General features: G+C 37.1%; 198 protein-coding genes, 7 tRNA genes and 9 rRNA genes (2 of these 214 only partly in view). 113 read left to right on the forward strand and 101 right to left on the reverse strand.

The genetic code is table 11. The annotated features are described in order from the left end of the window. From cysS to DYR29_RS18080, 16 genes are all read left to right on the forward strand, one after another. On the forward strand, positions 1-1,328 hold the 3' portion of the coding sequence (gene cysS / locus DYR29_RS18005; RefSeq protein WP_213277941.1) for a cysteine--tRNA ligase. It extends 139 nt beyond the left edge of the window; the window shows 1,328 of its 1,467 coding nt (coding positions 140-1,467); its start codon lies beyond the left edge, outside the window; it ends in the stop codon at positions 1,326-1,328. Between the two features lie 1,311 nt (positions 1,329-2,639). After that, positions 2,640-4,156 (forward strand): 16S ribosomal RNA (locus tag DYR29_RS18010). 214 nt (positions 4,157-4,370) lie between these two features. Then, positions 4,371-4,444 (forward strand) — tRNA-Ile (locus DYR29_RS18015). Positions 4,445-4,527: 83 nt separating this feature from the next. After that, positions 4,528-4,601, forward strand: a tRNA-Ala gene (locus tag DYR29_RS18020). A gap of 153 nt (positions 4,602-4,754) precedes the next feature. Further along, positions 4,755-7,512, forward strand: a 23S ribosomal RNA gene (locus DYR29_RS18025). A 175-nt stretch (positions 7,513-7,687) separates the two neighbouring features. Further along, positions 7,688-7,795 (forward strand): 5S ribosomal RNA (rrf, locus tag DYR29_RS18030). Positions 7,796-9,064: 1,269 nt separating this feature from the next. Beyond that, positions 9,065-10,581 (forward strand): 16S ribosomal RNA (locus tag DYR29_RS18035). A 214-nt stretch (positions 10,582-10,795) separates the two neighbouring features. After that, positions 10,796-10,869: transfer RNA gene (locus DYR29_RS18040), tRNA-Ile, on the forward strand. A gap of 83 nt (positions 10,870-10,952) precedes the next feature. Then, a tRNA-Ala gene (locus tag DYR29_RS18045) sits at positions 10,953-11,026 on the forward strand. A gap of 153 nt (positions 11,027-11,179) precedes the next feature. Further along, positions 11,180-13,937: ribosomal RNA gene (locus DYR29_RS18050) — 23S ribosomal RNA — on the forward strand. A 175-nt stretch (positions 13,938-14,112) separates the two neighbouring features. Further along, positions 14,113-14,220: ribosomal RNA gene (gene rrf, locus DYR29_RS18055) — 5S ribosomal RNA — on the forward strand. Together the 16S, 23S and 5S rRNA genes with 4 tRNA genes alongside form the textbook arrangement of a ribosomal RNA operon. A gap of 877 nt (positions 14,221-15,097) precedes the next feature. Then, the gene (locus DYR29_RS18060; RefSeq protein WP_213277942.1) at positions 15,098-16,264 is read left to right on the forward strand and encodes a T9SS type A sorting domain-containing protein; all 1,167 of its coding nucleotides are present in this window, start codon (positions 15,098-15,100) and stop codon (positions 16,262-16,264) included. 126 nt (positions 16,265-16,390) lie between these two features. Beyond that, complete coding sequence (locus DYR29_RS18065) at positions 16,391-19,042, forward strand: 4-alpha-glucanotransferase (protein ID WP_213277943.1); 2,652 nt, start codon at positions 16,391-16,393, stop codon at positions 19,040-19,042. Positions 19,043-19,181: 139 nt separating this feature from the next. Continuing rightward, positions 19,182-20,183, forward strand: coding sequence for a hypothetical protein (locus tag DYR29_RS18070; protein ID WP_213277944.1), 1,002 nt, complete (start codon positions 19,182-19,184; stop codon positions 20,181-20,183). Positions 20,184-20,369: 186 nt separating this feature from the next. Next, positions 20,370-20,819 (forward strand): hypothetical protein, encoded by a 450-nt coding sequence (locus tag DYR29_RS18075; protein WP_213277945.1) that lies wholly within the window; start codon positions 20,370-20,372, stop codon positions 20,817-20,819. Positions 20,820-20,946: 127 nt separating this feature from the next. Further along, a complete protein-coding gene (locus DYR29_RS18080; protein WP_047374012.1) occupies positions 20,947-21,456 on the forward strand; it encodes a ferritin in 510 nt (169 codons plus the stop codon). A 109-nt stretch (positions 21,457-21,565) separates the two neighbouring features. Here the strand turns inward: DYR29_RS18080 and DYR29_RS18085 are convergent, their stop codons facing one another. Beyond that, positions 21,566-24,706: a UvrD-helicase domain-containing protein gene (locus DYR29_RS18085; protein WP_213277946.1), complete on the reverse strand. Its 3,141-nt coding sequence runs from the start codon at positions 24,704-24,706 to the stop codon at positions 21,566-21,568. Positions 24,707-24,888: 182 nt separating this feature from the next. Here DYR29_RS18085 and DYR29_RS18090 point away from each other — a divergent pair, with 182 nt between their 5' ends. The 4 genes from DYR29_RS18090 to DYR29_RS18105 all read left to right on the forward strand — a co-directional run bounded on the left by DYR29_RS18090 (position 24,889) and on the right by DYR29_RS18105 (position 28,092). Next, a complete protein-coding gene (locus DYR29_RS18090; protein WP_213277947.1) occupies positions 24,889-25,635 on the forward strand; it encodes a hypothetical protein in 747 nt (248 codons plus the stop codon). Further along, a complete protein-coding gene (locus tag DYR29_RS18095) occupies positions 25,636-26,454 on the forward strand; it encodes a hypothetical protein (RefSeq protein ID WP_213277948.1) in 819 nt (272 codons plus the stop codon). Between the two features lie 15 nt (positions 26,455-26,469). After that, entirely contained in the window at positions 26,470-27,273 is an 804-nt protein-coding gene (locus DYR29_RS18100) for a carboxypeptidase regulatory-like domain-containing protein (RefSeq protein ID WP_249413533.1), read from the forward strand. Between the two features lie 84 nt (positions 27,274-27,357). Beyond that, positions 27,358-28,092 (forward strand): SIMPL domain-containing protein, encoded by a 735-nt coding sequence (locus DYR29_RS18105; protein ID WP_213277949.1) that lies wholly within the window; start codon positions 27,358-27,360, stop codon positions 28,090-28,092. A gap of 97 nt (positions 28,093-28,189) precedes the next feature. On the opposite strand, the gene DYR29_RS18110 is transcribed toward DYR29_RS18105, so the two are convergent. From DYR29_RS18110 to DYR29_RS18130, 5 genes are all read right to left on the reverse strand, one after another. Further along, the gene (locus DYR29_RS18110; protein ID WP_213277950.1) at positions 28,190-28,702 is read right to left on the reverse strand and encodes a GNAT family N-acetyltransferase; all 513 of its coding nucleotides are present in this window, start codon (positions 28,700-28,702) and stop codon (positions 28,190-28,192) included. Between the two features lie 3 nt (positions 28,703-28,705). Further along, positions 28,706-28,927: a PspC family transcriptional regulator gene (locus DYR29_RS18115; RefSeq protein WP_034695702.1), complete on the reverse strand. Its 222-nt coding sequence runs from the start codon at positions 28,925-28,927 to the stop codon at positions 28,706-28,708. Between the two features lie 92 nt (positions 28,928-29,019). Beyond that, the gene (locus tag DYR29_RS18120; protein ID WP_213277951.1) at positions 29,020-30,276 is read right to left on the reverse strand and encodes a DUF2851 family protein; all 1,257 of its coding nucleotides are present in this window, start codon (positions 30,274-30,276) and stop codon (positions 29,020-29,022) included. Between the two features lie 28 nt (positions 30,277-30,304). Further along, on the reverse strand, positions 30,305-31,453 hold the full coding sequence (bshA, locus tag DYR29_RS18125; RefSeq protein WP_213277952.1) for an N-acetyl-alpha-D-glucosaminyl L-malate synthase BshA: 1,149 nt from the start codon (positions 31,451-31,453) through the stop codon (positions 30,305-30,307). Positions 31,454-31,479: 26 nt separating this feature from the next. After that, a complete protein-coding gene (locus DYR29_RS18130; protein ID WP_213277953.1) occupies positions 31,480-33,183 on the reverse strand; it encodes a glycoside hydrolase family 3 protein in 1,704 nt (567 codons plus the stop codon). A 116-nt stretch (positions 33,184-33,299) separates the two neighbouring features. On the opposite strand from DYR29_RS18130, the gene DYR29_RS18135 reads away from it, so the two are divergent. Continuing rightward, the gene (locus DYR29_RS18135) at positions 33,300-33,848 is read left to right on the forward strand and encodes a hypothetical protein (protein WP_213277954.1); all 549 of its coding nucleotides are present in this window, start codon (positions 33,300-33,302) and stop codon (positions 33,846-33,848) included. Between the two features lie 273 nt (positions 33,849-34,121). Here the strand turns inward: DYR29_RS18135 and ribA are convergent, their stop codons facing one another. The 8 genes from ribA to DYR29_RS18175 form a co-directional block, all read right to left on the reverse strand. Then, complete coding sequence (gene ribA / locus DYR29_RS18140) at positions 34,122-34,718, reverse strand: GTP cyclohydrolase II (protein ID WP_034695719.1); 597 nt, start codon at positions 34,716-34,718, stop codon at positions 34,122-34,124. A gap of 18 nt (positions 34,719-34,736) precedes the next feature. Then, positions 34,737-35,195 carry a hypothetical protein gene (locus DYR29_RS18145; RefSeq protein ID WP_142719677.1) on the reverse strand — a complete coding sequence of 153 codons (459 nt, stop codon included), beginning with the start codon at positions 35,193-35,195 and terminating at the stop codon, positions 34,737-34,739. Next, positions 35,192-35,806: a DUF4254 domain-containing protein gene (locus DYR29_RS18150; protein ID WP_047420296.1), complete on the reverse strand. Its 615-nt coding sequence runs from the start codon at positions 35,804-35,806 to the stop codon at positions 35,192-35,194. Before DYR29_RS18150 ends, DYR29_RS18145 begins: the two co-directional genes overlap by 4 nt. 10 nt (positions 35,807-35,816) lie before the next feature. Beyond that, positions 35,817-36,029, reverse strand: a complete 213-nt coding sequence (locus tag DYR29_RS18155; protein WP_047420295.1) for a twin-arginine translocase TatA/TatE family subunit — start codon at positions 36,027-36,029, stop codon at positions 35,817-35,819. 31 nt (positions 36,030-36,060) lie between these two features. Next, positions 36,061-37,623 (reverse strand): peptidoglycan DD-metalloendopeptidase family protein, encoded by a 1,563-nt coding sequence (locus tag DYR29_RS18160; RefSeq protein ID WP_213277955.1) that lies wholly within the window; start codon positions 37,621-37,623, stop codon positions 36,061-36,063. Next, the gene (locus DYR29_RS18165) at positions 37,620-38,471 is read right to left on the reverse strand and encodes a DUF4292 domain-containing protein (protein WP_213277956.1); all 852 of its coding nucleotides are present in this window, start codon (positions 38,469-38,471) and stop codon (positions 37,620-37,622) included. Before DYR29_RS18165 ends, DYR29_RS18160 begins: the two co-directional genes overlap by 4 nt. A gap of 108 nt (positions 38,472-38,579) precedes the next feature. After that, positions 38,580-39,596 (reverse strand): sugar phosphate nucleotidyltransferase, encoded by a 1,017-nt coding sequence (locus DYR29_RS18170; protein WP_213277957.1) that lies wholly within the window; start codon positions 39,594-39,596, stop codon positions 38,580-38,582. A gap of 153 nt (positions 39,597-39,749) precedes the next feature. Then, complete coding sequence (locus DYR29_RS18175; protein WP_213277958.1) at positions 39,750-41,177, reverse strand: oligosaccharide flippase family protein; 1,428 nt, start codon at positions 41,175-41,177, stop codon at positions 39,750-39,752. A 100-nt stretch (positions 41,178-41,277) separates the two neighbouring features. Here DYR29_RS18175 and DYR29_RS18180 point away from each other — a divergent pair, with 100 nt between their 5' ends. Beyond that, positions 41,278-42,615, forward strand: a complete 1,338-nt coding sequence (locus DYR29_RS18180; protein WP_213277959.1) for a dihydroorotase — start codon at positions 41,278-41,280, stop codon at positions 42,613-42,615. A gap of 240 nt (positions 42,616-42,855) precedes the next feature. Next, positions 42,856-43,911 carry a tetratricopeptide repeat protein gene (locus DYR29_RS18185; protein WP_213277960.1) on the forward strand — a complete coding sequence of 352 codons (1,056 nt, stop codon included), beginning with the start codon at positions 42,856-42,858 and terminating at the stop codon, positions 43,909-43,911. 149 nt (positions 43,912-44,060) lie between these two features. Here DYR29_RS18185 and DYR29_RS18190 read toward each other — a convergent pair whose 3' ends face one another. From DYR29_RS18190 to DYR29_RS18200, 3 genes are all read right to left on the reverse strand, one after another. Next, positions 44,061-46,358 (reverse strand): GH92 family glycosyl hydrolase, encoded by a 2,298-nt coding sequence (locus DYR29_RS18190; RefSeq protein WP_213277961.1) that lies wholly within the window; start codon positions 46,356-46,358, stop codon positions 44,061-44,063. A gap of 77 nt (positions 46,359-46,435) precedes the next feature. Continuing rightward, complete coding sequence (locus DYR29_RS18195; protein ID WP_213277962.1) at positions 46,436-47,119, reverse strand: response regulator transcription factor; 684 nt, start codon at positions 47,117-47,119, stop codon at positions 46,436-46,438. A 2-nt stretch (positions 47,120-47,121) separates the two neighbouring features. Further along, the gene (locus DYR29_RS18200; RefSeq protein WP_213277963.1) at positions 47,122-48,384 is read right to left on the reverse strand and encodes a sensor histidine kinase; all 1,263 of its coding nucleotides are present in this window, start codon (positions 48,382-48,384) and stop codon (positions 47,122-47,124) included. Between the two features lie 160 nt (positions 48,385-48,544). On the opposite strand from DYR29_RS18200, the gene DYR29_RS18205 reads away from it, so the two are divergent. The 9 genes from DYR29_RS18205 to DYR29_RS18245 all read left to right on the forward strand — a co-directional run bounded on the left by DYR29_RS18205 (position 48,545) and on the right by DYR29_RS18245 (position 56,760). Beyond that, the gene (locus DYR29_RS18205; protein WP_213277964.1) at positions 48,545-48,955 is read left to right on the forward strand and encodes a DUF1573 domain-containing protein; all 411 of its coding nucleotides are present in this window, start codon (positions 48,545-48,547) and stop codon (positions 48,953-48,955) included. Between the two features lie 173 nt (positions 48,956-49,128). Beyond that, positions 49,129-50,010, forward strand: coding sequence for an SDR family oxidoreductase (locus DYR29_RS18210; RefSeq protein ID WP_142018957.1), 882 nt, complete (start codon positions 49,129-49,131; stop codon positions 50,008-50,010). Positions 50,011-50,092: 82 nt separating this feature from the next. Continuing rightward, positions 50,093-52,033, forward strand: a complete 1,941-nt coding sequence (locus DYR29_RS18215; protein ID WP_213277965.1) for a M1 family metallopeptidase — start codon at positions 50,093-50,095, stop codon at positions 52,031-52,033. A 178-nt stretch (positions 52,034-52,211) separates the two neighbouring features. Further along, positions 52,212-53,099: a DUF2589 domain-containing protein gene (locus DYR29_RS18220; RefSeq protein ID WP_213277966.1), complete on the forward strand. Its 888-nt coding sequence runs from the start codon at positions 52,212-52,214 to the stop codon at positions 53,097-53,099. Positions 53,100-53,114: 15 nt separating this feature from the next. Further along, the gene (locus tag DYR29_RS18225) at positions 53,115-53,813 is read left to right on the forward strand and encodes a hypothetical protein (protein ID WP_213277967.1); all 699 of its coding nucleotides are present in this window, start codon (positions 53,115-53,117) and stop codon (positions 53,811-53,813) included. Then, positions 53,813-54,391: a hypothetical protein gene (locus tag DYR29_RS18230; protein ID WP_142719688.1), complete on the forward strand. Its 579-nt coding sequence runs from the start codon at positions 53,813-53,815 to the stop codon at positions 54,389-54,391. Before DYR29_RS18225 ends, DYR29_RS18230 begins: the two co-directional genes overlap by 1 nt. A 12-nt stretch (positions 54,392-54,403) precedes the next feature. Next, the gene (locus tag DYR29_RS18235) at positions 54,404-55,666 is read left to right on the forward strand and encodes a S8 family peptidase (RefSeq protein WP_213277968.1); all 1,263 of its coding nucleotides are present in this window, start codon (positions 54,404-54,406) and stop codon (positions 55,664-55,666) included. Then, positions 55,663-55,866 (forward strand): hypothetical protein, encoded by a 204-nt coding sequence (locus tag DYR29_RS18240; protein WP_213277969.1) that lies wholly within the window; start codon positions 55,663-55,665, stop codon positions 55,864-55,866. Before DYR29_RS18235 ends, DYR29_RS18240 begins: the two co-directional genes overlap by 4 nt. 66 nt (positions 55,867-55,932) lie before the next feature. Continuing rightward, positions 55,933-56,760: an endonuclease/exonuclease/phosphatase family protein gene (locus DYR29_RS18245; protein WP_213277970.1), complete on the forward strand. Its 828-nt coding sequence runs from the start codon at positions 55,933-55,935 to the stop codon at positions 56,758-56,760. Positions 56,761-56,763: 3 nt separating this feature from the next. Here the strand turns inward: DYR29_RS18245 and DYR29_RS18250 are convergent, their stop codons facing one another. After that, positions 56,764-57,450 carry a response regulator transcription factor gene (locus DYR29_RS18250; RefSeq protein WP_213277971.1) on the reverse strand — a complete coding sequence of 229 codons (687 nt, stop codon included), beginning with the start codon at positions 57,448-57,450 and terminating at the stop codon, positions 56,764-56,766. Beyond that, on the reverse strand, positions 57,440-58,762 hold the full coding sequence (locus DYR29_RS18255; protein ID WP_213277972.1) for a sensor histidine kinase: 1,323 nt from the start codon (positions 58,760-58,762) through the stop codon (positions 57,440-57,442). The genes DYR29_RS18250 and DYR29_RS18255 overlap by 11 nt, the downstream gene beginning before the upstream one ends. 114 nt (positions 58,763-58,876) lie before the next feature. Here DYR29_RS18255 and DYR29_RS18260 point away from each other — a divergent pair, with 114 nt between their 5' ends. The 3 genes from DYR29_RS18260 (at position 58,877) to DYR29_RS18270 (ending at position 64,225) form a co-directional block, all read left to right on the forward strand. Then, the gene (locus DYR29_RS18260; protein WP_213277973.1) at positions 58,877-59,710 is read left to right on the forward strand and encodes a GLPGLI family protein; all 834 of its coding nucleotides are present in this window, start codon (positions 58,877-58,879) and stop codon (positions 59,708-59,710) included. A 173-nt stretch (positions 59,711-59,883) separates the two neighbouring features. Then, a complete protein-coding gene (locus DYR29_RS18265; RefSeq protein ID WP_213277974.1) occupies positions 59,884-62,253 on the forward strand; it encodes an outer membrane beta-barrel family protein in 2,370 nt (789 codons plus the stop codon). A gap of 106 nt (positions 62,254-62,359) precedes the next feature. Continuing rightward, a complete protein-coding gene (locus DYR29_RS18270; RefSeq protein ID WP_213277975.1) occupies positions 62,360-64,225 on the forward strand; it encodes a M1 family metallopeptidase in 1,866 nt (621 codons plus the stop codon). A 36-nt stretch (positions 64,226-64,261) separates the two neighbouring features. Here DYR29_RS18270 and DYR29_RS18275 read toward each other — a convergent pair whose 3' ends face one another. The 9 genes from DYR29_RS18275 to clpB all read right to left on the reverse strand — a co-directional run bounded on the left by DYR29_RS18275 (position 64,262) and on the right by clpB (position 75,198). Beyond that, on the reverse strand, positions 64,262-65,671 hold the full coding sequence (locus tag DYR29_RS18275) for a phosphatase PAP2 family protein (RefSeq protein ID WP_213277976.1): 1,410 nt from the start codon (positions 65,669-65,671) through the stop codon (positions 64,262-64,264). Between the two features lie 105 nt (positions 65,672-65,776). Continuing rightward, a complete protein-coding gene (locus DYR29_RS18280; RefSeq protein ID WP_213277977.1) occupies positions 65,777-66,790 on the reverse strand; it encodes a zinc metalloprotease in 1,014 nt (337 codons plus the stop codon). 357 nt (positions 66,791-67,147) lie between these two features. After that, entirely contained in the window at positions 67,148-68,152 is a 1,005-nt protein-coding gene (locus DYR29_RS18285) for a zinc metalloprotease (RefSeq protein WP_213277978.1), read from the reverse strand. A gap of 248 nt (positions 68,153-68,400) precedes the next feature. Next, positions 68,401-69,042 carry a response regulator transcription factor gene (locus DYR29_RS18290; protein WP_213277979.1) on the reverse strand — a complete coding sequence of 214 codons (642 nt, stop codon included), beginning with the start codon at positions 69,040-69,042 and terminating at the stop codon, positions 68,401-68,403. Beyond that, entirely contained in the window at positions 69,039-69,695 is a 657-nt protein-coding gene (locus DYR29_RS18295) for a sensor histidine kinase (protein WP_249413534.1), read from the reverse strand. Before DYR29_RS18295 ends, DYR29_RS18290 begins: the two co-directional genes overlap by 4 nt. A 107-nt stretch (positions 69,696-69,802) precedes the next feature. Beyond that, positions 69,803-70,447, reverse strand: coding sequence for a hypothetical protein (locus tag DYR29_RS18300; protein WP_213277981.1), 645 nt, complete (start codon positions 70,445-70,447; stop codon positions 69,803-69,805). Positions 70,448-70,474: 27 nt separating this feature from the next. Continuing rightward, entirely contained in the window at positions 70,475-71,038 is a 564-nt protein-coding gene (locus tag DYR29_RS18305) for a hypothetical protein (RefSeq protein WP_213277982.1), read from the reverse strand. A gap of 243 nt (positions 71,039-71,281) precedes the next feature. After that, positions 71,282-72,286: a zinc metalloprotease gene (locus DYR29_RS18310; RefSeq protein WP_213277983.1), complete on the reverse strand. Its 1,005-nt coding sequence runs from the start codon at positions 72,284-72,286 to the stop codon at positions 71,282-71,284. A gap of 317 nt (positions 72,287-72,603) precedes the next feature. Further along, a complete protein-coding gene (clpB, locus tag DYR29_RS18315; RefSeq protein ID WP_213277984.1) occupies positions 72,604-75,198 on the reverse strand; it encodes an ATP-dependent chaperone ClpB in 2,595 nt (864 codons plus the stop codon). 367 nt (positions 75,199-75,565) lie between these two features. On the opposite strand from clpB, the gene DYR29_RS18320 reads away from it, so the two are divergent. The 18 genes from DYR29_RS18320 (at position 75,566) to DYR29_RS18405 (ending at position 91,729) form a co-directional block, all read left to right on the forward strand. Further along, positions 75,566-76,144: a TetR/AcrR family transcriptional regulator gene (locus DYR29_RS18320; protein WP_213277985.1), complete on the forward strand. Its 579-nt coding sequence runs from the start codon at positions 75,566-75,568 to the stop codon at positions 76,142-76,144. Between the two features lie 208 nt (positions 76,145-76,352). Beyond that, positions 76,353-77,669, forward strand: a complete 1,317-nt coding sequence (locus DYR29_RS18325) for a phenylacetate--CoA ligase family protein (protein WP_213277986.1) — start codon at positions 76,353-76,355, stop codon at positions 77,667-77,669. Continuing rightward, positions 77,669-78,754: a 2Fe-2S iron-sulfur cluster-binding protein gene (locus tag DYR29_RS18330; protein WP_213277987.1), complete on the forward strand. Its 1,086-nt coding sequence runs from the start codon at positions 77,669-77,671 to the stop codon at positions 78,752-78,754. Before DYR29_RS18325 ends, DYR29_RS18330 begins: the two co-directional genes overlap by 1 nt. A gap of 76 nt (positions 78,755-78,830) precedes the next feature. Continuing rightward, positions 78,831-79,769 carry a 1,2-phenylacetyl-CoA epoxidase subunit PaaA gene (gene paaA, locus DYR29_RS18335; protein ID WP_109714328.1) on the forward strand — a complete coding sequence of 313 codons (939 nt, stop codon included), beginning with the start codon at positions 78,831-78,833 and terminating at the stop codon, positions 79,767-79,769. 111 nt (positions 79,770-79,880) lie between these two features. Continuing rightward, on the forward strand, positions 79,881-80,162 hold the full coding sequence (gene paaB, locus DYR29_RS18340; RefSeq protein WP_039364405.1) for a 1,2-phenylacetyl-CoA epoxidase subunit PaaB: 282 nt from the start codon (positions 79,881-79,883) through the stop codon (positions 80,160-80,162). Between the two features lie 101 nt (positions 80,163-80,263). Next, on the forward strand, positions 80,264-81,013 hold the full coding sequence (paaC, locus tag DYR29_RS18345) for a 1,2-phenylacetyl-CoA epoxidase subunit PaaC (protein ID WP_213277988.1): 750 nt from the start codon (positions 80,264-80,266) through the stop codon (positions 81,011-81,013). Positions 81,014-81,018: 5 nt separating this feature from the next. Further along, positions 81,019-81,828: an alpha/beta hydrolase gene (locus DYR29_RS18350; RefSeq protein ID WP_213277989.1), complete on the forward strand. Its 810-nt coding sequence runs from the start codon at positions 81,019-81,021 to the stop codon at positions 81,826-81,828. Positions 81,829-81,831: 3 nt separating this feature from the next. Next, a complete protein-coding gene (gene paaD / locus DYR29_RS18355) occupies positions 81,832-82,296 on the forward strand; it encodes a 1,2-phenylacetyl-CoA epoxidase subunit PaaD (RefSeq protein ID WP_047429163.1) in 465 nt (154 codons plus the stop codon). Between the two features lie 152 nt (positions 82,297-82,448). Continuing rightward, positions 82,449-83,249 carry an enoyl-CoA hydratase-related protein gene (locus DYR29_RS18360; protein WP_213277990.1) on the forward strand — a complete coding sequence of 267 codons (801 nt, stop codon included), beginning with the start codon at positions 82,449-82,451 and terminating at the stop codon, positions 83,247-83,249. Positions 83,250-83,340: 91 nt separating this feature from the next. After that, the gene (locus tag DYR29_RS18365; RefSeq protein ID WP_213277991.1) at positions 83,341-84,471 is read left to right on the forward strand and encodes a 3-hydroxyacyl-CoA dehydrogenase NAD-binding domain-containing protein; all 1,131 of its coding nucleotides are present in this window, start codon (positions 83,341-83,343) and stop codon (positions 84,469-84,471) included. Between the two features lie 83 nt (positions 84,472-84,554). After that, positions 84,555-84,863, forward strand: coding sequence for a hypothetical protein (locus DYR29_RS18370; protein WP_213277992.1), 309 nt, complete (start codon positions 84,555-84,557; stop codon positions 84,861-84,863). A gap of 9 nt (positions 84,864-84,872) precedes the next feature. Continuing rightward, entirely contained in the window at positions 84,873-85,286 is a 414-nt protein-coding gene (locus DYR29_RS18375) for a PaaI family thioesterase (protein WP_213277993.1), read from the forward strand. Between the two features lie 31 nt (positions 85,287-85,317). Beyond that, positions 85,318-86,013 (forward strand): DUF6624 domain-containing protein, encoded by a 696-nt coding sequence (locus tag DYR29_RS18380; protein WP_213277994.1) that lies wholly within the window; start codon positions 85,318-85,320, stop codon positions 86,011-86,013. Positions 86,014-86,073: 60 nt separating this feature from the next. Continuing rightward, on the forward strand, positions 86,074-87,279 hold the full coding sequence (gene pcaF, locus DYR29_RS18385) for a 3-oxoadipyl-CoA thiolase (RefSeq protein ID WP_213277995.1): 1,206 nt from the start codon (positions 86,074-86,076) through the stop codon (positions 87,277-87,279). A gap of 96 nt (positions 87,280-87,375) precedes the next feature. Next, complete coding sequence (locus DYR29_RS18390; RefSeq protein WP_047429267.1) at positions 87,376-87,969, forward strand: transferase hexapeptide repeat family protein; 594 nt, start codon at positions 87,376-87,378, stop codon at positions 87,967-87,969. 19 nt (positions 87,970-87,988) lie between these two features. Further along, entirely contained in the window at positions 87,989-88,816 is an 828-nt protein-coding gene (locus DYR29_RS18395) for an alpha/beta hydrolase (RefSeq protein ID WP_213277996.1), read from the forward strand. A gap of 120 nt (positions 88,817-88,936) precedes the next feature. Then, positions 88,937-91,432, forward strand: coding sequence for a phenylacetic acid degradation bifunctional protein PaaZ (paaZ, locus tag DYR29_RS18400; RefSeq protein ID WP_213277997.1), 2,496 nt, complete (start codon positions 88,937-88,939; stop codon positions 91,430-91,432). 135 nt (positions 91,433-91,567) lie between these two features. Next, positions 91,568-91,729 carry a bacteriocin-like protein gene (locus DYR29_RS18405; protein ID WP_167497914.1) on the forward strand — a complete coding sequence of 54 codons (162 nt, stop codon included), beginning with the start codon at positions 91,568-91,570 and terminating at the stop codon, positions 91,727-91,729. 59 nt (positions 91,730-91,788) lie between these two features. On the opposite strand, the gene DYR29_RS18410 is transcribed toward DYR29_RS18405, so the two are convergent. Beyond that, positions 91,789-92,466 carry a CPBP family intramembrane glutamic endopeptidase gene (locus DYR29_RS18410; protein ID WP_213277998.1) on the reverse strand — a complete coding sequence of 226 codons (678 nt, stop codon included), beginning with the start codon at positions 92,464-92,466 and terminating at the stop codon, positions 91,789-91,791. Between the two features lie 233 nt (positions 92,467-92,699). Here DYR29_RS18410 and DYR29_RS18415 point away from each other — a divergent pair, with 233 nt between their 5' ends. Both DYR29_RS18415 and DYR29_RS18420 read left to right on the forward strand, forming a co-directional pair. Then, the gene (locus DYR29_RS18415) at positions 92,700-93,476 is read left to right on the forward strand and encodes a DUF4241 domain-containing protein (RefSeq protein WP_213277999.1); all 777 of its coding nucleotides are present in this window, start codon (positions 92,700-92,702) and stop codon (positions 93,474-93,476) included. A 2-nt stretch (positions 93,477-93,478) separates the two neighbouring features. Next, positions 93,479-94,174, forward strand: a complete 696-nt coding sequence (locus DYR29_RS18420) for an SMUG2 DNA glycosylase family protein (protein WP_213278000.1) — start codon at positions 93,479-93,481, stop codon at positions 94,172-94,174. Between the two features lie 72 nt (positions 94,175-94,246). Here the strand turns inward: DYR29_RS18420 and DYR29_RS18425 are convergent, their stop codons facing one another. Together DYR29_RS18425 and DYR29_RS18430 are read right to left on the reverse strand one after the other, a co-directional pair. After that, the gene (locus DYR29_RS18425; RefSeq protein WP_213278001.1) at positions 94,247-95,068 is read right to left on the reverse strand and encodes a T9SS type A sorting domain-containing protein; all 822 of its coding nucleotides are present in this window, start codon (positions 95,066-95,068) and stop codon (positions 94,247-94,249) included. Between the two features lie 37 nt (positions 95,069-95,105). Continuing rightward, positions 95,106-95,657 carry a phage tail protein gene (locus DYR29_RS18430; protein WP_213278002.1) on the reverse strand — a complete coding sequence of 184 codons (552 nt, stop codon included), beginning with the start codon at positions 95,655-95,657 and terminating at the stop codon, positions 95,106-95,108. A gap of 255 nt (positions 95,658-95,912) precedes the next feature. Between DYR29_RS18430 and DYR29_RS18435 the strand changes: the two genes are divergently transcribed. Further along, a complete protein-coding gene (locus DYR29_RS18435) occupies positions 95,913-96,677 on the forward strand; it encodes an enoyl-CoA hydratase/isomerase family protein (protein WP_213278003.1) in 765 nt (254 codons plus the stop codon). Positions 96,678-96,928: 251 nt separating this feature from the next. On the opposite strand, the gene DYR29_RS18440 is transcribed toward DYR29_RS18435, so the two are convergent. After that, positions 96,929-97,444 (reverse strand): hypothetical protein, encoded by a 516-nt coding sequence (locus tag DYR29_RS18440; protein WP_213278004.1) that lies wholly within the window; start codon positions 97,442-97,444, stop codon positions 96,929-96,931. A gap of 133 nt (positions 97,445-97,577) precedes the next feature. Here DYR29_RS18440 and DYR29_RS18445 point away from each other — a divergent pair, with 133 nt between their 5' ends. The 9 genes from DYR29_RS18445 (at position 97,578) to DYR29_RS18485 (ending at position 103,145) form a co-directional block, all read left to right on the forward strand. Further along, positions 97,578-98,195: a hypothetical protein gene (locus tag DYR29_RS18445; protein WP_213278005.1), complete on the forward strand. Its 618-nt coding sequence runs from the start codon at positions 97,578-97,580 to the stop codon at positions 98,193-98,195. Positions 98,196-98,288: 93 nt separating this feature from the next. Beyond that, positions 98,289-98,579, forward strand: a complete 291-nt coding sequence (locus tag DYR29_RS18450; RefSeq protein WP_047420173.1) for a winged helix-turn-helix domain-containing protein — start codon at positions 98,289-98,291, stop codon at positions 98,577-98,579. A gap of 65 nt (positions 98,580-98,644) precedes the next feature. Next, positions 98,645-98,935, forward strand: a complete 291-nt coding sequence (locus DYR29_RS18455; RefSeq protein ID WP_213278006.1) for a hypothetical protein — start codon at positions 98,645-98,647, stop codon at positions 98,933-98,935. A 61-nt stretch (positions 98,936-98,996) separates the two neighbouring features. Continuing rightward, on the forward strand, positions 98,997-99,296 hold the full coding sequence (locus DYR29_RS18460; protein WP_213278007.1) for a hypothetical protein: 300 nt from the start codon (positions 98,997-98,999) through the stop codon (positions 99,294-99,296). A 12-nt stretch (positions 99,297-99,308) separates the two neighbouring features. Next, positions 99,309-99,794, forward strand: coding sequence for a Coq4 family protein (locus tag DYR29_RS18465; RefSeq protein WP_213278008.1), 486 nt, complete (start codon positions 99,309-99,311; stop codon positions 99,792-99,794). Between the two features lie 98 nt (positions 99,795-99,892). Next, positions 99,893-101,263: a DUF4173 domain-containing protein gene (locus DYR29_RS18470; protein ID WP_213278009.1), complete on the forward strand. Its 1,371-nt coding sequence runs from the start codon at positions 99,893-99,895 to the stop codon at positions 101,261-101,263. Between the two features lie 8 nt (positions 101,264-101,271). Continuing rightward, positions 101,272-101,949 carry a DUF1361 domain-containing protein gene (locus tag DYR29_RS18475; protein ID WP_213278010.1) on the forward strand — a complete coding sequence of 226 codons (678 nt, stop codon included), beginning with the start codon at positions 101,272-101,274 and terminating at the stop codon, positions 101,947-101,949. 83 nt (positions 101,950-102,032) lie between these two features. Continuing rightward, on the forward strand, positions 102,033-102,572 hold the full coding sequence (locus DYR29_RS18480) for a hypothetical protein (RefSeq protein WP_213278011.1): 540 nt from the start codon (positions 102,033-102,035) through the stop codon (positions 102,570-102,572). Positions 102,573-102,632: 60 nt separating this feature from the next. Beyond that, positions 102,633-103,145 (forward strand): hypothetical protein, encoded by a 513-nt coding sequence (locus DYR29_RS18485; RefSeq protein ID WP_047383035.1) that lies wholly within the window; start codon positions 102,633-102,635, stop codon positions 103,143-103,145. An 82-nt stretch (positions 103,146-103,227) separates the two neighbouring features. Here the strand turns inward: DYR29_RS18485 and DYR29_RS18490 are convergent, their stop codons facing one another. From DYR29_RS18490 to DYR29_RS18505, 4 genes are all read right to left on the reverse strand, one after another. After that, positions 103,228-104,886, reverse strand: a complete 1,659-nt coding sequence (locus DYR29_RS18490) for a S8 family peptidase (protein WP_213278012.1) — start codon at positions 104,884-104,886, stop codon at positions 103,228-103,230. A 598-nt stretch (positions 104,887-105,484) separates the two neighbouring features. After that, entirely contained in the window at positions 105,485-105,736 is a 252-nt protein-coding gene (locus tag DYR29_RS18495; protein WP_213278013.1) for a hypothetical protein, read from the reverse strand. A 9-nt stretch (positions 105,737-105,745) separates the two neighbouring features. Further along, positions 105,746-106,195, reverse strand: a complete 450-nt coding sequence (gene dtd / locus DYR29_RS18500; protein WP_213278014.1) for a D-aminoacyl-tRNA deacylase — start codon at positions 106,193-106,195, stop codon at positions 105,746-105,748. Between the two features lie 8 nt (positions 106,196-106,203). Beyond that, positions 106,204-106,659: a hypothetical protein gene (locus DYR29_RS18505; protein WP_047420152.1), complete on the reverse strand. Its 456-nt coding sequence runs from the start codon at positions 106,657-106,659 to the stop codon at positions 106,204-106,206. A 109-nt stretch (positions 106,660-106,768) separates the two neighbouring features. Between DYR29_RS18505 and greA the strand changes: the two genes are divergently transcribed. The 7 genes from greA to DYR29_RS18540 all read left to right on the forward strand — a co-directional run bounded on the left by greA (position 106,769) and on the right by DYR29_RS18540 (position 112,698). Beyond that, positions 106,769-107,239 carry a transcription elongation factor GreA gene (gene greA / locus DYR29_RS18510; RefSeq protein ID WP_047420150.1) on the forward strand — a complete coding sequence of 157 codons (471 nt, stop codon included), beginning with the start codon at positions 106,769-106,771 and terminating at the stop codon, positions 107,237-107,239. A 56-nt stretch (positions 107,240-107,295) separates the two neighbouring features. Beyond that, positions 107,296-107,685 (forward strand): HIT family protein, encoded by a 390-nt coding sequence (locus DYR29_RS18515; protein ID WP_213278015.1) that lies wholly within the window; start codon positions 107,296-107,298, stop codon positions 107,683-107,685. Between the two features lie 68 nt (positions 107,686-107,753). Beyond that, the gene (clpX, locus tag DYR29_RS18520; protein ID WP_047420145.1) at positions 107,754-108,941 is read left to right on the forward strand and encodes an ATP-dependent Clp protease ATP-binding subunit ClpX; all 1,188 of its coding nucleotides are present in this window, start codon (positions 107,754-107,756) and stop codon (positions 108,939-108,941) included. A gap of 74 nt (positions 108,942-109,015) precedes the next feature. Beyond that, entirely contained in the window at positions 109,016-110,995 is a 1,980-nt protein-coding gene (locus DYR29_RS18525; protein WP_213278016.1) for a T9SS type A sorting domain-containing protein, read from the forward strand. A gap of 6 nt (positions 110,996-111,001) precedes the next feature. Beyond that, positions 111,002-111,226, forward strand: a complete 225-nt coding sequence (locus DYR29_RS18530) for a signal peptidase (protein WP_213278017.1) — start codon at positions 111,002-111,004, stop codon at positions 111,224-111,226. Between the two features lie 61 nt (positions 111,227-111,287). Beyond that, positions 111,288-112,580: a TlpA family protein disulfide reductase gene (locus tag DYR29_RS18535; RefSeq protein ID WP_213278018.1), complete on the forward strand. Its 1,293-nt coding sequence runs from the start codon at positions 111,288-111,290 to the stop codon at positions 112,578-112,580. Positions 112,581-112,624: 44 nt separating this feature from the next. After that, a tRNA-Met gene (locus DYR29_RS18540) sits at positions 112,625-112,698 on the forward strand. A 97-nt stretch (positions 112,699-112,795) separates the two neighbouring features. Here DYR29_RS18540 and DYR29_RS18545 read toward each other — a convergent pair. The 10 genes from DYR29_RS18545 to DYR29_RS18590 all read right to left on the reverse strand — a co-directional run bounded on the left by DYR29_RS18545 (position 112,796) and on the right by DYR29_RS18590 (position 124,663). Next, the gene (locus tag DYR29_RS18545) at positions 112,796-113,635 is read right to left on the reverse strand and encodes a GLPGLI family protein (RefSeq protein WP_213278019.1); all 840 of its coding nucleotides are present in this window, start codon (positions 113,633-113,635) and stop codon (positions 112,796-112,798) included. Positions 113,636-113,688: 53 nt separating this feature from the next. Then, positions 113,689-113,889, reverse strand: coding sequence for a bacteriocin-like protein (locus tag DYR29_RS18550; protein WP_213278020.1), 201 nt, complete (start codon positions 113,887-113,889; stop codon positions 113,689-113,691). Positions 113,890-114,316: 427 nt separating this feature from the next. After that, entirely contained in the window at positions 114,317-115,615 is a 1,299-nt protein-coding gene (locus DYR29_RS18555) for an HlyD family secretion protein (RefSeq protein WP_213278021.1), read from the reverse strand. Between the two features lie 45 nt (positions 115,616-115,660). Then, entirely contained in the window at positions 115,661-115,855 is a 195-nt protein-coding gene (locus DYR29_RS18560; RefSeq protein ID WP_142719740.1) for a hypothetical protein, read from the reverse strand. 60 nt (positions 115,856-115,915) lie between these two features. Further along, entirely contained in the window at positions 115,916-118,111 is a 2,196-nt protein-coding gene (locus DYR29_RS18565) for a peptidase domain-containing ABC transporter (protein ID WP_184560407.1), read from the reverse strand. 187 nt (positions 118,112-118,298) lie between these two features. Continuing rightward, positions 118,299-119,810, reverse strand: a complete 1,512-nt coding sequence (locus DYR29_RS18570; protein ID WP_213278022.1) for a thioredoxin domain-containing protein — start codon at positions 119,808-119,810, stop codon at positions 118,299-118,301. Positions 119,811-120,936: 1,126 nt separating this feature from the next. Next, positions 120,937-121,998 (reverse strand): DUF3810 domain-containing protein, encoded by a 1,062-nt coding sequence (locus DYR29_RS18575; RefSeq protein ID WP_213278023.1) that lies wholly within the window; start codon positions 121,996-121,998, stop codon positions 120,937-120,939. After that, positions 121,988-123,433, reverse strand: a complete 1,446-nt coding sequence (locus tag DYR29_RS18580) for an MFS transporter (protein ID WP_047420122.1) — start codon at positions 123,431-123,433, stop codon at positions 121,988-121,990. Before DYR29_RS18580 ends, DYR29_RS18575 begins: the two co-directional genes overlap by 11 nt. Before the next feature lie 30 nt (positions 123,434-123,463). Further along, positions 123,464-124,201: a lysophospholipid acyltransferase family protein gene (locus tag DYR29_RS18585; RefSeq protein WP_213278024.1), complete on the reverse strand. Its 738-nt coding sequence runs from the start codon at positions 124,199-124,201 to the stop codon at positions 123,464-123,466. Positions 124,202-124,204: 3 nt separating this feature from the next. Next, positions 124,205-124,663 (reverse strand): GtrA family protein, encoded by a 459-nt coding sequence (locus DYR29_RS18590; protein WP_213278025.1) that lies wholly within the window; start codon positions 124,661-124,663, stop codon positions 124,205-124,207. A 365-nt stretch (positions 124,664-125,028) separates the two neighbouring features. Between DYR29_RS18590 and DYR29_RS18595 the strand changes: the two genes are divergently transcribed. The 13 genes from DYR29_RS18595 (at position 125,029) to rrf (DYR29_RS18655) (ending at position 144,932) form a co-directional block, all read left to right on the forward strand. Then, entirely contained in the window at positions 125,029-125,292 is a 264-nt protein-coding gene (locus DYR29_RS18595; RefSeq protein WP_047373857.1) for a hypothetical protein, read from the forward strand. 85 nt (positions 125,293-125,377) lie between these two features. Then, entirely contained in the window at positions 125,378-126,229 is an 852-nt protein-coding gene (locus DYR29_RS18600) for a BadF/BadG/BcrA/BcrD ATPase family protein (RefSeq protein ID WP_213278026.1), read from the forward strand. Between the two features lie 16 nt (positions 126,230-126,245). Then, entirely contained in the window at positions 126,246-128,534 is a 2,289-nt protein-coding gene (locus DYR29_RS18605; protein WP_213278027.1) for an NADP-dependent malic enzyme, read from the forward strand. A gap of 510 nt (positions 128,535-129,044) precedes the next feature. Beyond that, positions 129,045-130,340 carry a carbohydrate porin gene (locus tag DYR29_RS18610; protein ID WP_213278028.1) on the forward strand — a complete coding sequence of 432 codons (1,296 nt, stop codon included), beginning with the start codon at positions 129,045-129,047 and terminating at the stop codon, positions 130,338-130,340. A 195-nt stretch (positions 130,341-130,535) separates the two neighbouring features. Then, a complete protein-coding gene (ruvA, locus tag DYR29_RS18615) occupies positions 130,536-131,120 on the forward strand; it encodes a Holliday junction branch migration protein RuvA (protein ID WP_213278029.1) in 585 nt (194 codons plus the stop codon). A 57-nt stretch (positions 131,121-131,177) separates the two neighbouring features. Next, entirely contained in the window at positions 131,178-138,212 is a 7,035-nt protein-coding gene (sprA, locus tag DYR29_RS18620) for a cell surface protein SprA (protein WP_213280653.1), read from the forward strand. Positions 138,213-138,319: 107 nt separating this feature from the next. After that, on the forward strand, positions 138,320-138,697 hold the full coding sequence (gene gcvH, locus DYR29_RS18625; RefSeq protein WP_213278030.1) for a glycine cleavage system protein GcvH: 378 nt from the start codon (positions 138,320-138,322) through the stop codon (positions 138,695-138,697). 55 nt (positions 138,698-138,752) lie between these two features. After that, positions 138,753-139,049 (forward strand): VanZ family protein, encoded by a 297-nt coding sequence (locus tag DYR29_RS18630; protein WP_342213441.1) that lies wholly within the window; start codon positions 138,753-138,755, stop codon positions 139,047-139,049. Between the two features lie 727 nt (positions 139,050-139,776). Continuing rightward, positions 139,777-141,293 (forward strand): 16S ribosomal RNA (locus tag DYR29_RS18635). Between the two features lie 214 nt (positions 141,294-141,507). Next, positions 141,508-141,581 (forward strand) — tRNA-Ile (locus DYR29_RS18640). Between the two features lie 83 nt (positions 141,582-141,664). Beyond that, positions 141,665-141,738: transfer RNA gene (locus tag DYR29_RS18645), tRNA-Ala, on the forward strand. 153 nt (positions 141,739-141,891) lie between these two features. Beyond that, positions 141,892-144,649 (forward strand): 23S ribosomal RNA (locus DYR29_RS18650). 175 nt (positions 144,650-144,824) lie between these two features. Continuing rightward, positions 144,825-144,932 (forward strand): 5S ribosomal RNA (rrf, locus tag DYR29_RS18655). A gap of 722 nt (positions 144,933-145,654) precedes the next feature. Here rrf (DYR29_RS18655) and DYR29_RS18660 read toward each other — a convergent pair. Then, positions 145,655-147,283 (reverse strand): acyl-CoA carboxylase subunit beta, encoded by a 1,629-nt coding sequence (locus DYR29_RS18660; RefSeq protein ID WP_213278032.1) that lies wholly within the window; start codon positions 147,281-147,283, stop codon positions 145,655-145,657. A 384-nt stretch (positions 147,284-147,667) separates the two neighbouring features. Between DYR29_RS18660 and DYR29_RS18665 the strand changes: the two genes are divergently transcribed. Genes DYR29_RS18665 through DYR29_RS18675 form a run of 3 tightly spaced genes read left to right on the forward strand, consistent with a single transcriptional unit; the run spans position 147,668 to position 150,403 of the window. Then, positions 147,668-148,546 (forward strand): DMT family transporter, encoded by an 879-nt coding sequence (locus DYR29_RS18665; RefSeq protein WP_213278033.1) that lies wholly within the window; start codon positions 147,668-147,670, stop codon positions 148,544-148,546. A 13-nt stretch (positions 148,547-148,559) separates the two neighbouring features. Continuing rightward, on the forward strand, positions 148,560-149,642 hold the full coding sequence (locus DYR29_RS18670) for a PorV/PorQ family protein (RefSeq protein ID WP_213278034.1): 1,083 nt from the start codon (positions 148,560-148,562) through the stop codon (positions 149,640-149,642). A gap of 11 nt (positions 149,643-149,653) precedes the next feature. Beyond that, complete coding sequence (locus DYR29_RS18675) at positions 149,654-150,403, forward strand: hypothetical protein (protein WP_213278035.1); 750 nt, start codon at positions 149,654-149,656, stop codon at positions 150,401-150,403. A 443-nt stretch (positions 150,404-150,846) separates the two neighbouring features. Here the strand turns inward: DYR29_RS18675 and uvrC are convergent, their stop codons facing one another. Both uvrC and DYR29_RS18685 read right to left on the reverse strand, forming a co-directional pair. Continuing rightward, entirely contained in the window at positions 150,847-152,640 is a 1,794-nt protein-coding gene (gene uvrC, locus DYR29_RS18680; RefSeq protein ID WP_213278036.1) for an excinuclease ABC subunit UvrC, read from the reverse strand. 85 nt (positions 152,641-152,725) lie between these two features. Beyond that, a complete protein-coding gene (locus tag DYR29_RS18685; RefSeq protein ID WP_213278037.1) occupies positions 152,726-153,487 on the reverse strand; it encodes a hypothetical protein in 762 nt (253 codons plus the stop codon). Positions 153,488-153,617: 130 nt separating this feature from the next. On the opposite strand from DYR29_RS18685, the gene hutH reads away from it, so the two are divergent. The 3 genes from hutH to DYR29_RS18700 all read left to right on the forward strand — a co-directional run bounded on the left by hutH (position 153,618) and on the right by DYR29_RS18700 (position 157,205). Continuing rightward, positions 153,618-155,105 carry a histidine ammonia-lyase gene (hutH, locus tag DYR29_RS18690; protein WP_213278038.1) on the forward strand — a complete coding sequence of 496 codons (1,488 nt, stop codon included), beginning with the start codon at positions 153,618-153,620 and terminating at the stop codon, positions 155,103-155,105. 80 nt (positions 155,106-155,185) lie between these two features. Next, positions 155,186-155,632 (forward strand): GNAT family N-acetyltransferase, encoded by a 447-nt coding sequence (locus DYR29_RS18695; protein ID WP_213278039.1) that lies wholly within the window; start codon positions 155,186-155,188, stop codon positions 155,630-155,632. Positions 155,633-155,723: 91 nt separating this feature from the next. Beyond that, the gene (locus DYR29_RS18700) at positions 155,724-157,205 is read left to right on the forward strand and encodes a S8 family peptidase (RefSeq protein WP_213278040.1); all 1,482 of its coding nucleotides are present in this window, start codon (positions 155,724-155,726) and stop codon (positions 157,203-157,205) included. A 72-nt stretch (positions 157,206-157,277) separates the two neighbouring features. Here DYR29_RS18700 and ygiD read toward each other — a convergent pair whose 3' ends face one another. Both ygiD and DYR29_RS18710 read right to left on the reverse strand, forming a co-directional pair. Continuing rightward, a complete protein-coding gene (gene ygiD / locus DYR29_RS18705; RefSeq protein WP_213278041.1) occupies positions 157,278-158,105 on the reverse strand; it encodes a 4,5-DOPA dioxygenase extradiol in 828 nt (275 codons plus the stop codon). A gap of 87 nt (positions 158,106-158,192) precedes the next feature. Further along, positions 158,193-158,705, reverse strand: coding sequence for a YceI family protein (locus DYR29_RS18710; protein ID WP_213278042.1), 513 nt, complete (start codon positions 158,703-158,705; stop codon positions 158,193-158,195). A gap of 332 nt (positions 158,706-159,037) precedes the next feature. Here DYR29_RS18710 and DYR29_RS18715 point away from each other — a divergent pair, with 332 nt between their 5' ends. Together DYR29_RS18715 and DYR29_RS18720 are read left to right on the forward strand one after the other, a co-directional pair. Then, on the forward strand, positions 159,038-161,176 hold the full coding sequence (locus DYR29_RS18715; RefSeq protein WP_213278043.1) for a S9 family peptidase: 2,139 nt from the start codon (positions 159,038-159,040) through the stop codon (positions 161,174-161,176). Positions 161,177-161,399: 223 nt separating this feature from the next. Beyond that, entirely contained in the window at positions 161,400-162,425 is a 1,026-nt protein-coding gene (locus DYR29_RS18720; RefSeq protein ID WP_213278044.1) for an Atu2307/SP_0267 family LLM class monooxygenase, read from the forward strand. Positions 162,426-162,499: 74 nt separating this feature from the next. Here DYR29_RS18720 and DYR29_RS18725 read toward each other — a convergent pair whose 3' ends face one another. The 3 genes from DYR29_RS18725 to DYR29_RS18735 are packed head-to-tail and all read right to left on the reverse strand — an operon-like array spanning position 162,500 to position 166,947. Continuing rightward, positions 162,500-165,535 (reverse strand): SbcC/MukB-like Walker B domain-containing protein, encoded by a 3,036-nt coding sequence (locus DYR29_RS18725; RefSeq protein WP_213278045.1) that lies wholly within the window; start codon positions 165,533-165,535, stop codon positions 162,500-162,502. 3 nt (positions 165,536-165,538) lie between these two features. Further along, complete coding sequence (locus DYR29_RS18730; RefSeq protein WP_213278046.1) at positions 165,539-166,744, reverse strand: metallophosphoesterase family protein; 1,206 nt, start codon at positions 166,742-166,744, stop codon at positions 165,539-165,541. A gap of 47 nt (positions 166,745-166,791) precedes the next feature. After that, a complete protein-coding gene (locus DYR29_RS18735; RefSeq protein ID WP_213278047.1) occupies positions 166,792-166,947 on the reverse strand; it encodes a hypothetical protein in 156 nt (51 codons plus the stop codon). 120 nt (positions 166,948-167,067) lie between these two features. On the opposite strand from DYR29_RS18735, the gene DYR29_RS18740 reads away from it, so the two are divergent. Beyond that, on the forward strand, positions 167,068-167,316 hold the full coding sequence (locus DYR29_RS18740) for a VF530 family DNA-binding protein (protein WP_213278048.1): 249 nt from the start codon (positions 167,068-167,070) through the stop codon (positions 167,314-167,316). Positions 167,317-167,483: 167 nt separating this feature from the next. Further along, positions 167,484-167,984, forward strand: a complete 501-nt coding sequence (locus DYR29_RS18745) for an FKBP-type peptidyl-prolyl cis-trans isomerase (RefSeq protein WP_213278049.1) — start codon at positions 167,484-167,486, stop codon at positions 167,982-167,984. Positions 167,985-168,170: 186 nt separating this feature from the next. Here DYR29_RS18745 and DYR29_RS18750 read toward each other — a convergent pair whose 3' ends face one another. Next, on the reverse strand, positions 168,171-168,548 hold the full coding sequence (locus tag DYR29_RS18750; RefSeq protein ID WP_213278050.1) for a YchJ family protein: 378 nt from the start codon (positions 168,546-168,548) through the stop codon (positions 168,171-168,173). A gap of 226 nt (positions 168,549-168,774) precedes the next feature. Continuing rightward, positions 168,775-170,916, reverse strand: a complete 2,142-nt coding sequence (locus DYR29_RS18755; RefSeq protein ID WP_213278051.1) for a M3 family metallopeptidase — start codon at positions 170,914-170,916, stop codon at positions 168,775-168,777. Between the two features lie 259 nt (positions 170,917-171,175). Between DYR29_RS18755 and DYR29_RS18760 the strand changes: the two genes are divergently transcribed. Beyond that, positions 171,176-172,003: a GIN domain-containing protein gene (locus tag DYR29_RS18760; protein ID WP_213278052.1), complete on the forward strand. Its 828-nt coding sequence runs from the start codon at positions 171,176-171,178 to the stop codon at positions 172,001-172,003. A 1-nt stretch (position 172,004) separates the two neighbouring features. Here the strand turns inward: DYR29_RS18760 and DYR29_RS18765 are convergent, their stop codons facing one another. The 5 genes from DYR29_RS18765 to DYR29_RS18785 all read right to left on the reverse strand — a co-directional run bounded on the left by DYR29_RS18765 (position 172,005) and on the right by DYR29_RS18785 (position 176,446). Next, positions 172,005-173,894 (reverse strand): monovalent cation:proton antiporter-2 (CPA2) family protein, encoded by a 1,890-nt coding sequence (locus DYR29_RS18765; protein ID WP_213278053.1) that lies wholly within the window; start codon positions 173,892-173,894, stop codon positions 172,005-172,007. Positions 173,895-173,897: 3 nt separating this feature from the next. Further along, positions 173,898-174,419, reverse strand: coding sequence for an NAD(P)H-dependent oxidoreductase (locus tag DYR29_RS18770; RefSeq protein WP_213278054.1), 522 nt, complete (start codon positions 174,417-174,419; stop codon positions 173,898-173,900). A gap of 197 nt (positions 174,420-174,616) precedes the next feature. Further along, positions 174,617-175,429, reverse strand: a complete 813-nt coding sequence (locus DYR29_RS18775) for a TPM domain-containing protein (protein ID WP_047423921.1) — start codon at positions 175,427-175,429, stop codon at positions 174,617-174,619. After that, positions 175,410-175,838, reverse strand: coding sequence for a TPM domain-containing protein (locus DYR29_RS18780; protein ID WP_249413535.1), 429 nt, complete (start codon positions 175,836-175,838; stop codon positions 175,410-175,412). The genes DYR29_RS18775 and DYR29_RS18780 overlap by 20 nt, the downstream gene beginning before the upstream one ends. Before the next feature lie 2 nt (positions 175,839-175,840). Next, positions 175,841-176,446 carry a LemA family protein gene (locus DYR29_RS18785; protein WP_047423924.1) on the reverse strand — a complete coding sequence of 202 codons (606 nt, stop codon included), beginning with the start codon at positions 176,444-176,446 and terminating at the stop codon, positions 175,841-175,843. 73 nt (positions 176,447-176,519) lie between these two features. Here DYR29_RS18785 and DYR29_RS18790 point away from each other — a divergent pair, with 73 nt between their 5' ends. Both DYR29_RS18790 and DYR29_RS18795 read left to right on the forward strand, forming a co-directional pair. Further along, entirely contained in the window at positions 176,520-177,017 is a 498-nt protein-coding gene (locus DYR29_RS18790; protein WP_213278055.1) for a dihydrofolate reductase, read from the forward strand. 144 nt (positions 177,018-177,161) lie between these two features. Further along, on the forward strand, positions 177,162-177,731 hold the full coding sequence (locus tag DYR29_RS18795) for a DUF2892 domain-containing protein (protein ID WP_142719874.1): 570 nt from the start codon (positions 177,162-177,164) through the stop codon (positions 177,729-177,731). A gap of 101 nt (positions 177,732-177,832) precedes the next feature. Here the strand turns inward: DYR29_RS18795 and DYR29_RS18800 are convergent, their stop codons facing one another. The 4 genes from DYR29_RS18800 to DYR29_RS18815 all read right to left on the reverse strand — a co-directional run bounded on the left by DYR29_RS18800 (position 177,833) and on the right by DYR29_RS18815 (position 180,457). Then, positions 177,833-178,468, reverse strand: a complete 636-nt coding sequence (locus tag DYR29_RS18800; protein WP_213278056.1) for a trimeric intracellular cation channel family protein — start codon at positions 178,466-178,468, stop codon at positions 177,833-177,835. 49 nt (positions 178,469-178,517) lie between these two features. Next, positions 178,518-178,892, reverse strand: coding sequence for a four helix bundle protein (locus DYR29_RS18805; RefSeq protein ID WP_249413536.1), 375 nt, complete (start codon positions 178,890-178,892; stop codon positions 178,518-178,520). Between the two features lie 22 nt (positions 178,893-178,914). After that, complete coding sequence (gene coaD, locus DYR29_RS18810) at positions 178,915-179,379, reverse strand: pantetheine-phosphate adenylyltransferase (RefSeq protein WP_047423933.1); 465 nt, start codon at positions 179,377-179,379, stop codon at positions 178,915-178,917. A gap of 94 nt (positions 179,380-179,473) precedes the next feature. Further along, on the reverse strand, positions 179,474-180,457 hold the full coding sequence (locus tag DYR29_RS18815) for a D-alanine--D-alanine ligase (protein ID WP_213278057.1): 984 nt from the start codon (positions 180,455-180,457) through the stop codon (positions 179,474-179,476). A gap of 156 nt (positions 180,458-180,613) precedes the next feature. Here DYR29_RS18815 and DYR29_RS18820 point away from each other — a divergent pair, with 156 nt between their 5' ends. The 5 genes from DYR29_RS18820 to murI all read left to right on the forward strand — a co-directional run bounded on the left by DYR29_RS18820 (position 180,614) and on the right by murI (position 185,982). Next, complete coding sequence (locus tag DYR29_RS18820) at positions 180,614-181,699, forward strand: PASTA domain-containing protein (RefSeq protein WP_213278058.1); 1,086 nt, start codon at positions 180,614-180,616, stop codon at positions 181,697-181,699. A 73-nt stretch (positions 181,700-181,772) separates the two neighbouring features. Continuing rightward, a complete protein-coding gene (locus tag DYR29_RS18825; RefSeq protein WP_213278059.1) occupies positions 181,773-182,846 on the forward strand; it encodes an RluA family pseudouridine synthase in 1,074 nt (357 codons plus the stop codon). A gap of 51 nt (positions 182,847-182,897) precedes the next feature. Beyond that, positions 182,898-183,848, forward strand: coding sequence for a PorP/SprF family type IX secretion system membrane protein (locus tag DYR29_RS18830; RefSeq protein WP_047377725.1), 951 nt, complete (start codon positions 182,898-182,900; stop codon positions 183,846-183,848). Between the two features lie 51 nt (positions 183,849-183,899). Then, positions 183,900-185,024, forward strand: a complete 1,125-nt coding sequence (gene hemW / locus DYR29_RS18835) for a radical SAM family heme chaperone HemW (protein ID WP_213278060.1) — start codon at positions 183,900-183,902, stop codon at positions 185,022-185,024. A 127-nt stretch (positions 185,025-185,151) separates the two neighbouring features. Beyond that, positions 185,152-185,982 (forward strand): glutamate racemase, encoded by an 831-nt coding sequence (gene murI / locus DYR29_RS18840; protein WP_213278061.1) that lies wholly within the window; start codon positions 185,152-185,154, stop codon positions 185,980-185,982. Positions 185,983-186,058: 76 nt separating this feature from the next. On the opposite strand, the gene DYR29_RS18845 is transcribed toward murI, so the two are convergent. Beyond that, positions 186,059-186,658, reverse strand: coding sequence for a nitroreductase family protein (locus tag DYR29_RS18845; protein WP_213278062.1), 600 nt, complete (start codon positions 186,656-186,658; stop codon positions 186,059-186,061). Positions 186,659-186,742: 84 nt separating this feature from the next. On the opposite strand from DYR29_RS18845, the gene DYR29_RS18850 reads away from it, so the two are divergent. Continuing rightward, a complete protein-coding gene (locus DYR29_RS18850; RefSeq protein ID WP_213278063.1) occupies positions 186,743-187,090 on the forward strand; it encodes a winged helix-turn-helix transcriptional regulator in 348 nt (115 codons plus the stop codon). Here the strand turns inward: DYR29_RS18850 and DYR29_RS18855 are convergent. The 6 genes from DYR29_RS18855 to DYR29_RS18880 all read right to left on the reverse strand — a co-directional run bounded on the left by DYR29_RS18855 (position 187,087) and on the right by DYR29_RS18880 (position 190,588). Further along, on the reverse strand, positions 187,087-187,659 hold the full coding sequence (locus DYR29_RS18855) for an RsmD family RNA methyltransferase (RefSeq protein ID WP_213278064.1): 573 nt from the start codon (positions 187,657-187,659) through the stop codon (positions 187,087-187,089). The genes DYR29_RS18850 and DYR29_RS18855 overlap by 4 nt on opposite strands. 83 nt (positions 187,660-187,742) lie before the next feature. Further along, complete coding sequence (locus DYR29_RS18860) at positions 187,743-188,459, reverse strand: DUF3822 family protein (RefSeq protein WP_213278065.1); 717 nt, start codon at positions 188,457-188,459, stop codon at positions 187,743-187,745. Between the two features lie 18 nt (positions 188,460-188,477). Then, the gene (locus DYR29_RS18865; protein ID WP_213278066.1) at positions 188,478-188,972 is read right to left on the reverse strand and encodes a Smr/MutS family protein; all 495 of its coding nucleotides are present in this window, start codon (positions 188,970-188,972) and stop codon (positions 188,478-188,480) included. 120 nt (positions 188,973-189,092) lie between these two features. Further along, positions 189,093-189,590, reverse strand: a complete 498-nt coding sequence (locus DYR29_RS18870; RefSeq protein WP_213278067.1) for a metallophosphoesterase family protein — start codon at positions 189,588-189,590, stop codon at positions 189,093-189,095. Then, entirely contained in the window at positions 189,590-190,039 is a 450-nt protein-coding gene (locus DYR29_RS18875) for a hypothetical protein (RefSeq protein WP_213278068.1), read from the reverse strand. The genes DYR29_RS18870 and DYR29_RS18875 overlap by 1 nt, the downstream gene beginning before the upstream one ends. 84 nt (positions 190,040-190,123) lie before the next feature. Then, positions 190,124-190,588: a hypothetical protein gene (locus DYR29_RS18880; protein ID WP_213278069.1), complete on the reverse strand. Its 465-nt coding sequence runs from the start codon at positions 190,586-190,588 to the stop codon at positions 190,124-190,126. A gap of 98 nt (positions 190,589-190,686) precedes the next feature. Here DYR29_RS18880 and DYR29_RS18885 point away from each other — a divergent pair, with 98 nt between their 5' ends. Beyond that, positions 190,687-192,231 (forward strand): serine hydrolase, encoded by a 1,545-nt coding sequence (locus DYR29_RS18885; RefSeq protein WP_213278070.1) that lies wholly within the window; start codon positions 190,687-190,689, stop codon positions 192,229-192,231. A 249-nt stretch (positions 192,232-192,480) separates the two neighbouring features. Here DYR29_RS18885 and DYR29_RS18890 read toward each other — a convergent pair whose 3' ends face one another. After that, positions 192,481-193,371, reverse strand: coding sequence for an archaemetzincin (locus DYR29_RS18890; protein ID WP_213278071.1), 891 nt, complete (start codon positions 193,369-193,371; stop codon positions 192,481-192,483). After that, positions 193,352-193,828: a SixA phosphatase family protein gene (locus tag DYR29_RS18895; protein WP_213278072.1), complete on the reverse strand. Its 477-nt coding sequence runs from the start codon at positions 193,826-193,828 to the stop codon at positions 193,352-193,354. The genes DYR29_RS18890 and DYR29_RS18895 overlap by 20 nt, the downstream gene beginning before the upstream one ends. Positions 193,829-193,943: 115 nt before the next feature. Here DYR29_RS18895 and ruvX point away from each other — a divergent pair, with 115 nt between their 5' ends. The 6 genes from ruvX to DYR29_RS18925 all read left to right on the forward strand — a co-directional run bounded on the left by ruvX (position 193,944) and on the right by DYR29_RS18925 (position 198,362). Then, positions 193,944-194,360 carry a Holliday junction resolvase RuvX gene (gene ruvX / locus DYR29_RS18900; RefSeq protein WP_047423964.1) on the forward strand — a complete coding sequence of 139 codons (417 nt, stop codon included), beginning with the start codon at positions 193,944-193,946 and terminating at the stop codon, positions 194,358-194,360. Beyond that, positions 194,357-194,929, forward strand: coding sequence for a peptide deformylase (gene def / locus DYR29_RS18905; RefSeq protein ID WP_213278073.1), 573 nt, complete (start codon positions 194,357-194,359; stop codon positions 194,927-194,929). Before ruvX ends, def begins: the two co-directional genes overlap by 4 nt. A 75-nt stretch (positions 194,930-195,004) precedes the next feature. Beyond that, positions 195,005-195,559 (forward strand): DUF5606 domain-containing protein, encoded by a 555-nt coding sequence (locus tag DYR29_RS18910; RefSeq protein ID WP_047377741.1) that lies wholly within the window; start codon positions 195,005-195,007, stop codon positions 195,557-195,559. Positions 195,560-195,826: 267 nt separating this feature from the next. Beyond that, positions 195,827-196,594: a nucleoside triphosphate pyrophosphohydrolase gene (mazG, locus tag DYR29_RS18915; protein ID WP_213278074.1), complete on the forward strand. Its 768-nt coding sequence runs from the start codon at positions 195,827-195,829 to the stop codon at positions 196,592-196,594. A 57-nt stretch (positions 196,595-196,651) separates the two neighbouring features. Next, positions 196,652-197,524, forward strand: coding sequence for a hypothetical protein (locus DYR29_RS18920; protein ID WP_213278075.1), 873 nt, complete (start codon positions 196,652-196,654; stop codon positions 197,522-197,524). Positions 197,525-197,561: 37 nt separating this feature from the next. Then, positions 197,562-198,362: a hypothetical protein gene (locus tag DYR29_RS18925; RefSeq protein WP_213278076.1), complete on the forward strand. Its 801-nt coding sequence runs from the start codon at positions 197,562-197,564 to the stop codon at positions 198,360-198,362. An 84-nt stretch (positions 198,363-198,446) separates the two neighbouring features. On the opposite strand, the gene DYR29_RS18930 is transcribed toward DYR29_RS18925, so the two are convergent. Together DYR29_RS18930 and DYR29_RS18935 are read right to left on the reverse strand one after the other, a co-directional pair. Then, entirely contained in the window at positions 198,447-199,166 is a 720-nt protein-coding gene (locus DYR29_RS18930) for a hypothetical protein (protein ID WP_213278077.1), read from the reverse strand. Positions 199,167-199,465: 299 nt separating this feature from the next. Next, positions 199,466-203,182 carry a metallophosphoesterase gene (locus DYR29_RS18935; protein WP_213278078.1) on the reverse strand — a complete coding sequence of 1,239 codons (3,717 nt, stop codon included), beginning with the start codon at positions 203,180-203,182 and terminating at the stop codon, positions 199,466-199,468. A 26-nt stretch (positions 203,183-203,208) separates the two neighbouring features. On the opposite strand from DYR29_RS18935, the gene DYR29_RS18940 reads away from it, so the two are divergent. Next, positions 203,209-204,393: a Pycsar system effector family protein gene (locus DYR29_RS18940; RefSeq protein WP_213278079.1), complete on the forward strand. Its 1,185-nt coding sequence runs from the start codon at positions 203,209-203,211 to the stop codon at positions 204,391-204,393. A gap of 177 nt (positions 204,394-204,570) precedes the next feature. On the opposite strand, the gene DYR29_RS18945 is transcribed toward DYR29_RS18940, so the two are convergent. The 18 genes from DYR29_RS18945 to DYR29_RS19030 form a co-directional block, all read right to left on the reverse strand. Then, positions 204,571-206,883, reverse strand: coding sequence for a GAF domain-containing protein (locus tag DYR29_RS18945; RefSeq protein ID WP_213278080.1), 2,313 nt, complete (start codon positions 206,881-206,883; stop codon positions 204,571-204,573). Between the two features lie 290 nt (positions 206,884-207,173). Then, positions 207,174-208,553: an NADH-quinone oxidoreductase subunit N gene (locus tag DYR29_RS18950; protein ID WP_213278081.1), complete on the reverse strand. Its 1,380-nt coding sequence runs from the start codon at positions 208,551-208,553 to the stop codon at positions 207,174-207,176. A gap of 151 nt (positions 208,554-208,704) precedes the next feature. After that, complete coding sequence (locus DYR29_RS18955) at positions 208,705-210,198, reverse strand: complex I subunit 4 family protein (RefSeq protein ID WP_047423980.1); 1,494 nt, start codon at positions 210,196-210,198, stop codon at positions 208,705-208,707. 2 nt (positions 210,199-210,200) lie between these two features. Further along, positions 210,201-212,114 carry an NADH-quinone oxidoreductase subunit L gene (nuoL, locus tag DYR29_RS18960; RefSeq protein WP_047423981.1) on the reverse strand — a complete coding sequence of 638 codons (1,914 nt, stop codon included), beginning with the start codon at positions 212,112-212,114 and terminating at the stop codon, positions 210,201-210,203. Between the two features lie 2 nt (positions 212,115-212,116). Next, positions 212,117-212,446, reverse strand: coding sequence for an NADH-quinone oxidoreductase subunit NuoK (gene nuoK / locus DYR29_RS18965; RefSeq protein WP_002983557.1), 330 nt, complete (start codon positions 212,444-212,446; stop codon positions 212,117-212,119). Positions 212,447-212,450: 4 nt separating this feature from the next. After that, positions 212,451-212,948, reverse strand: a complete 498-nt coding sequence (locus DYR29_RS18970) for an NADH-quinone oxidoreductase subunit J family protein (RefSeq protein WP_047423983.1) — start codon at positions 212,946-212,948, stop codon at positions 212,451-212,453. Beyond that, positions 212,948-213,505, reverse strand: coding sequence for a NuoI/complex I 23 kDa subunit family protein (locus DYR29_RS18975; RefSeq protein ID WP_040996950.1), 558 nt, complete (start codon positions 213,503-213,505; stop codon positions 212,948-212,950). Before DYR29_RS18975 ends, DYR29_RS18970 begins: the two co-directional genes overlap by 1 nt. 57 nt (positions 213,506-213,562) lie before the next feature. Next, positions 213,563-214,627 carry an NADH-quinone oxidoreductase subunit NuoH gene (gene nuoH / locus DYR29_RS18980; protein WP_213278082.1) on the reverse strand — a complete coding sequence of 355 codons (1,065 nt, stop codon included), beginning with the start codon at positions 214,625-214,627 and terminating at the stop codon, positions 213,563-213,565. Between the two features lie 74 nt (positions 214,628-214,701). Further along, the gene (locus DYR29_RS18985) at positions 214,702-215,706 is read right to left on the reverse strand and encodes a 2Fe-2S iron-sulfur cluster-binding protein (protein WP_213278083.1); all 1,005 of its coding nucleotides are present in this window, start codon (positions 215,704-215,706) and stop codon (positions 214,702-214,704) included. 41 nt (positions 215,707-215,747) lie between these two features. Beyond that, entirely contained in the window at positions 215,748-216,659 is a 912-nt protein-coding gene (locus DYR29_RS18990; RefSeq protein WP_213278084.1) for a hypothetical protein, read from the reverse strand. Positions 216,660-216,664: 5 nt separating this feature from the next. Further along, positions 216,665-218,023, reverse strand: coding sequence for an NADH-quinone oxidoreductase subunit NuoF (gene nuoF, locus DYR29_RS18995; RefSeq protein ID WP_213278085.1), 1,359 nt, complete (start codon positions 218,021-218,023; stop codon positions 216,665-216,667). A 102-nt stretch (positions 218,024-218,125) separates the two neighbouring features. After that, positions 218,126-218,635, reverse strand: coding sequence for a complex I 24 kDa subunit family protein (nuoE, locus tag DYR29_RS19000; protein ID WP_047423997.1), 510 nt, complete (start codon positions 218,633-218,635; stop codon positions 218,126-218,128). Between the two features lie 121 nt (positions 218,636-218,756). Beyond that, positions 218,757-219,980 carry an NADH dehydrogenase (quinone) subunit D gene (nuoD, locus tag DYR29_RS19005; RefSeq protein ID WP_047423999.1) on the reverse strand — a complete coding sequence of 408 codons (1,224 nt, stop codon included), beginning with the start codon at positions 219,978-219,980 and terminating at the stop codon, positions 218,757-218,759. A gap of 68 nt (positions 219,981-220,048) precedes the next feature. Next, entirely contained in the window at positions 220,049-220,543 is a 495-nt protein-coding gene (locus DYR29_RS19010; RefSeq protein ID WP_123908951.1) for an NADH-quinone oxidoreductase subunit C, read from the reverse strand. 6 nt (positions 220,544-220,549) lie between these two features. After that, positions 220,550-221,110, reverse strand: a complete 561-nt coding sequence (locus tag DYR29_RS19015; protein WP_002983540.1) for an NADH-quinone oxidoreductase subunit B — start codon at positions 221,108-221,110, stop codon at positions 220,550-220,552. 70 nt (positions 221,111-221,180) lie between these two features. Beyond that, the gene (locus DYR29_RS19020) at positions 221,181-221,552 is read right to left on the reverse strand and encodes an NADH-quinone oxidoreductase subunit A (protein WP_047377762.1); all 372 of its coding nucleotides are present in this window, start codon (positions 221,550-221,552) and stop codon (positions 221,181-221,183) included. Between the two features lie 273 nt (positions 221,553-221,825). Beyond that, positions 221,826-222,002, reverse strand: coding sequence for a hypothetical protein (locus DYR29_RS19025; RefSeq protein ID WP_213278086.1), 177 nt, complete (start codon positions 222,000-222,002; stop codon positions 221,826-221,828). A 105-nt stretch (positions 222,003-222,107) separates the two neighbouring features. Continuing rightward, positions 222,108-223,238 (reverse strand): GTP cyclohydrolase, encoded by a 1,131-nt coding sequence (locus DYR29_RS19030; RefSeq protein WP_213278087.1) that lies wholly within the window; start codon positions 223,236-223,238, stop codon positions 222,108-222,110. Positions 223,239-223,343: 105 nt separating this feature from the next. Here DYR29_RS19030 and DYR29_RS19035 point away from each other — a divergent pair, with 105 nt between their 5' ends. Then, the gene (locus DYR29_RS19035; protein ID WP_213278088.1) at positions 223,344-224,054 is read left to right on the forward strand and encodes a zinc metallopeptidase; all 711 of its coding nucleotides are present in this window, start codon (positions 223,344-223,346) and stop codon (positions 224,052-224,054) included. Here the strand turns inward: DYR29_RS19035 and DYR29_RS19040 are convergent. The 7 genes from DYR29_RS19040 to DYR29_RS19070 form a co-directional block, all read right to left on the reverse strand. After that, positions 224,051-224,656, reverse strand: coding sequence for an IMPACT family protein (locus DYR29_RS19040; RefSeq protein WP_213278089.1), 606 nt, complete (start codon positions 224,654-224,656; stop codon positions 224,051-224,053). The genes DYR29_RS19035 and DYR29_RS19040 overlap by 4 nt on opposite strands. A gap of 118 nt (positions 224,657-224,774) precedes the next feature. After that, positions 224,775-224,957, reverse strand: coding sequence for a hypothetical protein (locus tag DYR29_RS19045; RefSeq protein ID WP_213278090.1), 183 nt, complete (start codon positions 224,955-224,957; stop codon positions 224,775-224,777). Positions 224,958-224,988: 31 nt separating this feature from the next. Next, complete coding sequence (locus tag DYR29_RS19050) at positions 224,989-225,153, reverse strand: bacteriocin-like protein (RefSeq protein ID WP_167498923.1); 165 nt, start codon at positions 225,151-225,153, stop codon at positions 224,989-224,991. Positions 225,154-225,216: 63 nt separating this feature from the next. Further along, positions 225,217-226,242 (reverse strand): bifunctional diaminohydroxyphosphoribosylaminopyrimidine deaminase/5-amino-6-(5-phosphoribosylamino)uracil reductase RibD, encoded by a 1,026-nt coding sequence (gene ribD / locus DYR29_RS19055; RefSeq protein ID WP_213278091.1) that lies wholly within the window; start codon positions 226,240-226,242, stop codon positions 225,217-225,219. A gap of 63 nt (positions 226,243-226,305) precedes the next feature. Continuing rightward, the gene (locus DYR29_RS19060; RefSeq protein WP_213278092.1) at positions 226,306-228,108 is read right to left on the reverse strand and encodes a DUF349 domain-containing protein; all 1,803 of its coding nucleotides are present in this window, start codon (positions 228,106-228,108) and stop codon (positions 226,306-226,308) included. A gap of 75 nt (positions 228,109-228,183) precedes the next feature. Further along, positions 228,184-228,921 (reverse strand): shikimate dehydrogenase family protein, encoded by a 738-nt coding sequence (locus DYR29_RS19065; RefSeq protein ID WP_213278093.1) that lies wholly within the window; start codon positions 228,919-228,921, stop codon positions 228,184-228,186. A 61-nt stretch (positions 228,922-228,982) separates the two neighbouring features. Continuing rightward, positions 228,983-230,686: the 3' portion of an endonuclease gene (locus tag DYR29_RS19070; RefSeq protein ID WP_213278094.1), read on the reverse strand. The gene runs 87 nt beyond the window's last position; 1,704 of the gene's 1,791 nt are visible here — the last part of the coding sequence; the start codon falls outside the window, past its right edge; the stop codon is at positions 228,983-228,985.

Here is a 230,686-nt window from a genome sequence, read left to right on the forward strand (position 1 = left end):
CCTTCGATTTTATCTACCGTACCCTGACACATTTGGGGTATAAAGTAAGATATGTAAGAAATATTACCGATGCAGGCCACCTTACCGATGATGGGAATGTTGATAACGATAGATTCGTAAAACAAACCAGACTTGAAAAACTGGAGCCTATGGAAATTGTACAGAAATATACAGTAGATTTCCATAAAGTATTGGATATGTTCAATCTTTTGCCACCCAATATCGAACCTACAGCTACAGGACATATCGTAGAGCAGATTGAACTGACTCAAAAACTGATTGAAAGAGGCTTTGCTTATGAAAGCAACGGTTCAGTTTACTTTGATGTATTAGAATACAACAAAAGAGGATTGAACTATGGCGAACTTTCAAAACGTAACATAGAAGAACTTTTCGCCAATACAAGAGACCTCGACGGACAGGGAGAAAAGAAAAATCCACAGGATTTTGCATTGTGGAAAAAAGCATCACCTGCTCACATCATGAGATGGAATTCCCCTTGGGGAGAAGGATTCCCGGGATGGCACCTTGAATGTACTGCAATGAGTACAAAATATTTAGGGGAAACTTTCGATATCCACGGAGGAGGAATGGACCTTAAGTTCCCTCACCACGAATGTGAAATTGCACAAGGGAAAGCTTGCAATGATGCTGCACCCGTAAATTACTGGATGCATGCCAATATGTTGACGATGAATTCTCAGCGTATGAGCAAATCTACAGGGAACTATATCCTTCCGATGCAGCTGGTTACTGGTGATAATGACTTCTTTGAAAAGCCTTTCCATCCTTCAATTGTACGTTTCTGCTTCCTGCAGGCACATTACAGAAGCGTTCTGGATATTTCAAACGATGCAATGATAGCCAGTGAAAAAGGATTCATCAGATTGATGGAAGCTGTAAAAGTATTGAACTCAATCACACCTGATGATACCAAACAATCCGGTTTCAGCCTGAAAGAATGGAAAGATAAAGCATATGAAGCTTTAACTGACGATTTCAATTCACCAATCCTCATTGCTCACCTGTTTGAAGCGGTGAAATACATTTTTGCTCTGAACGATGGTAAAGAAACGATCTCAACAGCAGATCTTGAAGATTTAAAGTCAACTTTGAATGCTTTTATCTTCGATGTTCTGGGATTACAGACTGTAGAGGAAAATAATAATGAAAAACTTGATCAAACTCTAAAAGTATTGATTGAATTGAGAAATCAGGCAAGAAAATCTAAGAATTTCGACCTTTCAGATCAGATCAGAGACAAACTGCTTGCTGAAGGAATCGAATTAAAAGACGGAAGAGACGGAACATCATACGTTCTGAACTAAAAATATAACTTCGTTTTATACCCATTCCGTAGGAGTCCCACACTTAGGATTCTTACGGAATGTTTTTTGGGGGGGACCATCTGAGAAATACACTTTGCATTATTATATATAGTACGATTTTTTCAGGAGCTTCATCCTGCTATCCATTCATACTCCTCGCGCCGATGCTTTCCCACACTCAAACCCACTTACTCTCCAACCCAAGCTGCGGGGTAACCATTTCTATCAGGGCTAGGGAGACGAATGATGAATTATAAATTATGAATGATGAATGATGAGTTTCGGGTTAGGAGGGTACAGTTGTTCGGGGTATTGGTTTTGAATTTTCATATTCCTGATTTCTATGGAAGACGGTTATTGAGTATAAATCTCTATTCCCATTGTGTCATTCCGCAGGAATCCAACTTCTTTACGAGAACCCTTAAAGGAAGTAAGTTGACAGTATAAATATTTAAGATTTTTTTTAGCAGTTAGTATTAGCAGTGTCATGCTGAGCTGAGTCGAAGCATTTTAATTAAGCTGAATTATATTTCAGCTATTTTAATTTTACGGAAGAGTTTTATCCAGACTCCTACGAGTGACAACAACAATAATGATTATAAAGACAATACCGCAGCCAAAACTTTTAAAAAGCTATTCTATATAATTATATATACCTTACTTTGATCATTCCGCACCAACCCCCGCACCCCGCACCTCGTATCCCGAATCCCTTTCCCAACCCAAACCCTCTCCAACGCTCAAACTCTACCACTCCCTAACTTTCCCTTCCTTCTTCCAAACAAATGTTTAAAATTTTTCATCCTGCCTTCCAGTGGATTAGGGTTAAATATTACGGAAAGGTAAAATTTAAGTTAAATAAAGTTGTTTTGCTTGGTAATAAGTTGTTATCTTTGCCCCACTGAAAACGAGAGTACATCAGTAGCGCAGAAGAGCTTTTAGATAAGCTAAAAACATTAAGATACTTCAAAAAGAGACGGATGAAAAAACTTTAAAACTTTTATTAAAAAAAGTTGTGAGTTAAAAAAGAGTTTGTATCTTTGCAGTCCCAAATAAAGGGAGCGCAGGAGTAGGGTGATTAAGGTTAAGAAAGGAATTAAGGTTACTTAAAAAACTTTAAAATTTTCTTTCAAAACATTTGGTCATTAAGAAATAAAGTTTTACTTTTGCACTCGCAAATACGGAGTGACACTGACAGAGAAGATTGCTACGTTAAAAAGCGAAAGATATAAAGATCATTGACATACAATATAACAACCAAGTAAGGAAAAACTAAAGCGTTAAAAAACTTTGAGTGAGTCAGACAAACATACAATGGAGAGTTTGATCCTGGCTCAGGATGAACGCTAGCGGGAGGCCTAACACATGCAAGCCGAGCGGTAGAGATCTTTCGGGATCTTGAGAGCGGCGTACGGGTGCGGAACACGTGTGCAACCTGCCTTTATCTGGGGGATAGCCTTTCGAAAGGAAGATTAATACCCCATAATATTTTTGATGGCATCATTAGAAATTGAAAACTCCGGTGGATAGAGATGGGCACGCGCAAGATTAGATAGTTGGTGAGGTAACGGCTCACCAAGTCTACGATCTTTAGGGGGCCTGAGAGGGTGATCCCCCACACTGGTACTGAGACACGGACCAGACTCCTACGGGAGGCAGCAGTGAGGAATATTGGACAATGGGTGAGAGCCTGATCCAGCCATCCCGCGTGAAGGACGACGGCCCTATGGGTTGTAAACTTCTTTTGTATAGGGATAAACCTACTCTCGTGAGAGTAGCTGAAGGTACTATACGAATAAGCACCGGCTAACTCCGTGCCAGCAGCCGCGGTAATACGGAGGGTGCAAGCGTTATCCGGATTTATTGGGTTTAAAGGGTCCGTAGGCGGATCTGTAAGTCAGTGGTGAAATCTCACAGCTTAACTGTGAAACTGCCATTGATACTGCAGGTCTTGAGTGTTATTGAAGTAGCTGGAATAAGTAGTGTAGCGGTGAAATGCATAGATATTACTTAGAACACCAATTGCGAAGGCAGGTTACTAAGCAACAACTGACGCTGATGGACGAAAGCGTGGGGAGCGAACAGGATTAGATACCCTGGTAGTCCACGCCGTAAACGATGCTAACTCGTTTTTGGTTTTTCGGAATCAGAGACTAAGCGAAAGTGATAAGTTAGCCACCTGGGGAGTACGTTCGCAAGAATGAAACTCAAAGGAATTGACGGGGGCCCGCACAAGCGGTGGATTATGTGGTTTAATTCGATGATACGCGAGGAACCTTACCAAGGCTTAAATGGGAAATGACAGGTTTAGAAATAGACTTTTCTTCGGACATTTTTCAAGGTGCTGCATGGTTGTCGTCAGCTCGTGCCGTGAGGTGTTAGGTTAAGTCCTGCAACGAGCGCAACCCCTGTCACTAGTTGCCATCATTAAGTTGGGGACTCTAGTGAGACTGCCTACGCAAGTAGAGAGGAAGGTGGGGATGACGTCAAATCATCACGGCCCTTACGCCTTGGGCCACACACGTAATACAATGGCCGGTACAGAGGGCAGCTACACAGCGATGTGATGCAAATCTCGAAAGCCGGTCTCAGTTCGGATTGGAGTCTGCAACTCGACTCTATGAAGCTGGAATCGCTAGTAATCGCGCATCAGCCATGGCGCGGTGAATACGTTCCCGGGCCTTGTACACACCGCCCGTCAAGCCATGGAAGTCTGGGGTACCTGAAGTCGGTGACCGTAACAGGAGCTGCCTAGGGTAAAACAGGTAACTAGGGCTAAGTCGTAACAAGGTAGCCGTACCGGAAGGTGCGGCTGGAACATCTCATTTTAGAGCGTCTTATGACGATAAACAAAATTAGTATCGTAAGATACAAAGTACTTACTTCAAAGTAAAGCTTTAGTTTTTTGTTTGGTTGGTTATATTAAAAATACAAAACCCACTAGAAATTAGTAAAGGGATTGAGAGAGACAAAGAAGAGAGAGTTTAGAGAAGAGACGCGGGTCAATTATCTATCAGTCTATCCTCTTTACGTCTAAGAGACAGTCTCGTAGCTCAGCTGGTTAGAGCGCTACACTGATAATGTAGAGGTCGGCAGTTCGAGCCTGCCCGAGACTACTAATTAATGCGGCTGGCAAATAGCTTATAGCTGATGGCAATAGAGCCAATAGCGAGAAGCAAGAAGCCAACAGCAACTAGAGGGGGAATTAGCTCAGCTGGCTAGAGCGCCTGCCTTGCACGCAGGAGGTCAAGGGTTCGACTCCCTTATTCTCCACAGTTTTGGAAGATTGATTTAAAAGTTACGGATGGAGCCAAAAACAACATCTGTTCATCAATTGGACAAGAAGACATTAAGATCATTGACATTAACGGTAAAGACATCACAAAGAGAAAACCGAGCGCATAAAGCGCTTGAGTAACCAATAGGAAAGAAATCGTTAAGGGCGTATGGCGGATGCCTAGGCTTTCAGAGGCGAAGAAGGACGTGGTAAGCTGCGAAAAGCTGCGGGGATTGGCACACACGAATTGATCCGCAGATGTCCGAATGGGGCAACCCAATACATTGAAGATGTATTACCTCGTAAGAGGAGCAAACCCGGAGAACTGAAACATCTAAGTACCCGGAGGAAAAGAAATCGAAGAGATTCCGTAAGTAGTGGCGAGCGAAAGCGGATTAGCCCAAAAGCTGATATATGTTTAATAGAATGTTCTGGAAAGAACGGCCATAGAGGGTGATAGCCCCGTATATGAAAGGCATATTTGAGTGATAAATGAGTAGGGCGGGACACGTGAAATCCTGTCTGAATATGGGGGGACCATCCTCCAAGGCTAAATACTCCTGAAAGACCGATAGTGAACAAGTACTGTGAAGGAAAGGTGAAAAGCACTTCGAATAGAAGGGTGAAATAGAACCTGAAACCGTACGCCTACAAGCGGTCGGAGCAGCGTAATGCTGTGACGGCGTGCCTTTTGCATAATGAGCCTACGAGTTAATTTTACTAGCGAGGTTAAGGTATTAAGTACCGGAGCCGGAGCGAAAGCGAGTCTGAATAGGGCGCATAGTTAGTAGGATTAGACGCGAAACCTTGTGATCTACCCATGGGCAGGTTGAAGCTCTGGTAACACAGAGTGGAGGACCGAACCGGTTGACGTTGAAAAGTCTTCGGATGACCTGTGGGTAGGGGTGAAAGGCCAATCAAACTGGGAGATAGCTCGTACTCTCCGAAATGCATTTAGGTGCAGCGTCGTATATAAGTTTATTAGAGGTAGAGCTACTGATTGGATGCGGGGGTTTCATCGCCTACCAATTCCTGACAAACTCCGAATGCTAATAAATGTTCTACGGCAGTGAGGGCATGGGTGCTAAGGTCCATGTCCGAGAGGGAAAGAACCCAGACCAACAGCTAAGGTCCCAAAATATATGTTAAGTTGAAGCAACGCGGTTGGACTGCATTGACAGCTAGGATGTTGGCTTGGAAGCAGCCATTCATTTAAAGAGTGCGTAACAGCTCACTAGTCGAGCGGTCCGGCATGGATAATAATCGGGCATAAACATATTACCGAAGCTATGGATTTATATTTTAGATATATCTGGTAGGAGAGCATTCTATTTGCGCCGAAGCAGTATCGTGAGGTATTGTGGAGCGGATAGAAAAGAAAATGTAGGCATAAGTAACGATAAAGCAGGCGAGAAACCTGCTCACCGAAAGACCAAGGCTTCCTCAGCCATGCTAATCAGCTGAGGGTTAGTCGGGACCTAACGCGAACCCGAAAGGGGTAGTGGATGGACAATGGGTTAATATTCCCATACTTGCTCACACTAAAAAGGGGACGGTTGGATGTAGCTGCTAAAGACTGACGGAATAGTCAAGGCCTAGCCTTCGGGCGAAGCTGCTGTAGTGTAATCTGATCCAAGAAAAGCCGAAGTGAAGCAACCCGTACCAAAACCGACACAGGTGGTCGAGGAGAGAATCCTAAGGTGCTCGAGTGAGTCGTGGCTAAGGAACTAGGCAAAATAGTCTCGTAACTTCGGAAGAAGAGACGCCATCAGCAATGGTGGCCGCAGTGAAGAGGCCCAGGCGACTGTTTATCAAAAACACAGGACTCTGCTAAATCGAAAGATGCTGTATAGGGTCTGACACCTGCCCGGTGCTGGAAGGTTAAGGAAGGTGCTTAGGGTTAAACCGAAGGCATTAACTGAAGCCCCAGTAAACGGCGGCCGTAACTATAACGGTCCTAAGGTAGCGAAATTCCTTGTCGGGTAAGTTCCGACCTGCACGAATGGTGTAACGATCTGGGCACTGTCTCAGCCACGAGCTCGGTGAAATTGTAGTATCGGTGAAGATGCCGATTACCCGCAATGGGACGAAAAGACCCTGTGAACCTTTACTATAACTTCGTATTGACTTTGAGTAAGTAATGTGTAGGATAGGTGGGAGGCTTTGAAGCTTGCACGCTAGTGTAGGTGGAGCCAACGTTGAAATACCACCCTTTACTTACTTGGAGCCTAACTTCTTTTAGAAGGACATTGCGTGGTGGGTAGTTTGACTGGGGTGGTCGCCTCCAAAAGAGTAACGGAGGCTTTCAAAGGTACCCTCAGCACGCTTGGTAACCGTGCGTAGAGTGTAATGGCATAAGGGTGCTTGACTGTGAGACCTACAAGTCGATCAGGTGCGAAAGCAGGACATAGTGATCCGGTGGTTCCGTATGGAAGGGCCATCGCTCATAGGATAAAAGGTACTCCGGGGATAACAGGCTAGTCTCCCCCAAGAGCTCACATCGACGGGGAGGTTCGGCACCTCGATGTCGGCTCGTCACATCCTGGGGCTGGAGAAGGTCCCAAGGGTTGGGCTGTTCGCCCATTAAAGTGGCACGCGAGCTGGGTTCAGAACGTCGTGAGACAGTTCGGTCTCTATCTATTGCGGGCGTTAGATGTTTGAGAGGGCTTGATTCTAGTACGAGAGGACCGAATTGAACAAACCTCTGGTGTATCAGTTGTACCGCCAGGTGCACCGCTGAGTAGCTACGTTTGGAAGAGATAAGCACTGAAAGCATATAAGTGCGAAACTCGCCTCAAGATGAGACATCTTTTAAGGGTCGTTGTAGATGACGACGTTGATAGGCTACAGGTGTAAAGACAGTAATGTCATAGCCGAGTAGTACTAATTACCCGTAGATTTATAGCCTTTGGTTGCTATATCAAATTATTAAATAATAAATACGACAAGTACTTTATGCGCAGTGAAGGTTTTGTCTTTGTGAAAGTTTTTATCGCTTAAAAATGCAATTGGCGACTAGCGGTTAGCGAATGGCAAATAGCCAAGAGCCAGCAGCAAATAGCCAGATGCTATATACCTTCTTTAGGGTGGTTTTAGCGGTGGGGCTCACCTGTTCCCATTCCGAACACAGAAGTTAAGCCCACCAGCGCCGATGGTACTGCGAAAGCGGGAGAGTAGGCCGCCGCCAGTTTTTATTTTATTTTTAAAAATCCTTTATCATAAGATAAAGGATTTTTTTTGCTTTGTACACAACTCAAACCAAATTACCCGTCAAATAAGTACAAATCTCAACACAAACATAAGCAATGAGTAATCGCTAATGAGCAATGAGTAATGATTGATTGTTTGCTGTTGCCATTCAATCCAAATCATACATTACATTGATCACTTATTACTTATCATTCAGAGCACATACTATCTTGTCACTCCGCAGGAGTCCGAATAATCCATTTTAAATTCTATCATCAAACATAGCTGAGATTATTAAATCACTTAGTATTAAAAGTGCCTATTAGTATTCCTTTGAAACCTTCACGTTAATAAATGTGGCTGGATTCCTACGGAATGACATGATTGGGCATATTAGATCTTAGAATGTAAATATTTGATAACTCCTAATCCACAGCTCGGATCAAACCCCAAACGATTTATAATACATTCAAATGCTTTACCGTTGTAATCCTAATTCAGGAGGTGATGATATTGTTCCTTACTATTCTATATTCGTCAATTTTACGTTCAAATCTTAGCACCAAGTTAAATTTTACTTTAAATATATTCTAATGTATTATAATTATACTGTCCGTTTTGAATTGTGGGATTAAATGAGTTGCTATGATTTCAATTCCTCATTTCTGGAAACACGTATAAGGTGTGATCTTGTATACTTATTTTAATGATGGAACATTTATAAATACTCATTGTGGATAAGTATAAATTAGATTTAATTATCTGATTAATAGTATAGTATATAAATAGTTATCCACTTTGTAAATTTTCATGTTAAATAAAGTTGTTTTGCTTGGTAATAAGTTGTTATCTTTGCCCCACTGAAAACGAGAGTACATCAGTAGCGCAGAAGAGCTTTTAGATAAGCTAAGACATTAAGATACTTCAAAAAGAGACGGACGAAAAAACTTCAAAACTTTTATTAAAAAAAGTTGCGGGTTAAAAAAGAGTTTGTATCTTTGCAGTCCCAAATAAAGGGAGCGCAGGAGTAGGGTGATTAAGGTTAAGAAAGGAATTAAGGTTACTTAAAAAAACTTTAAAATTTTCTTTCAAAACATTTGGTCATTAAGAAATAAAGTTTTACTTTTGCACTCGCAAATACGGAGTGACACTGACAGAGAAGATTGCTACGTTAAAAAGCGAAAGATATAAAGATCATTGACATACAATATAACAACCAAGTAAAGAAAAACTAAAGCGTTAAAAAACTTTGAGTGAGTCAGACAAACATACAATGGAGAGTTTGATCCTGGCTCAGGATGAACGCTAGCGGGAGGCCTAACACATGCAAGCCGAGCGGTAGAGATCTTTCGGGATCTTGAGAGCGGCGTACGGGTGCGGAACACGTGTGCAACCTGCCTTTATCTGGGGGATAGCCTTTCGAAAGGAAGATTAATACCCCATAATATTTTTGATGGCATCATTAGAAATTGAAAACTCCGGTGGATAGAGATGGGCACGCGCAAGATTAGATAGTTGGTGAGGTAACGGCTCACCAAGTCTACGATCTTTAGGGGGCCTGAGAGGGTGATCCCCCACACTGGTACTGAGACACGGACCAGACTCCTACGGGAGGCAGCAGTGAGGAATATTGGACAATGGGTGAGAGCCTGATCCAGCCATCCCGCGTGAAGGACGACGGCCCTATGGGTTGTAAACTTCTTTTGTATAGGGATAAACCTACTCTCGTGAGAGTAGCTGAAGGTACTATACGAATAAGCACCGGCTAACTCCGTGCCAGCAGCCGCGGTAATACGGAGGGTGCAAGCGTTATCCGGATTTATTGGGTTTAAAGGGTCCGTAGGCGGATCTGTAAGTCAGTGGTGAAATCTCACAGCTTAACTGTGAAACTGCCATTGATACTGCAGGTCTTGAGTGTTATTGAAGTAGCTGGAATAAGTAGTGTAGCGGTGAAATGCATAGATATTACTTAGAACACCAATTGCGAAGGCAGGTTACTAAGCAACAACTGACGCTGATGGACGAAAGCGTGGGGAGCGAACAGGATTAGATACCCTGGTAGTCCACGCCGTAAACGATGCTAACTCGTTTTTGGTTTTTCGGAATCAGAGACTAAGCGAAAGTGATAAGTTAGCCACCTGGGGAGTACGTTCGCAAGAATGAAACTCAAAGGAATTGACGGGGGCCCGCACAAGCGGTGGATTATGTGGTTTAATTCGATGATACGCGAGGAACCTTACCAAGGCTTAAATGGGAAATGACAGGTTTAGAAATAGACTTTTCTTCGGACATTTTTCAAGGTGCTGCATGGTTGTCGTCAGCTCGTGCCGTGAGGTGTTAGGTTAAGTCCTGCAACGAGCGCAACCCCTGTCACTAGTTGCCATCATTAAGTTGGGGACTCTAGTGAGACTGCCTACGCAAGTAGAGAGGAAGGTGGGGATGACGTCAAATCATCACGGCCCTTACGCCTTGGGCCACACACGTAATACAATGGCCGGTACAGAGGGCAGCTACACAGCGATGTGATGCAAATCTCGAAAGCCGGTCTCAGTTCGGATTGGAGTCTGCAACTCGACTCTATGAAGCTGGAATCGCTAGTAATCGCGCATCAGCCATGGCGCGGTGAATACGTTCCCGGGCCTTGTACACACCGCCCGTCAAGCCATGGAAGTCTGGGGTACCTGAAGTCGGTGACCGTAACAGGAGCTGCCTAGGGTAAAACAGGTAACTAGGGCTAAGTCGTAACAAGGTAGCCGTACCGGAAGGTGCGGCTGGAACATCTCATTTTAGAGCGTCTTATGACGATAAACAAAATTAGTATCGTAAGATACAAAGTACTTACTTCAAAGTAAAGCTTTAGTTTTTTGTTTGGTTGGTTATATTAAAAATACAAAACCCACTAGAAATTAGTAAAGGGATTGAGAGAGACAAAGAAGAGAGAGTTTAGAGAAGAGACGCGGGTCAATTATCTATCAGTCTATCCTCTTTACGTCTAAGAGACAGTCTCGTAGCTCAGCTGGTTAGAGCGCTACACTGATAATGTAGAGGTCGGCAGTTCGAGCCTGCCCGAGACTACTAATTAATGCGGCTGGCAAATAGCTTATAGCTGATGGCAATAGAGCCAATAGCGAGAAGCAAGAAGCCAACAGCAACTAGAGGGGGAATTAGCTCAGCTGGCTAGAGCGCCTGCCTTGCACGCAGGAGGTCAAGGGTTCGACTCCCTTATTCTCCACAGTTTTGGAAGATTGATTTAAAAGTTACGGATGGAGCCAAAAACAACATCTGTTCATCAATTGGACAAGAAGACATTAAGATCATTGACATTAACGGTAAAGACATCACAAAGAGAAAACCGAGCGCATAAAGCGCTTGAGTAACCAATAGGAAAGAAATCGTTAAGGGCGTATGGCGGATGCCTAGGCTTTCAGAGGCGAAGAAGGACGTGGTAAGCTGCGAAAAGCTGCGGGGATTGGCACACACGAATTGATCCGCAGATGTCCGAATGGGGCAACCCAATACATTGAAGATGTATTACCTCGTAAGAGGAGCAAACCCGGAGAACTGAAACATCTAAGTACCCGGAGGAAAAGAAATCGAAGAGATTCCGTAAGTAGTGGCGAGCGAAAGCGGATTAGCCCAAAAGCTGATATATGTTTAATAGAATGTTCTGGAAAGAACGGCCATAGAGGGTGATAGCCCCGTATATGAAAGGCATATTTGAGTGATAAATGAGTAGGGCGGGACACGTGAAATCCTGTCTGAATATGGGGGGACCATCCTCCAAGGCTAAATACTCCTGAAAGACCGATAGTGAACAAGTACTGTGAAGGAAAGGTGAAAAGCACTTCGAATAGAAGGGTGAAATAGAACCTGAAACCGTACGCCTACAAGCGGTCGGAGCAGCGTAATGCTGTGACGGCGTGCCTTTTGCATAATGAGCCTACGAGTTAATTTTACTAGCGAGGTTAAGGTATTAAGTACCGGAGCCGGAGCGAAAGCGAGTCTGAATAGGGCGCATAGTTAGTAGGATTAGACGCGAAACCTTGTGATCTACCCATGGGCAGGTTGAAGCTCTGGTAACACAGAGTGGAGGACCGAACCGGTTGACGTTGAAAAGTCTTCGGATGACCTGTGGGTAGGGGTGAAAGGCCAATCAAACTGGGAGATAGCTCGTACTCTCCGAAATGCATTTAGGTGCAGCGTCGTATATAAGTTTATTAGAGGTAGAGCTACTGATTGGATGCGGGGGTTTCATCGCCTACCAATTCCTGACAAACTCCGAATGCTAATAAATGTTCTACGGCAGTGAGGGCATGGGTGCTAAGGTCCATGTCCGAGAGGGAAAGAACCCAGACCAACAGCTAAGGTCCCAAAATATATGTTAAGTTGAAGCAACGCGGTTGGACTGCATTGACAGCTAGGATGTTGGCTTGGAAGCAGCCATTCATTTAAAGAGTGCGTAACAGCTCACTAGTCGAGCGGTCCGGCATGGATAATAATCGGGCATAAACATATTACCGAAGCTATGGATTTATATTTTAGATATATCTGGTAGGAGAGCATTCTATTTGCGCCGAAGCAGTATCGTGAGGTATTGTGGAGCGGATAGAAAAGAAAATGTAGGCATAAGTAACGATAAAGCAGGCGAGAAACCTGCTCACCGAAAGACCAAGGCTTCCTCAGCCATGCTAATCAGCTGAGGGTTAGTCGGGACCTAACGCGAACCCGAAAGGGGTAGTGGATGGACAATGGGTTAATATTCCCATACTTGCTCACACTAAAAAGGGGACGGTTGGATGTAGCTGCTAAAGACTGACGGAATAGTCAAGGCCTAGCCTTCGGGCGAAGCTGCTGTAGTGTAATCTGATCCAAGAAAAGCCGAAGTGAAGCAACCCGTACCAAAACCGACACAGGTGGTCGAGGAGAGAATCCTAAGGTGCTCGAGTGAGTCGTGGCTAAGGAACTAGGCAAAATAGTCTCGTAACTTCGGAAGAAGAGACGCCATCAGCAATGGTGGCCGCAGTGAAGAGGCCCAGGCGACTGTTTATCAAAAACACAGGACTCTGCTAAATCGAAAGATGCTGTATAGGGTCTGACACCTGCCCGGTGCTGGAAGGTTAAGGAAGGTGCTTAGGGTTAAACCGAAGGCATTAACTGAAGCCCCAGTAAACGGCGGCCGTAACTATAACGGTCCTAAGGTAGCGAAATTCCTTGTCGGGTAAGTTCCGACCTGCACGAATGGTGTAACGATCTGGGCACTGTCTCAGCCACGAGCTCGGTGAAATTGTAGTATCGGTGAAGATGCCGATTACCCGCAATGGGACGAAAAGACCCTGTGAACCTTTACTATAACTTCGTATTGACTTTGAGTAAGTAATGTGTAGGATAGGTGGGAGGCTTTGAAGCTTGCACGCTAGTGTAGGTGGAGCCAACGTTGAAATACCACCCTTTACTTACTTGGAGCCTAACTTCTTTTAGAAGGACATTGCGTGGTGGGTAGTTTGACTGGGGTGGTCGCCTCCAAAAGAGTAACGGAGGCTTTCAAAGGTACCCTCAGCACGCTTGGTAACCGTGCGTAGAGTGTAATGGCATAAGGGTGCTTGACTGTGAGACCTACAAGTCGATCAGGTGCGAAAGCAGGACATAGTGATCCGGTGGTTCCGTATGGAAGGGCCATCGCTCATAGGATAAAAGGTACTCCGGGGATAACAGGCTAGTCTCCCCCAAGAGCTCACATCGACGGGGAGGTTCGGCACCTCGATGTCGGCTCGTCACATCCTGGGGCTGGAGAAGGTCCCAAGGGTTGGGCTGTTCGCCCATTAAAGTGGCACGCGAGCTGGGTTCAGAACGTCGTGAGACAGTTCGGTCTCTATCTATTGCGGGCGTTAGATGTTTGAGAGGGCTTGATTCTAGTACGAGAGGACCGAATTGAACAAACCTCTGGTGTATCAGTTGTACCGCCAGGTGCACCGCTGAGTAGCTACGTTTGGAAGAGATAAGCACTGAAAGCATATAAGTGCGAAACTCGCCTCAAGATGAGACATCTTTTAAGGGTCGTTGTAGATGACGACGTTGATAGGCTACAGGTGTAAAGACAGTAATGTCATAGCCGAGTAGTACTAATTACCCGTAGATTTATAGCCTTTGGTTGCTATATCAAATTATTAAATAATAAATACGACAAGTACTTTATGCGCAGTGAAGGTTTTGTCTTTGTGAAAGTTTTTATCGCTTAAAAATGCAATTGGCGACTAGCGGTTAGCGAATGGCAAATAGCCAAGAGCCAGCAGCAAATAGCCAGATGCTATATACCTTCTTTAGGGTGGTTTTAGCGGTGGGGCTCACCTGTTCCCATTCCGAACACAGAAGTTAAGCCCACCAGCGCCGATGGTACTGCGAAAGCGGGAGAGTAGGCCGCCGCCAGTTTTTATTTTATTTTTAAAAATCCTTTATCATAAGATAAAGGATTTTTTTTGCTTTGTACACAACTCAAACGTAAGTAATGAGCAATCGGTAATTGGTAATTGGTAATGAGTAATAAGTAATAGCCAGTAAAGGATCAGTAATGAGTAATGAGTAATGAGTAATGAGCAATGAGTATTCTTGCTGCTTCTATACCAGAACTGACATATCACTCATTATTTATCATTTATCATTCACAGTACACACTCCCTTGTCACTCCGTAGGAGTCTAAATAATATATTTCAAATTCTATCATCAAGTATGTATAATATTATCAAATTGCTTAAAGTATTAAAAGCTTCTATACTCCATTGAATCTTTTAGGTTCTCATCAATGTGACTGGATTCCTACGGAATGACACAATGGGAATACAGATTTATACTCACTAACCACCTTACATAGAAACCAGGAATATGAAAATTCAACACCAATGTTCCTTTTCTGCATAGAAACTCGAAACCCGTAACCCAATAACCCGAAACTCATCATTCATAACTCATCATTTATAATTCATAATTCGTCTTCCCTAGCCCCGATAGTAATGGTTACCCCGCAACTTGGGTTAGAGAGCAGGTGGGTTTGAGTGTGGGAGCGTGATGGCGTGAGGAGTATGAATGGATAGCGGGAGAATGCTCCTGAAATATGTAGACGATTAATCATTTATATAGCCTGAACTACAATAAAACTGATTTTGCAGGGTGGAGAAATAACTCATAGCAGCTGTACTTTCATTAATTTATCATCAACTTTATTCAAATACCCGGGATTTTTGTTTTTTTAACTTGAAAATTGTGTAACTTAGTAATATCAAAATGATTACGAATCTAAAAATATATAGCATGAAAAAACATTTATTCCCTCTATTTTTATTGTTATTCGGTGTGAATGTACAGGCACAGCAAGATTTCTTTGCGATTGCTGGAAAACAGACTCAGAGTATCACTTTCAATGATTTCCGTACCATTGATGCGGTTAATGGAACTTCCGGAGAGAAAATTTTTACGGCCGATTCTTCAGCGAAGGTCTTTTCACAGAACAGAAGAGGTATTGTAGCTGAAGATAAAAGCTCATACAGTAATTCTCAAGCCATAACGATGGCTGCACTGGCTTATGATTCTTCGAATAATAATTTGGTGTATATGCCTATGTTTTCGTCTAATATCTATGTTTTAAATCCACAGACTAAGGAGATCACATTGGTAGAAAATACAGTTGCCAGAGTATCATCATGTGATATCAATTCTCATATTACAAGAATGGCAACAGGCTATAATGGAAATGTTTATGCTGTGAATAATGCCGGAACACAGTTTTTGGAAATCAGTAAAAAAAGTGGACAATATGCAGTAAATGATTTGGGCATTATTAAAGATGATCCTTCTAACGGAAGAAATTCATTTACCACTATGGAAACTGGGTTTGGCGGAGATATGATAGCTGATGCAGATAATAATTTCTATGTCTTCGCAGCTTCAGGAAATGTTTTCAAGGTTCTGACAAAAGAGTTGAAAGCTAAGTTCGTTGGTAAAATTGCCGGAATTCCGGATAATTATTCTGTTAACGGATCGGCTGTAAACGCTCAGGGTAAAGTAGTGATTGCAAGTGCAAAAGGAGCAGCCTTATATGAGGTAGATCTTTCAACTTTACAGGCAAAACAGCTTCCGGGAGAACAGGGGCTGCATATTTATGATTTGGCAAGTAAATATTTTGTGAATGATAAAGCTTCGAATATCAATGCTGTGGCAGCTAACCTGGATATTTATCCTACAAAGGTAGATGAGCATTATATCAATGTTCATGCTAATAAGAATGTGAAAGGTAATATTAAACTGAATATCTTCGATATGTCAGGTAAAAATGTAATGACTCAGGATCTGTCTGTAAAAGATACTTCACTGGATGAGAAAGTATATCTTAAAGGGTTGGTGAGTGGGGCTTATATAGTAAATATTACTGATGAATTTGGAAAAGCAATATTCAATAAAAAGATTCTCGTAATAAGATAATTACAAAATATCATTAAGAATATAAAGACCTTTTCAAATCAGTTTGAGAAGGTTTTTTAATGATTATTTGATATTCAATAAGTTTTATTTTTCGATATTATAATGTACTTTTATAAAAAAATATAGATGAAACTATACTTTAATGTAGGATATATTGTAAAGGCTGGAGAAAGTTTGCAGTTGGTCATTGGTGAAGAAGGAGCTGCAGTACATATCCATACTATGTTTTATGCTGACAATGGAGTTTGGAAATGTGAAGTTGACAATTTCTCAAAATCCATTTCTTACCAATACCGGGTAGTTAATGAAAAAGGCAATGTATTAAGAGAGGAATTTGTTCCGCATCATCTTAGTTTTCCCCATAATTATAAGGAGTTTATAGTTTTTGACGAATGGAATAACAAAAATTTTCCAGAAAACTATTTAAACAATAAAATCCTTTACAATAGGCTGCATGATTTTGTTCCCGAAAAAATAACGGTTTTAAAAAAACATACCCATTTATTCCGGATAGAAGCCCCTATCTATAATCCGGATTGGAGAATTGTGCTCTTTGGAAGCACCGGATCCTTAGGAAACTGGAGTTACGAAAAAGTTATTCACCTGCATCAGACAGATTTCGGAATGTGGGAAGCTTCTGTAGAAATTCCGGAGGATGAATTGATCCAATTCAAATATTGTATTTACGATATCAAAGAAAACAGAGTCATTGATGTGGAAACCGGAGAAAACAGGTTTACGGTTGCTAATCCGTTAAGTGATGTTCTGCAGATTGTTTCCAATCATTATTTCAGATTCAAAGGATATCAGATGTATCATGATGCCGGCGTTGCTGTTCCAGTATTCTCTCTGAGAAGTGAAGATGGCTTTGGGGTAGGAGAATTTGCAGATATTAAAAAATTAGCAGATTGGACAAAAGAAACGAATCTTGGTATTATTCAGATTCTTCCGATCAATGATACAACAGCGAATTATTCATGGACGGATTCTTATCCTTATGCAGCAGTATCTGTTTATGCCCTGCATCCACAATATATCTCTATAGAAAAGCTTGATTATTCTTTACCGAAAGAATTAGTTGAATTGTATTTGATTGAAAAAGAGGAGTTAAATGCTTTGGAACTGATTGATTATGAAAAAATGATCGAAGGTAAGTGGAAATATCTTACCGCTGTTTTCTATGCGGAGAAAGATAAAATCTACAAAGACAAAAACTTCAAAAAATTCATCAAGGATAATGAATATTGGCTTGTTCCTTATTCTGCATTCTGTGTATTGAGGGACAAATATAAGACACCTAATTTTAACGAGTGGAAAACCCATAAAAAATATATTGCAGGAAAAATCTTACAGTTTTTTACAACGAAAAGTAAAGATTATGATTCCTCTATGCTTCATGCATGGGTACAGTATCAATTGCATGTACAGCTGAAGGATGCTGTTGATTACGCTCATAACCTGGGAATTTCGTTGAAGGGAGACCTTCCGATCGGAATTTACAGATATTCCGTAGAAGCCTGGACAGAGCCGGAATTATTCGGGATGGATTTTCAGGCAGGTGCACCCCCCGATCAATTTACTGAACTGGGACAAAACTGGGAATTCCCAACTTACAATTGGGAAGCCATGAAAGCAGATGATTACAGATGGTGGAAAAACAGATTCAAAGCACTGGAACAGTATTTCGATGCTATGAGGATTGACCACATTCTTGGTTTCTTCAGAATATGGAGAATGCCTGTTTCTGCCGTACAAGGGATTTTAGGGTACTTTTATCCGGCTGTTCCTATAGTAGCGGAGGAATTTAAAGCCTGGCAGATTCCGTTTAATTTTGACAGGTATTGCAAGCCTTTTATCAACAATCAGGTTTTATGGGACTATTTTGGAAAAGATAGCGGAAAAGCTCTTGAATTTATGAACCGCAATGTGGACGGAACCTATGCGTTCAAAGAAGAGTTTGATACCCAGAGAAAACTGACTGATTTCTTTAAGAAAAAATCATACGGTCCGCTTGAAGAACAATTGATCGCTCTGTGTGCCAATGTTTTGTTTTTACCAGAAGAGAGAAACGGGAAAACAGTTTATCACCCAAGGTTCAATGTATACAATACAGAATCTTACAAACATCTTCCCGAACTGGAGCAGAAAAACATTTATGATCTGTATCACGATTATTTCTTCAGAAGACAGGATCACCTCTGGTCTGAAAAAGCGATGGAAAAACTTCCCGTTATCCTGAATGCTACCAAAATGCTGATCTGCGGGGAAGACCTGGGAATGGTTCCTGCATGTGTACCGGTTGTAATGGACGAATTGGCTATCATCGCTTTGAAAGTACAGCGAATGCCTTCTGAAAATATTCCGTTCTATAATCCTAAGCATGCCAACTATATGAATGTAGTAACAGCATCTTCACACGACAGCTCTACCTTGAGACAGTGGTGGAAAGAAGATCCTGCCCTTACCCAAAAATATTTCAACCAGCAGTTGATACAGTACGGTAAAGCCCCAGCAGACTTGAGCCCTCATCTTGCAGAGATCATCATGAAGCAGCATTTATATAACGAAGCTATGCTGACTATTTTCCCGATTCAGGAGTTTCTGGCAACTGATGCTGAACTTACTAATAGGAACATTGATAATGAAAGAATTAACAATCCTGCGGTTTTTCCACATTATTGGCGTTATAGAATGCATATAAAGCTGGAAGACCTTAAACAGAAAAAATCTTTCAATGAAAAGATAGCTTTTTGGATAAAAGATAGTGGTAGAATGTAAATTTAACATCTGATTATCAGTTAGTTGTAAATAATTTAAAAGAAGTTTGATCTTATGATTTAACTTCTTTTTTTTATTTGTATCAAAAAGATAGAATTAAGATATTCTGCTATATATTAACCAATTAACGACTATAGAGATGAAAAAAATATTTTTAGGATTAGCTTTTGGGTTGGGCGTTTTGACGGCAGCTCAGCAGTATCCGAACAATGGTTGGGGTGATGATGGTTATTATCAGAATGGAGAAGGCTATTACAGCGATGAAGATGACAGAAATTATTTCCCTGACGATTATTATTACAATTATCCTCAGGATTATTATCCAAGTGATTATTATCAAAGCTATTATAACGACTACAGAGGAAGTATCATTAATATCGACTGGAACGGATTTTTCGTACAGAACAGATTAAGCCGCTGGCAGGTAGACCAGATCATGAGACTTAATAATCTGTATGCAAGTTTTACGGCGTGGGATAATTTCTACCGATATAATCCGGACAGATGGTACTATGACAGATTTTATGCACTGGAAAGAATTTTAGGACCAAGAGTATTTGTTGTTTTCCAAAATAACTATTACAGAGGTTCAAGTCCTGTTGTCTATTTCCAGAATTACAGAAGATCATATTATGTGCCGAGATATACTGTAATGCCAAGATATAGAAATATCAATATCAATATTTACAGAGTAGACAGATCAAGATTCCGTAGAATGGATAACCCTACTTTTGATCTTGTCAGAAGAGACAACAGAGGAGGTAATGGTTTCAGAAATACGAGAACCGATAACTCAGGTGGTTTCCGTGATAATAACGGCGGCTTTAGAAGCAGTAATGGCGGAAATAGAGGAAACACTGACAATAACGGTGGCTTCAGAAGTAACAATGGAGGATTCAGAGGGAATTCTGACAATGGAGGAACCCGTGGAAATTCCGACAATAATGGAGGATTCAGAACTAGTAATGGAGGCGGTTTCAGAGGAAACAGTGAAGTGAGAAGAGAAGCTCCGAAAAGAGAAGATAACGGCGGATTTAGAGGAAATGGAGGAGGCTCCAGACAAAGATCTGAAAGTTCTGCTCCAAGCCAGCATAACCGTGGGAATAACGGAGGCTTTAGAGGAAGCTTAGTAAAGAATTAATTTTCATATATTATATTTAAGTGGTGTGAAGGGCAGGTTTTTATAATCTGTCCTTTTTTTGTTGTTTCACTAATTTATTTTAGTTAAAATTTAACATTATTTATGAATTTGTTAATTTAACTTGTGTTTTAATTAATAATCAAAAAGGTATAATAACAAAATAACAATTAATTAAATTTTAAAAAGATGAAAAAATTAGTTTTAGCAATAGCATTTATCGGAATGGGAAGTTTTGCCATGGCGCAACAGACTACAACTCCACAGGACAGACAGGCAAGAGCCGTAGAAATGAAGCAAAAAATGGAGCAGAAACAACAGGAACGTCTTGCAGAAATGCAAAAAGACCTTAATCTGAACCAGTCTCAGGTAGCTCAGATAAAAGACCTTCAGGAGAAAAGAAATGCTGAAAGGAAAGCTGAGTTCGAAAAAAATAAAGGAGACAGACAAGCTAAGATGCAGGAGATGATGGCCAAAAGAGCACAAATGGATGCTGACATGGAGAAAATTCTAAACCCTGAACAATATGATAAATGGCAGGCTGACAGAAAAGCAAAAGCAGAAAAAATGAAGATGGCAATGAAAGAAAGAAGAATGATGAAAAAGCCGATGAATACTGGAGCTGCTGATGTAAAATAACAGCCTGTAATTTTAGTTTTTTAATGTGTTAAGGATGGATTTTTTTCCATCCTTTTTGTATTAATTTTCTTTAAAACTTTTGATTTCGGGCTTTTATTCCCTATTTTTGACTATAAATTTAATACTTATGGTTAGCGAAAAAATTGCAAAATTAATCAACGAACAAATTGCCCACGAACAATACGCCGCTCAATATTATCTTTCAATGTCTGCATGGTTTTCCGGAAAAGATCTGGATGGAATTGCCAACTATTTCAGAGTACAGAGCAAAGAAGAATTAATGCACGCAGATAAAATGTTTGATTATTTGAATGATGTAGGCGGGGAAATTATCATCGGAGAAATTCCAAAACCTCCACATGAGTTCGAAAATGCTACGGATATTTTTGAGAAAGCTTTGGCACATGAGAAAATAGTAACTAAAAGTATTTTCAATATTGTAAAAAATGCAAACGATGAAGGAGATTTTGCAACAACGTCATTCCTGCAGTGGTTTATCAACGAACAGGTAGAAGAAGAAGCCAGTGCTTCCCAATACGTAACGAAAATCAAAATGGTATGCGATAATCCATCTGCACTATACCTTTTTGATCAGGAATTGTCTCAGAGAGTATTTGTTCCTGCTACGACGGCTTAAGACTTAAACTTCTTAAAATATAAAACCGCTTTTCAATAGAATAGCGGTTTTTATTTTTATCTGAAAATCCATTAAAAACAAAAGAATTAAACTTTTAGGATTGGAATATTTATAGATAGATAATCTGAGTTTTAAGAACCTTTTTACCCAGACGTTCAAGTATGTTTTTATAACCTTCCACCTGTGCCTCGTCCTTAGTTTTTTGTTCACCAGTCTTGAAATCAACAATGATATACCCTTCTTCACCTTTTAAAATACGGTCAGGCCTGAAGATATGGCTTTCCCCATTTTCAGAGATCATAATATCTTTCTCGTTGGTCACTTCCCATTTTTCATCAAAGAATTCCGCATATTTTTTCACAATCTCTTCTAAAGTGAGCTGTATTTCATTTTTTTCCTCAAGCGTAATCTGTCCTTCCAGAGCGTAACCTTCCAGTACTTTTGAAATATCTTTTTCAGTATTGATTTTTGATAAAAGTTCATGAACAAATAGCCCGATTCTTACTTTTTCATTCCGTACCTGGTAGTTTTTAGACGGCGTAGCAATCTTGATAGAAGTACTTTTTTCATTGACATTCTTCAGATTCTGGATATTCTGCGTTTTAAAAGATGAACTTTTATCTTTCGAGTATTTTTTCAGCATTTCAGGATTCACTTCATACACATCAAACTCATCAGCCTGTTCCTGATTTTTTGTTTGAAGGAATTCCAGAAGCTCAAGATTATTAGAGGTCTTATTGGCTTTCTGAAGATAGAAAAACAGCTGTTCAACAGGTCTGGTGGTCGCAACATATTGCAGACATAACCTGTCAATCATGTTTTTATAAGAATTTGTACTGTTGAAAAACAGGATTTCCTCATCATAAACTTCCAGGTTCTTATTAAACTGATTGATGTTCACCGATTTTAAAGCTTCATTTTCATTCGTATCAAACCAGTTGGTAAATTCATTATCCCGGTTTTTGTTCATCATAGGAATAAAAACAATAGGAAATTCCAGTCCTTTAGACTTGTGGATAGTCATGATCTGGATCGCATCAATGTTTTCCGAAGCCTGAATGGTGTAAGAAGAAGCTTCTTCGTCCCAATATTTCAAAAACTCTTTCGTACTGGCACCCGCATTCTGGGTGAAGTTGAAAAGCATTTCCAGGAAATTCAGTAAAAAGTCGGTCTCTTTCTTTTCAACAGAAAATTCATTGATGTAATATTCTATGAAATTATACAGATTAAACCTCGGGAAATTATCCTGCTTAAGCTGCAGCGAATATTTTTGCTGAATAAACTGAAGTATTTCTTCATGGCCCTCAATATCCAGAATTTCTTTCATTTCCAAAGTGAAATCCGGCATATGAATTTTTCCCAGTGTATTCAGGTGATACATCATCATGATCAGGCAATGCTTATTCTTAGGATTAAGTTCCCATCGCAGAAATTCAATCACAGCCTTTAACGTATTGGAAAGCTCCAGTGTAAGACCTTTATCGGAAATTGTTTTAATATTCGTTTCCCCACTGCGATATTGAACTTTTAAACTTCCCAGTTTTTGAGAGTAGCTGAAAATATCAAAATTTCCACGACAGAGAATCGTAATGTCAGAAAACTTAAAGCCATTATCCAGACATTCCTGGATATCTTTCCGCATTCTTTCTGAAGTATCATTGTAAAAGTCTTCATTCGTAAGATTGTCGATCAGGTTCACCTTTACACGTCCGTCAAACTTTGATTTTGGACTTTGCTCAGCATCTTCACCGAAAATATTTTTATGTTCTTCCAAAAGACCTTCAGAATGGAATCGGTACAGCTCATTATTGAACTTCACAATATTTCTGGCACTTCTCCAGTTGTCCTTTAACACAAGAAGATCGGCTTCCTTCGGTGAAAATTCTTTTTTGTTGATAATATCCAGCATCAGTTTACTTTCTCCACCACGGAATCTGTAAATACTCTGCTTGGGATCTCCCACCAAAGTAAATGAAGTATACTCTGTAGAAACACTATGATCTCTCAGCGGAACAAAATTTTGCCACTGGAGCTCTGACGTGTCCTGAAACTCATCAAAGAAATAATGCTGAAACTGCGCTCCTACTTTTTCGTAAATAAAAGCAGAAGGTTCATTTTTAAGATTTTCATTGATCAGGATATTAAATTTAGAAAGAAGAACAAGATCATTTTCCTCTTCAATTTTTTGAAGTTCATCCTGAATATCCTTATTTACCTTTAAAGGAAGAAGAGCAGACAAAACTTTCTCTTTCTTCTGGGTCTCAATGTACAGAAGGATAAGTTTCATTCTGTGATCAAGAAGTTGGTCAAGAATCTCGAAGATCTCAGATTCTTTATGTTTTGATTTTGAAGAGGCTCCCTTTCTGTAATTGTTGACAACAGACTCTTCCTGTGTGGTGGGAAAAGGAAACCCGGGTCTTTTCTGCTGGTAAAAATCTATAACCTTTGTAAAAAAACCTCCGATTCCGTTTTTACCCTGAGCAAAATCTTCAATATCAATATTTCTGGATTTGAATAATTCAATAGAGCTGGCCGCAAGTTCTGCGGACTGTTTTTTATTGAGAACAATTTCTTTACGAAGTGTATTCTTTATCTTCTCATAATTGGCATCGTCAAAACTTTTATTGCTTTTCAGATGCTCATAGTGAATATCCTTTACAAATTCTTTTGCAGAATCATAAAGGTTTTTGTTAAGATTAATTCTTTCATTATTTTCAAGACTGTAGTCTACATAATCCATGAAAGAATTGGAGATTGTCTCATTTTCCCCGATCTGATCCAGCATTTTATCAACCGCTTCTATCAAAAAGGGTTCAGCTTCAATTTCAAGATTAAAATTTTTAGCCAGTCCCAGTTCATAAGAAAAGCTTCTTACCAGCCTTGAATTAAAACGGTCAATAGTTCCGATATTCAATGTGGAATAATTGTGGAGAACATAATCCAATAATTTCTTAGAACGGTCATGAAGTTCATCAATCGTAATTTTTAACTCCTGTTCTTCAAAAGCTTTCTGGATATTTTTCAGATCCGTATTCTCAGCATAATCTTTAGCGGAGAAATTTCCCAGCCAGGATAAAATTCTTTCCTTCATCTCATTGGCTGCCTTATTGGTGAAAGTCAGAGCGAGAATATTCCTGATCGACTGCTGTTGATTAGGATAGCGGAGACAGATCATCAACAGCCTTTGTACCAGGGCATAGGTTTTCCCGGATCCGGCAGAAGCATTGATGACTGTGTAAGAATTTTGCATTGTAAAAAGAGAATTGAGACTGCAAGTTAGCTAAAATTTAAAAGAAACTTTAACAATTTAATCAGGCTATTTAACAGTTTAGAAGGCAAAAATCAAAAAGAAATATTAAAACGCGTTAACTGTGGTTAAACTTATGGTATACATTAAAAATAATTTTAGCTTTGCTCTATAAAAAACAGCCAGTGAAACTCAAACTATTCTTTTTTTTCTCCTTTATTCTTTTTATCCATACCCATGCCCAAAGTTATATATTCGGAAAGATTACTTCTGAAAACGGTGCTGAAATGGAAGACGTGAATGTAATCAATATCCGTACTGATGAAATTGTACTTTCAAACAGAGACGGCCATTTTATGATTTCCGGAAAACAGGGGGATGAATTACGTTTTATAAAAGCAGGATATGAAAGGCTCATGAGGAAAGTTTCTCAGGAAAATATACAGTCTCCTATGAATATAACCCTTGTCCGCCAAACCATTCAGATTCCTGAAGTGGAAGTAAAGCAAGGCCTTACCGGAAACCTGAAAATAGATTCAAAGCTCTACAACAAGCCTAAAAAGGTTGAAAAGCTGCTCAAAGATATGGACCAATATATGGCTAAGAAATCTGACCCGAGAATATTGGCGGCAAAACCCGGAGAGTTTGTACAGCCTAAAGGGCAGGGATTCTTTATAGGAAAGGTGAAAGACAAATGGGATGATGTAGATTTGATGAAATACATCAGAGCAAGTTTAGGCGATGATTATTTTACCAATCTTAAGATCGAAAAGCCTCTGATAGACCATTTTATTTACTATGTTTTAGCAGGCGGTTTTGAAAGAAAAAAAATACTGAAATATGGATTCTGTAGTGATGCAGATCTGAACAGGTTCCAACGTTTTGTTCTGACAAGAATTTCATCTTACCGCGCTCCACAAACTAAAAGATAGATGGAGATGAGTTATACCGGAAGATTTTTATTCCTTGTGCTTTTTTGTATCACTTCGGGATTATGGGCACAGCAAAAGATATCGGGAAAAGTGATCACAGGAAATGAACTGGACTTAACTCCAGTACTCGTTGTCAATATTTCACAAGGTAAAAGCATGTTAAGTGATATGTCCGGGAAATTTGAGATTGAAGCAAAAGAAAATGATGAGATCAGATTTGTTAAAGAAGGATATTACCGTGTTGATAAGAAGATTACCAGTGAAGAAATGAATTCTCCATTGAATATTATTCTCAAAAGAATGGAAATCCAGATTCCTGAAGTGAAAATCACCTATAAGCCTACAGGAAATTTAGCAAAAGATAATCAGCATTTGAATGAATCAAGAAAGCTTCAGTCATTAAAATCAGATATGGAGGATTATATGAGAAGTCCGCTTAATCAGCCTTTGCCTACCAATGCTATTTCTAAAACTTTTACCGGACACGATTACAATGTGGGGCAGGTAAACCTGTTTGGCGTATTTAATGCTGTATCAGGCCTGGTAAAGAAGGTAACAAAACCTAAAATTACCAAAGCGAATTATAACGAAACTCAGGATTTCCTTAAAAGAGTAAAAACTCAGGTTAATTTGAATTTCCTGAAAAAATACGGAATGGATGAGGAGCAGATAGATACCTTTCTCCTCTATGCAGAAAAGACACGTTCACTGGCCAAAAGATACAGGAAGGATTTTCAAATAAGTGTTGTAGAATATGAGCTTAAAATAGCATTCGGGGAATACAGTAAAATGAATAAATTAGAAGGAACTAAAGAATAATAAAAGTTGGGGTATATGACTGAAAATATTGAAACATCTAGGCAGAGAAAATTTCTTCTTTTCCTTATGCTTCTGTGCAGTACTTTTATTTTTTCTCAACAGACAGTAACGGGACGGATAGTGGATGATAATGGGGAAAACCTGAGTAAAGTGATTGTTATCAACATGTCTTCCGACAAAAAAGTATATTCTGATTCAGAGGGTGTGTTTTCTATAGAAGCCAATCCTAATGATGAACTTCGGTTTGTAAAAGAAGATTTCAACAGAACGTCCAGAAGAGTTCTTATCAATGGTATTAATCCTCCGTTGTTCATTACACTTTATCAGATTCCGAGAGATGTAGGGGAAGTAAAGATCGTAAAAAAACTTACAGGAGATCTGGAAACAGATTCCCGGATTGTGGCAAAAGTAGATAAAGGAGAGCAGGTAAGAGATGCAGTAGGACTTCCGCAGCCTGTGGGAAAAATGAGAGAAAAGCCGGCCGAAGTGAAAAGTGTTCTTTTGCCGATACTCTTAGGAAATCTGAATGTTCAGGGAGTTTATGATCTGATAAGCGGGAAGGCCAGAAGGCAGAAAAGACAATATAGATATGATGATCTTCAGGAACATGTGGCCTGGATTCGGGACAGGATTGAGGATGATTACTTTGTAAAAGCCGGAATTCCTGCCGACAGAATTTCAGAATTCATACAGTTTTCATTTTTAGCAAAGCCTCAGGTACGAACGTATGTGAGAGCAAAAAATCTTTCAGGCGTAATGTTGAGATTAGAAGAAACGGTACCTCTTTTTATACAAAGATTGAAAGAGAATCAAAAGTAGTTTAAATGTTAAAGAAATCTTAAAATATTGGAATGGTAATTGATACAGTTTTCAATGTAACAACAACCCAAATTCACAAATTTTATGAATAAAAACATTCTTGCAGTAGCTATAGCCGCGCTGGGTTTTGTAATCGGGCTCGGGTTTTTAGGAAATGCCATTAAAAACAGAAACAAATCTGAAAATACAATTTCTGTAACAGGTCTCGGCACAAAACAGTTTACGTCGGATCTGATCACCTGGTCCGGAAGTTTTTCCAAAAATAATGCTGATCTGAAATCGGCTTATGATGAGCTGGCGACAGACAGAAAAGTCATCAATGACTATCTGCTTTCAAAAGGAATACAGCAGAAAGGGATTGTATTTTCTTCCGTGGATATTCAAAAACAGTTCAGAAGTTATAATGATGCCAATGGAAACTATGTCCAGGGCGAATTCTCCGGTTATAATCTTACCCAAAAAGTCTCTATTGAAAGTAAAGAAGTTGGCAAAATAGAAAATCTTTCCAGAAATATTACGGAAATTATCAATCGTGGAATTGAATTCACTTCATCTTCACCAGCTTATTTTTATACCAAACTGGCTACCGTAAAACAGGAAATGATTGCCAGTGCAACAAAAGATGCCAAAGAACGTGCTGAAAAAATTGCTGAAAACTCGGGAAGCAGCTTGGGAAATCTAAAGAAAGCAACAATGGGGGTGATCCAGATTACAGCACCCAATTCTAATGAAGATTATTCCTATGGAGGTACTTTCAATACTTCATCCAAAGAAAAAGAAGCAAGCATTACAATAAAACTGGAATACGAAGTAAATTAATAGAACAGTTCAAAACTACAGAAAATTAAGTGTTTAAAAACTTTGTGGAAAAAGATAAACAATAAACGCCGGAGAAAGATTCCGGCGTTTTATATTTTTAATGATAAATAATATCGTAAATTTCTTTTTTAGCTTCCTCCACATTTTCAGGAGTATAATTAGCAAGCAGCCATAAGTTCAAAGACTTTTTTCCTTCACCATAGCTCGGCTGAATATGAGTGTCATCAATCAGGTTGAAGTTATTTCTTTGATAAAAAGAATACCGTCTTGCAGCATCTTCACTCAAATCTGCGGGTTCAATTTCTAAAATAACACCCGGATAGTTTTCTGAGATATGATTGATGATATGAGAACCCAGTTTTTTACTTCTGAATGCTTCAAATACTTCAAAATGCTCCACAAAAACAAAGTTACTAAGCTCCCACAAGATGAGGTAGCCAATAGCCTCCGATTCATGAATAACAGACATAAACTTTACATGCGGATTAGAAAATAAGCCTGTAAACTGTTCTTTATCTCGTTGCTCATCTACAGGAAAAGTAGTGGTGTAAGAAGTATAGATTTCCTGAACTCTATCATCTTCAGCAGTTGTGATCGGTAAAAATTCCATAATTTATAAATCAAAGACGCTAGGTCTTCTGGTGATAAAAATATCTTTAATCCAAAGGGTGAACGCCAATCCCAAATAGATCAGAAAGAAGAAGCCGGCTGTGGCAAAAGTAGAGTAGATAAAGAAAATTCTCAATTTTGAAACTGGAATTCCCAGCTTGGCACCCGTTCTTGTCAGTACACCAAACCACTCTCTTTCCATTTTATGACGGATATTACTCAGCATTTCCAGATTGTTATTTAAAAGTTTAAATCCAATACTGCAAGTTAAGGATTTTTTTTGATAAGGTTTTTGTATGTTGCTATCTATAAAGAGAATTATTCTTTTAAAAGTTTAAATCCAATCCCGCACGCTAAGCAGTTTTTTTCTTCACAATAAGTTTTATGATGATAGATCAGACTTTGGCTTTCCAAAGCATTGGTAATATTGAGTCCAATTTTTTTCCAGCTTGTTATGATGGTATTTTTTTCAGGAGAAACAGTTTTATATAGCTCAATAATTTCATCTGCATTTTCTTCACGATGATATCTGTGATAAGTATATTTTAAAGGAAGGACAGTATTTAAAATAAGAAGATCAATGAAATCCTTGCTTAATGTTTTAGGCTGTACTTTTGAAATATTTCCGAAATTAAAATGACAGTCCCAGTATTCAGAGGCTTTTATAGATTTAAAAATATTATACAGCTGATCCGAATTTCTGGCTTCCATGATCTTAGAAAATAAATGCTGATGTTTATAAAGGTCTGCCAGCTGAGACAATCGGATTGTAGGAAAATTGGGCGGTCTTAACCTTAAAAACTTAGGATGAAACTTCAGATCTGAAATCGAAAATTTGGCTTTAATGAAATCAAATTCTCTTTTCCATATTTTCATCTGTCCATCTTTCGGATCCTCGAGCCATCCCGAAATTCCAAATAATAAAGCTTCCAGCTGAAGGGGATTCTGGCGGATTTTATTGATAATACTGTAATCCACACTTTCAGCAATCTGCCGGAAAATATGGGCATTGACTTTTAATCCGAATGAATAAGCAAAACTGTGAAATAAAACGGCTTCAAAATTATTTTTATATCGGATTAAACTCTGTTCAAGTTCTTCAGATTTTTCGTCCAGTTTTTTCAGGATATTCTCTTCATGGAAGTTAACGGGCAATTTTTGAGGGTCAAATATTTTTTCACAGGGAATAAATTCATTTCCATTAATAAGCTTTTCATATTTCAATATGATATTTTCATCGATATGATTTTTCAGTTCCAATGTTGGAACCTGTTTTCCGGTAAGCTCTTGAATGTCTAGGTCATGCTGAAGTACAACATGCAGAATAATATTCTGATAATTGGGATCCTGGGAATGATTGTGGAAAATCCAGTCTGAGGAACGAACATGCAGTTCTATATTTCCTGCGAGAAGTAAGCCGTTGATTTTGATTTTAGCATCCAGAAAATCGGGGCCGGCATTTTTATTCCATTTTCCAAAATGGATGATGTCAACGGAATTTCCTTCAATATCCTTGAAGTTAAAATTTTTGAAAACCTTATAGTTCCAAAGATATTGAAGTAATTTTTCCGTCATAAGTGTGACGATAAATATAATAGAAATATTATACTTTCGTCAGCTTCTTATTAAAGTTTTCTATAGTCGTTCTATACATTTTCTCATAAATAGGAAGAATGTTTTTCAAATCGAATTTTATAGCCTGATCTTTCGCGTTTTGCTTCATTTTGGTTAAAAGTTCATCATTGCTCAACAGTTTGATGGTGTAGTTGCTCATAGCCTCCACATTTCCGATTTCAGCAAGATATCCTGTTTCTCCTTGAATATTCACTTCAGGAATTCCCCCTGCATTGGAACTGATTACCGGAGTATAAGCGGCCATCGCTTCCAAAGCTGCCAGACCAAAACTTTCCTGCTCGGAAGGAAGAAGAAATACATCAGAAAGCTGTAAGATTTTATAAAGATCATTCACCTTTCCTAAAAGACGGATTTTCGAGATAAGATCCGGATTTTCTTCTAAAAACTGATTGACTTTTTCCATATCAGGACCCTCACCAATGATAATCAGTTTGGATTTTACTTTTTTCTCTACATTTTTGAAGATCTGGAGAACTTCATCCACACGTTTTACAGGGCGAAGGTTGGATACGTGAATCAGGATCTTTTCATCAGGATTGGCAAACTGTGTTCTCTGGCACTCAGTACAGTCATCAAATTCAGAATTATCAATAAAATTGGTAATCACCTGAATTTCTTTTTTGATGTTAAAAAACTGAAGCGTATCTTTTTTCAGACTTTCAGAAACCGAAGTAATAGCATCTGACTGGTTGATGGAAAATTCTACAGCATGTTTATAACTCGGGTGCTGGCCTACAAGGGTAATATCTGTACCGTGCAGTGTAGTTACCAATGGAATATCATTATTGTCTTCCTGAAGCATTTGCTTTGCCGTAAAAGCTGCATATGCATACGGAATGGCATAATGTGCATGAAGAAGATCCAGTTTGTATAGATTGACAACCCTGTAGATCATTGAGCTTAACGCAATATCATAAGGCTGATACTGGAAAAGCGGATAGGTCTGAACATTTACTCTGTGGAAGAAAATGTTCGGATTGGTAATGTCTAATCTTGCAGGAAGTGCAGAACTGATGAAATGTACTTCATATCCTTTATTGGCAAGGGACATTCCTAATTCTGTTGCTACAATTCCGCTTCCTCCATAGGTTGGATAGCAAAGTATGCCTATTTTCATTAGATTATTGTTGTTTTGATGTTGTATTATTTGGTATTTGCTGAGGTAACTGCATTAAGATCAATCCCCATTCCTGGTTTCAGCTGATCATTAACCAGCACAGGAAGTTTTCCCCATATTTTTGTTTTTCCGTTTAAAGCATCAGCTGCAGCGTTCATAGAATCATCATTGTTTTCATAAGAAACAAGAACCGTTGAAACTTTTGAAATATCAATGTCCTTTAATGCATAAGCGCTTCCGAATACATTCAGAATTACATTTTGATTTTTGGTAAGATCAGAAAGCACCTGCTTGGATTCTGCTGAAACTTTATAAGGTTTGTAAGCTGTGGAATTATCTTTATGGAAACCTACAATTACTGTTGATCCCGCTGGAATAGTATTTATTTCACCTGCTTTTTTAATGATTACATTGTTTCCCAATCTGCTGGCAAAAGTCTGATAAGGGGCTTCTTCCAAAGGAACATAGTAAATCTGCTTTCCTGCAAGAGGAAGTAATTTCTTTTCATCCTTTAATAAAGTCAGCGCATTGGAATAAAGATTCTGTACCAGCTGGATATGAGAATTATTATTTAAATCTGCATTGATGTTTTCCGGATTTTTTGGTGTGTATTGCGTAAGGCCAAGGAAATACTTGGTTAATAAGATTTTTTTCACACTTTCTTCTACTCTAGATTGAGGAATTTCTCCTTTATCAATGGCTTTCTGAATTAGTTTTTTGCCTTCAGAAACACCTTGTGAGAAAAGCATAATGTCATTTCCTGCTTTAAAAGCCATAGCGTCCAGTTCGCCTGGTTTGTATTTATTGGCTACAGCACCCATGTTTAAAGCATCAGTAATGATTAAACCTTTATAACCCAGTTTGTCTTTAAGTAATCCGGTAATGATATTTTTAGAAACAGAAGCAGGAATTCCTTTTCCTGATTCTAAGCTTGGAACATATAAATGGGCAACCATTACTCCTCCGATTCCTTTATTCATCAAAGCTTTGAAGGGGGCCAGTTCTATTGTGTTAAGCCTTTCCATAGAGTGGGAAACTACAGGAAGATCAAGGTGTGAGTCTGTGCTGGTATCTCCGTGTCCCGGGAAATGTTTAATTGCTGCTAAAATATTGTTATCCTGAAGACCATTAGAATAGGATAGGGCAGAGCTGATTACATTATCTACTTCAGAACCAAAACTTCTGTTACCGATGATCGGATTATTAGGATTGGTATTTACATCCACTACAGGAGCAAAATCCCAGTTGATTCCCATTCTGTGACAATCCTCAGCAATTTTTGCGGCCATCTGGTACACAAGGTTTTTATCCTGAATAGCGCCCAATGTCATGGCCCATGGAAATTTGTGAGCAGTGGCTATTCTCTGGTAAAGCCCCCATTCTGCATCCATACCAATCATCAAAGGAACTTTTGATTTCTGCTGAAATTCATTGACCAGATTGATTTCCCTTGCGGCATCATCCTGCATTAAGATCAGACCGCCTATTTTATCTTTTGCAACAATATTTCTTACCTGGCTGATATAATCTTCACCTTTATTGGTATAAAGTGCCACAATAAAAAGCTGTCCTAGTTTTTCATCCTGAGAAAGATTTTTATAGGTTTTGTCAACCCAGTGCTGAGCCTTTTTCAAATCTTCCTTAGAAGCATTTTTGGGCTGATATTGGGCGTTCACCTTAGGACTTATCAATGCGGCAATAAAGAGTGAAGTATATAATAATTTCTTCATGACTTTTTGAATAAGAACAAAAATACAATTAAAAAAATGAGGAAAACAAAGTTTTTGAGATTTTTGGTATATGATTTGAATACGCAATATAAATAATAACTAAACTTTAATAAGAAATGAAAAAAATACTTCTCTTTTTATTCCTGGGCGCTGTAGGGTTTACTGCTTATAGCTGTGATAATAGTGATGACACTGTGGTACAGGGAACAGATTATGATACTATAAACCAGTCGTTTGATATATCTCCTAGTTTTACTAAAATTGATGATAATCTTTACAGATGGAGCGATGATTTTAAAAGCCCATTAGTACAGTCCGATATGGTTCTTATTTATATGCAGGTTGGAACAGACGGAGGTTCTCCTATCTGGAAACTTCTTCCATATACACGTTATGTAGGTAATCCAAATAATGATGCTGTAGATTATATTTTTGAATTCAGTAAATTTGCGGCTACTATTAATATTAATTCAACTGCTGCATTTAGCTTAACAGCTAATCCATCATATTACCAGAATAAAAATTTCAGAGTTCTTATACTTCCTGCAAACGGAACAGGAACTGGTGGTGCAAAAATGGCAAAAGGTACTGCTGTAGATTACAATGATTATAAGAGTGTAATCAAATATTACAATATTGACGAGTCTAAAATCAAGGCTAAATAATTTAGAAATATCTTTTCAGTTTTTTATAATTAAAAAAGCTCCGGGAGAAATCTCGGGGCTTTTGATTTTTAATGACCGCTTATCAAATCGATGAATGATTTTGGCGGTATAATTCAGGTATTTTGTTAAAGGATGGATAGAATTATAAGTATTATCAATTAAAGACCTATTTGAGTGCTTTACGTGTGAAATGAGCGTGTTGAATTTAAATGATAATCTCTTCAGTAATAATAAAAATAAGAAGCTTCAGAATTTCTGAAGCTTTTGTTGTATTTAGTTATCATTGTCATCCAACAGATGTCCAAAGAAATCTTTTTTTGTTTGCAGATATCCTTTGCTTATTTCGTTCGCGGGAATCTGTAGCGGTACTCTTGAATTAAGGTGAATATTGCTGTCTACCACATATTTTACCTTTTCAGGATTATTGGTGAGAAGGTTGATATCTTTTACATCCAGCAGATTAAGGATTTCAATGGCTACACCAAAGTTTCTGTCGTCTGCAGGAAGTCCCAGTTCAAGATTGGCCTGTACGGTGTCCAAACCTTTTTCCTGCAGGGAGTATGCCTTCAGCTTGTTGATGATCCCGATGTTTCTTCCTTCCTGGCGAAGGTAGATGATAATTCCACCGTTTTCATGGATGTATTTCATTGCAGCATCTAATTGCTGGCCGCATTCACATTTTTTTGAATGGAAAACTTCTCCGGTAATACATTCTGAATGGAAACGAACATTGACAGGCTTTGAAAAATCTGTATTTTCAGCAACGATGGCCATATGAGGCATCCAGTCATTTTCGTTTTCGGAGAAAGCTATCATTCGGAAAGTACCGTGTTCTGTAGGAACATTGGCTTCCGCCTGAATTTTAATCATTGATAGTTCAATTAGTTTTTAACTTCCTGGCAAAGCATCTTCAATAACAGAGATATTGGTTTTTAAACGAACCAGATATCTGTTGAGAACTTCATCGTCATCTCTGTCAAGATTCTGTCTTAGCTTTTGAATTTTTTTGTATGATTTTTCAAAGCTTTTAAGGGCTCTGCTTTTACCGGCAGAATTACTGGCATCAATAGCATATAAATAATTCTGAAGGCTATATTTCAAACTGGTGACCTCATCATTCAATCCATTGTTTTTAAACTTGGGAAAAGTGGAGATCATATTTGAAATTTCAGAAGCATTTACATTTTCTTTAACATTGATATTAAAATTCTTCTTTGAGCCTCTGTCGGAATCAGAACCTTTAGTATCACTATAAAAATTATTTGACAACGGGGAAAGATTTAGCTTTTCCGTTGCGCAGGAAGATGTTAATATGATAAGTACTCCAAGAAAAATTAGTCGTTTCATTTCTGTTGCCCTTTTTGATAAAGGATTGGGTTAAGACTTTCATCATTATACATTTTCATTTGTTTGTATACTTTCATCTTAACGTTACCGTTTTCAATATCAGCAAGCAACTGATTAATAGAAGTTGACAGGTCCTCTTTCTGAGTAAGCAGAACATCCAGTTTAGCCTGGCAGTTGTTTCTGTGTTCTTCAGAAGCAGATTCTCTATTCGCTTCTAACGACATATGATAAACCTTTAATGCAAGAATTGATAATCTGTCTACTGCCCAAGCGGGAGTTTCTGTATTTATTTTTGCGTCAGATTTAGGAGTTATATTTTCAAACTTAGTAAGGAACCAGCTGTCAATGTATTCTACCAGATCAGTTCTTTTCTGATTGGAAGCATCTATTGTTCTCTTGAGTTGAAGAGCTTCAGCCGGATCAATATTTTCATCTCTAATTATATCTTCCAGATGCCATTGAACGGTATCAATCCAGTTCTTTGCATACAAAATCCGTTCCAAAGTATCTTTTTCGAACGGGTTATTAATTAGAGTGTTAACGTCATCAGACACGTGATAGTCTTCAATAGCTTGATTGAAGACTTTCCATGCAGTCTCAGTAAATTTCATTAATGGAATTTTAGTTGCTTGGAGAATTAGTATCGTTCGAAGTTGGTTTCTTTTCAGAACCTGGCTTGTCTTCTTCTTTTACTGCATCTTTAAATTCTTTGATTCCTGAACCTACTCCTCTCATTAATTCCGGAATTTTCTTTCCTCCAAAAAGTAATACTAAAAGTATTGCTACGATAAGGATATGTTGCCAAGATAAGGCAAGTATTGTTAGTGTATTCATCTCGTAAAATTTTTGCAAAGTTACACTTTTTTTAATATGAAATCCAACCTAATGGATCAACTGGTGTACTTCCGTTCCATACTTGGAAATCAAGGGTATAAGCGCCATCAAAATCCTGAGCTATAGTACCTATCGCAGTTCCTGATGAAACTTGCTGTCCTTTGGAAACATTAGCATTGGATAAGTTGGAATAAATAGTAAAATACCCTCCGTGTTTGATAATTACGGTTTTGGTACCATCACTGCTCGCTACAACCGAAGATACGGTTCCCGGGAATACAGATTTAGCACGTGTACCTGAAGGCACGGAAATTTTAATACCTGTATTGTCTTCAGAGATATTTTTGAAAACCGGGTGTTGCTGTCTTCCGAAACGGTGTGTGATTTGTCCGGCTCTGTCTGCAGGATAACCAAGTCTTCCTCTGTTGTCTACAAAGTTGTTTCCTGTAGCGGTGGAAACTCCGTAGCTTGTCATTGCCTTTGTTTCAGCAGCTTTTTTATCTTCTTCTTTTCTCTTCGAAAGGGCAGCTTCTGCGGCTCTTGCTGCCGTTAATTTATCAGCAGCTTCTTTAGCTCGTGCGTTAGCTTCATCTGAAGCTTTTTTAGCAGCTATTCTTCTGGACTCATCTCTTGCATTGGCCTCTGCTTTGGCAGCATCTTCGCTACGTTTTCTTTCTTCTTCAGCTCTTTTTGCTGCCAGATCTGCTGCTCTCTTAGCTTCTGCCTCAGCAAGTCTTCTTTCTCTTTCAAGGGCTTCTGCTCTTGCTTTAGCTTCCGCTTCAATTCTTGCTTTTTCTCTTTCAGCAGCTAGTTTTGCCAAACGTATTTTTTCTGCTTCTGCTTTTCTTCTTGCTTCTTCCTCTGCTTTAGCAATTCTGATTTCTTCAGCAATAATAGCTCTGATCTGTCCTTCCAATGCTTTAGACTGAACTTGTTTTTGCTTAAGTTCAGCTGTCAGTTTAGATTCGTTTTTCTTAAAATCAGTCACCAATTGCTCTTTTTGAGCTCTTTCAGCATTAATCGTCGCCAAATCCTTCTGTTGGTTTACCAGAAGGTTTGCTTTCTCTTTTACAGAGTTTTGTCTTTGTGCAATTGTTTTTTTGATCAGATTGGCAGCATCTGTAATTTCAGCAGCTTTTTTATCCTGATAATCTGAATATTGTTTAAGGTACTGTACTCTACGGATAGCTTCTCCTAAATTCTTGGCAGAAAGGATAAAAGTTACTTTGTTCTGTACGCCTTTATTTTTATAAGCATTCACCAAAACCTCAGCATAGTTTTTTCTCAATACAGCCAGTTCTTTATTCTGACGGTTGATTTCCAGCTGACGTAAATAGATATCATCCTCAATGAATCTTTTTTCTTTCTGAGTATTATTATATACCTTCTCTCTTAAAACCAGCTTTTGGTTTACACTGGAAAGATAGGCTATAGAAAGCTTAGATTCACTTCTGGTTTTGGCTAAATCGGAATTTATTTGTGCAATTTGTTTTTTAAGTTCGGCATTCTGCTTCTGCAGCTGTTCTTTGTTCTGCTGTCCCTGGTGCAGTCCAAACATCAAAACACCTATTAAAAAGCTAAATTTTCTAATCATTTAATCTCAATTTTCTTATAACTGGATGGTACAGCATAAGGTGTTTCCATCCTCGAAAAGTCAAATTTCGTATTTTCCATTAAGATCTGACTAGATTTTGAGCCTTTTATAATTATTTTAACATTTTTCGGAAGGCGGATTCCTTCATATTCATTCCAGTCACTATATGAAACATCAAGTTCGTCTGAAGACTGAATATCTTTTAAATTGACGGACAATAAATCGTAATTAGTGTCATATTGAAGTGCAATTTTATATTCCCTGTTTTTTTCATCCGTCGTGATTTTCTGATTGATGTTAGAAACCATTTTGAAGCCCTGTGCATTCTGTGTCAGATCAAACTGTCTGTCATTTATTTTGACAAAAGTTCTTCCTAAAAGGATTTTCTCCAAAGATTTATAATCAATAAAATTAACGTTCAGTAAATTATTAAGATAATCAAAGTCAGAATCTATATAGGTTTTATTGATCTTGTCCTGGCCTTTTATTCCTTCAGGAGTAGCAATACCTCTGGCTGCATTGATGAATAATGCTCTGAGATTCATCCACACCTTTTTATCATTTTCAATATAAACAGTAGCATCCAGGGTAGGAACATAACTTCCTGTTTCTACACGAACTTTACTATCTATCTTGATCTGTTCAAATTTTGGTGGAATCAATACATGTTCAAAGAAAGTGAGTTTGTCTCTCACCGGTTGGTTTATATCTTTTGGATCTCTATTGTCTTTATCTGATGTTGTAGCAATGCTGTCCCGTGTCTGATCTGTACCATCTTGAACTTTGGTACGGGTCTTACAGGATGATAGGACAAGAAGCAGTAAAAGAAGGGGAATCCAATTTTTCATGTATTTATCTTTAATTAAAAAAATACGGTGCAATATTAACGCCAAACCACACAAAACATTTTGTGTGGCCTGATGATATCTTGTTTAAGTTAAATAATTTCTACTCTTTTATTTGGATAGAAAATCTAAAACGGAATAATCTCCCAAAGAAATTTCTCTGGCTACTCCGAAATATTGTGCAGAATTACCGATCATAGAATTGGAAAGGTTTCCATGATTGATTCTGGTGTTTTCCTGAATCAGAGAGTTTTCAATATTAGAATTAACAACTGTTGTATTGTTTCCTAATGAAACTCCGGGTCCTACTTTTGAGTTGGAGATTTTTACATTTTCACCAATAAAGCACGGCTGAATAATCAAAGAATTTTCAATCACGGCAGAAGCAGGGTGATTCTTCATTTCCTCTCTTTCATATTCAAGGATTTTACTGTTGGTTTCTACAGTGGCATTTTTGTTACCGCAGTCCATCCAGTCGTTTACTTTTCCAAGGGTAAACTTCGCTCCTTTAGATCTAAGGTTCTCAAGTGCTGTTGTCAGTTGATACTCACCTCCGTTTTTGATATCATTGTCCATGATATAGTTGATCTCTTCCAGCAGTTTTTCAGCACTGTTGAAATAATAAATACCGATGATGGCAAGATCTGAAACGTAAGTCGTCGGTTTTTCAACAAAATCTGTGATAAAACCGTAGTTGTCTAATTTTACAACTCCGAAAGCAGATGGATCTTCCACGCTTTTTACCCAGATCACTCCATCAGAATTTTTGTCTAATTGGAAATCTGCACGGAAAAGAGTATCTGCAAAAGCAATAACGATATCTCCCTGCATAGACTGTTCAGCACATTTGATGGCGTGAGCGGTACCAAGAGGGTCGTTCTGATAATATATGCTTCCTTTTGCTCCCAGCTTTTCAGCAATCTGAATAAGGGATCTTTCGATCTCAGGACCAAAATCTCCGATGATAAAAGCTACCTCTTCAATATTTTCTCCTGCAACTTTAGCAATATCTTCCACCAATCTCTGTACGATAGGTTTTCCTGCAATAGGAATAAGCGGTTTTGGAACTGTCAGTGTATGTGGACGTAATCTGGAACCACGTCCAGCCATTGGGACAATAATTTTCATAAATTATATGTATAAAAGATGTTTTATTAGTTGTTTTTAATATTTAGGTTAAAGATAATAATTAAAACCTTTGAGGAGTTATGATTTATATCTTTTTAAATAATTGTTTAAATTAACAATAGGTTTGTTTACAAGCAAAATAAAGACCAAAGTTTAATTCTTCCTGATTCTCGATAAAATCAGGTTTTTTTCGGAATAAATCAAAATTCCGGTAAAGATTAAAAAGAGTAAATTACTTGTTAGAATATTATAGTTGAGATACTTTACAATGATGAAGCTAAAAACACCAAGCAGTATCAGAAAGAAAGACATTTTCTTCATTCTGTAAGGAATAGGATAGTATTTCTGGCCCAGCAGATAGGATACAATCATCATAATAACATAGGCTCCGAACGTAGCCCACGCAGAACCGATCATACTGTGATAATAAGTTAAGGCTAAAAGATTGAGGCCAATATTTATTCCTGCTCCGAGCCACGAAATAACAGTTCCTACACTGGTTCTGTCCGTTACTTTATACCAGGTGGAAAAGTTATAATATATTCCGAAGCAGAGATTGGCAATAACAATGATCGGGATAATGTCTATAGCGATCCAGTAAGATTTGTTGGGAATAAAAACCTCTTTCAGCCAGGATATATTCGCGATAATTCCTAATGCTACGGCACAGGCAAAAAAGGAAAAGTATTCTGCTACTTTGGCATATGTTTTTTTAGCATCGCCTTTATCCATCTGTTTAAAAAAGAAAGGCTCAATACCCATTCGGTATGCCGTGACAAACAAGGTCATCAGTACGGCCAGTTTATAGCAGCCACCATAAGCACCGGCTTCTTCATCTGAAATATGATTTCTCTGGATGGATTTATCAAAGTTTTCATTGACCATAAAAGCCAGACCAGCCAGCATAAGCGGAAAAGAATATTTGATCATACGCCCGAACAAAGAGGTCACAAACTGAAATCTTACTTTTAATATAATAGGAAGGAGTAATAAAACTCCTAAAGCACTTCCCGCCAGATTACTGAAGAACGGATAATCCACATTTTGGCCCAAACCAAAACTTTTGGATATATTCTCCGGAATCCAGAAGAATAATGCCGCCGTAAAAACAGCCTGAAATATAGCCTGAATAACTCTTACAGCAGAATATTTGATAGGCTTATTATGAAAACGGAGCCAGGCAAACGGAATCACGAGTAAATTATCAAAAAACGCAATCAAAGCAAACCACCTGATATATTCAGGATTATCATGATAACCTAAATAATCTGCAATAGGCTGATTGAGCAAATAGCACAAGGCAAGAAAAACCGTGGACGTTGAAAACAAAAACCAGAATGAAGTATTGAAAGTTCTTTTTTCATTATCCTCTTCCGCTGAAAAACGGAAATACGCCGTTTCAAAACCGAAAGAAAGAATGATATTAACAAAAGAAATCCACGCATACAGCTGGGTGAAAATCGCAAAACCTTCATTGGGAATTTTATAGATCAACAGTGGATTCAGGATGAATAAAATAATTCTGGGTGCTATAGCCCCCGCTCCATAGATGATTGTCTGCCCTAATAGTTTCTTATACAAAGTCGAAATTTTTTACAAATGTAAAACTTTAAGTATTCGTTTGGTGATTTTGGGGCGAATTAAAACATAAAATCTTAATTTTACGGGGAAATAAATTGAAATGAAAGTTCTTATAAAAAACGTAAATATCGTCAACGAAGGAAAAGTCTTTGAAAGCGATATCCTAATAGAAAATGACTTAATCTCCAGGATAGCAGCTGATATTTCTGAAGAAGCAGATCAGGTTATTGACGGTTCAGGAAAGTATCTTCTTCCGGGTGTGATTGATGATCAGGTGCATTTCCGTGATCCTGGACTTACACATAAAGGAGACATTGAAAGTGAATCAAGAGCCGCTATTGCCGGTGGAGTAACCAGCTTTATCGATCAGCCTAATACGGTACCAAATGCTGTTACCCAGGAACTGTTAGCAGATAAATATGAGATTGCTTCCCAAAAAGCTTATGCCAACTATGGTTTTATGATGGGAGGAACGAATGATAATCTTGAGGAGGTTTTGAAAACAAATCCAAGAAATGTTCCCGGAATCAAATTATTCTTAGGTTCGTCTACAGGAAATATGTTGGTGGATAACCCGGAAACATTGGAAAATATTTTCAGCAATACTCAAATGCTTATTGCTGTTCACTGTGAAGATGAAGCTACCATCAGAGCCAATACTCAAAAATACATGGATGAATATGGTGAAGATATTCCTGTAAAATTCCACCACTTGATCAGAAGTGAGGAAGCATGTTATATTTCTTCTTCCAAGGCTATTGAACTTGCCGAAAAAACAGGAGCCAGACTTCACGTTTTCCATCTTTCGACAGCGAAGGAAATGGAACTTTTCAGAAATGATATCACTTTAAAAGATAAAAAGATCACTGCTGAGGTGTGTGTACATCACCTGACCTTTACCAATGAGGATTATGAAACAAAAGGCGGACTTATCAAATGGAACCCGGCTGTAAAAACTCAAAAGGATAAAGATGCTCTTTGGGAAGCATTGTTAGATGACAGAATTGATGTTATTGCTACAGACCATGCTCCGCATACCGCAGAAGAAAAAAATAATGTGTATACAAAATGTCCTTCAGGAGCGCCTTTGGTACAACATTCATTAGTTGTGATGCTTGAAAACTATAAAAACGGTAAAATCTCCCTTGAGAAAATCGTTGAAAAAATGTCTCATAATCCTGCTATCCTTTTCAAAGTTGAAAAAAGAGGTTTCGTGAGAGAAGGTTATAAAGCAGATCTGGTTTTAGTTGATTTAAATGAAAACTGGACGGTTTCCAAAGACAATCTACTGTACAAATGCGGCTGGAGTCCCTTAGAAGGAATGAATTTCCACTCAAAAGTTACTCATACTTTTGTCAACGGACATCTGGTGTATGACAATGGTACAATTGCAGAGGAGAAATTTGGAGAAAGATTGCTTTTTGAAGCTAGGGATTAATAAGATATAACCGAGGAATGTAGTCTCAGATTAATCTGAGATTGTCAAGATAATTCAATAGGAGCGGGCTTTAGCCCGCTCTCTTTATTTTAATTTTCCATTGGCTTTAGCCAAAACTTATTAAGCTCGCAGATTATACAGATTGACGAACGGTTGAGCTAAGTCCTTTTTTGAACTGTTTTAGATTTCCAGATAATTAAAATTTATGTAGTTTCGCGCAGAAAAAAAATTATAATATTTATGTATAAATTCTTTTTGATTTTATTTGTATCAATTTCACTACAGCTTAGTTCACAAATCAACACGCAATTGCTTTCAAATTCATCATGGACACATGTGAAATCTGTTATGTTAGATGGAAGTAGAGATTTATCGCGAGAGGAGTATCGATTTTTGGTCTGGAAGATTAAAGGAAATAATATATGCGAAAGTATTGATCCTTGGGCTATAGAAAGAACAAAATGCAGGGATTTTAAAATTGAAAAGAACTTGATGAAACTATCAGACAAATCTGCTTATGAAATTGAAACACTAACATCAGATTCATTAATTGTCATACAGAAAGTAGATGGGATAACTTTTCCTGATAAAATAAGAAGGATGAAGTTTGTCAAAACATCTATTCTTGTCAAGAATTTTACAAATGAATCAGCAGGCGATTCCATTATTATTACTTCGAGAAATATTACTCCAACATTGACAAAAGGAATAATTACTGAAATGATGGAAATGTATTCGAAGAAAAAGTATGTACACAATTTTATTGTAGATGGAGAAATTAGAATTTTCCCAAAAAAACAAGAGATTGAAGTGAAAACAGATAATAAGAAACAGAATAAAGATAATCAAAAAAGTATTGATTTATTTAAGGTAACTCTACAAAAGGATTATAAATTATGGGATATAACAGGTTATGAGAACTTTGAGGAAATTATTATTCCTTATCAATTGAAGAGCGAAATGGAAGAAGGTTCTGGTAGCCTCGGTTTTTATAACTTGATTCCTTATCATGAAAACAAAGGAGTTGTAGTGAATATAAAAGATAGGTTTGTTTCTGCAGAAAATTTTAATAAAGGTTTAAAAGCTATCAACAATCAAAAATTTGATAATGCAGTTTACTTTTTCAATAAGGCTCATGAAGATGATAATACAAACACGGAAGCATTGTATAACGTAGCCTCAATTTCAATAGCTCAAAACAAAACAGACGTTGCTTGCACGGCATTAAAAAAATTGAAAGATCTGGAGCAAACAGAAGGAACCAAATTATACAACGAAAAATGTTCAGGAAAATAATCAATAAAAGCGGGCTAAAGCCCGCTTTCTTATTTAAATACTTTCATTGGCTTCAGCCAAAACGTATTCTTAATTCTTTCAGATCTGATGATTACATGGATTTTTAAACTCAAATATTAGCTAACTTCTTTTTAATATGTGAAAATATCTTACTTCTTCGCTTTACTTCCCATATAAAATGTCAGCTTCCCTCCATTCATAATCTCAGAATGCTTCAGAATATAATTCTTGATCTCTTTTCCATTCAGAAGAACTTTCTGAACATACACATTTTTCGGACTCTGATTAATGGCTTCAATTTCAAAAGTTTTTCCGTTTTCCAGATTCAGTACAGCGTTATCAATCGCAGGACTTCCGATAGAATAATCTTCCGATCCGGGAGCTACCGGATAAAAACCTAATGAGCTTAAAATATACCAGGCACTCATCTGCCCTGCGTCATCATTTCCTCCCAATCCGTCCGGTGTTGCTTTATACTGCATTTCCAGAATACGGCGGATTTGTGCCTGTGCTTTCCATGGCTGTCCTGTCCAGTTATAAAAATAAACAACATGGTGAGCAGGTTCATTTCCGTGGACATATCCGCCAATAATTCCTTCACGTGTAATATCTTCAGTGTCTGCAAAGAATTCATCAGGTAAATGCATGGAGAACAACTCATCAAGTTTTGATGCAAATTTCTTCTTTCCACCCATCATCGTAATCAGTTCATCAGGATTTTGTGGAACAAAGAAACTGTAGTTCCATGAGTTACCTTCAATAAAACCTTGCCCATGAGTACTTAGCATATCAAAATCTTTTTTAAAGCTTCCATCTGCCAGACGTGGACGCATAAACCCGATGGTTTTGTCAAAATTATTTTTCCAGTTTTCAGACCGTTTGATAAACTGATTATAAATTTCTGTTTTGTTTAAATACTTTGCCAGTTGAGCAATCGCCCAGTCGTCATAGGCATATTCTAATGTATTGGAAACTGAAGTTCCATTCTTTTCAGCAGGAATATATCCAAGATCAATGTATTGTCCGATACCTTCATAATTTCTTTTATTAGCAGTTTCTATACAAGCTTTCAATGCTTCTTCAGGATCACCTTTATAATTTCCTTTAATAATGGCATCAGCCACTACACTTACACTGTGGTATCCGCTCATACACCAGTTGTCGTTAGCATAATGTGACCAGATAGGCAGCATTTTCATTGAGAATTGATTGTAATGAGCCATCATAGATTTTACCATGTCACCATTCCGTTTAGGCTGGATGATATTAAAGAAAGGATGAAGCGTGCGGTAAGTATCCCACAGGGAGAAGGTTGTGTAATTGGTAAAGCCATCTGCTTTATGAACATTCTGATCCAGTCCTTTATATTCTCCATTGACGTCCATATAAGTGGTGGGATTGATAAAGGTGTGGTACATTGCTGTATAGAAGTTAGTCTTTTCCGTATCAGAACCTTTGATGACAATTTTATTTAATTCCTTGTTCCAGTTGTCCTGAGCTATAGCTTTAACCTGATCAAAAGTCATATTCCCGGTTTCTTTTTCCAGATTTTCCAGAGCATTGGTCTGGCTTACCGGAGAAATGGCCAATTTTACTTCAATCGCTTCATTTTCATTGGTATCAAAATCAAAAAACATTTTCAGGTTCTTCCCTGCAATCTCTGGGAAATTCTGATTCTGGTCAAATTTTCTCCAGAATCCTTTATAGACTTGCTTCTCATCATAATTTTTTTGCCCATAAGATTTAAAAGGCTTTGAAAACTTCATCGCGAAATAAACCGTTCTTGTTCTTGCCCAGCCATTCGTCTGACGATAGCCTGTGATGGTATTTCCGTTTTCTACCCGAACATATGTCCATACATTTTTTCCGTCATAATTGTAAATGCCTGCCATCAGATCCAGAATAATATGTGACTGGTCAGACTTTGGAAAAGTATAACGGTGGATACCCACTCTTGGCGTTGCTGTAAGCTCTGCCAGGATATCATGATCGTCCAGTTTTACTTTGTAGTATCCTGCTTCTGCTGTTTCGTTTTGATGAGAAAACCTGCTTCTGTAACCGCTTTCAAGATTGGTTGCTGTTCCAGGATTCAGTTGAAGTTTTCCTACAGTAGGCATTATCAGGAAATCTCCGAGATCAGAGTGTCCCGTTCCACTAAAGTGAGTAGAACTGAAACCTACAATGGTTTTATCTTCATAGCGGTAACCGGCGCAGTATTTATAAACCTCACCATTGTATTTTCCGTTAAGTTCATAAGAAATAGTATCTGTTTCAGGGCTTAGCTGTACTGCACCAAAGGGAACTGTAGCTCCGGGATAGGTATGTCCCATCTTTTCAGTGCCGATCAGCGGATTGACGTACTGTATTAATTTTTCAAATTTTTGGGCATGAAAGTTTGCACTTAAAAATACTAGAGAAAGAAAAACAATAGGTTTGTGATTTTTCATTAATGACGATTTTTCAAAGTTTAAAATTAATTAAAATCATCATTTGCTGTTGTGTTTTAGAGAAATTCGGGTATTATTTATTCTTTTTCAGAAAAGCGAAAACCTATTCCGTGCAGGTTTTCTATTAAAACATTCCGTTCTTCGGCAAGTACCTTTCGCAATCGGGAAATAAATACGTCAAGACTTCGTCCCATAAAGTAGTCATCATCGCCCCAGATTGCCTTCAAAATGTCCTGTCTTTTTACAACCAGGTTCTTATGACAGATAAAATAGAAAAGCAGATCAGATTCTCTCTGGGTAAGAGTTATGTTGTTTTCTTTCCCTTGCAGCGTATAGTTTTTAGGATCAAAATCATACTTCCCAACCTTATATTTTTGAGGAAATGTGTCTGTTTTTTTAGTACGTTTCAGGAATACTTCAATTTTCAGCATCAGTTCTTCGATGCTGAATGGTTTTACAAGATAATCATCGGCACCTATTTTAAGCCCTTTAATTCTGTCTTCTTTTAAAGCTTTTGCAGAAATGAAAATAATAGGAATCTCTGAATTTTTACTGCGGATATGTTCGGCTACTTCAAATCCGTTCATGCCGGGCATCATAATATCCAGAAGGCAGATATCAAAATTTTGACTGTTAAATGCTTCCAATGCAGATTCACCATCTGAATAACAGCTGATATCATAATAACTTTCCAGACTGTCCTCTACAAGGAAAGCGATCGTCTGGTCATCTTCGGCATATAAAATTTTAGATTTCTCCATACTTACACATGATTATTTGAAAACGGGAAAAATAAAGTAGTCGTAATTCCTTTATCTTCATTATTCTCCACAGAAATTTTCCAGTGATGCTGCTGAACTACTTTTTTTACATAAAATAATCCCAGCCCAAAACCATTCACTTCTTCACTTCTTTTGGTATGTACCCTGTAAAATTTTTCAAAAATATGAGGAATATTTTTAGCGGGAATTCCCATTCCGTTGTCTTTAAACTTTAAATATAAGCCTTTTGAATCTTTATCAGCTGAAATTTTAATCACAGGTTTTGTTTCACAATATTTAATGGAATTATCCAACAGGTTGTAAATGATATTCGTAAAGTGAAATTCATCAGCCATCACTGAAGTACTGTTTTCAATATGAATCTCTATGCTGAGGTCTTTGTTTTTGTGCTCTATGCTGTCTGCAATTTCTTGAATAAAAGGAAGTAACAGTATTTTCTGAGGCTTTAATGACAATCCTGCAGCATCATTTTTAGCAATATTCAGTATTTTCTCAATGTGATTGTTGAGCTTATGACTTTGATTGATGATAATAGAAGTATACGTCTGCAGTTTGGTATTATCCTGTACCAGATCTTGTTTATTAAGAGCTTCTGAGGCCAAAAGTATAGAAGATAAAGGCGTTTTAAACTCGTGCGTCATATTATTGATAAAATCACGCTGCAATTCCGAAAATTTCTTTTGCTGAATAATGGTGTAAATAGAATACACATACACCAGAAGAATAATGATAAGGGCAAATGTAAGAAGATACCAGAACCTCAATGAGCTGATCAGATAAGTTGTTTTATCCGGAAAACGGATAGAAAAATAATAGATCAGATTTTTGTGCTTCGGGAAATTGATCACTTTATTGCTGGGACTTTCCTGGTGCGAAGTCATGTACTTTCCGTAGACCATTTTATCACTGTGGCAATTATATAATGCATATACATAATCTGTATTGATCTGGAAGCGGGTAAATTCTGTTTTCAAATAGTATTCCAGAACTACAGGATGAAACTCATTATTAATATTAACCACGTAATAATCATTGGCAATATTTTGTACAGGATTTTCAGTATAGGATGTTTTTCCTCCGGAGAGCTTTTCCGCAACTTCCATTAAGGCAATATTGACCTTCTGATTAAATTTTTTATCTTCAAGATTATAAGCCTGCCGGGTCCACATCAGCTGAGCTATTAAAATTCCGATTATAGCTATGAATCCCAGTGTTATTATAATATTGAGTTTTTTTATTTTCATTTCCTGAAACAATATTATCCAAAATTATCTATTTATCTTTTATCATTAACAACTCGTTAACAAATGTTTGACAGCGGTTAACAAGTTGTAATCACGGTCTGTTTTACATTTGCTATATCGAAAGAAAATAATCAGTTTCTAACTATTAAAATTTATACTCATGAAAAAATTAAAAATTACCGCTCTTTTAGCTGTTTTGGCTTTCTCTCCTTTCTATGCGAATGTTCTTACTGCAGATGCTCCATCCATTGTGAAAATGGTTGCAGATGCTATTAAATGGAAATCAGAATCTATAGATGTAGGAAATATTCCTCAGGGAAAACCAAAATTGATCAGATTTGAATTTACGAATACAAGTTCAAAACCAATCATTATTCAGAATGTAGCACCTTCTTGCGGATGTACTACAGCTGATTATACAAAAACGCCTATCCAGCCAGGAAAAAAAGGATTTGTAGAAGCTAGCTACAATGCAGCAGCAACAGGTCCGTTCATGAAGACTGTAAACGTTACTACAAGTGATAGTAAAACTCCTAAAACACTTTCATTCAAAGGAGTAGTGGCTTCTTAATATATTGTTTTAACAGATAAAGAATGGCCTGGTAATTATTATCAGGCTATTTCTTTTCAAATATTTGATTTGTTTTTACAATAATCTAAAGAATAATTATTTGTAGCATTATTTATCGACCTTTTTTAAAGGATTGCATTTCAATATTTATTATTTTTAAGAAAAAATAATTTATGAGTCTATATACACAACCAATGCTGCGCGAAGGTGCACTAAAAGATAAAGTAGCAATTGTAACAGGAGGCGGAAGCGGGCTTGGAAAAGCGATGACGAAATATTTTCTTGAACTGGGCGCTAAAGTGGTGATTACTTCCAGAAATCTGGAGAAGCTGCAGACCACAGCGAAGGAACTGGAAGATGAAACAGGTGGTAAAGTACTTTGTGTAGCTTGTGATGTAAGAAACTGGGATGAGGTGGAAGCCATGAAAGAAGCTACCCTGAAAGAATTCGGAAAGATTGATATTTTATTGAATAATGCTGCCGGTAACTTTATTTCTCCAACAGAGAAACTGACTCATTCCGCTTTTGATTCTATTCTGGATATCGTTTTGAAAGGAACAAAAAACTGTACACTTTCTGTTGGAAAGCACTGGATAGATTCTAAAACTCCGGGAACTGTATTAAATATTGTAACAACATACGCATGGACAGGTTCTGCTTATGTAGTACCATCAGCCTGTGCAAAAGCGGGAGTTCTGGCAATGACCCGATCACTGGCTGTAGAATGGGCAAAATATGGAATCCGTTTCAATGCGATTGCTCCGGGACCTTTCCCTACAAAAGGAGCCTGGGACAGACTTCTTCCGGGCGATCTTCAGGAAAAATTTGATATGAAGAAAAAAGTTCCGTTGAGAAGAGTAGGAGAACATCAGGAGCTTGCCAATCTTGCGGCTTATCTGGTTTCTGATTATTCAGCTTATATGAATGGTGAAGTTGTAACCATTGATGGCGGAGAATGGCTTCAGGGAGCAGGAGAATTTAATATGCTTGAAGCAATTCCTGGTGAAATGTGGGATGCTTTGGAAGCCATGATTAAAGCAAAAAAATCAAATTAATTAAACTTATATTAAAAAAACTCCCGGATGTGTAACAAACCCGGGAGTTTTTTTTACCTATACAGTAAATAATATTTTTCAAATGAATTTTAAACTTCCAACCCTTGTTTCCACCGTTGCAGTACTCCTGTTTTCAGGAGTTGTATACGCACAGGAAAACCCGAAATATGATTATGTTGAAGCATTCAAGCCGTTTTTCTATCCGCAGACAGGTACAGCAACACGATCTGCAAGCGGACAACCGGGACATGCTTATTGGCAGAATTCAGCAGATTATCATTTGAATGTCAGCCTGAATGAAGATAAAAAAGAGATTACAGGTACAGCAGAAATTACCTATACCAATAACAGTCCGGATAAACTAGGTTTTCTTTGGCTGCAGCTGGATCAGAACCTCTTTGCAAAAGATTCCAGAGGAAATGGAGTAGTTCCGCTTTCGGGAAGCAGAAACGGAGCTCATGGCGAAGAGTTTAATGGCGGATATAAGATTAAATCAGTAAAGCTTGACGGGAAAAGAGAGGTGAAATATACCATTACCGATACAAGAATGCAGATTGATCTTCCACAGGAACTGAAAGCCAATGGAGGGGTTGCCAAAATAGAAATTGAATATTCTTTTGTTTCTCCTGACTACGGTTCAGACAGAATGGGAATTCAGGATACTAAAAACGGGAAAATATTTACCATGGCACAATGGTATCCAAGAATGTGTGTGTATGACGATGTTTTGGGATGGAATACACTTCCATATCTTGGCGCTTCAGAGTTTTATTTGGAATATGGGGATATTACAGCCAATATTACTGTTCCGGCTAATCATTACGTCGTAGCATCCGGGGAACTTCTGAATGAAAAAGAAGTCTACAGCAAAGAAGAGATCAACAGATGGAACCAGGCAAGAAACAGTGATAAAACAGTGATGATCCGCCCTGAGTCTGAAATAGGTAAAAATAAAACTTCCGGTACGAAAACCTGGAAATTCAAAATTAAACAGACAAGAGATTTTGCATGGGCATCATCTGCCGGATTTATTTTAGATGCTGCAAAAATTGACCTGCCTAGTGGAAAGAAATCTTTAGCGATTTCAGCTTATCCGGTAGAAAGTGCAGGTGAAAAAGCCTGGGGACGATCTACTGAATATACAAAAGCAGTCATAGAACATTATTCAAAAAAATGGTATGAATACACGTATCCGGCAGCAACCAATGTAGCAGGAAATGAAGGCGGAATGGAATACCCGGGAATTGTATTCTGTCATATGGATTCCAAAGGAGAAGATCTTTGGGGTGTTACAGATCATGAATTCGGACACAACTGGTTCCCTATGATCGTTGGATCTAATGAAAGACTGTTCGCATGGATGGATGAAGGATTCAATACATTTATTAACGGACTTTCCACCGAAGCTTTCAATAAAGGAGAATATTATCGTAAACCGAATCTGGCAAGATCAGGAACTTATCTGCTGACCGACAGCCTGGAGCCTGTAATGGTAGGACCGGATAATATGAAAGAAAGAAGCATCGGAGCGTTGGCTTACTATAAACCGGGAACAGGATTGGATGTTTTAAGAGAAACGATCCTCGGACCTGAAAAATTTGATAAAGCATTTAGAACCTATATAGACCGTTGGGCATTCAAGCATCCTACGCCTTGGGATTTCTTCCATACGATGGAAAACGTTTCCGGAGAAGAGCTGAACTGGTTCTGGAGAGGATGGTTCTTTAATAAATGGAAAATTGATCAGGCCGTAAAAAATGTAAAATATATTAACGGAGATTTTAAAAACGGAGTTCAGATCACTGTTGAAAATCTTGGTCAGCTGCCAATGCCTACCATCGTACAGTTGAAATTCAAAGACGGAACGGCACAAACAGTGAAAATTCCTGTTGAAGTTTGGAAAAGAAATACAGAATGGACATTCAAGGTAGATTCTAACAAGGAAATTGATGAGGTGAAGCTGGATCCGAATTCAGTAGTGCCTGATATCAACCTGGAAAACAATAGCAAAAAACCAGAATAGATATTCTGCTGTATATATCAGCAAAATATACCTGTTACAAAAGCCTGAGCTTACAACTGTAAGTTCAGGCTTTTTGTTTTAGGGTGTTTTTCCGGGGTAAGTAAAGGGATTTGCCTACAATCTCTTGAGCATCGGTGATCTACTTTTGTCTCACCATATTAATTAAAAACAAAAGAACATGGAAACATTAAAATCGGTGCTTGAAGCAAGCCACGCAAAAAAAACAAAAAATGAGTTAATCGACCTTTTATCAGGAGTTGAAAAAGTACTTACTCCTGCAGTCTATGAAAAAGTATCAGGAATTGAGACTTCAGAACTGGGTGCATTGACGAACAAAGAATTATTAGGTATTGTAGAAGACTTCAAAAAGAATTATGATGCAAAGTGGGAAAAATCTTTTTCCGGAGCTTCTTCCGAAATCATGAAACTGATTGCCGGTAAAATCGCTGCCGATGAAGAGATCTTCAGAACTTCAGACGCTGCCAGTGCAGATTTTGCTGCTGAATTGGGAAGTATAGACTTTGCGACTATTATTGGCGGACCTTTGGATGCCTGTGTAAAAGCACAGTCTAATGCCTCTATTGCCACCGTTAATTTCATCAATGAAGTTGGTTTTGAACTTACAGACCCTGCCAATGCTGCCAGTCCTAAAAAACTGAGAATGGCAGAATTCAAATACAAAAAAAATATTCCGAATCCGGATTTTAAAGAAGATGAGCCAGTAAGTGATACCAATCCTAAAACGGTTCCCAATGATGTAGAAATTTCAGTGCCTTTTATTGCGCTGCTGAATGTCCCAAGTTTCAGGATTGAAACCTGTGAAGTAGATTTTAACGTTAAACTTAATTCAACTTACACAAAAGACGTAAGTGACGAATTCGGTATCAATGCAGGAGTTTCCGGAGGATGGGGACCTGTAAAATTCAAAGTGGATGTATCGTATAAAAGAACTTCCAGCACAGGAATCAAAGTGGAAAAAGAATATTCTTTGGGCGTAAAAGTACGTGCAACCAATGACGAAATGCCTGCAGGACTTGAAAAGGTACTTGGACTTCTTTCACAATAATCTATTTTACGAAAAATGATAAAATTATCAGACTACCTGGATTATCTCAACAACGAGATAATTCAGGCTCGTAAAAAAGCAGACGAAAATGCAGTTCTTATTGCAAAAGAATATGCCCGTCATGAATACCTTAAATATTTTAAGGTTCCGAGATATGCGCTGCCCAGTGTGAAGATGGATATTCCGATCAAGATTACAGATATAGATTCTGCTCCTAAATATAATTTTAAACTGAACCAGGATCAGTTTGTTATAGAAATGAATGAGAGAATCCTTCTGGTGAACAAAGAGAAAAGAATGAATATCCCCGAAATCACGAAAAGACAGCTCCAGACCGAAGAGTTTAAAACACTGTTCAGTAAACTGGAAAAAAATGATCAGAAATTCGGAAAACTTCCTGCCAATGAAGTACTGAAACTGGATCTTAGAAATAAAATAAAAATTCTTAATTCCGGGATATTCAGACCTCAGGATGGGACTACAGAAGAAGAAACGGATGAGCTGAAAGAGATCTTTTCAAAGGTTTTACTGAATAAATACACCCTGGTGAATGCAAAGCTGAACAACATTTACATAGATCCCAATACCAGCGCAGCGGAAGATAAAGACAAGCTGTTCATCAATCTTCACGTAGAAATGGAGGAAGAAGGAATCAGGATTGTATCCTATAAAGATAAAGACGGTAATGAAATAGAACAGATAACTTTTGAGTAATGCAGGAACTTATTCACTTTACGGTACAGAAAATTAAAGAACTTCTGGAGCATTTCAATGATGTTCAGGCTCTTTATCTGTCAAAATCATTCGACTTTGATGCCCGGCTGGATGTATTTCTCAATGAAGTTCTGGAATATTTCCGTACCAAAGGAAACACCAGCCACGAATCTGAAGTGTTGAAGATTATGAATATGATTTCCACGGTGAAAAGAGGTTTTAACCCTATTAAAATGGAAAAAATAATGACAGGAAGACGAGAGCTTCTCGGAGGATTTTCATTCAATGGAATGGAAAGCATGTATGGTATTCTGATGGAAATCTACGCAAAGGAAAATAAAAAACTCGACGATGCGGAAGAACTTATTTCAGGAATCATTGTGTCATTATACCAAAATGGAATTTTAGATGATGAAAAGCTGAAAGACATGAATTCTATTCCTAAAATTGAACGTTTCTGGACTTCATTGGTTGAGCAGAATACAGCCATATCCGGGATTAATAAAAAACTGAGATTGACCATTATCCCGGAAGATATTTACATCATTCTTGAAAAAGTATTTCTGAAATTAATTTAAAAAAAGAGCATTATGGAAACCGGAAGATATATCGTTTTGCTGAAAGATCAGCAGAAGACTGCACTCAAGAAAATAGAGAAAGAGCTGGAGGTGAGCATTACTTCTTCAGAACTTCTTTCCAAAGAAAACCGTTCCTATGAAATTATTGATCAGGATAACGGAGTGCTTTACAAAAACCTGGGCATTCTTGTCGTGGACAATATGGATGAAGATCAGTTGAAAAGTGCTGTGAAAAATGAATCGAATTCTATCGTTTATTATGAAAAAGAAAGGGAATTTTTTCCAGCGGATGAACTGCAGTTGATTAATGAGCTTAAAAAACAATCTGCCGGGCTGTCAGAAAAGATTTCAGAGCTTGAAAAATACATAACCAGCAAACCTTTGCCTCAAAAATCATTCGTTGAAATGGAATGGGGATTACAGGCGATTGGGCTGGGAAATACTCACTATACAGGAAAAGGTATTGATGTCTGCATTCTGGATACAGGACTTGAAACTTCCCATCCCGATTTTTCTTCTGAAGAAATTGAAGGGAAATCTTTCATCGATGGTGAAGACTGGAACAGAGATCCCAACGGGCATGGTACACACTGCGCAGGAGTTGCTGCAGGAAATACGAGATCTGATAACGGAAGACGTTACGGAATTGCCAGAGACTGCAATCTGAAAATTGCAAAAGTGCTCGCTGATAACGGAAGAGGTACCACCAGCTGTGTCATTGATGCAATAGACTGGGCGATTACTAAGAAATTCAGAATACTGTCTCTTTCGCTGGCATCTCCGGTGAAGCTTGATGATCAGCCTTCCGTACTCTTTGAAACTATTGGAGAAAGAGCATTGGAAAATAACTGTCTTATTATAGCAGCTGCTGGAAATGACAGCAACAGACCGCAGATTCCACAACCTGTCTCAATGCCGGGCAATTCAAAATCTATTATGGCGGTAGGAGCTATTGACGGCCAGATGAAGATTGCCAGGTTTTCAAATGCTGGAATAAATCCGTCTACAGGAGGAAATATTAATATCTGTGCGCCCGGAGTAGATATTATCAGTGCCTATCCTAAAAACGCAAAGAACAAAAAGAACTTTTACTATACAATGAGCGGTACCAGTATGGCCGTACCACATGTTTCCGGACTTGCAGCTTTATATATGGAACAGTTTCCTGATAAATCAGCAAAAGAAATCTGGGAACTTATTGAAAATAAGGCAAGGCCTATTGAAGGCATAAAATACAGAGATATTGGAAACGGTTTAATACAGGTATACTTATGATCACTTATCTCGCAGTTTTAAAGAAAGATATAAATTTTAAAAAGCTTGAAGTTCTTCTTAAAAGTAAAGGCATAAAACTGACCTCTCACTACAAAACCATAGGAGTTGTAAAGCTTGAAAGCCCGCAGCCGGTTTCTGAATCCGAATTTCAGGAATATTTTATATCTATAGAAGAAGAAAAAGATAATTTAACAATATAATCATATCAATAAAGCTTTTCTGTCACAGAGAAGTTTTATTTTTGTCTCTTACTGATAAAATAACATATGAATTTAAGATTTTCAATGGTGTTCCTGATGTTTTTTGTATTAGGATTTTCACAGGACCTTACCGTAATGAGTTTCAATATCAGACTGAATGTTGAATCCGATAAAGACAATGCATGGCCGAAGAGAAAACAGGACGTTGCAGATTTATTAACCTATTATCATCCTGATTATTTCGGAGTACAGGAAGCGCTTCCGGAACAGATGAAAGATATTAAAACAGGATTAAAAAACTATGATTACATAGGAGTAGGAAGAGACGATGGTAAAGAAAAAGGAGAATTTTCAGCTATTTTTTATGATACCAACAAGCTGGAAGTAGTAAAATCAGGAACGTTCTGGTTATCTGAAACTCCGGAAAAACCTTCAAAGGGCTGGGATGCTGCACTGAACAGAATCTGTACTTATGCGGTATTTAAAGATAAAAAATCGAAGAAGGAATTCCTGGCAATGAATCTTCATTTTGATCATGTAGGAAATGTGGCAAGAGTAAAATCTTCTGAAATGATTCTGAAAAAGATCAAAGAACTGAATCCAAAGAACCTTCCGGTAGCACTGAGCGGAGATTTTAACCTGACAGATGATTCTGAACCGATTAAAATTCTTTCCCAGAATATGAAAGACACTTTTTATCATTCCGAAACGAAGCATTACGGGCCGGTAGGAACTTTCACAGGCTTCAATGTCAATGAAGTTCCGAAAGACAGAATTGATTATATTTTTACACAAGGCTTTAAAATACGATCTCACAGACATATCAATGACAGAAGAGAAAATCTGTTGTATCCATCGGACCATTTTCCGGTGATCGTCAATTTGTCTCTATAAAAATCAGTTGGTTGGAAAATCGACTTCAAATCCAATTCCTCTCAGGGATTGGATTTTTATTTGGGGATCGCTGTTGAAATACTTGCGGAGTCTGCTGATGAATACATCAAGACTTCTTCCGGTAAAGTAATCATTCGTTTCCCAAAGATTATCCAGAATATTATCTCTGGTAATGATCGTCCGATTATGCTTCAGAAGATATAATAAAAGCTCCTGTTCCCGTACGGTCAGCCGGTTGTTTCCGTTGGGATGCGACAATAGAAGTTTGGTGGTGTCCAGTGAAAATTCCCCGATTTTTATCTGGCTTTCCGTAGCGGCTGGAAGTGTTCTTTTTAGAATGTTTTTAATGCGTAACACGAGTTCTTCAGGGTCGCAGGGTTTGGCAATATAATCGTCAGCGCCTATTTTCAACCCGGTCAGTCGGTCTATTTTTTGATTTTTAGCCGTTAAAAACAGTAGTGGGAAATTACTTTTTTCCTTTAAAATCATTTGAGCCAGAGAAAAACCGTCGAGATTGGGCATCATCACATCAAGAATGCCCATTTGAAAAGGAAAACCAGATTGAAGTAACGGAACAATATCTTTCGGATTCTGAAACCAGCTGACTTCAAAATCTTCCAATTCAAGATACTGTTTCAGAATCATTCCGAAATCAGGATCATCTTCTGCCAGAAGGATTTTAGTTTTCATAAGGAATTGATATTTTAAAAGTACTTCCTGCCTGAGGTTTACTGGAAACTTCTATTTTACCTCCGTACATTGTAATGATTTTTTTAACGAAGTAAAGTCCAAGTCCCAGCCCTTTGCTGTTGTGGATGTTATTGTTCTGAATTCTGTAGAATTTTTCAAAAATATGATTCAATTCTTTTGTTTCCATGCCTTGTCCATTATCTGAAACTTCAATTTCCAGATGTTGAGAATGGTTGCGGGTATTTATTGTAACAGCAGATGCGCCATATTTTACACTGTTTTCGCAAAGATTTTTAATGACGGTTTCTATCAGGTTTTTATCAAAAGGAAGCTTTTGTGAGATGCTATTTTCAAGGTTAAAATCAATGTTCGGGTAAGTAACCGCAAGATCCTGAATGAAAAAATCCCAATCTTCAGGTTGTATTTCAACCATTTCATCCGGCGTTTCGTCGTTATGAAGCTGAGCCATCAGGCTTTCAAGGCGGGAAATCTGGCGGTCGATAAGAGGCAGTATTTCCGAGTTCCATTCTTTTTTTAATGCTTTGGAAGCTATTTTTAAAGTAGCAATCGGAGTTTTAAACTCATGTGATATGTTATCCACAATCGTGTGGAGAACTTCTACCTGCTTCTGCTGCTGAATCAGATTTCTGATCGTGAAGATATAAAGCAAGAGAACTCCTGCAAGAAGTATAATACAGCAAATGATCAGGAGGGTAAGCTCTTTGAAAACAATACTTTTTATATTTTTAATCTCAAAATCTGTCCGGCTTTTAACCAGGAAACTATTCTTTTTTTCAACCTTCCCATTATCCGTATCATCTCTTTTGGTGGTTGAGGTTTCCCAGCTTCCATTACTGGCGATACGTGGATTTTTAAGCTTATCCTGTGTCTCAAAAATAACAATAGGTTCTGTAATTACTTTTGCGCTGTCTGGCAGATGGACAATTGAAAGATACCGGATTCTTGCGGAAATCTCATACCCGTCTTTCTGGTAGCGGCTGTCAATATAATGGATCAGTCTTTCTCTGGCAGATTTCCTGTTTTCTATAAAATAATTGAGAAAATTCCTTTTGTTGATCTCCTTATTATGATACCTGATAATGATTTCCTGAAGAGAGTCATCATTTCTTTCTTTCACCTCCTGGATGTCTTCAAGACTGTCTGTAAAATGGGTAAGCCCGTCATTCACGGATCTGTAGATATCCCTTTCTTTTACCTGATAGGTTTTATACATAAAGTAGACCTGTATTCCCAGTAAAAGCAGGAACAGAGCGGCAAAAACCGAAATCAGAATTTTACTCTTGGCTATCATTGAAACAAAGATAAAACTTTAACATTTTACTGAAATAGTATTTTTGTCATTAACCTTTTATTAACCTGATGGTTAATGTGTTTTTGGTAATTTTAGAAAATTAATAACCATTTAATGAAAAAGATACTCATTTTTCTGATTCTGATGCTTGGGATGCACATCAATGCGCAAACCCACCGCTTTATATATGAGCTTCAATACAGATTTGAACCTAACGGGACAAATTATGGTAAAGAAGAAATGGTGCTGGATATCAATCCTGATGAAGTGAAGTTTTATGAATCTGAATTTTTAGCAAGCGATTCCCTGAATATTCTTCACGGGGGAATTTCTTCCCAACATACCAGCCAGTCCGGACAAACCATTATCCGAAAAAGAAATTCCAATAAAAATAAAAATTTTGTTCAGATCATGATGATGCCTTATTATTATGTTTTTGAAACGGAGGATAATATCCAGTGGAAAATAGAGGCTGATACTAAAAAGATCAATAATTATAATTTACAAAGAGCAACTGCTGTATTTGGAGGAAGAAACTGGACCGCGTGGTTTACACCGGATATCAACATTCCTGAAGGACCCTATAAATTCAGAGGATTGCCGGGATTGGTTCTGTATGTAGAAGATGACAAGAAAGATTTTATATATTCTTTCTCCCGAAATAAAAATCTGCCAAAAACATACGATACAAAAAGCTTTCTCGAAAAGCATTATTCACTGGATGCTATTGCTATTGACTTAAAGAAATGGGTAAAACTAAATCTGGAATTTTATAATGATCCGTATGCCAGAATGAGAACCGAATTTCAGCCGGACTGGAATGTCCGCATTAATGGCCAGCAAATCAAAAGCAAAGAAGAATTTGCAGGTTTGACTAAACAAACTCAGATAGACATCAAAAAATATTATAATCCGATAGAACTGGATAAAGCCATTCCTTATCCATAAAAAAATATACTCTATTGATTTTGAAACCTGAATTTTACGAATTCAGGTTTTGTTATTGTAAAGAAAAGACATTAACCTATCATTAACCCATCGTTAACCGAAATTCTCCCTTTCAATACAGAATTTTGTAGGCATAAAACATAACAGTGTTTTGTTAGAATAAAAAAATAGCCATGTATAAAATTCTTTTTTTTCTGTGTTTGCCAGTTTTGATTCTTGCCCAGAAACAAAAACTTGAAGGAACGGTTATGAACACTGAAAATGAAAAGCTTTCATCGGTAAAAGTAGAGCTGTATAATTCTCAGAATACATTAATTAAAGAATTGAAAACTGATGAAAACGGAAAATTTATACTGGAGGGAATAACAGAACAGGATGTAAAACTGGTCGTTAAAAACCAGGGATATTCTTTATTTGAGAAGAAAATTGATCTGAAAGAATCTGATCCTCTGAGTATTATCCTAAAAAAAGGAACGAAGGAAATAGAAGGAGTAGTAATAACGAAACGCAAGCCCTTGGTGAAAAGAAAAGTGGATCGCCTGGAATTTAATGTTGAAAACAGCAATATTTCCTCACTCAATGCCTGGGAAATTTTAAAGAATACACCAAGTGTCACCGTAAACAATGATGTACTCGGTGTAAAGGGAAGTACTGCAATTTTGGTGACCATTAATGATAAAAAGATAATGCTGACGGGTGATGAGCTTAAAAATCTTTTAGAAAATACACAGGGAGATGATGTGAAATCGGTAGAAGTGATTACCAACCCGCCGGCAAAATATGAAGCTTCGGGTAGTGCAGTCCTGAATATTGTTCTGAAAAAGAATAAAATTGAAGGCTATCGCGGAATTCTTTCATCCAAATACATACAGACACAATATGCGAAAGGCGTTTTTGGTCTTTCCCAATATTATAAAAAAGATAAACTTTCCGTTATGGGAAGCTATTATAGAGGGCTGGGAACGTACTACCGGGAAGGAACAGACTATGTAAACTACCCGGAAAGCCAAACCCGATGGGTCAGTACGATGAACAGGAATGATAAAAACTATAACCAGAATACCCTGAATTTTAATGTGGAATATGAATTGGACAGTTTGACCAATGCAAGCCTCAACTACTCAGGGTATTTTTCTCCAAAATCCTTCGGAACCTACAATGTTCCTACACTGATCTATAATAATCAGGATATTGTAGAATCTAATTATACCACCATCAATGATCATCGCTCACGTTCCATTAATAACTCTGTAAGTTTTCAGATAGACAGGAAACTGAATAAGAAAAGCAGTCTTTCATGGATTAATTATTTTACCGGAAACAATGCCGATAAATATCAGAATGTCATCACCAATCTGAACTTTGCGGGTCAGTCTCCAAAAGAAGATAATTTTCTTACCAAGAACAAAGCTGATGTTAAGCTGTATTCCACTCAATTCGATTATCAGTGGAAGGAAGATAAACTGGAGCTGGAAACAGGAGCAAAATATAGTTTTGTAAAAACCAGCAGCGCACTTGACTTCTCTGATAACGAAAATGGGACATTACAGTACAGACCGGAAAAGAGCAGCATATTTGATTATAAGGAGCATAATTTTGCCCTGTATTCTTCATTAGCCTACAATATTGGAAAATGGAATTTCAAGGGAGGTCTCCGCGCAGAAATGACAGATCTAGAAGGAGTAGTCTCTGAACCTTATGAATTGAATAAAACCAACTATTGGAAGTTTTTCCCCACTTTCTATGTACAATATACCACAGAAAATAAGCAGGAATTCGGTTTCTCTTATGGAAAAAGGATTAGCAGACCTTCCTATTCATGGTTGAACCCTGCAAAATCTTATTACAATCTCTTTTCGTACTATCAGGGAGACCCAAAGCTAAAGGCAACCATCACCCATAACCTCAATCTTACCTACTCATGGAAAGAATGGAATGTGGATCTGTATTACCGGAAAGAAATCTATCCGTCTATGGAAATTTCTTATCAGGAACCAAGTACCAACAGTCTCATTTATTACTTTACCAATATTGAAAAAGGAGAAGCTTTCGGATTAAGTTTATACAAAAACTTTCAGGTCAAACCATGGTGGAACATCATCCTGTCTGAAAATCTTGAACACAACGAAAATTATTTTAAAGGAACAGACGGAATGCTGTATAAAAATAAAGTCTGGAACTGGGTTTCCAATATCTCAACAAGCTTTACACTCGATAAAAACAGCGATTGGAAAATGGAAATAGGACACCGTTACTATTCTCCAGGGATACAGGGAACTTTCAGGATCTCGGAATCTTCTTCCACATACCTGGTTGTCAATAAAAAATTCTTTAATAAAAAATGGGAAGCGAGCCTTTTGTTCAATGATATTTTTAAAACTTCACAGGAAAAAATAAGTACTAAGTATGCCAATCAGGATAATTATTTTATAGATTATCGGGATACTCAGAGTTTTACAATTTCTCTGAAATTCAACTTCGGAAATCAGTCTGTAAAAAATGCCAAAACAATAAAGAAGACTGCAGAACAAGATAGATTATAGAATAATTTACTATAAAACCACTTACAATAGAATATTATTACAAAAGAAATGATTACCTGATGTCACATTTTCGCTATTTTTGACACCTATCTTTAAAAAGGTCATTATGAAGAAAATTTTTTCCGGAATGCTGATGGTCGTTTCCTTACTGCAATTGTCTGCACAGGAACTCTATATGCCGAGGAATATTAAAAAAGCGTATGAAAAAGGGACCCGCGATATCTCCGGAGCACCAGGTAAAAACTATTGGCAGAATAAGGGAGTATATAATGTGGATGTGAAAGTGGATGCCAATACCAAAATGGTTTCCGGAAAAGAAACAATTGTCTATACGAACAACAGCCCGGATAGTCTGAATGAACTGGCTATTCGATTTGTGAATAACCTTCATAAACCGCAGTCACCCAGATCGGGATTTGTGTCTAAAGATTTTCTGTCTTCAGGACTTAAGATTAAATCTTTCATTGTAAACGGAACAAAATATGACGTCAACAGTGACGATTGGAGTACTGTTGAAAAAGTAAAATTAAAAACAGCTTTAAAGTCTAAATCAAAATCTGAAGTAAAAATTGAATGGGAATATCCGCTTTCAGTACAGAGTGGAAGAGAAGGTCAGATAGATCCGGAAACATTCTACGTTGCTTATTCTTTTCCAAGAATTTCCGTGTATGATGATTATAACGGATGGGATTTGCTCCCTCACTCAGACAGGCAGGAGTTTTACAATGATTTCAACGACTACAGCTTTGCGATCACAGCACCTAAAAATTTTGTAGTCTGGGCAACAGGAGATTTCCTGAACCCGGAAGCAGTACTTCAGCCTGAGTATTTAAAAAGATATAAAGCTTCATTAAAAAGCGATAAAGTAATGCATATTGCTACAGAGCAGGAAATGAAGTCTGGGAAAGTAACCAAACCCAATAAATGGAATGTCTGGAAGTTCAAAGCCAGTCACATTACAGATTTCTGCTTTGCAATGAGCAACCATTATGTGTGGGATGCATCAAGTGTTCAGTTAAAATCAAAAAGAGCAAGCGTTCAGGCAGGATATAAAAATGATGCAACAGATTTTGAGCACTATGTAGACTGGATGCGTTATAACATTGATTGGTTCTCTAAAAACTGGCCGGGAGTAGAATATCCTTATAATGCAATGACTGCTATTCAGGGATTTGCAGACATGGAATACCCAATGATGATCAATGATACCAGTATTCCCGATGATCTTCACGATGCAAGGCTGACGGCGGATCATGAAATTGCTCACACCTATTTCCCTTTTTATATGGGAATCAACGAGACGAGATATGCATTTATGGATGAAGGCTGGGCAACTACCCTGGAATATCTTATAGGAGTTGATGAAAATGGCGAAGCTGCAGCCAAAGAATTTTATAAAAACTTCCGTGTTAAAAAATGGATTAATGACCCATCTGCAGAACAGGACCAACCGGTGATTACGATGAGTACACAAGTGAGTGGTTCAGGATATGGAAACAATTCTTATGTGAAAGCCTCTTTGTCTTATCTGGCTCTGAAAGATTATTTGGGAGACGAACTCTTCAAAAAAGCATTGCATCATTATATGGACAACTGGAATGGAAAACATCCGGTTCCATGGGATTATTTCAATTCTATGAATACAGGGTCAGGGAAAAACCTGAACTGGTTCTTCCAAAATTGGTTTTATACCAATAATTATATTGATTTAAAAGTTACAGGTGCATCCCAGATTAATGATATGCTTACTGTAAACATAGCCAATGTAGGCGGGTTTGCAATTCCCTTTGATGCATTAATAGCATATGAAGACGGGAGTACAGAAAAACTGCATTTCTCTCCTTCTGTCTGGGAAAAAGATCAGAAACTGACCGATCTTGTGATTCCTATTAAGAAGAAAGTAAAATCCGTAAAGCTGGATGGAGATCTGTTTATGGATTATACTCCGGAAAATAATCAAAAAAACTTATAAAGTAAAAGCCTTCAGATTCTGAAGGCTTTTGTATTTTTAAAAATAGGCAGTTAATCTTAACCCTAATGTAATATAATTGATTTTTTCTTTAGCAATCAGGTTGTTAAGTTCCTGGTCCAGCTCAGCACTTTCCTTGATCTCATCGCTGAAGTGATAACGGATCGTAGAGTTGATCTGATTGTAATCCGTATAGAACGTAAGACCTAGTCCCGGATTGAACCTGTAAGTCATCGCTGCTCCTGTATTCCAACGGAAAGCCGGTTTAGGCTTGTATCGGGCTATCTGAAGTTCGTGGTTAGGAGCGTCTATATCGTCTCCTTTTACAAAAACTTTTCCACTGGCAGTAGCAGCATATCCTCCGGTTAACTTTAAAGTAAGCTGCCATTTATCTGAGAATTCATGAGAAAAATAAGGTCCAATCCCTGCAGCCAGGAAGCCCATGGATTGTGTTTTGATTTCGTGGTTGCCAAAATCCTGCCCGTCATCAAAAGTTATTCTCTGAGATTTTATAGGGAAGCTGCTGAAGGTAACATCTGCGCCCACACCCCATTTTTTTGAAAAGAAATAAGCTCCTTCCAATCCTCCTTCAAAACCTACTTGTTTTTTGTCATCCAGTTCAGATTCTCTCAGGAAATTGGTTGTACCTAATGCGGTACCCATCTTCAGGGTAAGAAAAGACGGATAATCATTTCCTTGTATTCTGGATAAGATACTTAAATTATCCCCTTTATTCTTATAAATTTTATCAACAAAAAAATACCCGAGTTCTGTGGATATAATTCCGATACCAGCGCCGGCAAGAATATCCGGAACCCAGTGTCTGTTATTTAAATTTCGGCCAAGTCCTGTAATAGCGGCAGAACCATATCCTGCAATACTGTAGGCCGGGTTTACCATACCATATTCCTTATGCAGAAAACTTGCATTGGTAAAAGCCATTGCAGCATGTCCTGATGGAAACGAATTGTTTTTGGAGCCATCCGGACGTTCAACTTTTGCTGTATACTTAATAGAATTAACTAAAATAGCCATGATGACTAAACTTGTACCATAAGACAAAGTTGCCCGCCCAATATTATTCCGGCCTTTTACACCTGCCAGTTTTAATCCGTAAACAGTTGCAGCCGGAGCATACTGAAGATAATCATCAAATTTGACCTTGAAATTAGGAAGATAGCGGTTTCTTACTTCACGGATATTCTCTTTTTCTCCCCATGTTGCAGCAGCCGCCGTGAAAAGAAGGGCAGGAGCCACTGACTTTTTCACCCACTCCTTTTTGAAAAATGGTGTTTTCTGCTGAGGTATAGAGCCTGAATTGATAAGTGCAATATCTTCCCTGAGATTTCGGGATTGGATAGTATCCTGTGTTTTAATTTGGATAGTATCCTGTGCTTTTATACAGTATAGATGCAATAGTATTCCTGATGCTAATGCTAATTTTTTCATCGTAGTGGTGCTGAAATTTAAGTCGCGTAAAAATATTAAAAAAATCTATCCCAAAAATTGAGATAGACTATTTTAATGTTTTTATAATATTCAGCTAACTTGCTATTATCTTAAGCCAGATCTTGGTCCGGATGCTGCTACTACAGCCTGCATTCTTGTTTTTTGATTAGCTGAGAACATTACCATAGATTTGTCATCTACATAATCCATATAGTTCATGAACATCTGAGAACGGCTTACCCCTCCACAAACTCTGTTCAGAGGATAAGTAGGATTCCCGTAGTTAGGACCTGGAGATACCGGAGTGTCATTAGAGTAATCTGTTTGGCATCCTGTATCAGATGATCCCCAAAGGTGTGGCAAATTCAGGTAGTGTCCTACTTCATGAGTTACTGTTCTTCCTAAGTTGAATGGAGCAGAAGCACCGGTTTTTCCGATATATTGATATCCTATTACAAGACCATCATACCATTGCCCTGCATTTTCAGGGTAATACGCATAGCCTAAAGTTCCTGGTTGGTTATTCTCATCAAGGATCGAGTTAACAACCCATATATTCATATTTTTAGTCACATCAGTAGCATCAATCCCTCCTGTGCTTGCCTTTTTCATTTGCTCAAGATCAGATCTCCAACCTGTTTTTGTACTTTGTTTACGGTTGGTAGCTACTAATTTGAAACGGATTTTTACGTCTCCTGCTGCTGAAGGTTGAAATGCTGAAGGAATTTTATTAATGTCAGAATTGGTAGCACCATAATCAGCATTCAGTACTGCAATTTGTTCTGCGATTCTTGCGTCAGAAACATTTTGAGCGGAAGTGTTGTAAATTACATTAAAAACTACCGGAATCTCAACGGTTCCATCTGCCAGAACTTTTCCCAATTTAAGATTTTCAGCAAATTTTTCAGTACCGAGTTCAATATCGGCCATTTTTTGTTTTAGTGCAGGGTTTTTCAGAAGCATTGCCTGTCTTATTCCTTCTGAAGGACAGCTTCTTTTAAGAGCGCCTGGAGCGGAAGCTTCCTGATCCACAGGCGTTTCATTTTGATTACTTAAGTTGTCGGAGTTACATGCCGACATAAAGCCCAGAACCAGGGCTCCGAATAAGAATTTTCTCATATCGTTATAATATAATTTGGTTGAGGGTGTGAAATTATATTATTTGAAATTGATATGCAAATAATTTTAGAAAATATTTAACGAATATTTATTTAATGATTGTTTTGGTTGTGTTTATTGTAACTTAAATTGGTATTTATTAAATTTTAATCAATTTTATTGATTTGTTTTATATTTCACGCATAAGTGTATTTTTAAGTGTAAATAATTTTATAGTCTATATAATTTGTAGGATATTTTTCGTGAAAAATTCATTAATGAAAATATCTTAAATACAGAATTTTGATTTAAGAAAGGGTACAAAAAAGTCTATCCCAAATTTGGAATAGACTTTACAATATAATTTAAACATGCGTATTAATAGACTCTTAATCCGGATCTTGCACCAGAAGAGGCTACTACAGACTGCATTCTTGTTTTCTGTCCTGAAGAGAACATGAACATAGCTGCGTCATCTACATAATCCATATAGTTCATAAACATTACAGATCTTTGTACACCGCTGCAAGTATTGTATAGAGGATAAGAAGGCTTTCCGTAATTTGCTGTAGTTTGTGTAGGAGTATCACTTACCAGGTCATTTCCGCAATTAGCATCTCCCCAGATGTGTCTTAAATTTAAATAATGTCCTACTTCATGTGTTGCTGTTCTTCCAAGGTTAAAAGGTGAAGAAGCTCCTGTCTTTCCAAAATATGGAGCAGCAATTACAACACCGTCATTCCAGAGACCTGCAGATTCAGGGAAAGTTGCATATCCAAGAATTGTACGTCCCTGGCTGGTCATTTTGCCCACCACCCATAAATTTAAATAATTAGTAGGATTAGTTGCGTCAATTCCTCCTTTAGATGCTTTTTTCATGTCGTCATTGGTAGCCCAGCTGGTTTTTGAAGTAGATTTTCTAACAGTATTTACCAGTCGGAATTTTACTTTTGTGTCACCAGAACTTACAGTTTGAAATTCGGTTGGAATTTTGCTGGCATCACTGTTGGTGCCGGAATAGTCAGCATTTAATACTGCAATTTGCTCAGCAATTCTTGCGTCAGAAACGTTTTCAGCTGTAGTCTTGTAGATGACATTCACTATAACTGGAATTTCTACAGTACCATCAGCCAGAACTTTTCCAAACTTTATATCATTGGCGAATTTTTCTGTATTGGTTTCTAATGCCGCAAATCTTTGCTGAAGTTCAGGACTTTTTTTCAATGCTTCCTGTCTGATTTCCTCAGAAGCACAGCCTCTTTGAGCAAAGCCTGCTGTAGTTACTGCTTCGTCAGTTGTGTTTTCATTTTGATTGGTGATGCTGTCATTGTTACATGCAGACATTACACTGAGCATAAGAGCTCCAAATAATAGTTTTTTCATATCAAAATCATTTAGGTTGAGGATGTGAAATTATATTATTTGAAATTAATATGCAAATATTTTTCTTGTTCCTTTAAGTAATGTGTAATTATTTAAATATTTGTTTGATTATATTTTAATATTATTTAAAAAACATTGAATATTAATCAATTTTATAAAACAGCTTGTTTTGTATTTTGTTTTTGAATGATTTTTATGAATACTTTTCGTTTAAATTTATTTTTAAAGGAATTTTTTCACGGTAAATTTTAGTTTGCAAAACCATTTTTAATAGCAAATACAGCCAATCCGACACGGGTTTTTAAATCCAGTTTTTCACAAAGCTGATCGCGATAACTTTCCACGGTTCTTGGACTGCAGCACATTCTGTCTGCAATTTCTTTATAGCTGAGTTCTGTTACGGTATACTTCAGGAATTCTTTTTCTCTGTCAGAAATTCTTACGGCAATTTCGGATTCCGTTTCTTTATTAAGGTTAGAGAAAATAATTTTAGAGGCCCAGTCCGGATAAAAGAAACCATCACTGTTCAACCGGGTAAGTGCTGTTTCCAGATCTCTTGGGTGGGTGTTTTTTAAAAGGTAACCTTTTGCCCCGCTTTTGATCATTTTAATTACACTGTTGTCATCACCCTGCATACTAAGTGCCATGATTTTAATGGGAGGATGATTTTTTGTAAGCCAGACAGCGGTTTCAAAACCGTCCATAATCGGCATGCTGATATCCAAAAGAATGATATCCGGAATGGTATTTCCTTCTTCGATTTTTTGGATAAGGTCTTTTCCGTTCTCGCAAACATAGATAACTTCAAACTCATTGAAATTACCAATAATGCCTTCCAGGGCTTTTGCGATAAGTATATGATCGTCAACAATTACAATAGATTTCTTCATGACTGTTTTTTTAGGATAATATTGATTCGGGTTCCCGTATTTTTCTGGCTTTCCATATGAAAATTTGCCCCTATGATTTCGGCTCTGTTTTTCATATTCGTAAGGCCTATTCCGTTGGATTTGATCTGTGAAGTATCAAACCCGATTCCATCATCGCGGATGTCGAGTTCCCAAAGGATATCTTCGGAAGTATTCAGGCATATAAAAATATTTTTACAACGGGAATGCTTTATACTGTTTTGAATAAATTCCTGAGTGATTCTGAGCAGCATGTTTTTATGAACAAAACCTAAATCCAGCTGCTTGAAATTATGTTCAAAGCTGACATTACACTTTTTAAAAGAATTCGTATTGTCTACTTCTTCCTGTATTAATGTTACAATTTCCTTCTGATTGATGTTGTCGTCAGTCAGCGTTTTTGACAAACTCCTGAGATCCTGCAGAGACTGGTTAATAATTTGTGATACCTGATCTATTCTTTCGCTGGCTTCAGATACCTTATTTTCATAAAGCATTTGCTGAACATACAGGCTTACTAAAGTTAGTTTCTGACCGATATTATCATGCAATTCCCTTCCGATCTGCTGCATGGTGGCCTGCTGGATTTCCAATTGGGTAGCTAGAAGCTCTCTTTGATGAATTTCATTTTTCATCTCTATCTCTCTTAAATATTCTTTTTTGCGTTGTCTGTAACTCCGGATATAGATTAATACTGCCGTTACAAACATCACAAAGAGTATGTTGAATAGAATGATAACTATTAAGAGCTCTGTTTTCCCCATATAAATGAACTTGCAAATAAGATATACATTACCGAAACTGAGACCAGGAAATAACTGAAATAAATGTCCCAAATTTCCTTGTATTTTACCAGAAGTGATAAAAATGCCATGAAAGGTAATGTTCCAATATATGATATTGTTATCCCAAGATTGATATAAAACATTTTGTTTTTATTGAAATTAAGGATTTCTTGTGAAGTAATTTGTTTATAATACTCCATTATTACCAAAAGCATCAAAATAAGACAGCCAAACGTATAGTTGAAGGCAAATACAATTTTGCTTCTGGAAAAATATAATTCGTTGGGAATAAATGAGAGCAGATATAGAACGGAAAATATCCAAAATAATTTGGGTTTTCCTAAAGATTTTGCAGCATATAACCAGTAAAAAAATACGAACTGGATTGGCATTAAAAGGTAATTATAGTACTGAGCTTTGGTGAAATGAACAAAACTTCCCCATTTGCCATAAGCTTCCCCAAGAAAAATAAATACCAGATAAAACACAAAAAGTTTCCAATGTTGTTCTTTTAAACGGTTATAATGGAAAAGTGCTATGACTGCAGCAAGTCCTTCAGCCCAAAGCAGACTTTTTTGTGCAAATTCCTGGAATTCTGTCATACAGTGTTAAGATAATAAATATTAAAATTAAAAAGATTCGCCTAAAGGAGCTTTTGGTGGAACAAGTATTCCGTTATTTTCTCCAAGACCTTGGTCATCACCTAGAGGTCCTCCGCCTCCATTATCATTACCATTACCAGATGGAGTGAAATTACGTGAATTCAACGCTAAATTTGAATTTTCTCCATTTGCCTGGAAAGGATTAAAGTCAAAATCAACAACCTCACCTGTTTCACTGGCTTTTTTTAGTGTTGGTACCATTACTAGAGTGTGTCTTCCTGCATATTCCGCCGGAACAGGGTGTGAGTCCATTATAGACCAGTTTTCCTGTTTCGGATAAGTAGCATAATAAAACCTGATTCCCAGATCTTCGTCAGAAGTTGCCGGATTTACTTTGGTTGCCTCTTCTTCAATCTTTGCAATAAAATTTTTCAGTTTCGGAAGATCAAACCAAATGGAATGAGCATCCTGAATTCCTAAAGCAGTGTTGATAGCGCTTAGGTGGGTTTGACGGTAATTGTCGATGAGAGCCTGGATAAGACTATTTGACATTATTCCAGGTTGCAGCGGATTGTTTGATTCTGTATTCATAGCTTAATGTTTTACGGATGAAACTCAATTAATATGCAAATCTCGGAAAAAATATGGTAGAAAATATATTCATGAATAGGGAATTATACTGTTATTTTTACCGTGTTTTTACGGATTGTATGTTTTGTAAAGAATAAGCGGAGGTTCAGAAAAAATCCTTCAATATAAATTCTGACTTAAAGAAGGAAGACTTAAAAAAAAAAATCGCTTCTTCAAGCGATCTTTTTTATTTTTTAATTTTTTTTACAGAACTCTTAATCCTGCACGTGGGCCGGATGCTGAAACGGTAGCTTGCATTCTGCTGTTTTGTTGTTGTGTAAACATGAATAACGTTGTTTCATCTGAATAATCCATGTAGTTCATAAACATTACAGAACGTGAAACTCCGCCACATGTTTCGTATCTTGGATAAGTTGGTACACCAGAGTGTTTGGTAATCTGTTGAGGAGTATCACCCACTAAATCATCTCCGCAATTTGCATCTCCCCAAATGTGTCTGAGGTTCAAATAATGCCCTACTTCATGTACGGTAACTCTTCCCTGGTTGTGAGTGGTATCAGGACCTCCTTCTCCTACATAGTCGTCCATCATAACAACACCGTCGTTCCAAAGTCCGGCATCTTCCGGAAAAGTAGCGTATCCTAAAACATAACCGGTCTGATAAGGCATATAATCTACCACCCAGATGTTTAAATATTGGTTAGGGTTAGTAGAATCCATTCCTCCGGTAGATGCTTTTTTCATTTTATCATCAGGTGCCCATCTGGAAGTCTTTGTTGATTTTCTGTTAATGCCTGCCAATCTGAATTTAATTTTCGTATCACCCGCATTTACAGATTGAAATTCTGCAGGAATCTTGGAGATATCAGCATGAGTGGATGCAAAAGCTTTATTAAGTACATCAATTTGAGAATTTATTCTGGCGTCTGAGACATTATTAGATGCTTTCGTATAAAGGACATTAAATATTACCGGTATTTCTACACTTCCGTCAGGTAAAATCTTACCCATTTTTTTCTGCTCAATAAAACTGGCGGTTTTTTGTTCTATCTGGAGCATTCGCTGCATGGCTGCCGGATCTTCGGCAAGATGTTTTCTTCTGAGAATATCAGAGCCGCAAAAAGCTTCATTGCCGGCTGTGATATTAGTTTCTTCAACATTGGCGTTTTCTGGAGTAACATTTTCTGTCTCATTGTTGTTACATGAAACCATGAGTGTGATTAAAACTCCTAAAATTGTTTTTTTCATAAAATCTCGTTTTTTAATACAAACGAATATATGACAAATAATAATGTGATATGTTTAATTATTCGTATATTATTTTATGTTAAATGTAATTAATTTGTAATTTATATTAAAATTTTGCATTTTAAACATTGTTTTTTAATGAATATCCTATAGATTGATTTTTTTAATAAGAATATTTTTTCTAAAAATCTGAAATTGGATGAAAATGATTATTTATCAAAAATAAATTGCTTAAAGATACTGGTGTTAAAAAATAAGTGCTGCAAATCACTTTACAGCACTTATTCACAAAAATAATGTATATGAAAAAAACTATTTTATTGTTCAGTAGGTCTGAAAACCAAACCTGTTTCTACGAAATAATCCAAAGTAATTCTGTCTCCGTCATTTACCTTTCCTGCAAGAATTTCTTTTGACAGTTTATTTAAAACTTCCTGTTGGATCACTCTTTTCAACGGTCTTGCTCCGAAAGCAGGGTCGTAACCTTTTTCCATCAGATAGTCTACCGCATCCTGAGTGAAAGTCATTATGATGTTTCGTTTAGATAACATTTCATTGAATCCTCTCAGTTGGTACTGAACGATTTTTCCGATTTCTTTTTTTCTTAAAGGCTGGAATAATACAATTTCATCAATTCTGTTCAGGAATTCCGGACGCAGCGTCTGTTTCAGCAGATCAAAAACTTCTACTTTTGTTTTATCTACAATCTCATCCTGATTTTCCTCTGTAAGATTCTCAAAATTCTCCTGAATAAGATGTGAACCTAAATTCGAGGTCATAATGATAATTGAATTCTTAAAATTAACCACACGTCCTTTATTGTCAGTCAGACGTCCATCATCCAAAACCTGTAGTAAAGTGTTGAAAACATCTGGGTGTGCTTTCTCAATCTCATCCAAAAGTACCACTGAATAAGGTCTTCTTCTTACTGCTTCAGTCAATTGTCCACCTTCATCATATCCTACATATCCCGGAGGCGCTCCTACTAATCTGGAAACACTGTGACGTTCCTGATATTCACTCATATCAATTCTGGTCATATTGTTTTCGTCATCAAATAAGAACTCGGCTAATGCTTTTGCCAGCTCGGTTTTACCAACTCCGGTTGTTCCCAGGAATAAGAAAGATCCAATCGGTTTTTTATCATCACTCAATCCGGCTCTGTTTCTTCTGATGGCATCGGCAACCGCCTGGATGGCTTCATCCTGTCCTACGACTCTGTGATGCAGTTCAGATTCCAGATTTAATAATTTATCCCTTTCAGATTGTAATAATTTGGTTACAGGAATACCTGTCCATTTACCAATTACTTCAGAGATGTTTTCTGCAGTAACTTCTTCTTTGATCAGTTCATTCTGATGGTTCTGCATTTCCAGCTCAACCTTGGCAAGTTCTTCTTCTTTTTCACGAAGTTTTCCATATTGGATCTCCGCTACTTTTGCATAATCTCCGGCTCTGGAAGCTCTTTCTGCTTCATGTTTCAGAGATTCAATATCTTTTTTGATCTGGGTAAGATCTTCACTTTTCTGTTTTTCTTTCAACCATTTGGCATTGATCTCATTTCTCTGTTCTGAAATTTTAGCAATATCTTCTTTCAGATGATCAATTTTGGTCTGGTTTCCTTCTCTTGAAATGGCTGCCAGTTCAATTTCCAGCTGCATTAGTTTTCTGTCCAGAACATCCAGTTCTTCCGGTTTGGAATTGATTTCCATTCTCAGTTTAGCAGAAGCTTCATCAATAAGGTCGATCGCTTTATCCGGTAAGAAACGGTCTGAAATATATCTCTGCGACATTTCTACAGCCGCAATAATTGCCTCATCTTTGATTCTTACCTTGTGGTGGGCTTCATATTTATCCTTAATACCACGAAGGATCGAAATAGCAGATTCAGTATCCGGTTCTTCCACCATTACTTTCTGGAAACGTCTTTCCAACGCTTTATCTTTCTCAAAATACTTTTGATATTCGTTCAAAGTGGTTGCTCCAATCGCTCTCAATTCACCTCTTGCCAAAGCAGGTTTTAAGATGTTGGCAGCATCCATAGCTCCTTCACCACCACCGGCACCTACCAAAGTGTGGATTTCGTCAATGAAAAGGATAATCTGTCCGTCAGACTTTGTGACTTCGTTTACAACGGATTTCAGACGCTCTTCAAATTCACCTTTGTATTTGGCTCCGGCGATCAAAGCTCCCATATCTAATGAGAATAACGTTTTATCCATAAGATTTTCAGGAACGTCACCGCTGATAATTCTATGGGCAATTCCTTCGGCAATAGCTGTTTTACCTACACCCGGTTCCCCGATAAGGATTGGGTTGTTTTTTGTTCTTCTGGAAAGGATCTGTAAAACCCTTCTGATTTCTTCATCACGTCCGATTACAGGATCCAGTTTTCCTTCTGCTGCTAATTCATTGAAGTTTTTAGCATATTTATTTAAGGATTGGTAGGTTTCTTCTGAACTTGCAGAAGTTGCTTTACTTCCTTTTCTTAATTCTTTTATAGCACCTTCCAGCAGATTTTTGGTTACGCCCATATCTTTCAGCATTTTGGACACTTCCGAGCTGGTTTCCAAAAGGGATAGCCATAAGTGCTCAATCGTCACATATTCATCACCCATCTTTTTGGCGATGTTGGGTGCATCCAGCAATACTTTGTTAGCAGATTGTGAAAGATAAATATTTCCTCCCTGCACTTTTGGAAGTTTTTCTAAATTTTCCCGGTTGCGCTCTCTTACTAAATTAGCGTCTGCTTCAGATTTTTTAAGTAGGAAAGGCGATATATTTTCATCCACCTGAAAGATTCCTTCAAGGAGATGTTGAGGTTCAATACTTTGGTTGCTCAATTCCATAGCAAGTTGTTGTGCTGCCTGGATAGCTTCCTGTGATTTTACTGTATATTGGTTCAAGTTCATATTTTATATATTTTTGGTATTGTGTTCAAAGTTTAGTTTTAAAAAACATCAAGAAACCAAATTTTAAGGCTTAGTTTCTTAATGCCATCAATTATTTAATCATTTATTCGATGACTATATCGCAAAAAGTGTTCAATTATTAAATTTACAAAAAAATAGGACAAATTTTCCGGATATTGTATTTTTAACGGAATTTTAACTTGACAAAATTTCCGATTTCGTAATTATTTCTTTGAAATCCATGACCAAATAGTCATACTGTGACAAGAAAATTCTACGGATGGATATGAAAATGGGAGAATTTACTTGATGTAAGTGTTAAAATTCAGCTTTTTATTTTAGAATAATTACTTTTGCATTTTACCAGATGGAACTAAAAGAAAAACAGAGAAAAATATTAGACGTAGCAGTAGAGCTTTTCAAAGAGAAAGGGTATATGGGGAGTTCTGTAAGAGACCTGGCTACGAAACTCAATATCAAGGCCGCATCGCTATATGCACACATCCGTTCAAAGGAAGAAATTCTGGAATGGATTTGTTTTGGTATTGCTCAGGAGTTTTTCGATGAACTTCAGGAAGTAAAAAATACAGACATTGCCCCAAGGGAAAAACTGAATCTGTTACTGGATAAGCATCTTTCCGTAGTTCTTAAAAACCGCGACGTTACTCATATTTATTCTAATGAATGGAGGCATCTGGAAGAAAAGCTTCCCGAATTTGTAGAGCTGAGAAAAAACTACCAGCAGGAAGTTGAAAAACTGATTTCTGAGATCTATATTGCGGAAAATTGGGAATTGAAATCACCATCATTTACCACAAGATTTATTCTTCATACTTTAAACAATTCTTATTTCTGGTTTAAAAGAAGCAGCGATTCTACTGATGAAATCACAGAGGAAATCAGGGAGAAAATCCTTTTTGGTCTTATTGGAAATCAGAAAAATTAAACACTTCTTTGTCTTTCTGACGAAGGAAGAATCTTATTAAGCATTTAAATAGATTCTTCGCTGCACTTCGTTTCGTTCAGAATGACAGACACTCATTATAAATCATGTCTCTTATTTAGAATCATTCAAAATATGACAAAAGTCATAAAAATTTTGTCAGCTTATAAAATCTTTTTAAATTTACACCTAACAAATGTTAGTTAGTTTTATGGATTTTGCAGTTGAATATCTGGAGCTGGGTCAGTTGAGACAGCTTCAATCCGACCGGTTGATCAGTTTGATCAGCTACTTGGGAGAGAAATCGGAATTTTATAAAAAGAAATTTGATGAATTACAAATATCTCCACAGGATATAAGGTCGATTGAAGATATCAGGAAACTCCCTATTACTTACAAACAGGATTTAAGAGATAACTATCCATTTGGTTTATTTACCGTTCCTAAGAATGAGCTTCAGCGCATTCACTGTTCCAGCGGAACAACAGGAAAACCAACGGTGGTAGGATATACCAAAGAAGATGTGGACCTTTTCAGCGAAGTGGTGGCAAGATCTTTACATGCTGCAGGAGCGAAACCGGGAATGCAGCTGCACAATGCGTATGGTTATGGAATTTTCACAGGAGGATTAGGACTTCATTACGGAGCAGAAAAACTTGGGATGAGCGTTCTTCCTATTTCGGGAGGAATGACGGCGAGACAGGTAGATCTGATTGTAGACTTTAAGCCTGAAGTGATCTGCTGCTCTCCATCCTATGCTTTGACTATTGCGGATGAATTTGCCAAAAGAGGAATTTCCGCAGATGAAATCAGTCTTAAGTATGCAGTGTTGGGCTCAGAGCCATGGACAGAAATTATCAGAGGTCACATTGAAGAAAAATTAGGTGTGCATGCAACTAATATCTATGGGTTGAGCGAAATTATCGGTCCGGGAGTTTCAATGGAAGATTTCGAAGAAAAAGGGGGGTCTTATATCTGGGAAGATCATTTTTACCCTGAAATTTTAGATCCGGTTACCAAACAGCCGGTTCCTTTCGGAGAAGAAGGTGTATTGGTGATTACGACATTAACGAAAAAAGCAATGCCGCTTCTTCGTTACTGGACCAATGATATTACAAGCCTTTACTATGATGAAAATGCTAAAAGAACAATGGTGAAAATGAAACCTATTGTCGGAAGAGCAGATGATATGCTGATTGTAAGAGGAGTAAATGTCTATCCAAGCCAGATTGAAGATGCTTTTTCCTATGTGGAAGGAGTGGTGCCCAATTACTATCTTACGCCTGTTGAAAAAGAACATATGTGTGTTGCCTTGGATATTGATGTTGAAATTGATGATGAGCTGGTAAAGACACAGAAAATAGAAGCAAATACCGATGATTATTTTAATTTTGTCGGAAACTTCGGAAAAAACATAGAAAACGAAATAAAAAAACGGGTAGGAATCACCACGAAAGTGAAAGTTCATGCTCAGGACAGCCTGCCGAAGTGCGAAGGTGGAAAAATTAATAGAATACTTAAAAAATAATGAATTCATTTTATAAACTTAAAACAGTTAAAGTTCAGAAAGATACTTCCGAAGCCGTTAGCGTGGCCGTGGAAATCCCTGAAGAGCTGAAAGATAAGTTCAGGTTCAAACAAGGACAGTATCTGAATTTCCGAATGATGATCAACGGAAATGAGGAAAGACGTTCTTACTCTATCTGTAATGCTCCGAGTGAAAAAAGCAATACCCTGGAAGTATTGGTAAAATTGCTTGAGGGTGGGAAAGTATCAGGCTATTTCAATGAGCATCTCCACATGGATGAAATTCTGGAAGTAATGCCTCCAATGGGTGGTTTTAATACGTCTTATCATCCTACAAACGTAAAAACTTACGTTGGTTTGGCTGCAGGAAGCGGAATTACCCCTGTTTTATCCAATATTAAAGAAAGCCTTTATCAGGAACCTCACAGTAATGCTTACCTGTTCTATAGCAACAGAAGTATGAATCATATTTTAAGAAAAGCTGAAATAGATAGACTGGTAGAACATTTCAATGGAAGATTGAAAGTTATTTATCTGGTAAGCCGTGAAAAACATGAAGACCCTGTTTTTGAAGGAAGAATTTCTGCTGAAAAATTAGAGCAGTTATTTGAAAGATATACAGATATCGATGTAAGAGAAGCTACTTATTTCATTTGTGGACCTGCGGACATGATCAAAGACATTGCAGACTACCTGAAAAAAGATAAAAAAGTGCCTGCTATTCAAGTGTTATTTGAGTATTTTACTGCTCCGGATGAAGAAAATACGGAGGAAATGAGTGATGAATTCAAGGCCATTGCCAATATTGAAAGTATGGTAACGGTAATTATTGATGATGATGAATATTCGTTCCACCTTAATTCTAAAAAAGAGAGTATCTTAGATAAAGCATTGAAAGACAATCTTCCTGTGCCTTTTGCATGTAAAGGAGGAGTGTGCTGTACGTGTAAAGCGGAAGTTTTGGAAGGAGAAGTTTTCATGGAGAAAAACTACGCACTTACCGAAGAAGAAGTAGCCAGAGGCTTCGTTCTTACCTGTCAATGTCACCCGACAACGAATGTGGTGATGCTTAATTATGATGTTTAAATTGTATTAACGATTGAATGTAAATTGTATTCATGAATACATTAATACTTTCTACATTTTACAAAAAAACAAAAAAATGGACTTAGAAAAATTTGTACAATACGTACATGAAGAAAATAAAGTAGAACCAAAAGATGTAATGCCCGATGATTACAGAAAACTATTGGTTCGTCAGATTTCACAGCACGCCCATTCTGAAATTGTAGGAATGCTGCCGGAAGCGAACTGGATTTCAAGAGCACCTTCATTGAGAAGAAAAATGGCGCTTTTGGCTAAAGTTCAGGATGAAGCAGGTCACGGATTATATCTTTATTCTGCAACAGAAACTTTAGGAGATGGGAGCATCAGAGCAGACAGAGATGCAACTTATGATGATATGCTGGAAGGAAAAGCGAAATATTCAAGTATTTTCAACTATCCTACCTTAAGCTGGGCAGATATAGGAGCAATCGGCTGGCTGGTAGATGGTGCTGCCATTATGAACCAGGTAATGCTGATGGGGAATTCTTACGGTCCTTATTCCAGAGCAATGGTGAAGATCTGTAAAGAAGAATCTTTCCACCAAAGACAAGGGTATGAGATTTTAATGGCGCTTTGCCGTGGTACCAAACAACAGAAAGAAATGGCTCAGGCTTCATTGAACCGTTTCTGGTGGCCGGCATTAATGATGTTCGGACCGAATGACGACAGCTCTCCAAACTCGAAGATCTCTATGAATTACAGAGTAAAAAGAGAAAGTAATGACAGCCTTCGTCAGAGATTTATCGACGTTACTGTTTCTCAGGCAGAATTCTTAGGATTAACTGTTCCGGATAAAGACCTGAAATGGAATGAGGAAAGACAGCATTATGATTTCGGAGAACTTCCATGGGATGAGTTTATGGAAATCTTAAAAGGAAACGGCCCTTGCAATAAAAAGCGTATTGAAACGAAGAGAAAAGCTCAAAGAGAAAATTCTTGGGTAAAGGAAGCAGCAGCAGCTTTTGCAGAAAAACAACAAAAAGAAGTAATATAATAATGTAACAATATACCAATGTAGAAATGTAACAATCATTGTCATGCTGAGCTTGTCGAAGCATCTCATTGTTAAACTGGTACATTGATACATTGTTAAATTAATTTGACTATGGCAAATTTAGATATGTGGGAAGTGTTTATTCAAACTAAACCGGGATTATCCCACAAACACGTTGGAATTGTACAGGCACCAACAGCAGAAATGGCTTTGCAGAACGCAAGAGACGTTTATACAAGAAGAAAAGAAGGAACTTCTGTTTGGGTAGTTCCAAGTAAATATATTGTGACCTCGGAAGGAGTGGACAAAGAAGCATTCTTCGATCCGGCTGATGATAAACTATACCGTCATCCAACGTTCTACGACATTCCAAACGATGTAAAAAATATGTAATAAGACTTTTGAGATAATAGACAGATAGATAAAAGACCTTAAGGTTTACTTGTCTTTTTTCTATCCATCTATCATCTATCCGTCTTTAAATTGATTAAACAATGAACCCATTATATAATTATTTATTAAAACTAGCAGACGACAGTTTCATTATGGGACAGCGTCTGTCTGCATGGTGCGGTGAAGGTCCTTATTTAGAGGAAGATATTGCATTGACGAACATTGCATTAGATGAGTTGGGACAGGCTAACAACTTTTATGTTTATGCTTCAAGAGTAATTGACAACGGTAAAAGTGAAGATGATTTAGCCTTTCTAAGATACGAACACGAATATGTAAATGCACACTGGACAGAACTTCCAAATGAAGACTATGCTCAGACCATTCTGAAAGTTTACGTTTTTGCTGTGTATCAGAAACTGATGTATGAGGCATTGTCCAATTCTGCAGATGAAGAACTTTCGGCTATTGCCCAGAAATCACTAAAGGAAGTAAGATATCATTATACCCATGCTGCATCCTGGATGAAAATTTTCGCTCAGGGTACAGAAGAAAGCAAATCCCGTGTGGTAAAAGCCATTGAAGATATCTGGGAATATACAAAAGGACTTTTTGCTAAAACAGAAGGTGAAGATGATCTTATTGCTTTGAACATCGTTCCGGATGCAGATGCTCTTTACGAAGAATTCATTGCCATTACGAAGAAAGATTTTGCAGATTTCGGGTTGGAATATCCATCAAATCCTTTTATGCAGCCAAAATCAAGAACAGGATATCATACAGAGTATTTTGGATTTATTCTTTGTGAACTTCAATATATGCAGAGAGCGTATCCGGGTTGTACTTGGTAACAAGTATGAAAAAGTTACTTCTGGGAATATTTGCTTTTTTTCTTATCGCATATGTGATGTTATGTGTGGGAATCTACTTCTATCAGGAGAAAATTATTTTTTATCCTGAAAAGTTACCGGAGAATTACAAATTTAAATTTGACGGTGATTTTGAAGAAATAACGGTTACAACAAAAGATAAAAAACATTTAAACTCCGTTTTATTTAAAGCTCAAAACCCTAAAGGCGTAATTTTTTATCTTCATGGGAATGGAGGTTCATTAAAAGAATGGGGTGAAGTAGCTGAACTGTATGCCAATATGAACTATGATACATTTATATTGGATTACCGAGGGTACGGAAAAAGTGAAGATAAGATTAAGAATAAAGAGCAGCTTTTTTCGGATGTTGAGAGTGCTTATAAGGAGCTTTTGAAAAGATATCCGGAGAACAAAATTATCATTTTAGGATATTCTATAGGAACGGGCTTAGCTGCAAAATTAGCATCAATGCAGAACGCAAGATTATTGATTTTACAGGCTCCGTATTATAGTATGGAAGATGAAATGAGTCAAAAATTTTCATTTCTTCCTAAGTTTTTACTGAAATATAATTTTGAGACCGGTGAATATTTAAAAACCGTTAAGTCGCCCGTTGTAATTTTTCATGGCGATAAAGATGAGGTTATTAATTATAAGTCATCCTTAAAACTTAAAAATAGCTTTAAAAAAGGTGATAGTCTGATTCTATTAAAAGATCAGTATCACAACGGAATAACAGATAATTTGGATTATCAGAATTCATTGAAAATAATTCTCGATTCTGATAAAAAGTAAAATATGAATCAGCTTTTAGATTTATTAAAAACAATTCCCGACCCGGAAATTCCGGTGATTGATATCGTGGAATTAGGAATTGTAAGAGATGCACAGGTCACAGGTGAAAATACGTGTGAAGTGATCATTACGCCTACTTATTCTGCCTGTCCTGCAATGTTTACCATTGAAGAGGATATTATCAAAATGATGAAAGAAAACGGATGGGAAGCAAAAGTAGTTACCAAGATGTTTCCGATCTGGACAACGGACTGGCTGACTGATGAAGCGAGAGAAAAACTTCGTGTCTACGGAATCACTCCTCCTGAAAAAGGAGCAGATGAACATCATATCGGGAAACCGAAAAAATGTCCGCGCTGTGGTTCTGAGCATACCAAGCAGATCAGCAGATTTGGGTCTACCTTATGTAAAGCCTCTTATCAATGCTTAGACTGTCTGGAACCTTTTGATTATTTTAAATGTCATTAAGGGTAACTATAGATTAATGTACAATTTATCAATAAAATTAACGGATATGCAGAGCATAACGATGCTGTTGTTAGATTGTTAAAATCTTAGGTTGTTACATGAATTTATATTGTTAAATTAGTGCATTGTTAAATAATAAATTAATAAAAACTATGTATACACAACTCGATATTGAAACGCATTTTGACGGGAAGCTTAAAATTGCATATCTGAATCAGCCAGAAACAATGAATGCCCTTACAAAGCCGGCTTTAGGAGATCTGAAAGATTTTATCAAAGAATGCAACGAAGATGAAACTGTAAGATGTGTTGCTATTTCCGGAAGAGGAAGAGCGTTCTGCTCAGGTCAGAATCTGGACGAAGCTTTTGTGGTAGGCAAAGAACACCATGATCATGACATCATCAGAAAAATTGTGGTAGATTATTATAACCCTTTAGTGTTAGAGGTTACACGTTGCAGAAAACCTGTTATCGCATTGGTAAATGGTCCTGCAGTAGGAGCTGGTGCTATGTTGGCTCTGATCTGTGACTTTGTTTTGGCAAGTAATAAAGCATACTTCTCACAGGCATTCTCAAATATCGGCTTAATTCCTGATACAGGAGGAACATACTTCTTACCGAAGCTTTTAGGTAGACAATTGGCCAATTATTTAGCGTTTACAGGTAAAAAATTATCTGCTGAAGAATCTAAATCTTATGGTCTTGTTGCTGAAGTTTTCTCGGAAGAAGAATTCGCATCAAAATCAATGGAAATTCTTGAAAGAATGTCGAACATGCCAACCGCGGCAATTAAGCTTACCAAAAAAGCTTTTGCACATTCTTATACCAATACATTGAAAGAGCAGCTTGAGCTGGAAGGAGATCTACAGCAGGAAGCAGCAGAAACAGAAGACTTCATTGAAGGAGTAAATGCCTTTTTACAGAAAAGAAAACCTAATTATAAAGGAAAATAAATTTCGTATTAATGTATTCATGTAAAATGTATTAATGATTTTTAAAACGATTTGCATGAATACATTTTACATTAATACATTGTACAAATAAATGAATATTGGAATTATTGGGGCAGGAACCATGGGCGTAGGAATTGCTCAGGTAGCTGCAACAGCAGGATGCAAAGTTGTTTTATTCGACGCTAATGCTCCACAAATTGATAAAGCGCTTTCAGGTTTAGAAAAGACCCTTCAAAAGCTGACTGAGAAAGGCAAAATCTCTCAGGAAAAAGCAGCAGAAATCAGAAACAATATCGTGAAAGGTGAAGCATTACAGAATTTAAAAGATTCTGATTTGGTGATCGAAGCCATTATCGAAAACAAAGAGATCAAAACCAAAGTGTTTACAGAGCTTGAAAATTATGTTTCAGAAAACTGTATCCTTAGTTCCAATACCTCTTCTATCTCTATCACCTCTCTGGGTGCAGAACTAAAGAAACCGGAGCGTTTCATCGGAATTCACTTTTTCAATCCGGCTCCGTTGATGCCTTTAGTGGAAGTTATTCCATCCTTATTGACAGAAAAAACTTTAGCAGAAAAAATCTACAACCTCATGAAAGAATGGGGGAAAACTCCTGTTATTGCCAAAGATATTCCCGGATTTATCGTCAACAGAATTGCCAGACCTTATTATGGGGAAGCACTTAGGATTGTTGAGGAAAACATCGCAACACCGGAACAGGTGGATGATGCCATGAAAACACTGGGTAATTTCAAAATGGGACCTTTCGAATTGATGGATCTTATCGGTGTCGATGTCAATTTTGCAGTAACAACAACTGTTTACAAAGATTATTTCTATGATCCGAAATACAAGCCGTCTCTATTACAGCAAAGAATGTCTGAAGCAAAACTTCACGGAAGAAAGACTGGGAAAGGTTTCTACGATTACAGTGAAGGAGCAGAAAAACCTGTTGCTCAGAAAGACGATGCTTTATACCAGCAGATATTTTTAAGAATCATTTCAATGCTGATCAATGAAGCGGTTGAAGCCAAAAGATTAGGGGTTGCCAATGACGAAGATATTGAGCTGGCAATGCAGAAAGGCGTAAACTATCCGAAAGGATTACTAAGCTGGGGACAAGAAATCGGGTATGCAAAAATCTCCGAAACCCTGCAAAACCTATACGAAGAATATCAGGAAGAGAGATATAGACAAAGTTCTTTGCTGAGAAAACTATAAAAGTATTTAAATCTGCTAGTGAATTGTCATGCTGAGCGAAGTCGAAGCATCTCTCAAGTAGATTATTATATCAAAAAAACTTCATGGATATAGAAGAATTTAGAGCGGAGCTGGAGACCAGGCTTTTAATTGAGAAACAGTATTTAACTCAGGAGGCTTCTTCTGTCAATGCTGAGGAAAGGCTTGAGTTGTTAGGAAAGTTTAATGAGAAATATAAAGAACTGATCAAAAGATTAGCCAACGAAAATGGAATTGATTTAAACGAATCCTACCCCTCTGAAAATTCATCAGATTCAGAAAGTCTTTCATACGAACAGATTATTCTGGGCAAAACAATGAATGTTTATGACAGGTTATCCGATGAGCTGTATGAAGAAATAACAAACATATAATTAATAGAAATGAATCCAAGACAAGTAGCAGATTATATGTTCAATCAGGATTATTTTTCCCAGTGGATGAATATCAAAATGATTGAAGTAAAAGAAAATTACTGTTTAATAGAAATGCCCATTAAGAAAGATATGATTAACGGGCTTAAAACAGTTCATGGCGGAGTTACCTTTGCTTTTGCAGACTCAGCGTTGGCATTTTCATCCAACAGTACGGGTGATGCTGCTGTAGCGCTGAACTGTATTATCAATTTTACCAAAGCCGGAAAGGAAGGAGATATTTTCAGAGCCGAAAGTATTTTGGTGAATGATACCAGAAAAACGGCGGTTTATGACATTCAGATTACCAATCAAAACAGTGAGCTGATTGCAAAATTTGTTGGAACAGTCTATAAAATAGGGAAAAAAGTCACCGACTTATAAAAAACATTAACCAGACACCATAGTAAACAAAATGAGAAAAATATTTCTACTGCTTTTCGGGATTTCAGCTTTTCTGATGAATGCCCAGCACAAAGTAAATGAAGCTTTGAAAAAAGAACTCGATGAGATTATGAAGGTGGATCAGGGATACAGAATGCTTTTCGATTCCGAAATAACTCCGGAAAAAAGAGAACAGCTCCTGACAACTCTGAATATCGACAAAGAAGAGTTCAAAAAGAAAGGCTGGCAGATGGTTGCAGAACATGATAGTCTGAACGTGCAGAAAATAGAAAATATTATTGCTCAATATGGCTATCCCGGAAAAACACTTGTAGGAGAACCTACAAACCAGGCCGCATGGTACGTAATCCAGCATTCAACCAAAATTGGAAAATATCTTCCTCTCATAAAAGAAGCTGGAAAAAAGAAAGAAATTCCTTTTACATGGGTTGCGATGATGGAAGACCGATATCTGATGCAGGAAGACAAAGAACAGATCTATGGCACACAGGGAAAAGGAGAAATGACAAAAGATAAGAACGGAAAACAAGTCTTTGTCAATTTTGTCTGGCCTGTTAAAGATCTCAAAAATGTTAATAAAAGAAGAAAAGAAGCAGGTTTTGATTCCACTATTGAAGAAAATGCCAAAAGAATGTACGGGCCGGATTTCAGATACGAACCCTATACTTTAAAACAGGCTTTAGAACTAAGAAATAAAAACAAATAAATAGAAAAAGGAAGTTGGGTAATTTCAAATTATGCATTATCCTATTTTCAAAGTAAAATTATGAACAACGTATACATCATAGACTATGTCAGAACTCCCATCTCAAAACTGCAGGGAGGATTATCAGAAGTAAGAGCAGATGATTTAGCTGCTATTGTTATCAAAGAAGTAGTTGCGAGAAATCCTGAAGTTCCTGTAGAGGAAATTGAAGATGTTATTTTCGGATGTGCCAATCAGGCGGGTGAAGATAACAGAAACGTAGCAAGAATGGGACTTTTATTGGCTGGTCTTCCATATAAAATTGGAGGTGAGACAGTAAACAGACTTTGTGCTTCGGGAATGTCTGCAGTAGCAAATGCATTCCGTTCCATTGCTGCAGGAGAAGGTGAAATTTATATTGCAGGAGGCGTTGAGCATATGACACGTTCTCCTTATGTGATGTCAAAACCAAGTGCAGCTTTCGGAAGAGACAGTCAGATGTTTGATACCACTTTCGGATGGCGTTTTATCAACCCTAAGATGAAAGAATTATACGGGGTTGACGGAATGGGAGAAACTGCTGAAAACTTAGCAGATATCCACCAGATCAACAGGGAAGATCAGGATAAATTTGCCCTTTGGTCTCAGCAGAAGGCTACAAAAGCTCAGGAAAGCGGAAGATTGGCAGAAGAAATTGTAAAAGTTGAAATTCCTCAGAGAAAAGGAGATCCTATTATTTTCGAAAAAGATGAATTCATTAAGCCAACATCTTCTATGGAAGGTCTTGCAAAACTTCGTCCTGCTTTCAGAAAAGAAGGAACGGTAACTGCAGGAAATGCTTCTGGAATGAATGACGGTGCCGCAGCTTTGATTTTAGCAAGTGAAGAAGCTGTGAAAAAATATGGATTAAAACCAAAAGCCAGAATTTTAGGTTCTTCCGTAGCCGGAGTAGAGCCAAGAATTATGGGAATCGGTCCGGTAGAAGCCACTCAAAAGCTATTGAAGAGATTAAATCTTTCTCTTGAAGATATGGACATCATTGAACTAAACGAAGCATTCGCAGCACAGGCACTTGCTGTGACAAGAAGTTTAGGATTAAAAGATAATGACGCAAGAATAAACCCGAATGGTGGAGCAATAGCAATTGGTCACCCACTGGGAGTTTCCGGGGCAAGAATTGTAGGTTCTGCAGCTATGGAACTTCAGAAGCAGGATAAAAAATATGCATTGTGTACCCTTTGTATCGGTGTAGGGCAAGGATATGCAATGGTGATTGAAAAAGTATAATTAATTTGAAAGTGAGTTGATTTGAGAATTTGAAAATGTTTAAAGACATTATCAATTTTCAAATTATCCCATTGTCAGATTTTCAAATTAAAAAATATGAACATCTATTCATACCACGGGATTCGTCCCATTATAAAGCCCTCTGCCTATATTCATCCGCAGGCAGTCATTATCGGGAATGTAGAAATAGGGGAAGAAGTATATATTGGTCCCAATGCGGTAATTCGTGGAGACTGGGGGAAAATTATTATTAAAGACGGAGCCAATGTACAGGAAAACTGTACCCTTCATGTTTTCCCGAATATAGAAACCATACTGGAAGAATCTGCACATATCGGGCATGGCGCAATCATTCATTCAGGACACATCGGTAAAAACTGTCTGATCGGAATGAATTCCGTTGTGATGGACAAAGCGTACATCGGTGACGAAAGTATCGTTGGGGCATTAGCTTTTGTACCTGCCAATTTCAGATGCGAACCAAGAAAATTAGTGGTAGGAAGCCCTGCAAAAATTATCCGTGACGTATCTGACGAAATGATTCACTGGAAAACAGAAGGAACAAAACTCTATCAGGAACTGGCAAGAGAAGGAAAAGAAGCTATTCTGCCTTGTGAGCCTTTTACAGAATATGTTCAGCAGATCCCAACAAAAATTGTGGATTACAGCATTTGGGATGATATAAAATAATGACCATTTAAAATTAAATATGATTAAAAAAATTGCACTTGTATGCAGCATGGTGTTGGCGATGAATAGTGTGGTGTCAGCACAAACTGTTACGACAAAACCGCTTACAATCGGAGAAGTGAGGACTATTAAGTCCAAAACGTTAAATGAAGACAGAACGTTGAATATTTATCTTCCACAAGGTTATGATAAAACCAAATCATACCCGGTGATCTATCTGTTGGATGGAAGCATAAATGAAGATTTTATTCACGTTACAGGATTAGTACAATTCTTTAATCAGATGTATTCCATGCCGGAAACCATTGTGATTGGAGTTGCTAATGTAGACAGGAAAAGGGATTTCACCTTTCATACAGATTTAAAAGACTTACAGAAAGATTATCCTACCACAGGACATTCTGATAAGTTTATTGCTTTCCTTGAAAAAGAATTAAAACCTTATGTTGAAAGTCAGTTTAAAACCACGGACAAATATTTGTTCGGGCAATCTTTGGGAGGGCTTCTGGCAGCAGAAATACTTCTGAAAAAGCCGGAAATGTTTAACAACTATTTTATTATCAGTCCAAGCTTATGGTGGGATGATGAAAGCCTTTTAAAGCAGGCTCCTCAATTACTTACAAAATCTTCGGATACTAAAAAGTTTGTCTATGTTTCTGTAGGAAAAGGAGAACATCCGGTAATGGTAAAAGATGCCGAAGCTTTCTACGATGTTTTGAAAAAAGCAGGAAAGAAAAACTGGACATTAGAATATAAAATGATGGAAACAGACAATCATGCAACCATTCTTCACAGAAGTTTATATGAAGGATTAGTGAAAATGTTTCCCTATCAGGAACCGAAATAAATAATAAATCTAATAATATGACAATGTAAAACTGTAATAATGACGCTTGTCATGCTGAGCGGAGTCGAAGCATCTCAATGGTAAACTGTTACATTGCTACGTTGATAAATTAAATATTTTATGGAAAAGTTAAAAAACTATATCTACGGACAATGGGTAGAAGGTAGCGGAAGCGGAGTTCCTTTGTACAATGCCGTTACAGGAGAGCTGGTAGCTGTTTCCGATACAGAAGGGCTTAATTTTGAGCAGGCTCTTGACTACGGAAGAACCGTAGGATACAAAAACCTTTCTTCAATGACTTTCTACGACCGCGGAGAAATGTTGAAAAAAGTAGCGCTTTACCTGCTGGAAAGAAAGAAAAAATATTACGACTTATCATATAAAACTGGAGCTACACATGTTGATTCATGGGTGGATATTGAAGGAGGTTTCGGGACTTTCTTTACCTATTCCGGATTGGCAAAAAGAATGCTTCCCAATACTTCATTTTGGGTAGATGGAGATACTCAGAAAATTTCTGCTAACGGAACTTTTTTAGGAACTCATATTTTAACACCTAGTGAAGGAGTTTCTGTACAGATCAATGCCTATAACTTTCCGGTGTGGGGAATGTTGGAAAAGCTTTCTACTTCATTATTAGCGGGCGTTCCTTCTATTGTGAAGCCATCTCCTTTCGGGTCTTATCTTACGAATGCTGTATTCCAGGATATGATTGAAAGTGGAATTTTACCTGAAGGTGCCGTGCAGTTAGTCTGCGGAGAACCGGGAAATATTCTGGATTATGTACAGGATGGAGACTCTGTGTTATTTACAGGTTCAGCCAATACAGGAAGAAAATTAAAATCACTTCCTTCCATCGCTGGTAATGCTGTTCGTTTCAATATGGAAGCAGATTCATTAAACTGTTCTATCCTTGGATTGGAAGCAAAACCGGGAACTCCTGAATTTGATTTATTCATCAAAGAAGTTCGTAACGAAATGACCACGAAAGCAGGACAAAAATGTACAGCGATCAGAAGAATCATCGTTCCGGAACATTTAATCGGTGACGTTCAGAATGCATTGTCTAAAGCTTTAGATCAGACTAAAATAGGAAACCCATTAAGCAGAGAAACCAAAATGGGTTCTTTGGTGGGAAGACAGCAGTATGAAGAAGTGGTAAGAAAAGTAAACCTGTTAAAATCACAAACAGAACTTGTCTATGACGGTAAGCACGAGCTGGTAGATGCAGACTACGAAAATGGTGCATTTATGAGTCCGAAACTATTCCTGAACGACAAACCTTTTGAAAAAAATATCTCTCATGATGTAGAAGCTTTCGGGCCGGTATCTACATTGATGCCGTATAAAGATGCTGAAGAAGCAGCCGCACTGGCAAAAAGAGGAAAAGGAAGTTTGGTAGGATCTATCGTTTCTCACGATGAGAACTTTATCGCAGAAACTTCATGGAAAATGGCTTCCCAGCACGGAAGAATCTTTGTTCTGAACAGAGATAATGCCAAAGAAAGTACAGGTCACGGTTCACCACTTCCTACATTAATGCACGGAGGTCCTGGTAGAGCAGGTGGCGGAGAGGAAATGGGCGGACTAAGCGGTCTTCATTTCTTCTTACAGAAAACAGCAATTCAGGGATCACCGGATGTACTTAAAGCAATTACTAAGATCTATCAGCAGGGCGCAGAGAAAAAATTCTCAGACAAGCATCCTTTCCAGAAATATTTTGAGGAAGTGGAAGTAGGAGACTCTTTAGAAACAGCAGGAAGAACAGTTACTGATGCAGATATCGTCAACTTCTCCAATGTTTCATGGGATCATTTCTATGCTCATACTGACGCAACTAGTTTATCAGGAACTATCTTTGATAAGACCGTAGCTCACGGCTATTTCATTCTTTCAGCAGCAGCAGGATTGTTTGTTTCAGGCAAAAAAGGACCTGTTATTGCCAATTACGGATTGGAAGACTGTAGCTTCTTCAAACCTGTATATGCCGGAGATACGATCACTGTTTATCTGACAGCAAAAGAAAAAATCAACAGAGGAGTAAAAGGAAGAAACATTCCTTCAGGTGTTGTAAAATGGCTGGTTGAAGTTGTAAACCAAAGAGATGAGGTAGTTTGCGTGGCAACAATCTTAACATTGGTTGCAAAACAATCCCCTTTCATTGATCTGAATGTAAAAAATATTCAGAAAATGTTGAATGGATTAACAGAAACTACTCCTGCGCTTTGGGGGAAAATGTCACCACAGCAGATGATTGAACATTTGGAACAGGCAGTTCTGGTAAGTTTTGGAGAACCGGAAGCAGATAAATGTTTCACTCCGGAGGAAAATCTTGAAAAATGGCAGGATTCCCTTTACAACCACAGAGCAATGCCAAAAGAATTTACAGCTCCGTTCCTTCCTAAAGATGGCTCACTTCCGGAACCAACACACAAGAATCTGGAAGCCGCAAAACAGTCATTCATGGATAACCTGAAGAAATTTGTGATCTATTACAAAGAAAATCCACAGGCAGAGCACATGAATTATGTATTTGGAAAACTGAATAAAGAAATGTGGGAACTGATGCACAAAAAACATTTTACCCACCACTTCCAGCAGTTTGGATTGATTTAATTCAGGAAAATATAAATTTAAAATCCCTTTCATTAATTGGAAGGGATTTTTTTTATTATAATTAAAAATGATTAACTTTAATAGGCGAAATCCGAAAAGCATATAGAGTAGGAGAGAATATCAAAACTGATTACAATGAAAAACTTAAAAAAACTTTCAAGACACGAGTTGAGATCTCTTAAAGGAGCCGGGCCAAACTGGTCTTGTGTCCTTAATCCTTGTCCTCCCGGAAGCTGTTGTCTCCCTGGAAGATGGCCTGATATTGCAAGAGCATGTTATATATGTGCCGATTCTTAGATTTTTTTTTAATTAAAACAATACATAAAGCTGCAATTCTCTGTGATTTGTAGCTTTTTTTATAATGTCTTTTTAAGCTTAAAATATCCATACATTAAAAGAGGCAAAGCAAATATCTGAAACAAAAAAACAACCAGTGACGGAATTCCTTCAAGATGGCTTTCATTAGCTTTCATAAAGAACTGTTTGCCTAGTGGTCCATTTGAAAATATGACAATATTAAACAAATTCCAGCCCAGATGTAGACCTATAGGAAGGTACAGAGATTTGGTCTTAGCAAAAGAAACGGCAAGCATCCACCCAAAGATGGCGGTCATCACAAAAATAATTCCCATCTGAAAAGGATTTCCGAAGGCATTATAAGAAAACCAGTGGTAGACTCCGAAGCAGACAGCTGATAAAAGACAGGCTTTGGTATTTCCCCATTTTTCAATTGCAAGATAAAGTAAAGCTCCTCTGAATAATAATTCTTCAAACAATACAGACTTTAGAACCCACCATATGCTCATTAACGCTGCAGAAAATGTGAAGTGCTTATTCAGAATCCAGCTGTTATTGATAAATGCTGTTGTCATAATGTGGTAAAGACTGCAAATCGCCATAGCCAAAAGAAAACCAATACTCCACTGAATCAATCTAGTTGGGTTAGGCTTAAATCCTAAAACAGAAAGATCCTTTTTTGCTATAAACTTCAGGAGAAGCCAGGAAATGATAAGCTCAATGATAATTCCAATCATGGGTTAAAAGTTTTAGTTGGATGAAATTCTATTTCATTGAAAACGAATATAATAAAAAAATGGATGTGAATTAAAACTTGAGAATGGGATTATAAAAAATGATGATTCAGTTTCTTTTTGATTAATAATGTATTGAAGTGAATGATTAATTTTTAATAGATTCTTAGTTTCAACTTCTTCTTTCTCTTGTAAAAAAGTACTACTTTTAAAATTCAATCATAAAATCAAGAGCAATGAACCAAAACTGGATGCAAAAGTGGGAAGAAGTGAAAAATATTTTGATTTGTCCTACAGATCTCGAAACGTATTTTACTTCTGATGAAATTCTTGGACAGAAAATGGAGACGATGGAGATAGGAAATGTTTCTCTTCCTTCAGGAAAAGTGGTGGTAAGAGATCCGTTGGTTTCTTTAAATGCCAATCAATCACCTTATTTTATTCAGGCTCCAAAAGGAAATTTTCCTGTGACCATTGCTGTGGTAAAATCTGAAGATTGGGGAGAAAGATATGCTGTTGTAAAGGTTGAATTTACTAAAGAAAAACCTGTTGTTTACAGAGAAGCCTTAGTGGGAATTGAAGAATTGGAGGACGTAGCTGAAGACGATTTTTTTGGTTTCGGAGTAGATGCTGGTTTAGGTTGTATTACTGATAAAGAAGTACTTCCTTTTGTAGATCAATTTGTAGATCAATTAGGGGTCAACAACGTGTATGATGATTATTTTGCCGATCTTTTTTCACAGAGTTATAAAAATAATCCTAGCAATCAGAGAGAAGCAGGAGACTGGATCAATTGGACGATTCCTGGTACCAGTTATCAGATTCCAATGTTTGCAAGTGGTTTTGGTGATGGTACTTATCCTGTTTACTTCGCGTATGATGCTAACGAAGAAATTTGTGGTTTATACATTCAATTCATTGATATTGAATTGGCTTTAAGTGACGAAGATGAGGACGAAGACGAGGATAGTGATGACGATCAACCTGAAAATTTTGTTTTCCTTAAAAATTAAATATGAATACTACTTTTGCAGATCATGTCATCGAGTTCAATAAAAACCTTAGCTATAGAGGAAATCTTCCCAACGGCTTTGAAGTTCTGAACCCCTATCTGGATAATCCTGAAACATTGACGGTCATGCAGAAGTTTTATCACAAATATTATAACGATTCAGCCCAGAGAAAATTCATTATTGGAATCAACCCTAGCCGTCATGGAGCAGGGGTTACAGGCGTTCCGTTTACCGATACTAAAAGACTCGAAAGTATTTGTGGTATAAAAATGAAATCTGCCCGTACTCATGAAGTTTCTTCCGTTTTTATGTATGATATGATTGAAGAATATGGCGGCGCAGATCTTTTCTATAAAGATATTTATATCAATTCTCCGTTTCCGCTGGCTATCGTAAGAAAAACAAAAAATGGATGGCTTAATGCCAATTATTATGATGATAAAGAACTGTTCGAGGCTGTGAAGAGCTTTATGATTGAATCTCTGAAGAAACATATCAGTCTCAATCTGGATACCTCGGAGGTTTTTGTTCTGGGTAAAAAGAATGCTGACTTTATTTTAAAATTAAACAAAGAAGCAAAACTATTTGATACCATGACTGTTCTGGAACATCCCAGATACATTCAGCAGTACAAATCAAAAGAAAAACAGCTGTATATAGATAAATATATTCTGGCATTGAAAAAACAAAACCCTTAATAAAGCAATTAAGGGTTTTGTCATTTATGAATTAGAATCTTTATGGGATATGGAACTTATGTATAATTGAAACTAATTTTTAATTACTTTCGTTGATTCTGTGGCTGTTTTGATAATATAAACTCCTTTTGGAAGGTCTGAAATATTGATTTCATTATTTCCTCTCTGGGTTTGTATTGTTTTCAGCATTTTACCATCTACACTGTAGATTTTGGCTTCACTCGCTTTCTCTGTCGCAATGGAAAGAGGCCCGTTGGTTGGATTAGGATAAATAGTCAGGTTTTTTTGAGTGCTTTTAGCTTCAGAAGTACCCAGTACAATGTTGCTGTCTTTTACCCAAGTAAAAGCATCTAATGCTACATATCGGAAGGCTCCGCCCGCTGTGATCTGTAGTTCGTCAATCACAATGTTGGAATAATTTTGACCATTTAAGTTGGTAAGATCAATCAGGGTATATCCGTTTGTACTTCCTAAGCTTGTTACGAAGCCTGTAGTTTTTGTTTGGGTAAATTTGGTTACTCCGCTTAGTTTTCCGGTTACGGTCAGAGTTCCTGCTACGTTAAGATCCAGGTTTAATGCTGAAAGATACATCCAGAACCTGTTTACTTTAAACAAATTTGAAGTAGTTTTAATGCTGAATGATGGCGGAAATTGAGAGTCATTGGAATTGTCAATGTATCTGTTGTCGTTTGCTGTTCCGCTCCAGCCTGTTCCCGGGTAATTTCCCTGAATGTCAAAAACACTTACATGTGAAATGATGTTGAAAATGACTCCATTGTCAGTGAAGCTTGTACTTCCGTGTGATTCCGTTTCAAATTGTTCTGTACTGGTCTGCCCGAATGAGAAAATTGAAATGAGCAGACTACAAATTGTTAAAAAAGTAGTGCTTTTCATGATTTTTATTGTTTTAAATATTAGGTTATTGTCAATATTAATCTCTTGGAGGATAAATACCTTCAACACAGATGATATAATTTAAACCCAGATAAGGAGGCATATTATTCACTGGTAAATTTTGTCCTACAAAAGAAATGCTCTGTCCGTTAATCACGGTGTCAGGATTAGAATCATTTATAAAGCTTGACACCACGTTGAAATCTCTTCCTACCTGCGTTCCTGAGATGGCAATGGATGATGTTGCAGTAGGGGTTGATGAGTTGGCGTTCTTATTGGCAACTTTCAATTGAAATCCACCTCCGATGCTTGGAAGATTTGAAGTTAAAAGAGTATTCTGTGTAGTACCGGATACCACCCCCAAAGGATAAAACTCGTTAGCATTTACATTTCCCGCTCCCAAAGCCATACGTCCTTTTAAATTAGGCAGAGCAAAAGTAGTGATACCATCTCCTCCGTAAGTTGTTCCTAAAATAGAGAATAAGGCCGAATTTCTTGAAATGCTTATTAAACTTCCGTCGCAAAACATCCAGCCTCTAGGCGCGAAATTTCCTGCAAATAACTTTACAATTCCAATGTACTCTTCCATGGTAATGATTTTTTAGTTTTAAATTCTCTTACTCTTTTATGGGCTTTTCAGATTCCGCCTTTGGTTATTATTTCTAAGCCAAAGGAACAACTATTAAGAAAGGAGTACTAGAGTAGAAAATACCAAATTAAAGATTCCGTATTTCTACGTATAGGGAATCTTATAAAAGGTACCTCTATAATGGAAATTATTATCTTTAAGTTTCTCTGAAAGAGCCGTATTTCGTATTTTTGTAAGAATCCAATAAAAATAAAAATGAGCGAATTTGTAGCATCAGAAATTAAAAATAATATTGCCGAGATCAGTTTCGGAACACCCAAAAGTAATTCTCTTCCGGGAGCAATTTTAGAAAAACTGGCAGAAACAATTCTTGAAGAAGGAGCAAAAGATGAAGTGAAAGCTATTTTAGTAAAAAGTGCAGGTGAAAAAGCTTTCTGTGCAGGCGCGAGCTTTGATGAGCTTTTAGCGATTGAAGAACTGGAAGCTTCCACACAATTCTTTGGTGGTTTTGCAAAAGTCTTAAATGCTATGAGAAATTGTGGAAAAATCGTAGTAGTGAGAGTTCAGGGAAAAACTACCGGTGGAGGAGTAGGAATTGCTTGTGGAGCAGATTATTGTTTTGCAACAAAAGATTCAGCTTTAGCACTTACTGAGATCAATCTTGGAATAGGACCATTTGTAATAGGACCTTATGTAGAAAGAAAAATAGGGAAATCACAATTCTCAGCTATGGCAATTGATGCGGATTTCAGATCTGCTGAATGGGCTGAGCAGCATAATGTCTACCATTCTGTGTCTGACTCTATTCAGGAAATGGATGAGAAACTGGAGAAGTTTTTGCAGACTTTAGCATCAAGAAGCAGTGATGCTTTGGCATTGATTAAAAAAGTTTCATGGGAAGGTACAGATCATTTCAATGAATTGATGCCGGCTAGAATTCATATGAGTGCAAGTCTTATCCTGGAAGATTCAGCTAAGAAAAATATTGAGTCTATTAAAGAAAAGTTGAGAGCGAAATAAATTTTAAAAAACAATAGGATTTTAATCTAAATATGAACCGGAGAAACATTTGTATCTCTGGTTTTTTTTAGGTCTTAATGCTCAATATAAATTTACGCTGGGAATTCCTGATTCCAAGAACGGAGATCAATGCCAATCCATTGATTGTTCAGAACCCGTTATAAAAAAACAAATTTTAATATATCTTTGAGAACCTCGCTTTTAGCGGGGTTTTCTTTTTCCTAAACGGGAAATCACTTGTTGCAAGATAATCAAAGCTCTCTGATAGAAAGAGCCGTTTTGCTGTATTTTAAATACGTGACAACAACTTTTGCTCCGGTTTTATATCGGGAATAATCTTCCTGAGTAACCAGCAGTCTAATCTTTTTATTTTTAGCTGGGCCGGCCAATGTCAGGTATTCGCCATACTCTGTTGTATCTGAATCAATCACGATGCTTAATAATTTGTTCTTGCCATTGGTTTTATCTTTTTTCCAGTTCCGGCGGTCATATCCGGTTACAAGAAGATACATTATATAAGCAAAACCAAACAGCACCAATCCTGCTCCTGCAAATAAAATGTAATCATAATATTTGAATTTACTGAATTCGTCTTTAATAAAGAAAGCGGCCAAAGCCATCACAAAAAATGTGCAGCCACCGAGAATAGCAGGCATTACCTGTGTGATTTTTCTTTGATCTGTTTCAAATTTTTGTATTTCCTCATCACTTAGCGGAATATTCTCCTCCAAATGTACCTGTGTATAATCTGGTTGAATTTCTGACATATCATTTCAATTATATTATTTTCTTAAAGTTAGGAATTGCTGGAATGGGATGTAAAAAATTATCATCAAAATTTAAAACAAATAATTGGTGGATTAAAAATAAATTATAACTTTGTAATTCAAAGTTCTTTTTATGGAAACAAAAAACTATCACGAAGATCTATCCCATATCCGTTCCATGATGGAACGGTCTTCCAGATTTATTTCTTTAAGTGGATTGTCCGGAGTTGTTGCCGGGTTAACGGCAATTATTGGGGCTATATATGTGTATTTTGTTTTTCAGAGGGAAGGAATCAGCTATTTTGATGGAGACAGGAATATTCTCGGTCCGGCCTTAGTTAAAGAACTTGTTGTGATTGGAATCGTTATTTTAGTGGTTGCTATTCTTAGTGGCTATATTTTTACCGCCCATAAAAGTAAAAAGAAAGGTTTGAAGATCTGGGATGCCACTACAAAGCGACTATTGATTACCTTTGCAGTGCCTTTGATAGCGGGAGGCGTTTTTTGCCTGGCACTTCTTTATCATCATCTTTTTGTTTTCATTGCTCCGGCAACATTGATTTTTTACGGATTGGCATTAGTCTCGGCAGAACGATATACCTTAACGGATGTGAAGTATCTGGGATATTTTGAAGTTGTCTTAGGACTTATTTCTTTATTCTTTTTAGGTTGGGGACTGGTATTCTGGGCCATTGGTTTCGGAGTTTTGCATATCGTATATGGATTGATTATGCATAAGAAGTATAAATAATGGTGAGGATATAATTTTGCTACTATTGCAGAATCAAGGTAATAGGTGTGCTGTTGTAAAAACAATGGTTGTGGATAATTAAGCTAAAATAAAATGATCAAAATAAATCAACTCAATAAAGAATTCGAAAGCCGTGTAAGACTGGGCATTATGTCCGTTCTTATGGTCAACGACTGGGTTGATTTTTCTGAAATGAAAGGCTTGCTTGGAATTACAGATGGAAATCTGGCCAGTCACAGCAACGCGTTGGAGAAAGCAGGATATATTGAAGTGAAAAAAGAGTTTGTCGGGAAAAAGCCCAAGACATCTTACCGTGTTACACAAAATGGACGGCAGGCATTTACAGAACATTTGGATGCTCTTGAAAAACTGTTGGGACGATAGTCCTATATTTTTTTGAAAATTAACTTTGAATTACAAAGTACTTTACAATTTAAAACTTAAATAAAATGATAACACAAAAACAAAAAACATTTACAATTTATGCCCTTCCATTGGTTTTACTGTGTATTCCATTGCTGGGAAATCTATTTTCTAAAGAAGTAAACTGGTCAGCTTCAGATTTTCTGATAGCAGGAGCTTTACTCTTTGCAACAGCTTTTTCGATCAACCTGGTCAGAAACAAAATCAAAAAACAAAGTCAGAAAGTTTTGATCTGCATTTTCATTTTGCTGGCCCTTGCATTGATCTGGATAGAACTGGCGGTAGGAATTTTCGGAAGTCCATTTGCCGGAAGCTAAAATTGTGTTTGCTTACTAAATCTAAATAATGATGAAAGATTCAGAAATAATAAATCAAAAAATGATAAAAGGTCAGGAAATTCTATACTTCGGAAAATCTCTGTTTGCGGTGTGTTTGGTGTTGGGGAGCATGTGTCTTATTGGATATTTGACAACAAGGATGGAAGAATTTGCCATAGGAGGATATATGTTGCTAATTTTTGGAACATTTTTGAACTTACTGGCGATACTAGGACTGTTGATCTATGGTTTCGTATACAGATCAAGATTGAATGAATGTCTGAAAGCTATTGGTATTCTTTTGATCAATATACCCATTGCAATTTTTTATACAGCTATAGGACTTAATAGTCTGCATTAAAATAAATACACTATGAAAAAAATACGCGTTCAGTTTCTGCTTTTTGTGTACGATAAAACTCAGAAATTATACAGAAAATACTTTAAAAAGAAAAAAAGACAATGGCAGTTCAATGAAAAACAGCTGCTGGAATTTCAGGAAGACTCTCTCGGGAGAAAGCTGGGAGAATTCTACAGAAAGCATGGGTTTTCAATGATCCCTAAAATGGAAAACCATGATGTTCACCATCTGATCACCGGTTGTGGAACCAACTTTGAGGATGAAATCGCCATGCAGTACTTTCTTTTAGGAAACGGTAAGCTCAATGCACATCTTTTGGCAGCAATCGTTTTAGGAACGGTTATTCTACCTGAATATGCGAAAATTTATATCAAAGCCTATAAAAAGGGACAGAACATGAGAGCTTTCCATCATTGGGATTTTGAAGGGCTGCTGAGCCAGAAGTATGAACATGTAATGGACTTTATTCAGCAGAAAGAAACTATTGTTCTTCATTAAATTGAATGACCATGAAGAAAATAAAATTCACACAATTCACATAGATGGATGAGGTTCTCAAAATTTAATTCTTTCAATCCTTTAAATTTTTAATTATCATGAAAACACATCATTATATATTTCTTACCGCCATCCTGTTTGTCATTGTCTTCTACGATCAGGATATTGGCTTGAATCTTGGAATTCTGGGAATCATTTATGCAATATTAACCCTGTTTAAAACTCCTGAGAAAAATAAAACGAAAACCCTGTATGTTCTTTTTGCAACAAGCATTTTATCCAGTATAGCATTTGCATGGTATGGAGATTTTCCTTCCTTTATTGCGGTAGTAAGTTCTCTCCTTTTGTTGGGATATAAATCGAAAAACAGGAGATTGAAAATTCTTTTTTTGATTCCGGTTTTTATTATAAACTGCTGCACTTCATTCTGCCGCTTTTTCAGTTTTGATGAATGGCTGCCCAAAAAGAATATTCCTGGATTATGGCAAAAAACGTTCGCTTTCATTCTAATTCCGTTGGTTCTGGTGTCAGTTTTCTTTGGAATTTATTCAGCTGGAAGTGACCATTTTGCCGCTCTTTTCACAGATTATGAATTGGATATTAATGTGTGGCAGGTAATCTGTCTCTTTGTATTAGGCTTTTTCATTGCCTTTAACTATTGGAACTATGCTGTGGAAAAACTCATCTACAAAAACAACCATTTTTTGGATAATGACTTTCAACAAGATTCCCGGATACCGAAGGCTACCTATTCTTTTCTTGATCTGAGTGCCGAAAGAATGAGCGGGGTCATATCCTTTGTATTGCTAAATATTTTACTGATCTTCTTTATTATTACTTACAATTATGAACAGTTTTATGAAGCCGTAAAAACACCCGTTCAGCTTTCCGAAGAAACCCATGAAAGAGTAAATGCCGTCATCATGTCTATCATAATGGCTATCCTGGTTATCATGTTCTACTTTAAATCCGGATTTAATTTTGATCCGAAAGCGGGATTACTGAAAATCTTAGCTAAAATCTGGATTTTCCTCAATGTTATCCTTGTCATATCAGCTGCTGTTAAAAATTATGAGTATATCGTGAATTATGCATTTACTTATAAAAGATTGGGCGTTTTTGCTTTCCTTATTTTATCAATAGTGGGTCTTGTTTTGACCTATCTTAAAATTCAAAAGAAGAAAAGAAACATATTCCTTGTCAATACAATGGTTTGGTATTTCTATGGAACCATTTTAGTGTGCAGTTACTTCAATTGGGGAGGTTTCATCACTTCACAGAATATGAAAAGAAAAGATTTTGTAGTCAACTATCATTTAACTTCTGTTAATTTCAGCGAAAAAGCCCTGCTGAAATATGCTGACGAAAAAAATGATCAGAAACTTAAAAAGACTTTGCAGGCGAAAGTGAAAAAGGAGACCTCCAAAACACTCCTTTCAAAGATTATTTATTTTCAAACCATTCAATAGCAATAGCCATGAAAACAATCATTGCATCTTCAAGGTTTAAAATCAGTATTTTGCTGATATTGATGACTGTATTCTGTGTCAGTCTTTCTGCCTTCAGATACTATATCAGTGATACAAAAGTGTTTCTGTTTCTCAACTGGAATCTTTTTCTGGCATGGATTCCTTTATTACTAAGTTCTTTTATTCTTGCCTTTAATATCAAAAGTAAAATCTCACTGATCTTTATTATTATCGTCTGGATTTTGTTCTTCCCCAATTCGCCTTATATTCTCACAGATCTTTTTCATCTGAAAGCGAGAAATTCAGTACCGATCTGGTATGATCTGATTGTCATTCTTTCCTATGCCTGGACAGGGTTGATCTGTGGTTTTATAAGTCTTAATGATATTGAAAAAAGCCTTTCGGAATATGGTAAAAGAAACAGAATCAACGCAGTAATTATATTCTTTCTTTTCATGAGCAGCTTTGGCGTGTATCTTGGAAGATTTTTAAGATGGAACAGCTGGGATGTGCTTAATAATCCTTTCGGTCTTTTCTCTGATATTGTGGTACGGTTTATCTATCCGCTAGAATATACCAAGACGTGGGGTGTCACTGTTTTGATGGGAATTATGCTCAACTTTATGTATTTTACATTTAAATGGGTTGAAACAAATAATGACAGAGAATTGAAGCCGGAAAAATAATTCGTTAAACGGATTGGAACAGTTTTAGCATTTAATAGAACTCACCAGAATGCTATGTTGGTACATTCTTAAACTTAATTATTATGAAAAAAAGCTTATTGTTGATTCCATTGATTATTATTTCATGTAAAAAAGAACCTGCCGTGACAAGCGTTCAGGACAAGGATTCTACAGTGGTTACAGAAATGCCGGATTCTGTTGTAAAAGCAGATTCTGTAGCATTGAAAGAAAGAGATTCAATCATTAACAATGCTCCTGCCACTAAAGAAGTTCTGCGAAAAGGCGTAATGAGGAGTGAAAAAGATGGTCAGATCATAAGAATTGCAGATGCTACCCAGCTTCCTTTCACTTTGGGAGAAGAATTTAAAAAAGATGATCAGGAACTGATTTTAAAGCTGACCCATTATGACCGCCCGAATATCAAAGCAAAAATTTCAACCAAAGAGAAAGATTTTAATATCCGTTTTAATCAGATCAAACTTGCCAACGGAGACTATGACGGGCCGTTCGGAAGAGAAATTACTTATGATACTCCCGGGAAAGGTGAAGTATGGCTGATTATCGGTAAAAGTAATATGGCTTCAGGAAATACCAAGGGAAGCTTTACTATAACGGTAGAGTAAGTACAAATCAATTTGGTACAATTTCTGCAAACTAAACTCTAAGTTTAAAAATTTACAATTATGAAAAATATAGTTCTAACAGCAATGGCCGCTTCAGCTGTACTCGTAAGTTGCGGAACCGTACAGTCGCTGGTTCAGAATACATTTCCATACACCACTAATGTTTTAGTCTCTACAGGGGTTCCTGCAGATAAAGAAGTTTCTTCCACTGCAACGGCTACCAATGTACAGACATGGTTCGGAGGAAATAACAATGCAAAGATTAAAGACGTAAGAATTTCGGATGCTAAAATTTCTGTTGCATCGCCTTCAGGAGGAAATCTGAGTGCATTCAAAACCGTTAAAATATACGTTTCATCCAACGGAACAGGAGAAAGACTGATCGCATCACGATCCAATATATCTACCAACTCTTCCAGCTTAAATCTGGACCTGAATGATACCGGATTCCTTGATGAAATTGTAAAAAGCTCAGGATTGACTGTAAGAACGGTCTATGAACTGAAGAATCAGACCTCTTCAGACATGAACATTAAAGTAGCCCTGAATTTCAGCAGCGTTCCTGCTAAATAACCGGATAACAATTAATATTAAAAACCCTCTTCCAGTAGTCTGAAAGAGGGTTTAATGTGAAGTAAAATGTATAAAAATCTTTTTAAAGTTTTGTGAATTTTTCAACAACTCTTCTTTGACCTTCATTGATATTGATGATATATTGACCCGTTGGGAGCTGTGAAATATCAATTTTTTCATCAGACAAAACAGAACTTTTGATTACTGTACGCCCCTGAAGGTTGATGATTTCAAAATCCAGTTTTTTGTTTTCTGTGCTTTGAATCGCAATACTACTGCTGGATGGATTAGGGTAGATTTTTACCTCCAGCGGAGATAATGCTTTTACAGGGGTTGCAAATTTACTTTCCAATTGCAGTATCGCATTTTTTACATTAGGAAGAGGCCCGATTTTCTGACCCGTTACAGTACCTCCCTGAGGAATTCCCGTAGAAATTAAAAGGTTTTTCATCGCAGACGGTGTCAGGTTCTGACCCGTAGTCTGACGATAGAAAGACTGAATTAAAATAGCTGCAGACGATACTACAGGCGTTGCAGAACTTGTACCACTGAAATAATTATAAGTTCTGTTGTTATCATTGTCATATTTGGCATAAGAACCATAGCCCGCAGCAAGAACACTGCTTCCCCAACCCTGAACGTCCACTCTGTTTCCATAAGTACTGAAACTTAATTTTGAATGGGTAGTATTGGGAGATCCTGCTCCTACAATGATAGCTCCGCTATTTCCTCTGGCAAGATAAGTTGCATAAAACGGATCATCCAGATTCTGATTTCCGTTACCCGCAGCTGCAATGACAATAATTCCTGAATCAGTAGCTGCTTTTGTAAGATCCCAGATTACATTGTCATACTCTGCAGGACAATATTGGCCGTCTTTTCCTCCGGTCTGCATTTCATACAGAATAATATCGCCTGCTTGGGAAGCGTTTATAGATCTGCTCACGGCAGAAGCTCTGTTGTATCCCACAGTAGTCCATTCCATATATCCTTTTATTTCAGAAGTATTGTAAGCAGCTCCCGTAAGGCCGATATTATCTTTTATTGAACCTAAAATACTCACCACCGCAGTTCCGTGATCACGATAATTATTATTGGCTAATCCTGCATTAGGAGAATAGCCCGGTTCCAGCTGTATAGTGTTTTGGTTGCTAAGCATCTCATGAGTTTTGTAAAAACCATATTCTACATCCCTTACCCGAATATTCTGTCCGGTGATTCCTCTTGACCAGGCATATTTTGCATTGATTCCGGGATTGTCATTCAGATAAGTCTGAATGCTTTCCAGATCAGGTGTTGCTACAAAAGCATTAACCAAAGGAGGTTCAATGGGAGTTGCACTCATTACAGACACATATTCTATTTCAGGGAACCTTTCAAGGCTGTGAATGATTTTCTGAGTGGCTTCCTCGTTTTGAAGAGGCAGATCAGCCTTATAAATTCTTTTTAGTTTTTCTACAGATTCTGGGGAGTTTCCGATGGCTTTGCTGTTTCTGGCCATTTCATCAAGCTTGCCGTCTGTAAAATCCAGATCGTATTTGAATGAAATTTTATTTTCTCTTGAAAATCTCTCCAGATCAGCATTTCTGCTGAATGCAGTTTTTTCTGAATTAATGCCCTTTGAAAAGCATACATAGATGATGGAATTTTGATCCTGATTCAGTTTGGGCTGACTGTCCTGACCAAAAGACAGGGAAGAGCAGAACGCAAACAATGCGAAAAGGTTGATTTTTGTTTTCATACGATTTTGTTAAATGGTTGTAAATCAGTTTTGATTTATACCAAAAATAATAATAAAATGAAAACAAATCACATTTTTGTGAATTTATTTTTTGTTTTTATTGTTACTCCCTTATGTATAAAGACTTTCATCAATTCTTGATAAAGCTCACAGGTTTCAAAAAACGTTGAGGTTTGGAAAATATACTTGCATGATTACAAAAAACCATCTAAGATCACTGAATGGTTTTGTTGAGATAGATAGGTTTTAATTTTTAAAGATCATCGAACCAGTTTAATTTGTTCTTATGGTAGATTACTTTCAGCTTATTCAGGATCCGGTATTCAATACCAATACTGTCCTGATTGACATTAATAAGCTTTGCTTCCTGAATTGGAAGTCTTTTACCATCTAAATAAGTCTCCTTAGATGGCTGTACTGTTTTTTCTATGATGTCTGAATAAGGAATTCTTGAGATTTGTTTTTCAAAAATTCCTTCTTTCTTGTAAATCGTAATAAGCGGTCTGTAAAGTGCTCCCGGACGCCCTCTTTCTATTCTGTAAGTATCATCCAGCCGAATTCTTTGCTCACAGCCAATAGTTGAAAAATAGTGAATAATTCAAAAAAATGGAATCATCATGGGTAAAATACTAAGAATGATTCCTGAGATCAAAAGACCAAAGTATACTTTAATCACTTTTTTCTTCCAAAACCTGACAATGATAAAAATAGTCATCAACAGCCAGAGCCAGTTAATTATTTTATCAATGTAATATCCGGCGAAACTATAGTTATTAAGGCTTAAAACTATTCCAAAAAGAAAAACTAAAGTCACTGCCAGATAAGCAATAACTAAATTTTTATTACTCATCTTCTATACTTAGTTTTTGGTAACTGAGTCCATTACAATAGTGACAGGTCCGTCATTGATTAGGGATACCTTCATATCCGCTCCGAAAATTCCACTTTCTGTTTTTAATCCGGATTTAGCTATTTCTTCTTTAAAATAATCAAAAAGAGGGACCGCTTTATCAGGTTTTGCCGCTTTTATGAAAGATGGGCGATTGCCTTTTTTGTAATCAGCAATCAATGTAAACTGGCTGATGCAAAGAATTTCCCCTGAAATGTCCTTCACAGAAAGATTAAGTTTACCCTCTTCATCTCCAAAGATTCTTAGGTTTAAAACCTTTTGTACAAGCCAATCTGCATCTGTTTTTTCATCATTTTCATCCACACCTACCAGCAGCATTAATCCTTTCCCGATTTCACCAACAATTTTTCCGTCTACTTTTACACTGGCTTCTGAGACTCTTTGTATAACGATCTTCATTTTATATTCTAATAATAAACATTTAAAGTTTTGCTTGGCGCATCATAGCTATAAGGATAAGTTTTAGGCGGCAGAGATGTTTTGGCTCCCGCTTCTGGCTGTCCTGTACTTAAGATCCATCGTGTGTTGTCCTGCGGACAAATAATAGCAATATTGTCCTTTACTTCGAGGGTTGTATTGTTATCAGGGCATATATGAGGAGCATTTCTGTCATATACTTTAAATCCACTTGCAGTTCGCACAATAATCAGCCCTCTTGTTCCGGATTGCTGTTCATTCACATAAATCCAGCCGTTAATATTGTTCAAAGCATAGTAAGCAGGCAGGTTTAGATTAAGAGATACATTAATAGGGTTATTCGGGAAACAGCTCACGGTATCTTCTCTGCTTCCACAAGAGTTTATAGTTAAGTTACTGAAAATCAATAAGCTGAAAATAGATATGATTGAAAAAGTTTTTTTCATTTCAATTTAAATTTTTATATATTTGTAAAAATTAAACGATTACAACACGAAAACATTGTCCGGCAAATGTCGGATTATTTTTTTATACTAAAACTAAATTTTGAAAATTATGGCAAGCTATGTAACTAAGGAGGGCCTAGAGAAAATGAAAGCTGAGCTGGAACAGTTGGAAACTGTAGAGAGACCAAAAATCACTCAGCAGATCGCGGAAGCAAGAGACAAAGGAGATTTGTCTGAAAATGCGGAATACGATGCAGCTAAAGAGGCTCAGGGGATGCTTGAAATGAGAATTTCTAAGCTGAAAGACGTTATCTCTACTTCTAAAATTATAGACGAAAGCCAATTAGATACTTCAAAAGTTTCCATCTTGACAACAGTGAAACTTAAAAATAATGCTACCAAGCAAGAGCAGGTATTTACATTGGTACCGGATAACGAAAGTGACCTGAAGACAGGGAGAATTTCTGTAAACACGCCTATTGCAAAAGGTCTGTTGGGGAAAGCTGTTGGCGAAACTGCCGAAATTACTTTACCGAACGGAAACAAACTGTCTTTTGAAGTATTAGACATTTCTTTATAGTCTGATACAGTTTCTATTTCTAAACTTCTAAATATCTAACCCTAACTTCTGATAAAATGAGCACTATATTCACAAAGATCATCAATGGCGAGATTCCCTCTTATAAGATTGCAGAAAATGAAAACTTTATTGCATTCTTAGATGCAATGCCTCTGGTGAAAGGACACACGTTAGTAGTTCCGAAAAAAGAAGTGGATTTGATTTTTGATCTTGAAAGTGAAGAATACAAAAACCTTTGGGGATTTGCCCAAGAGGTAGCCAAGAAGATCAAAACTGCAGTTCCATGTGTAAGAGTAGGAGTAGCGGTAGTAGGACTTGAAGTTCCTCATGCACACATCCATTTGATTCCTTTAAACAAGATGGAAGACATGAATTTTAGAAATGAAAGATTAAAATTAACGAACGAAGAATATACAGAGATTCAAAACTCAATTATTAATTCTTAACAAACAGAAAATCGTAAAAAAGTAATTTTTTACGATTTTCTTTAACATATACATATATATTATATCATATGAATTCCAACCAATGTTCTTTCTGTGGTAGAAAAAGAAATGAAGTACAGATGCTGATTTCTGGCCAGAATGGTTTTATTTGTGAAAATTGTATAGAGCAGGCACACGCTATTGTAAAAGACGGTGCATCCAAAACAGGATATTCACCTGCCGACAGTATGGCTGAACTTAAAAAGCCAAAAGAGATCAAAGAATTTCTTGATCAGTATGTGATCGGGCAGGATCAGGCAAAGAAGCAGCTTTCTATTGCTGTATATAATCATTATAAAAGATTACTCCACGCTCAGGATGAAAACAGAGAAGTGGAACTTGAGAAGTCGAACATCATCATGATTGGGGAGACAGGAACAGGTAAAACTCTTCTGGCAAAAACTATCGCCAGAGAACTGAATGTTCCTTTCTGTATCGTAGATGCTACTATTTTAACGGAAGCAGGATATGTAGGAGAAGACGTTGAAAGTATTCTGTCCAGACTTCTGATGGTTGCAGATTATGATGTGGAAAAAGCGGAGAAAGGTATTGTTTTCATTGATGAGATTGATAAAATTGCAAGAAAATCAGACAATCCAAGTATTACCAGAGACGTTTCCGGAGAAGGAGTACAGCAGGGATTACTGAAATTGCTGGAAGGGAGTATCGTCAATGTTCCGCCGCAGGGAGGTAGAAAACATCCGGATCAGAAATATATCCAGGTGAATACTCAGAACATCCTGTTTATTGCCGGTGGTGCTTTTGATGGGATTAAAGAGATTATCGAAAGAAGAATGAACAAGCAGGCGATTGGGTTCAGTTCTGAGAAAATCAATAAAACAGACGAAGACGAATATATATTAACAAATATTAATGCAATTGATCTTCGTACTTTCGGATTAATTCCGGAACTTTTAGGAAGATTTCCAATCATCACTTACCTTGATAAACTCACGAAAGAAACGCTGGTAAGAATTATGAAAGAGCCAAAAAATTCAATTGTGAATCAATTTGTGGAACTTTTCAAGATGGATGGTACAGATTTGGTAATAACAGATGGTGCAATTGAAAAAATCGTAGAGGAAACTATTGAAAAAGGATTAGGCGCAAGAGGGTTGAGAGGTACCACCGAAAAAGTTCTAGAAGACTATATGTTTTCAATAGGAGAGGACAAAGAGATCGTCTTGACGGAAGATAATGTTTTGATTAATAGATAAAATATTTTTTTTTTAAGAAAAATAATAATACCTTTGCGGGTGAAGATTGTATTAACACACAAATAATTTATACAATGAGAAAAAGTTTATTTGCTATAGGTCTTTTAGCAATTAGTTACTCTGTTCAGGCGCAGATACTATGTCATGTTGACACTAATGCTAATATGTATGTGAGCGAAGGCACCCTAGTTTATAGCGGTGGAGGTGTACAGACAAAAGGTAATGGTCTTTTGGATGTACATGGAAATGTTATGGTTGTAGGATCTGCTACAGATAGTTTTAAGACAATAGATGCTGCCGGAGCTGATAAAACTGACGGTGGAAATATCATCTTAAGGCTTAACACTCCCGGTTCTTTTGCTACTTCCACGTATGGTCAGCTATACATTGACGGACTATCCCAATCCAACATTTCAGGTATTGTAACCAAAGAATACAGAACTACAAGTAACGGTAGCGGTAATTATTTCCAGCAAGTTGCTTTGCCTTTCTCTGGTAAAGCTTATAATTCATTATCCACTGAAGTTGGTAAAACTTTCAATACTGGAAGATATGACAATCCAATTCTTAAGTGGGATAATGCTAATGCTGTTTCTATCACTACTTTGAATCTAGCTCCTACCTCGACTACTTGGGATGCTTCAGGTTATTATATGCTTAAGGTTAAAAATAACGACTGGAATCCAAGTGCTCCTGCAACAGGAAATGTATTCAATATCAACGGGAAACCATATGCTCCATATGCGGGTGCTGTAACATTACAGAACGCAGGGAAATCTAACGTAGGGGCATCCAACGTTGTGTTTGGAACTAATGGTAATGCTCTAAACCAGTACAATGAGAAGTATAATACTTATCTTGATGACAGTTTTGAGTTCACTACAAACCCATGGTCCGGAACATTCGGGCAAAATTTCTATCAATTCGGAAACCCTTTCCTTACCAATTTAGATTTAGCTAACATCGGATATACTGAAAGTGTTACAGGATCTGACGGAAATGCAGTGAGAAATATCTGGGGTATTGAATATGACCCAGGTACCATCGTTACTCTTCCAAGTGGTTCTACTTATGCTACAGCTTCTAAAGTTGTTACTTTCTTACCTACAGGTGACGGAGTAGCTCCGGCTATTGGTGACGTAGACTTACTTGTAATCAAACCTATGCAGTCATTTAAAATAAAGTTAAGAGACAATACAGCTCAGACTTTAAATTTTAATACACTGAGAAGATTCAAATCAACTGCGAGAACAGCAGGTGTCAACTACGATGTAACAGCAGCTAAAATGTCTACTGGTAAGAATGTAACCAATACTGTAAAACAGCTTGGTGTAATCGGTCTTGATGCTAATGGAAAAGAACTTTCCAGAACATACTATGTTGTTTCTCCAGGATTAACAACAGGACACCAGATTTCTGCAGCAACTTCAGTTCAGTCTTCAGCTGGTAAAAATATCATCGGTACTTTTGAAGAATCATTGAATGGTGGGTATGATAATAATAATACTAACTATTGGTTATATATTAACGAAGCTAATGAGAATAACTTCCAGGGGAAAAATGTTAAGTTAGTTAACTATTACCTTGATCAGGTGAAATCTTATAAATTCGAGATCAGAGAAAATGCAGCGCTAATCCCGGCTGGTGCACACCAGTTATCTTCAGGAATTGGGTTCTATTATAAAGCCGAAAACGGAAACTTAATAGAAGCTAAACAAGGAGATGTTGTAGCGGTAACAAATGAGGAAGCTAATTTGTATTATGGAGAACCAAGTAATATTACTTTAGCAGTAGAAAATAAAGCTGCTACTGCATCAAGAACACTTGTTGTTTATGATCCATCTATTACAAATTATATTGTCAGATTTGATCCAAAATGGAAAAAAGCAGACATCCAGGTTTATGATATGAGCGGTAAATTGGTAATCTCCAAAAAAGCGGTTGAAACATCCAGAGATTTTGTAATCGAGCTAGATGGCTCAGTTAAAAATTCATATGTTGTAAAAATCGTTTCTGACAAAGGAGAAACTGTTAACACTAAAATCTTAAAATAAACTACGATGAAAAAAACTATTAATAAACTAGTATTAGCTCTTTTTCTTTTTGCTATAACTTTAGCAAATGCTGCCCCGCCACAACCACAAGCAGCTCCAACTGGAACAGGAAATGGGGGGAATGGTACCGGAGCACCTGCACCCATTGATATGTACGTATATGTACTTGCTATTGTAGCAATTGGATTTATTGTTTACTTTACAAAAAAGTACAAGAGCGTAAAAGCATAAAATTTTATTAAAATAATATTAAACTCTCTGATTAGTCAGAGAGTTTTTTTATTTTTACTCTATGAAAAAGATTTATACGCTATCTGCGGTTTTAGCCGCATTTGCTCTGCAGGCTCAGTTTACAGTGACCATTCAGACTCCGGCAGACTTTAAAGATCAGGATGCTATTCTATATACATTAAACGGTTCAAAAGATATTATTGTTACTAAGGAACAGAGTAAGAATAGTACATGGACTTTTAAATATCCAAGCAGCTATATGGGAATGATGAAAGTCTATTTCCCTGGCTCTAATAATACCGTAAGCTTTATTTCTGAAAATAAAAATGTCAATATTAAACTGGATATCCAGAATAATAAAGTTAAAGATGTTGCCTATCTGGATGAAGCGAATAATCTGATGAGTAAGCAGCAGGAGGGTTCACAAAAGAAAGAGCTTATATTGCCGGCTTTAGCACAAATCAAAGAATATTATAAAGACAATACAGACTTTGGAAAAGCACTGAAAATAGAGATCGACAGACTTTCCGGTACTTCAAGCTCTATTGATGCCGTTCAACATCCATTTATTACCTATTATAACACGAATTACAGTAAATTTGTTTCCCCTTCACAAGATGCCACCAAAAAAGTAGATCAGGAGGAAATAATCAACTTTCTGGACAAGTCAAATGATATGCTGGAAACTTCATCATTACTAAGACCAGTATTGGTATCTTATCTGAACTCCGGAGGAAATACCAATGTTACTGCTTCTGTTGATAAACTTTTAGACCGATTAAAAGTGGAAACTCCAAGAGGGCAGACTGTTTTATCAGAGTTGATCGATATTTTTGATGTGTATGAGATGGATGAGTACAAGAGTAAATATTTGTCGCTTGCCAAAAATCTTAAGTGTACCATCAACGACAGACTTGCTTCTACACTAAAATCGAATGCCAACATTGAAATGGGAGCTGCTTTCCCTAACTATAAGTTTCAGTCACCTGTAAATACTACAGCGAAGTCATTATACGATATAAAGGCTGATAAAAAGGTTATTGTGTTTTGGTCATCCACTTGTTCGCACTGTGAAAGCGAACTTCCAAAACTTCTGGAAAAATACAATGAACTGAAGTCAAAGAATATTCAGGTTGTAGGGTTTTCTTTAGATGTTGACAAAAATTCTTATACTAAAAAAATTGCTGCATTTCCTTGGGTGAATGACTCAGAATTGAGAGGATGGAACAGCAGTTACACGGATATGTACAATATTCATGCAACTCCGACGTATTTTATTTTAGATGCTAACAATAAGATTATCAACAAACCAGATCATGTGGGAGATGTTTTGGAATATTTTAAGTTAAAATAATTTTGGAGGTAAAGAAATATTTTCTATATTTGCACCACCAAAACGGCGAGGTAGCTCAGTTGGTTAGAGCGCAGGATTCATAACCCTGAGGTCACGGGTTCAATTCCCGTCTTCGCTACAAACCGCCCTTAAACAGGGCGGTTTCTTTATTTCACCCCCGAAAACATCCCCGATAATATTTTTAGGAATAAAAAAATACCTAATAAAAGGTGTTTTTATTTGAATTCAACTTTTTGATTTAATTCTATTGGATTATTATTTTCTGAGAGCTCTTGTTTTAATTCTTTTTCAACATTCTTTAAGTACTCAGATTTTTGCTGTTCATTAGTAAAAAAAATTTCATTCCTAAATATTTTCTGTCTGATACTTTTCATGGGATCACTTTTAAATTCTTTTACTGTATCTATGTATTGTTCTAAACTTATTGTTTTAGACCCAATATATGAATTGTCTTCGAGTGTCTTATAAGAATTATTTTGAAGTTTTGAAATGCCAATTAGATTATAGCAATGACTATTAGTAGCATCACATATTTGAAGTATTAATCCTGGTAAACCATTAAATTTATAAGGACCATCCTGAAAAGGTATGTCTGTAGAAAACCATGCAATCCACTTTCTCCCTCCAAATACTGTTGTTGCTTTTTGTACAGGATATGACAAAATTTGTTTTTTTTCCTTTAAAATTTCCCAATCTATTTTCCTTTTATCTTCTACCTTAAAGACAGGATTTATAGTGTGATTTTGAGTGTAAAAAAATAAATCTTTTTTTACTATATCTTTTTCAATAACGTATTGTGTTTTGATCAGAGGATCAGGGAATGTATAAACTCCTTTTGCAGCATTTACTTGCATAGTTGAGTCTGAAATTATTTTTTTTAGGCTAGAAAAGATAGATTTCCCTCCTTTTTTATCCAATTCTAAAACTGTTATCTCATTTATGACATTACTTTTATTTAAACTATCAGGGATAGACGTATAATTATAAATAAATCTCATGTTTTGCCCATAAACAAAACTTGAAATAAAAGAAATTAATAAAAATAAGTTTCTCATAATTTTATTAAATAAAGTTGGTCATTTATTTTAAAATGACCAACTATAAAATTTTACAATTTAACTAATACAGAACCAGGGGTAGTACAGGAAAGATCATCAGATGTTTCTACAACAACCGTTGAACTACATTTAGTACCTATACAGCAAGCATAAGTGCCAGGTCCAACTGGTTCTAAATTTTCACTCATACCTAAAGCACCTCCTTTAACTGTCTTTAAATTCTCTCTCGAAAGTTTTTTTAATTTTTTCATAATAAGTTGTTTTTTAATTAATTAACAATACAATTATACATATATTTTTTTAATCACACTCACGGGAGTCCGTATTTACTAAAACTTTTTTATTATATAGAATATAGGCAAGGTGAAACAATGTTTTTGCTACATAAAATTCTTTGATTTTATTGATTTGCTTTTCAACCGAACTTAAACTGTTAGGTTGAAAACCACTTTTTTTTAACCGTTCAGATATTTCATACTGATTTATTCCTTATTTAAGGTAATTAATAATCAATTTTTCGATTTCACCCATATCTGTTAGATCTGCTTTAGCCTATAAAAGCTGTAATCAATGAATTTTACTAATTGGATATGTTGAAAGTTTGACTAATCTAAATACCATTAAAAAAGCCGTTCTACAATCTGTACAACGGCTTTTATATTTTATTTAAATTCTTTATCAGACCTGATATCCAAGTAGCTTTCTTATTTGATAGAAGAATCTTTCAATCAATCGGAGATCTTGTGTTACGATCTCTGCGCTGCCTCTGAGTTCTTTATCGAATGTAAGCGTTTTGTTATAGCTGGTTTTTAATCCTTTTGGTAAAATAACATCTACGTAATAGTTTCCTTTATCATCAGGAATAAGAGATATGTTCTGTACTTTTCCTTCAATAATTCCATATTCCTGGAATCGGTAGTTATCAAGTTTAATCAATACTTTTTCGCCTGGAATTATTTTTCCTGAGTTTGTGGTAGGAACAGACATTCTGCCTACCAGCTGCTCTTTATTTTTAGGAAGAATAGAAAGGATAGGTTCACCCACTTTTACAAACTGATTTTCACCAAAAAATTGCTGGAAGCTGGCAATACCATCCGTAGATGATATGACAAGGTAATTCAGTTCCCACTGTTTTAAAGATTTTCTCAGTTGCTCAAGGAGCTGTAAAGTTTGTGAAGAGTATGTAATTCTGTCTTTTTCTGTGTTAATGGCAGTTCCGCTTTTAGTTTTGTTAAGATTGGAAATGCCCTCATCCATTTGTGAAATGGTGATGTTAAGATTTTCAAGATTTTGCTGGGCCTGAAGATATTTGATCTTTTCATTTTCAAGTTCCATAGCTGAAATAACTCCCTGATTGAAAAGTTCCTGAGACCTGTTGAAGTTTTTCCTCGTCAGATCATATTTTATAGATTCCAGGTTTTTCTGTTGTTTTAAGGTAGCTATTCTTACGCGGTATTCAGAAATACTCTGATTGGCTGCCAGGTTTTCCGGAGCATAAGGCTGTAATCTTGTAAAAAGGGCTTCATCTTGAAATGCTTTTGCAAAACTGTTGTATTCGCCCTGTAATTCCCCCAATTTGAACCTTGAAGCCTGGGCAAGAGGGAAGTTATATAAATTATCAGGAGTAATGGAGTCTATCAGCTTTTTAAGCTCTAGAATGTCCTTATAATTGGCCGCAGACTGCATTACCATCAGAACATCATTCTTTTTAACTTCCTGATGGTCTTTTATGAATATTTTTTCAATTTTCGAGCTTGTCCTTGCTTCGATCTTCTCCGGAGGATTCTGTGAAGTTACAATAATAGGTGCCGGTACAAATTCCGGATATTTTATAATGTAACTCATTAAGAGAATCAACAAGAGAATAATAAATATAACGGTATTTCCCCAGCGTATCATCCAATGAGGAGGCTGGGTAAGAATATCCTGTACGCTTTCTGAGCGGAGTTCAATATTGTCTAAAACGTCTTCTTTCATTTTTCTAAGATAAAATTTCCCCCAATATTTCAGGGGGAATATAATTTAACCAAATGGGCAATTCCCGTCGTACCATGATGGTGGTGAAGTATCTGCATCCGGTGGACATGCAATATGATGGACACGGCATGGCATCCAGCTGCCAAGACACCAAGAACCACAACAATTGTTGTCCGGAATAACTACACCTCCGCTGACAAATGCCAGATCTTTTCTCGAAAGTTTTTTTAGATTTTTCATGATTAAAATTAGTTTTTGTTTTTCCTACTCTATAAGCTTTTCGGTTCCGCTATAATTTTGTTAGCTTCCTAATTCAAGCTGGTTTCTTACAAGTCTGTAATATTCTCCTCTTAAATCTACAAGGTCTGCATGACTGCCTTCTTCTACAACTTTCCCCTGATCCAGCACGATGATTTTATCCGCATGTCTTACTGTAGAAAGTCTGTGGGCAATAACCACCGCTGTTTTTCCTTTGAAGAACTGTTCAAGGTTTTCCATGATCACTTTCTCATTATTGGCATCCAGTGCTGATGTAGCTTCATCAAACAAAATATATTCAGGAGATTTATAAACGGCTCTTGCAATGAAGAGTCTTTGTTTCTGACCACCGCTGACTCCAACACCTTCATTTCCGATTTTCGTATTATAACTTAACGGAAGACTTTCAATAAATTCTTTGATATTGGCTATTTCTACAGCACGTCTCAGTTTTTGTTTGTCAATATGGTCTTCACCTACAGCAATGTTATTGGCAATAGTATCGTTGAATACATAGCCTTCCTGCATTACCACTCCGCAATGATCTCTCCAGTATCTTGGCGAAATATTCTTCATATTGGTGCTTCCGATTCTGATTTCACCCTGATCAGGGTCATAAAACTTCATTAAGAGTTTCAACAGGGTTGTTTTTCCACTTCCGCTGGCACCCACAATTGCTGTAGTCTGCTGATAAGGAATTGTAAGGCTTAAGTTCTCAAAAACCGGAACATCGGAACCAATGTAACGGAATGACATATCTTTGATCTCGATGTCTTTCTTTGGAACATCTGTAACATACTGCTCATTTTTATCTTCCTCATCATCTTTATCATGAATTTCCCCTAATCTTTCAAGGGAAATTTTAGCATCCTGAGTCTGCTTGATAAAGTCGATAAGCTGAAGAAGAGGGCTGTTCAACTGTCCGATAATATATTGTACAGAAAGCATCATCCCTAAAGTAAGGTTACCACTTAAAACCAGCTTTGCAGAAAGGAAACTTACCAGAATATCTTTCATCTGATTAATAAAGTTACCCCCAACAGATTGCCATTGCTCTAATGAAAGAGATTTTATTCTGATTTTAAACAGTTTTACCTGAAGAAATTCCCAGTCCCATCGTTTTTGTTTTTCAGCATTATGCATTTTGATCTCCTGCATACCGTTAATAAGCTCAATCACTTTACTTTGTTCCTGAGAAACCTGTGAGAACCTTTTGTAATCAAGTTCTTTTCTCTTTTTCAGGAAGAAACTGATCCAGCCAATATACAATACCGCTCCAACAAGGTATACAATGAATAATCTGTAATCATAAAACAGCAATACAATACTGAAGATGATAAGATTCACCAAGGAGAATAAGGTATTTAACGATGAGCTGGTAAGCAGCTGCTCGATTCTGTGGTGGTCATTGATTCTCTGCATGATATCTCCTGTCATCCTTGTATCAAAGAAGCTTATAGGAAGCCTCATAAGTTTGATGAAGAAATCGGAGATGATAGAAATATTAATCCTTGCTGAAAGATGGAGAAGAATCCAGCTTCGTATGGTTTCAATTCCCATTCTTCCAAGGAACAGCATAATCTGTGCAAGTAAAACTACATAGATAAAATTAATATCCTGGTTCTGGATCCCGACGTCTACAATACTTTGGGTAAGAAACGGGAATATAAGGGATAATAAACTTCCCCCCAGAAGCCCTATGGCCAGCTGGATCACAAGTGTTTTATACTTAAGAAGGTATTTGGAAAGAAATGTAAAGCTGGCCTTACTTTCCTCAGCATCAAATTCAGTCTGGAAAAAAGCTGGTGTCGTTTCAAGAATCAGAACAATTCCTTCTTCTGTATTTTCGTTTGCATTTTCTCCGATCCAGGATTTGATGAACTCTTCTCTTGTATAAGTGATCAGTCCATAACTGGGATCCGAAATATATACTTTGTTATTTTTGTCAATTTTGTATACCACAACAAAATGGTTTTTATTCCAGTGTGCTACACAAGGGAAAGGAACCTCTTCTGTGAGGGTGTTGAAATCAATTTGGACTCCCATTGACCGGAATCCGAGATTTTCTGCTGCATCGCTTAGTCCAAGAAGGCTGCTTCCTTCACGTGTTGTTTCGGAAAGGTTACGGATCTGCTGCAGGGATATACTTTTACCATAATACTTACTTACGATCCTGAGACATGTAGGGCCGCAGTCTTTAGTATCTGGTTGCTTATAAAAAGGAAACTTTTTTTTCAAAACTACTACTCATTATAAAATGCCGTCAGCGGGTGACGACATTTACTTTAATTCAATTATATTTCAATGAAATGGTAAACCGCAAATAGTCCCATGGTCACTGTTTTTCTGCTCTTTTACATCTTGTCAGATGTGGTTTTTGTTTTTCCTAAGATAGTGAAATTTTCAAATGAATGATATTTATTTATTAAATCTCATCATCTTCTATTAATTCATCAATGAAGAACAAAATATCTTCACGATCATACTTATCAGGGAATTGGTATCCGTTGATGATAAAAATAGGGGTGAAGTTTAATCCTGCATTGCTGTTTTCATTAGACATCTCTACCAGTGGATTCAGGTTTTCTGATGTTACATTTCCTCCGGAAAGCGCATTGATTTTGCTTTCGTCCTTAGTTTCAAACCATTCTTCTACTGCGTGTAGAAACTCTTTTTCAGGCTTGTTATAGTAGATATGAGTTAAGTCTGAAATAAGTTGAGTATACTTTTCAGGAGCTCTTTCTGGGCTGTAATTAAATCTCATTTGTAAGGAGATATTATCAGGGTATTTTTCCAAAAGACCTTCTGCCAGTTTATGAGCATCTTTACAGAAACCGCAATATGGATTGGAAACGATAGAAATACGAAGTTTTGCATCTTTTTTTCCGACAGCAAAAGTTTCAGTATTCTGGAATTCGATTTTTGGATTCTGCTCCATCTGATTTTTGAAAAGCTCATAATTTCTTTTGAATCTAAGGTTTTTCGCATTAGACTTTTGAAGAGCCTCTTTTTGCTCAAGAAGAGTATTGAAATAAATAACAGCAGAGAATACCAAAGCCCATAGAATGACAGTCAATAAAAGTGTTCCCACGCTGAAAGACAGGTTCTCAAAAAATAAACTGCTTACTACTATCTGTGCAACAAGGATTGAAATGATCAAAAGGCAAACTCTGCAAAACGTTTTTTCTACAAAAGCCTGAATGTATAGAGAATACCCTATGGCAAGGACAGAAACAAAGGTAAATCCTTTTACAATATAAGCTGTAGCCGGTAAAAATAATCCCAGCACTGCAAGTCCTGCAAAATAGATCAGAGAAAAGTCTGCAAATTTTAACCCCAGAATACTGGTCTTATCCTGCTTTATAATTTTATCACATGAGTTGGTTGTCTGGCTGGCAGCAGCTCCACCACCACAGATACTTCCGATTACAGTAGATGTATTTCCGAATTTCTGATTGAAAATTTCCAGTGAAATATATACTCCAGTCAAAGAAAGAAGATTGAATAAGGCTTCATAAATGGTCTGGCTTATCAATGAATAGGCAAGAACAGCGGCAAAAATTAAATAAAGAACCGGTTTGAAATTGAAGGCCAGTTTATTTTCTGCATTTTCGGTTTTTTCAAATAACAGTACAAAATCAGTTGATTTGGTATAAAGTTCTTCTTTACCGAAGGTTTTTGCTTTCTCTGAGTATACTGAATAATTGCTGCCTGACTTTTTAACGAGAGAAAATGAATTTTCAACAATGGCAATAAATTCTTCCGGAAGTTCGTCCCAATATTCTTTGTCAAGTTCATAAGCATCATTTTTCACTCCCATAAAGTTAAGCGTGTCACTGAAAGCCAACGCAGATGGATAATTGGGATGTGAGTTGAACTGGAAAATAAATTCCTGTTTATCTAGTTTTAGGTGGTTAATTAGTTTGTCAAAAATCATGTTAATATTTTTATCTAAAATACACAGATGTTTTAAATATACAAAAATTTTTTTCTTTTATTAGTGAGATATAAATGACTGTTGGTAGATTTGATTTGACTTTCAATATTTTATTTTACAAAATTTGAGTTTCAAATTTCATCCTGAGATATGATATTCTAATAAAATTCTATGGCTTATCACTGCTTTAGAGTAGAACTTATTCATAGAATTATTTTTAATAAAGCAAAGAGGTTTAGCTAGGAATAATGAATTTTCAAATGAATTATTTTTAAATAGGTAAGGTCCAGCTCCCGCAGGCAAGGTATTTTAAAGTTTTCATGGTTATAGTTTACATAAAATTTTACCTGCGGGAAACAATGGAACCTTGCTTTGTAACAGAGTGTATTGTGTTTTTACCTGGAGCAAAGATGCATCTGCAGACTTCATAATCCAAGAAAAGTATGTCGGAATTGACAAATTTTGGGTTCTTTATTTGCCAGATTGAAGTTGTGTTTATGAAATAATATACTGATTTTCAATGTGTTAATGCTAGATATGGTGAGGTGATATAAAAAACTAAAAAATGCAATATTGTGCTTTAAAGAATATAGACAAAGGATCTTTTTTATGCTTTCCGTTGATATTTGCATGGGAACTTATACCTTTCTCACAGTTATCTGGAAATTCCTGTTTTAAAAAGTGGAAAAATAGAAATAATAAGTCTCTTATTTTCTGATTAAAATATCTTGAAATTTTTGAATATAAATAGTAGAAATATACCATAAAATACAGCAGATAACTCCAATTTTTAAAACGATGAAAACAGGGTGAAAACCGAATGTTTTTTATTTAAACAAATGTTTGATTCTATGGTAATTTAATAGGCTATACGGGCTTAAATGGTGTTTTTCATATTAAATACCAGTGTTGATTGCGATTTGTAATGATGTGGTATAAACTCAAAAAAACTTAAAAAATCATAAAGTTTTCATAAAGTTTTAAAAAAGGATGTAAATGTTTTTGTATTTATAAAATATGTCGTACTTTTACATCGCCTTGAATGAGGGAACAAGTCAAGGTAATAAATTTTTTTTCATCATTTGTGTTTTTAGAATCGTATCGCCTGATACGATTCTTTTTTTATTTATTTTTCATAGTTTAGGAGAAGGTCTATAAAGTAAGAATAGGTGACGGAGCCTTCCTGCTGATTGCTTTTCAGGAAGAGATTATTGGTGTATCCAAAAAAGTCATCCAGCCAGCCCTGATGGCTTAGCATAAAGCTCTTTTCATACAGCCGGTCTCTTTTCATGGCAGGAGAGTATTGATGAAGAATCTTCTTGACAAACTCAGGATCTTCCTCTACAATAAATCTTAAAAGGCTTTTTAAAGTGAAAAACTCAGTACTGTATCTCAATTCTTTATTACTGGAATGAACTCCTATTAGATATCCCACAAAATTAGCCTCCTGTTCTCTGGCAAAACCAAGCTGATGGGAACTTTCATGAGCGGTTGTGAAAGGGATGAATGTAGAAGGTAATTCAGCGTTATACTGAGCTTCAGCAGTAAAAGGATTGTAATATCCCAAAATGCCAGTAAAGCTCATTACATTTTTGAATAAACTGGGTTTAATATCCAAAATCTGAGGCGCTTTTTTATTGGAAATATAAGACGGTAATTTTGTCTGTTGATGCAGGATTTCCTTTTGTATAGAAGTAAGATTCGTAATAATGAACACGCCTTTGTTATCTTCACGGACTGCCTGCCTGGTTGCTTTGCATTTTTCAAGATAAGTAAGGGCTAGTTTCTTGGCTTTTTCTACATCCGGCTCTTTCTGACTGGAAAGTTTCTTGATGATGGGAGTCTGAAAATACAGCATTCCCCAAAAGACCTGATAGATAAAGTAAAAAATATTGATGATGATCAAAATCCTGAGCATAGAATCATGTCTTCTATGCTTTTTGAATAGCAGGATGAAATAGTATAAAAGAAAAGCACCCAATACAATATATATAAGATCTCCCATAGAAAATAGAATCCAGCTGAACAATGCCTGGTGTATTCCTTTTTGAAGTTCAAAAAAGTTTTCAAAAAACGAGATCATCACCCCGGATTTTGAGCAGACATAGAACAAAAGAAATTGGGCAAGTAATACACCTGCCCAAAACCTTTTCTTTTTATATATTGTTTTCGTTATATTAATGACCATTGCCTTTAGATATTTTATCAAGATCAATGCCCTGGGCTTTTAGAATCCCACTCACACGGATCGCATAAAATGCAAGATAAGCAAAACAAATAACCCCTACGATATAACTGAAATGAATATTCGTAATATCTGCAATATACCCCTGTATAATGCTGACGATACCTCCACCCATAATCATCATAATAAGTAATCCTGAACCCTGGTTAGTGTGCTTTCCAAGTCCGTTGATTGCCAATGCGAAAATACAAGGCCATAAGGTAGAGCAGAAAAGACCTACACTGGTAAATGCATACACAGATACCATTCCTGTAGTGAACATTCCTATCAATAGAGCGGTAATCCCAGCCAATGAGAAGATCAAAAGCATTCTTGCCGGGTTTCCTTTACTTAAGATATCACAGATAATCATTGCAATAATAATGAATCCGTATACATAAAATGGAGACAGATCATGCTTTGCAATAGCATTCACAAGTAAAAATACGCCAAATGCAAGATAAGGAGCTAAGAATCTTAAGACCTTTTTGAATCCGGCATTCACATCAAATGCTTCTATAGCACCTGTCCAACGGCCGATCATCAATGATGCCCAGTATAAAGAAATATAAGGAGCTACATCTTTGGTTTCAAATCCTAAGTTTTTTTCCATATAAGCCGGAAGATTACTGGCTGTGGAAACCTCTACTCCTACATACACGAAGATCGCGATCATTCCCATCACCAATTGAGGATACTGAAATGCTGATTTTCTGTGCTCACCCGGAGTTGAATCCTCTGTATTTTCAGTATTCGTTGGAGTTACGGCAGGAAGAGAAGAGAATTTAAGCATTAAAGCTACAAGAGCAAAAGCTGCTCCTAATATCAGATAAGGAGTTTTTACACTTTCTATACTCGCTTCCGTGTTGCCTGCACTTGCAGAACCAAAAATGGCAAATGCAACAATAAGCGGTCCTATTGTAGTTCCTAAGTTATTAATTCCCCCAGCCATTGTTAACCTCTGAGATCCTGTTTCTGTAGGACCTACTTCAATAGCAAGCGGGTTGGCAACAATCTGCTGAAGAGAGAATCCTAAACCTACAATAAATAATCCGGAGATCATTAGAGGGAAAGAATGCATATTGGCGGCCGGGTAAAACAATAAGGTTCCCAATGCGGAAATCAGAAGCCCCACAATAAGACCGTTTTTATACCCTATTTTATTGATCAAATCCTGTTTCAGGCTCTTTGATACAATCATATAAATTAAAGAACCTACAGTATACGCTACATAAAAGCATATCTGTACCAGCATACTTTCAGTTTGAGATAGATTGAAGGCTTTTTGAAAAACAGGGATCAGAATATCATTACTGGCTGCTACAAATCCCCAAAAGAAGAATACAGTAACCAATGGAATGAATTGGGCCCAATTGGTTTGTTTAGAATAATTTGACATATTTATTATAGATTTCACAAACAAATATAACTATTTCCTTTCAACGGAATACCTGATTAAGGTTTTTTTTATTTCTTCGTAAGCCTTTGCCTTTGAGTCTTTTGGCGAATCGGTAGGCTCTATGATTCCGTTGAAATACACCTTTACTCTTCCGGGATAGCCTTTTGAGTTTTCAAAAGGGAACATTTCCTTGAGTCCGATAAAGGTATAAACAGCAATAGGAGAGTTATGTTTTGAGGACAGCATAAAAGCTCCGTCCTTAAAATCATCCAGGATGATAGAAGTGTCGTCCGGTACACCACCTTCAGGAAAAATGGCAATACTGTTGCCTTCCTCCATCTTTTCAGCGCATCTGCGGTATACATCAGCGCGGCTTTTGGCACTCGTTCTGTCTACCATGACACATATCCTTTTATAAATGGTTCCGAAAATAGGAATTTTTACCAGTTCTTTCTTCCCTACAAAACATATCGGATGATCGGGAAATACAATGCAGGTAAGCATAATATCCATGATGGATGTATGATTGGAAATAAAAACATAAGGTATACTTTTGTCTTTCTCCTGTTCTGAAAGTTTAATGAGGTCATATCTGAAACCCATACCATAGAACATTCCAAAACACCAGATTCTGACGAGTTTATAACCGTATTTATAATGCTTTTTGTTAAAAGATAAAATATAGACAGGGATCCCAATAGTAACTGTCAGAAAAAATGCCAACAGCAGCAGCCAGAATCTCCAGAGATAATTTAAAATTTTTGTCACAGCCTAACCGTTAAAAATTACTTTCTTTTTTACCGAATAATTCAGAATGGAAACCAGCAATATTGCTGCAATTTTACTGATCATTTCCGGGCTCAAGGTATAAAAAAATAAATTGATATTATCTTTAAATATGAAACTGTAAAATATCTGGAAAAACCCAAGGCTGAGTAACGTTGAAAAAAAGGAGACCACCATGAAATAAACAAACTCTTTTTTCTTCGAGTGTTTTCCTCTTTCAAACACAAACCAGATACTCAGGAAATAATTGGTAATAATCCCGCAGCTCGTAGAAAAAATATTACTTAAAGGATAATGTACACCATGGAAGTTGATTTCCTTTGCAAAGAAATGTGGAAGATAGGTGCTGAAAATTTTAAAGCTGCCTATTTCTACAACGGCACTCAGTCCTCCTGCAATGATGAAGAACAGAACCTGTTTCTGGCGTATGAGTATTTCTTTCATTTAATGACTATAAAAACTAAATATATTAAAGTGCATATTGTATAAAGACTGAAATGGTTTATATCTCAGAATATAATGACTTTATTGTATTCCGGCTTTTAATAACCGTTTTAGAATGCCAATGCCGTCAAACTCCACAATATGAGTATGCAAATTTATAACTATATGTTAAACACTGAAAAAAGTTGTTAAAATATTTTTTTTAATTAAAATTATTTCTAATTTTAATATTCAGAATGATGTAATAATGACCTGATAATAAATTCATTTTCAACTTCTTGTGTTGATGGTTTTTTCTATCTTGTAGTGCACGATTAAGAGCATATACTCCTACATTTTATGACCCAATTATTAATAATATTTGTATGAAAAGTCAAAACAAATACAGAAAATTCCAGCTTCAACAGAAAAATATTGAGGCTCTTGAGAAAGAAAATTCCCGCTTCAAAAGAGTGTATTCAGAATATGAAAATATGTCAGATGAATTGTGGAATCTTGAAAACTCCAAAGGAGAACCGGTGCCTGATGATTTTATCAATGCAATGGTATTACAGACTTCCTATCTGGAAGATGAAATAGAAGATTGGCTATTGCAATTCAACGAAAAAAAGACACAGATTAAACATTAATGATTTTAGACAGCTTCCAGGTTGTTTATAAACGCTAATTGAAGATAAATTCCTAATTTAGCATCCTTAAATTAAAATCTAAAATATGGTTGCTATTGTAGATAGTGGTTCTACTAAAACGGATTGGGTAATTCTTGATGACTTTAAAAAAGTTTTTCTGAAAACAGAAACAATCGGTTTCAATCCGAATTTTATCAACAGAGAACTTATCGCTCCTGAAATACAGAAGAATAGCAATCTGATATCAGTTAAAAATTCAATTACCAAAGTTTTCTTTTATGGTTCCGGATGCGGAGTGAAAAAAAACTGCGAGACCATAGAAGAAGAACTGAAGAAGGTTTTTGGAAAAGCAGAGATTATTGTGAAGGAAGATCTGATGGCTGCAGCATATGCTGCATACAGTGGAAAACCCGCTATCGTGTGCATTCTAGGCACAGGATCAAATTCCTGTTATTTCGACGGTAAAAATGTAAAGATAGAATTACCTTCATTAGGATTTATTATTGGAGACGAAGGAAGTGGCAGCGCTATAGGAAAACAATTGCTGCGCAGATATTTCATGAAAAAACTGCCTTCAGACCTTCGTGCCGAATTTGAAGCCAACTATCTGCTTACCGTAGAAGATGCATTGCAAAATATGTATCATACTACAAGACCAAATGCTTATTTGGCCGACTTTACCAAATTTGTGATCGAAAGAAAAGATCATCCTTATTTCAGGGATATGGTTTTTGAAGAAATGAAAAACTTCTTTGAATACCAGGTAATCCCTTATGAAGAAGCTAAAGACGTTGAAATCAATTTTATCGGATCTATCGCTTATTATTATGAAAACGTACTACGTTCTGTAGCTACAGAACTTAATTTAAATGTGGGACATGTTGTTCAGAAACCAATTGAAAGCTTAGTAGATTACCACATTAAATATATACTTTAACAAAAAACCAAATTTTATGTCAAGTAACAACAATCGTGACGAAAAGAACTTTAGCCAGGCAGCGCTGGATTATCATAAAGCAGAACCAAAGGGAAAAATTGAAGTAATCCCATCAAAGCCACACTCTTCTCAAAGAGACTTATCACTGGCGTATTCTCCGGGAGTAGCAGTTCCTTGTATGGAAATTCATGATAAACCGGAAACTGTTTATGATTATACAGGAAAAGGAAACCTGGTAGCAGTAATTTCTAACGGTACTGCCGTACTTGGACTGGGAGATATCGGTGCTGAAGCTTCAAAACCGGTAATGGAGGGGAAAGGACTTTTGTTCAAGATCTTTGCAGATATCAACGTATTTGATATTGAGATCGACGAGAAAGATCCTGATAAATTTATTGAAATCGTAAAAGGAATTGCTCCTACTTTCGGAGGGATCAACCTTGAAGATATTAAAGCTCCTGAAGCTTTCTATATAGAACAAAGACTGAAAGAGGAATTGAATATCCCTTTGATGCATGACGACCAGCACGGAACTGCAATTATCTCAGCAGCAGCATTGATCAACTCTCTGCAGATTGCCAATAAAGATATTGACAAAGTGAAAATGGTAGTCAATGGAGCAGGTGCAGCAGCTATTGCATGTACTAAGCTTTATATCTCATTAGGATTGAAAAAAGAAAACGTCCTGATGTGTGACAGTAAGGGGGTTATCAATCATAAAAGAGAAAACCTTACTCCAGAAAAATTAGATTTCATCGCTCAGACAGATATTGAAACGTTAGAAGATGCTGTAAAAGGATCTGATGTTTTTGTTGGATTGTCTAAAGGAAATGTAATGACTCCGGAAATGTTGTTAAGCATGAACGAAAATCCTATCGTATTTGCTTTGGCTAACCCTGATCCGGAAATTGCTTATGATCTTGCCATTGAAACGCGTAAAGATGTAATCATGGCAACAGGAAGAAGCGATTATCCTAACCAGGTAAACAACGTATTAGGATTCCCTTATATCTTCCGTGGTGCATTGGATGTACAGTCTACAGGAATTAATGAAGAGATGAAACTGGCTGCCGTACACGCGATTGCAGATTTAGCAAAAGAACCGGTACCGGAAGCTGTAATTTTAGCATACAACGTTCAGAACCTGCAGTTCGGAAGAGATTACTTCATTCCGAAGCCGTTTGATAACAGATTGATCACAAAAGTATCAAGTGCTGTGGCAAAAGCAGCTATTGAAAGTGGTGTTGCCAGAAAAACCATTACGGATTTTGAAGAATATGAGCACCAGCTTTTAGACAGAATGGGAAGAGATGAGAGACTGGTAAGAATGATGCAGAGCCGAGCTAAATCTAATCCGAAAAGAATCACTCTTGGAAATGCTGAAGAATATAACGTATTAAAAGCAGCTCAGATCCTTTATGAAGAAGGAATTGCTTTCCCAAGTCTTTTAGGGGATAAAAAATACATCAAGGAGCAGATGGAGCGTTACGGAATTACTCTGGATGTTCCAATCATTGATCCAAGTGATGATGATCAGAAAGAAAACAGAAAAAAATACAGAGAAACCCTTTGGAAACTTCGTCAGAGAAAAGGAATGAACGAGTACAAAGCGAAGAGATACGTTCGTCAGAGAGATTATTTCGGACCTCTTATGCTGAGACATGGTGATACCGACGGTCTTATCGTAGGATTCTCTAAAAACTATACTTCCGTTTTACGTCCTGTTTTAGAAGTTATTGAAAAAGATAAAGGAGTAGATAAGGTAGCGGCAATGATGATGATTCTGTCTGAAAAGAAACCTATTTTCTTTGCAGATACTTCCATCAATCAGAATCCTACCTCAGAAGATCTTGTAAATATTGCTAAAATGGCAGAATTTACGGTAAAATCTTTTGCTATAGAACCAAGAATTGCCATGCTTGGATTTGAAAACTTTGCTGCTATTTCCGAAACTTCTAAAAAAGTAGCTAAAGCAGTAAGCATCCTTCATGAGAAATATCCTAAAATGGTTGTAGATGGAGAAATTCAGCCGGATTTTGCAATGAATGCAGACCACCTGAGTGATTATCCATTCTCAAAATTAGGAACAACACCTGCAAACACTTTCATCTTCCCGAATCTTGAAAGTGCTAACCTTTCTTACAAAATTCTAAGAGGAATGAAAGTAGCACAGGTTATCGGGCCTATCCTGATGGGATTAAAACAGCCGGTACACGTTCTTCAAATGCGTTCAAGCGTAGATGAAATTGTAAACCTTGCTACGATTGCTGTTCTTGATGCTCAAAGAAGAGAAAAGAAATCATAAATTATAACAGTCTAAGGACTGGATCACAGCCAGATGAATATTTTCATCTGGCTTTTTTATTAGTTGCTGGTAAAAAACAAGTCTTTTTGATTGTTTTTTTATTATTTTCTAAAGAAATAGCGCTTTATCTTTTTACTTTTTATGCGTTGTTTTTTTATTTGTTATTCGAGATTTATGAGTAAAGGTGTAAAATTTACAATAGTGTTGTATTTTTAATGTAATAGTGCTGTTTTTTTCAATGTTAATAGGATTATTTGATATCTTAGACACTATAAAAACACAAGATCTACTAGAACACAGAAATACAAATGCATGAAAAAATATTCAAATATATAGACATTAACTCCATAAGCTTATTGTTTGCCTCCTTATAACAAAATAAAGGATAGAACAAAGGAAAAAGTCTTTAATAAAAACTGCAGTAATATTTTATTCTTTTATGAATAACAGGTAAATATCTGTTAAGGATTTGTATTGTTTTTTAGTTGATTCTTTTTAGAAATAAAACTATTGAAAAACAATATATTTACAAAGATTGGGTTCTCGCTATTTGCCATAACAGGAGCGTTGTTTAAGTCACAAAAAATCAACTTGCATTCTCATGAACTTTCAATGAATGGTTATCTGAGAACGGGCATTGGATGGTCTGATGGAGGACAGATGGTAAATTTTAATGCCCCGGAGAGTGTGCATAAGTTCAGATTGGGTAATGAGGCTAATCACTATGGTGAGCTTCAGTTTAATTACAGGTATAAAAATAAAGATTCAGTCAATCTCTATGAAGTCTCTTATATGATGTCAAAATTTATTCCTTATGGGAGTGATGATTATAAGCAATTTCCGGAAACGGCACAGCTATATGGAAAAATAAATAAAGTCATTAAAAATGCTAACCTATGGGTGGGTAAAAGATATTATGATCGCAGAAACGTAGAAATGCTGGACTATTTTTGGCTTAACTCTGGACAAAACTCCCAGTTGGGAATTGGATTAGAAAATTATCAGGTTAAAAATTCCGGTAATCTGAATCTTGCTTTGATGAGATTTAAATATGGGAATAATGATTCCCATTCATACGTGACCGATTTTAGGTATCTTGACCTACCACTTTCAGAATATTCTAAACTCAATTTTCTGGGTCAATTTAGTTTTAAAGATCAGAATAATATAAAAAGAACACCCAAATCTTCAGGATATTCACTTGGTGGTTGGTGGACATATTCTAAAAAGAACATTACCCATACTTCAACGGTAATATTTAGAAAGGGAAGTTCAATTACAGAAAGTGCATATACCGGAAAAACAGTGCCTGAAAATATAGATGATGCATCAATCTATTATCTTGATAATTCCAGTTCGTTTGATGTTATCAATAACTTTGTTTATGATGATAAAAGGAAACATGTCATACAGGTAGCTCTTACTTATCAATACAGAAACTTAGGCGTGAAAAATACAGATGAAAGCAACATAGTGTTAAATAATATTTCAAGAAATTGGTTTAGTGTAGGCTTTCGATACTTGTATTATCTTGATAAACATTTTAATCTGGCTCTGGAAGCAGGAAATGATTATATGAAAAATAATAGATCAAGAATAGAAGGCAGTCTGCAGAAAATTACATTTTCACCTCAGATTTCCTGGGATTATGGCTATTACTCAAGACCTGTTTTAAGACCTTTTATAACCTATGCCCGTTGGTCTGGAAATTTTAGCGGGCTGATTGGGAACTCTGATTTTAATACCAGGCTTCTAAAGAAAAATAACGGGATATCATTTGGTCTTCAGCTTGAAATATGGTGGTAAGAAAAAGAATAAATAGTCGAAATTGAGATCAATTCCTAAACTATAGAATGCGGAACTTCTGATTTTTAAAATCTTTTACCTTTATAATTAAAAGATTGAATATTGAGTCAAAATTTAAGTTAAAAATCATTCGCACGTTAAATGAAAACATTAATTAGTTTAAATTGCTATATTTGGGAGTTTTAAAAATTAATAATGATATTTTCTTTACAAGGCAACGTTCAAGAACTTACGCCTACCTATGCTGTCATCAATGTACAAGGAGTTGGTTACTACGTGGGAATCAGTTTGATGACCTCACAGACGCTGGTTTTGAATCAGCCGACTTTTTTATTTATCCAGCAGATCATCCGTGAAGATGCTCATCTTCTCTTCGGATTTAACACACGTTCAGAAAAAGAAATGTTCAATCTGTTAATAAGCGTTAACGGAGTGGGGGCTGTTTCAGCATTGATTCTGCTGTCCACATTGAGCCTTGATGAGATCGCTTCTGCAATCCTTTCCGGAAACAGTGCATTGATTCAAAAAGCAAAAGGAATCGGTGCAAAAACTGCTGAAAGAATTATCGTAGATCTTAAAGATAAAGTACAGAAATACAGTGATCCAAACGCGAATATTTCTGTGATAGCAGATAATAAAATTAAGGAAGAATCGTTATCTGCATTAGAAGTTTTAGGGATTCCTAAACGAGCAAGCGAGAAGATTGCGGATAGAATTATGAAACAAAATCCAAGCATCTCGGTAGAAGAATTGGTTAAACAAATCTTAAAAAACATTTAACATTTGGTGGCGAATATTAAGCATCTTAACATATTTTTGTTCCTGTCGTTCCTGTGTATGTCTGTCAGTGCTTTTGCGCAGGTACAGAAAGATACGGCGATCATAAGAAAAAAATACGAAGTGGCTGACCCTACGAGGTACGAAGCCTATTACGATATAAAAACCGGGATGTACTATGTATATCCTAAAATCGGAAATACCATAACAGGTCCTCCTACAGCCATGTCTCCGGAAGAGTATAAAGAATATATGCTCGCTACCCAGACTAAAGCCTACTATAAGGAGAAATCTGATAAATACAATCTCCTTTTCAGAAAAGACAGATCAGATGCAAGGAAGAAGGGACTTATCCCTTCATTGTTGATTAATAACAGGCTCTTTGAAACGATTTTCGGAGGTAATAAAATTGAAATCATTCCTTCAGGATATGCATCCCTGGATTTTGCCGGACTTTACCAGAAAATAGACAACCCGATGATCCTGCCACAAAACAGGACAAGTTTTACTTTTGATATTGATCAGAGAATTCAGTTGGGACTATTGGGTAAAGTAGGAGAAAACCTTCAGCTGAAAGCTAATTATGATACTCAGAGCGGTTTTGCCTTTGAAAACCGAATGAATCTCGTTTGGCAGGCAAAAGGAAGCTGGAAAGATCTTCAAAGCAAAGGTCTTGGAAATGTAGATAAACCTAACGAAGGAGGAGAAGATAAAATCATCAAAAGAGTTGAATTTGGTAACGTAAATATGCCACTTTCAACCAGTCTGATCCGTGGTTCTCAATCACTGTTTGGGGTGAAAACAGAATTCCAGCTTGGAAAAACTTTTGGAACCGTTGTCCTTTCCCAACAACAGGGGGAGGCCCGTAATATTGTAGTACAGGGTGGTGGTGTTATGAATAACTTTAAAGTCAACGCTATTGACTATGAAGAAAACCAGCACTACTTTTTAGGACATTATTTCTTTAACAAGTATGATGATGCCTTGCTTAACTACCCTCAGATCAACTCAACCATCAATATTACCAGATTAGAGGTATGGGTATTGGATCAAGGGAACAGTAACCTGGCTTATCAGAAAAGTATTATCGGGATCAGAGATTTGGGAGAAGCAGCAGGAGGAATTACTTTACCGGATAACTCTCTGAACGGATTGTATGATGATGTGTCAGCAGTAGCCGGAACAAGAGAAGCAGGGAAAAATTATAATGCTCTTTTTCAAGGGCATGTCTTCCCAGGAACGCCTTCTCCCTACAGTAATGGAGAAGAATTTGTTCTTGCTACAAAAGCCAGAAAGCTGAATGCTAACGAATTTACCTTTCAGCCGCAATTGGGATATATCTCATTAAATCAAAAGCTTAATGACCAGCAGCTTTTAGCAGTTTCTTACTCCTATACCGTTAACGGAAGTAATAAAATATATAAAGTAGGGGAATTTTCTGAAGAAAGTCCCGTATTGGTTACTAAAGTGTTGAGAGTAAACAATAAAGTGAACACTCAATCTCCGATGTGGGACCTGATGATGAAGAATATCTATTCGATAGATGCAGGACAGGTAGCACAGGATGGATTTATCCTTAACGCATACTACAGAGATCCAAAAACAGGAGGTAAGGTAAATTATCTTCCGGATACTCCTGTAAAAGACCAGAACTTACTGAAATTATTTAACTGGGACCGTCTTAATATGAATGGAGACATCCAGAATAATAAAGACGGAAGCAAAGGGGATGGTATTTTCGACTTTGTCAATGGGATTACCATCAGACCGGAAACCGGAAGAATAATCTTTACCAAAGTACAGCCTTTTGGTAGCTATATGCAAAAGGTTTTAGGAGGAACTTTTGATCCTCAATACGTTTTCCAGGATCTTTATACCAAGCAAAAACAAGAAGCTTCCGCCAATAACCTTTCACAAAGGTATACAATGGAAGGCCGTTATAAAGGTGTTCAGGGCCAAGGTATATCTTTAGGCGCAGTAAATGTACCTCAAGGATCAGTAAAAGTTGCAGCAAACGGAGTACAGCTTACAGAAGGAGTAGACTATACCGTAGATTATATGCTTGGGACGGTGACCATCATCAATGAAAATGTAAAACAGTCCGGACAGGCTATTAACATTTCACTGGAAAACCAATTGACATTTAATACCCAAAGAAAAAGATTTTTAGGATTAAATTTAGAAAGAAGATTCAGTGAGAACTTTATTTTAGGAGGAACGGTGATCAACTATTCAGAGTCGCCGCTTACCCAGAAAGTAAACTTCGGGCAGGAAGCGGTAAACAATACCATGGCAGGGATCAACTTGATGTACAACAATCAGGCTCCTTATCTGACAAGGCTTACCAATAAACTTCCGATGGTAAAAACTGAAGCGCCATCCAACTTGAACTTCAAGATGGAAGCTGCGTATCTGATGCCTGGATTAAATAAAGGAACAAATAATCAGTCATACATTGACGATTTTGAACAGACAACTTCCAAAATATCATTAAAAGAACCGGCAGCATGGAGCTTAGCTTCAAAACCGGAAAAAAATAAATTACCACCATTTAATACAGTTCCAGGAAATGATGATATAACAAGTGGATATGGAAGAGGACTATTAACATGGTATAATATCGACCCTAGATTCTGGGGTGTTGGAGGAAAAGCACCTGCAGGAATTACACCGCAGTCTGTATCCAACCATGCTTCCAGAAGAGTACAATATTCTGAGATTTACAACAACAGAGATTTTGTAGCAGGAGAACAAACTTTCACCAATACTTTCGATATCTCTTATTTCCCTAAAGAAAAGGGACCATACAACGTAAACCCAGTAACAGAACAGGCACAAAGCAGATGGGCAGGGATCATGAGATCAATCAGCGTTCCAAACTTTGTTACTTCAAACATTGAATATGTAGAATTCTGGATGATGGACCCATACGCAGATGGTAAAACACTGGGTACTGATCCAAAACTATTACTTCACTTAGGAAACGTTTCTGAAGATGTATTGAAGGATGGAAAAATGCAGTATGAAAACGGATTACCAACTCCTGGTACACCATCTTCTACCACGAATTCAAACTGGGGAATACAGCCAAAACAACCTCCAATTCTTTATGCATTCTCTACGGAAGGAGATGATAGAAAAGTGCAGGATGCCGGATATGACGGTCTTACTTCTGATCAGGAAGCAATGAGATTCGGGAATACTTTTGTAAATCCGGTTACCAATATTGCTGACCCTGCAGTGGATGACTTCGTATTTTATCTTTCAGATAAATTTACGGGAAGTCAGGCTGCTTCAGTTGTTGAGCGATATAAATATTTCAGAAACCCGGAAGGAAACTCAGAAGCAAACTCTCTAAACGTAGCTTCACAAACTCCGGATGCTGAAGATATCAATAAAGATTATAACCTTGATCAGACTGAAAACTATAATCAGTATGTTATAAAACTTGACCAGCCAAGTTTGTCACTTGGATCAAATAATATTGTAGATGTAAAAACGGTAAAAGCAAGCTTCCAGAACGGACAGTCTGCAGATGTTAAATGGTACCTGTTTAGAATTCCTGTTGCTAATTATGATAAAGCCGAAGGAACTGCAGATCCATCTGTATTGAATAATGTAAGATTTGCAAGATTGATGCTGGCAGGTTTTGATCAGACTTCTACTTTAAGATTCGGAACAATGGATCTTGTAAGATCAGATTGGAGAAAATACAATAGTAATATTGCAAGCACAAATATCCCAGGTTCAGGAGAGGGGGTAGGCGTTGTTACAGATCCGAATTTTGAAGTAGGGAGTGTAAACATTGAAGAAAATGCACTGAACCAGCCTCCATATGTGTTGCCTCCGGGAATTGACAGACAGGTATTAAGTGGAAATGCAGGGGCGCAAAGACAGAATGAAGCTTCACTTTACATGAAAGTAAAAGATCTTAAGACGGAGGCAAGAGGAGTATTCAAAAATACAACGTTGGATATGAGAAGATACAAAAAACTTAAACTTTTTGTACATGCTCACGACCCATCCAATGTTATTACTGGAATTGATGAGAAAACAAAATTCTTTATTCGTTTCGGAAGCGATGCTACAGATAACTATTATGAGTATGAATCATCTTTAAAAATGACTCCTACTACAGCCACTGCTCCTATGGAAATCTGGCCAATGGAAAATGAGGTTGATTTTGATGTTCAGAATTTTGTAGATGCTAAAATTAGAAGAGACAAATCAGGGGTTGCAATTACCAATAGAACAGTTGACCCGGGATATCAGCAACCTTATAAAAATATTTATATCAAAGGTAGACCAAGTTTAGGAAATATAACCACAATTATGATTGGGGTGAGAAATTCTGACTCAAGAGGTGGATCAGCTATAACAAGAGTTCTATGGGTAAATGAAATTCGTCTTTCTGAAATTGAGAATGATGGAGGATATGCAGGAAATGCCAGCTTGAACTTTAATATGGGAGATTTGGCAACAGTTAACGCCAATGCTTCTTATACATCTGTTGGTTTCGGAAATATAGATTCAAAACCTGCGGAAAGAACTCAGTCTACTCAATCAGCATTCAGTATTAATACAGCGATCAATGTGGATAAATTCCTTCCTGAAAAAACAGGGGTGAAGATTCCTTTAAACTATTCTTACTCACAAACTATTGAAGATCCGAAATACAATCCTCTGGATACCGATGTAGAATTTAGTAAGGCACCAAACAGGGAGCAATTGAAAAAAGTAGCGAGAACTTATACCCAGCAGAGAAGTATAGGAGTCGTGAATATGCATAAGGAGAGAGTAAATCCGAATAAAAAGCCTAAGTTTTATGACATCGAAAACGTTTCGGTAACGGCTGTTTATAACGATGACTATTTCAGAGATATTTATACCAAGAGAAATTACAGACAGTATCTGAGAGGATATATTGATTATAACTACACCTTTAAGCCGTGGGTGATCAAGCCTTTCAATAAAATGATCAGCGATACTGCAAAGTCTACGAAGTATTTAAGATGGGTTAAAGAATTCAATTTTAACCCGATTCCTACAAGAATATCTTTCAGAACTGAAATCGACAGAAATTACAACGAACTTGAGTTCAGAAACGTGGAAGCGATCCTGAACGGAAATATGAATAGTGACTTTGATGCCATCAGAAACAGAAACTTCTTCTTTGGATGGCAGTATGGGTTAGGATTCAATTTTACGAAATCATTGAAACTTGAAATCAATTCTGCAACCAGAACTCTTAATGATAATCTGGATGTAAATTCGATGGACAACAAATCGATTTTCGGGAATGTATTCAGAGCCGGAAGACCGGTATTGTATAATCACAGAGCACAGCTGAATTATAAACTTCCGTTCCAGTATCTGCCTTACCTGGATTTCATTGATGCAGAAGTTGGATATGGATTTACCTATAATTGGGCGGCAAGATCTACTTCATTGACAGGATTTGTAGATCCTAATACAAACCAGACTGCAAGTTTGGGATCTGTAGGACAGAATACCAATGTTATCCAGGCAACAGCTTCAGCGGATCTGCCTAAATTCTTCGGGCAGTTTAACTATTTCAAAAATATAAATGCCAAGCTTCAGAAGCGCAGACAAGAGATGGACTCTCTGAATAATGTGTATTCAAAACAATGGGAGAAAAACAGATACAGATATAAGAAATATAAATTTAAGAATAAGCTTACTCCACTTCAAAGTGCAGCATTCTTCCTTACTTCTTTCAAACAGTTAAACGTAAGTTATAACGAAACGAATGGGACAGTACTTCCGGGTCTAATATCGGCTCCAAACTTTTATGGATACGGGCAGACATTAGGTGGTCCAACACTAGGATTCCTTTTAGGGTCTCAGGCTGATATCAGAAGAACAGTAATGGAAAACGGATGGGTAAGTGGTTCTACTTATATGACTGATCCATATGTAAGAATGTCGACCAAAGAATTGAGGGCAGACTTACAGATGATGCCAATGAACGATTTAAGAATTGACCTTAATGTGTTGCACAATTACAACAGTAATTTTTCACATACAGGATTTAATTATACAAACAACGGCGTTGCGGATCCTGACTTTACATTTGCCAGCGAAATGATAACGTATTCCAACTCGGCAGTACTACTTAATACATCATTTAAAGATGGGCAGGCGGTTTACCAGGCGATCAGAGAAAATGCAAGAGCACTTTCACAACAATTAGGAGGTCCGGGAGCAGTATTGGATAACGATGGATTTGCGAAGCATTACAGTATTGGAAATGCCTATGTACTGATCCCTGCCTTTAGAGCAGCCATGGAAGGAAAATCTGTAACCCCAATGACTAATCCTAAAAAAACAGGATTCCCGTTGCCAAACTGGAGAATTACGTACTCGGGATTAAAAAATATTCCTATAATCAGTGGGCAGTTCACCAAGTTTGATATTTCACATGGTTATACAGCAACCTATACAGCAACAGGTATCCAAAGCAATGTAGATTATCATGGTAACCCGGATGGATACTACCAGACAGTAGATGGTGCAGGAAATGTAATCAAAAACGATGGCGACAAGATCAATCCATATACATTTGCACAGGTAGGATACGTAGAATCTTTTTCACCACTTATTGGAGTAGATGTTACCATGAGAAACAATATGCAGTTCGGGATACAGTATAACAAAACAAGAATGATGGTGCTAGGATTGGTAAATCAAACTCTTACCGAAGATGCCAACACAGAATATGTTGTAAGACTTGGATATATTGTCAGAAACTTCAGATTGGGAACAGCCAACATCAGAGGTAGAGGAACAAGAGGAAAAGGAAGTGACCTTAACATAAGAGGTGATATTTCATTAAGAGACAGCAAAACTTCCATTATGAATATACTGCTAAATGATGCCCAGGTAACAGGAGGACAAAGACTGATGAACATCAAACTTTCCGCAGATTATAACGTTTCTGAGAATCTGAACCTAAGAGTATTCTATGAACAGATGACCTCAAAGTATAAGATCTCTACAGCCTTCCCGCTGTCTACAGTGAGAGCAGGTATTTCTGCCACATTTACATTCGGAGATTCCGGAGGCGGATTCTAAAAATGATACAAACTTAAAAGTCCTTCAGTTTTGAAGGACTTTTTTTATATCCAATATTTGAAGCTACTATATTTTTGAATACATTTGTACAAAATAAAAATTAAAAAATGAACACACCATCAGAATTAAAGTACACCAAAGATCACGAATGGATCAAGATCGAAGGTAACGTTGCTACAATCGGTATTACAGACTTCGCTCAGGGAGAACTTGGAGACATCGTATACGTAGACATCGATACTGTAGATGATGATCTTAATGGAGGAGATGTTTTCGGAAGTGTAGAAGCAGTAAAGACGGTTTCAGATCTATTCTTACCTATTGCTGGAAAGGTTATTGAGTTCAATTCAGAATTGGAATCCCAGCCTGAACTGTTAAATACAGATCCTTATGGAGACGGATGGATTATCAAATTGGAAATTGCTGATGGGGCAGATCAGTCTGAGTTACTTTCTGCAGATGATTACAAAGCTGTCATTGGATAAGATTTCAAAAATATTTAGTAAGATATTGCCCATTTATTGGGCATTTCTTACTTATATGCTTCTCAAGCCCGGAGAAGAAAATCATGAATATTGGTTTATGTTCAGCGGGATTGATAAAATTTTACATCTAAGTATATTCGCAGCCTTAGGTTTCTTTTTCATTGCTACATTTCCTAAAATAAAATTCTCATACTTTTTTCAGATCATCCTTATCTATGCATTCATTACCGAAATTCTCCAGGAAGAAATGGGATTGGGTAGATCAATGGAAACATTAGATATCGTAGCAGATACTATAGGATGTCTGTTAGGATACTATATATATAAGATAGCAATCAAGCGCTTTTTTTAACTTTACCATTAGAAAAGAGCCGTATTCCTTCCCAAACTTTTCCTCTACATAATAACATAAGGTTTTCTCAAACTTTTACACCCTCAAACTCTCAAACTTAATCAGGAGCTTATTCCTGCTATCCATTTCTACTCCTCGCGCGGTGCTTTCCCACGCTCAAACCCTCCAACTCTCCAACTTTCCCTTCCTTCTTCCAAACAAATGTTTAAAATTTTTGATCCTTTGTTTCAGTAGTTTAGGGTTAAATATTACGGAAAGGTAAAATTTATGTTAAATAAACTTGTTTTGCGTTGCAAGAAGTTGTTATCTTTGCCCCACTGAAAACGAGAGTACATCAGTAGCGCAGAAGAGCTTTTAGATAAGCTAAAAACATTAAGATACTTCAAAAAGAGACGGATGAAAAAACTTTAAAACTTTTATTAAAAAAAGTTGTGAGTTAAAAAAGAGTTTGTATCTTTGCAGTCCCAAATAAAGGGAGCGCAGGAGTAGGGTGATTGAGGTTGAGGAAGGAATTAAGGTTACTTAAAAAACTTTAAAATTTTCTTTCAAAACATTTGGTCATTAAGAAATAAAGTTTTACTTTTGCACTCGCAAATACGGAGTGACACTGACAGAGAAGATTGCTACGTTAAAAAGCGAAAGATATAAAGATCATTGACATACAATATAACAACCAAGTAAGGAAAAACTAAAGCGTTAAAAAACTTTGAGTGAGTCAGACAAACATACAATGGAGAGTTTGATCCTGGCTCAGGATGAACGCTAGCGGGAGGCCTAACACATGCAAGCCGAGCGGTAGAGATCTTTCGGGATCTTGAGAGCGGCGTACGGGTGCGGAACACGTGTGCAACCTGCCTTTATCTGGGGGATAGCCTTTCGAAAGGAAGATTAATACCCCATAATATTTTTGATGGCATCATTAGAAATTGAAAACTCCGGTGGATAGAGATGGGCACGCGCAAGATTAGATAGTTGGTGAGGTAACGGCTCACCAAGTCTACGATCTTTAGGGGGCCTGAGAGGGTGATCCCCCACACTGGTACTGAGACACGGACCAGACTCCTACGGGAGGCAGCAGTGAGGAATATTGGACAATGGGTGAGAGCCTGATCCAGCCATCCCGCGTGAAGGACGACGGCCCTATGGGTTGTAAACTTCTTTTGTATAGGGATAAACCTACTCTCGTGAGAGTAGCTGAAGGTACTATACGAATAAGCACCGGCTAACTCCGTGCCAGCAGCCGCGGTAATACGGAGGGTGCAAGCGTTATCCGGATTTATTGGGTTTAAAGGGTCCGTAGGCGGATCTGTAAGTCAGTGGTGAAATCTCACAGCTTAACTGTGAAACTGCCATTGATACTGCAGGTCTTGAGTGTTATTGAAGTAGCTGGAATAAGTAGTGTAGCGGTGAAATGCATAGATATTACTTAGAACACCAATTGCGAAGGCAGGTTACTAAGCAACAACTGACGCTGATGGACGAAAGCGTGGGGAGCGAACAGGATTAGATACCCTGGTAGTCCACGCCGTAAACGATGCTAACTCGTTTTTGGTTTTTCGGAATCAGAGACTAAGCGAAAGTGATAAGTTAGCCACCTGGGGAGTACGTTCGCAAGAATGAAACTCAAAGGAATTGACGGGGGCCCGCACAAGCGGTGGATTATGTGGTTTAATTCGATGATACGCGAGGAACCTTACCAAGGCTTAAATGGGAAATGACAGGTTTAGAAATAGACTTTTCTTCGGACATTTTTCAAGGTGCTGCATGGTTGTCGTCAGCTCGTGCCGTGAGGTGTTAGGTTAAGTCCTGCAACGAGCGCAACCCCTGTCACTAGTTGCCATCATTAAGTTGGGGACTCTAGTGAGACTGCCTACGCAAGTAGAGAGGAAGGTGGGGATGACGTCAAATCATCACGGCCCTTACGCCTTGGGCCACACACGTAATACAATGGCCGGTACAGAGGGCAGCTACACAGCGATGTGATGCAAATCTCGAAAGCCGGTCTCAGTTCGGATTGGAGTCTGCAACTCGACTCTATGAAGCTGGAATCGCTAGTAATCGCGCATCAGCCATGGCGCGGTGAATACGTTCCCGGGCCTTGTACACACCGCCCGTCAAGCCATGGAAGTCTGGGGTACCTGAAGTCGGTGACCGTAACAGGAGCTGCCTAGGGTAAAACAGGTAACTAGGGCTAAGTCGTAACAAGGTAGCCGTACCGGAAGGTGCGGCTGGAACATCTCATTTTAGAGCGTCTTATGACGATAAACAAAATTAGTATCGTAAGATACAAAGTACTTACTTCAAAGTAAAGCTTTAGTTTTTTGTTTGGTTGGTTATATTAAAAATACAAAACCCACTAGAAATTAGTAAAGGGATTGAGAGAGACAAAGAAGAGAGAGTTTAGAGAAGAGACGCGGGTCAATTATCTATCAGTCTATCCTCTTTACGTCTAAGAGACAGTCTCGTAGCTCAGCTGGTTAGAGCGCTACACTGATAATGTAGAGGTCGGCAGTTCGAGCCTGCCCGAGACTACTAATTAATGCGGCTGGCAAATAGCTTATAGCTGATGGCAATAGAGCCAATAGCGAGAAGCAAGAAGCCAACAGCAACTAGAGGGGGAATTAGCTCAGCTGGCTAGAGCGCCTGCCTTGCACGCAGGAGGTCAAGGGTTCGACTCCCTTATTCTCCACAGTTTTGGAAGATTGATTTAAAAGTTACGGATGGAGCCAAAAACAACATCTGTTCATCAATTGGACAAGAAGACATTAAGATCATTGACATTAACGGTAAAGACATCACAAAGAGAAAACCGAGCGCATAAAGCGCTTGAGTAACCAATAGGAAAGAAATCGTTAAGGGCGTATGGCGGATGCCTAGGCTTTCAGAGGCGAAGAAGGACGTGGTAAGCTGCGAAAAGCTGCGGGGATTGGCACACACGAATTGATCCGCAGATGTCCGAATGGGGCAACCCAATACATTGAAGATGTATTACCTCGTAAGAGGAGCAAACCCGGAGAACTGAAACATCTAAGTACCCGGAGGAAAAGAAATCGAAGAGATTCCGTAAGTAGTGGCGAGCGAAAGCGGATTAGCCCAAAAGCTGATATATGTTTAATAGAATGTTCTGGAAAGAACGGCCATAGAGGGTGATAGCCCCGTATATGAAAGGCATATTTGAGTGATAAATGAGTAGGGCGGGACACGTGAAATCCTGTCTGAATATGGGGGGACCATCCTCCAAGGCTAAATACTCCTGAAAGACCGATAGTGAACAAGTACTGTGAAGGAAAGGTGAAAAGCACTTCGAATAGAAGGGTGAAATAGAACCTGAAACCGTACGCCTACAAGCGGTCGGAGCAGCGTAATGCTGTGACGGCGTGCCTTTTGCATAATGAGCCTACGAGTTAATTTTACTAGCGAGGTTAAGGTATTAAGTACCGGAGCCGGAGCGAAAGCGAGTCTGAATAGGGCGCATAGTTAGTAGGATTAGACGCGAAACCTTGTGATCTACCCATGGGCAGGTTGAAGCTCTGGTAACACAGAGTGGAGGACCGAACCGGTTGACGTTGAAAAGTCTTCGGATGACCTGTGGGTAGGGGTGAAAGGCCAATCAAACTGGGAGATAGCTCGTACTCTCCGAAATGCATTTAGGTGCAGCGTCGTATATAAGTTTATTAGAGGTAGAGCTACTGATTGGATGCGGGGGTTTCATCGCCTACCAATTCCTGACAAACTCCGAATGCTAATAAATGTTCTACGGCAGTGAGGGCATGGGTGCTAAGGTCCATGTCCGAGAGGGAAAGAACCCAGACCAACAGCTAAGGTCCCAAAATATATGTTAAGTTGAAGCAACGCGGTTGGACTGCATTGACAGCTAGGATGTTGGCTTGGAAGCAGCCATTCATTTAAAGAGTGCGTAACAGCTCACTAGTCGAGCGGTCCGGCATGGATAATAATCGGGCATAAACATATTACCGAAGCTATGGATTTATATTTTAGATATATCTGGTAGGAGAGCATTCTATTTGCGCCGAAGCAGTATCGTGAGGTATTGTGGAGCGGATAGAAAAGAAAATGTAGGCATAAGTAACGATAAAGCAGGCGAGAAACCTGCTCACCGAAAGACCAAGGCTTCCTCAGCCATGCTAATCAGCTGAGGGTTAGTCGGGACCTAACGCGAACCCGAAAGGGGTAGTGGATGGACAATGGGTTAATATTCCCATACTTGCTCACACTAAAAAGGGGACGGTTGGATGTAGCTGCTAAAGACTGACGGAATAGTCAAGGCCTAGCCTTCGGGCGAAGCTGCTGTAGTGTAATCTGATCCAAGAAAAGCCGAAGTGAAGCAACCCGTACCAAAACCGACACAGGTGGTCGAGGAGAGAATCCTAAGGTGCTCGAGTGAGTCGTGGCTAAGGAACTAGGCAAAATAGTCTCGTAACTTCGGAAGAAGAGACGCCATCAGCAATGGTGGCCGCAGTGAAGAGGCCCAGGCGACTGTTTATCAAAAACACAGGACTCTGCTAAATCGAAAGATGCTGTATAGGGTCTGACACCTGCCCGGTGCTGGAAGGTTAAGGAAGGTGCTTAGGGTTAAACCGAAGGCATTAACTGAAGCCCCAGTAAACGGCGGCCGTAACTATAACGGTCCTAAGGTAGCGAAATTCCTTGTCGGGTAAGTTCCGACCTGCACGAATGGTGTAACGATCTGGGCACTGTCTCAGCCACGAGCTCGGTGAAATTGTAGTATCGGTGAAGATGCCGATTACCCGCAATGGGACGAAAAGACCCTGTGAACCTTTACTATAACTTCGTATTGACTTTGAGTAAGTAATGTGTAGGATAGGTGGGAGGCTTTGAAGCTTGCACGCTAGTGTAGGTGGAGCCAACGTTGAAATACCACCCTTTACTTACTTGGAGCCTAACTTCTTTTAGAAGGACATTGCGTGGTGGGTAGTTTGACTGGGGTGGTCGCCTCCAAAAGAGTAACGGAGGCTTTCAAAGGTACCCTCAGCACGCTTGGTAACCGTGCGTAGAGTGTAATGGCATAAGGGTGCTTGACTGTGAGACCTACAAGTCGATCAGGTGCGAAAGCAGGACATAGTGATCCGGTGGTTCCGTATGGAAGGGCCATCGCTCATAGGATAAAAGGTACTCCGGGGATAACAGGCTAGTCTCCCCCAAGAGCTCACATCGACGGGGAGGTTCGGCACCTCGATGTCGGCTCGTCACATCCTGGGGCTGGAGAAGGTCCCAAGGGTTGGGCTGTTCGCCCATTAAAGTGGCACGCGAGCTGGGTTCAGAACGTCGTGAGACAGTTCGGTCTCTATCTATTGCGGGCGTTAGATGTTTGAGAGGGCTTGATTCTAGTACGAGAGGACCGAATTGAACAAACCTCTGGTGTATCAGTTGTACCGCCAGGTGCACCGCTGAGTAGCTACGTTTGGAAGAGATAAGCACTGAAAGCATATAAGTGCGAAACTCGCCTCAAGATGAGACATCTTTTAAGGGTCGTTGTAGATGACGACGTTGATAGGCTACAGGTGTAAAGACAGTAATGTCATAGCCGAGTAGTACTAATTACCCGTAGATTTATAGCCTTTGGTTGCTATATCAAATTATTAAATAATAAATACGACAAGTACTTTATGCGCAGTGAAGGTTTTGTCTTTGTGAAAGTTTTTATCGCTTAAAAATGCAATTGGCGACTAGCGGTTAGCGAATGGCAAATAGCCAAGAGCCAGCAGCAAATAGCCAGATGCTATATACCTTCTTTAGGGTGGTTTTAGCGGTGGGGCTCACCTGTTCCCATTCCGAACACAGAAGTTAAGCCCACCAGCGCCGATGGTACTGCGAAAGCGGGAGAGTAGGCCGCCGCCAGTTTTTATTTTATTTTTAAAAATCCTTTATCATAAGATAAAGGATTTTTTTTGCTTTGTACACAACTCAAACGTAAGTAATGAGCAATCGGTAATTGGTAATTGGTAATGAGTAATAAGTAATAGCCAGTAAAGGATCAGTAATGAGTAATGAGTAATGAGTAATGAGCAATGAGTATTCTTGCTGCTTCTATACCAGAACTGACATATCACTCATTATTTATCATTTATCATTCACAGTACACACTCCCTTGTCACTCCGTAGGAGTCTAAATAATATATTTCAAATTCTATCATCAAGTATGTATAATATTATCAAATTGCTTAAAGTATTAAAAGCTTCTATACTCCATTGAATCTTTTAGGTTCTCATCAATGTGACTGGATTCCTACGGAATGACATAATTGGGGATACTAGATCTTAGAATGTAAAATTGATCATTCTTAGACAGGATCGCTTCAACAACTCATAATTTATTAATTCATAATTATCGTTCATCATTCGTCTTCCCTAGCCACGATAGTAATGGTTACCCCGCAGCACGCGTGGAAAGTTGTTGGGATTATGCGCAGGAAAGCCCTGGCGCGAGGAGTATGAATGGATAGCGGGAGAATGCTCCTGAAAAGGTAATATGTAATCATCATCTTTGTGAAAAAATAAAAGTATATATAAAAATACGGCTATCTCAAACTGAAATAGCCGTGTTGTTTTTATAAATGTACTGATCAGACCTGAATTACTCCTAAGTTGAATTTTTCAGTGATGGGGGCATGATTAGCCGCTTCAATCCCCATAGAAATCCATTTCCTTGTATCTGCAGGATTAATGATGGCATCTGTCCATAATCTTGCGGCTGCATAGGTAGATTCAGTTTGTTTCTGATATTTTTTTGAAATTGTATCCAGAATTTCGTTGTGCTCTTCTTCAGAAATTTCTTTTCCTTGTTTTTTTAACGTAGATTCCTGGATCTGAGCAAGTACTTTTGCAGCTTGCGCGCCCCCCATTACGGCCAGATCAGCCCAAGGCCATGCAACAATTAATCTAGGATCATAAGCTTTTCCGCACATTGCGTAGTTTCCTGCTCCGTAAGAGTTCCCTGTAATGATGGTAAATTTAGGAACTACAGAATTGGAAACTGCATTTACCATTTTAGCTCCGTCTTTAATAATTCCACCATGTTCTGATTTGGAACCTACCATGAATCCGGTAACGTCCTGTAAGAAGATTAAAGGTATCTTTCTTTGATTACAGTTGGCTATAAATCTGGTTGCTTTATCTGCAGAATCTGAATAGATAACTCCACCAAACTGCATTTCTCCTTTACCACTTTTTACAAGCTTTCTCTGATTGGCTACAATACCTACAGACCAGCCATCAACTCTGGCTGTTGCGCAGATAATACTTTTACCATAATCAGGTTTATATTCTTCGTATTCGGAGTTGTCTACAATACATTTGATAATTTCATAAGTATCATATTGCTCAGCTCTGGAAACCGGCATAATTCCGAAAATATTTTCAGGGTTTTCTTTTGGTGGGAAACTTTCAATTCTGTCAAAGCCTGCTTTTTCAGTACTTCCAAGAGACTTCATGATGTTTTTGATTCTATTTAAAGCATCTTTGTCATCTTTAGCCTTATAATCTGTTACTCCTGAAATAGAGCAATGGGTAGTAGCTCCACCTAATGTTTCATTATCGATGCTTTCTCCAATTGCAGCTTTTACAAGATAGCTTCCGGCAAGGAAAATAGAGCCTGTTTTATCCACAATCATCGCTTCATCACTCATGATAGGCAGGTAAGCTCCTCCGGCTACACAACTTCCCATAACAGCAGAGATTTGGATAATCCCCATAGAACTCATTTTAGCATTATTTCTGAAAATTCTTCCAAAATGTTCTTTATCCGGGAAGATCTCATCCTGCATTGGAAGATAAACACCAGCAGAGTCTACCAGATAGATGATTGGGAGCTTATTTTCCATGGCTATTTCCTGCGCTCTCAGGTTTTTCTTTCCTGTGATAGGAAACCATGCACCTGCTTTTACAGAAGCGTCATTCGCAACGATGATACATTGTCTTCCAGAAACGTAGCCTATAACTACTACAACTCCTCCGCTGGGACACCCCCCATGCTCCTTATACATTTCATATCCTGCAAATGCTCCTACTTCTATGGAATCTGAATCTTTATCGAGAAGATAATCTACTCTTTCTCTAGCTGTCATTTTTCCTTCATCACGAAGCTTTTGAAGCCTCTTCTCACCACCTCCTTTTTTGATCTCAGTGAGTAAGCGATTTATTTCAGATAATTTTAATCTGTTCTGATCTTCTCGTTTATTGAATTCGATGTCCATAAAATTTTCAATTTTTTACGCTTAAAGATACTATTTTTATGAGGAATGCAAACAGGAAGTAAAACAAGTGTTTAATAGTTTGGTTTCTAGTAAATTGTGAAATTTTTAACTAAAAAATATTTTTAAATAATTTATATTTTTTCTAACTTTACACTAGAGTAACAGAGGTGATATTCTCTGCAAAATACTCTAAGTTCCTAGTTTATTTTTTTAATAGTTTATTATTTGAAGGCCCTGAAAGTTTAACAAATTTTCAGGGTTTTTTTATGGATTCCTCTCTGTTTTTAATTTTTATTAATTTTTTTTAGATTAAACGTATTTTTTTATCAATTTTTGGGATTGTGATTTGTAAATTTGCACGTTATAATTAAAAGGAGATAGGTTATGCATAAATTGGCACTTTTCAGATTGCACTTAATAGTATTTTTGTGGGGGTTCACTGCAATTTTGGGAAAATTAATTCACGCCAATGCTCAGATTCTTGTGTTTTACAGGATGTTGTTTGCTTCTGTTTTTCTCTTTGTATTCATCAGGGTCTTTAAAAAGGAAAGTATAAAGGTTTCGAAGAAAATATTTTTTCAGCTGGCAGCAATAGGTTTTGCAATGGCACTGCACTGGTATTGTTTTTTCTATTCTATTAAAGTTTCCAATGTTTCTATTGCACTAAGCTGTCTTTCCTTATCCACACTTTTTGCTTCGATTCTGGAACCTATTATTTTCAAAAGGAAGATCGATATATCTGAAGTTATAATGGGAACGGTCATCGTTGCCTGCATACTGTTAATCTTCAAAACAGAGTTTCATTTTAAAGAAGGTATTATTTACGGAATCCTGTGTGCTGTATTTGGAACTGTTTTTTCTGTTTTTAATGGTAAAATGTTTGGCAAAACGAGTTCAGGAAACATTATTTTTTATGAAATTTTCTGTGGATGGTTTATTTTAATGATATTTTATTTGCTTTCGGGGCAAATTTTTCAGATGAATGAAATAAACTATCGCGATTTAGCGTTAATATGCTTGTTAGCCAGTATTTTTACTGCTTTTCCCATGTTAGAATCGGTGAAATTAATGAAATATATATCACCTTTTACTTTAATTTTAACAGTTAATTTAGAACCGGTTTACGGAATTATACTAGCTTTTTTTATCTTTGGGGAATCAGAACATATGAGCCCTATATTTTATATTGCTTCAGGCGTTATGATACTGGCAATCATAGTCAATGGATTAATGAAAGCCAGAAAAACTAAAAACTTAAACTAAGCATCAAATTTATATGATGAAAAAATATCTTTTACTTGCATTTTCACTGCTGTTTGGGCTGTCTCAATCTCAGATTATCAGGAAATATTCCAATGAATTCTTAAATATCGGAGCCGGAGCAAGAGGTCTTGCAATGGGTGGGGCAGTAATTACCAATCAGGATGATGTATATGCTCCTATGTGGAACCCTGCAGGTTTGATGTCAGTTGAAAGAGACTGGCAGGGTGCAGCCATGCACGCAGAATACTTTGAGTCTATTGCAAAATACGATTATCTGGCGTATGCGAAAGTACTTGAAGAAGGTGTTTTTGGTGTTTCAGTAGTAAGACTTGGTGTAGACAATATCTTGAATACTACCCAGATGATTGACTCTGAAGGAAATATTGATTATGATAAAATTACCAAATTCTCTCAATCCGATTATGCGGCTATCCTTTCTTATGCTTTTAGACCTGGAGGAAATCCCAAATTGGATGTTGGGGTAAATGCTAAAATTGTTTACAGAAATGTAGGTAAATTTGCAAGTGGTTATGGTTTTGGTTTTGACGTGGGAGCCATTTATAAAGCAGATAACGGATGGAAGTTTGGAGGTATGGTAAGAGATATTACGACTACCGTAAACTTTTGGAGTATCAATCAGAAAGAACTTTCAACTGTTGTTAACGGAGAAGAATTTAACCCGGCACCGAAAGATAAACTGGAACTTACAATGCCTAAACTTAATGTAGGTGCCAGCAAATTATTTGAAATTAATAGCAGCGTGTATGTATTACCGGAAGCAGGAATTAATGTAGATTTTGCTAAAACTGCTTCATTGATTTCAACAGATTTCGCAAGTATCAGTCCGTATGCCGGAGCTGAACTGGGATATCAGAAAATGATTTTTGTGAGATTGGGGATCAACAGATTCCAGTCAATTACAGATATAGAAGATCTTAAAAGAAAAGTTTCTTTCCAGCCAAGTGCGGGACTTGGAATAAGATATAGAGGGCTTACACTGGATTATGCGATTACCAATTCAGGAATAGGCGGATCTAATTTCTATTCCAATTTCTTCTCATTGAAACTGGATATGGGGGCATTCAGAAACGATTAAAAATTATAGAAATGAAAAAGTTATTAATGCTGACGTTGGTAGTGTGCTCAACAATGGCTTTTACACAAAAGGTTTCAGATTATAAATATGTAGTGATTCCGGAAAAATTTAAAACCTTTAAAAATAGCAGTTTTGGATTGGAAGCTTATCTAGCTAAGGTGCTACAGGGAAAGAAATATGTAATTTTGACCGAGGCAATGGACAAATGGCCATCTGAGGCTAGAAATAATTCTTGTAATGTAATTAATGCAGAAGTATTGAATGATAAAAGCTTATTTACAAATAAAGTGATTCTGCAGTTCAAAGACTGTAATAAAAAGGTCATTTTTGAATCCAAAGGACGTTCAGATATAAAAGAATTTGAAGAAGGGTTTCCTGATGCATTGAAGCAAGCCTTGGTAGACGTTGCATTCTCCAATCCGGTAGATATGCTGCCTGCTAAAATGTCAGATGCTACTCAAAACGGACAGAATATAGTTTCCGAAACTATTGTACCTACAACAGCATCGGAAGCGAATAGCTACTCAAATGGGAAACTAGATCTTCAGAAAATACAGATTGATACTAATCAGTTTATATTGGCAAAATCTGGCAGTTCAGTACCGTTTGCCGCTTTCAAAACAACTTCTAAGAACTCAGTTTTCTTAGTGAAACTGGCTGACGGAACTACTACCATAGGCTATTTTGAAAACGGAAGCATTGTGATAGATATGCCACAGGCTGACGGAAAATTTTCAAAAGAAGTTTTTGCAGCAAAATAATCTGAAAATAACAAAACAATAAACATAAAAGGCTCTTGAAAAAGAGCCTTTTATAATATATATATGCTGATGTGTTTTTCATTTTTTCAGAAAGTTAGGAGGGGGTTTTTGATTGACTTTCTATATGAAACAGATACAATAAAGATACAAGGGTAAGTCACCATCTATAGTGATAAATGAAAATACAGAAAGATTTATAAAATGAGAAAAATTTTCATAGTATTATCGTTATTAGTTGATATTACTAATTTATGAAAAAAATATAAATAATACTATTATTTAGTAAAATATTTATTTATTCGTATTTTTTTTTATAAATTATCCTTTAGTTTAAAGGAATATTGATTTTTGTCACTTGTTGATGAAATGGAAAATAAGTGTGAAATTTTATAAAAAAAGACTATTTTGTTATTGGCAAATAACTGTTAAACTGTGCCAGATCATCAATCGGCATTAAAAAACTCCCAAATTACTTTAGCCTTACTTTTCCCTAAAATTTCTTCCAGCGTTTCCCTATTGGCTTCTTTGATACGTTTTACAGACTTCAGCTTAGACAGAAGCAGCTCAATAGTTTTTTCTCCAACACCTGGAATTTCTTCCAGTTCAGATTTTATTGTAGAATTTTTTCTTCTTGTTCTGTGATGCTTTACCCCAAATCGGTGAGCCTCGTCACGTACACGCTGAAGTATTTTTAAAGTTTCAGATTTTTTATCCAGATATAAAGGAATAGAATCTTCGGGGAAGAAAATTTCTTCCAGCCTTTTGGCAATACCTACAATGGTGATTTTTCCGTATAATCCTAATAATCTAAGACTTTTTACCGCAGAAGACAACTGTCCCTTTCCTCCGTCAATCAGAATAAGCTGTGGAAGATCTTCACCTTCATCAAGCATTCTTTTATAGCGGCGGTAGATCACTTCTTCCATAGTAGCAAAATCGTTAGGTCCTTCCACTGTTTTAGGATGGAAAATTCTGTAATCTGCTTTACTTGGCCTGCCATCTTTGAAAACAACACATGCTGAGACAGGATTGGTTCCCTGGATATTTGAGTTATCAAAACCTTCAATATGTCTTGGCTCTACAGGCATTCTGAGAAGTTTCTGCATTTCTGCCATGATTCTGTTGGTATGCCTTTCAGGATCTACAATCTGAACCTGTTTCAGTTTTTCCAGACGATATTCTTTAGCGTTCTTTTCGGAAAGCTCTACAATTCTTTTTTTATCTCCAACCTTAGGAACTATCAGTTTTACATTAGGAATTTCTACAGACAAATGAAACGGTAAAAGGACTTCTTTGGAATCTGAGGAAAACTTCTGACGAATCTCGATCAACGCCTCTTCCATAATGTCTTCATCCGTTTCTTCAAGAATCTTTTTGATCTCAGTAGTAAAACTCTGGATGATATTTCCATTTCTGATTTTAAAGAAATTGACATATGCTGCCGTTTCATCACTGGTCATTCCGAAGACATCCACATCGTCAATATTAGGGTTGACTACAGTATTCTTAGCCTGGTAATCTTCCAGAATATCGAGTCTTTCTTTAATAATCTGAGCTTGTTCAAACTGAAGATTGGAAGCCAGTTTCATCATCTGATTGACCAGATAATCCTTCGCTTTTCGGAAATCCCCTTTGATAATTCCACGAATGGCATCTATCTTTTCATCATATTCTTCTTTGCTTTCAAGATCTTCACACGGGCCTTCACAGTTTTTGATATGATATTCCAGACAGACTTTATATTTTCCTTCAGCAATCTTGGCCGGAGAAAGATTCAGGTTGCAGGTTCTAAGCTTGTAAATATGCTTGATCGTATCCAGTAAAATCTTTGCGGGACGCACTTTTGCATAAGGGCCATAATATTCGGACCCATCTTTAATTACATTTCTGGTCAGAAAAATTCTTGGGAAATCTTCATTTTTGATGCAGATCCACGGATAGGTTTTGTCATCCTTCAGCATGACATTATAAAACGGCTGATGTTCTTTGATCAGATTATTTTCCAATAAAAGCGCATCATACTCACTGTTTACAATTGTCGTTTCCAATCGCTGGATTTTCCCGACCATTATTTTGATCCTGTATCCGGAAAGGTTTTTGTTGAAATAGGAGAGAACCCTTTTTTTCAGATTTTTAGCTTTCCCAACATACAAAAGCTGTTCGTTTTTATCATAATAACGATAAACGCCGGGTTCGGATGGTAAGGTTTTGAGCTGTAGTTCTAAAGAAGGATTCATATAACAAAATTAAGGAAACTTTCCCTATTTAAAAAAGAAAACCTGCAGATCAGTCCGCAGGCTTTAATTTATTTTTAGAAGTATTTTATCCGTGATTCATTTCTGTATATTGATAGATCAGAAAGCTTAGATAATCCCATTCCACAGAGTTTTTAGGATACTTTTTTATAAACTCCTGATTGTCTCCAAAAAGAAAATCATAATTGTCTTCAAAATCATCTTTATGCAGCCACATTACTTTGTCGCCCTTTTTTACATAATAAGATTTGATAACCCCGCCTCCAAGCTGTGGAGAGCCCATTACAGAAAACCCTGTGGTTTCTTTAGCTCTGGGATCGTGGTATACTGAAATAATATCATCAAAACCGGGATTGATAACCTGCATCAGAAATTCCTTATCATCTTTTTTGTTCTTTAGAGAAACAGTCTGGTTGACAAAATAAATTCTATCATTATTGGTGTTTTTCGTCAATTTTTTAGTTCCGAAATTTCTGATATTTCCCATGTATTTTGCCACTTTTGCAATCTTTTCTGCATTGCTTGGATACACATACATCTCATTGATCTGATCAGCATTGAAAGTAGCATTCTTTTTGGTGACACTGTCTTTAATAGCGACTTCGTAGATCTGTCCTTTTTTGGTTTCAATCTTATTACAGAAACCTTTGTAGGTAGTTCCGTCTTTTAAGATAATGGTAGATGTTTTCTTAGGAGATGGAGTATTAAAACCTTCATTAAAGAGATAAGTTTCCATTTTTTTGATGTCCTCTTTAGAGTATTTTACTTTCTGCGCGAAAGATGTTGTACTTGCTACACATAAAGCAAGGAGTAGAGTTTTCAGTCTCATGTATTATTGTTTTTAATTTCGGGGCTAAAAATAGTAAAATAATTTCCTTGTTGATATAAAAATATAGAAGATTGAAATTTAGCTTTTCCAATTATTGTTAAATGCGTAATTTTAAGAAAATTTTTTAGAAATGATATACGGGGTAGATGTTTTTACTTTCCATGATGTTCTGGAAATCTGTAAAAAGCCAAATAAAGCCAAGCTTAATAAAGCCGCAAAAGAACAAATCTTAAAATCTCAGAAAAACGTACAGAAAATAGTAGAGTCTGACAGATGTGTATATGGAATCAATACTGGGTTCGGACCTTTATGTGATACTAAAATATCGGCAGACGAAACAGCTCAGTTACAATATAACCTGATCATTTCTCATGCAGTAGGAGTAGGAAAACCAATTGATAAAGAACTTTCCAAGATCATGATGATTGCTAAAGTTCATGCACTTTCAAAAGGATTTTCCGGAGTTTCTCTTGAAGTTATTGAAAGAATGATTCTGATGCTGGAAAAAGATATTATTCCGGTGGTTCCTGAACAAGGATCTGTAGGAGCTTCGGGAGACCTTGCTCCTTTGGCACATCTGGTGTTACCTTTACTTGGTTTAGGCCAGGTTTGGGAAGGAAATCAGGTTTCTGATACCATGGAAGTTCTGAAGAAACACGACCTTGAAGCACTGGCTTTAGGACCAAAAGAAGGATTAGGATTGATCAACGGAACCCAGTTTATCCTTGCTCATGCAATCAAAGGGCTTGAAAAATTTGAATATTTATTAGATCTTGCGGATATGACTGCTGCAATGAGTATAGAAGCATACAGAGGTTCTGCGAGTCCGTTCAAAAAAGAGCTTCATGAGATCAGACCTTTTGAGGGCAGTAAAAAAGTAGCGGCAAGAATGCTTAAATTCTTAAAAGGATCAGAAAATATGAAAGCTCACGAAGATTGTGAGAGAGTTCAGGATCCTTATTCCATGAGATGTGTACCACAGGTTCACGGAGCCAGCAGAAATGCTTTTGAGCACCTTAGAAGTATGGCAGAAACAGAATTGAATTCCGTAACAGACAACCCGATTGTATTAAGTGCTGAAGAATCTATTTCAGGAGGTAACTTCCACGGGCAGCTGATGGCTCTGCCTTTAGACTATGCTACATTGGCGGCTGCAGAATTAGGAAATATTTCTGACAGAAGAAGTTATTTATTATTAGAAGGAAAGTACGGATTACCAAGATTATTGACGGAAAGCTCAGGATTAAACTCAGGGTTTATGATTCCTCAGTATACTTCAGCTGCTTTGGTTACAGAAAATAAAACATTATGTTTCCCGGCGTCAGCAGACTCTATTCCTACAAGTTTAGGACAGGAAGATCATGTTTCCATGGGAAGTATTTCAGGAAGAAAATTCAATCAGGTTCTTGGAAACCTTGTGAATATTTTATCCGTTGAGTTGATGTTTGCTGCTCAGGGACTGGAATTCAGAAGACCCGCAAAATGCTCCAAAGTAATTGAAGAAAACTTTACAGTGCTTCGCTCCAAAGTGGCTAAGCTTGAAGATGACCGTCTGATCGGTAAAGATATGCTGGCAATTGCAGAGCTGATCAATGAAAGAAAATTTGTTGTCAACTAAACCTTAAATAAATAAAAGCTTCCGAAAGGGAGCTTTTTGCTTTCACAAATCTTTAACTTCAATTTTTAAATCAAATAGAGATGAATGTACTTAGAACAGATTCTACAAATCCGGACTTTCAAAAATTAGTAAAATATCTTGACGCTACTTTAGCAGAACATAACGGTGAGGAAGATGACTTCTTTGCTCAGTTTAATAAAATTGATACCATTAAAAACTGTGTTGTAGTTTATATTGATGCTATTCCAGCAGCTTGTGGAGCATTCAAACCTTTTTCCGAAGATACAGTAGAAATAAAAAGAATGTTCACCAATCCGGAATTCAGGAAAAAAGGACTGGGTTCAACGATTGTAAAGGTACTGGAAAGCTGGGCCGTAGAATTGAATTTTAAAAAGGCGGTTTTAGAAACTTCTCGGGATCTGAAAAATGCTATTTCCGTATATGAGAAAAACGGATTTTACAGAATACCCAATTATGGGCAATACGTTGGAATAGAGCAAAGTGTCTGCTACGAGAAGATATTGTAATTTAATATTCATGTAATGCTAAATTCATTTTTTTTAAGTTTTTAATTCCCATGAAAGTGTTATATTGTGGCTCCAACCAAAATTATAACATATGAAAAAAACTGTATTCCTACTGGCAATATTTTTTGCCTTAAACTCGTGTTCCAGAGAAGAACTTCAGAACGAAAATGTAAAAACAGAAATGTCACAGAAAGATCCACTGACTGCAAAACAGATCAATGAAAGGATTAATCAGGCTATTAAAACAGACGGAACCTTCAACTGGAAGAATGAATCTGATCATCTCGTCTGGAGTGCTATTTTCCGCGGAAACAAAATGGTATCTATAGGTTTCGGAGCTTCTAAAGATGATTTTGACAGAAGTAAATCTCCAAACAGCAACGATATGGAAAAAGAAGTTCTTGCTGTGATCAAAAAATATGAAGGAAAAGAGGAGAGAAATTTTCTTCTTCTTTCAGATCAGTATCTTAACCAAATGGATGTTGTTATTGAAAATGAGGAAACCGTTGCTGCTCTTCGACAAATGAAAAATATTCGATATGTAGAGCCGGCTGACTATCATTATTTTGAATTTGAAGCTCAATATAATGCAGCAGCAAAATCTTCAGGAAGTGGTTCATCAGGATGTGGTTTCTCTTCATCAACATTAAGTACGGCAGATTACACCTCTACAACACCAAGCGCAAAAATTCCCTGGGCTTTCACCAAGCACAGCATTCCTGAAGCATGGAGCTACAGTACGGGAGCAGGCGTTACCATTGGACTTATTGACACAGGAGTTTCTCCGGAGCAGACTTTATTGGGAGGAAGCTTTAACAACGGCGTATCTTCAGGAAGAACAATCAGCAAGTTGGGAGTGTATAATTCAGACGGATCCGGAGATCAGTGTGGGCACGGAACAAAAATGGCTTCCGTAATGACAGCCCCGAGAAATAATGCAGGACTGCCTGTAGGAGTTGCTTATAATGCCAATCTGATCGCCTACAGAGCTGCAGAAAATGTTGTTCTGGAAACATCCAGTGAGCAGACTGCTGTAAAAACGGCTTTTACAGAGTTGGGTAACAATACCAGTGTAAAAATCATTTCAATGTCAATGGGACATATTTTCTCTGTCGGAAAAATTGAAGACGGTGTTAAGTATGCTTATTCTAAAGGAAAACTAATTTTCTGTGCCGGAGGAACTTCTACCAGCTTTACCAATTTTGTAGGGGTTATTTTCCCTGCGTCAATGTCAGAAACTCAGGCAATAACAGGAGTAAAAGAGAATACATCCAATCAGAAATGTGATGTTTGCCACTCCGGAAGCCAGATTGATTTTACCTTCCAGATGGAAAGAGCTTCAGGAAATACGGTTCCGGTTTTGAGCTATTACAACGGGCAGGCAGATTATGTGGGTGGTTCTTCAGTAGCTACAGCTGCTACGGCAGGAATTGCAGCCTTGGTTTGGGCCAAAAATCCATCATGGACAAGAGATCAGGTGCTTAATAAAATGAGACAGTCTGCAACCTACTATCCAAATGTTAATTCAAGCTACGGCTACGGAAACATCAATGTGTTAAAAGCAGTACAGTAAATAATATTACCACTATAAAAAGAAAAGGAAATATCCCAACTGAGGTATTTCCTTTTTTATTGCAATATCAGATTATCCAATTCTTACACTCGTCATACTCAGTGAGCCTCCGATAAGTTCATCATTGAACAAAGTAAGCTCTTCAGACTGATCTTTCAGCCCTAAAGTATACAACAAAGGAAGATAATGATCAGGTGTAGGAACAGCATACTGTAGGAAAGTTCCCTGTTTCTGATAATCAATAATATTCTGGAAATTTCCATCAAGTAGCCAGTTGTTGGTTTTCTCTCTGGCTTCTATTGCCCAGTCCCAGCCGGCCCCAACTGTATTGATATTTTTCCAGTCGATGAGACGGAGATTATGAACAATATTTCCGCTTCCGATGATCAGAATACCTTTCTCACGCAATTTATTAAGCCTTTTAGCAAGATCATAATGATATTGGGCTGGTTTTGTATGGTCAATGCTCAATTGAATCACAGGAATATCGGCATCAGGATACATATGTTTGATTACAGACCATGCACCATGATCCAGTCCCCAGCTGTGGTCTTCTTCCACATCAACCGGAAGTAGAAGTTCTGCCGTTTCCTTTGCCAGTTCTGGGCTTCCGGGAGCAGGATACTGCACATCAAAAAGGGCTTTTGGAAAACCATAAAAATCGTGTATGGTTTTTGGCATATCCATAGCCGTTACAAAAGTTCCGTCTGTATACCAGTGGGCAGAAATACAAAGAATTGCATTAGGTTTAGGAATTTCAGAGGCTGCTTTCCGGAAACCCTGTACAAATTGGTTTTCTTCAATGGCGTTCATAGGTGAACCATGTCCAAGAAATAAAACGGGCATCCTCTGTGTGCTGTTAAAACTATTGCTTATGTTTTGAAGATCGTTGAGGTTCATAAATTAAAATATTGAAGAGTATAAAAAAAATAAAAGGTTCAAGGCTTTTAGACAAATCCCTGAACCTTTTATAATATGTGTTATAAATTATGCTTGTTTTACAAACTGTAATTCACCAGCTATCTTTACATCATCACTTACCATTACACCTCCTGCTTCAAGAGCTGCATTCCAGTTTAATCCAAAATCTTTTCTGCTGATTTTTCCTTCAAAAGAGAAACCTGCTTTTGTATTTCCCCATGGGTCTACATTGATTCCTCCGAAGTCTACATCAAGAGTGATAGGTTTTGTAACTCCGTTAACCGTAAGATTTCCAACAATCGAATTATTTAATGCCTGAGATTCAAAAGTGATCGTAGGATGTGCTTCAGCGTTGAAAAATTCTGCTGACTTCAAGTGATTGTCTCTGTCTGTATTGTTTGTGAATACAGAATCTGTTTGAATAGTAGCTGTAGTTTTTGCGTTTGCAAAAAACTCGTCTTCAGATTCAATTTCAGCAGTGAAAGTTCTGAAGCTTCCTTTTACGTTAGAGATCATCATGTGTTTTACTTTGAAAGTAATTTCACTATGCGTTGGGTCTAAGATCCATTTTGTTGCCATTGTATTTCGTATTTTTTGTTTGTTATTAATGATGCAAATTTAGGATAGGGAGTATATACAAATCATTGATATAGGATAAGAAATTCATTTTTTTACATCAATAGTCAATTTTGCTTCGCAAGTGAATGATTGTGGCTGTTAAAAATGAAGATTGACAAGCAAAGCGGATTAACAATTCACGATTGACTTATTCTGATACCTTTAAAATCCCACCTATTAAGTTAAGAAATAATTTCTTTGAAAGCATGGATTCCATTTTATGAATGTTTTAATTTAACATTTCTTAACGGATGGTTTTTATTTCTTATTTTTGAAGGATTCAATTTTATACAATGAAATTACATAAATTTTCTTTATTGATGCTGGTTTTGGGCAGTTCAGCATTTGCCCAGACCCAGAAATTTACCATGGCAGAGGCTGTAAATGGGATGAGAACAAACCTTGCAGTGAAAAATATTTCCCAATTTTCATGGGCTGCAGACGGAAAGTCATACATACAGGCTGTGAAAGGCGGTTATCTGATTACAGATTTGAAAGCTAATAAACAGGATACCCTGATCTCTTTAAGCCAACTGAATAGAAACTTATCCAACGATAAGCTGAAGGCTGTTCCTGCCATCAAATTTACAGGGAATTCCAATGGATATTTTACTACAGCTGGTAAAATGTCTTGGATTGAAAAATCAGGAAACGACTGGAAAGTAAAAAATACAGCTGTTGTAGATCAGGATGCTGCCAATGTGAAAATGTTTGGTGATGGCCATACTTTTGCCTTCACAGCAAAGAATAATTTATTTGTAAACAGAAACGGAAAAACCATTGCTGTAACTAACGAAGCCAACGAAAATATCATCAGCGGACAGGCGGTTCACAGAAATGAATTCGGAATTGATACCGGAATTTTCCCTGCACCCAACTCCGAGAGTGTAGCGTTCTATAAAATGGATCAGAGCATGGTAGCGGATTACCCGATTATTGACTGGTCCGTAACGCCTGCTGTAAATCATAATATCAAATATCCGATGGCTGGCCAGACTTCTCATCAGGTAACATTAGGGGTTTTCAATATTAAAACTCAGGCTACGACTTTCTTAAAAGTTGAAGGCGAAAAAGATCAATATTTAACAGCCGTTACATGGAGCCCGGATTCTAAGTACATCTTTGTAGGAGTTCTGAACAGAGGTCAGAATCATATGAAAATGAATCAGTACGATGCTGCTACCGGAGAGCTGGTAAAAACATTATTTGAAGAAACAGACAGCAAATATGTAGAGCCGCAGCATCCGCTTACTTTCTTCCCGAATTCCAATACAGACTTTATCTGGCAGAGTCAGAGAACGGGATATAATCACTTGTTCCATTATAGTTTAGAAAAAGGACTGGTAGCACAAATCACAAAAGGTGACTGGCTGGTAACAGATATTTTAGGATTCAATGAAAAGAAAAAAGAAATCTATTTCACTTCAACAAAAGAAACTCCTTTAGAAAGACATTTATACAGAATCAACTGGACCAATTTCAAAATGCAGAGACTGGACAGCACAGAAGGGATGCATGCCGGAACTTTGAGCAGTGATGGAAACTACCTTTACGATGCTTATAGCAATGCCAATTCACCCAGAGTTGCCAATATTATTAATACTGCTAATTTAAAATCTACAAATATTCTTACTTCTGAAAATCCATTAAAGAATTATCAGAGACCGGAAATTAAAAACGTAGAACTAAAGGCAGATGACGGAACTCCTTTGTATGGAAAAATAATTCTTCCAACCAATTTTGATCCGAATAAAAAATATCCTACCATTGTTTATCTGTATAACGGACCGCACTTACAACTGATCACCAACAGCTTCCCGGCTTCAGGAAACCTTTGGTACGAATATATGGCTCAGAACGGGTATATTATTTTCACTATGGATGGAAGAGGTTCTTCTAACCGTGGGCTGAAATTTGAGCAGGCTGTATTCAGAAATCTGGGAACCACAGAAATGAACGATCAGATGAAAGGAGTAGAGTACTTAAAGTCTCTTCCTTATGTAGATGGAGAAAAAATGGGAATCCATGGATGGAGCTTTGGAGGATTTATGACAACAAGCTTCATGCTTCGTAAGCCGGATGTATTCAAAGTAGGTGTCGCTGGAGGACCAGTAATTGACTGGAGTATGTATGAGATCATGTACGGAGAAAGATATATGGATACTCCACAGGAAAATCCACAGGGATATGCAGCAGCTAATCTTTTGGATAAAGTTCAGAATCTGAAAGGGAAATTACTGATGATTCACGGCGCACAGGATGATGTGGTAGTATGGCAGCATTCTATAAAATTCATCAAGTCTGCGGTTGATAACGGAGTACAGTTAGATTACTTTACATATCCGGGACATCCTCATAATGTGATCGGAAAAGACAGGGTTCACCTGATGCAGAAGATTACAGATTATTTTGATTTATATCTTAAGAAATAATAATAGAATCCAGCCTAAAACCAGGCTGGATTTTTTCTTGAATATTCCTTTAATATTATTATATAACTGTATTGAGATTGCTTCGCTTTGCTCGCAATGACAATTCGTGTTATTAGTGATAAATTCGTGTTATTAGTGTTTAAAAAAATACCTGTCGATCTTACCAAACATCAATGTTTTTGATTTTTCGTAGCCGTAATTTTGTATCACTAAAATCAACAATATGGAATTAGGAATAGGAATGTTCGGTGATCTGGTTTTTGACCAGTCAACCGGAAAATATAGAGATGCAGGAATTAAGATCCGTGAAATACTGGATCAGGTAAAATTGATGGATGAGGTTGGAATTGATGTGTTTGTAATGGGAGAGCATCACCGTCCGGATTATGCTGTTTCCTCTCCGGAAATAGTTTTGGCAGCGGCAGCAAGTATTACAAAAAATATAAAACTGGCCAGTGGAGTTACTGTTTTGAGCTCTTCGGAACCGGTAAAAGTATATGAAGATTTTTCAACACTGGATCTGATTTCTGACGGAAGAGCTGAGATATTCGTAGGCCGTGGAAGTTTCATTGAATCATTTCCGTTGTATGGGTATTCATTGAATGATTATGAACAGTTATTTGATGAAAAATTAGAATTATTACTGAAAATTAATTCTGAGGAAAATGTAAGTTGGTCCGGAAAGCTTCGTGCCCCGATGCAGAACCAAACGGTATATCCAAGAGCAAAAAATGATGGGAAACTTTCAATCTGGAGAGCGGTAGGGGGAACTCCACAGTCTGTTTTAAGCGCAGCACAATTGGGAATGCCTTTAGTGGTAGCTATTATTGGAGGAATGCCGATTCAGTTTAGAAATCTGATCGAGTTCTATAAGCAGGAATACCAAAAAGCAGGACATGATGTGTCGAAAATGCAGATTGCCGTTCATTCGCATACTTTTGTGAGTGACGATCAGAAAGCAGTAGATGGGTATTTCAATAATTATAAATCCCAGATGGATAGAATTGGGGCTTCCAGAGGATGGGCTCCTTACACAAAAGCGCAGTATGATGGTGGAAGAAGCAAAGATGGTGCTTTATTTATCGGAAGTCCGGCAGAAGTAGCAGACAAAATTGCTTATATGAAAGAGATTTTCGGAATTACCAGATTTATCGGACATATGGATGTGGGAGATCCTGCTCATGATGTGATGATGAAGTCTATTGAGTTGTTTGGAAAAGAAGTAAAACCCGTTATAAAAGGACTGTAACAGGGAAGTTTATTGATAGCAAAAGCCACAAAAGAATTATTCTTTTGTGGCTTTTGTCATTTAAAATATTTCAGTTAAATAATTTCAATCACGCTTCCTCTTTCTTCGTCTTTGATAATATTCAGAGCAGTAGGAATCTTTTCCTTCAGTTCTTCAACGTGCGAAATAATCCCCACAATCCTGTTTTCTTTCATCAGATTGGTGAGCGTTTCAAACACAATGTTCACAGATTCCGTATCCTGAGTTCCGAAGCCTTCATCAATAAAGAAGAAGTTTTTATCTGCCTGTGCATTGGCCTGAACGCTTTCTGCCAGTGCCAGCGCCAGACTTAAAGATACCTGAAATGCCTGTCCTCCGGAAAGCGTTTTTACACTTCTGCTTTTTCCCTCGTTGAGGTAATCGATGATCTCGAAATCATTATTTTCATTAAGCTGCAGGCTCAGCTGGTTTCTGGTCATACGATGAAAACGTACATTGGCATGATCGCAAAGCTGTCTCAGATAAATCGATGAAACGTACTGTACAAAACCTGCTCCTTTAAACAGATTCATCATGATCTTTAAATTCCCAGAACGTTTCTGAAGCTTTGCCAGCTCTTTCAGAAGATCTCCTTTTTTTACAAATTCTTTTTCCAGACGGTCTATTTCTGCTGTTTTTGTTACAACAGAATCACTGATTTTTTTCTGCTCAATTTGGGCCTCACTGAACTGCTGTTCAGCCAGAGAAAACTGTTCATTATCGAATGAAAGTCCCTTCAGTTTTAATTCCAACTCGCCGATGAATTTCTTCAACGCTTCAAATTCAACTTTGAAATTCTGGATTTTAGCTCTCACAAGTTGAATATTGATATCCTGAAGTAAGATATTTTCAACCTCTTTGAACTCAATGAAATTCTGATCTGTCAAAGCCTTGCCAATAGCTTCTTCATTGCCGGAAATTTCCTTCTCAAGCTCTGTGATCTGTTTTTCAGATTGGCTGACAATAGCTTTTTGCTCTGCCAGTTTTGGAGAAAGAATTTTTTCCTGTTGTAATGCCTTTTGATAGTTTTCCTCAGTTTCTTTATTAGATCGTACCAGCTTTTGATACGCATCATCAACCTCTGTTATTTCCTTTTGAGCATACAGATTCCACTCCAGAATTTTAAGTCCTGAACGACTGATATTGATCTGTTCCTGCTTCGAAACTTCTTCCATCCGGAAAGCTTCCAAAGCACTCTTATATTTTTCCAGTGTTTTGCTTTCTTTTTCTAAAGATTCTCTTTCCAAAGCAATGTTTCGCTCCTGTTCTTCAATCTTTTTTTCCAAAGCAAATGAATCAGAGCGTTTTTTCTCAAATTCCTCTTCCTGATCCGGAGAGAATGGTTTCCATGTGAAATTCAGAATATGATTTTCAATATCCTTCTGTATCTGAAGAATAATTTTCTGCTCCGAAAGAAGCTGTTCCTCAAAGATTTTTTTGCGGTCCAGGATTTTATCAATTTCAGCTTCCTGCTTTTGAAGGTCGTTTATTTCCTGTTCAACAGCTGTAATGTTCTCCTGAATTTCCTGCAGTTCAGCATTGACATCATGAAATTCTACAATATGCGGATGTTCCTTAGAACCGCAAAGCGGACAGTTTTCTCCGTCATGAAGCTCGCTGGCAAAACGGGAAAGCTCTTTTTGTATTTTAAGATGATCCAGTTTTTGGGAAAGTTCTTTTTTCTTTGCTTCTAATGTTTCTTTCCTGTTTTTGAAATCTTCTTTATAATTTTCGTTATAGGCAAAAGGTTTTAATTCCTCAGCAATTTCTTCAATCTGTTTTTGATGTTTCCCGATCTTTTCAGTTTGTTCCTGCTGTAACTTTTTTAAATTCTTTTGTTGAATAAACCAGTTTCCCACTTCAGAAAGTAAGGCGGAATCCAGTTTTTGTTCTTTCAATATTTTAACCTGTGAAGAAAGTTCATCAATCGTCTTTTGGATCTTCTCTTTATTGAGATCTACCTCCTTTACCTTTTCTGAACCTTTCTGAGTTCTTTCCTTCAGGGTTTTGATCTCTTCGGAAAACTTCAGGATCTGAATAATAAGACTCATGTCATTTTCCTGAATTCTAGAATGGTCTAAAGCATTAAATTGTGGTTCAAGAGCAGTGAGCTGTTCTTTTATGATATTAAAAGCTTTTTCAGTTTCCTGCCATGCTTTCACTTGTTCTTCTCTCTCGTTCCGCTTATCTGAAATTTCTTTTGAAAGCTTATTTTTCTCAATAATCAATGGATTGAAGAGCCTGAAAACGCGGTCATATAATTCCGTCTGTACTTCCAACGAATCCATCTGAGGTTTTTCTTCAGAAAGTTTTCTGAATTTTTCCTTATTCTGCTGTAAACTGTCAAAATCGTTTTTTAAGTTTTTCAGCTGTTGATAAGTGTTGAAAATCTTTTCCAGTTTTGCATTCGATTCTGAGAGTATCTTCTGTTCCCCGGCCAGCTGCTCTTTCTGTATCTGGATTTTTTCCTCATTGATTTCTTCAAAACCTTTTAGCTGTCCTTCAAGCTGGTCCAGTTCAGATCTGTTTTTTACATTGAGTACAGAAACATTGTTCTGAAGATCAAATTTCTGAAGGTTAAAGATCTCCTTCATCATATTTGTTCGTTCTGCAGCACCCAATTCAAGGAATTCTTTGAACTGACCCTGCGGAATGATGATGGTTCTTTTAAAATTGGAATAGCTTAAACCGATGATAAGCTCTGCATTCGAGTGGTCTAAAGGTACCCATTTACCATTGATATTTTCATAGAAAGTAACCGCGTTGGGTTTTACCTCCTCGAATTTTTTTGAATTTCTTTTAAAGTCGCGGGTAGCACGGAAGAGTTTATTCTCATAATTCACAAAATCAAATTCAATATAAGAACTGTTTGATTTTAAATTCATCATGTTGTAAGCCCTTTTGTCACGCATGTTCAGACGTTCCGTTTCTCCATACAAAGCAAACGAAATGGCTTCCAATACTGATGATTTTCCGGAACCTACCGCACCGAAAATACCAAACAATCCCGCTTCGGTAAGATTTCTGAAATCAATGGTCTGGCGTTCCTGATAAGAGTAAAGTCCTTCGATAGTTAATTGAACAGGAATCATGGCTTATGCATTTAAAATTTCGTTAAACAAATTCATCAGTTCTTCATTGGCTTCCTGTCCGCCGTTTTTAGATTTAAAATAATCTTTGAATAATATATCAATATTCTGATTTAAATTGATTTCATGGCCTTGCTCTTCGGCGAGCTCACGGTTTTTTACTTTTGGAATAAGATGAACAATCCCGTTATGAGACTGATAAATTAACCTTCTTTCATCAGCTGTTAAAAAAGTCTCACTTTCCAGTGTAAGTTCTATAAATGTGTTCGGATTTTCACCTAACCATTGAACTGTATCTTCTACAGAGGAAAATGTTTTTCTTACCAGATTTCGTCCCCTTTTCAATACTTTTTTCTCGTAGGTAACCGCCTTTCCCGGTTCTGCATCAATAATCGAAACATACTTTGTCTGTCCTGCTTCACTGAAACTGTAGCAAAGGGGAGAAGATGAGTAAACAACGGGCTTTTCTTTCGTTCCGATATTCTGAAAGCTATGAAGGTGACCTAATGCTGTATATTGAATCTGCTCAGGAATAGTGTCGGAAAATATCAGATCTGCATTCCCAATTTTAATAGGTTTTTCTCCTTCCGGTTCTTCCAGAATTTCAGCACCCCTCTTATTCATATACAAATGGGCAGTCAGAAGATTAACTCCGGAATCATCGCAAAACTGATCGGCAAGGTTTTTCCATGTCTCTGAAAGCACTTTATTGATTTCTTCCTCTTTATTTTCGCCAAAATATTCCTTTAGACGGATTTCATTGGCGAAAGGGGTATGAAGGATTCTTATGGGGAAATTTATACCCTCAATTTTCAGTTCTATAAAACCTGCTTTTGAGTTTGAAATGTTGAAATATTCTGTTCCGAAAGGTTTTATCTCTGCTTTGGGATGACCTATTAAAATAATTCCGCATTCCCGGGCCAGTGGATCAGGAGCGTTGATTAAGCTTGGAGAATCATGATTCCCGGAAATAGCAATCACAGGACGTTTCCCATTCAGGGATAAACGTTTCAGGGTTTTATAAAAAAGCTCAACGGCTTCTACACCCGGATTAAAATTATCAAAAAGATCACCGGCCACTAGAATAAGATCTGCATGTTCCTCATCGGCAATGCCTATGATCTCTTCCATTACCAGGATTTGCTCTTCCATACGTGAAAAGCGATCCAGTCTTTTTCCCAAATGCCAGTCGGCAGTATGCAGAATTTTCATAAAATTTATTATTGTTTAAAGTAAATAAGTTGAATAATGAAGAGGCTCTAGGGCTGATCATCGGGGTCTTTTTTTACTTTGAAATCTTCCAGAATTTGTTTTAAACGAGCTTTCCTTTCTGCTTCTGCATTCTGTATTTTCCGTTTTTTCTGATCAATTTGCTTTTTATTTTTCTTTCTGTTTGCTTCGTTGTTTTTGCTCATATTGGTTGATAACGAATAATTTTTATAGCTACGAAATAGCTTCATCAAAAATACTAAAGATTAAGAGTTTAAACAATTTTAGTCGTCAGGTCTGATAAAATGTTTTAATTTTACTGCGTTATGGAAGAAAAATCAAAAGATCCTCTACACGGAAAAAGGCTTGATGCTATTCTTGAAGAATTGGTAGAATACTACAAAGGCTTTGAGAAATTAGGTGAGCAGATCAATATAAAATGCTTTACAGATAATCCAAGCATCAGTTCTTCTCTGAAATTTTTACGAAAAACACCCTGGGCAAGAACAAAAGTAGAAAGTTTATATCTCTTTGTCCTGAGGCAGAAAAAACGTGATGAAAGCAGAAAAAAATAAAGGCTGGAAATTATTATGGAATTAAAGCAAAAGGAAGATCTGTTTTCTTTATGCCTTTCATAGCTTCCTTCTTCCATCTCCTCACTTTCAAGCTTATTGAATCATTTCAAAAATAGTATATTTGTATTATTAATCGTGAGACAAAATCACGAAAAAAAAGAAAAAATATGACAATTGAAAACAATCACGTTGTAGCTGTACGTTACATTCTCCACACTATTGAAGCGGACGGAACTAAAGTTCTTGTAGAAGAAACAACAGCAGAAAATCCACTTACATTTTTGTATGGTGTAGGAATGATGATTCCAAAGTTTGAACAAAATATCTTAGGTTTAAAAGCTGGTGATAAAGCTGCTTTTGTAATTCAGCCTGAAGAAGCTTATGGTGAAAGACAGCCTGACGCTATCGCTCAATTGCCAATTGAGATGTTTAAAGAATCAGGAACTCCACCTATCGGAGCTATCTTACCTTTATCTGATAACCAGGGGAACAATTTCCAGGCATTTGTGGTAGAAGTAACACCAGAAGTTGTAGTTGCAGATCTTAACCACCCAATGGCAGGAAAAGTGTTAGATTTCGATGTGGAAGTTTTAAGCACTCGTCCGGCAACTGAGGAAGAATTGGCACACGGTCACGCTCACGGAATTGACGGGACTGATGCTCACTAAAAAATATTAATCCAATCATTTTTGGATAAAAGATAAAAAATCCCCACAGACAATTCTGCGGGGATTTTTATATATCAATGTACAATATTTACTGAGGCATTCCCCTCCACCGGAGGGGTGTCAAAAATTCTTTGGATTTTTGACGGGGTGGTTTATAAGAAAACTATAAGGTTCTTTCTCGTCGTATTAATCCAAAAACTCTCCTGAAACATAATACCAGCGCTCATGCATCTTCTGAAAAAAGGAAAACTCATGATGAAGCTGCGGATGGCCGTCCTGATCTGTATAATAAGCTTTAAATTCTACCTGGTTTAAAGCAGGAGTCCGGATAATTTCCAGTTTTGTCCATTGGTTGATTTCTCCCCATTCCTGAAGATCTCTCTTATTGTGGTATTTTCTTTTTCCCGGAAGAGTAGTTTCCATCAGATATTCACCATTCGGGATGGCAAAAGCAGAGAACCTTGAACGCATCAGAGCTTCAGCAGTAGGAGCATGCTTTTCTCCGGTATGATAAGGCTTACAGCATTCTTCGTATGATTTTCCTGAACAGCAGGGGCAATCCATATATTGTATTTTAAATTCTAAACCACAAAAATAATGAATATCAATAGAAATGGCTTCTGCATATTTGAATTTTATAATGAAACTAATATGCTGAATGATGTCAAATTCAATAGGAACGGGTTTTAGCCAAAACTTAGAAATGAAAGTTTCTATACTTTTCTCGGGTTTAACAGATCATGCCAATTTAAAAAAAAGAAGCACCCTTAAAAAGATGCTTCCCATTTATTTATTTAATAAAACCTCTGTTTCTCAATAAAGGTTTGATATCCGGATCGTGTCCTGTAAAGTCTCTGAATGCCTGGTTAAGATCTACAGAATTTCCTACAGAAAGAATGTATTTTCTGAAACGGTCACCATTTTCTCTGGTTAATCCACCGTTTTTACTGATCCACTCCCATGCATCATTATCTAAAGTTTCGGACCATAAATAAGCGTAATATCCTGCTGAATATCCACCTCCCCAGATGTGTGCAAAATAAGGAGTATGATATCTTGGCGGTACCGTTGCCAAATTGAATCCGTGGCTGGCCAAAGACTGCTTTTCAAAATCTAAAACAGGAATAAACTGACTGTCATTGCTTACGGAGTGCCAATCCATATCAAGTTCAGCAGCAGAAACCAATTCAGTAGTCATGTATCCCTGATTGAAAGTAGATGCTTTTTTGATCTTGTCTACCAAAGCCTGTGGAATAGGCTGTTTTGTTTCATAATGTACAGCATAATTCTTCAGAACTACAGGATCTAAAGCCCAGTGCTCATTGATCTGAGAAGGGAATTCCACGAAGTCTCTTGGCACATTTGTTCCTGAAAGGGAAGGATATTTCTGGCTGGCAAACATTCCGTGAATAGAGTGACCAAATTCATGGAAAATAGTAGAAACATCATCGTAACTGATTAATGAAGGTTTCCCTGGAGCAGGCTTCTGATAGTTGTAGCAGTTTACAATTACAGGTTTTGTTCCTAATAGATAAGACTGCTCAACAAAATTACTCATCCAAGCTCCTCCGTTTTTAGAATCTCTTGTATAGAAATCCAGGTAATAGATCGCGATAGATTTTCCATCATGATCAAAAACTTCGTAGGTTACTACATCAGGGTGATAAACTGGAAGATCTGTTCTCTTTTTGAAAGTCAGTCCATAGAATTTTTCAGCAGCGAAGAAAACACCCTTTTCAAGAACCGTTGTAATTTCAAAGTAAGGTTTTATTTCACTTTCATCAAGATCAAATTTAGCTTTTCTTACCTGCTCAGCATAGAAATTCCAGTCCCAGGGCTCTACTTTGAAACCTCCTTTTTGCTGATCAATAAGATCCTGAATATCTTTTGCTTCACGTCTGGCTGTTTCCACTGCGGGAGTAGCAATCTGATTCATAAGTTTAGTAGCCGCTTCAGGTGTTTTTGCCATCTGGTCCTGAAGTTTCCATTCAGCAAAGTTTTTCTTTCCTAAAATCTGAGCTTTTTTCAATCTCAGTTTAGCCAGCTTTTCAATGGTTGCTCTCGTATCGTTAGCGTCTCCTTTTTCAGCTCTTGTCCATGAAGCTTTGAACAGCTTTTCTCTGGTAGCTCTGTTTTTTAAATTTTGTAAAAGAGGCTGCTGTGTTGTATTTTGTAAGGCCAGAAGATATTTTCCAGGCTGTCCTGCCGTTTTGGCATCAGCTGCTGCCGCTGCAATTTCATCAGCAGAAAGCCCGTCCAGTTCTTTTGCATCAGAGAAAAATACACCTCCCTGCTTTCTTGCTTCCAATAATTTATTAGAATATTGTGTAGAAAGAGAAGCGAGTTCCTGATTAAGTTGTTTTAATTTTTCCTTATCAGCTGCAGAAAGATTAGCTCCTGCAATTTCAAAATTCTGCTTATAATATTGCACAAGTCGTTTGCTTTCAGAATCAAGACCGTCTTCTTTGATAGACTGTATTCTTTTATAAAGATTTTCATTCAGGTACAGTTTGTCAGAATGGGCAGCAAAAATAGGTGCATATTCTTCGTCTAAAGCCTGCAATGTAGGGTTTGTATTCGCGCTTGTAAGATTAGAGAATACAATTTGTGCTCTTCTTAAGACTTCACCGCTTTTTTCCAATGCAACGATGGTATTTTCAAAAGTAGGGGCAGCCGGATTGTTGGCAATTTTTACAATTTCAGCTTCATGCTGCTTCAAACCATATTCGAAAGCAGGTTTGAAGTGCTCATTTTTGATTTTGTCAAACTCCGGAGCTTCGTATTGAAGCTTGCTCTTCTTCATAAAAGGATTTGAAGATAAAGAGGGATCAGGTGCAGGTAGCTCCTGTTGAATATCGGTCTGTTTCATTGTAGTACAAGATTGATTGAACGCCAAGGCAGAAATTAATAATACCGATGAAATATTCTTCATAAATATAGTTGTTATTAAACCATAAAGATATTAAAAACTTGTCTCATAGAATCTATTTTGGGATACGTATTTACTCAAACCGTTTTGTGAGTGGTTTTAAAATGAATACGTTAGGTATTGCAGCGTGCATCAGTTTCATTCTGAAAAATCTGTATTGCAGACAATTGCAGTATTTTCATAGGTAATGTAATATTTTTTATAAATTAGTTGTTATTTAAATATAAAGAAATCAAAAAAATAATCGACAAAAGAAATAAGCATGAAAACAAAGACTTTATTTATTTTTTCAGCCTTAGTGGCATTAGCCTCATGTAATGATAAACATGAGAACAGAAACAGAGATAGAGACGGTGACAAAAGTAACTGGGTAGAAAAAGTAGTAAGCAAAGAAAGCGGTCCGATACAGCATAAAGAATTTAACGGAGATTTTGATGAAATTCAGATTTCCCAGGCAATAGAAGCTGAAATCATAAAATCTGAAACAGAAAAAGTAGAAATCTCCGCACCTCAAAGTATCATTGATGAAATCCTTGTAGATAATGATGGCGGAAAACTGCATATTCATTATAAACCTGGTATCAGAGTGATGAATATCAGCAAAGTGACGGCTAAAATTTATACCAAAGACTTTAATAAACTTTTGGCAGATTCTGCCGCGAGAATTATCATAAAAGATAAATTTACTCAGGAGAAGACAGATATTGAAGCATCAAGTGCTGGAAGTATTTCCGGGGATCTGGAAGCTAATGATATGGATATTAACATAAGCAGCAGCAGCAGCTATGATGGTAAAATATGGGCCGTTAACCTTGATATTGAATCTTCATCAGGATCTACACTTGATATTTCCGGAAAAGCAAAAAAAGCAGATATCAGTGCTTCTTCAGGCAGTAGTGTTTCAGCCAAAGGGGTTATCGCTGATAATGTAGAGGCAGATGCTTCCAGTGGTGCAAGCATTCATATCAGTGCTACTTCCAGTGTGAAAGCAGGAGCTTCATCCGGCGGAAGTGTAGATATCTCTAAAAAAGGAGAGCTTAAGAATGTGATCAAGGATGAAAGCAGCGGTGGAAGCGTAAACATCCAATAAACTAATCCTGGGATTCATCCTCATCTTCTTCATCAGCGGATGAGGATCCTTCCCAATTTTTATTATCAAAATTAAGATTATCGTAAGCTAATAATTCCTCCTCCCGCTGAAGGATTTCTTTTGTGGTAAACAAGGTAATATCATCATCGTTTTCCTTCATTTTTGCCAGCTTTCTGATAGAGGCTTTATCAATAGCCATAAATCTTTGCCCGAGACGTCTCGCTGCGTATTTTCTCATTCCCGTTTCATGAAGTACATCCACAGCCATATCTACAGCTGTTCCTAATGTTTCACGGTAAATATGATTGACGCCGCTGTTCAGATAATCATAAGCATCAATCCTGTTTTTGGCTCTTACAAAAATTTTCACCTCAGGATAATGTTCACGCACAAGTTCTGCAATGAACTTATTATCATCCGGATCATCCAAGCATAAAACCAAAATTTCAGCATCTTCAATTCCGGCAGCCCTTAAAATGGGAATTCTGGTAGCATCACCGTAATAGACTTTAAATCCATAGCTTCTGAGCAGTTTTACCCGGTCAGAATCACGATCCAGAACTGTTGCTGGTATTTTATTGGCTTTTAAAAGGCGTCCTACGGTACTTCCGAAATGCCCAAAACCTACAATAATAATTTTCTTTTGACTGACATCACTTCCGAGAATATTAAAATCATGCTCTTCTTCAGGAACTTCTTTAATGAATTTAGGAGTAATAAACTTCTCATTAATGATCAAAAGAATTGGAGTGATACACATGGTGATTGCAGTGACTGCCATCATTTGTGCATTCATTTCAGGACCTAAAAGATAAAGATCCGATGCATAATTGAGCAGTACAAATGCAAATTCTCCTACCTGAGAAAGCGCAAACGCATAAAAAAGACTTTGCGGAGTATCTATCCTGAAAAACTTTCCGATGGTATATAAAACAATAAATTTTACAGCCAGCACAGCAAAAACGGTACTAAAGATAAACAATGGATCTTTCTGAATAATATTAAAATTGATAGTTGATCCCACACTAACGAAGAAAACGGCTAGCAGAAGTCCTTTGAAAGGATCGATCTGAGCTTCCAGTTCATGACGGAACTCACTGTTGGCAAGCATTACCCCGGCAAGGAAAGCCCCCAATGCAGGTGAAAGACCGATAACAACCATAAGCTCTGAAACACCTATGACCAGGAATAGAGAAGAGGCGGTCAAAAGTTCAGTCATTCCTGATTTTGAAACATAACGAAGAAAAGGAACAAAGACATATCTTCCCAATAAAATAAGCAACGCTACTCCGAAAATTACCGTTCCTGCCTGAAGCCATTCCGGCAGTTTTTGGATCAGAATCTGAATTTCGTTATCATGGTGCTTGGCTTTATAATTAGCTACAATAGGAAGGATTGCCAAAATAGGAATCACAGAAATATCCTGAAATAGCAAGGTAGAGAACGAGGCTTCTCCTGCTGTGGTCTTGAGATTATTCTTTTCCTGTAATGTCTGCAGAACAATTGCCGTGGAAGATAATGCAAAACACATGGCAACAGCAATTGCCTTGTCTACTCTCCAGCCTACAGTGGTAAACACTAAGAAAAGCAGCAGAATAGTAAGTGCCATCTGAGAAAGTCCCAGACCCATTATTTTCTTCCGCATTTCCCAGAATTTCCGGGGCTCCAGTTCCAGTCCTACAAGAAATAACAGCATGATCACTCCAAACTCACTGGCATGCATGATATCATCTACATTTTTTCCTGTAAGCCTGAGTACATAAGGACCTATAATGATTCCTCCTAAAATATAGCCGATTACAGAACTTAAACCGAATTTCCTGGCTAATGGAACCATAATAATGGCTACACCCAGGAAAATTAATGTGTTCATCGCTAAGCTGGATTCCATATGCTATTGATTGAGGAGTTCTGTAAATTCTTTTTTATGCAGGATAATTTCTTTTTTAGACAGTTTATTGGCTTCGTATACAATCTTGATGTGCTTTATATCTGCTTTGAAAACTTTTAATGAAACAATCAGTCCACTGATCAGCTCATCGATTGTATATTGATAGGTTCCGGTTTTGCTAAAAGATCTTTCTTTTCCGCCGGTGGTTACCAGAATATAGACTTCTTTTCCTTCCAGTGGATTATATTCACCGTCTTTCAGCCAGTCTCTGTCGAAAACTTCATCAATCCATAATCTGAGAAGAGGAGGCATACCAAACCATATCAAAGGAAACTGGAAAACAAAACGTTCATAGTTTTTCAGACGTTTTCTTTCTCTGAAGGCAGCAATATGAAAATCGGGATATTCTTCGTAAAGATCTCTTAGGGTATAATGCTGGTGGCGAACGTAGAAATTGATGAGCTCTACATTCGAATTGGAGTGCTCCAGATAAGGGTGTGCAAATACTACCAGCGTCTTCTTCATAATCCTGTTTTCAGTAAATATAGCGAAAAATATTGAATAAAAGTTGGTTTTTTGATGCTTTTGTTAATTTTTTAATATGTAAAAATCAATTTAACGTTAAGAAAAACTAAAGAATCCATGTTATTTTAGGTTTTTAAATAAAAAATCAGGTCGTGATGACCTGATCTGTTGATATATTTTGAAAATGATTGACTGATTTACCATCCGCCGGATGCACCACCGCCACCAAAACTTCCGCCTCCGCCAAAGCCTCCGAATCCGCCACCACCTCCGCCGGAACTTCCACCTCCAAAGCCACCACCAAAACTGCCGGGGAATGGGAAGAAACCACCGGGATAATTTCTGCGTCCTCTTCTTGTAATGATTACATCATCGTCGTCGTCATTATTTCCACCGCGTCCACCTCCTCTGTTACCGAAAAGTATGGCTATAATGATGAAAATAACGAAGGCAATAATCAGAACCTTAAAAGCACTTCCATTACCGGAAGGAGCCGTTGTTGCAACAGGCTTGAATTTCCCCTGAACAGCTTCCATAATAGCTGAGGTTCCACCATTGATCCCATCATACCAAAGCCCCTTCTTGAAGTTAGGGGTTACAATATAATCTAAGATCTGTCCTGCTACTGAAGCGGTAAGGTATTGTTCTACGGCGCGCCCCTGCTGGATAGACATTGTTCTGTCTTCTGTCGCAATAAGGAAAACAACTCCGTTATCCACTCCTTTTTTTCCGATTTTCCATTTTTGCCCGAACATGGTTGCCAGAAAATTGACATCCTCTCCTTTGGTAGAGCGGATGATCACTACTTCAATTTCCGTTGAGGTAGTATCTGCAAACTTGATCAGTTTATTATTTAAGGCATCTTTTTCCTGCTGAGAAAGCAGATTGGCTTCATCAAAAACAGGGTAAAGAACGGCAGGTTTTTCAGGAATAGTATATTGTGCTGATACAAAGGTGTAAAAGCAAAGCAATAAAAATGAAAATACTATTTTAAGAGAACGTAATTTCATTTGAGAGTTGGTTTGGATTTTCTCCTTCTACAGGAAAATGTTTTTTGAGTTCAAGTCCTGTTTTCAGGATGGCACTTTTCAGAGCCTGATAATAACGTCCTTTGGCAAATTCAGCAGTAATATAGTCGTGAAGATGGTCCCAGTAAGTCTGTTTTACCTTTTCATGGATTCCGATATCTCCAATGATGGTCAGATATTTCTGTTCAAAATTGACATGGAAAAGAACAGCATTTCTTTCGGCAGTTTTGTCCATATTGAGTTTTTTGAAAACCTCAAATGCTGTTTTAGCATCACGATTATCCGTATTGGAATCAATATGTACTCTGATCTCTCCCGTAGAATGATCTTCCGCAGACTGAATCGCTTCCACGAGGGAAGCGATCTGTTGATTTGTAAGGAAATTACCCATTATTATTTGAATGCTTCAGGGGCTTTTTCAGCACCTGCCTCAGCTTTGAAATAAGGTTTTTCTTTAAAGTTGGTGAAATTCGCCAGAATATTATTCGGGAAAGTCTTGATAGAAGTGTTGTAATCCTGTGCAGCTTCGTTGTAATAAACAGTTTCTGTTCTGATGCTGTTTTCGATAGCGGTATATTCTCTCTGGAAGTTGATATACTGCTGGTCTGCTTTTAAGTTAGGATAAGACTCCACTACAGCCATCAATCGGCTCAATGCTCCGGATAGTTCACCCTGTGCTGCCTGGAATTTAGCAATATCAGCATCCGTCATATTCGTAGGATCGATGTTGATAGAAGTAGCTTTAGAACGTGCTTCCACAACTTTCGTTAAAGTTTCCTGTTCAAATTTTGAATACGATTTTACAGTTCTTTCCAGGTTAGGAATAAGGTTCGCTCTTTTCTGATAAACAGTTTCTACGTTTGACCATTTTGTGTTAACTGTCTGTTCTTTGGTTACGAAATTATTATATCCGCTTTTTCCCCAGAAGAATAGAACAGCAACAATGATAAGGAGGGCAATACCAATTGTTCCGGCGCCCAGACATCCTTTATTTTTCATAGTTTATTTTTTTAAATTTTTTGTGCTAACCAAATATACAAATTATGTGCTAATTTTGTAAAAAATTATTTGAATGACAACAATAGTGGTGGCAATGGGAGAGAAAAATGAAATTGGTTTTGATAATCAGTTGCTTTGGCATCTTCCTAAAGATTTAAAACATTTTAAAGATATTACTTCAGGGCATCCGATTATCATGGGAAGAAAAACATATGAAAGTATTGGGAAACCTCTTCCGAACCGTACCAATATTGTTGTGTCAAGAAAGAAAGACTGGTTTGAAGAAGGAATCCTTATTGTAGGAAGCATCAAGGAAGCATTGAAGTTTGCTAAAAAGATAGATGAAGAAGTTTTCGTTATCGGCGGAGGAAATATCTACGAACAGACGATGGAGTTTGTAGACAGGCTTGAAGTTACTTTGGTGAAAGCAGATCTTGAAGCTGATACATTCTTTCCGAAAATAGATCCGAAAATCTGGAAGAAAACAAACGAAATCTGCCATGAGAAAGATGAAAAGAATGGGTATGATTTCTGTTTCCAGACGTTTGAAAAAATAAAAAAAGAAGCTTAATCAGCAATAGTCAATTTTTTGCTTTGTAAAATGGATTTTCTAATACATAAAAAAATTAACAAGTACAACGAATTGACCATTCACAATTGACTTTTTGAACTTTAAGCCTTAAATTTATTATCTTTGCACTTCTAAAATTTAATAATGAATAAATACATAAAAATTGCAATAGCAGCAGTTCTTATCCTTGCAGGACTTTATCTGATGATTTTTACAAGAAATCTGGGATGGGGTATTGTTGTTTTTCTTTTAGCTTCATCCCCGATCTTACTATTCTTTAAAAATGAATATATCCTGTTGGCATTCTGGCAACTGAGAAAACAGAATATGGAAAAAGCCGGCGAGTGGTTGTCAAAAATAACTGATTATAAAGGACAGCTTCACAAAACTCAATATGGATATTATCACTATTTATTGGGATTAACACAAGCCCAGGATCACCCTGCAAAAGTAGAACCTTTCATGAAGAAAGCCCTGGAATATGGTTTGAATATGAAACATGACAGAGCAATGGCTACTCTAAATCTTGCAGCAGCGGCTATTTCTAAAGGAAGAAAACAGGAAGGACAGAAACTGTTGGAAGAAGCGAAAAGATTAGACAGCGCCGGAATGATGACGGATCAGATCAAAATGATGAAAGATCAGCTGAAAATGCCGACGATGCAGAAGCACATGCACAATCCTAATATGAGAAATAGAGGGAAATTCTTCTAATCAACATATACATACAATATAAAAGTCCTGATTTTTCAGGACTTTTTGTTTTTTATGTGTGGAGTTTTAAAAGTGTCTTTTTAGGCAAAACTTTTATTAAGTTACATTTCCGAATTGTTATGATCATAACCATAAAATTTAGGCATCTGCCAATGGTATTTCACAGCAAACGTTCGTATAGCGACAATAAGAAGTATGGTGAGAATCTGTACAAAGGTGTAGGAAAGGAGAGAGTATTTTGTCATCAGTAAGAATACTGATCCTCCCACGATACATGCTGTAGCATAGATTTCTTTTCTGAAAATCAAAGGGATCCTGTTGAGCAATATATCCCGGATAATCCCACCAAAACAGCCGGTAATGGTTCCCAATGCGATACAGATCATAGGATGTATGCCTGCATTTAAGCCTTTCTGAACTCCGATAATGGTAAATAATCCAAGCCCGAAGCTGTCGAAGATAAAGAGAGTTACCTTAAAGTTTTTCTCAAGGGATTTGAATACCATTGAAAAAATACTGGTCACCAGAATCAGGGTACACATTAGTATATCATGCATCCAGAATACGGGAATATCAAGCAGTAGGTCTCTTACAGTTCCGCCTCCCACAGAGGTTACGAATGCAATAATAAGCACTCCGAATGGATCAAGCCGTTTCTGCATGGCTGCAAAACTTCCCGACATGGAAAAGGCAATGGTCCCCAGGACTTCTATGGCAAAATTGAACTGTTCGTGCATAAATTATGAATGATAAGTAATGAGCAATGAGTAATAAAAATTATGCCATTTAAATTTGAGACAATTTAAACTTATAGGTAGTCATAACTTTTACAAGTTCTTCACATTCTTTTTTTAAATGTAAAATTTTTTCTGGACTTAAATATTCTAATTCTTCAATAATTTCAAGCCAAAGTTGAGTTTCATCAATTTCTTCGACTACTATGCACATTTTAGCAAACTTTTCTTTTTCGGATCTCGCCCTGTGTACTGCTCGGTAATTGGCAGCGACGGAGGTGGATGACCGAATAATTTGTTTCCTTATTATTGAAATATCGTCCGAATAGGGTAATGAAGAAAGTGTTTTAATGATAGCAATAGAAAAGCTTTTTGTTCTTTCCCTGAAAATCTGGTTAAAATCTATCCTATCAAAATTATTCATCATTTATTGCTCATTACTTATATATTTATCTCTCTACTCTCACCGAGTCCGGAACCATCAGTTCATATTCGCCGCCGTGGGTGATAATTTCCCTTACGATGCTGCTGCTGATGAAAGATTTTCCTGAAGAAGTCAGTAAGAATACGGTTTCCAGTTTTTTGTGGGCTAACGTTCTGTTGGTATGGGCAATTGCTTTTTCAAATTCAAAATCGGCGGGATTTCTTAATCCTCTGATAATGTATTGAGCATTTTTTTCAAAACAGTAGTCTACTGTTAAGCCTTCAAACGAATCTACTTCCACATTGGGAAATTCTGCTACTGAATTCTGGATAAATTCCATTCTTTTATCAAGAGGGAACATGTATTTCTTCTGAGAATTCTGCCCTATGGCGATGATTAATTTATCAAATAGCGGGGCTGCTCTTTCTATAATATCGTAATGTCCTAGTGTAATCGGGTCAAATGATCCCGGGAAAACAGCAATTTTCATGTTGTACGAGTTATGATTTTGAATTGTAAATTATCCGTTAAAAGCCATGGATTTTATATCTCTAACTTTTAACCTCTAATTTCTAACTTCTATATTATTTATTAAGGGCTTTTTCAACTTCATTTCCACAAAGATCCATAATGGAAATTCCATAGTGTCTGGCCTGTTGCGGAAGAATACTTGCAGGAGAGAATCCCGGATTGGTATTCATTTCAAGCATATAAGGAATTCCGTTCATTAAAATATATTCGCTTCTTGAAAAACCGCTCATTCCTAATGAATTGTATGCTCTTTTAGCAATTTCTTCCACTCTTTTTGTGGTTTCGTCATCTATTCTTGCTGGTGTAATTTCTTCAGAAGCCCCTTCATATTTTGCTTCATAATCAAAAAACTCATTGGTAGGAACAATTTCTGTAATTCCCAGAACGATGGTTTCTCCTTTAAAATCGATAACTCCCACAGAAACTTCCATTCCATCTAAGAAACTTTCAATCAGGATTTCATTATCTTCTTTGAATGCAATTTCAGTAGCAGCAATCAGTTCAGATTTTTCTTTTACTTTAGAGATTCCCAGAGAAGATCCGGATTGGTTGGGTTTTACAAATAGCGGAAGATTTAACTCTGATACAATCTCATCTACATTGATGTCTTCACCTTTTCTTAAATAGATGCTTTTTGCGGAAGGAATCCCATATTTTGATAATACGGCAAGAGTATCTTTTTTATTGAATGTGAGAGCGCTCTGGTAAAAATCACACCCGGTATATTTTTGACCTATTGCATCCCAGTATGCCTGAAGAATTCCGTTTTCTCCCGGAGTTCCATGGATGATATTGAAGCAGGCATCAAATTTTAAGGTTTCTCCATTATCTAAAGTTACAGAAAAATCACCTCTGTTGATCTCGTATTTTTTATCATTTTCTCCTAAAAAATACCACTCATCTTTAAGGACTACTACTTTATATACGTCATAGAGATTTCTGTCTAAAGAATCATAAATCAATTGTCCGCTTTTTAAAGAAACGACGTATTCATCAGAATAGCCCCCCATTACTACGGCAACACTTTTTTTGTTCATAACCATATAGTATCAATTAAGGCAAATTTAAACATTTTATGTAATGCAATATGGGAAATCGGCAAATTTTAAGATCAAAAATGAATTGTGTTAAATAAAAAGTCCATTCTAAAATTATTAGCTATATTTGCGGTTATAATTAAAGTATTTTTAAGTATGCTTAAATCACTTTTCAATTGGAAAGTTTTACTGAATTTAGTAATAGCCATCGGTGTTTTTGCAGGGTTGGTATGGCTCACATTTCGCTGGTTGGAACACCATACAAATCATGGTCAGGAAATACCTGTTCCTAATATTGTTAATAAATCTATACATGACGCTGTTAAAATTTTAGATGATACAGGATTGGAATATGAAGTAGACAGTGCCAACTATAATCCTAAGTTCAGACCATTTCAGGTTCTTCAGGTTTATCCGGCACCGGGTTCCCGTGTAAAGGATGGAAGAACTGTACACCTTACAGTAAATCCTAGAACATGGGCTCCAATTGCAGTTCCGGATGTTATCAATAAATATTCAGGACTGGCATTCCAGAGACTGGATCAGGTGGGTCTTAAAATTGGAGATACCATTTATGAGCCTAGTATTCAGAAAGATGCCCTTTTAAGGATTTTATATAAAGGAAATGCCGTAAATCCGGGAGCTCGTTTACCTAGATTCTCCGTAATTGACGTAGTAGTAGGATCAGGTCCTATGAGAAATATTTCGATTCCAAATGTAGTAGGGCTTACGGTAAAAGAAGCAAGAGCTGTTATTACCAAAAGTATGTTTGAAGTTGGATTGGTAGAACATGAAGATGGAAGCAATGACGAATCCGATATTATTTATTATCAGGATCCTGCTTCAGGAGATGTGCGTGACCAGGGAATGCAGATTGACCTTTGGGCCAGTAAAAAGACTCCGGCAGAGCTAAGAGCGAAAATAGAGCAGTTGAATTCTATCTACCGCATGAAAGTAGATACTTCACTACCTCCGGTACGATATGAAGAAGTACAGCATAACGAACCAAGTTATAGCGCTCCTGTAGTACCTGCTCCGGTACCTAGAAGAGAAACACCGAAGCCTGAAGTGCCAAAAACTGAGACCCCTAAGACTCAGACAACGACTTCTAAACCTGCAGCTTCAGCAACAGATAAGCCTAAAACTTCTAATGCTGCTCCTGCTACAGCTAAACCAGCTGCTTCAACAACGACACAACAGCCTGCTCAAAAGCCAAAAGCTAAGAAGGTAGTCGTAGAATAAGATCAGATTAATATCAAAAATACAGGCTTCAACTGCAAAATGTTGAGGCCTTTTGTGTAAAAAATATAAAACAATGTCAGAAGATAACGAAGATTTTTTAGATGAAGAATTATTAGATTCCAACAGTATTGAAAACATCGATATTGACGAGGAAAATAAGGGATTGTATGAACATCTTAATATCACTGTTGACAGTAAACAGGAGCCATTAAGAATTGATAAGTTCCTTTTGATCTACAGACAGAATTCTTCAAGGAATAAAATTTCACAGACCTGCAGAGCCGGAAATGTTGTAGTGAACGGAACACCGGTAAAACAGAATTACCGTGTGAAACCGGGAGATCAGATTTCGGTACTGCTTACCCATCCTCCAAGAGAGAATGTCATTATTCCGCAGGATATCCCTGTAAATATTATTTATGAAGATGATGACCTTGTAGTGGTAGATAAGGAAGCCGGGATGGTAGTACATCCGGGATTCGGAAACTGGGACGGTACATTGGTGAATGCACTGGCTTTCCATTTTGAAAAGAATGGAGCAAAGTCTGATCTTGACAGAGTAGGGCTTGTTCACAGGATTGATAAAGATACATCCGGACTGCTGGTAATTGCCAAGAATGAGTATGCATTAAGCTTTCTGGCGAAACAATTCTTCAACAGAACAACCAAGAGGCTGTACTGGGCTTTTGTGTGGGGGAACCCTCAGGAAGATGAAGGTACTATCAGAGGTCATATCGGAAGACATCCTAAAAACAGGATGCAGATGTCTGTTTATGAAGACGGCAGCCAGGGGAAACATGCAGTAACCCACTATAAAGTCTTAGAAAGGTTCAAATATATGACATGGGTAGAATGTAAACTTGAGACGGGAAGAACGCATCAGATCAGGGCGCATTTCAGACATATCGGCCATACTTTGTTTAATGATGAAAGATATGAGGGACACACTCCTTTAAGAGGGGTAAATCTTCCGAAATACAAAAAATTTATCAAAAATGTTTTCGAAATTTTACCCAGACATGCCCTTCATGCCCATACCCTCGGATTTATACACCCAACGACTAAAAAGGAATTATATTTTGAGAGCCCAATGCCCAAAGATATGGCGGATGCTGTAAAAAAATGGAGAAATTATTTGGAAAACTAAAAATATATTGAGAATTTTTTTATATTTGTTGAATTGAAATCAAGATTTGTTATGAGAAAACTATATGCTATCGTATGTTTAGCTCTTTTGTCAAATGCATACAAAGCACAAGAATCACTACCATACTATCAGCAATATCTTTTGGATGGTGAGTTCCTGTTCAACCCAGCTCAATACGGAAAAACAGATTACGTACAGCTCAACGCCAATTATCAACAACAATTTTCAAAGTTCAACAATTCTCCGAATGTTCAGTCAATCGGGATTAATGCGAATATCTTTGATAGAGTAGGTGCTGGTATTTCCGTGTTCAGAGACAGTAATGGACCTATCTCTGCGGGCGGTATCACGGCTGGTGCTTCATATTTTATTCCTCTGAGTAGTGAAGGAGACAGAAAAGACCAGTTCTCTTTCGGTACAAGTGTTAACTTCTATAACATGAACTTTGATTATTCTAAAATTAATACTGAAGAAGGAGGCGACCCGTTATTGAGAGGTGAGGAAAGTAATATCTTCATGGTGTATGCGAACTTCGGTTTGGCTGCTACCTATAGAGGCTTATTCGGAGGTGTTTCCGTAAATGATATCGCATTAAGTAATGATGCGTCTATCGTAAACAACTACGAGCCTTCTCCAATTAAATTCTTCTTAAACTTAGGATATAACTGGAACATTGCTGATAATATTACAATTGCACCTTCAGCATTAATCAACCTTAATACAAACTCAACGAGAATGATCGACTGGAACCTAATGGCGACTTTCTCTAATGATATCAACGCATTCTCTTTCGGGGTAAGCTACAGAACGGTTCAGAACAGATTTGACAATCAGAACCTGAGTATCTCTCCAATTGTAAAAGTGAGATTCAACAAATTCATGATCGGAGCAACGTATAACCTTGGAATATCTGATATCCAGAGCTATGGTGGAAACAGCTTCATGATTGGTCTTGGTTATAACTTTGACAACTTTATTAATGCTAGAGGATTTAGATACTAATTAATTTAAATTAAATAAATTTGAGCTCTGAAAAATTTCAGAGCTTTTTTTATGATATATATTCACATTCCGTTCTGTAAACAAAAATGCAGTTATTGTAACTTTCATTTTTCAACATCCCTGAATTTCAAGGATGATATGCTTCGTGCCATGAAAACTGAACTGTTGCTCAGAAAAGATGAATTACAGAACAGAACTCTGAAATCCCTGTATTTTGGCGGGGGAACACCTTCTATTCTTTCCGTGGATGAAATCAATTCTTTAATTGATGAAGCATTACGGTATTTCAGTTTTGAAAAAGATATTGAAATCACGCTGGAAGCCAATCCGGATGATCTGGACAAAAGTTTTTTAAAGCAACTAGCCGGAACACCGGTGAACAGACTCTCTATTGGTACCCAAAGTTTTTTTGAAGAAGATTTAAAGTTAATGAACAGAGCCCACACTGCTTCCGAAGCAGAAGGGTCTATCAAGCGGGCACAGGACTTTGGCTTTGAAAACCTGAGTATTGATCTGATCTACGGTTCACCAACCTCTAATCTAGAGATCTGGAAAGAAAACCTGAATAAAACAATTGCATTGGAAGTTCCTCATATTTCATCCTATGCTTTGACGGTAGAACCCAAAACAGCTTTGGAAAACTGGATTTCAAAAGGAAAAGTAAAAAGTCCGAAAGAAGAAGAACAGAACAGAGAATTCTATTACCTGTCTGACTTTTTAAAAGATAACGGCTTTGAACATTATGAAGTTTCCAATTTTGCCAAACCGGGATTCTACTCCCGTCATAATTCTTCCTATTGGAAATACCAGGAATATCTGGGAATAGGACCTTCGGCACATTCTTATAACGGCTTTGATGTCAGAAGCTGGAATGTAGCTAATAATCAGCAATACATTAAAAAGCTTAATGATAAATTGCTGGCCAAAGAAGAAGAAATTCTTTCCCAGGAAGATCAGTTCAATGAAATGATCATGATTGGCTTGCGTACCATCTGGGGCGTGGATCTTACGAGCTTAAAAAATAAGTTTTCAGATAGATTACTGGAACATTTTCAGACAGAAATCAAAACGAAAATAGAAGAAGGTATTTTAATCATTGAAAATGACCATTTAAAAATTCCTGAGAAACATTGGTTTATGGCAGACGGAATTGCTTCAGATTTGTTTTTGGTTTAGAATGAAAGATGCTTCGACTCCGCTCAGCATGACATATCTAAAGTTATAATCTGACATAGAAGCTTATTGATTATATAGTATATTATACCATATAAATTTATTAATTTTGTATAAAATTTCAGTTCATTTGAAAACTAAAAAACAAGATTATTCACATCTTTCACCAAGCCAGCCTATCGGAATTTTCGACAGTGGGGTGGGAGGCCTTACCGTTGCCAAAGAAATCAAAAGACTTCTTCCTCACGAAGATCTTATTTACTTTGGAGATACAAAGCACCTTCCTTATGGAGAAAAATCCAAGGAAGCCATCATTGAATACTCTACAAAGATCACCAATTTTCTGCTGGAGCAGAACTGTAAAGCGATTGTGATTGCCTGTAATACGGCAACAGCGAATGCTTTGAATGAAGTGATGCAGTCTGTTGCAGGAAAAGTTCCAGTGATAGACGTTATCAATCCTGTCGCTGAAAAAGTATCCTACGAAATCCACAATAATGTAGGTGTAATTGCGACCAAAGCTACAGTGAATTCCGGACTCTATAAAAAGAGTATCCGAAAGCATAATAAATGGATCAAAGTGGATGAATTAGCGACACCATTGCTGGTTCCTGCCATTGAAGAAGGATTTAAAAACCATCCGATCACCCATGCTATTATTTATAATTATTTAAGTAATAGTAAATTAAAGAATATTGAAACATTGATTCTGGGCTGTACCCATTATCCTCTTTTAATAGATGAAATCAAGCAGTATTACGGAAACAGAGTCCGTGTCATTGATTCTCCGAATATTGTAGCCAATCATCTGAAGATTATTCTGGATAAGTACAACCTTTTAAATGATAACAATCACAAACCGAACTACCATTTCTATCTTTCTGATCTTACCAAGAATTTTGAAAAGATCTCTAAGAAGTTCTTTGGAAAAACAATTGATTTAGAATTAAAAGTATTATAAATAAAAAGTCTGCTATTTAGAGCAGACTTTTTTATTAGTGTCTTTTATGAAATCAATTTCGAGATTCGTGTTTGATTTACGCTTCCACAATTACTTTTTCAGCTTTCAGTCTGGTTTTTGGATTGAATTGAGGCTGGTTGGCATCTGTTTCATCTCTTTCCCCGATAGCTACTGCAAATAAGGTCTCATATTTTTCATTATTCAGAACAGCATCATATCCTTCAGGCTCAATTCCTTCCATTGGAGTGGAATCTATTCCCATAGCTGCACAAGCAGAGAGCAGTACTCCTAATGATAAGTAAACCTGATGTCCAAGCCATGATTTTATCGCAGTTTCTCCTTTGGGTTTTACCATAGTTCGGTAATAATTGACAGATCCTTCCGGAAGGTTTTCTTCAATTTGCTTCTCAAAGTTTTCTATGTTTTTGATTACCTGAAAGACAATAACATGGCTGCTGTCGAAAACTTTTGCTTTATTAAAATAAGATTTGTCACCCAATTGTTTTTTCAGCTCCGGATCATTGACAAAGATAAAGTTCCATGGCTGGCTGTTGATGGATGATGGACTCAGATTCAGGATCTCTTTAAGTTCTTCAATCTGTTCTTCACTGATTTTTCCCTGTGGGTTATACTTTTTTACTGTATACCTGTTTTTCATTTTGTTTAAAAAGTTCATAATTTTATACTATCATTTTTATAGTTACAAAATTAATTTAAGTTTCCTAACTTTGCAATAACGGTAAAAAATGATAGTATAAAAATGTATACAATAGATAATAAATCTTATCCCTGCTGTACCAGCGTTACTATGAAATTTATAGGCGGTAAATGGAAAGCAGTTATTTTACACCATCTTATTGGCGGGGCTAGAAGATATAATGAATTAAGAAAATCAATTCCTACCATTACAGAAAGAACACTAAGCCTTCAGCTAAAGCAGCTGGAAGAGGATGGAATTGTTGACCGTAAAGTTTTTACGGAAAAACCTCCTTTAGTAGTTGAATATGAATTAACAGATTTTGGAAGAACCTTATTGCCTGTTCTGGAAGCGATAACAAAATGGGGTGAAGAAGCTCCCGTAATCTCAAAAAAAATAATCAGGAATTAAAGTTCCTGATTATCTTCTTTATTCGGTTCAAAAAAACTGAAACTTACGTTTCCGTATTTTCGGGTATCTGTTAGGTTGGGATGTTCCAGCTTCATACGGCTTTGGTGCTCCACAATAAGAACTCCGTTTTCTTTCAGGTATTTATTATTTAATACCAGAGAAATGAGTTCGTAATACTTTTTCTCTTCCATTTCAAAAGGAGCATCAGAGAAAACAATCTCAAATGACTTTTTATTTCTGAATTTTTTAAGCCAGTCAAATACATCACCTCTCTGCACATTGATCTGAAGTGCCATATCAAGCTCAGAAGCGGTAGAATTGATAAACGAGGTATGCTTTGGGTTCATTTCTACAGAAGTAACACTTTGGCATCCTCTGGAAGCAAATTCAAAGGTAATAGAGCCAATTCCTGCAAAAAGATCAAGCACGGAGATCGACTGCATATCGTATTTGTTTTCCAGAATGCTGAATAAAGCCTCTTTCGCAAAATCGGTGGTAGGCCTTACATCAAAGTTTTTAGGGGCGGCAATTTTCTTGGCTTTCCATTTGCCTGATATTATTCTGAACATATTTTTCTTAGGGTTTAGGTAATAGATTATAGGTGGCTGGTAATTATGTCCGGTATCAATCCTTATTACCTGCGGCCTGCAATCTAGTTAAGTATAAAATTCTTGTTTGGAATATTGTCAAAAACAATTTTCAGATTTTTAACAAATTTCTGAAGTTCGGAAATGAAAGTTTCATTTTCCGTAGTTTCTCCATAAGCATAAAAGCTGGTTTCATTAATTCCAAAACCTATTTTGCTCAATGTAAACATAATGAAGTAAAGGAAATCTACTTCTGAGTTAACATCAAGATTATTATAAAGGATGATTTTTTTATTGTCAATCGCAAAGAACTCACATTGATTATGATAAAGATTGATGTGAATTTCCTTGTTGGTTTTATTATTAATTGAACTTAAAAACTTTTCTCCTGAGAAATTAAAATGAACCGGTATAGCCAATTCCTTTATTTTTTTATAATAATTTTTCGGGAAAGTGTAATAAAACTGTATGTTGAATTTTTTGTTGATAGAAAGCATCAGCTCTTCCTTCTCTCTATCGGCAGGGGCATTAAAGGCGATCAGATCAAATCCTGCTTCATGCTCGGAAAAACCTTCAGGCATCAGGGTAAAATGATTAAATGCTGAAATCACCTGGATCTCATCATAGCGCTGCTTAATAAGAACTTCATCCAGCTTTTGCTCAATAAGATTGGCCGGGGTTTCTTCAGTAACGAAATAAGATTTTTCCTCCAGAATGTTTTTGTTTTTAACAATCTGGGTGATCAATCCGTCTTTAGTAAAAAGTAAATTAAGTACGTTCATATTTCAATTGCTGCAAATTTAGTGAAATTCTACCATTACCGCACCCGATTGGTGGTGAAGTATTTCCTTATTATAAAAATCAATATTGACCTGGCTTTCCAATACATCCCGAACCATCCTCTGCAGAGTGCCATCACCAATACCATGAACAATTTCCAGCCTTTTAAGGTTGTTTTTTCTGCAAAACTCAATCACTTCAATGAGTTTCTCCTTTTGAATAAACAATCTTTCAAAGCTGTCATAGTCATTGGGATTCTTCACCAAATTATGAAAATGCAGGTCTAAAACCAAATGATTTTTCTGATGTTTCTTAGAAATGATTTTTTTAGGTTCCGCTTTTCTTACCACTCTGATATTTTCATAAAGGTCAGAATCCTTAGGAACCAGTTTTTCTTTTGCATATTGATGGGTAAAGCCATATTCATCTTTAAAAACGACAATATTTCCCTTCACGGAAGTTATCACTCCGCTTAAATCTTCATCTACTACCGAAACCTTATCGCCGATTTTCATATTTTTTTAGACTTGTCTGAACCCATTATTGGTGCAAAGGTAGAAAGTAAAATGTATTGAAGGCAAACTCATTTACTCCCAAATAATTCTCAAACGCTCAAACCTTCATGTTATCACTCATCAAACTCTTGGCCCCAATTCGATGATTTCCAGATCTTTGATTTCTTCACCATCTACTACAAAGCGCATCATTGTTCTTACCTTATGCCAGCCCTGTTTTCCACAGGCACCGGGATTAAGGTGCAACAGGTTATTTTTCTCATCATACATCGCTTTCAAAATATGCGAATGTCCTGAGATAAATAATTTCGGAGCTTTCTCTGCTATTTCTTTTTTTGTGAGTGGACTATATTTTCCGGGATAACCTCCGATATGAATCATTAAAACCTCAAGCTTTTCGCAGAAAAAACGATTAACCTCAGGAAACTCAGCCTGGATTTTAGCATCATCGATGTTTCCATATACTCCTTTCAGAGGTTTTATCTTTTCCAGCTGTTCAATGACGTCAAGATTTCCAAAATCTCCACAATGCCATACTTCGTCAGCCTGAGAAGCGTATTCCAGAATTCTATTATCAATATAAGAATGAGAGTCGGAAAGGAGAAGGATCTTTGTCATTATCTAAGGGTTCTTTCTGTAATATTTTCGTGGTATTTATCTTTGAATATCGCTACACGGTCAGGATTCAGTTCTCCGTCATGATTGATCACTCTTTCTTTTAATAACCATTTTACCAGCTTTTCCATTCCTTTTTTGGAATTCATAAAATTGGCAATTTTGGCTATATCGGTTGATTCCACTTTTGTTTTTTCAGGCAGAAAATTCAGGATAAAATAATCATCACTTACATAGCTTGGAGTTTCATTGTCCATATATCGGTAAAGAAGAATCTCTTCATCATCCTTCATAGAGAAAAATGAATACTGGGCTACATTGATTTTTTCAGTTTTCAGGATCTGCTTTCCATCCAATAAAACTTTATCGTCTTTGATGGTAACGTCCTGGGAAAAATATAAATTACAGCTTATCATCAGTAAGAAGAAAGCCAATAATCTGTTTACTGCCATTTTTGTTTTTTTTTGAGATTGCAAATATAAGAAGCTTTAATCAACTTATCAGATCGGTTTACTTTCAGAGAATAATTAAGAATATCAGTCAGTAATATTTTTTGTTTTCCTGATAGAATCCAGTTTCTTCTCTATATCTGCACTGAAAACTTTTTTTAGTTTCAGTTGATTCTCTGTAAGCTTTGAAATAACAAAAGTACCGGTCATATTCGTATTGGAAGGAAATACCAAAGTCACTGTAGAATCTGAAGCTTTTTTCCAGTTCCCGATATAGCGGTCTGGTTTTTCACTTTTAGTAACCGGTTCTTCCAAAGTATCATATCTTAATGTAGATTTAATCAGGTTTCCAGTAATTTTCCCATTTTTCTGAAATCTGATTCCTTCTTTTCTTGCCTCAAAACCATCCTTCTTTTCGTAGGTATAAATATAAGTATCCATTTTACTGAGATTCCAGGTTTGTAAAAGTAAAGGATTGGAAGTTCTGTCCTGGGCGTTGATACCACTGGCTGCGAAAAGAGAGAAAATACAGATACAAATAGGCTTTTTCATGAATACAACGGGTTTATCAGTAAAATAAGTAAACTTTTAATCATGCTAAAATTAGCATCACTTAATATTTAGTAAATTTGGGAAAATTAAAATAAACAATGAAACAGAAACTTTCTTTTTTCATTTTTCTTTTGACCGTAGGATTAGCCAATGCACAGGTTGAAGAAAAAAAGCTGGATGAACTGATCCATAATACTCTGAAAACTTTTGATGTACCGGGAATGTCCGTAGGGATTGTAAAAGATGGGAAAATGATTTATTCCAAAGGTTTTGGAGTACGTTCTCTTACGACCAAGCAGCCTATGGATGATAATACATTGGTGGGGATTGCTTCCAACTCTAAAGGTTTCACATGTACAGCATTAGCAATCCTGGCAGATGAAGGAAAACTGAACTGGGATGATAAAGTTTCAAAATATATTCCTGAGTTTCAAATGTACGATCCGTATGTTTCACAAAACGTAACAATAAAAGATCTTATCACTCACAGGGCAGGATTAGGCCTTGGCCAGGGAGATCTTATGTTTTTTCCGGAAGGAGGAAACTTAACAGTGAATGACATTGTTCATAATGTGAGATACCTGAAACCTGAAAATCCTTTCAGAACAAAATTAGATTATAATAATATCATGTTTATTGTTGCCGGGGAAGTGATTCACAGAGTTTCCGGATTAAGCTGGGCAGACTTTATAGAACAGAGGATCATGAAGCCTGTAGGAATGACTTCTAGCTTTGGGAGCTATAACAGAGCAAAAGCAACGGCCAACAAAATTGATGCACATGCTCCTGTAGACGGAAAAGCTATTGCTGTTCCCCACGACTGGAACGAAACAGCCAATGCTGCAGGAGGAATTATGAGCAACATCAAAGACATGACAATATGGGCAGAATGTCTGTTAAATAATTTCACCACGAAAGATGGAAAAAAATTAGTTTCAGATAAAAATGTTCAACAGCTTTGGAATCTTCAGATCCCTGACAGAGTAGCAGCAAAGAATCCTTACGATACAAGCTTCTACGGATATGGTTTAGGCTGGTTCCTGAGCGATGTTAAAGGGCATAAGCAGGTGCAGCATACTGGTGGGTTGATTGGAACGGTTACCCAGTTTACTTTGATTCCGGATATGAAGCTGGGAATTGTTGTATTGACCAACCAACAGTCCGGAGCCGCTTTCAATACCATTACCAATACGGTGAAGGATTCTTATCTTGGTGTAGCAGACAGAAACTGGCTGAAAACATATGGTGACAGAATGTCTAAGATGGAAGCAGATTTTAATAAACAAAAGAAAGATGCTTTTGCAAAATCAGAAGCATTTAAAAAAGAAAAATCTCTTCAGCCCAAAGCAGAACAGTTTACAGGAACATATAATGATGCATGGTTTGGGGATGTAGAAATTTCTCAGCAGGGAAATACTTACAGAATTTCATGCAAAAACTCTCCAAGATTAAAAGGGGAATTACTTCCTTACTCTAACAGTTCTTTCATTATCAAATGGGATGACAGAAGCTATGACGCGGATGCCTATATTATTTTCAGCTATGACGAAAACGGAAAGGCAGAATCTGCAAAATTGAAGGCGATTTCCGATGTGACCGATTTCAGCTTCGATTTTGATGATCTGGATTTGAAGAAGAAATAAAACGCAAAGCATAAAAATATTCTTTGAAGAACGGGCATTGGTCCGTTCTTTTTTGTTTCTATGAAAAAATTACGGCCTCGTGGAATTTAAATAATGACTTTTGATATTCAATAGGAACGGGCTTTAGCCCGTTTTTTTATTTTTACAACGATAATGGCTTTAGCCGAAACTTAACCACCCCGTCAAAAAATAAATTTTTTGCCACCCCTCCGGAGGAGGGGAATGTGTAGTCGGTAAAAGAAATTTTGTTTATTGCAGCAGGTTCAGGTCTTGTTCTGCTAAAGAAAGTTCTGTATTGAGATGCTGCTTTCCAAAGAAGCTTTTTAATTCAAGAAGTCTTTTCTTATTATTATAATGTATACTGGAATTCAGCTTTCTCTGGCATAGTGAACATGCTCTTGCGAGGTGATAATCTGTTTCCGAAAGTGAATTGGTTCCATTCATCACGCAGTTGGCATTCAGGCAATGGCTGATTCCAAACATATGCCCGATCTCGTGAGAACTGATCTTTATTAATCTCAGAAAACTCTCATTGAAATTGGAATCAATTAAATGACCATTTGCAAATCTATACATGGACGTTACCCCTACACCTTCTTCATAAGATGCAAGTCCGAAAATGTAGTTCCATTCCGGTTGGGGAAAAAGATCTTTTTCTGTAATTCCCATGAGTATTAGAGCATCTTTAGGCTTTCTTTTGATCAGAATGCTGTCCAGGACATAACTTGCCAGAATCTGCTCCTGTCCTTCCTTTGAAATTCTTTTGATCTTTTCAGGAAAGATTGTGTTGGGTAAAACGGGAAGAATCTTTGTTTCGAGCTGGAAATAGATCTTTAAATATTCTTTGGTGAGTGCTATTTGTCTTTTCTGGAGTTCATCAAATTTTCCGATCGGCTGGAGATAGATCGTATTTTTTCCGGGTTCGGGCTTTATCTTTTTTGATTGCTGAAAGTCTTCAAACTGCTGAAATTTTTCATCATGATTGTACCGCCAGCTTCCGTGCTTGGGGGAAGAAAGCTTTATATCATTCAGCGCAATTGATTCAAAATAGGTTTTCTTCTGTTTCTGACATGAAAAAAGAAGGATGAATAGGGCTGCATAAGAAAAGAGTAAAGAAACGTTATATTTTCCCTGGTTCATAAAAGAACAGTAGTTTCTTTTTGGCCCCGTCAAATTCGGACCATGATTCACAGTCTACTTCAAAACCAGCGACTCCGCAAGTGGGAAAATGAAAAATATCTTCAGAAATAGAATTGGCAAAATTGGAAATTCCATTATTATGAGAGAAAAACGCAACTGAATTCAAGGTGTCATCCAGGTCATAAATTACAGATTCAAAGCTTCTTTCCGAAGGATTATATAGTTTTTCATCAGTAGAACAGTTCAGCTGATACGCCTGATTAAAAATCTTACACGTATTCAGTGCACGCACTGCGGGGCTTGACACAAAGTGGTCGATGGAAATATTATTGCTTTTAAGGAATCTGGACATGTGCATAGCGTCTGTCAAACCCTTGTCTGCCAATGGTCTGTCAAAGTCCTCCGTTTCCTCCGGCCAGTCGCTTTTTGCATGTCTTACGAGGATGAGTTTCTTCATATAATTGTTTTTTGGAAGATTAAAATTATAAAAAAAATAATGGAATAAAACATGATTTATATAAAAAAACTGCGTTATGAATAAAATCAGTAAATTTTACTAAATTTGCAGACTTATGGGACAAATCCTTGCAATAGACTACGGAAAGGCTCGTTGTGGTATCGCTGCAACAGATGATATGCAGATTATAGCCAGTGGGCTGGAGACTGTGGAGAACCGTTTTTTACTGGAATTTTTGAAAAAATATTTCAATGAAAACAAGGTAGATGAGGTAGTAATCGGACTTCCCATAGATTTGAAAGGAAATGTTTCGGAGGTGGAAACCGATATTTTAAAATTCATTGAAGAATTTAAAAAAGAATTTTCGGATATTGCGGTTCATCGTTTTGATGAAAGATTTACTTCCAAAATGGCTTCATTTTTTATTTCCCAAAGTGGAAAAAACAAAAAAAAGAGGCAGGAGAAAGGATTAATAGATAAAGTAAGTGCAACCATCATATTGCAGAATTTTTTAGAACAAAGATTAAGATGATATTACCGATAAGAGCTTTTGGGGATCCTGTTTTGAGAAAAGTGGGAAAAGATATAGACAAAGACTATCCCCAATTACAGGAACTGATAGATAACATGTTCGAAACCATGTACAGTGCAAATGGCATAGGTCTTGCTGCGCCACAGATTGGTTTGGATATCCGTCTGTTTGTAATAGATGTGACACCTCTTGCAGAAGATGAGGATTATGAAGATATTAAGGATGAATTGGCAGAGTTTAAAAAAGTTTTCATCAATGCTCAGATTCTTGAAGAATCAGGTGAGGAATGGAAGTTCAATGAAGGCTGTCTTTCTATTCCGGATGTAAGAGAAGATGTGAAAAGAAAAGGCACAATCGTTATTGAATATTATGACGAAAATTTTGTGAAACATACAGAAACTTTTTCCGATATTAGAGCCCGCGTAATTCAGCATGAATATGACCACATTGAAGGGGTACTGTTTACTGACCACCTGAGTGCTCTGAAAAAGAAACTGGTAAAAGGTAAACTGACAAAAATCTCTCAGGGTGACGTAAATATTGGTTACAAAATGAGATTTCCAAAATAATTTAAACAAGGATAAAAGAAATAATATAAAGCAAAAAGCTTAGAGCTGATTGCAGAATTTACAAAAAATAAAATTATGCTGTTAGAAAAAATAATTTCAATTTCTGGAAAACCAGGACTTTACAAATTAGTTTCTCAATTAAGAAACGGATTCATCATTGAAGATGTTACCAGTAAGAAAAAAGTAAGTATTGGAAACTCAAGCCAGGTAAGTTTGTTGGATAATATTGCCATGTTTACATTTGAAAAAGAAGTTCCTTTGTTTGAAGTATTTGAAAATATTGCTAAAAACAACGACTATAAGGAAACTATTTCTCACAAATCTTCTGATGCAGATCTGAAAGATTTTATGTTGGCATCTCTTCCTAACTATGATACAGAAAGAGTATATTCTTCTGATATCAAGAAATTGGCTCAGTGGTACAATGTTCTTCACAAAGCAGGATATATTACTCCTGAAAGTTTTGTAAAGGCAGAACCTGAAACTTTGGATGGAGAGCCTGCAGAGGAGCTAAACATTGAAAAAGAAGCTAAAAAAGCTCCAAAAGCTGAGAAACCAGCTGCTCCAAAAGTAAAAGCTACTTCAGCTGCAAAATCAGCTCCGAAAAGCACGCACAGAAAACAAGGATAATTCAGTTCTGAATTAAAAATACAAAGCCTTGTCGGGAATTTCCTGACAAGGCTTTTGGTTTTAGGTAGGTGGTGGATGATAGGTAGCAGGGATCAGGGAAATTTTCTGCTGAGTTCAAATTTCGTCTTTATCTTTAAACATTAAACGCGAATCTCGCGCCCCGTAACTCGTACCTCATATCTATAAACTCTCAACTTTCAACGCTAACTTCTACCACAGACCCAAAATATCCCTTACATTTGTATAAGATTGAATTTCCCAATACTTATGAATACGAAACAGGAGAAACTGGAAGCCTTTGGAAGATTACTGGATATCATGGATGATCTTCGTGAAAAATGTCCGTGGGACCAGAAACAGACTTTAGAGTCGCTTCGCCATCTTACCCTTGAAGAAACTTATGAGCTTTCTGATGCTATTTTACAGAATGATCTGCAGGAGATAAAAAAAGAGCTGGGTGATGTTTTACTTCACTTGGTTTTTTATGCTAAAATTGGTTCAGAAAAAGAAAGTTTTGATATCGCAGATGTGATCAATTCCCTTAATGAAAAGCTGATCTTCCGTCATCCTCATATTTATGGAGATGTTGAAGTGAAAGATGAGGAAGAAGTGAAGCAAAACTGGGAAAAATTAAAATTAAAGGAAGGAAACAAATCCATTTTGGGAGGCGTTCCGAAAAGCTTACCGAGTCTGGTAAAAGCCTATAGAATACAGGATAAGGTAAAAGGAATCGGTTTTGAATTCCATGATGCCGAAGATGCCTGGAAAAAAGTAGATGAAGAGATTCAGGAGTTTCATGCTGAAACCGATCTAGATAAGAAAGAACAGGAGCTGGGTGATGTTTTTTTCTCTTTGATTAATTATGCAAGAATTTCAGGGATTAATCCTGATTCGGCTTTAGAAAGAACCAATCTTAAGTTTATTTCAAGATTCCAAAAAATGGAAGGACTTGCTGAAGAACAGGATTTAAAATTGGCACATATGTCTTTGGAAGAAATGGATGTTCTTTGGGAAAAGGCAAAAAACCTTTCATAGCTCTTTATTGGAAGAATTAATGCTTCTTACATTCAATTAAAAAAATAAAAAATAAATATGTTACGTTTTCTTATTTTACCTGCTTTACTTTTATTGAGCTGCAATCCAAAAGCTCAGAATTCTCCGTCTAATGAGGGTGAATTGAAAGTCCAGTTTTCCCTGCCTAAAAAGTTGAAGGAAGTTTCCGGAATTGCTTTATCAAAAGATAAGAAAATTATTTGGGTAATAGAGGACAGAGGTAATAAAAATGCGGTATACGGCATCAATGATAAAGGTGAAATGTTGGCAAAAGTACCTGTAGAAAACTCAGAAAATACAGACTGGGAAGACATTATATCAGATTCCCAGGGAAATATTTATATCGGAGATTTTGGTAACAATGATAATAACCGTACCGATCTTGCGATTTTAAAAACCGATCTTACCAGCGGTACACAGACAACCACAAAAGTTGTTCAGACTACAAAGTTTCATTATCAGGGGCAGACGGAATTTCCACCAAAAAAATCGAAGCTGTTGTATGACTGTGAAGCTTTTGTTGAAATGGACGGAAATTTTTATTTATTCACTAAAAACAGGAGCAAAGGTTTTGACGGAACTTTTCTTGTGTTTCAAGTGCCTAATAAAGGAGGTGATTTTGAAGCCAAGCTAATAGGAACATTGAAACTTCAGGGTGGTTATAATGATGCTGCCATCACTTCAGCTACCATCAACAGTACGAAAGATAAAATTGTGTTGTTGACACATAAAAATGTTCACGTTCTTACAGGATTTACAGCTAATGATTTCAGCTTTGCTAAAATTCAGAAAATTTCATTGAATCATAATTCACAAAAAGAAGCTATTGTTTTTCTTGATGATAAAACAGTAATGATTGCTGATGAGAAAGGGAAGGATGAAGGGGGAAATGTGTATACTTTTTCTTTTTAGGTTGTTTATTCTTACTTTTGCAGCCTATTAGATAACCATGAAAAAAATATTTTATATTTTATTTGCACTAAGTTTATTTTCGTGCAGTACAAATGATGAAGCAGTAGTTGAAAATCAAACTGAAGATTTACAACCTGATAAAGGGTATATTTTTGAGATGGATCAGCGCAAAACACTGCCTAGTCCTGAAAAATACTATCGGTTTTTCTATGAAAATGGACATTTGCAGAAAATGCTTGGAAGGAACTCTTCTGTAACAGCGGATTTCCAATTTTTTTATCCTGATGTAATTACTCAGTTAACTTATACAAACAATAAGATACAGGTAGATTATCTTGAATCAGGAACAACTTCCGGATATAGAATGACTTCTTATCTGATGCAAAATAACAGACCTGTTAAGGCTGAACAGTATTATAAGTATAATGATGGTGTCTCCGAACTGGAAATGTCAAGAACCTATACCTATGGATCCAATACAGTAAGTGTATATACAAAACGAGGATATCAGGAATTGTTTAGCACGTATTATTTTGATTCAAATAATAATCTTTCTAAAAGTGAAACATTAGAAAAGGCAGGAGATAAGAATAAGCAGTTTACAACTACTGTGTATTCAGATTTTGACAATGCTAAAAATCCATTTAAGAAATTATACCTGATCAACGATGATTTTTATGAAAAGAGTTTATCAAAAAATAATTTTAGAGCTAAGGAATCAGTTATTGAATATGCAGAATCTCCAGGAGGTATAACTCCTCAGCCGGGAATATCAAAAGCGAAATGGACTTATAATTATGATGCCCACGGACAGATATTGTTATATTTTCCATTTTAACTAACATATCAAATAAAACCCCACAGAGAAATCTGTGGGGTTTTTGAATATATGAATGTATTGAAGTGATTGACGTTTTATAGGCTACGGAGTAAGATATGAGATATGAATATTACCGCTTGACAACCGGAAATCCTGAGTATACCGGCAGCGTATTCTGAAGGTTTCTCCCGTATTAAAAAAATTAATGGATGAAAGATTATGATTCAATCCTGTAGTACGTTCTCCGTGTCCGGTGGATATTCCTGCAAGTGTTGTAAGGGTAGGCGATACTTTTTGGATATAAGAATTGGCTGTTCCTGCAGTTTGTCCTGACGGATTCAAATTAAGATCATAGGTTGCATAAGGAACAATATTGTAGAACCCCGACTTTACTACTGTAAAAAGTCCTGTTGTTGAATTATAGGTCAGATAAGCTGTATCAATTTTATTACTCACATTAAAAACATAGGTTTGTGCATAACTTTCATGAGTGTTGACCGGAGTAGAGTGTGTTCCTATATAACTGCCACTGGATGGGCTGATATCTGTTTTATTTCCCACATACACTACTTTTAAGAAGTTTTCAGATTCAATTGTTTTCCAAACCGGAGTATTTCCGGCTCCGTTTGACATGAGTACCTCACCTTTGTTTCCTGAATTACCCTTTGTTCTGTCATCGCCACCTACATTCAGGTCTTTAACAACCTGTAGAGAACCGTTGACGTGTAATGTATGCTGTGGTGTTGGTGTTTTAATACCTACCTGTGCATTTATATGAATAAACATAACAAATAATGCCATATACAATAGCTTTTTTTTCATCACTTGTTGATTTTTTGTTGCAACAAATATAAAATGTTTTTAAAATGTCCTTTTTTTAAAGAATTGATAAACATATAGAGCTATGGGTGGCGTTGACCTATATTGCTGAAAATATGGCCTTTATTTAAAAGCCATATTTGTTTTATGAATGAAAAATGTAAGCTGAAAATTAGAATTATTAAATTTAATTAAAATTGAAATTTTTTAAATATTCAATAATGATCAATTCTAACATGTTGTTATATAGTGTTTTGTGTTTGTTTTGAAACTGTAATACTGATACAGAAAACTGGATTGTTTTAAAACTTCATTCCTATCCCTGCAGAAAGTCTTCCACCATCTGAGCCATAGAAATAATTCAGCCTTGCAGACATCATTTCTACAATACTTAACCAAACACCCGCTCCGGCAGATTGATGCCATTTTCTGGAATTTTCATTGTCATTCCATACACGGCCGATATCATACCCGATAAGAATTCCCATATTGGCCGGGATAATATTGTTTCTTATTCTCCCGAAATCCCATCGTATTTCAGAATTATTGGTAAAATAAGATCTTCCTGAGAATCGTTCGTTTCTGAAAGCTCTCATTCCGTTGTTACCTCCAATAGTCGCTGCCTGATAGAATTCAAAATTATTGTTATTCATCCACATGACATTGCTGGCATTGGCAAAAACAAATTTTCCTTTTTTATCAATTCTGTGATCAATGGCAAGCTTTCCTTTTAAAGTCAGGAAGTTTTTATTAAAGTCAGAAAGGGTTGCTTTCCAATCGGCATTAAGCATAAATTCCAGTCCAAGAGTAGGGAAGGCTGTATTATCGGCATTTTTATAACCAAATGTATAATTGGCTCCTACAAACTGCTGGCTGTTAAATACACCTGGTCTTACATCCGGTGACTGATTAATGAAGCGGTCAGCTTTTCTCTGTACCTTATTATCTTCAAAAGTCAATTGAAACTGATGACTCAGATTCATCCAACTCTTCTGAGAAATGGAAGGAGCAAAGTTGAACTTTGAAATTCTGGCTCTGTTATATTCTCTTTCTGTATCTTCCTTATCATACTCACTTTCATTAGACAGACCAAAGAAGTTTTGGGAAAACCTTGGAGTTGTATAAAATGCATCCAGATTGATATCCCAACCTGAGATTGCCTTTTTAAATACTCCTTTATAGGTAAGACTGAATCCTGCAGTGGCAGTATAAAAATTAGCTTTTAAGCTGTGTCTTTGAGTATAAGGATCACGGATAAAATTATTAACCGTATAATTAGCCAGAACGCCTACAATGACACCATCATCCGGGTTATAATCCAGATTTGGATATCCGGCAACGGAATTGTATTTCGGGTGCTTATAATTATAGCTGTTGATGTCATAATCATCAGTGATGTTTTTGGTTGCATTGCTGGCGTTATAAGTATTCTTTTGAGATTTAAAATCATAAATCTTCACTTTTCTTCCATCAGCAACATTATAAGTATCATGATTATATCCGCCAATCAGTCTGATATTCATTTTAGGATTTCCGGTTCCTGTCACTTCATAGATGTCATCGTCTTCAAGTCCGTAGATCCATAGTTCTTTTGTTTTTGAATCATTGTATGTTTTTTCAAAAACCAGTTCATTCTGATCTTTATTCTTGCCCAGTTTATATTGCTGCACAAGTACTGAATGCCCGTTTTTGGTAATGACAAACTTATCAGGATTCACAGTTCCTGCCAGGGGTACTTTTTTCTGTAATACATCATAGTACTGAGCGGCATAGCTTTGAAGTTTTGTTTTTCTTACTTTCAGCTTTCTCTGAATTTCAGCAATGGTTTCGTCCTGTACCTCTTTAGGAAGATTATGGAAAGCATCATCAATATCCGCATCCGTAAGATGTTCCTGAATATATTTTGCCTGCGCCTCCCATTCTGTCTGATCAGCCCCTTTTAAAAAAACAAGATCCATCGGGTAAGGTTCCATAGCAAGCCATTTGACACTGCTTATATCTTCTGTAAAGGTTTTCATATGGCGGATTGCCGGAACATTCATAATAAGTTTAAATGCAGCACCGTCATATTTACTGAATGCCTGATCTCTGTCTTTGGGAATAGGTTTATATACTATTTTGTCACCCATTTCATATTCTGCCCATTTCCACTGATCCGAGTGTCTGTCCCAGTCACCGATAAGCATATCAAATAACCTTGCTCTGATGTAAGATTCTCTGTCAACAGAATATTTATTGCTTTTGCTGAGGTTCTTTAATACATCATCTGTAGAAACAATGTCTTTTGCATTACCCAGATACGCCAGTGTTTTAGGATCAGAAGAAAAACGTTCTTCAATCATATACATTTCATCTCCGTAATTCTCGTTATATCGCCCCAAAGCTTGTTGTTTAGGAATATAATACAGTTTTGGATTACTGTGCAAAATATTCAGTTTTTCTGACATATTTCCGATCGTAAACGGAGTAAACGGATGATTGGTAGTATAAAAATCCAACAAGAATTTTTCGGGGAAAGTATCCGTGAGCTCTTCACCCAATGTACTTTTTGTGAAAGCCATATTGTTAAGAAAACGGATGGCACTTTTTTTCACTCCACGCATCACAAATTCCTGTCCGTCTGCTGATTTCAGTCGTAAGCTGTTGGACTGGTTTCCTCCACCTTCTCTGAAAGGGGTGTATCCGCCGTTTAATTCTGAAAGATTAGCCGTTGGAGCTTCAATTGGAATCCCGTAATAGTTTCTGTAGTGATCTCCCCAAAGCCAGCGGTAAAATTTTCCTTTTTGAGTAAGCTGTACCGGGTAGATGGTTGAGGAAAATGTCTGCGGAAAAGAATTCGGAAAGTTATTAACAAATACATCAGGCTTGGAAATTACTGAAATATGAGTCAGTTTTTGAAGCTTTGCATCTTTTGTAGAAAAATATTCAACGTCTGTACTTTCGTCTTTTCTGAAATTTAAAACCGCAAAACCGCTGCCTCCGTAAGAAAAATCAGTTTTTTCTATAATGGTAGACGGATCTGTTTTAGAACCGGCACCACTGATGATTTGTCTCAGGTTTTCATCCTCATGATATTGAAGATTATGATCATGTCCGGAAACGAAAATAATATTTTCCTTATCCTGAACGATACTTTTCAGTCTGTTGGCCAGATCCGCGTAATGCTGATTATTGATATCTTCAGGACTGGCTCCTGAGGAACTTCTTAAAATATTGATTAAGCTTGCAACACCGGGAACAGGAATCTTACTTTTTAAAGGAAAAAGATGTGATTTTGCAGAATTAAAGCCTGCATGGGTTCCGCTGCTGATAATGGGATGGTGTAACGCAACAATGATTTTTTTACCCTGATTTTTGATAATGAGATCTTTAAATTCATCAAAAAAATTCTCGCGGGTTTTGATATTACAGTTTTTATTGATTCCCGGGTAGTTGTCCCAGTTTGCAATAACCCATTCCGTATCAATAGCAATAAGCTTAATATCTTTAGAGACGTTGATATCATCAATAGGGCATCCGTTTTTAGGTAGAAAAGCTTTTTTGTCGTCAAGGTATTTTTTTACCAGCTCTTCCTGGGTGTTTAATCCTTCCAGGCCGTTATACCAGTCGTGATTCCCGGGAATTACCAATGTTTTACCCTTGAAATTTTTGGTAATGGCAAGTTGATTTTCCAGCTTTTCTTTAGCTGAGGCATACTCTTTATCTGTTTCTTTGGGCATACCGTTGGGATAGATATTATCTCCCAAAAAGATCAGCATAGAGTTGCTGTCTGCAGAATCCAGTTTGCTTTTCAGTAAACTAAGTGTTTTTTGTGCCTGAGGTTCATCTGCATTTCCTGCATCTCCAATCAGAAAAAGTTTAAAATCATTTTCAGATTTTATATCAGAATCTTTTACTTCAAATAAGTTTTTGCCCTTTTGTACGTTATATGTAGCACAGGAATAAAGTGCTCCTGCGGACATTACTGTTCGAAGAACAATAGAAGTATTTTTTAGATGAGTTTTAAAGGATAAATTCATAAATTTACATTAACAAAATTTCAGGAATGAGCATTCTACAAAAAGCTAAAAATTATGTTGAAATCTTATTCAAAGATAAGTTATCTTCGGTATATTTTTATCATAATTTTATCCATACTGCCTATACGGTCAATAAGGCTGAGGAAATCATGAAAAACACCCCTGTTTCTGAAGAGGATCAGGAGAAAGTACTCGTAGCATTATGGTTTCATGATACGGGGTATATAGAATGTGCGCTGAACCATGAAGAGCGGAGTGTGGAGGTGATGAAAGCCTTTTTACAGCAGGAAAATTATCCGGAAAATTATATCGCAGATGTTGAAAAACTGATTCTGGCGACGAAAATACATTATGAACCTCAGAATTTGCTTGAAAAAATTATGAAAGATGCAGATTTCAGCCATTTTGCAGGTCATGATTATAATGATATTTCCGATGCTTTGAGAAAAGAATGGGAGCTGACCAACGTAAGATGTTTTTCTAATGAAGAGTGGAATGCCGGAAACCTGGATATGCTGAAAAATAAGCATACTTTTTATACAGACTATGCTAAAGAAAACTGGGAGCCTCTGAAAAAGAAGAACATTAAAAAGATCGAAAAGAAGCTGGAAAAAGAAGAAGAGAAAAAAGATAACAAAGAGAATAAAAAGGAAAGCTCAGAGGGCAAAAAAGAAAAGGAAAAGTCAGACAGAAGTGTAGATACTTTATTCAGAGTTACCCTTAACAATCATACGAGACTTAGCGATATTGCAGATAGTAAAGCCAATATCCTTTTATCAGTAAACGCGATCATTATTTCGGTTTGTCTTTCTGTACTGGTTCCGAAGCTGGATGCTCCTAAGAATTCACATTTAATTCTTCCGAGTTTCATTTTGCTGTTATCCAGTGTATTTACAATCATATTTGCTATCTTATCTACGAAACCGAATGTGACCAAAACTACGTTTACTCCTCAGGATATTGCCAACAGAAAAGTAAATCTTTTGTTCTTTGGAAACTTTCAGCAGATGTTGTTTGATGATTACAACAATGCAATGAAAGACCTTATCAAAGACAGAGACTATATCTACGATTCTATGGTAAAAGATCTGTATTATCTTGGTAAAGTTCTGGACAGGAAGTACAAGCTTTTATCCATTACCTATAAGATCTTTATGGCAGGGATTATTATTTCTGTTCTGTCTTTTGGAGCAGCATTTCTTAGTCTTTAAAAAATGACAGATAAGCTTTCTTAGGGAGAGCCAAAGCTATGATAAAACGCTCATGATATTTTTAGTGATCGGATTTATCATAGCGCCATTTGCTGTACCACGAATTTCTGTTTAAAACGGGATTCTGCCGGCAGAATTGAAGAAGCGATACTTATTTTGTGGATGAAGAATAATCTTCTATTCCTGCGGAAGTGTAAAAGAAACTCTCAGCGCCAGTAATCCTGTAATTCCCTGGAGATCCTCTACCTTTAAAAACTCTATATCATGCTGTAAGACACCTTTTTTCTGCAGTTTGGAAATATAGTCCAGGTATTCTTTCTGATTTTCCATTCCGAAATAAACAATGGTGATCTTTCCGGGAGCAGTGATACGTTCCACAGAATCTTTCACATGGGCTTTATCCAGGCGCTTTTTGATGATTTCATAATAGGAATTGTAGGCGCCATCTACATCAAAACGCTTTTCATCCATTCTGAAACGGATGTCTATTTTTTCATTATATACAAAGATCAGTGAAGCGATATCCAGCTGTACAGGAAGATATTTTTTGAATGACTGAAATTCAAGTTCCATTTTACAGATGGTTTTCAGTTGCCAGTATCTTAGTTTGTGAACAACTTTCGAGGTATAGTGCATCTCAGGAGCAATGGTAGAGCCAATATACAGATTGTGTTCCACACCGTCAGACTTAAATCTTTCGTAATAATGTGGGAAAATTTCCTGTGCTTTTACCTGACTTTCATCCAGCATGTCTGCCAGTTTTCGGTTGACCAGCGTGATAGAATCATCAAGGTTTTTCCTGTGGTGATAAAACAAATCCGTAGTGGTAAAGATGTGTGAAAAATAATCTTTGATTTTTGCCTTTATTTCTCTGGAGGTTCTTACTTCCAGTTTTCCCTGTAAAAAAGGATGAATTTCTTCCCTTAATAATCTCTGAAAACGTTGTTCCGTATCCGCTTTGATCTCATTGTTGATCTCATTTTCAAAAACATCCAGAGCCAGTACAAATTTTTCTGAATCGGAATTGGTGAGTGTCAAAATTTCATTCAGCCATTCAATCTGCTGATTAAGATCCTGCAGCATCAGATTAAAACGTTTTTCAGAAGAAGAACGGATATCTGAAACCCCAAACAACGGAGTAAGATTTTTGAATGCAATCTGCTTTAAAGTATATATTTTCCTTCCGAGCGATGCGGTAAAATATTTCTCAGCTTCATTTCTGAATTTCCATACCACACTATCGTGGATGGTAGTATATTCACGCTGAATAATGGCTTCTATCTGGTAGTTTTTCTCAAAGTAGAATCTGTTCAGAGAGAAAAGAACCATATCGGTAAAGAACTCAAGTTTTTTAAGTTTTAAACCATTAAAACTTCCTGCAATAGGAGAGGTGAATTCCATGATCGCAAGGAGCTCGCCGTCTTTCATGATAGGAATTACCATGAAACTGTTGACATTGTTATCCTTTAAAATACTGAAGGAAGGAAGCAGCTTGATATTTTCGTCCAGGTTGTTTACATTAGAAACAACAACAGGTTTTGAATTATGATTTAAATTATTAAATGTACTCTTACGTGTCTCTTCATCAAATGCATTGATCCAGAAATCCAGGATATGATTGGTAAGAAGACTTTCATAAATCGGAAGTTTATCCAGTTTCTGTTCCTTTTTGTTGAAAGTCATCAGCCCGAAATTCAGTTCCGAAACATCAAAATAAGATTTAAAAATTTCCGTCAGATTTTCATTAGGATTCAAATCTTCGGGGTCAATTTCTATCATGCTTGATTTCAAATCAGAAAGTGCCACCTCAGAGGTACAGTCCACAAGTGAAATGATGGTAAAGCCTTTCAATATCCAGGACTGAGAAGGGAAATATTTTTTCCAAAGTTTAAAATCATCCAGATTTTCCAGCAGCATATCCAGCGTGTCATCGGAAGGAATTTTGGCATCCTCAGTAGGAATGATTTCCGTAAAGTCTGAATTGACCGTAATCTTATAGTGCTTCATGATTCCCTGCTTGTTGGGAATGTCATAATAAAACGGAATCGTACTTTTAATATCTTTTTTGAAATAACTTTGAAGAATCAGACAGCAGCAGAACACATAAAACTCATTATCTGAAATATTTCTGAGTTCTATTTCAAAGTCTTTTCCTGCATCTTTCAGAATATCTTGAAACCTTTCGGTATAATTGAAGGTGATATTGGAAAGTGGAATACTGGCTGCTTTTATTTCATTTTTAGTAAGCCCTGTCGGAAAAAGATCTGCAAGAAGCAATCTGATGAGGTCTTCATATTTTTCGAGAAGAGCCGTATCCTGAAAGCCTTCTCTGAGTTCTTTAAAATTTCTGGTACTCTCAATCAAAGACTCAGCATAGTTCACCCTGTATTCCAGTCTGTCGTTATATCGGATATGCTCCAGGACATCCAAATATTTTTTGAATGATATATAAACCTGAAAAGGAGAGTCTTTTTTATAGAGATTAGCCAAAAGCTGAAATTTAAAGTAAAGTTATGAAAAAAGCAGAATACTGGAAGGGTGAAAATTTTATTTTATTGCATATTATTTACTTGTGTTTTCGGAAATTTTGCAACGTATTTTATCATTCATTGCTCTTTTTTATAAAGACAGATTATTGGATTAGTGATTAATAAATTTTATTGTTTTTTTAGATACATCAGTTCTTTTTTTTCCGTCTGTTTTCATTTTAATATTCCAGTTATTGATAATAAAAAAGCACAACTGAAAAGTTGTGCTTTTAATATTTTAAAATTCAGATTTTACAATCCGAACATTCTTGCAAATAAATCAGGGAAAATTCCAAGGATGATAATCAGAGCGATAACTACTACTGCAATGATATTGTAAGTCAATGTTACTTTTTCTGATGATTTGAATGTAGATTCTTTAAAGAAGAACATTGCGATGATCAGTCTTAAATAGTAAGCGATTGATAGGGCAGACCCTAATACTGCTACCAATACTAAGAAAGCTGCACCGTTCATAGCCTGGGAAAATAAAGCAAATTTCCCCATGAAACCAGCTGTTAGCGGAACCCCTGCCATTGAAAGCATAGAGATTGCTGCTGCTGTTGCTAATAAAGGTTCAGTTTTCGCCAATCCTTTGAATGCTCCGAAAGAGGTTTCTCTCTTTAACTTCTCTACCCAGATCAGACACATGAAAACTCCTACTGTAGATAAAGAATAAGCAAATAAATAAAAGGCAAGGTTATAAGTTGAAAGGCTTGTCATTCCGAAGAATACCAATCCGATATATCCTGCGTGAGATACTGAAGAGTATGCCAGCATTCTTTTTGCATTTGTCTGAGCAAGACCCATAACGTTTGCCAAAAGTAAAGTAATGATTAAGAATACACCTAGAACGTTGATCCATTCGTGAGTAACTCCGGTGAAACCAAGAGTCATCAATCTGAATAGCGCAAAGAATCCGGAGATCTTTACCACACTCGCCATGAAAGCTGTAATCAGTGAAGGAGAACCTGCATATACATCAGGACTCCACATATGGAAAGGTGCTAAAGCTACTTTGAATGCCAATGCACAAAGAATCAGTAATACTCCTAAGATGAACATTACATTCCCTGAATTAGCTACTCCAAAATCATGAATCTTGTAAAGATCAAAACTTCCTGCACTTCCGTAGATGAATGCAATCCCGAACAGTAAGAAACCTGTTGCAAAGGCACCCATCAGAAAATATTTAATAGAAGCTTCGTTGGATCTAAGATCAGTTTTATTAGCTCCAGCCATTACATATAATGGAATAGAAAGAATCTCAACTCCCAGGAACATCGTCACTAAGTTCTGATATCCGAAAAGGATGATTCCTCCACATAATGCAAATAGCATCAATGCATATAATTCTGACTGGTGGCTTCTGTGGTTGCTGAATGCAAAACCTCCCAGGAAGAATAATAATAATGTTGTTACGATAGATATTTTAGTGAATAATGCAGTATTGCCACTGTACTCATACATATGCTTGTAATGATCGAAGAACGAACATTCCGGCATAAAACTTACGTACAATGCGATGATTAATCCCAAAATCCCAATGTATCTTGCGAATTTTCCTTGTTCAAAAACTCCTGAAAATAACGCAATAACTGCCGTTAGGAAAACAATAATTAAAACACTCATAATATAGATTTGAGATGCGAGATTTGAAGTTTAAAGTTCAAGATTCAAGGTTTAGAGTTCAAGGTTCAAAAGTTCCTGTCTCTTATCTCTTCGTCTTTATCTTTATTCTCTCTAATCTCTTAATTTTTTAATTTTTAAATCTTTTAATTTTTTAGTTAGCCATCGCCATGTAGATAAACTTCACTGAACTACTCACCATGTCGATTACCGGTTGTGGGAAAATACCTAGTAAAATCACAAAAACCGCTAAGCTTGCCAATACAGAAAATTCTACTCCTGACAAATCTTTTGCTGTACTTAAAACGGCTTCATCACCTTCTCCAAACATTGCTTTTCCGTAGAATCTCAATAAATACACAGCACAAAGAATTACCGTAAGACCAGCAATTACTGCTGCTGTTCCGTTAAAATCATAAACAGATTTCAACAAAATAAATTCTCCGATGAATCCATTAGTTAATGGAACACCCATTGAACCTAATATAATGATCAAAAACAATACAGCAAACTTAGGCGCTACTTTAGCTAAACCACCCATTTGTCTGATGTCTCTTGATTTAAATCTCTTGTATAAAATATCACAACAGTAGAATAATCCCACTACGTTGATACCGTGAGCGAAAGTCTGTACCAAAGCTCCTTCAGCACCTTCAACGTTGAATGTTCCTCTTAAAGTAACTACTGCCGATGCAAAGATACCAGCTACCATTAATCCTACGTGAGAGAAAGATGAATACGCAATGATTCTCTTCATATCCGTCTGGATAATAGCGATCAGGGCACCATGAACAATTCCTACAATCGCAAGGATGATCACAATCTGTCCTGAGATTCCGGCTATCGGAAGTGGAGTGATTGGAAGCAAGTAACGCATTACACCGTATACTGCCATCTTAAGCATGATCCCTGATAACAGCATCGATCCTTGAGTAGGAGAGTAGGTATAGGTATCAGGCTGCCATGTATGGAAAGGGAATACCGGTAATTTCACTGCAAAAGCAAAGAAAATAAACCAGAATACCACAGTCTGCTGTACTTCGTTCAGTTGTGCATTATATAAATCTGTTAAAGCGAATGATGCTGAGTGATTGTACACATAGATCAATCCGGCTAACATAAATAATGATCCAACGAATGTATATACGAAGAATTTCGTAGTGAATTCGAATCTTTTATTCTCTTGTCCCCAAAGTCCGGCAATGAACCAAATTGGAATCAAAGTTACTTCCCAGAAAATGTAGAATAACAATCCGTCTAAAGAAGTAAACACTCCTACAAGTCCGAACTGCATCAACAGAATCAACCCGTAGAATGTATTTCTATAGTTTACATTTTCGTTGAAAGATGATAAAATAATGATTGGAGCCAGAATATTGGTCAATAATAAAAGAAGCATGCTCATCCCATCGATACCGAAGTGAAGAGAACTCTTCATAAATTGTGACCAAGGATAATTGATTTCGTGCTGCAATACACTATCTACCGTCGGAGTAAAATCGAAATCCGAAAGTATATAAAATGTAAGAAGCATTTGTACCAATGCAATTCCCAGTGCCAAATATTTGCTGGAATTACTCTTCCATGCAAAAACTAATCCCGAACCTACTAGAGGTAATAGTAATAATGTTAATAATAAACAAGACATTATTATTGTAATAAAAAGTTAACAATTAATATAATTCCCACAGCTAAAGACATGATAAGAATATACGTCTCTACATTTCCGTTTTGAACACGCTTCATAGCTTTTCCGCTGTCTTCAGCACCATCACCTACAAAGTTTACAAAACGGTCTAAGATACCCTTATCAAACATCTTTCCTCCGCGTCCTAATCCTTCAACAGTTTTTACAATCAATGCGTTGTAAAGTTCGTCAACATATAATTTCTTAGCAGAAAGCTTTTCCCATCCGGTGTAGTTTTCTTCTGCAACAGCCATTTTTTTCTTTTTCACGTAGGTATTTCTAACGATAAACCATACAGAGAAGAACATAAGTACTGTAGCTGCTAATAAGATCATTTCAGTATTGAAAGGCACTCCTGAAAGAGTAGCTTCCATCTGGCTGTAGCTTTGTTCAGTAAGAACTGGCTTTAACCATTCCATCAGTTTAGCATAATGCCCGTGACCGATGAAGTGTGGCAGGTTGATAAAACCTCCGATTACAGAAAGGATTGCCAATACGATCAATGGTAATGTCATATTTGACGGACTTTCGTGTAAGTGGTGTTTTTGTTCTTCAGTACCTCTGAATTCACCGTGGAATGTCAAATAATACAGTCTGAACATATATGTTGCAGTGATTGCCGCTAAAACAAATAAGATTACCCAGTAGATAGGGTTTTTAGCGAAAGCTGCTACTAAAATTTCGTCTTTAGAGATCATCCCTGATAATAAAGGGAAACCTGAGATGGCTAATGTCCCGATAAGGAATGTAGCGTGGGTAAGAGGAATATATTTTTTAAGCCCTCCCATGAAACGCATATCCTGCTCGTTGCTCATTGCATGGATTACAGAACCTGCACCTAAGAATAACAAAGCTTTAAAGAATGCGTGTGTCATTACGTGGAACATCGCTGTTGTATATGCTCCAAGACCTAAAGCAATGAACATAAATCCAAGCTGTGAAACGGTAGAGTAAGCTAATACTTTTTTGATGTCGTTCTGACGAAGTGCATAGAATCCAGCTAAAGCCGCTGTTAAGAATCCGATGAATAAAATTCCTCCCTGTACTGTAGGGGCTAAAGTAAATAAGAAGTTTGATCTTACTACTAAATAAATCCCTGCCGTTACCATCGTTGCCGCGTGGATCAAGGCTGATACAGGAGTTGGTCCGGCCATCGCATCCGGTAACCATGTATATAATGGAACCTGAGCAGATTTACCGGTAGCACCGATGAATAAACTCGCTGTGATAAAAATAATCACTGTTCCGTCCAATTCAAATTTTGAAGCGTTTTCTGCTACAGAAAGATAATCTACAGCATTGGTCTGAGAAGCAATCATGAAAATACCGATCAATAACGCAAGGTCACCAATTCTGTTCATGATGAAAGCTTTTCTTGCTGCTTTACCGTATTCTTCGTTGGTATACCAGAATCCGATCAACAGGTAAGAACAAAGACCTACACCTTCCCATCCGATGAATAGGATAAGGTAGTTGCTTCCCATTACTAAAAGTAACATAGAGAAGATGAAAAGATTCAGGTAAGTAAAGAACTTATAGAACCCTTTGTCATGACTCATATATCCGATAGAGTATAAGTGGATCAGTGAACCGATACCCGTAATGATCATCACCATCATTAAAGAAAGCTGATCAATCTGAAATCCAAAATTGATTTGAACTCCATTTACTCTAAACCATTCAAAAGCTTTTACGATTACAGGCTGGCTTTCAGAATTAAAATTCATAAAAAGACTTACAGCGATACAGAATGATCCGAAAACCATTGCCGTAGCCAAAGATCCAACCAATATTTTTGGAAGATTTTTCCCGAATAAACCGTTAATAAGAAACCCTAAAAGTGGTAAAAGTACTATTGCATATACTAGATTCTCCATTCTTATCCTCTTAATTTATTAAATATACTCACATCTACAGAACGGGTATTTCTATACAGCATAGCAATAATTGCCAAACCTACTGCTACTTCAGCAGCAGCCACTACCATAATGAAGAAAACTAAAAGTTGTCCGTCGCCGTTGCCTTTATACGCTGAAAAAGCTGCCAATAAAAGGTTTACAGAATTCAGCATAAGCTCTACACAGCCCAGAATCACAATAGCATTTTTTCTAAGCAATACTCCCATTACTCCCAGACAGAACAATACTGATGAAAGAATGATGAAGTAGTCCAAAGGGATGCTTTGTATAAATGTATTTACTTCTCCCATAATTTTATAAATCTTTTTTACCGATTAATACCGCGCCTACAATACCTGCCAGAATTAGGATGGAAGCAAGCTCAAACGGTAAAACATATTCATTAAACAAAAGTCTACCCAGATTTTTCGTAAGACCGATACCTCTGTCTACATTTTCAACCACAATGTGTTTGTCCTGTACGCCCCTGAAAACTCCCAATACACCTACTAAAAGAAGACCTGCTGTAAAAACTCCAACAAACTTTAAAGTATTGTTCTTCTTACTTTCGTCTCCTTTATTAAGGTTAAGCATCATCAGGATGTAAAGGAAAAGTACCATGATGGCACCTGCGTACACTATAATCTGGATAATTGCAAGGAACTGTGCATTTAAAAGAACGTACATACCTGCAATTGAAAACATCGTAACAATTAATGACAAAATAGCATAGAGAGGATTTCTTGCAAATACAAAATACACTGCACTTGCCACTGCTAAAAACGCCACCAAGAAAAATAAAAACTGATCCATTATTTTACCGCATTTTTTTGTTTCTCGGATTGTCTTGTGGTGATATCAATCCTTTCATTTATTTTTTCAACTAATTTATCTTTTCCATAGATGAAAGAACCTCTGTTGGTTTCTACGTCTACCAGTCTGTCTGTAAGATAGATGGCAGATTTAGGACAAGCTTCTTCACACATACCGCAGAAAATACATCTCAGCATATTGATTTCATATACTGAAGCATATTTCTCTTCTCTGTAAAGACCTTTTTCCTCTTTAGTTCTTTCAGCAGCCGTCATTGTAATGGCTTCTGCAGGACAAGCTACCGCACAAAGTCCGCAAGCGGTACATCTTTCTCTGCCTTCTTCGTCTCTTTTCAAAACGTGCTGGCCTCTCCAGATGGTTGTTCTTGGCTTCTGTACTTCCGGATACGAATATACTGCGGGAGCACCTTTTATCACGGTTCTTACAGCATGCTTAAATGTAATCCCCATCCCTGTAAAGATAGCAGGTAAGTAGATTTTTTCAGCAAGGGTCATTTCTTTATTGGAAACAACTTTTGATCTGTTTGTAAGTTTCATTTATTTAATTTTTTTAGGCTGAACTTGTATCCAGCATTAAAAATATATTCTTATCTCTTAGTTTGCAAATGCTAAAATTACAGCTCCTGTAATTAATAGGTTTACCAATGCCATTGGGATTAATGTTTTCCATCCTAAGTGCATTAACTGGTCATATCTGAATCTTGGAAGCGTCCATCTGATCCACATGAAGATCAGAATTCCGATGACAGTCTTCGTTAAGAATGCTACGATACTCAGGATTCCTGCAGTGTTCTCACCCCAGTTCTGAGTTACCCATTCAATACCAGGATAGTTGTATCCTCCGAAGAAAAGAACGACCATGAATGCATTGGAAATAAACATGTTCACGTATTCCCCGAACATATATAAACCTAATTTCATGGAAGAGTATTCTGTAGAGTATCCTGTTACCAATTCAGATTCACACTCAGGTAAATCGAACGGGTGTCTGTTGGTTTCAGCTAAAGCTGCTACAAAGAAAACAAGGAAAGCGATCGGCTGGTAGAAAATATTCCAGTTCAGTCCGGAAACCCAAGGAATGACTCCCCATAATTTCCCAGTAGTCTGGCTTTCTGTAATTTCTTTTAAATCTAAACTTCCTGTCATCATAATGATAGAAAGAAGCGCTAATCCCATTGCCAATTCGTAAGAAATCATCTGAGAAGAAGCACGGATAGCACCTAGTAATGAATATTTGTTGTTCGAAGCCCAACCTCCGATCATAATTCCGTAAACCCCGATTGAAGCCATTCCGATGATGAAAAGTACACCAACATCAATGTTAGCAACCTGAAGATCAAAAGAAGTACCTGCAATATTTAAACTTTTACCCCAAGGAATAACAGCTCCTGTAATTAATGAAATAAACATTACCAAAGCAGGTCCTAATACGAAAAGGAATTTTTCTGCATTGGCCGGCGTAAAGTCTTCTTTGAAGAAAAACTTTCCACCATCAGCAAGAGGCTGCAGCAATCCGAAAGGTCCGGCTCTGTTGGGACCAATTCTATCCTGCATGATAGAGGCTACTTTTCTTTCTGCCCAGGTAGAGTAGGCTGCAATCGTAAGCGACAGCAGGAAAAGTGCTAGTACAAGTATAAGTTTAAATGTAAGTAAATCCATCCTGAATTTTAGATTTTAGATTTTAAATTATAGATTTTGCATTCATTTAAAATCTATAATTTAAAATTTATAATTTATGATAATTTTTCGTCTTTTTCACTGATTTCTTTCGCCATAGGATTGTCTAAAACTCTTAGCTCATCCTTAGGTTTTTCGTAGTGGTTCAATGAAATTACAGAGTGTCTGTCGATATGTCTAGGACCTTCGATGTTCCAGTCTGATAATGCTTTTCTTTCAAAACGGCATGTATCGCAGATGAATTCTTCCACTTCACCCCACTGATCTTTTCTGGCAGTTACTCTTACGATTTCGTCACCTTTCATCCATACTACAGCTTTTCCGGAACACTTATCACATTTACAAGAAGCGTTCATTGGTTTTGTAAACCATACTCTGCTTGCAAAACGGGCTGTTCTGTCTGTTAATGCTCCTACCGGACAAACGTCGATAATATTTCCGATGAAGTCATTGTCTAAAGCTTTATTTAAATAAGTTGAAATTTCAGCGTGATCTCCTCTGAAAAGAATACCGTGTTCTCTTGTTTCTGTAAGCTGGTTGGCTGTCAGTACACATCTTGCGCAAAGAATACAACGGTTCATGTTCAATTTGATGTTTGGTCCAAGATCATCAGCTTCGTAAGTATTTCTTTCAAATTCTGTTCTTGTACTCTCTACACCATGCTCATATCCTAAGTCCTGAAGATGACATTCTCCTGCCTGGTCACAGATAGGGCAGTCCAGCGGGTGATTCACCAATAAGAACTCGGTAACCGCTTTTCTTCCTTCCTGGGCTTTCTCAGAAGTAAGGTTTTTTACTTCCATCCCATCCATTACGTTAGTTCTGCAGCTTGCCACTAATTTCGGCATAGGACGAGGATCTGCTTCAGACCCTTTAGAAACTTCCACAAGACATGTTCTACATCTCCCTCCACTGGTCTCTAATTTGCTGTAGTAGCACATAGCGGGAGGTACAGATTTTCCACCGATTTGTCTTGCTGCTTCCAGAATGGAAGTACCAGGCATCACTTCAGTAGTCTGTCCGTCTATAGTTATTTTGAATTTTTTAACTTCTTCGCTCATATGATATGCTTTAAGCTTTATGCGTTAAGCAATAGGCTTTGTTATTTATATTTCTTAGTATTAAATGTATATCCAATTCCTCCCAGAACCTGTCCGAAAACAAAATCCTGGCGTGCTTTGTCCGGCTTATTATTCAACGTGGTTTTGATGTCCCACATATTGATATATCCTGCTTTTCCTTCTAATCTCAGCATCCAGTTTTTCCAGAAAACCAAGTTAAGACTGGATCTGATATCGGTTCCCATACCTGCAACGTGAAAACGGTCACTTCTCTCATTTCCAAAAAGCTTTACATTACTCTTCGGAAACATAAACCCAATCCCAGCTCCATAAGACCATACCAAATCTATATTTTTCTTATGAACAAGATTTTTGTATTTCTCAAGACCTAAGTTTTCATAGTTTAGTCCGTCTGTATGTTCAAAAGTAAGGAACTTCTCATCTGCAAGGTTAACCTGCCCGTTTTGAACCATTGCTGCGTATTCAGGATCTGAAATATGACCTTTGAAACCTACTGTCTGGTTCTGATCCATTACATATTTCATATGGTCTATCCCAAGTACCAATGCTAGATTGTCTTTGATAAAATATCCTATTCTGAAATTATACTGTGTTACCGTGAACCAGCTTGGATCAAAATAGACAATTCCAAATTTTGTAGGTCTGTCCTGTGCCGTTACGTTATTCAGTTGAAAATCATATCCGTTTCCGGTAAAATGGATATCAGAATTGCTGTAAGCCGCTCTGTTCCATCCATAAAATACGAAAACCTGACCTTTCTTGCTTAATGGTAAAGGCTTTTCCTTTCTTTCAGCTTTAATCTGCTGTTTTTCACTCGCTACATATGACAAATCCTCTTCAAAGGATCTATTATAATTTGTTGTATCTGTTTTCTTATTCTGTGCAAATACAAAATTCGACATCATTAAGCCGACAACCAATAACTTTTTCATTTTACCTATGCGTTCTTTTCAACAGCCGGAATAGGATCTGCATAATGTGCCAATCCATAGTTTTGTGTCTGAGATAACTCAGGGTTTTTCACGTGCCACTCAAATTCATCTCTGAAGTGACGGATTGCTGCTGCAACCGGCCAGGCTGCTGCATCACCCAACGGACAAATCGTGTTTCCTTCGATTTTTCTCTGGATATCCCAAAGTAGATCGATATCTTCCATTTTTCCTTCTCCTTTCTCGATTTTCTTCAAAATCTTGTACATCCATCCTGTTCCTTCGCGGCAAGGCGTACATTGTCCACAGCTTTCGTGATTGTAGAATCTCGCTAAAGTCATAGTGTGTTCTACAATACACTGGTCTTCATCCAAAACGATGAAACCTCCTGAACCCATCATTGTTCCGGTAGCGAAACCACCGTCTGCCAATGACTCATAGTTCATATATCTTGGCTCTCCGTTCACTGTTCTCAGCAATAGATTAGCTGGAACAATAGGAACAGAACTTCCTCCAGGAATACAAGCCTTTAATCTTTTACCATCTTTGATACCACCGCAATATTCATCAGAATAGATGAATTCTTCCACGGTAATAGTCATATCAATTTCGTATACACCAGGTTTGTTGATGTTTCCACAAGCAGAAATCAATTTCGTACCTGTAGATCTTCCCACTCCGATTTTAGCATATTCAGCACCTGTAATATCAATAATTGGAACAATTGCCGCAATAGATTCAACGTTATTTACTACCGTTGGTCTTTCCCAAAGTCCTTTTACAGCCGGGAATGGTGGTTTTAATCTTGGGTTACCTCTTTTTCCTTCAAGAGATTCAAGCAATGCGGTTTCTTCACCACAGATATATGCTCCACCACCTCTCTGAACATAAATTTCACAATCGAAACCTGTTCCCAGGATATTTTTACCTAAAAATCCTGCTGCTTTGGCTTCTTCAATAGCTTCTTCAAGGATATCCGGAATCCATGAATATTCTCCACGGATGTAGATATAAGAAACATTAGAACCTAAACAGTAAGATGAGATCAGCATTCCCTCGATCAATACATGAGGAAGGAACTCCATTAAATATCTGTCCTTGAAAGTTCCGGGCTCAGATTCATCTGCATTGACAACAAGGTGTCTCGGAACGCCTTCAGGCTTTGCCAGAAAGCTCCATTTCATCCCTGTTGGGAATCCAGCTCCACCACGTCCTCTTAGTCCTGAAGCTTTTACTTCTTCAAGAATTTCGTCAGGAGTCATCTTCAAGGCTTTTTCGGCTGCTGTATAACCTCCCTGTTTACGGTACGTTTCAAAGTAGCGAATACCTTCTATATGTGCGTCTTTAAGTAAAAGTTTTTTACTCATTGTTATTTGCTTATTGCAATTGGCGTGTAGCTTCTTGCATTAATTATGATTAAACGTTAAGTGAATAATTTAAAATCTAAAATGTAGAGTTTAAAATTTCTATTAGTCTAAAGCAAGTTGTCCCTGTCTGCAAAGTTCAAGGATTTCGTCTACTTTTTCTATTGTTAAATTTTCATGAAAGAATTTTCCAAGCTGCATCATTGGTGCATATCCACATGCTCCAAGACATTCAGCTGGTTTTAATGTGAACATACCGTCTTCAGTAGTTTCTCCATCCTTAATATTCAGTTTGGTTCTGATATGGTCAAGGATTTTTTCGCTTCCGCAAACCATGCAAGGTCCTGTTCTGCAAACTTCCAAAACATATTTACCTACCGGCTTCATATTAAACATGGTATAGAAAGTAGCTACCTCATATACTTCAATCGGTTGGATACTTAATAGTTCGGCCACATAATCCATTACAGGAACATCTAACCATCCTCCGAATTCTTTCTGTGCTAAGTGAAGTACAGGAAGAAGAGCAGATTTCTGTCTTCCTTCAGGATATCTTGCGATAATTTTATGTACCTGTGCTAAACTTTCCGGTTTAAAAGCTATTGTTTCGCTCATTTTTTATCTAAGATTAAAGAACATAGAAAAAGAGAGAATAGACTCTGAAATTCGTGTCCTAAATTCAATTTATATTGGGTGATGAAAGTCTTTTATCTTTCATCTATTTTCTAAATTCTAATTATGCGTCTAATTCTCCCGCAATAATATTCATACTACACATCGTTACAATGGCATCTGAAATTACAGAACCTGTAATCATTTCAGGATATGCCTGATAGTAGATGAAACATGGTCTTCTGAAGTGAAGTCTGTAAGGGCTTCTTCCTCCGTCACTCACAAGATAGAATCCTAATTCTCCGTTTCCACCTTCTACAGCGTGGTAAACTTCTCCTTTAGGTACATCAGTTTCTCCCATTACAATTTTGAAATGGTAGATCAATGCTTCCATTTTCTGATATACATCTGCCTTTTCAGGAAGATAGAAGTCAGGAACATCCGCATGGAATGGCCCTTCCGGAAGATTTTCGTATGCTTGTTTGATAATTTTGATTGATTCCCAGATTTCCTGTTGACGAACCATGAAACGGTCGTAAGTATCTCCTGAAGTTCCTACAGGAATAATGAAGTCGAAATCTTCATAGGAAGAATAAGGCTGTGCAACTCTTACATCATAATCTACTCCTGCTGCACGTAAGTTGGGACCTGTGAAACCGTAGCTTAATGCTCTTTCGGCAGAAATGGCTCCTGTACCGATGGTTCTGTCCATAAAAATTCTGTTTCTTTCCAATAGGGTACAGAATTCTTTGAATCTTGGTGGGAACGTTTTTAAGAAGTCCTGTAATAACTCATGGAATTTTGGAGTGAAATCTCTCTCAAAACCTCCGATTCTTCCCATATTGGTTGTCATTCTGGCTCCGCAGATCTGCTCATACATATCATAAATACGTTCTCTTTCGATGAACATATAGGTAAGACCTGTAATAGCTCCTGAGTCCATTCCGGTTACCCCGTTACAGATCAGGTGGTCACCGATTCTTGCCAGCTCCATTAAGATAACACGCATATAGTCTACACGTTTTGGAACTTTAACGCCAATCAGTTTCTCTACTGTCATGTGCCAACCTAAGTTGTTGATTGGTGCAGAACAGTAATTCATACGGTCCGTAAGGGTAGTGATCTGAGAGTAGTTTCTTCTTTCAGAAATTTTCTCAAATGCTCTGTGGATATATCCTACCGTTTGCTCAGCGTGAAGAATTCTCTCTCCGTCCATCGTTAAGATATTCTGGAAAATCCCGTGAGTAGCAGGGTGGGTAGGCCCTAAATTGAGGGTGTATAATTGCCCGTCAATCTGTTCCTTACTTTCGTACTGGTTTAGTATATTAGATAATGAGTTATCTTTCATAATATATAATTGATAATTGATAAAAGATAATTGATAATGAATCAACCATCAGTAATCATTTATATTTTTTATCTTCCGAACATATTATCGTCCTTATCGGTTCTGGTACCGTCTTCAAGTCGATATTCTTTCAACATTGGGTGGTATCCCAGATCTTCCATATTCAAAATAGGTCTTAGATCCGGGTGTCCTTTAAATTTAATCCCATAGAAATCAAACGTCTCTCTTTCCATCCAGTTAGCTCCGGCATAGAGCTCAGTAAGAGAATCTACTTCAATATTTTCTCTGGACATGAATATTTTCAGACGTAATCTGAAATTGGCCATCATATTATGCAAATGGTAGACAACACCTATTTCCTTTTCAGGGAATTCAGGGTAATGAATACCACAGATATCCGTAAGGAAATTAAATTCCAAAGATGAATCTTTAAGGTAGTGAATAATCTTCTTGATATCTTCTTTCTTCACCTCAATGGTCAGCATTCCATAAGGCTCTGAGCTTGAAATAACAGATTCCGGAAATTCTCTTGTGATTGCTTCTAATACAAATTCGTTTGTCATTTCCGTTTAGTTGCTTATGTTGTAAGAATCTAATAATTTCTGATATTCAGGCATGTCTCTTCTTCTGATGCTTTCGCTTTCTGCAAGAGCCTGTACCTGCATTACTCCTTCAATGATCTGTTCAGGTCTTGGAGGACATCCAGGAACATAAACGTCTACCGGAATAATCTTATCAATTCCCTGAAGTACAGAATATGTATCAAAAATACCACCGCTGGAAGCACAAGCTCCAACTGCTACTACCCATTTCGGCTCTGCCATCTGAGTATAAACTTCTTTCAGGACTGGCCCTAATTTCTTTGATATAGTTCCGCAAACCATCAGCATATCTGCTTGTCTTGGAGAGAAAGAGTTTCTTTCCATACCAAATCTTGAAGCATCATAGGTTGGGTTTAGGGTAGCCATAAACTCAATACCACAACAAGAGGTAGCAAATGGTAAAGGCCAAAGTGAAAACTTTCTAGCCATCCCGATTACACTGCTCAGTTTTGTTGCGAAAAACCCTTCTCCTTCATATCCTTCGGGAGCAGGTGCATCTGTTCTTATTACTGGTTTTTTATCTGACATTTTCTTTTGTTAAGTATTTAAAGATTAAACCATTTAATAATTAAATTATTCAATCTTTTAATGTTAAAATTTATTTATCCCAATCCAGCGCACCGCGTTTCCAGACATAGAAAAACGCTACGAAGAATATCGCAACGAACGTAAGCACCGCAAGGAATCCTTCCATGCCGAATTCTCTAAAGTTTACTGCGTAAGGATAAAAGAATACGATTTCAATATCGAATAGTACGAACAATACCGCAGTCAGGAAGTACTTGATAGAAAACGGTGTTCTTGCATTCCCTTCTACAGGAATCCCGCATTCCCAGCTTTGGTTTTTTACAGAGTTTCCTTTTTTCTGCTGTGGACCCAAGAAATGTGCCCCAAGCAAAGAAACAGCTACAAATCCTACTGCTACACCAGCCTGGATAAGGATTGGAATATAACTTTCAGGTAAATTCATTTTTGCATTATTATCTCAATTTGCAAATTTAGCGAATAAACAAGAAAGCATGAAATTAATCAGCTTAAAAGTAGGGTGAAAATGAGTTAAATCGGTAATTTAGAATCAATAAAAATTAGCTTTTGGCAATTATTTTTTTATGTGTTTTTCCCCTTTTTTCGTAGCAGGTGCCAAAAATTATATCCCATCATGGGTGTTGAAGATATTTTAGCATCCTCTAATGCGTGAAAATGTTGAGCTATATTCGGGTTTAGCGGAGACTCGTTTTGTATTTTATTTCTTCATTTTCCTTAGTACAGAATACGCCATAAAAGAGATGTATCCGAAAAGAATACTGGCAAAAAGGATATTGATAACAGTATTTGTTCTGTCATCCGGTGATTGAAAAAATAAGTTATAACTGATAAATCCAACGATTAGAATAGCAAAAATAATAAGCTGTGGTTTCATAAAGTAAAGTTAGGGATTTCTGGGCTTAGGCATTGATAAAAGGTGAGAGTTTGCATTTGTTTTCGGGATGCAGGACTGAATATTTCCTGCACCCTATAGTGCAAATTACTTATTCACTTCCATTGAATAGGTTCTTCTTCTCTTATGATTCACCGGATTATAATCCTGCCACAAGAGCTGCACACTTTTATTTTCTTCAAGTTCAGGATTGGTTTCTGCAAAATTAATTCCCATACTGGTAAATCGCACGAAAATCTCTTTGAAGATAATAGCCGTTACACCACGTCTTTGATATTCAGGATGAATCCCGATAAGATAAAAATTGGCTCTGTCATTCTTTTTGCCGGCCTGTAAGAAATGCCACCATCCAAACGGAAATAACTTTCCTTTTGATTTTTGTAAAGCTTTAGAATAAGAAGGCATTGTAATGGCGAAGGAAACCAATTGCTGATTTTCATCCACAACGCAGATTACATAATTTTTATCAATGAATGGGAAATATTTCTCTTTGTATGTTTTGATCTGCTCATCAGAGATTGGAGTATAAGTAGAAAGATGCTTATAGGTTTCATCCAGCAACTTGAACATAGGTTCTACATAAGGAAGAATTTCTTCCTTTGATTTGAATTTAAGAACGCTGAGCTTGTATTTCTGAGCAATGAGTCCACTGAATTTTTCTACCTTTTCAGGAAGCACTTTCGGGAAATTCATCTCATATTCTACCCATTCTTTTTCTTTGATCAGTCCAAGATTTTCAAGATGTTTAGGATAATAGGCATGATTGTAAATTCCAATCATTGTGGCTAGCTTATCAAATCCCATTGTTAGCATACCGGCTTTGTCGAGATTGGTAAATCCCATAGGGCCTTCAATCTTATTGATGTCATGTTCTTTGGCGTAATCAATAGCAGTCTGGATCAATGCTTTAGAAACTTCAGTATCATCAATGAAATCTATCCATCCAAAGCGGACTTTTTTTATGTCTAATTCTTTTTCCTCCTTATGGTTGATAATGACGGCAATTCTTCCCACTACCTTACTGTCTTTTAAGGCCAGAAACTGCTTGGATTCGGAATAATGGAATGCCGGATTTTCATTGGCATCCCAGATTTTCATTTCGTCTTTGATAAAGGATGGAACATAGTACGGATTATTTTTGTACAGATCCATCGGAAATTTTACGAATTGCTTGAGTTGACCGGCTGTTTTTACTTCAATAATTGAAACCTTAGACATAATTTTTGATGGTAATTTAAGGACAAATATAAATAATAATATCTTATACTTTGGCACAGTTTTTATATCATTATGGATAAAAATTAAACACAAAATCTATATAAAATGGTGGGTTATTATATCATTATTGGTATTTCAATGCTGGTGAGCTGGTGGGTTTCTTCCAGGTTGAAATCGAAATTTGAATATTATTCCAATGTACACCTTCGAAATGGCCTTTCGGGGAAAGAAGTAGCGGAAAAAATGTTGAGAGATAACGGGATAAATGATGTTCAGGTAATATCAGTTCCCGGGCAGTTGACGGACCACTATAATCCGGCAGATAAAACAGTGAACCTTTCTGAAGGGGTTTATATGCAGAGAAATGCCGCTGCAGCTGCAGTAGCAGCACATGAATGCGGACACGCAGTACAGCATGCGGTAGGATATTCTATGTTGAATTTACGTTCAAAACTGGTTCCTATTGTTAATATAAGCTCTAATCTGATGCAATTTGTCCTTATAGCGGGTATCGCGGTAATGGCTGCATCAAGAACTATGGAGAATCCCAATGGAAATACAACCGTTCTTGCCATTGGAGTTGCGATGTTTGCTGTGACAACACTTTTTGCTTTTGTAACACTTCCGGTGGAATATGATGCAAGTAACAGAGCTATGAAATGGCTTAAAGATACAGGAACTGTAACTGCAGAAGAATTTGTAGGAGTACAGGACAGCTTGAAATGGGCCGCAAGAACGTATGTGGTAGCAGCCTTAGGTTCTCTGGCACAGCTTCTTTACTGGGGATCATTGCTTCTTGGTGGAAGAAGGGATTAATCATTAAATTCAAATGAAACATATTGCATCTCGGAGAGTTTTTCCGAGATGTTTTCTTTTTGTGCAAGCTTCAGCGAGGCTGTAAGGATGCAGTTTTCATTAGCATCAAAATTCAAAACCTTGGCATCAAATTTTGAAAGCAGGGTAAATATTGTATTCTGCTGACTAAAATTGAACTGAATCTCTATCTCTGTTTCCAGCTCACGGGTAATAATCTGTGCTTCTTCCAATGTGATCTTTGCAGATTCCTTGTAAGTCTTTACCAATCCTGAAACTCCTAGTTTGGTTCCTCCATAATAACGGACTACAATCACAAGAATATTGGTAACCTCGTTAGCCAACAACTGATTGTAAATAGGTAATCCCGCACTTCCGGAAGGTTCGCCATCATCATTGGCGCGATAGTTTTCACCATGTAATCCCATTCTGAAGGCATAACAGTGGTGGGTAGCTTTCGGATGTTCTTCCCTTATTTTTTCCAGTGCGCTCTTTAGTTCTCTTTCATTGGTTACCGGGAAAGCAAATCCGATAAACTTGCTTCCTTTTTCCTTTAAAAGAGTATTTTCTATGGGTTTTTCTATGGTTTTGTATTCAAACGTCATTGTGAATTCCGGCTTTAATTATGCAAAAATATTAAATGCTTTAGTATTCTGCATCATGATCATAAATTAAGCCGTCAGAATTTGACGGCTTATCTTTTTTTTATGTAAAATTACACTTTTACATTGCATCTCCGCACAGATCCATTGGGATCAGACACATATAACTTGTCGGACCGCAAAAATCCTGAGGACATTGATCTCTACATCGTGTAGGTTGTCCGGTAGGTAGGATACATGTTACAAAAACACCTCCTTTGATGATTTTCATATTGGCTCTGGATACCTTGTTCAAATTTTTCATGGTAATATTTTGTTTGATTATTTCGAGAATATTAACATGGGAATGTTCCATCTGCCCATGGTGGCGGACAGCTCATACTTGAAGGCGTTGCGCAGCAGTGCTGTAATGAAGGGGGATAAAATGAGCAGCATTCAGGAGCGTTTCCTCCGTTTACTTTTTTTAAACTCTGTCTTGAAACTTTCTTTAAATTTTTCATAGTAATTTTTTTTTGTATAACTAATGTAAAGAAATTATTTCATTCACTGGTGATAAAGTGCTTTTATTTTAGTCTGAAGAAAGAAACCGTATTGTCTCTGAAATTTTCAATTTTAGTTGCTGTATGGTTGAATTCAGGTGCTTTTGTTCCTTTTTCCAGTTTCAGATTTTCATTTTTGATGACTATAGCTTCGTCCCAGAGGTTAGCATTGATAAACTGCTGCAGTGTAAAACGGCCGCCTTCAATAATCACAGACTGTATTTGTTCCTTATACAATGCTTCCATAAGCTCAGGCAGGAAATTTTCCTTATTGATTTTAATGAATTGGATAGATCCTTCGGTACCTTCTTTTACACTATTTAAAACCAATGTTTTTGCTTCATCATTGTAAATGTTGTAACCGGAAGGAACTTTTAAATCAAAATCAATGAGAATTCTTACAGGGTTTGTTCCTTCTGCATTTCTTACGGTAAGACTCGGGTTATCATTTAAGGCAGTTTGGGTTCCTACTAAAATAGCATGTTCGTCAGCTCTTAACTGGTGAACAAACTGATTCACGAGAGTGTTAGAAACAGCTGTTGGTTTAAAATCTTTATCCAAAAAGCCATCACCGGACTCTGCCCATTTTAAGATAATGTAAGGTCTTTTCTTTTCATGGTAAGTGAAAAACCTTTTATTAAGCTCAATACATTCTTGTTCAAGAATTCCTGAAACGGCCTCAATTCCTGCATCCTGGATGATTTTCTTTCCTTTGCCATTTACTTTATCATGTGAATCCATAGCGCCAATAACTACTTTTTTAAATCCTAATTCTTTAATCTTTAAAGCACAAGGTGGTGTTTTTCCAAAGTGTGCACAGGGCTCCAGCGAAACATAGATCGTGGATTCCGGAATAAGATCTTTGTTTTTAACGGAATTGATGGCATTGATCTCAGCATGGTTTTCTCCGGCTTTATGATGATAGCCTTCACCAATGATCTCCCCGTTGTGTACAATTACGCTTCCTACAAGAGGGTTGGGGTAGGTTTTGCCAAGAGCTTTCTGAGCCAGCTCAATACATCTTTTGATATACAGTTCGTTGTTGTTCATATTGATAAAAAGAAAAAGCGAAGACAAATTGCTTTGCTCCGCCTTTATTTATTTTGTTATCTGTTAATCTCCGCTGATAATACTGTGGAGATTCTGCTTTAATGTTTCCAGATGAGCTTTTTTCTCATCAATGGTGTTGTAAGTGTCTCTTAAAAGAGGATTTTCCCTTGATGGTTTGTTGAAGAAAGAAAGGTTATTTTCCAGTTTTACAATTTCAGCTTCAAGATCAGAAATCTGGTTTTTGATCTTTCTTGCTTTGTCAGTAAGTTGGTTTTCAGACAGACCTTCTTCTTTTAGTTCAAGCTCGTTGATTTTGTTTATTTTCAATTTTTCTCTTAATGTCTTGTTGAATTCAGAGTTGATTGAAATTTTATCTCTAGGAACTTTACCGATGTTGTTCCATGATGTTTTGATCTGCTCAATTCTTTCGATACTGCCTTCTTCATTGGAAACCAGTTTCAACTCATCAAGAAGTACTTTTTTGTTTTTATAGTTTTCTTTCCAGTTATCAGTGGAAGTATTGCTTTTCTCTCTGTAGTTGTTGAAGAATGCATTACATGCATCACGGAATTCATCCCAGATCTTGTTGGTCATGCTCTTTGGAACGTGGCCTACTTTTTTCCAGTCTTCCTGCAGTTTTTTGAATAATGGAACTGAAATATCCCATTCTTCATTGTTCATATTATCCTGGGCCGTCTGGATCAGTTTTAATTTCTCTTCAAGATTCGCTTGCTGTGAACCTTTCAACGATTTGTAATAATTATTTTTCGTTGTATTAAAACCTCTGAGTGTTGTTTTGAAATCATTCCAGTTTTGGTTGGATAATTTTCTTGGAACACTTCCGGTTTTTAAGAATTCAGAGCGTAGATCTTCAACTCTTTTGATGGCATTTTGCCAGTAGTTGTGATTAGGCGTTTCTGATGGTTCAGAAAGTTTCTTAATTTCAGCGATGATCTCGTTTTTCTTTTCAAGATTTACAGTCTGCTCTTTTTCAATAGAAGCAGAAAGTTCGGATTTTCTCTCGTGAATTTTGTTGGAAATTTCTTTGAATTCTTCCCATGTTTTTTCACGGAATTCCTCTGCAACAGGCTCAGCTTCTTCTTTCCAAAGTTTATGAAGGTATTGAAGCTCATTTAAAGCCTTCTGGATCACCGGTTCGTTTTCCAGTTCCTTAGCACGTGCAATGATATGCTCTCTCTTTTCAAGGTTGTGACTGTATTCCTGCTCCAGAAATTCTTTATTCAGATCCAGCATCTGGTAAAATTGGTTCAGGTGGTGGAAGTAGTTGTTATTAAGAATTTTGAATTCAGATTTTGCAACCTGTCCGGCTTTTGACCAGTCTTCTTTAATTTCACGGATAGATTTGAAAAGATTGATTCCCGGTTCAGAACTGGTATATAGATTTTTAAGTCTTTCAATAATGTTTTGACGGTGTTCAAGGTTTTTCTTCTGCTCTTCTTCCTGTCCTTTCTGGAAGCTGTCATGTTTCTCCTTGAAAATATTGACCAATGCAGAATATTTAGTCTGAGAAGGGTGCTCATAGCTGAAGTTTTCAGCAGGATTTCCGGCTTCTATATATTCATGCTTTTTATCCTCCACTTCATCATGGATATAGTGACTTGCTTTTTCCTTCAGCAGGTTGAATCTTTTGAAATTCTCGCCGGCATTGGGAGTGTTGATGATTTTCTCCATTTCCTTTAAAGCATCAGTCAGGGAAATTTCTACCTCTTCATGTTCTTCCAGGTGTTCTGCATCATCTTCATGTCGGTTTGCATCATGAGAAACGGTGTTTTCTGATGGGTCCTGAGATACTTCGTTAGGATTGTTCTTTTCTTCGTTTTCAGAAAGATTGTTTTCTGTAGTCATAGCAAATCTTTTATGTGAGTGGCGTTTTATATCCTTTAAATATAGCTGTAAGGCCAATTAATGCACTAATTTATGTTATTTTTTTTGAAAATTCCAAATTTCCCAAGCTTTTTCTGCTTGCTGTTCAAGCATATAATACCCGTTCACTGTCTTTGCTCCTTTTTCAGAGGCATTGATGATGAATTGAGTATAGTTGGGATTGTAAATCAGATCGATGATCAGGTGTTCAGAAGAAAGCCCGTCAAAAGGAAAGTTCAGACAATCTTTAACATTCGGGAAAGTACCTACCGGAGTGCACTGAATAATTATTTTATGTTCCGCAACGGTTTCTTTATCAAGGTTTTCAAAATTGATTTCCGTACTTCTTGAAATGGTTACAGAAGGGATATTATGTTTATCTAAAGCATATTTTACAGCTTTTGCAGCGCCTCCGTTCCCTAAGATCAGTGCTTTGTCCTGAGAAGGGGTTTTGTGTAAAAGAAGAGTCTTTTCAAATCCGTAAGCATCCGTATTGTAGCCGGTTTTTTTTCCATCCTGGATAAGAACACAGTTTACCGCACCTATTTTCTCCGCCTCATCGCTTAATTCATCAAGATAATCAATGATTTTTTCTTTGTAGGGAATGGTAACATTGAATCCTAGCAGGTCCGGAGAAGCAAAAAGGTTTTCCACTTCATTGATCTCGTTCAGATCAAAAATATCATAGGAGAAGTTCTTCAGCATGAGCTTTTGGAACTTATTTTCGAAGAATTTTTTAGAAAAAGAATAAGAAATGTTTTTTCCTATCAATCCTAATTTTTTATTGGAATCCATAGATCAAATGTAAAAAAAAGACCGGATAAATCCGGCCTTGGTTTGAAATATTTTTTAATAATTAATCTACGATAAATTTAGTAGAGAAATTATCTGTTTTCAGGATGTAAGTTCCTTTTACAATACCTTTAAGGTTGATTTTATTTGAATTTTTGAAAGGATTAGCGATCGTTTCAATTAATTTTCCTGAAAGGTCATAGATGTCGGCTTTTGAAATTTTGCTAAGGTTTTCTCCTTTTACAAATAATTCATTGTTTCTTACCGGGTTAGGGTAGATCGTGAATTCTGATTTATCTTTTTGAGTTTCAACAGTTCCTAATGTACCGAAACATGCCCAGGTAAGGTCATCCAGAGCAACTCTGTTGGAATTAGAAGAGTTGGTCAGCTTTATAACAACATTTCCGCTTACGTTTATATTGTTAATGGTAGTTGTAGTAACAACGTTACTGTAAGGAATAGTTCCTACATTAACATCATTTACAAAAACATTGAAATATCCTGCACTTCCTGAGAATTTTAATTGTGTTGTTAAAGTTAAATTCTGGATTCCGCTTGAAAGTGTTGAACTTGTTAAAGAACCATTTCTAATGGTAATGGCTTTGTTGTTGATAGTCTGGTCAACTCTTGCGTCTGTAGCAGTCCAGGAAATTCCGTTGTTTGTCCAGTTTGCTGTCAGATAAGTATTTGGTGCACCGGTGATGGTTTCAAAATTTTCTGTTCCACAGCTTCCGCCTCCTGCAGGAGTGTCAAGAGTAGTTTCTGTAGCCGTTGTACTTTGTGGAGAAGAGTTCCCAAAAGCATCTTTAGCAATTACATAGAAAGTATATTGAGTAAGTGGAGCTAATCCAGGTACAACAGTAGAAGTTGTTGTACCGGAAACATTAGCTTTTAATGCACCGTTAGCATAAACCTGGTAAGAAGTTACTCCTACGTTATCTGTAGCGGCAGTCCAGCTTACAGCGATAGAGTTGGAGGTTGGGTTGTTGGCAACAACATTGGTTGCTGCTGTAGGAGCCTGGTTATCAATTACCGGAGAACCCCAGATTTGAGTAACATATTCAGGGTGATCAATAAAAGGATTTCTGTTTCCCTGATATGTATAAGAAGCATTGTTTCTAGCAATTTCTTCTGCAGATACAGGATCCATTGCATTCCATGCTAAATATTGATTCAGTGCCCAAGGCTGTAATCCAGGAAATGCAGTGTTGCCAAGCATATCACCGGAAGTGAAATTAGAAAGCTGGCCTTCGTATCTTGTTACAAAATAAAAGAACATTCTGGCAATATCTCCTTTAAAAGCATCAATGGGCTCAAATACAGTACCTGAGTACCCTGGAGATACGGATGTCCCTAATTTTGATCCGTTTTTAGAGATGAAAGAAGTAGCACCAACAACTCCGAAGGGATAGTTTGACCTCATTCCGTTTACTTTTCCATCGGTAGCACGGATAAAATGAATATCAGCTACCATAGGAGAAGCACTGTTGAATAAACTCTGTGGAATTACGTGTTCTCTGTTGTAGCAGTCACCTTCATTAGCGTAACCATTAGATCCACATTGATTGGTTCCCAGGATGAAATTATAGTCATCCGGTCCATTTGGATTTTCAGAATAAATATCCAGAATAGTTCCGTCGTTTTCATAAAAATAATCACGGTCAGTAGTAGCATAGCCTGTCCATAAACCACTATAGCCATGATCTACATGTCCATTGGTGATGATGGTTTTAAGAGCCGTTTTAAGAGCAGCACCTGTTAAGGTTGG

The sequence above is a fragment of the Chryseobacterium indologenes genome, assembly GCF_018362995.1.
Classification (GTDB): domain Bacteria; phylum Bacteroidota; class Bacteroidia; order Flavobacteriales; family Weeksellaceae; genus Chryseobacterium; species Chryseobacterium indologenes_G.

Bases quoted from the DNA above. Each gene is read 5' to 3' on its own strand.
- DYR29_RS18060 (WP_213277942.1), top strand. From the start codon at position 15,098: ATGAAAAAACATTTATTCCCTCTATTTTTATTGTTATTCGGTGTGAAT.
- DYR29_RS18065 (WP_213277943.1), top strand. From the start codon at position 16,391: ATGAAACTATACTTTAATGTAGGATATATTGTAAAGGCTGGAGAAAGT.
- DYR29_RS18070 (WP_213277944.1), top strand. From the start codon at position 19,182: ATGAAAAAAATATTTTTAGGATTAGCTTTTGGGTTGGGCGTTTTGACG.
- DYR29_RS18075 (WP_213277945.1), top strand. From the start codon at position 20,370: ATGAAAAAATTAGTTTTAGCAATAGCATTTATCGGAATGGGAAGTTTT.
- DYR29_RS18080 (WP_047374012.1), top strand. From the start codon at position 20,947: ATGGTTAGCGAAAAAATTGCAAAATTAATCAACGAACAAATTGCCCAC.
- DYR29_RS18085 (WP_213277946.1), bottom strand. From the start codon at position 24,706: ATGCAAAATTCTTACACAGTCATCAATGCTTCTGCCGGATCCGGGAAA.
- DYR29_RS18095 (WP_213277948.1), top strand. From the start codon at position 25,636: ATGGAGATGAGTTATACCGGAAGATTTTTATTCCTTGTGCTTTTTTGT.
- DYR29_RS18100 (WP_249413533.1), top strand. From the start codon at position 26,470: ATGACTGAAAATATTGAAACATCTAGGCAGAGAAAATTTCTTCTTTTC.
- DYR29_RS18105 (WP_213277949.1), top strand. From the start codon at position 27,358: ATGAATAAAAACATTCTTGCAGTAGCTATAGCCGCGCTGGGTTTTGTA.
- DYR29_RS18110 (WP_213277950.1), bottom strand. From the start codon at position 28,702: ATGGAATTTTTACCGATCACAACTGCTGAAGATGATAGAGTTCAGGAA.
- DYR29_RS18115 (WP_034695702.1), bottom strand. From the start codon at position 28,927: ATGCTGAGTAATATCCGTCATAAAATGGAAAGAGAGTGGTTTGGTGTA.
- DYR29_RS18120 (WP_213277951.1), bottom strand. From the start codon at position 30,276: ATGACGGAAAAATTACTTCAATATCTTTGGAACTATAAGGTTTTCAAA.
- bshA (WP_213277952.1), bottom strand. From the start codon at position 31,453: ATGAAAATAGGCATACTTTGCTATCCAACCTATGGAGGAAGCGGAATT.
- DYR29_RS18130 (WP_213277953.1), bottom strand. From the start codon at position 33,183: ATGAAGAAATTATTATATACTTCACTCTTTATTGCCGCATTGATAAGT.
- DYR29_RS18135 (WP_213277954.1), top strand. From the start codon at position 33,300: ATGAAAAAAATACTTCTCTTTTTATTCCTGGGCGCTGTAGGGTTTACT.
- ribA (WP_034695719.1), bottom strand. From the start codon at position 34,718: ATGATTAAAATTCAGGCGGAAGCCAATGTTCCTACAGAACACGGTACT.
- DYR29_RS18145 (WP_142719677.1), bottom strand. From the start codon at position 35,195: ATGAAACGACTAATTTTTCTTGGAGTACTTATCATATTAACATCTTCC.
- DYR29_RS18150 (WP_047420296.1), bottom strand. From the start codon at position 35,806: ATGAAATTTACTGAGACTGCATGGAAAGTCTTCAATCAAGCTATTGAA.
- DYR29_RS18155 (WP_047420295.1), bottom strand. From the start codon at position 36,029: ATGAATACACTAACAATACTTGCCTTATCTTGGCAACATATCCTTATC.
- DYR29_RS18160 (WP_213277955.1), bottom strand. From the start codon at position 37,623: ATGATTAGAAAATTTAGCTTTTTAATAGGTGTTTTGATGTTTGGACTG.
- DYR29_RS18165 (WP_213277956.1), bottom strand. From the start codon at position 38,471: ATGAAAAATTGGATTCCCCTTCTTTTACTGCTTCTTGTCCTATCATCC.
- DYR29_RS18170 (WP_213277957.1), bottom strand. From the start codon at position 39,596: ATGAAAATTATTGTCCCAATGGCTGGACGTGGTTCCAGATTACGTCCA.
- DYR29_RS18180 (WP_213277959.1), top strand. From the start codon at position 41,278: ATGAAAGTTCTTATAAAAAACGTAAATATCGTCAACGAAGGAAAAGTC.
- DYR29_RS18185 (WP_213277960.1), top strand. From the start codon at position 42,856: ATGTATAAATTCTTTTTGATTTTATTTGTATCAATTTCACTACAGCTT.
- DYR29_RS18190 (WP_213277961.1), bottom strand. From the start codon at position 46,358: ATGAAAAATCACAAACCTATTGTTTTTCTTTCTCTAGTATTTTTAAGT.
- DYR29_RS18195 (WP_213277962.1), bottom strand. From the start codon at position 47,119: ATGGAGAAATCTAAAATTTTATATGCCGAAGATGACCAGACGATCGCT.
- DYR29_RS18200 (WP_213277963.1), bottom strand. From the start codon at position 48,384: ATGAAAATAAAAAAACTCAATATTATAATAACACTGGGATTCATAGCT.
- DYR29_RS18205 (WP_213277964.1), top strand. From the start codon at position 48,545: ATGAAAAAATTAAAAATTACCGCTCTTTTAGCTGTTTTGGCTTTCTCT.
- DYR29_RS18210 (WP_142018957.1), top strand. From the start codon at position 49,129: ATGAGTCTATATACACAACCAATGCTGCGCGAAGGTGCACTAAAAGAT.
- DYR29_RS18215 (WP_213277965.1), top strand. From the start codon at position 50,093: ATGAATTTTAAACTTCCAACCCTTGTTTCCACCGTTGCAGTACTCCTG.
- DYR29_RS18220 (WP_213277966.1), top strand. From the start codon at position 52,212: ATGGAAACATTAAAATCGGTGCTTGAAGCAAGCCACGCAAAAAAAACA.
- DYR29_RS18225 (WP_213277967.1), top strand. From the start codon at position 53,115: ATGATAAAATTATCAGACTACCTGGATTATCTCAACAACGAGATAATT.
- DYR29_RS18230 (WP_142719688.1), top strand. From the start codon at position 53,813: ATGCAGGAACTTATTCACTTTACGGTACAGAAAATTAAAGAACTTCTG.
- DYR29_RS18235 (WP_213277968.1), top strand. From the start codon at position 54,404: ATGGAAACCGGAAGATATATCGTTTTGCTGAAAGATCAGCAGAAGACT.
- DYR29_RS18240 (WP_213277969.1), top strand. From the start codon at position 55,663: ATGATCACTTATCTCGCAGTTTTAAAGAAAGATATAAATTTTAAAAAG.
- DYR29_RS18245 (WP_213277970.1), top strand. From the start codon at position 55,933: ATGAATTTAAGATTTTCAATGGTGTTCCTGATGTTTTTTGTATTAGGA.
- DYR29_RS18250 (WP_213277971.1), bottom strand. From the start codon at position 57,450: ATGAAAACTAAAATCCTTCTGGCAGAAGATGATCCTGATTTCGGAATG.
- DYR29_RS18255 (WP_213277972.1), bottom strand. From the start codon at position 58,762: ATGATAGCCAAGAGTAAAATTCTGATTTCGGTTTTTGCCGCTCTGTTC.
- DYR29_RS18260 (WP_213277973.1), top strand. From the start codon at position 58,877: ATGAAAAAGATACTCATTTTTCTGATTCTGATGCTTGGGATGCACATC.
- DYR29_RS18265 (WP_213277974.1), top strand. From the start codon at position 59,884: ATGTATAAAATTCTTTTTTTTCTGTGTTTGCCAGTTTTGATTCTTGCC.
- DYR29_RS18270 (WP_213277975.1), top strand. From the start codon at position 62,360: ATGAAGAAAATTTTTTCCGGAATGCTGATGGTCGTTTCCTTACTGCAA.
- DYR29_RS18275 (WP_213277976.1), bottom strand. From the start codon at position 65,671: ATGAAAAAATTAGCATTAGCATCAGGAATACTATTGCATCTATACTGT.
- DYR29_RS18280 (WP_213277977.1), bottom strand. From the start codon at position 66,790: ATGAGAAAATTCTTATTCGGAGCCCTGGTTCTGGGCTTTATGTCGGCA.
- DYR29_RS18285 (WP_213277978.1), bottom strand. From the start codon at position 68,152: ATGAAAAAACTATTATTTGGAGCTCTTATGCTCAGTGTAATGTCTGCA.
- DYR29_RS18290 (WP_213277979.1), bottom strand. From the start codon at position 69,042: ATGAAGAAATCTATTGTAATTGTTGACGATCATATACTTATCGCAAAA.
- DYR29_RS18295 (WP_249413534.1), bottom strand. From the start codon at position 69,695: ATGAAAAATGAAATTCATCAAAGAGAGCTTCTAGCTACCCAATTGGAA.
- DYR29_RS18300 (WP_213277981.1), bottom strand. From the start codon at position 70,447: ATGACAGAATTCCAGGAATTTGCACAAAAAAGTCTGCTTTGGGCTGAA.
- DYR29_RS18305 (WP_213277982.1), bottom strand. From the start codon at position 71,038: ATGAATACAGAATCAAACAATCCGCTGCAACCTGGAATAATGTCAAAT.
- DYR29_RS18310 (WP_213277983.1), bottom strand. From the start codon at position 72,286: ATGAAAAAAACAATTTTAGGAGTTTTAATCACACTCATGGTTTCATGT.
- clpB (WP_213277984.1), bottom strand. From the start codon at position 75,198: ATGAACTTGAACCAATATACAGTAAAATCACAGGAAGCTATCCAGGCA.
- DYR29_RS18320 (WP_213277985.1), top strand. From the start codon at position 75,566: ATGGAACTAAAAGAAAAACAGAGAAAAATATTAGACGTAGCAGTAGAG.
- DYR29_RS18325 (WP_213277986.1), top strand. From the start codon at position 76,353: ATGGATTTTGCAGTTGAATATCTGGAGCTGGGTCAGTTGAGACAGCTT.
- DYR29_RS18330 (WP_213277987.1), top strand. From the start codon at position 77,669: ATGAATTCATTTTATAAACTTAAAACAGTTAAAGTTCAGAAAGATACT.
- paaA (WP_109714328.1), top strand. From the start codon at position 78,831: ATGGACTTAGAAAAATTTGTACAATACGTACATGAAGAAAATAAAGTA.
- paaB (WP_039364405.1), top strand. From the start codon at position 79,881: ATGGCAAATTTAGATATGTGGGAAGTGTTTATTCAAACTAAACCGGGA.
- paaC (WP_213277988.1), top strand. From the start codon at position 80,264: ATGAACCCATTATATAATTATTTATTAAAACTAGCAGACGACAGTTTC.
- DYR29_RS18350 (WP_213277989.1), top strand. From the start codon at position 81,019: ATGAAAAAGTTACTTCTGGGAATATTTGCTTTTTTTCTTATCGCATAT.
- paaD (WP_047429163.1), top strand. From the start codon at position 81,832: ATGAATCAGCTTTTAGATTTATTAAAAACAATTCCCGACCCGGAAATT.
- DYR29_RS18360 (WP_213277990.1), top strand. From the start codon at position 82,449: ATGTATACACAACTCGATATTGAAACGCATTTTGACGGGAAGCTTAAA.
- DYR29_RS18365 (WP_213277991.1), top strand. From the start codon at position 83,341: ATGAATATTGGAATTATTGGGGCAGGAACCATGGGCGTAGGAATTGCT.
- DYR29_RS18370 (WP_213277992.1), top strand. From the start codon at position 84,555: ATGGATATAGAAGAATTTAGAGCGGAGCTGGAGACCAGGCTTTTAATT.
- DYR29_RS18375 (WP_213277993.1), top strand. From the start codon at position 84,873: ATGAATCCAAGACAAGTAGCAGATTATATGTTCAATCAGGATTATTTT.
- DYR29_RS18380 (WP_213277994.1), top strand. From the start codon at position 85,318: ATGAGAAAAATATTTCTACTGCTTTTCGGGATTTCAGCTTTTCTGATG.
- pcaF (WP_213277995.1), top strand. From the start codon at position 86,074: ATGAACAACGTATACATCATAGACTATGTCAGAACTCCCATCTCAAAA.
- DYR29_RS18390 (WP_047429267.1), top strand. From the start codon at position 87,376: ATGAACATCTATTCATACCACGGGATTCGTCCCATTATAAAGCCCTCT.
- DYR29_RS18395 (WP_213277996.1), top strand. From the start codon at position 87,989: ATGATTAAAAAAATTGCACTTGTATGCAGCATGGTGTTGGCGATGAAT.
- paaZ (WP_213277997.1), top strand. From the start codon at position 88,937: ATGGAAAAGTTAAAAAACTATATCTACGGACAATGGGTAGAAGGTAGC.
- DYR29_RS18405 (WP_167497914.1), top strand. From the start codon at position 91,568: ATGAAAAACTTAAAAAAACTTTCAAGACACGAGTTGAGATCTCTTAAA.
- DYR29_RS18410 (WP_213277998.1), bottom strand. From the start codon at position 92,466: ATGATTGGAATTATCATTGAGCTTATCATTTCCTGGCTTCTCCTGAAG.
- DYR29_RS18415 (WP_213277999.1), top strand. From the start codon at position 92,700: ATGAACCAAAACTGGATGCAAAAGTGGGAAGAAGTGAAAAATATTTTG.
- DYR29_RS18420 (WP_213278000.1), top strand. From the start codon at position 93,479: ATGAATACTACTTTTGCAGATCATGTCATCGAGTTCAATAAAAACCTT.
- DYR29_RS18425 (WP_213278001.1), bottom strand. From the start codon at position 95,068: ATGAAAAGCACTACTTTTTTAACAATTTGTAGTCTGCTCATTTCAATT.
- DYR29_RS18430 (WP_213278002.1), bottom strand. From the start codon at position 95,657: ATGGAAGAGTACATTGGAATTGTAAAGTTATTTGCAGGAAATTTCGCG.
- DYR29_RS18435 (WP_213278003.1), top strand. From the start codon at position 95,913: ATGAGCGAATTTGTAGCATCAGAAATTAAAAATAATATTGCCGAGATC.
- DYR29_RS18440 (WP_213278004.1), bottom strand. From the start codon at position 97,444: ATGTCAGAAATTCAACCAGATTATACACAGGTACATTTGGAGGAGAAT.
- DYR29_RS18445 (WP_213278005.1), top strand. From the start codon at position 97,578: ATGGAAACAAAAAACTATCACGAAGATCTATCCCATATCCGTTCCATG.
- DYR29_RS18450 (WP_047420173.1), top strand. From the start codon at position 98,289: ATGATCAAAATAAATCAACTCAATAAAGAATTCGAAAGCCGTGTAAGA.
- DYR29_RS18455 (WP_213278006.1), top strand. From the start codon at position 98,645: ATGATAACACAAAAACAAAAAACATTTACAATTTATGCCCTTCCATTG.
- DYR29_RS18460 (WP_213278007.1), top strand. From the start codon at position 98,997: ATGATAAAAGGTCAGGAAATTCTATACTTCGGAAAATCTCTGTTTGCG.
- DYR29_RS18465 (WP_213278008.1), top strand. From the start codon at position 99,309: ATGAAAAAAATACGCGTTCAGTTTCTGCTTTTTGTGTACGATAAAACT.
- DYR29_RS18470 (WP_213278009.1), top strand. From the start codon at position 99,893: ATGAAAACACATCATTATATATTTCTTACCGCCATCCTGTTTGTCATT.
- DYR29_RS18475 (WP_213278010.1), top strand. From the start codon at position 101,272: ATGAAAACAATCATTGCATCTTCAAGGTTTAAAATCAGTATTTTGCTG.
- DYR29_RS18480 (WP_213278011.1), top strand. From the start codon at position 102,033: ATGAAAAAAAGCTTATTGTTGATTCCATTGATTATTATTTCATGTAAA.
- DYR29_RS18485 (WP_047383035.1), top strand. From the start codon at position 102,633: ATGAAAAATATAGTTCTAACAGCAATGGCCGCTTCAGCTGTACTCGTA.
- DYR29_RS18490 (WP_213278012.1), bottom strand. From the start codon at position 104,886: ATGAAAACAAAAATCAACCTTTTCGCATTGTTTGCGTTCTGCTCTTCC.
- DYR29_RS18495 (WP_213278013.1), bottom strand. From the start codon at position 105,736: ATGAGTAATAAAAATTTAGTTATTGCTTATCTGGCAGTGACTTTAGTT.
- dtd (WP_213278014.1), bottom strand. From the start codon at position 106,195: ATGAAGATCGTTATACAAAGAGTCTCAGAAGCCAGTGTAAAAGTAGAC.
- DYR29_RS18505 (WP_047420152.1), bottom strand. From the start codon at position 106,659: ATGAAAAAAACTTTTTCAATCATATCTATTTTCAGCTTATTGATTTTC.
- greA (WP_047420150.1), top strand. From the start codon at position 106,769: ATGGCAAGCTATGTAACTAAGGAGGGCCTAGAGAAAATGAAAGCTGAG.
- DYR29_RS18515 (WP_213278015.1), top strand. From the start codon at position 107,296: ATGAGCACTATATTCACAAAGATCATCAATGGCGAGATTCCCTCTTAT.
- clpX (WP_047420145.1), top strand. From the start codon at position 107,754: ATGAATTCCAACCAATGTTCTTTCTGTGGTAGAAAAAGAAATGAAGTA.
- DYR29_RS18525 (WP_213278016.1), top strand. From the start codon at position 109,016: ATGAGAAAAAGTTTATTTGCTATAGGTCTTTTAGCAATTAGTTACTCT.
- DYR29_RS18530 (WP_213278017.1), top strand. From the start codon at position 111,002: ATGAAAAAAACTATTAATAAACTAGTATTAGCTCTTTTTCTTTTTGCT.
- DYR29_RS18535 (WP_213278018.1), top strand. From the start codon at position 111,288: ATGAAAAAGATTTATACGCTATCTGCGGTTTTAGCCGCATTTGCTCTG.
- DYR29_RS18545 (WP_213278019.1), bottom strand. From the start codon at position 113,635: ATGAGAAACTTATTTTTATTAATTTCTTTTATTTCAAGTTTTGTTTAT.
- DYR29_RS18550 (WP_213278020.1), bottom strand. From the start codon at position 113,889: ATGAAAAAATTAAAAAAACTTTCGAGAGAGAATTTAAAGACAGTTAAA.
- DYR29_RS18555 (WP_213278021.1), bottom strand. From the start codon at position 115,615: ATGAAAGAAGACGTTTTAGACAATATTGAACTCCGCTCAGAAAGCGTA.
- DYR29_RS18560 (WP_142719740.1), bottom strand. From the start codon at position 115,855: ATGAAAAATCTAAAAAAACTTTCGAGAAAAGATCTGGCATTTGTCAGC.
- DYR29_RS18570 (WP_213278022.1), bottom strand. From the start codon at position 119,810: ATGATTTTTGACAAACTAATTAACCACCTAAAACTAGATAAACAGGAA.
- DYR29_RS18575 (WP_213278023.1), bottom strand. From the start codon at position 121,998: ATGGTCATTAATATAACGAAAACAATATATAAAAAGAAAAGGTTTTGG.
- DYR29_RS18580 (WP_047420122.1), bottom strand. From the start codon at position 123,433: ATGTCAAATTATTCTAAACAAACCAATTGGGCCCAATTCATTCCATTG.
- DYR29_RS18590 (WP_213278025.1), bottom strand. From the start codon at position 124,663: ATGAAAGAAATACTCATACGCCAGAAACAGGTTCTGTTCTTCATCATT.
- DYR29_RS18595 (WP_047373857.1), top strand. From the start codon at position 125,029: ATGAAAAGTCAAAACAAATACAGAAAATTCCAGCTTCAACAGAAAAAT.
- DYR29_RS18600 (WP_213278026.1), top strand. From the start codon at position 125,378: ATGGTTGCTATTGTAGATAGTGGTTCTACTAAAACGGATTGGGTAATT.
- DYR29_RS18605 (WP_213278027.1), top strand. From the start codon at position 126,246: ATGTCAAGTAACAACAATCGTGACGAAAAGAACTTTAGCCAGGCAGCG.
- ruvA (WP_213278029.1), top strand. From the start codon at position 130,536: ATGATATTTTCTTTACAAGGCAACGTTCAAGAACTTACGCCTACCTAT.
- sprA (WP_213280653.1), top strand. From the start codon at position 131,178: ATGTCTGTCAGTGCTTTTGCGCAGGTACAGAAAGATACGGCGATCATA.
- gcvH (WP_213278030.1), top strand. From the start codon at position 138,320: ATGAACACACCATCAGAATTAAAGTACACCAAAGATCACGAATGGATC.
- DYR29_RS18630 (WP_342213441.1), top strand. From the start codon at position 138,753: ATGCTTCTCAAGCCCGGAGAAGAAAATCATGAATATTGGTTTATGTTC.
- DYR29_RS18660 (WP_213278032.1), bottom strand. From the start codon at position 147,283: ATGGACATCGAATTCAATAAACGAGAAGATCAGAACAGATTAAAATTA.
- DYR29_RS18665 (WP_213278033.1), top strand. From the start codon at position 147,668: ATGCATAAATTGGCACTTTTCAGATTGCACTTAATAGTATTTTTGTGG.
- DYR29_RS18670 (WP_213278034.1), top strand. From the start codon at position 148,560: ATGATGAAAAAATATCTTTTACTTGCATTTTCACTGCTGTTTGGGCTG.
- DYR29_RS18675 (WP_213278035.1), top strand. From the start codon at position 149,654: ATGAAAAAGTTATTAATGCTGACGTTGGTAGTGTGCTCAACAATGGCT.
- uvrC (WP_213278036.1), bottom strand. From the start codon at position 152,640: ATGAATCCTTCTTTAGAACTACAGCTCAAAACCTTACCATCCGAACCC.
- DYR29_RS18685 (WP_213278037.1), bottom strand. From the start codon at position 153,487: ATGAGACTGAAAACTCTACTCCTTGCTTTATGTGTAGCAAGTACAACA.
- hutH (WP_213278038.1), top strand. From the start codon at position 153,618: ATGATATACGGGGTAGATGTTTTTACTTTCCATGATGTTCTGGAAATC.
- DYR29_RS18695 (WP_213278039.1), top strand. From the start codon at position 155,186: ATGAATGTACTTAGAACAGATTCTACAAATCCGGACTTTCAAAAATTA.
- DYR29_RS18700 (WP_213278040.1), top strand. From the start codon at position 155,724: ATGAAAAAAACTGTATTCCTACTGGCAATATTTTTTGCCTTAAACTCG.
- ygiD (WP_213278041.1), bottom strand. From the start codon at position 158,105: ATGAACCTCAACGATCTTCAAAACATAAGCAATAGTTTTAACAGCACA.
- DYR29_RS18710 (WP_213278042.1), bottom strand. From the start codon at position 158,705: ATGGCAACAAAATGGATCTTAGACCCAACGCATAGTGAAATTACTTTC.
- DYR29_RS18715 (WP_213278043.1), top strand. From the start codon at position 159,038: ATGAAATTACATAAATTTTCTTTATTGATGCTGGTTTTGGGCAGTTCA.
- DYR29_RS18720 (WP_213278044.1), top strand. From the start codon at position 161,400: ATGGAATTAGGAATAGGAATGTTCGGTGATCTGGTTTTTGACCAGTCA.
- DYR29_RS18725 (WP_213278045.1), bottom strand. From the start codon at position 165,535: ATGATTCCTGTTCAATTAACTATCGAAGGACTTTACTCTTATCAGGAA.
- DYR29_RS18730 (WP_213278046.1), bottom strand. From the start codon at position 166,744: ATGAAAATTCTGCATACTGCCGACTGGCATTTGGGAAAAAGACTGGAT.
- DYR29_RS18735 (WP_213278047.1), bottom strand. From the start codon at position 166,947: ATGAGCAAAAACAACGAAGCAAACAGAAAGAAAAATAAAAAGCAAATT.
- DYR29_RS18740 (WP_213278048.1), top strand. From the start codon at position 167,068: ATGGAAGAAAAATCAAAAGATCCTCTACACGGAAAAAGGCTTGATGCT.
- DYR29_RS18745 (WP_213278049.1), top strand. From the start codon at position 167,484: ATGACAATTGAAAACAATCACGTTGTAGCTGTACGTTACATTCTCCAC.
- DYR29_RS18750 (WP_213278050.1), bottom strand. From the start codon at position 168,548: ATGGATTGCCCCTGCTGTTCAGGAAAATCATACGAAGAATGCTGTAAG.
- DYR29_RS18755 (WP_213278051.1), bottom strand. From the start codon at position 170,916: ATGAAGAATATTTCATCGGTATTATTAATTTCTGCCTTGGCGTTCAAT.
- DYR29_RS18760 (WP_213278052.1), top strand. From the start codon at position 171,176: ATGAAAACAAAGACTTTATTTATTTTTTCAGCCTTAGTGGCATTAGCC.
- DYR29_RS18765 (WP_213278053.1), bottom strand. From the start codon at position 173,894: ATGGAATCCAGCTTAGCGATGAACACATTAATTTTCCTGGGTGTAGCC.
- DYR29_RS18770 (WP_213278054.1), bottom strand. From the start codon at position 174,419: ATGAAGAAGACGCTGGTAGTATTTGCACACCCTTATCTGGAGCACTCC.
- DYR29_RS18775 (WP_047423921.1), bottom strand. From the start codon at position 175,429: ATGAAATTACGTTCTCTTAAAATAGTATTTTCATTTTTATTGCTTTGC.
- DYR29_RS18780 (WP_249413535.1), bottom strand. From the start codon at position 175,838: ATGGGTAATTTCCTTACAAATCAACAGATCGCTTCCCTCGTGGAAGCG.
- DYR29_RS18785 (WP_047423924.1), bottom strand. From the start codon at position 176,446: ATGAAAAATAAAGGATGTCTGGGCGCCGGAACAATTGGTATTGCCCTC.
- DYR29_RS18790 (WP_213278055.1), top strand. From the start codon at position 176,520: ATGACAACAATAGTGGTGGCAATGGGAGAGAAAAATGAAATTGGTTTT.
- DYR29_RS18795 (WP_142719874.1), top strand. From the start codon at position 177,162: ATGAATAAATACATAAAAATTGCAATAGCAGCAGTTCTTATCCTTGCA.
- DYR29_RS18800 (WP_213278056.1), bottom strand. From the start codon at position 178,468: ATGCACGAACAGTTCAATTTTGCCATAGAAGTCCTGGGGACCATTGCC.
- DYR29_RS18805 (WP_249413536.1), bottom strand. From the start codon at position 178,892: ATGATGAATAATTTTGATAGGATAGATTTTAACCAGATTTTCAGGGAA.
- coaD (WP_047423933.1), bottom strand. From the start codon at position 179,379: ATGAAAATTGCTGTTTTCCCGGGATCATTTGACCCGATTACACTAGGA.
- DYR29_RS18815 (WP_213278057.1), bottom strand. From the start codon at position 180,457: ATGAACAAAAAAAGTGTTGCCGTAGTAATGGGGGGCTATTCTGATGAA.
- DYR29_RS18820 (WP_213278058.1), top strand. From the start codon at position 180,614: ATGCTTAAATCACTTTTCAATTGGAAAGTTTTACTGAATTTAGTAATA.
- DYR29_RS18825 (WP_213278059.1), top strand. From the start codon at position 181,773: ATGTCAGAAGATAACGAAGATTTTTTAGATGAAGAATTATTAGATTCC.
- DYR29_RS18830 (WP_047377725.1), top strand. From the start codon at position 182,898: ATGAGAAAACTATATGCTATCGTATGTTTAGCTCTTTTGTCAAATGCA.
- hemW (WP_213278060.1), top strand. From the start codon at position 183,900: ATGATATATATTCACATTCCGTTCTGTAAACAAAAATGCAGTTATTGT.
- DYR29_RS18845 (WP_213278062.1), bottom strand. From the start codon at position 186,658: ATGAACTTTTTAAACAAAATGAAAAACAGGTATACAGTAAAAAAGTAT.
- DYR29_RS18850 (WP_213278063.1), top strand. From the start codon at position 186,743: ATGTATACAATAGATAATAAATCTTATCCCTGCTGTACCAGCGTTACT.
- DYR29_RS18855 (WP_213278064.1), bottom strand. From the start codon at position 187,659: ATGTTCAGAATAATATCAGGCAAATGGAAAGCCAAGAAAATTGCCGCC.
- DYR29_RS18860 (WP_213278065.1), bottom strand. From the start codon at position 188,459: ATGAACGTACTTAATTTACTTTTTACTAAAGACGGATTGATCACCCAG.
- DYR29_RS18865 (WP_213278066.1), bottom strand. From the start codon at position 188,972: ATGAAAATCGGCGATAAGGTTTCGGTAGTAGATGAAGATTTAAGCGGA.
- DYR29_RS18870 (WP_213278067.1), bottom strand. From the start codon at position 189,590: ATGACAAAGATCCTTCTCCTTTCCGACTCTCATTCTTATATTGATAAT.
- DYR29_RS18875 (WP_213278068.1), bottom strand. From the start codon at position 190,039: ATGGCAGTAAACAGATTATTGGCTTTCTTCTTACTGATGATAAGCTGT.
- DYR29_RS18880 (WP_213278069.1), bottom strand. From the start codon at position 190,588: ATGAAAAAGCCTATTTGTATCTGTATTTTCTCTCTTTTCGCAGCCAGT.
- DYR29_RS18885 (WP_213278070.1), top strand. From the start codon at position 190,687: ATGAAACAGAAACTTTCTTTTTTCATTTTTCTTTTGACCGTAGGATTA.
- DYR29_RS18890 (WP_213278071.1), bottom strand. From the start codon at position 193,371: ATGAACCAGGGAAAATATAACGTTTCTTTACTCTTTTCTTATGCAGCC.
- DYR29_RS18895 (WP_213278072.1), bottom strand. From the start codon at position 193,828: ATGAAGAAACTCATCCTCGTAAGACATGCAAAAAGCGACTGGCCGGAG.
- ruvX (WP_047423964.1), top strand. From the start codon at position 193,944: ATGGGACAAATCCTTGCAATAGACTACGGAAAGGCTCGTTGTGGTATC.
- def (WP_213278073.1), top strand. From the start codon at position 194,357: ATGATATTACCGATAAGAGCTTTTGGGGATCCTGTTTTGAGAAAAGTG.
- DYR29_RS18910 (WP_047377741.1), top strand. From the start codon at position 195,005: ATGCTGTTAGAAAAAATAATTTCAATTTCTGGAAAACCAGGACTTTAC.
- mazG (WP_213278074.1), top strand. From the start codon at position 195,827: ATGAATACGAAACAGGAGAAACTGGAAGCCTTTGGAAGATTACTGGAT.
- DYR29_RS18920 (WP_213278075.1), top strand. From the start codon at position 196,652: ATGTTACGTTTTCTTATTTTACCTGCTTTACTTTTATTGAGCTGCAAT.
- DYR29_RS18925 (WP_213278076.1), top strand. From the start codon at position 197,562: ATGAAAAAAATATTTTATATTTTATTTGCACTAAGTTTATTTTCGTGC.
- DYR29_RS18930 (WP_213278077.1), bottom strand. From the start codon at position 199,166: ATGAAAAAAAAGCTATTGTATATGGCATTATTTGTTATGTTTATTCAT.
- DYR29_RS18935 (WP_213278078.1), bottom strand. From the start codon at position 203,182: ATGAATTTATCCTTTAAAACTCATCTAAAAAATACTTCTATTGTTCTT.
- DYR29_RS18940 (WP_213278079.1), top strand. From the start codon at position 203,209: ATGAGCATTCTACAAAAAGCTAAAAATTATGTTGAAATCTTATTCAAA.
- DYR29_RS18950 (WP_213278081.1), bottom strand. From the start codon at position 208,553: ATGAGTGTTTTAATTATTGTTTTCCTAACGGCAGTTATTGCGTTATTT.
- DYR29_RS18955 (WP_047423980.1), bottom strand. From the start codon at position 210,198: ATGTCTTGTTTATTATTAACATTATTACTATTACCTCTAGTAGGTTCG.
- nuoL (WP_047423981.1), bottom strand. From the start codon at position 212,114: ATGGAGAATCTAGTATATGCAATAGTACTTTTACCACTTTTAGGGTTT.
- nuoK (WP_002983557.1), bottom strand. From the start codon at position 212,446: ATGGGAGAAGTAAATACATTTATACAAAGCATCCCTTTGGACTACTTC.
- DYR29_RS18970 (WP_047423983.1), bottom strand. From the start codon at position 212,948: ATGGATCAGTTTTTATTTTTCTTGGTGGCGTTTTTAGCAGTGGCAAGT.
- DYR29_RS18975 (WP_040996950.1), bottom strand. From the start codon at position 213,505: ATGAAACTTACAAACAGATCAAAAGTTGTTTCCAATAAAGAAATGACC.
- nuoH (WP_213278082.1), bottom strand. From the start codon at position 214,627: ATGGATTTACTTACATTTAAACTTATACTTGTACTAGCACTTTTCCTG.
- DYR29_RS18985 (WP_213278083.1), bottom strand. From the start codon at position 215,706: ATGAGCGAAGAAGTTAAAAAATTCAAAATAACTATAGACGGACAGACT.
- DYR29_RS18990 (WP_213278084.1), bottom strand. From the start codon at position 216,659: ATGAAAAAGTTATTGGTTGTCGGCTTAATGATGTCGAATTTTGTATTT.
- nuoF (WP_213278085.1), bottom strand. From the start codon at position 218,023: ATGAGTAAAAAACTTTTACTTAAAGACGCACATATAGAAGGTATTCGC.
- nuoE (WP_047423997.1), bottom strand. From the start codon at position 218,635: ATGAGCGAAACAATAGCTTTTAAACCGGAAAGTTTAGCACAGGTACAT.
- nuoD (WP_047423999.1), bottom strand. From the start codon at position 219,980: ATGAAAGATAACTCATTATCTAATATACTAAACCAGTACGAAAGTAAG.
- DYR29_RS19010 (WP_123908951.1), bottom strand. From the start codon at position 220,543: ATGACAAACGAATTTGTATTAGAAGCAATCACAAGAGAATTTCCGGAA.
- DYR29_RS19015 (WP_002983540.1), bottom strand. From the start codon at position 221,110: ATGTCAGATAAAAAACCAGTAATAAGAACAGATGCACCTGCTCCCGAA.
- DYR29_RS19020 (WP_047377762.1), bottom strand. From the start codon at position 221,552: ATGAATTTACCTGAAAGTTATATTCCAATCCTTATCCAGGCTGGTGTA.
- DYR29_RS19025 (WP_213278086.1), bottom strand. From the start codon at position 222,002: ATGAAACCACAGCTTATTATTTTTGCTATTCTAATCGTTGGATTTATC.
- DYR29_RS19030 (WP_213278087.1), bottom strand. From the start codon at position 223,238: ATGTCTAAGGTTTCAATTATTGAAGTAAAAACAGCCGGTCAACTCAAG.
- DYR29_RS19035 (WP_213278088.1), top strand. From the start codon at position 223,344: ATGGTGGGTTATTATATCATTATTGGTATTTCAATGCTGGTGAGCTGG.
- DYR29_RS19040 (WP_213278089.1), bottom strand. From the start codon at position 224,656: ATGACGTTTGAATACAAAACCATAGAAAAACCCATAGAAAATACTCTT.
- DYR29_RS19045 (WP_213278090.1), bottom strand. From the start codon at position 224,957: ATGAAAAATTTGAACAAGGTATCCAGAGCCAATATGAAAATCATCAAA.
- DYR29_RS19050 (WP_167498923.1), bottom strand. From the start codon at position 225,153: ATGAAAAATTTAAAGAAAGTTTCAAGACAGAGTTTAAAAAAAGTAAAC.
- ribD (WP_213278091.1), bottom strand. From the start codon at position 226,242: ATGAACAACAACGAACTGTATATCAAAAGATGTATTGAGCTGGCTCAG.
- DYR29_RS19060 (WP_213278092.1), bottom strand. From the start codon at position 228,108: ATGACTACAGAAAACAATCTTTCTGAAAACGAAGAAAAGAACAATCCT.
- DYR29_RS19065 (WP_213278093.1), bottom strand. From the start codon at position 228,921: ATGGATTCCAATAAAAAATTAGGATTGATAGGAAAAAACATTTCTTAT.